This window comes from Paenibacillus terrisolis (assembly GCF_056171975.1).
In genome coordinates this window covers 171,234-401,919 of sequence record NZ_JBKFGG010000001.1, presented here as the reverse complement: position 1 = coordinate 401,919, position 230,686 = coordinate 171,234, and the positions used below count along the sequence as shown (strand labels likewise).

The 230,686-nt window shown below is 52.0% G+C and carries 188 protein-coding genes, 1 pseudogene, 2 riboswitches and 1 other annotated feature (2 of these 192 only partly in view); of the genes and pseudogenes, 115 read left to right on the top strand and 74 right to left on the bottom strand.

Annotated elements, in window-relative coordinates; translation table 11 throughout:
• Positions 1 to 73, top strand: partial view of a response regulator gene (locus ACI48K_RS01775; RefSeq protein WP_475025846.1) — the 3' portion only. It extends 1,532 nt beyond the left edge of the window; the window shows 73 of its 1,605 coding nt (coding positions 1,533–1,605); the start codon falls outside the window, past its left edge; it ends in the stop codon at positions 71 to 73.
• Positions 74 to 864: 791 nt separating this feature from the next.
• On the opposite strand, the gene ACI48K_RS01770 is transcribed toward ACI48K_RS01775, so the two are convergent.
• The 6 genes from ACI48K_RS01770 to ACI48K_RS01745 form a co-directional block, all read right to left on the bottom strand.
• Positions 865 to 1,509 (bottom strand): ThuA domain-containing protein, encoded by a 645-nt coding sequence (locus tag ACI48K_RS01770; protein ID WP_475025845.1) that lies wholly within the window; start codon positions 1,507 to 1,509, stop codon positions 865 to 867.
• 26 nt (positions 1,510 to 1,535) lie between these two features.
• Positions 1,536 to 2,240: an SDR family NAD(P)-dependent oxidoreductase gene (locus ACI48K_RS01765; protein ID WP_475025844.1), complete on the bottom strand. Its 705-nt coding sequence runs from the start codon at positions 2,238 to 2,240 to the stop codon at positions 1,536 to 1,538.
• A 37-nt stretch (positions 2,241 to 2,277) separates the two neighbouring features.
• The gene (locus ACI48K_RS01760) at positions 2,278 to 2,736 is read right to left on the bottom strand and encodes a VOC family protein (RefSeq protein WP_475025843.1); all 459 of its coding nucleotides are present in this window, start codon (positions 2,734 to 2,736) and stop codon (positions 2,278 to 2,280) included.
• Positions 2,737 to 2,776: 40 nt separating this feature from the next.
• Positions 2,777 to 3,229 (bottom strand): VOC family protein, encoded by a 453-nt coding sequence (locus tag ACI48K_RS01755; RefSeq protein ID WP_475025842.1) that lies wholly within the window; start codon positions 3,227 to 3,229, stop codon positions 2,777 to 2,779.
• 408 nt (positions 3,230 to 3,637) lie between these two features.
• Positions 3,638 to 4,738 (bottom strand): Gfo/Idh/MocA family protein, encoded by a 1,101-nt coding sequence (locus ACI48K_RS01750; protein WP_475025841.1) that lies wholly within the window; start codon positions 4,736 to 4,738, stop codon positions 3,638 to 3,640.
• Positions 4,739 to 4,752: 14 nt separating this feature from the next.
• Positions 4,753 to 6,498, bottom strand: a complete 1,746-nt coding sequence (locus ACI48K_RS01745; RefSeq protein WP_475025840.1) for a sensor histidine kinase — start codon at positions 6,496 to 6,498, stop codon at positions 4,753 to 4,755.
• A 197-nt stretch (positions 6,499 to 6,695) separates the two neighbouring features.
• On the opposite strand from ACI48K_RS01745, the gene ACI48K_RS01740 reads away from it, so the two are divergent.
• The 4 genes from ACI48K_RS01740 (at position 6,696) to ACI48K_RS01725 (ending at position 11,410) form a co-directional block, all read left to right on the top strand.
• Positions 6,696 to 8,030, top strand: a complete 1,335-nt coding sequence (locus tag ACI48K_RS01740; protein WP_475025839.1) for an extracellular solute-binding protein — start codon at positions 6,696 to 6,698, stop codon at positions 8,028 to 8,030.
• A gap of 180 nt (positions 8,031 to 8,210) precedes the next feature.
• Positions 8,211 to 9,095, top strand: coding sequence for a carbohydrate ABC transporter permease (locus ACI48K_RS01735; RefSeq protein WP_475025838.1), 885 nt, complete (start codon positions 8,211 to 8,213; stop codon positions 9,093 to 9,095).
• Between the two features lie 14 nt (positions 9,096 to 9,109).
• Positions 9,110 to 9,988, top strand: coding sequence for a carbohydrate ABC transporter permease (locus tag ACI48K_RS01730; protein ID WP_475025837.1), 879 nt, complete (start codon positions 9,110 to 9,112; stop codon positions 9,986 to 9,988).
• A gap of 42 nt (positions 9,989 to 10,030) precedes the next feature.
• The gene (locus ACI48K_RS01725) at positions 10,031 to 11,410 is read left to right on the top strand and encodes an MATE family efflux transporter (protein ID WP_475025836.1); all 1,380 of its coding nucleotides are present in this window, start codon (positions 10,031 to 10,033) and stop codon (positions 11,408 to 11,410) included.
• Positions 11,411 to 11,539: 129 nt separating this feature from the next.
• Here ACI48K_RS01725 and ACI48K_RS01720 read toward each other — a convergent pair whose 3' ends face one another.
• The 4 genes from ACI48K_RS01720 to ACI48K_RS01705 form a co-directional block, all read right to left on the bottom strand.
• Positions 11,540 to 12,475, bottom strand: coding sequence for an S-layer homology domain-containing protein (locus ACI48K_RS01720; protein ID WP_475025835.1), 936 nt, complete (start codon positions 12,473 to 12,475; stop codon positions 11,540 to 11,542).
• 180 nt (positions 12,476 to 12,655) lie between these two features.
• A complete protein-coding gene (locus tag ACI48K_RS01715) occupies positions 12,656 to 12,784 on the bottom strand; it encodes a hypothetical protein (protein WP_475025834.1) in 129 nt (42 codons plus the stop codon).
• A gap of 593 nt (positions 12,785 to 13,377) precedes the next feature.
• Positions 13,378 to 14,310, bottom strand: a complete 933-nt coding sequence (locus ACI48K_RS01710) for an aldo/keto reductase (RefSeq protein WP_475025833.1) — start codon at positions 14,308 to 14,310, stop codon at positions 13,378 to 13,380.
• 45 nt (positions 14,311 to 14,355) lie between these two features.
• Positions 14,356 to 16,134, bottom strand: a complete 1,779-nt coding sequence (locus ACI48K_RS01705; RefSeq protein WP_475025832.1) for a HAMP domain-containing methyl-accepting chemotaxis protein — start codon at positions 16,132 to 16,134, stop codon at positions 14,356 to 14,358.
• Between the two features lie 160 nt (positions 16,135 to 16,294).
• Between ACI48K_RS01705 and ACI48K_RS01700 the strand changes: the two genes are divergently transcribed.
• Positions 16,295 to 16,801, top strand: a complete 507-nt coding sequence (locus tag ACI48K_RS01700; RefSeq protein WP_475025831.1) for a CYTH domain-containing protein — start codon at positions 16,295 to 16,297, stop codon at positions 16,799 to 16,801.
• 76 nt (positions 16,802 to 16,877) lie between these two features.
• On the opposite strand, the gene ACI48K_RS01695 is transcribed toward ACI48K_RS01700, so the two are convergent.
• Complete coding sequence (locus ACI48K_RS01695; protein WP_475025830.1) at positions 16,878 to 17,633, bottom strand: SGNH/GDSL hydrolase family protein; 756 nt, start codon at positions 17,631 to 17,633, stop codon at positions 16,878 to 16,880.
• Positions 17,634 to 17,822: 189 nt separating this feature from the next.
• On the opposite strand from ACI48K_RS01695, the gene ACI48K_RS01690 reads away from it, so the two are divergent.
• The 7 genes from ACI48K_RS01690 (at position 17,823) to ACI48K_RS01660 (ending at position 28,662) form a co-directional block, all read left to right on the top strand.
• Positions 17,823 to 18,830 carry a Gfo/Idh/MocA family protein gene (locus ACI48K_RS01690; RefSeq protein WP_475025829.1) on the top strand — a complete coding sequence of 336 codons (1,008 nt, stop codon included), beginning with the start codon at positions 17,823 to 17,825 and terminating at the stop codon, positions 18,828 to 18,830.
• A 1,399-nt stretch (positions 18,831 to 20,229) separates the two neighbouring features.
• Positions 20,230 to 21,213 (top strand): sugar-binding protein, encoded by a 984-nt coding sequence (locus tag ACI48K_RS01685; RefSeq protein WP_475025828.1) that lies wholly within the window; start codon positions 20,230 to 20,232, stop codon positions 21,211 to 21,213.
• Positions 21,210 to 22,649, top strand: coding sequence for a sensor histidine kinase (locus ACI48K_RS01680; protein ID WP_475025827.1), 1,440 nt, complete (start codon positions 21,210 to 21,212; stop codon positions 22,647 to 22,649). Before ACI48K_RS01685 ends, ACI48K_RS01680 begins: the two co-directional genes overlap by 4 nt.
• A gap of 305 nt (positions 22,650 to 22,954) precedes the next feature.
• On the top strand, positions 22,955 to 24,538 hold the full coding sequence (locus tag ACI48K_RS01675; protein WP_475025826.1) for a helix-turn-helix domain-containing protein: 1,584 nt from the start codon (positions 22,955 to 22,957) through the stop codon (positions 24,536 to 24,538).
• Between the two features lie 200 nt (positions 24,539 to 24,738).
• Complete coding sequence (gene xylF / locus ACI48K_RS01670; RefSeq protein WP_475025825.1) at positions 24,739 to 25,833, top strand: D-xylose ABC transporter substrate-binding protein; 1,095 nt, start codon at positions 24,739 to 24,741, stop codon at positions 25,831 to 25,833.
• Positions 25,834 to 25,954: 121 nt separating this feature from the next.
• Positions 25,955 to 27,466 carry a xylose ABC transporter ATP-binding protein gene (locus ACI48K_RS01665; RefSeq protein WP_475025824.1) on the top strand — a complete coding sequence of 504 codons (1,512 nt, stop codon included), beginning with the start codon at positions 25,955 to 25,957 and terminating at the stop codon, positions 27,464 to 27,466.
• A 2-nt stretch (positions 27,467 to 27,468) separates the two neighbouring features.
• The gene (locus ACI48K_RS01660) at positions 27,469 to 28,662 is read left to right on the top strand and encodes a sugar ABC transporter permease (RefSeq protein ID WP_475025823.1); all 1,194 of its coding nucleotides are present in this window, start codon (positions 27,469 to 27,471) and stop codon (positions 28,660 to 28,662) included.
• A gap of 47 nt (positions 28,663 to 28,709) precedes the next feature.
• Here ACI48K_RS01660 and ACI48K_RS01655 read toward each other — a convergent pair whose 3' ends face one another.
• Together ACI48K_RS01655 and ACI48K_RS01650 are read right to left on the bottom strand one after the other, a co-directional pair.
• A complete protein-coding gene (locus ACI48K_RS01655; protein ID WP_475026044.1) occupies positions 28,710 to 29,276 on the bottom strand; it encodes an SLOG family protein in 567 nt (188 codons plus the stop codon).
• A gap of 742 nt (positions 29,277 to 30,018) precedes the next feature.
• A complete protein-coding gene (locus tag ACI48K_RS01650) occupies positions 30,019 to 30,564 on the bottom strand; it encodes a hypothetical protein (RefSeq protein ID WP_475025822.1) in 546 nt (181 codons plus the stop codon).
• A gap of 165 nt (positions 30,565 to 30,729) precedes the next feature.
• On the opposite strand from ACI48K_RS01650, the gene ACI48K_RS01645 reads away from it, so the two are divergent.
• Positions 30,730 to 31,359, top strand: coding sequence for an SGNH/GDSL hydrolase family protein (locus tag ACI48K_RS01645; RefSeq protein ID WP_475025821.1), 630 nt, complete (start codon positions 30,730 to 30,732; stop codon positions 31,357 to 31,359).
• 76 nt (positions 31,360 to 31,435) lie between these two features.
• On the opposite strand, the gene ACI48K_RS01640 is transcribed toward ACI48K_RS01645, so the two are convergent.
• The gene (locus ACI48K_RS01640; RefSeq protein WP_475025820.1) at positions 31,436 to 32,446 is read right to left on the bottom strand and encodes a LacI family DNA-binding transcriptional regulator; all 1,011 of its coding nucleotides are present in this window, start codon (positions 32,444 to 32,446) and stop codon (positions 31,436 to 31,438) included.
• 138 nt (positions 32,447 to 32,584) lie between these two features.
• Here ACI48K_RS01640 and ACI48K_RS01635 point away from each other — a divergent pair, with 138 nt between their 5' ends.
• The 3 genes from ACI48K_RS01635 to ACI48K_RS01625 all read left to right on the top strand — a co-directional run bounded on the left by ACI48K_RS01635 (position 32,585) and on the right by ACI48K_RS01625 (position 35,697).
• On the top strand, positions 32,585 to 33,583 hold the full coding sequence (locus ACI48K_RS01635) for a Gfo/Idh/MocA family protein (protein ID WP_475025818.1): 999 nt from the start codon (positions 32,585 to 32,587) through the stop codon (positions 33,581 to 33,583).
• Positions 33,584 to 33,704: 121 nt separating this feature from the next.
• Positions 33,705 to 34,451: a spermidine synthase gene (locus tag ACI48K_RS01630; protein ID WP_475025817.1), complete on the top strand. Its 747-nt coding sequence runs from the start codon at positions 33,705 to 33,707 to the stop codon at positions 34,449 to 34,451.
• Between the two features lie 79 nt (positions 34,452 to 34,530).
• Positions 34,531 to 35,697, top strand: coding sequence for a YecA family protein (locus tag ACI48K_RS01625; protein ID WP_475025816.1), 1,167 nt, complete (start codon positions 34,531 to 34,533; stop codon positions 35,695 to 35,697).
• 269 nt (positions 35,698 to 35,966) lie between these two features.
• Here the strand turns inward: ACI48K_RS01625 and ACI48K_RS01620 are convergent, their stop codons facing one another.
• Positions 35,967 to 36,170: a hypothetical protein gene (locus ACI48K_RS01620; RefSeq protein WP_475025815.1), complete on the bottom strand. Its 204-nt coding sequence runs from the start codon at positions 36,168 to 36,170 to the stop codon at positions 35,967 to 35,969.
• 178 nt (positions 36,171 to 36,348) lie between these two features.
• On the opposite strand from ACI48K_RS01620, the gene ACI48K_RS01615 reads away from it, so the two are divergent.
• Both ACI48K_RS01615 and ACI48K_RS01610 read left to right on the top strand, forming a co-directional pair.
• A complete protein-coding gene (locus ACI48K_RS01615) occupies positions 36,349 to 36,693 on the top strand; it encodes a sigma-70 family RNA polymerase sigma factor (protein WP_475025814.1) in 345 nt (114 codons plus the stop codon).
• Positions 36,642 to 36,863 (top strand): hypothetical protein, encoded by a 222-nt coding sequence (locus ACI48K_RS01610; RefSeq protein WP_475025813.1) that lies wholly within the window; start codon positions 36,642 to 36,644, stop codon positions 36,861 to 36,863. The genes ACI48K_RS01615 and ACI48K_RS01610 overlap by 52 nt, the downstream gene beginning before the upstream one ends.
• A 110-nt stretch (positions 36,864 to 36,973) precedes the next feature.
• On the opposite strand, the gene ACI48K_RS01605 is transcribed toward ACI48K_RS01610, so the two are convergent.
• From ACI48K_RS01605 to ACI48K_RS01595, 3 genes are read right to left on the bottom strand one after another with little or no spacing between them, the layout of a single operon-like run.
• Positions 36,974 to 37,555 carry a DUF4825 domain-containing protein gene (locus tag ACI48K_RS01605; RefSeq protein WP_475025812.1) on the bottom strand — a complete coding sequence of 194 codons (582 nt, stop codon included), beginning with the start codon at positions 37,553 to 37,555 and terminating at the stop codon, positions 36,974 to 36,976.
• Positions 37,552 to 38,238, bottom strand: a complete 687-nt coding sequence (locus ACI48K_RS01600; RefSeq protein ID WP_475025811.1) for a permease prefix domain 1-containing protein — start codon at positions 38,236 to 38,238, stop codon at positions 37,552 to 37,554. Before ACI48K_RS01600 ends, ACI48K_RS01605 begins: the two co-directional genes overlap by 4 nt.
• Entirely contained in the window at positions 38,235 to 38,582 is a 348-nt protein-coding gene (locus ACI48K_RS01595) for a PadR family transcriptional regulator (RefSeq protein WP_475025810.1), read from the bottom strand. The genes ACI48K_RS01600 and ACI48K_RS01595 overlap by 4 nt, the downstream gene beginning before the upstream one ends.
• Positions 38,583 to 38,826: 244 nt before the next feature.
• Between ACI48K_RS01595 and ACI48K_RS01590 the strand changes: the two genes are divergently transcribed.
• Positions 38,827 to 39,288: a hypothetical protein gene (locus ACI48K_RS01590; protein WP_475025808.1), complete on the top strand. Its 462-nt coding sequence runs from the start codon at positions 38,827 to 38,829 to the stop codon at positions 39,286 to 39,288.
• A gap of 107 nt (positions 39,289 to 39,395) precedes the next feature.
• Here ACI48K_RS01590 and ACI48K_RS01585 read toward each other — a convergent pair whose 3' ends face one another.
• Positions 39,396 to 39,518: a hypothetical protein gene (locus ACI48K_RS01585; RefSeq protein ID WP_475025807.1), complete on the bottom strand. Its 123-nt coding sequence runs from the start codon at positions 39,516 to 39,518 to the stop codon at positions 39,396 to 39,398.
• 120 nt (positions 39,519 to 39,638) lie between these two features.
• On the opposite strand from ACI48K_RS01585, the gene ACI48K_RS01580 reads away from it, so the two are divergent.
• The 8 genes from ACI48K_RS01580 to ACI48K_RS01545 all read left to right on the top strand — a co-directional run bounded on the left by ACI48K_RS01580 (position 39,639) and on the right by ACI48K_RS01545 (position 50,159).
• Positions 39,639 to 40,013: a hypothetical protein gene (locus ACI48K_RS01580; protein WP_475025806.1), complete on the top strand. Its 375-nt coding sequence runs from the start codon at positions 39,639 to 39,641 to the stop codon at positions 40,011 to 40,013.
• 106 nt (positions 40,014 to 40,119) lie between these two features.
• Entirely contained in the window at positions 40,120 to 41,130 is a 1,011-nt protein-coding gene (locus ACI48K_RS01575; RefSeq protein WP_475025805.1) for a LacI family DNA-binding transcriptional regulator, read from the top strand.
• A 288-nt stretch (positions 41,131 to 41,418) separates the two neighbouring features.
• On the top strand, positions 41,419 to 42,843 hold the full coding sequence (locus ACI48K_RS01570; protein WP_475025804.1) for an ABC transporter substrate-binding protein: 1,425 nt from the start codon (positions 41,419 to 41,421) through the stop codon (positions 42,841 to 42,843).
• A 353-nt stretch (positions 42,844 to 43,196) separates the two neighbouring features.
• Positions 43,197 to 44,288, top strand: coding sequence for a carbohydrate ABC transporter permease (locus ACI48K_RS01565; RefSeq protein ID WP_475025803.1), 1,092 nt, complete (start codon positions 43,197 to 43,199; stop codon positions 44,286 to 44,288).
• Positions 44,289 to 45,389, top strand: a complete 1,101-nt coding sequence (locus ACI48K_RS01560; RefSeq protein ID WP_475025802.1) for a carbohydrate ABC transporter permease — start codon at positions 44,289 to 44,291, stop codon at positions 45,387 to 45,389.
• Positions 45,386 to 47,764, top strand: a complete 2,379-nt coding sequence (locus tag ACI48K_RS01555; protein WP_475025800.1) for a glycoside hydrolase family 65 protein — start codon at positions 45,386 to 45,388, stop codon at positions 47,762 to 47,764. Before ACI48K_RS01560 ends, ACI48K_RS01555 begins: the two co-directional genes overlap by 4 nt.
• 100 nt (positions 47,765 to 47,864) lie before the next feature.
• A complete protein-coding gene (locus ACI48K_RS01550) occupies positions 47,865 to 48,839 on the top strand; it encodes an aldo/keto reductase (RefSeq protein WP_475025799.1) in 975 nt (324 codons plus the stop codon).
• A 315-nt stretch (positions 48,840 to 49,154) separates the two neighbouring features.
• The gene (locus ACI48K_RS01545; protein WP_475025798.1) at positions 49,155 to 50,159 is read left to right on the top strand and encodes an SDR family oxidoreductase; all 1,005 of its coding nucleotides are present in this window, start codon (positions 49,155 to 49,157) and stop codon (positions 50,157 to 50,159) included.
• An 86-nt stretch (positions 50,160 to 50,245) separates the two neighbouring features.
• On the opposite strand, the gene ACI48K_RS01540 is transcribed toward ACI48K_RS01545, so the two are convergent.
• The 4 genes from ACI48K_RS01540 to ACI48K_RS01525 all read right to left on the bottom strand — a co-directional run bounded on the left by ACI48K_RS01540 (position 50,246) and on the right by ACI48K_RS01525 (position 54,716).
• Entirely contained in the window at positions 50,246 to 51,259 is a 1,014-nt protein-coding gene (locus ACI48K_RS01540; RefSeq protein ID WP_475025797.1) for a Gfo/Idh/MocA family protein, read from the bottom strand.
• Positions 51,260 to 51,306: 47 nt separating this feature from the next.
• Positions 51,307 to 52,362, bottom strand: a complete 1,056-nt coding sequence (locus tag ACI48K_RS01535) for a Gfo/Idh/MocA family protein (protein ID WP_475026043.1) — start codon at positions 52,360 to 52,362, stop codon at positions 51,307 to 51,309.
• Between the two features lie 44 nt (positions 52,363 to 52,406).
• On the bottom strand, positions 52,407 to 53,255 hold the full coding sequence (locus ACI48K_RS01530; protein WP_475025796.1) for a sugar phosphate isomerase/epimerase family protein: 849 nt from the start codon (positions 53,253 to 53,255) through the stop codon (positions 52,407 to 52,409).
• Positions 53,256 to 53,552: 297 nt separating this feature from the next.
• Positions 53,553 to 54,716, bottom strand: coding sequence for a Gfo/Idh/MocA family protein (locus tag ACI48K_RS01525; RefSeq protein ID WP_475025795.1), 1,164 nt, complete (start codon positions 54,714 to 54,716; stop codon positions 53,553 to 53,555).
• Between the two features lie 199 nt (positions 54,717 to 54,915).
• On the opposite strand from ACI48K_RS01525, the gene ACI48K_RS01520 reads away from it, so the two are divergent.
• Positions 54,916 to 55,743 carry a helix-turn-helix domain-containing protein gene (locus ACI48K_RS01520; RefSeq protein ID WP_475025794.1) on the top strand — a complete coding sequence of 276 codons (828 nt, stop codon included), beginning with the start codon at positions 54,916 to 54,918 and terminating at the stop codon, positions 55,741 to 55,743.
• Positions 55,744 to 55,969: 226 nt separating this feature from the next.
• On the top strand, positions 55,970 to 59,062 hold the full coding sequence (locus ACI48K_RS01515; RefSeq protein ID WP_475025793.1) for a discoidin domain-containing protein: 3,093 nt from the start codon (positions 55,970 to 55,972) through the stop codon (positions 59,060 to 59,062).
• A 127-nt stretch (positions 59,063 to 59,189) separates the two neighbouring features.
• Here ACI48K_RS01515 and ACI48K_RS01510 read toward each other — a convergent pair whose 3' ends face one another.
• Positions 59,190 to 60,863 (bottom strand): PA14 domain-containing protein, encoded by a 1,674-nt coding sequence (locus ACI48K_RS01510; protein ID WP_475025792.1) that lies wholly within the window; start codon positions 60,861 to 60,863, stop codon positions 59,190 to 59,192.
• 214 nt (positions 60,864 to 61,077) lie between these two features.
• Between ACI48K_RS01510 and ACI48K_RS01505 the strand changes: the two genes are divergently transcribed.
• The 10 genes from ACI48K_RS01505 to ACI48K_RS01460 all read left to right on the top strand — a co-directional run bounded on the left by ACI48K_RS01505 (position 61,078) and on the right by ACI48K_RS01460 (position 79,926).
• Positions 61,078 to 61,971 carry an ABC transporter permease gene (locus tag ACI48K_RS01505; protein WP_475025791.1) on the top strand — a complete coding sequence of 298 codons (894 nt, stop codon included), beginning with the start codon at positions 61,078 to 61,080 and terminating at the stop codon, positions 61,969 to 61,971.
• Between the two features lies 1 nt (position 61,972).
• Positions 61,973 to 62,869 carry a carbohydrate ABC transporter permease gene (locus ACI48K_RS01500; RefSeq protein WP_475025790.1) on the top strand — a complete coding sequence of 299 codons (897 nt, stop codon included), beginning with the start codon at positions 61,973 to 61,975 and terminating at the stop codon, positions 62,867 to 62,869.
• A gap of 72 nt (positions 62,870 to 62,941) precedes the next feature.
• Positions 62,942 to 64,639, top strand: coding sequence for a type 2 periplasmic-binding domain-containing protein (locus ACI48K_RS01495; protein WP_475025789.1), 1,698 nt, complete (start codon positions 62,942 to 62,944; stop codon positions 64,637 to 64,639).
• A gap of 186 nt (positions 64,640 to 64,825) precedes the next feature.
• Entirely contained in the window at positions 64,826 to 66,646 is a 1,821-nt protein-coding gene (locus ACI48K_RS01490; protein WP_475025788.1) for a sensor histidine kinase, read from the top strand.
• Positions 66,615 to 68,207 (top strand): response regulator transcription factor, encoded by a 1,593-nt coding sequence (locus tag ACI48K_RS01485; RefSeq protein ID WP_475025787.1) that lies wholly within the window; start codon positions 66,615 to 66,617, stop codon positions 68,205 to 68,207. The genes ACI48K_RS01490 and ACI48K_RS01485 overlap by 32 nt, the downstream gene beginning before the upstream one ends.
• A gap of 120 nt (positions 68,208 to 68,327) precedes the next feature.
• Positions 68,328 to 70,397 (top strand): alpha-galactosidase, encoded by a 2,070-nt coding sequence (locus ACI48K_RS01480; protein ID WP_475025786.1) that lies wholly within the window; start codon positions 68,328 to 68,330, stop codon positions 70,395 to 70,397.
• Positions 70,398 to 70,403: 6 nt separating this feature from the next.
• Positions 70,404 to 72,518 carry an alpha-galactosidase gene (locus ACI48K_RS01475; protein WP_475025785.1) on the top strand — a complete coding sequence of 705 codons (2,115 nt, stop codon included), beginning with the start codon at positions 70,404 to 70,406 and terminating at the stop codon, positions 72,516 to 72,518.
• 215 nt (positions 72,519 to 72,733) lie between these two features.
• The gene (locus ACI48K_RS01470) at positions 72,734 to 73,621 is read left to right on the top strand and encodes an AraC family transcriptional regulator (protein ID WP_475025784.1); all 888 of its coding nucleotides are present in this window, start codon (positions 72,734 to 72,736) and stop codon (positions 73,619 to 73,621) included.
• A gap of 156 nt (positions 73,622 to 73,777) precedes the next feature.
• Complete coding sequence (locus tag ACI48K_RS01465) at positions 73,778 to 74,272, top strand: low molecular weight protein-tyrosine-phosphatase (protein WP_475025783.1); 495 nt, start codon at positions 73,778 to 73,780, stop codon at positions 74,270 to 74,272.
• 827 nt (positions 74,273 to 75,099) lie between these two features.
• Positions 75,100 to 79,926, top strand: coding sequence for an S-layer homology domain-containing protein (locus tag ACI48K_RS01460; protein WP_475025782.1), 4,827 nt, complete (start codon positions 75,100 to 75,102; stop codon positions 79,924 to 79,926).
• A gap of 521 nt (positions 79,927 to 80,447) precedes the next feature.
• On the opposite strand, the gene ACI48K_RS01455 is transcribed toward ACI48K_RS01460, so the two are convergent.
• Both ACI48K_RS01455 and ACI48K_RS01450 read right to left on the bottom strand, forming a co-directional pair.
• The gene (locus tag ACI48K_RS01455) at positions 80,448 to 81,341 is read right to left on the bottom strand and encodes a carbohydrate ABC transporter permease (RefSeq protein WP_475025781.1); all 894 of its coding nucleotides are present in this window, start codon (positions 81,339 to 81,341) and stop codon (positions 80,448 to 80,450) included.
• A gap of 21 nt (positions 81,342 to 81,362) precedes the next feature.
• Positions 81,363 to 82,334: an ABC transporter permease gene (locus ACI48K_RS01450; protein ID WP_475025780.1), complete on the bottom strand. Its 972-nt coding sequence runs from the start codon at positions 82,332 to 82,334 to the stop codon at positions 81,363 to 81,365.
• Positions 82,335 to 82,516: 182 nt separating this feature from the next.
• On the opposite strand from ACI48K_RS01450, the gene ACI48K_RS01445 reads away from it, so the two are divergent.
• The 7 genes from ACI48K_RS01445 to ACI48K_RS01415 all read left to right on the top strand — a co-directional run bounded on the left by ACI48K_RS01445 (position 82,517) and on the right by ACI48K_RS01415 (position 93,009).
• Positions 82,517 to 84,082: a response regulator transcription factor gene (locus ACI48K_RS01445; protein WP_475025779.1), complete on the top strand. Its 1,566-nt coding sequence runs from the start codon at positions 82,517 to 82,519 to the stop codon at positions 84,080 to 84,082.
• Entirely contained in the window at positions 84,060 to 85,856 is a 1,797-nt protein-coding gene (locus ACI48K_RS01440; RefSeq protein WP_475025778.1) for a cache domain-containing sensor histidine kinase, read from the top strand. The genes ACI48K_RS01445 and ACI48K_RS01440 overlap by 23 nt, the downstream gene beginning before the upstream one ends.
• A gap of 117 nt (positions 85,857 to 85,973) precedes the next feature.
• A complete protein-coding gene (locus tag ACI48K_RS01435; RefSeq protein WP_475025777.1) occupies positions 85,974 to 87,611 on the top strand; it encodes an ABC transporter substrate-binding protein in 1,638 nt (545 codons plus the stop codon).
• A gap of 1,790 nt (positions 87,612 to 89,401) precedes the next feature.
• Positions 89,402 to 90,178, top strand: a complete 777-nt coding sequence (locus tag ACI48K_RS01430; protein ID WP_475025775.1) for an ABC transporter permease — start codon at positions 89,402 to 89,404, stop codon at positions 90,176 to 90,178.
• On the top strand, positions 90,175 to 90,975 hold the full coding sequence (locus ACI48K_RS01425; RefSeq protein ID WP_475025774.1) for an ABC transporter permease: 801 nt from the start codon (positions 90,175 to 90,177) through the stop codon (positions 90,973 to 90,975). Before ACI48K_RS01430 ends, ACI48K_RS01425 begins: the two co-directional genes overlap by 4 nt.
• Before the next feature lie 17 nt (positions 90,976 to 90,992).
• Complete coding sequence (locus ACI48K_RS01420) at positions 90,993 to 92,039, top strand: ABC transporter ATP-binding protein (RefSeq protein WP_475026042.1); 1,047 nt, start codon at positions 90,993 to 90,995, stop codon at positions 92,037 to 92,039.
• 346 nt (positions 92,040 to 92,385) lie between these two features.
• The gene (locus ACI48K_RS01415) at positions 92,386 to 93,009 is read left to right on the top strand and encodes a hypothetical protein (protein WP_475025773.1); all 624 of its coding nucleotides are present in this window, start codon (positions 92,386 to 92,388) and stop codon (positions 93,007 to 93,009) included.
• Between the two features lie 81 nt (positions 93,010 to 93,090).
• Here ACI48K_RS01415 and ACI48K_RS01410 read toward each other — a convergent pair whose 3' ends face one another.
• Positions 93,091 to 98,598 (bottom strand): S8 family serine peptidase, encoded by a 5,508-nt coding sequence (locus tag ACI48K_RS01410; RefSeq protein WP_475025772.1) that lies wholly within the window; start codon positions 98,596 to 98,598, stop codon positions 93,091 to 93,093.
• 570 nt (positions 98,599 to 99,168) lie between these two features.
• Positions 99,169 to 99,279: riboswitch (glycine riboswitch) on the top strand.
• A gap of 209 nt (positions 99,280 to 99,488) precedes the next feature.
• Here ACI48K_RS01410 and sdaAB point away from each other — a divergent pair.
• The 6 genes from sdaAB to ACI48K_RS01380 all read left to right on the top strand — a co-directional run bounded on the left by sdaAB (position 99,489) and on the right by ACI48K_RS01380 (position 106,976).
• A complete protein-coding gene (gene sdaAB / locus ACI48K_RS01405; RefSeq protein WP_475025771.1) occupies positions 99,489 to 100,154 on the top strand; it encodes an L-serine ammonia-lyase, iron-sulfur-dependent subunit beta in 666 nt (221 codons plus the stop codon).
• A gap of 58 nt (positions 100,155 to 100,212) precedes the next feature.
• On the top strand, positions 100,213 to 101,094 hold the full coding sequence (sdaAA, locus tag ACI48K_RS01400; RefSeq protein WP_475025770.1) for an L-serine ammonia-lyase, iron-sulfur-dependent, subunit alpha: 882 nt from the start codon (positions 100,213 to 100,215) through the stop codon (positions 101,092 to 101,094).
• A gap of 754 nt (positions 101,095 to 101,848) precedes the next feature.
• Positions 101,849 to 102,538: a response regulator transcription factor gene (locus tag ACI48K_RS01395; RefSeq protein ID WP_475025769.1), complete on the top strand. Its 690-nt coding sequence runs from the start codon at positions 101,849 to 101,851 to the stop codon at positions 102,536 to 102,538.
• Positions 102,535 to 103,566, top strand: a complete 1,032-nt coding sequence (locus ACI48K_RS01390) for a sensor histidine kinase (protein WP_475025768.1) — start codon at positions 102,535 to 102,537, stop codon at positions 103,564 to 103,566. The genes ACI48K_RS01395 and ACI48K_RS01390 overlap by 4 nt, the downstream gene beginning before the upstream one ends.
• A gap of 116 nt (positions 103,567 to 103,682) precedes the next feature.
• Positions 103,683 to 104,441, top strand: a complete 759-nt coding sequence (locus ACI48K_RS01385; RefSeq protein WP_475025767.1) for an ABC transporter ATP-binding protein — start codon at positions 103,683 to 103,685, stop codon at positions 104,439 to 104,441.
• Between the two features lie 3 nt (positions 104,442 to 104,444).
• Positions 104,445 to 106,976, top strand: coding sequence for an ABC transporter permease (locus ACI48K_RS01380; protein ID WP_475025766.1), 2,532 nt, complete (start codon positions 104,445 to 104,447; stop codon positions 106,974 to 106,976).
• 706 nt (positions 106,977 to 107,682) lie between these two features.
• Here ACI48K_RS01380 and ACI48K_RS01375 read toward each other — a convergent pair.
• Complete coding sequence (locus tag ACI48K_RS01375) at positions 107,683 to 109,083, bottom strand: MFS transporter (RefSeq protein ID WP_475025764.1); 1,401 nt, start codon at positions 109,081 to 109,083, stop codon at positions 107,683 to 107,685.
• A gap of 138 nt (positions 109,084 to 109,221) precedes the next feature.
• Here ACI48K_RS01375 and ACI48K_RS01370 point away from each other — a divergent pair, with 138 nt between their 5' ends.
• The gene (locus ACI48K_RS01370) at positions 109,222 to 109,560 is read left to right on the top strand and encodes an ArsR/SmtB family transcription factor (protein ID WP_475025763.1); all 339 of its coding nucleotides are present in this window, start codon (positions 109,222 to 109,224) and stop codon (positions 109,558 to 109,560) included.
• A 236-nt stretch (positions 109,561 to 109,796) separates the two neighbouring features.
• Positions 109,797 to 111,104, top strand: coding sequence for an S-layer homology domain-containing protein (locus tag ACI48K_RS01365; protein ID WP_475025762.1), 1,308 nt, complete (start codon positions 109,797 to 109,799; stop codon positions 111,102 to 111,104).
• A 151-nt stretch (positions 111,105 to 111,255) separates the two neighbouring features.
• Here ACI48K_RS01365 and ACI48K_RS01360 read toward each other — a convergent pair whose 3' ends face one another.
• Positions 111,256 to 112,188: a helix-turn-helix transcriptional regulator gene (locus tag ACI48K_RS01360; RefSeq protein WP_475025761.1), complete on the bottom strand. Its 933-nt coding sequence runs from the start codon at positions 112,186 to 112,188 to the stop codon at positions 111,256 to 111,258.
• Between the two features lie 454 nt (positions 112,189 to 112,642).
• On the opposite strand from ACI48K_RS01360, the gene ACI48K_RS01355 reads away from it, so the two are divergent.
• The 4 genes from ACI48K_RS01355 (at position 112,643) to ACI48K_RS01340 (ending at position 117,503) form a co-directional block, all read left to right on the top strand.
• Positions 112,643 to 113,404: an SDR family NAD(P)-dependent oxidoreductase gene (locus tag ACI48K_RS01355; RefSeq protein WP_475025760.1), complete on the top strand. Its 762-nt coding sequence runs from the start codon at positions 112,643 to 112,645 to the stop codon at positions 113,402 to 113,404.
• A gap of 84 nt (positions 113,405 to 113,488) precedes the next feature.
• Entirely contained in the window at positions 113,489 to 114,775 is a 1,287-nt protein-coding gene (locus tag ACI48K_RS01350; RefSeq protein WP_475025759.1) for a glycosyl hydrolase family 18 protein, read from the top strand.
• A 111-nt stretch (positions 114,776 to 114,886) separates the two neighbouring features.
• Positions 114,887 to 115,041, top strand: a riboswitch (FMN riboswitch).
• Positions 115,042 to 115,168: 127 nt separating this feature from the next.
• Positions 115,169 to 116,131: a DMT family transporter gene (locus ACI48K_RS01345; protein WP_475026041.1), complete on the top strand. Its 963-nt coding sequence runs from the start codon at positions 115,169 to 115,171 to the stop codon at positions 116,129 to 116,131.
• A 196-nt stretch (positions 116,132 to 116,327) separates the two neighbouring features.
• Entirely contained in the window at positions 116,328 to 117,503 is a 1,176-nt protein-coding gene (locus ACI48K_RS01340; RefSeq protein ID WP_475025758.1) for a GGDEF domain-containing protein, read from the top strand.
• A 90-nt stretch (positions 117,504 to 117,593) separates the two neighbouring features.
• Here the strand turns inward: ACI48K_RS01340 and ACI48K_RS01335 are convergent, their stop codons facing one another.
• A complete protein-coding gene (locus ACI48K_RS01335) occupies positions 117,594 to 119,738 on the bottom strand; it encodes a glycoside hydrolase family 52 protein (RefSeq protein ID WP_475025757.1) in 2,145 nt (714 codons plus the stop codon).
• A gap of 145 nt (positions 119,739 to 119,883) precedes the next feature.
• Between ACI48K_RS01335 and ACI48K_RS01330 the strand changes: the two genes are divergently transcribed.
• Complete coding sequence (locus ACI48K_RS01330) at positions 119,884 to 120,804, top strand: AraC family transcriptional regulator (protein ID WP_475025756.1); 921 nt, start codon at positions 119,884 to 119,886, stop codon at positions 120,802 to 120,804.
• A 30-nt stretch (positions 120,805 to 120,834) separates the two neighbouring features.
• A complete protein-coding gene (locus ACI48K_RS01325) occupies positions 120,835 to 122,499 on the top strand; it encodes a GDSL-type esterase/lipase family protein (RefSeq protein WP_475025755.1) in 1,665 nt (554 codons plus the stop codon).
• Between the two features lie 43 nt (positions 122,500 to 122,542).
• Here ACI48K_RS01325 and ACI48K_RS01320 read toward each other — a convergent pair whose 3' ends face one another.
• The gene (locus ACI48K_RS01320; RefSeq protein WP_475025754.1) at positions 122,543 to 124,168 is read right to left on the bottom strand and encodes a glycoside hydrolase family 9 protein; all 1,626 of its coding nucleotides are present in this window, start codon (positions 124,166 to 124,168) and stop codon (positions 122,543 to 122,545) included.
• 221 nt (positions 124,169 to 124,389) lie between these two features.
• Here ACI48K_RS01320 and ACI48K_RS01315 point away from each other — a divergent pair, with 221 nt between their 5' ends.
• The 4 genes from ACI48K_RS01315 to ACI48K_RS01300 all read left to right on the top strand — a co-directional run bounded on the left by ACI48K_RS01315 (position 124,390) and on the right by ACI48K_RS01300 (position 129,847).
• Complete coding sequence (locus ACI48K_RS01315; protein ID WP_475025753.1) at positions 124,390 to 125,163, top strand: amino acid ABC transporter substrate-binding protein; 774 nt, start codon at positions 124,390 to 124,392, stop codon at positions 125,161 to 125,163.
• 89 nt (positions 125,164 to 125,252) lie between these two features.
• Positions 125,253 to 125,912, top strand: a complete 660-nt coding sequence (locus tag ACI48K_RS01310; RefSeq protein WP_475025752.1) for an amino acid ABC transporter permease — start codon at positions 125,253 to 125,255, stop codon at positions 125,910 to 125,912.
• Positions 125,913 to 125,928: 16 nt separating this feature from the next.
• On the top strand, positions 125,929 to 126,672 hold the full coding sequence (locus ACI48K_RS01305; protein ID WP_475025751.1) for an amino acid ABC transporter ATP-binding protein: 744 nt from the start codon (positions 125,929 to 125,931) through the stop codon (positions 126,670 to 126,672).
• Positions 126,673 to 127,864: 1,192 nt separating this feature from the next.
• Positions 127,865 to 129,847, top strand: coding sequence for a GTP-binding protein (locus ACI48K_RS01300; RefSeq protein WP_475025750.1), 1,983 nt, complete (start codon positions 127,865 to 127,867; stop codon positions 129,845 to 129,847).
• 89 nt (positions 129,848 to 129,936) lie between these two features.
• Here the strand turns inward: ACI48K_RS01300 and ACI48K_RS01295 are convergent, their stop codons facing one another.
• The 5 genes and pseudogenes from ACI48K_RS01295 to ACI48K_RS01275 form a co-directional block, all read right to left on the bottom strand.
• Positions 129,937 to 131,058 carry a Ger(x)C family spore germination protein gene (locus ACI48K_RS01295; protein WP_475025749.1) on the bottom strand — a complete coding sequence of 374 codons (1,122 nt, stop codon included), beginning with the start codon at positions 131,056 to 131,058 and terminating at the stop codon, positions 129,937 to 129,939.
• On the bottom strand, positions 131,051 to 132,133 hold the full coding sequence (locus tag ACI48K_RS01290) for a GerAB/ArcD/ProY family transporter (protein WP_475025748.1): 1,083 nt from the start codon (positions 132,131 to 132,133) through the stop codon (positions 131,051 to 131,053). Before ACI48K_RS01290 ends, ACI48K_RS01295 begins: the two co-directional genes overlap by 8 nt.
• Positions 132,134 to 132,142: 9 nt before the next feature.
• A complete protein-coding gene (locus tag ACI48K_RS01285; protein WP_475025747.1) occupies positions 132,143 to 133,639 on the bottom strand; it encodes a spore germination protein in 1,497 nt (498 codons plus the stop codon).
• A 64-nt stretch (positions 133,640 to 133,703) separates the two neighbouring features.
• Positions 133,704 to 134,033 (bottom strand): annotated as a pseudogene (locus ACI48K_RS01280) (transposase); the annotation flags it as partial.
• A 477-nt stretch (positions 134,034 to 134,510) separates the two neighbouring features.
• Positions 134,511 to 135,230 carry an HAD family hydrolase gene (locus ACI48K_RS01275; RefSeq protein WP_475025746.1) on the bottom strand — a complete coding sequence of 240 codons (720 nt, stop codon included), beginning with the start codon at positions 135,228 to 135,230 and terminating at the stop codon, positions 134,511 to 134,513.
• A gap of 178 nt (positions 135,231 to 135,408) precedes the next feature.
• On the opposite strand from ACI48K_RS01275, the gene ACI48K_RS01270 reads away from it, so the two are divergent.
• From ACI48K_RS01270 to ACI48K_RS01255, 4 genes are all read left to right on the top strand, one after another.
• The gene (locus ACI48K_RS01270) at positions 135,409 to 137,166 is read left to right on the top strand and encodes a cache domain-containing sensor histidine kinase (protein WP_475025745.1); all 1,758 of its coding nucleotides are present in this window, start codon (positions 135,409 to 135,411) and stop codon (positions 137,164 to 137,166) included.
• Positions 137,163 to 137,987 carry a response regulator transcription factor gene (locus ACI48K_RS01265; protein ID WP_475025744.1) on the top strand — a complete coding sequence of 275 codons (825 nt, stop codon included), beginning with the start codon at positions 137,163 to 137,165 and terminating at the stop codon, positions 137,985 to 137,987. The genes ACI48K_RS01270 and ACI48K_RS01265 overlap by 4 nt, the downstream gene beginning before the upstream one ends.
• Positions 137,988 to 138,088: 101 nt before the next feature.
• On the top strand, positions 138,089 to 139,414 hold the full coding sequence (locus ACI48K_RS01260; protein WP_475025743.1) for an extracellular solute-binding protein: 1,326 nt from the start codon (positions 138,089 to 138,091) through the stop codon (positions 139,412 to 139,414).
• Between the two features lie 200 nt (positions 139,415 to 139,614).
• Positions 139,615 to 139,788 (top strand): hypothetical protein, encoded by a 174-nt coding sequence (locus ACI48K_RS01255; RefSeq protein ID WP_475025742.1) that lies wholly within the window; start codon positions 139,615 to 139,617, stop codon positions 139,786 to 139,788.
• A 97-nt stretch (positions 139,789 to 139,885) separates the two neighbouring features.
• Here the strand turns inward: ACI48K_RS01255 and ACI48K_RS01250 are convergent, their stop codons facing one another.
• Complete coding sequence (locus ACI48K_RS01250; RefSeq protein WP_475025741.1) at positions 139,886 to 140,809, bottom strand: AEC family transporter; 924 nt, start codon at positions 140,807 to 140,809, stop codon at positions 139,886 to 139,888.
• Positions 140,810 to 140,974: 165 nt separating this feature from the next.
• Between ACI48K_RS01250 and ACI48K_RS01245 the strand changes: the two genes are divergently transcribed.
• A complete protein-coding gene (locus ACI48K_RS01245; protein WP_475025740.1) occupies positions 140,975 to 141,850 on the top strand; it encodes a GNAT family N-acetyltransferase in 876 nt (291 codons plus the stop codon).
• Positions 141,851 to 141,856: 6 nt separating this feature from the next.
• Here the strand turns inward: ACI48K_RS01245 and ACI48K_RS01240 are convergent, their stop codons facing one another.
• Both ACI48K_RS01240 and ACI48K_RS01235 read right to left on the bottom strand, forming a co-directional pair.
• Complete coding sequence (locus ACI48K_RS01240; protein WP_475025739.1) at positions 141,857 to 142,303, bottom strand: threonine/serine exporter family protein; 447 nt, start codon at positions 142,301 to 142,303, stop codon at positions 141,857 to 141,859.
• 24 nt (positions 142,304 to 142,327) lie between these two features.
• Positions 142,328 to 143,086, bottom strand: coding sequence for a threonine/serine exporter family protein (locus ACI48K_RS01235; RefSeq protein ID WP_475025738.1), 759 nt, complete (start codon positions 143,084 to 143,086; stop codon positions 142,328 to 142,330).
• A 232-nt stretch (positions 143,087 to 143,318) separates the two neighbouring features.
• Here ACI48K_RS01235 and ACI48K_RS01230 point away from each other — a divergent pair, with 232 nt between their 5' ends.
• On the top strand, positions 143,319 to 144,395 hold the full coding sequence (locus ACI48K_RS01230; RefSeq protein ID WP_475025737.1) for a GGDEF domain-containing protein: 1,077 nt from the start codon (positions 143,319 to 143,321) through the stop codon (positions 144,393 to 144,395).
• 127 nt (positions 144,396 to 144,522) lie between these two features.
• A complete protein-coding gene (locus ACI48K_RS01225) occupies positions 144,523 to 146,511 on the top strand; it encodes a methyl-accepting chemotaxis protein (protein ID WP_475025736.1) in 1,989 nt (662 codons plus the stop codon).
• 90 nt (positions 146,512 to 146,601) lie between these two features.
• Here ACI48K_RS01225 and ACI48K_RS01220 read toward each other — a convergent pair whose 3' ends face one another.
• Positions 146,602 to 146,925, bottom strand: coding sequence for a hypothetical protein (locus ACI48K_RS01220; protein ID WP_475025735.1), 324 nt, complete (start codon positions 146,923 to 146,925; stop codon positions 146,602 to 146,604).
• A gap of 189 nt (positions 146,926 to 147,114) precedes the next feature.
• Between ACI48K_RS01220 and ACI48K_RS01215 the strand changes: the two genes are divergently transcribed.
• The 4 genes from ACI48K_RS01215 (at position 147,115) to ACI48K_RS01200 (ending at position 154,966) form a co-directional block, all read left to right on the top strand.
• A complete protein-coding gene (locus ACI48K_RS01215) occupies positions 147,115 to 148,122 on the top strand; it encodes a LacI family DNA-binding transcriptional regulator (protein WP_475025734.1) in 1,008 nt (335 codons plus the stop codon).
• Positions 148,123 to 148,223: 101 nt separating this feature from the next.
• A complete protein-coding gene (locus ACI48K_RS01210; RefSeq protein WP_475025733.1) occupies positions 148,224 to 149,561 on the top strand; it encodes a glycoside hydrolase family 30 protein in 1,338 nt (445 codons plus the stop codon).
• A gap of 33 nt (positions 149,562 to 149,594) precedes the next feature.
• Positions 149,595 to 152,816 carry a cellobiose phosphorylase gene (locus ACI48K_RS01205; RefSeq protein ID WP_475025732.1) on the top strand — a complete coding sequence of 1,074 codons (3,222 nt, stop codon included), beginning with the start codon at positions 149,595 to 149,597 and terminating at the stop codon, positions 152,814 to 152,816.
• A 239-nt stretch (positions 152,817 to 153,055) separates the two neighbouring features.
• Positions 153,056 to 154,966 (top strand): ATP-binding protein, encoded by a 1,911-nt coding sequence (locus tag ACI48K_RS01200; RefSeq protein ID WP_475025731.1) that lies wholly within the window; start codon positions 153,056 to 153,058, stop codon positions 154,964 to 154,966.
• Positions 154,967 to 155,001: 35 nt separating this feature from the next.
• On the opposite strand, the gene ACI48K_RS01195 is transcribed toward ACI48K_RS01200, so the two are convergent.
• Positions 155,002 to 155,247 (bottom strand): NHLP leader peptide family RiPP precursor, encoded by a 246-nt coding sequence (locus tag ACI48K_RS01195; RefSeq protein WP_475025730.1) that lies wholly within the window; start codon positions 155,245 to 155,247, stop codon positions 155,002 to 155,004.
• 68 nt (positions 155,248 to 155,315) lie between these two features.
• A complete protein-coding gene (locus ACI48K_RS01190; RefSeq protein ID WP_475025729.1) occupies positions 155,316 to 156,263 on the bottom strand; it encodes a hypothetical protein in 948 nt (315 codons plus the stop codon).
• Positions 156,264 to 156,374: 111 nt separating this feature from the next.
• Between ACI48K_RS01190 and ACI48K_RS01185 the strand changes: the two genes are divergently transcribed.
• A complete protein-coding gene (locus ACI48K_RS01185) occupies positions 156,375 to 157,229 on the top strand; it encodes an SDR family oxidoreductase (RefSeq protein ID WP_475025728.1) in 855 nt (284 codons plus the stop codon).
• 104 nt (positions 157,230 to 157,333) lie between these two features.
• Here ACI48K_RS01185 and ACI48K_RS01180 read toward each other — a convergent pair whose 3' ends face one another.
• The 5 genes from ACI48K_RS01180 to ytaF all read right to left on the bottom strand — a co-directional run bounded on the left by ACI48K_RS01180 (position 157,334) and on the right by ytaF (position 161,612).
• Complete coding sequence (locus tag ACI48K_RS01180) at positions 157,334 to 158,584, bottom strand: M24 family metallopeptidase (protein ID WP_475025727.1); 1,251 nt, start codon at positions 158,582 to 158,584, stop codon at positions 157,334 to 157,336.
• A 28-nt stretch (positions 158,585 to 158,612) separates the two neighbouring features.
• A complete protein-coding gene (locus ACI48K_RS01175; protein ID WP_475025725.1) occupies positions 158,613 to 159,257 on the bottom strand; it encodes an amino acid ABC transporter permease in 645 nt (214 codons plus the stop codon).
• Between the two features lie 44 nt (positions 159,258 to 159,301).
• Positions 159,302 to 160,180 (bottom strand): substrate-binding periplasmic protein, encoded by an 879-nt coding sequence (locus tag ACI48K_RS01170; protein ID WP_475025724.1) that lies wholly within the window; start codon positions 160,178 to 160,180, stop codon positions 159,302 to 159,304.
• Between the two features lie 40 nt (positions 160,181 to 160,220).
• Positions 160,221 to 160,871, bottom strand: coding sequence for a TetR/AcrR family transcriptional regulator (locus tag ACI48K_RS01165; protein ID WP_475025723.1), 651 nt, complete (start codon positions 160,869 to 160,871; stop codon positions 160,221 to 160,223).
• 129 nt (positions 160,872 to 161,000) lie between these two features.
• The gene (gene ytaF, locus ACI48K_RS01160; protein ID WP_475025722.1) at positions 161,001 to 161,612 is read right to left on the bottom strand and encodes a sporulation membrane protein YtaF; all 612 of its coding nucleotides are present in this window, start codon (positions 161,610 to 161,612) and stop codon (positions 161,001 to 161,003) included.
• Positions 161,613 to 161,759: 147 nt separating this feature from the next.
• Here ytaF and ACI48K_RS01155 point away from each other — a divergent pair, with 147 nt between their 5' ends.
• Positions 161,760 to 161,954, top strand: a complete 195-nt coding sequence (locus tag ACI48K_RS01155; protein WP_475025721.1) for a twin-arginine translocase TatA/TatE family subunit — start codon at positions 161,760 to 161,762, stop codon at positions 161,952 to 161,954.
• A 725-nt stretch (positions 161,955 to 162,679) separates the two neighbouring features.
• Here ACI48K_RS01155 and ACI48K_RS01150 read toward each other — a convergent pair.
• Together ACI48K_RS01150 and ACI48K_RS01145 are read right to left on the bottom strand one after the other, a co-directional pair.
• Entirely contained in the window at positions 162,680 to 163,639 is a 960-nt protein-coding gene (locus ACI48K_RS01150; protein ID WP_475026040.1) for an MraY family glycosyltransferase, read from the bottom strand.
• A 73-nt stretch (positions 163,640 to 163,712) separates the two neighbouring features.
• Positions 163,713 to 165,149 (bottom strand): MFS transporter, encoded by a 1,437-nt coding sequence (locus tag ACI48K_RS01145; protein WP_475025720.1) that lies wholly within the window; start codon positions 165,147 to 165,149, stop codon positions 163,713 to 163,715.
• A 149-nt stretch (positions 165,150 to 165,298) separates the two neighbouring features.
• On the opposite strand from ACI48K_RS01145, the gene ACI48K_RS01140 reads away from it, so the two are divergent.
• On the top strand, positions 165,299 to 165,682 hold the full coding sequence (locus ACI48K_RS01140; RefSeq protein ID WP_475025719.1) for a DivIVA domain-containing protein: 384 nt from the start codon (positions 165,299 to 165,301) through the stop codon (positions 165,680 to 165,682).
• Between the two features lie 379 nt (positions 165,683 to 166,061).
• Positions 166,062 to 166,526, top strand: a complete 465-nt coding sequence (locus ACI48K_RS01135; protein ID WP_475025718.1) for a Dps family protein — start codon at positions 166,062 to 166,064, stop codon at positions 166,524 to 166,526.
• Positions 166,527 to 166,634: 108 nt separating this feature from the next.
• Here the strand turns inward: ACI48K_RS01135 and ACI48K_RS01130 are convergent, their stop codons facing one another.
• On the bottom strand, positions 166,635 to 168,329 hold the full coding sequence (locus tag ACI48K_RS01130) for a methyl-accepting chemotaxis protein (protein WP_475025716.1): 1,695 nt from the start codon (positions 168,327 to 168,329) through the stop codon (positions 166,635 to 166,637).
• Positions 168,330 to 168,486: 157 nt separating this feature from the next.
• Here ACI48K_RS01130 and thpR point away from each other — a divergent pair, with 157 nt between their 5' ends.
• Positions 168,487 to 169,053: an RNA 2',3'-cyclic phosphodiesterase gene (gene thpR, locus ACI48K_RS01125; RefSeq protein ID WP_475025715.1), complete on the top strand. Its 567-nt coding sequence runs from the start codon at positions 168,487 to 168,489 to the stop codon at positions 169,051 to 169,053.
• Between the two features lie 30 nt (positions 169,054 to 169,083).
• Here thpR and ACI48K_RS01120 read toward each other — a convergent pair whose 3' ends face one another.
• Entirely contained in the window at positions 169,084 to 170,262 is a 1,179-nt protein-coding gene (locus ACI48K_RS01120) for an MGDG synthase family glycosyltransferase (protein ID WP_475026039.1), read from the bottom strand.
• A 342-nt stretch (positions 170,263 to 170,604) separates the two neighbouring features.
• On the opposite strand from ACI48K_RS01120, the gene ACI48K_RS01115 reads away from it, so the two are divergent.
• From ACI48K_RS01115 to ACI48K_RS01085, 7 genes are all read left to right on the top strand, one after another.
• Positions 170,605 to 171,183 (top strand): TetR/AcrR family transcriptional regulator, encoded by a 579-nt coding sequence (locus ACI48K_RS01115; protein ID WP_475025714.1) that lies wholly within the window; start codon positions 170,605 to 170,607, stop codon positions 171,181 to 171,183.
• A gap of 52 nt (positions 171,184 to 171,235) precedes the next feature.
• Complete coding sequence (locus ACI48K_RS01110; protein WP_475025712.1) at positions 171,236 to 173,422, top strand: YhgE/Pip family protein; 2,187 nt, start codon at positions 171,236 to 171,238, stop codon at positions 173,420 to 173,422.
• A gap of 1,047 nt (positions 173,423 to 174,469) precedes the next feature.
• Positions 174,470 to 179,065 carry a glutamate synthase large subunit gene (gene gltB, locus ACI48K_RS01105; protein ID WP_475026038.1) on the top strand — a complete coding sequence of 1,532 codons (4,596 nt, stop codon included), beginning with the start codon at positions 174,470 to 174,472 and terminating at the stop codon, positions 179,063 to 179,065.
• Between the two features lie 296 nt (positions 179,066 to 179,361).
• Entirely contained in the window at positions 179,362 to 181,080 is a 1,719-nt protein-coding gene (locus ACI48K_RS01100; RefSeq protein ID WP_475026037.1) for an ABC transporter ATP-binding protein, read from the top strand.
• Positions 181,077 to 182,873, top strand: a complete 1,797-nt coding sequence (locus tag ACI48K_RS01095; RefSeq protein ID WP_475025711.1) for an ABC transporter ATP-binding protein — start codon at positions 181,077 to 181,079, stop codon at positions 182,871 to 182,873. The genes ACI48K_RS01100 and ACI48K_RS01095 overlap by 4 nt, the downstream gene beginning before the upstream one ends.
• A gap of 146 nt (positions 182,874 to 183,019) precedes the next feature.
• A complete protein-coding gene (locus tag ACI48K_RS01090; protein WP_475026035.1) occupies positions 183,020 to 183,931 on the top strand; it encodes an ABC transporter ATP-binding protein in 912 nt (303 codons plus the stop codon).
• Positions 183,924 to 184,700 carry an ABC transporter permease gene (locus tag ACI48K_RS01085; protein WP_475025710.1) on the top strand — a complete coding sequence of 259 codons (777 nt, stop codon included), beginning with the start codon at positions 183,924 to 183,926 and terminating at the stop codon, positions 184,698 to 184,700. The genes ACI48K_RS01090 and ACI48K_RS01085 overlap by 8 nt, the downstream gene beginning before the upstream one ends.
• Positions 184,701 to 184,810: 110 nt before the next feature.
• Here ACI48K_RS01085 and ACI48K_RS01080 read toward each other — a convergent pair whose 3' ends face one another.
• Together ACI48K_RS01080 and ACI48K_RS01075 are read right to left on the bottom strand one after the other, a co-directional pair.
• Entirely contained in the window at positions 184,811 to 185,218 is a 408-nt protein-coding gene (locus ACI48K_RS01080; RefSeq protein WP_475025709.1) for a bactofilin family protein, read from the bottom strand.
• A 38-nt stretch (positions 185,219 to 185,256) separates the two neighbouring features.
• A complete protein-coding gene (locus ACI48K_RS01075; RefSeq protein WP_475025708.1) occupies positions 185,257 to 186,240 on the bottom strand; it encodes a peptidoglycan DD-metalloendopeptidase family protein in 984 nt (327 codons plus the stop codon).
• Between the two features lie 161 nt (positions 186,241 to 186,401).
• Between ACI48K_RS01075 and cls the strand changes: the two genes are divergently transcribed.
• Entirely contained in the window at positions 186,402 to 187,832 is a 1,431-nt protein-coding gene (gene cls / locus ACI48K_RS01070) for a cardiolipin synthase (RefSeq protein WP_475025707.1), read from the top strand.
• Between the two features lie 44 nt (positions 187,833 to 187,876).
• Here the strand turns inward: cls and ligD are convergent, their stop codons facing one another.
• Positions 187,877 to 188,776, bottom strand: a complete 900-nt coding sequence (ligD, locus tag ACI48K_RS01065) for a non-homologous end-joining DNA ligase (protein ID WP_475025706.1) — start codon at positions 188,774 to 188,776, stop codon at positions 187,877 to 187,879.
• A 158-nt stretch (positions 188,777 to 188,934) separates the two neighbouring features.
• On the opposite strand from ligD, the gene ACI48K_RS01060 reads away from it, so the two are divergent.
• Complete coding sequence (locus tag ACI48K_RS01060) at positions 188,935 to 189,882, top strand: ATP-dependent DNA ligase (protein WP_475025704.1); 948 nt, start codon at positions 188,935 to 188,937, stop codon at positions 189,880 to 189,882.
• A 27-nt stretch (positions 189,883 to 189,909) separates the two neighbouring features.
• On the opposite strand, the gene ku is transcribed toward ACI48K_RS01060, so the two are convergent.
• A complete protein-coding gene (gene ku / locus ACI48K_RS01055) occupies positions 189,910 to 190,839 on the bottom strand; it encodes a non-homologous end joining protein Ku (RefSeq protein ID WP_475025703.1) in 930 nt (309 codons plus the stop codon).
• A gap of 204 nt (positions 190,840 to 191,043) precedes the next feature.
• On the opposite strand from ku, the gene tsaE reads away from it, so the two are divergent.
• The 4 genes from tsaE to tsaD are packed head-to-tail and all read left to right on the top strand — an operon-like array spanning position 191,044 to position 193,943.
• A complete protein-coding gene (gene tsaE / locus ACI48K_RS01050; protein ID WP_475025701.1) occupies positions 191,044 to 191,532 on the top strand; it encodes a tRNA (adenosine(37)-N6)-threonylcarbamoyltransferase complex ATPase subunit type 1 TsaE in 489 nt (162 codons plus the stop codon).
• A gap of 1 nt (position 191,533) precedes the next feature.
• Positions 191,534 to 192,367, top strand: coding sequence for a tRNA (adenosine(37)-N6)-threonylcarbamoyltransferase complex dimerization subunit type 1 TsaB (tsaB, locus tag ACI48K_RS01045; protein ID WP_475025700.1), 834 nt, complete (start codon positions 191,534 to 191,536; stop codon positions 192,365 to 192,367).
• Between the two features lie 17 nt (positions 192,368 to 192,384).
• Positions 192,385 to 192,906 (top strand): ribosomal protein S18-alanine N-acetyltransferase, encoded by a 522-nt coding sequence (gene rimI / locus ACI48K_RS01040; protein WP_475025699.1) that lies wholly within the window; start codon positions 192,385 to 192,387, stop codon positions 192,904 to 192,906.
• A complete protein-coding gene (tsaD, locus tag ACI48K_RS01035) occupies positions 192,903 to 193,943 on the top strand; it encodes a tRNA (adenosine(37)-N6)-threonylcarbamoyltransferase complex transferase subunit TsaD (protein WP_475026033.1) in 1,041 nt (346 codons plus the stop codon). Before rimI ends, tsaD begins: the two co-directional genes overlap by 4 nt.
• A 715-nt stretch (positions 193,944 to 194,658) precedes the next feature.
• Here the strand turns inward: tsaD and ACI48K_RS01030 are convergent.
• Together ACI48K_RS01030 and ACI48K_RS01025 are read right to left on the bottom strand one after the other, a co-directional pair.
• Positions 194,659 to 195,129, bottom strand: a complete 471-nt coding sequence (locus ACI48K_RS01030) for a bactofilin family protein (RefSeq protein ID WP_475025698.1) — start codon at positions 195,127 to 195,129, stop codon at positions 194,659 to 194,661.
• Entirely contained in the window at positions 195,126 to 196,124 is a 999-nt protein-coding gene (locus tag ACI48K_RS01025) for a peptidoglycan DD-metalloendopeptidase family protein (RefSeq protein WP_475025697.1), read from the bottom strand. Before ACI48K_RS01025 ends, ACI48K_RS01030 begins: the two co-directional genes overlap by 4 nt.
• A gap of 215 nt (positions 196,125 to 196,339) precedes the next feature.
• On the opposite strand from ACI48K_RS01025, the gene ACI48K_RS01020 reads away from it, so the two are divergent.
• On the top strand, positions 196,340 to 197,440 hold the full coding sequence (locus ACI48K_RS01020) for a ParM/StbA family protein (RefSeq protein ID WP_475025696.1): 1,101 nt from the start codon (positions 196,340 to 196,342) through the stop codon (positions 197,438 to 197,440).
• Positions 197,441 to 197,519: 79 nt separating this feature from the next.
• Complete coding sequence (locus ACI48K_RS01015) at positions 197,520 to 198,323, top strand: AAC(3) family N-acetyltransferase (RefSeq protein ID WP_475025694.1); 804 nt, start codon at positions 197,520 to 197,522, stop codon at positions 198,321 to 198,323.
• A gap of 18 nt (positions 198,324 to 198,341) precedes the next feature.
• Here the strand turns inward: ACI48K_RS01015 and ACI48K_RS01010 are convergent, their stop codons facing one another.
• Both ACI48K_RS01010 and cysK read right to left on the bottom strand, forming a co-directional pair.
• Positions 198,342 to 198,686 (bottom strand): rhodanese-like domain-containing protein, encoded by a 345-nt coding sequence (locus ACI48K_RS01010; protein ID WP_475025693.1) that lies wholly within the window; start codon positions 198,684 to 198,686, stop codon positions 198,342 to 198,344.
• A 280-nt stretch (positions 198,687 to 198,966) separates the two neighbouring features.
• A complete protein-coding gene (cysK, locus tag ACI48K_RS01005; RefSeq protein ID WP_475025692.1) occupies positions 198,967 to 199,890 on the bottom strand; it encodes a cysteine synthase A in 924 nt (307 codons plus the stop codon).
• Between the two features lie 247 nt (positions 199,891 to 200,137).
• On the opposite strand from cysK, the gene ACI48K_RS01000 reads away from it, so the two are divergent.
• Positions 200,138 to 200,638 (top strand): hypothetical protein, encoded by a 501-nt coding sequence (locus tag ACI48K_RS01000; RefSeq protein ID WP_475025691.1) that lies wholly within the window; start codon positions 200,138 to 200,140, stop codon positions 200,636 to 200,638.
• Between the two features lie 348 nt (positions 200,639 to 200,986).
• Here the strand turns inward: ACI48K_RS01000 and ACI48K_RS00995 are convergent, their stop codons facing one another.
• The gene (locus ACI48K_RS00995; protein ID WP_475025690.1) at positions 200,987 to 202,951 is read right to left on the bottom strand and encodes an ABC-F family ATP-binding cassette domain-containing protein; all 1,965 of its coding nucleotides are present in this window, start codon (positions 202,949 to 202,951) and stop codon (positions 200,987 to 200,989) included.
• A 221-nt stretch (positions 202,952 to 203,172) separates the two neighbouring features.
• Between ACI48K_RS00995 and ACI48K_RS00990 the strand changes: the two genes are divergently transcribed.
• The 11 genes from ACI48K_RS00990 to ACI48K_RS00940 all read left to right on the top strand — a co-directional run bounded on the left by ACI48K_RS00990 (position 203,173) and on the right by ACI48K_RS00940 (position 211,164).
• Positions 203,173 to 203,826 (top strand): 5-formyltetrahydrofolate cyclo-ligase, encoded by a 654-nt coding sequence (locus tag ACI48K_RS00990; RefSeq protein WP_475025688.1) that lies wholly within the window; start codon positions 203,173 to 203,175, stop codon positions 203,824 to 203,826.
• 17 nt (positions 203,827 to 203,843) lie between these two features.
• Entirely contained in the window at positions 203,844 to 204,317 is a 474-nt protein-coding gene (gene moaC / locus ACI48K_RS00985; protein ID WP_475026032.1) for a cyclic pyranopterin monophosphate synthase MoaC, read from the top strand.
• A 79-nt stretch (positions 204,318 to 204,396) separates the two neighbouring features.
• Positions 204,397 to 204,882, top strand: coding sequence for a MogA/MoaB family molybdenum cofactor biosynthesis protein (locus ACI48K_RS00980; protein WP_475025687.1), 486 nt, complete (start codon positions 204,397 to 204,399; stop codon positions 204,880 to 204,882).
• 57 nt (positions 204,883 to 204,939) lie between these two features.
• Positions 204,940 to 205,158 (top strand): twin-arginine translocase TatA/TatE family subunit, encoded by a 219-nt coding sequence (locus ACI48K_RS00975; protein WP_475025686.1) that lies wholly within the window; start codon positions 204,940 to 204,942, stop codon positions 205,156 to 205,158.
• 114 nt (positions 205,159 to 205,272) lie between these two features.
• Positions 205,273 to 206,046: a twin-arginine translocase subunit TatC gene (gene tatC, locus ACI48K_RS00970; protein WP_475025685.1), complete on the top strand. Its 774-nt coding sequence runs from the start codon at positions 205,273 to 205,275 to the stop codon at positions 206,044 to 206,046.
• Positions 206,047 to 206,270: 224 nt separating this feature from the next.
• The gene (groES, locus tag ACI48K_RS00965) at positions 206,271 to 206,552 is read left to right on the top strand and encodes a co-chaperone GroES (protein ID WP_475025683.1); all 282 of its coding nucleotides are present in this window, start codon (positions 206,271 to 206,273) and stop codon (positions 206,550 to 206,552) included.
• 51 nt (positions 206,553 to 206,603) lie between these two features.
• Positions 206,604 to 208,223: a chaperonin GroEL gene (groL, locus tag ACI48K_RS00960; protein ID WP_475025682.1), complete on the top strand. Its 1,620-nt coding sequence runs from the start codon at positions 206,604 to 206,606 to the stop codon at positions 208,221 to 208,223.
• Positions 208,224 to 209,049: 826 nt separating this feature from the next.
• Positions 209,050 to 209,511 carry a MerR family transcriptional regulator gene (locus ACI48K_RS00955; protein ID WP_475025681.1) on the top strand — a complete coding sequence of 154 codons (462 nt, stop codon included), beginning with the start codon at positions 209,050 to 209,052 and terminating at the stop codon, positions 209,509 to 209,511.
• Between the two features lie 29 nt (positions 209,512 to 209,540).
• Entirely contained in the window at positions 209,541 to 210,701 is a 1,161-nt protein-coding gene (locus tag ACI48K_RS00950; protein ID WP_475025680.1) for an iron-containing alcohol dehydrogenase, read from the top strand.
• Positions 210,702 to 210,774: 73 nt separating this feature from the next.
• Positions 210,775 to 211,005, top strand: coding sequence for a hypothetical protein (locus ACI48K_RS00945; RefSeq protein WP_475025678.1), 231 nt, complete (start codon positions 210,775 to 210,777; stop codon positions 211,003 to 211,005).
• A gap of 30 nt (positions 211,006 to 211,035) precedes the next feature.
• On the top strand, positions 211,036 to 211,164 hold the full coding sequence (locus ACI48K_RS00940; RefSeq protein WP_475025677.1) for a hypothetical protein: 129 nt from the start codon (positions 211,036 to 211,038) through the stop codon (positions 211,162 to 211,164).
• Between the two features lie 73 nt (positions 211,165 to 211,237).
• Here the strand turns inward: ACI48K_RS00940 and pdxR are convergent, their stop codons facing one another.
• Entirely contained in the window at positions 211,238 to 212,671 is a 1,434-nt protein-coding gene (pdxR, locus tag ACI48K_RS00935; RefSeq protein WP_475025676.1) for a MocR-like pyridoxine biosynthesis transcription factor PdxR, read from the bottom strand.
• Positions 212,672 to 212,802: 131 nt separating this feature from the next.
• On the opposite strand from pdxR, the gene ACI48K_RS00930 reads away from it, so the two are divergent.
• Positions 212,803 to 213,753: a carbon-nitrogen hydrolase family protein gene (locus ACI48K_RS00930; protein ID WP_475025675.1), complete on the top strand. Its 951-nt coding sequence runs from the start codon at positions 212,803 to 212,805 to the stop codon at positions 213,751 to 213,753.
• Between the two features lie 89 nt (positions 213,754 to 213,842).
• On the opposite strand, the gene ACI48K_RS00925 is transcribed toward ACI48K_RS00930, so the two are convergent.
• Positions 213,843 to 214,487 (bottom strand): cell wall hydrolase, encoded by a 645-nt coding sequence (locus ACI48K_RS00925; protein ID WP_475025673.1) that lies wholly within the window; start codon positions 214,485 to 214,487, stop codon positions 213,843 to 213,845.
• 164 nt (positions 214,488 to 214,651) lie between these two features.
• Here ACI48K_RS00925 and ACI48K_RS00920 point away from each other — a divergent pair, with 164 nt between their 5' ends.
• Positions 214,652 to 215,452 carry a patatin-like phospholipase family protein gene (locus ACI48K_RS00920; RefSeq protein ID WP_475025672.1) on the top strand — a complete coding sequence of 267 codons (801 nt, stop codon included), beginning with the start codon at positions 214,652 to 214,654 and terminating at the stop codon, positions 215,450 to 215,452.
• 41 nt (positions 215,453 to 215,493) lie between these two features.
• Complete coding sequence (locus ACI48K_RS00915; RefSeq protein ID WP_475025671.1) at positions 215,494 to 215,940, top strand: ASCH domain-containing protein; 447 nt, start codon at positions 215,494 to 215,496, stop codon at positions 215,938 to 215,940.
• A 289-nt stretch (positions 215,941 to 216,229) separates the two neighbouring features.
• Here ACI48K_RS00915 and ACI48K_RS00910 read toward each other — a convergent pair whose 3' ends face one another.
• Together ACI48K_RS00910 and ACI48K_RS00905 are read right to left on the bottom strand one after the other, a co-directional pair.
• Positions 216,230 to 218,539 carry an alpha/beta hydrolase family protein gene (locus ACI48K_RS00910; protein ID WP_475025670.1) on the bottom strand — a complete coding sequence of 770 codons (2,310 nt, stop codon included), beginning with the start codon at positions 218,537 to 218,539 and terminating at the stop codon, positions 216,230 to 216,232.
• 78 nt (positions 218,540 to 218,617) lie between these two features.
• The gene (locus tag ACI48K_RS00905; RefSeq protein WP_475025669.1) at positions 218,618 to 219,976 is read right to left on the bottom strand and encodes an amino acid permease; all 1,359 of its coding nucleotides are present in this window, start codon (positions 219,974 to 219,976) and stop codon (positions 218,618 to 218,620) included.
• 181 nt (positions 219,977 to 220,157) lie between these two features.
• Between ACI48K_RS00905 and ACI48K_RS00900 the strand changes: the two genes are divergently transcribed.
• The 3 genes from ACI48K_RS00900 (at position 220,158) to ACI48K_RS00890 (ending at position 222,534) form a co-directional block, all read left to right on the top strand.
• On the top strand, positions 220,158 to 221,402 hold the full coding sequence (locus ACI48K_RS00900; RefSeq protein ID WP_475025668.1) for an MDR family MFS transporter: 1,245 nt from the start codon (positions 220,158 to 220,160) through the stop codon (positions 221,400 to 221,402).
• Between the two features lie 67 nt (positions 221,403 to 221,469).
• Positions 221,470 to 222,174: a pirin family protein gene (locus tag ACI48K_RS00895; protein ID WP_475025667.1), complete on the top strand. Its 705-nt coding sequence runs from the start codon at positions 221,470 to 221,472 to the stop codon at positions 222,172 to 222,174.
• 18 nt (positions 222,175 to 222,192) lie between these two features.
• Positions 222,193 to 222,534 (top strand): hypothetical protein, encoded by a 342-nt coding sequence (locus tag ACI48K_RS00890; RefSeq protein WP_475025666.1) that lies wholly within the window; start codon positions 222,193 to 222,195, stop codon positions 222,532 to 222,534.
• A 71-nt stretch (positions 222,535 to 222,605) separates the two neighbouring features.
• Here the strand turns inward: ACI48K_RS00890 and ACI48K_RS00885 are convergent, their stop codons facing one another.
• The 10 genes from ACI48K_RS00885 to trpS all read right to left on the bottom strand — a co-directional run bounded on the left by ACI48K_RS00885 (position 222,606) and on the right by trpS (position 229,393).
• Positions 222,606 to 222,824, bottom strand: coding sequence for a helix-turn-helix domain-containing protein (locus ACI48K_RS00885; protein ID WP_475025665.1), 219 nt, complete (start codon positions 222,822 to 222,824; stop codon positions 222,606 to 222,608).
• A gap of 10 nt (positions 222,825 to 222,834) precedes the next feature.
• The gene (locus tag ACI48K_RS00880) at positions 222,835 to 223,317 is read right to left on the bottom strand and encodes a DUF2975 domain-containing protein (protein ID WP_475025664.1); all 483 of its coding nucleotides are present in this window, start codon (positions 223,315 to 223,317) and stop codon (positions 222,835 to 222,837) included.
• 183 nt (positions 223,318 to 223,500) lie between these two features.
• Positions 223,501 to 224,355 carry an ABC transporter permease gene (locus ACI48K_RS00875; RefSeq protein ID WP_475025663.1) on the bottom strand — a complete coding sequence of 285 codons (855 nt, stop codon included), beginning with the start codon at positions 224,353 to 224,355 and terminating at the stop codon, positions 223,501 to 223,503.
• Positions 224,355 to 225,269, bottom strand: coding sequence for an ABC transporter ATP-binding protein (locus tag ACI48K_RS00870; protein ID WP_475025662.1), 915 nt, complete (start codon positions 225,267 to 225,269; stop codon positions 224,355 to 224,357). Before ACI48K_RS00870 ends, ACI48K_RS00875 begins: the two co-directional genes overlap by 1 nt.
• Positions 225,262 to 225,699 (bottom strand): hypothetical protein, encoded by a 438-nt coding sequence (locus tag ACI48K_RS00865; protein ID WP_475025661.1) that lies wholly within the window; start codon positions 225,697 to 225,699, stop codon positions 225,262 to 225,264. The genes ACI48K_RS00870 and ACI48K_RS00865 overlap by 8 nt, the downstream gene beginning before the upstream one ends.
• Positions 225,700 to 225,710: 11 nt before the next feature.
• Positions 225,711 to 226,217: a LytTR family DNA-binding domain-containing protein gene (locus tag ACI48K_RS00860; protein ID WP_475025660.1), complete on the bottom strand. Its 507-nt coding sequence runs from the start codon at positions 226,215 to 226,217 to the stop codon at positions 225,711 to 225,713.
• Positions 226,218 to 226,382: 165 nt separating this feature from the next.
• Positions 226,383 to 227,384, bottom strand: coding sequence for an RICIN domain-containing protein (locus ACI48K_RS00855; RefSeq protein ID WP_475025659.1), 1,002 nt, complete (start codon positions 227,382 to 227,384; stop codon positions 226,383 to 226,385).
• 209 nt (positions 227,385 to 227,593) lie between these two features.
• Positions 227,594 to 228,022: a DUF2178 domain-containing protein gene (locus ACI48K_RS00850; protein WP_475025658.1), complete on the bottom strand. Its 429-nt coding sequence runs from the start codon at positions 228,020 to 228,022 to the stop codon at positions 227,594 to 227,596.
• Positions 228,009 to 228,224, bottom strand: coding sequence for a helix-turn-helix transcriptional regulator (locus ACI48K_RS00845; RefSeq protein ID WP_475025657.1), 216 nt, complete (start codon positions 228,222 to 228,224; stop codon positions 228,009 to 228,011). The genes ACI48K_RS00850 and ACI48K_RS00845 overlap by 14 nt, the downstream gene beginning before the upstream one ends.
• A 173-nt stretch (positions 228,225 to 228,397) precedes the next feature.
• Positions 228,398 to 229,393: a tryptophan--tRNA ligase gene (gene trpS, locus ACI48K_RS00840; protein WP_475025656.1), complete on the bottom strand. Its 996-nt coding sequence runs from the start codon at positions 229,391 to 229,393 to the stop codon at positions 228,398 to 228,400.
• A gap of 133 nt (positions 229,394 to 229,526) precedes the next feature.
• Positions 229,527 to 229,821: a binding site (T-box leader), on the bottom strand.
• Positions 229,822 to 229,996: 175 nt separating this feature from the next.
• Between trpS and ACI48K_RS00835 the strand changes: the two genes are divergently transcribed.
• On the top strand, positions 229,997 to 230,686 hold the 5' portion of the coding sequence (locus tag ACI48K_RS00835; protein WP_475025655.1) for an outer membrane lipoprotein-sorting protein. 456 nt of this gene lie beyond the right edge of the window; 690 of the gene's 1,146 nt are visible here — the first part of the coding sequence; it begins with the start codon at positions 229,997 to 229,999; its stop codon lies beyond the right edge, outside the window.

The window sequence follows — 230,686 nt, the reverse complement described above, 5'->3', positions numbered from 1 at the left end:
TTATTTCAGCACCTGCTTTAAGAAATTTACCGGCATTTCCGTAAGCGATTACCGGAAAACGCTGAAGCAATAAAAAAACCGAAAGCGGGCACTTTCTTCAAAGTGTCCGCTTTCGGTTTACCACCGTTCAATATTAGCCTTGCTTGTTCCATAAAATCTGTAGAGTTAGTTATTAGCATTCCTAGCTATAATCGTCAGTTGCAATACAATGTGTATTGAAGCTATTTAAAACTTTGTTAAAGTGCCATCCCCTGCACCACAGATATGTGATCGAACTGGAAATAACGGGGCTTATCTGTCGGTGCTATATTCATGGCTAAACGCAGCACCTGACTAGGGGGGCTGATTAAAGGCACCTGACTGCAGATGACTAAGGGAAACTAAGGAAACATGACTAAATGCTCTGACTAGGGCCCCCCACAAAATAGCGGCACGTTAAGGTCTTATTTACCGGATTCCAGCGCATTTCTCACCAATAGAGGCATTTTGGGGCCTTATTTTCCAGCAAACAGGCAAAAAGCGGTAATTCCCCGACGATTCGGGAAAATAGCGCCTTTTCGGGCCTCTATTTCGCGCCAAACGGGGAATATTGCTCCAATAGCGCCCTTTTGTTCCCTTATATCTTTTCTCCTTCAAGATATCATTCAATTCTTATTTTGAGATACTTATTCAACTTGACCCGAATGTGGCGGAGGAGCTGTTTGGTCATTTGGGCCAAAATGTTCATTCGAACCGGTGGTATACGGAAAGAGGTTGTCCCTCGTCATCTGTGATCGCTGGGAACAACCTCTTGTTTGGGTTACACTTCACATTTACTTGGCGGAAAGGCTCTTTTTTCGTCAGATACTCTCGAACGTTATGTGCTTATACCAGCCACTGCACCGATTCTTTGACCAATCGGATCAGCTCCGGATTCGTTAATCCTTCGATTCTATGTGTTGGCGTGATGCAGCAGACCCGGCCCTGTCCAAAATTGTGCGCCCATCCGGCCATCGATGCCCCGTCGCTCGACTTCGAGCCCAAGAATACGTTGGTGTTCGGCAGGTCGCATTCCACGAAGTAGTGCTCGTCGATCGCTTCGAAAGTGACGGGTTTTCCGAGAAAGCAAGGTTCTCCGTAAGGCTCGTAGGTGACGATTTTATTCACGCGCGGATGGAATTTGAACACGCCTCTAAGCATAGTGGCATATGGGCCTTCCTCCGGGTAGGAGGCCAATCCCGCGTGCCATGCCAGCAAGCTGCCGCCGTGGTAGACATAATCGGAAAACTTGTTTTCGATGTCCGGCGTCATCCAGTTGTAGACCGTTTCCTCTGTCGGATTGACGCGGTTTTCCTTGTTTATGATGATCAAATCGGGGTGTTCGCTTAAGGCCGACTCGATGTCCCCGGTTTCGATATCATGCAGTTCGAGCAGGTCATCCAGCGGTTTGATCGCTTCCTTCAACGTTTTGAGAATGAGGTCGTGATCATGATAGTAATCTCCCAAAAGCGCAAAAACTTTTTTCTTCATGCTTCCCCCTCCAATCAACCTAAAACTTAAAGCTCCATCGGTTCGCCTTTGTAGTTGATGAAGCCAGTTCCGTTATCCTGCACCGCTTTGGCTCCGGTCGCGATTTGGAAAATGCTTTCCGCAGATTCCATCGGCTCGATTTGCGCGTACGTACGGCCCATTTCCGTATTCATACGGCCGGGGTGCATGGCATAAATACGGCATTGGTCCCCGATGGTCGCCCGAAATACGAATACCGCTTTGTTGGCGGCGGCTTTGGAGATCGAGTAGGCCGGATATACGTCGCCGTTGATGGACACGCTGCCGGCTTCGGAAGTAATCATGATCATCAGGCCTTTGCCGCCATCCCGCATGATCGGCAGAAATTGCTGCATGACGTTAACGGTGCCTACCGTGTTCACCTCAAGCGAAATGCGCAGGTCTTTCAGGCTGCCGTTCACGATCGTGTCTTCCCGGTCTCCGCGCATGAGCACGCCCGCCACATTGATCAGAATGTCGACTTGGCCAAATAAGTGTTTGGCGGTTTGGACCGCCTCTTTGATCGATTCTTCATTGGAAACGTCCATAGGAACCAAGGTGAGATTATTTTTGTGAGAATCGGCGAGAGCTTGAATCTCGGGCGATTCGTCGGCGCCGAATACGCCGGCGATGACGTTGTGGTTATTTTGGGCAAACACATTGGCCAGACAGTATCCGAGCCCGCGATTTGCGCCGATAACGACGATGTTCATAGCATGTTCCTCCGTTAATGTTAGTAAGAAGCTTCGATTAGTTGTCGTTTTCCAGCAATTCGAGCATCAATTTGAGGTCGTTTTGGCTGTCGATATAGGTATATCTGCCGGTATCCCATCTGCCGGTTTGTACCATCGGCATGCCCATTTGTTCCAATTTGGCCACTTTTCCTTGGGTATCTTTCACGTAAAAAGCGATATGATGCACGCCTTCGCCGTGGGTGTCGAGAAATTCGCGCCAAGTGGACGGATTGTGGTCCGGCTCGATCAATTCGATTTCCACCGAACCCGGAGTTCGGAAGAACATCAGCTTGGCTCTGGCTTCGGTCGGATTGTTTTTGTAATGAATATCGGAGTCTTCAAAAGCGCCCGTCAATTCGACGGGAGGAAGATCCACGCCGAGGAAGTCTGCGTATTTCTTGCCGGTTACCTCGATATCGTTAACGATAAGACCAATTTGAGCTACTACTTTTACGCCAAGAACGCCTTTTTCCATGTTACTGCACCATCCATTCTTTAAAATTTTTACTTTAAGATTAGTTTTTGGGTTCGTATTTAATGTTGAGCAGCACGCCGAGCTTTTCTTCGCTGTCGACGACGGTGTAGTTTCCTCCGGTGTATTCGCCGTAATGGCGAACCGGAATATTTCTTGCTTCCAACGCCTTCAGGGCTTCTTCGCGGTTTTCCACAGTGAATCCGATGTGGTGGACGCCTTCGCCTTTTTCGTCGAGGAATTCCTTCCACGAACTTGGATACTCATCCGGTTCGGTCAGTTCCAGGACCACCGCCCCCAGGTCAAAAACGCAAAGTTTGGCGCGGGTTCCGGTAGGGAGCCCTCTATATTTCGTATGGCTTTCTTCTTCCGGCGCGATTTGCCAGATGTCAGGCACTTTGACGCCGAAGATATCGGCATAGTTTTTGGCCGTTGCTTCGATGTCTTTGACGACTAAAGCGATCTGGCAGATTTGTTTCGGATCGATGATTCCCATGTTTGTCTCTCCTTATAGTGGAATTATATTTATAAACGCGCGGATACGGCAGACAATGATGCGAATAAATTGATCTGAATAAGGTGGAGGGGCAGCCATGTGAAACGTTCCTTCGATCGCTGTTGTTCACGGATTTCTTTGAATATTTCAATTCAGATAGGGTTGAAATCCGCTCACAAAGGCGACCACTGCCGTTTCTGCCAGAACATTTCACACTTTTGCCTAGCACCTTTATCATAAAGGACATTTCGCCTTCATCGTCTTTAGCTCAGCAGGGGGAGCAAGCCCCCTAACAACCGCGCGCTTATTACCGCGGGTAAAATAATTCAAGGTTCGTCCGCGCCGTCATGGTGCCTTGACGACCATTGAAGGCCAGATGGCCGCTTTGGCGGCGGGACGGCAAGCAGGTTACACCGTTCCCTTGATCAGGCCAAGGGGAAGAGGCTCGGGACGAGAGCAGGTGGTGGTCATGCTGTAATATTGGCCGCTGTCGTTCGAGGCGTGAACGGCGTGCATCAGCTCAAGCACATGGTTGCCAAGCTCGCCGCTGGCCCGGTTGCGGCCGCCTTCCAGAATGCACTTGGCCATGTCGGCCACGCCGATGCCCCGGCTGTTCTCGGCGTAGCCGTGGGTGTACGGCATCTCCATGAAGCTGTCGCTGCCGGTGGTTTTCACCTTGATCACGCCGTCAAAGGTATTCGGATCGGGGACGATCATGGTTCCCAGCGTTCCGTAAATTTCGATGTTCGGCAGGGAAGAGGCCCATACGTCAAAACTGGTGATGATTGAAGCGATCGCGTTGTTTTTGAATTTTAGGGTGCCGACCACATGGGTAGGGACTTCAACGTTGATCGTTTGGCCGAATTTTTTGGAGCTTGTGATCGTTCGTGTCGGGAAGTTGATTCCCGTCATTCCGCACACCTGCTCAACCGGTCCGAGCATGCTGACCAGCGCGGTGAGATAGTAAGGACCCATGTCGTACATCGGTCCGCCGCCGGGCTGATAGTAGAACTCAGGATCCGGATGCCAGTGCTCATGACCGTGACAGAGCATGAAGGCGGTTGCGGCCACCGGCGTGCCGATGTAACCGTCGTTGATCAATTTGATGCAGGTTTGAAGCCCTGCGCCAAGGAACGTATCCGGCGCGCAGCCGAGCAGCAGGCCTTTGGCTTGGGCGATCCCAACCAGTTCTTTGCCTTGCTCCAGCGTCAGGGACAGCGGTTTTTCGACGTAGACATGTTTGCCGGCTTCCAGCACCTGTTTACACACCTCAAAATGCACTTTAGGAATGGTCAAATTGAGAACGATCTGAATTTCGTCGCAGGCAAGAAGCTCTTCTACGGTCATCGCATGCGGGACATGCCATTCCGCAGCGGCTTGCTCGGCCCGTTCTTTGTTCAAGTCGGCGCAGGCATATACCTCGGTATCCGTAAACAGTGTTGTCAGGTTTTTAAGGTAGATGCCGCTGATCGTGCCGCAGCCGATAATTCCCACTTTAACTTTTGACATCGTTTTTCCGCCTTTCATCCTTTATTCATTGGAATGGTAATCGTGATTCGGGTTCCCAATCCTTTATGGCTTTCGATATGAAAAATATGGGCCGAATTATAGTAGATTCCGAGCCGTTCGATCGTCGTTTTGAGGCCGACGCCGGAGGTGAGCCTTTCTTTGATTTGCGTAATTTTGGCCTCGTCCATGCCGGCACCGTCGTCTTCCACGACCAGCAGGATGCAGTTGTCATGAACCAAAGATTTGACGGTGATAAGACCGGGACCGGGTTTTCCGCGTATCCCATGGTTGATAGCGTTTTCAACCAAAGGCTGCAGCACTAATCGCGGAATTTTATAATCAAGCGTTCGTTCGTCAAAATCGGTGGCAACCTCAAATTTGTCGCCAAATCGGTATTTCAGGATGGTGAGATATTGTTCGACGATTTCGAGCTCTTTCCGGATGGTGATTTCCTCGTTGCCGTTGTTCAGGAACGCTCTGTAAAACTTTCCAAGCGCTTTGACGATCTTGTAAACGTCCTTGTTATTCCCCGAGATGGCCAGGGAGCTGATCGCATCGAACGTATTGTAAAGAAAGTGCGGCTTGATCTGATTTTGCAGCGCTTCGAGCTCCATTTTCCGCTTGGTGGCCTGCTCGCTGATAATGTTGTCGAATAGCTTCTGGATTTCCTGAATCATCATGTTGTACACATTTTTCAGCTTGCCGATTTCATCGTTCCCGGTTTTGATCGAAACCTCTTTAAACACCCCCCTTTCTACGGTTTTCATCGCATTGACCAGCTTTTGAATCGGTTTGGAAATCAGCAGGGAAGTAAAAACGATTCCAAACATCAATAAAATCCCATTGACCAGCAGTGTTATGAAGAAAATAATCGTATAAGTTTGGTCCTGTCTGGTAAGCTCGTTAAATGGAGTAATGCCGATCAGCTTCCAATGGAAATCGGTGTTCAGGTTGGATACGATATACTGCCGTTTCCCGATTTTCTTGACTTCGGAGTGATCGTTCCTCCCAAGCGCACTGCCGATCACCGAGGTGAAGCCCCGGTTCTCCTCAAGGTCCGTATGAATGAAATCCCGATTGGCCTCATCCTTGAGTAAGTAATGGGTGTTGTAAGCATTGTTCTTATCCTGGTTCAGATACTGGTTGATATAGCTCTCCGAAATATTGATCATCAAATAGCCGATGGGCTTTTGGGTATCAATATTGTTGACAAGGCGGATCAAGGAGATATAATTCATGTCCTTGCCTTCGAACACTCCGCCTCCGTTCAGCTTAAGCAGATAACCGCCATTGCGCCGAATCAGTTCGGGGAACCAGGAAGCGCTTTGAATTTTTGCCAGGCTGACGGCTTTATAAGAAGAGTTGTCGGCGTAATATTTGGTGCCGTCCATGTCAAACACATAAATAGAAGAAATCGTTTCGTTGAAGTTCATGGATTCCTCAAGATAGTTTTCAACCTGCCGCTGCAGAAGGGGGTTATTATCTTCATTTTTTTTACTCAGGGCATTCTGCAGGGTTTGGCTGGAGAGCAAAATCTTCTCCTGGTTATTCGCCGTTTCTATTAGAAGATTCAGGTTGGAATTCACGGTTTTCACCGTTTCCAGCGACATTTGGCTGACCTTGCCGGTCATGACGCTGTAATTGATCTGCTTATAAATAATGGTACTTAGAAACATAAAAATAATGATGGTAATCGAATAATACACCATGATCTTCGGGGTAATCTTGAGGTCCATAAACCATTTCTTCAATCTCGTCATGTCATACAGCTCCTTATGTGCGAGGCTTAAGGACAACCACATTCTACTATGATTTTGGGGTGAATTATATACGGTTCCGAGCTTAAGTAAAAAAATTAGAGGATGTAGTCAATATATTAGATTCAGATTCCGAGGCAATTTCATTATCATGAAAGCGTATCAAAAATGCTATGACAAAAAAAAGGGAGGATTTCAGAATGAAACGATTCACGAAGACGGTTGTCTCTGCCGTGCTTGCCGCTACACTCGCAGTAAGCTTGTCTGCATGCGGCAGCAGTAATTCATCCACGAACAACAGCAGCAGCGGCAACGGCAGCAACAGCGGCAGCGAGGCAAAAACAGAGAAGGTGACACTTTCCTTCTGGGGAATCAGCACCGCCGAGCCGGAGAAATCGGAACTTGACGCGATCATTAAAAAATGGAACGACGAAAATCCAGATATTCAAATTGAAGTGAGCGGTACGGAAAATAACGCTTATAAAACGAAAATCAAAACGGCGATCGCCGCAGGCGAAGCTCCGGATATTATGTATTCTTGGACAGGCGGTTTCGCGCAGCCATTCGTAGAAGCCGGCAAAATCCTTAAGCTGGACGATTATTTGACGGACGAAGCCAAAAGCGGAATGCTTCCCGGCGCACTCGACAACGTAACTTACGACGGCAGCGTTTACGGGATCACTTACGGACAAATGGCCGGCGCCCTTTACGTCAATACCGAGCTGTTCGACAAATACGGGGTCAAAGTTCCGACCACGTTCAGCGAATTGATGACCGCGGTGGATACGTTTAAGAAGAACGGCGTAAAACCGATGATCACCGGCGAAAAAGACCAATGGCCTGGCATGTGGCTGTACGATATGCTGGCACTTCGTGAAAGCGGTACCCAATTGTCCCTGGATGCGCTCAACGGCAAAGCTTCCTTTACGGATCCGGCTTTCGTGAAAGCGGCCGAGAAAGTGCAGCAACTCGTGAACTCCGGCGCATTTGACAAAGGCATCCTCGGCATGACGGAAGACGAAGCGGAAGCCGAGTTCAATCAAGGTAAAGTCGCCATGCTGTTCGGCGGCAACTGGATGGCGTCCAAAATGGAAGCCGACGATTCAATGGTTAAAGGTAAAATTAAAGCCATCCGTTTCCCTGGGATCGAAGACGGCAAAGGCGATCCGACCGAATATGTCGGCGGCGGCAGTGACGCTCTCCTGATCAACGCGGATACCAAATACAAAGATCAAGCGGTTAAGGCCGCATTGTACCTGGCTCAAGCTCAAGCGGAAGAAGGTTACTTGACAGGCATCAACCTGCCAACCTGGAAATACGACTCACTGGATCAATCCAAAATCAACCCGCTGGCCAAACAAATCATGGACGATATCGTAACCGGCTCCAAAGGCAGCGTACCGGTTTGGGATATCTATTTGAACGGCGCCGACGCGCAAACGCATAAAGATCTGGTTGCGGAAGTATTCGCTAACCACATTACGCCTGAAGATTACGGCAAACAAATGCAGGACAAAATGACAGGCAACAAATAACCGGGATTTTCTTGCAAAGCTTTCGTATCTAAAAATTCCCTGCCGATATACCTTCCCGTATCATTGGCAGGGAAATTTATTCCGTTCGAAAAATCTTAGGTTTGGATACAGGAAACCCTCTACTGTCTTAGAACATAGACATATTTCTCACGAATTCCGCTCAAAGGAGGCAGCACAAGGATGCAAAAATTGCTTGGCGATAAAAAGGCCATTTTTGTTTTTGTCTTCCCGACGTTTCTCGTCTTTACCGTCATTATCATCCTTCCGATCTTCTTCTCGGGGTATTACAGCTTTCTCAAATGGGACGGCTTCTCGAAAGGGCAATACATCGGATTTCAAAACTATGTGGACTTATTTGTAAACAATACGGACGGTTTTACGAAGGGCGTAAAAAATTCAATCATTCTCGCCGTCGTTTCCGTCGGAATACAGCTTCCAATCTCGCTTTTGCTCGCTCTCATATTATCAAGAGGGGTAAAGTTCGAGAAGTTTTACAGAACGGTTTATTTTATTCCGGTTATTATTTCAACGGTGGTTATCGGGCAATTGTGGATGAAAATCTACCATCCGAGCTACGGGATGCTCAACATCATCCTGACGAAAATCGGATTAAACTCATGGACCCAGGAATGGCTCGGCAGCACAACCACGGCGCTTGGCGCGGTCTTCGTGGCGCTCCTTTGGCAATATGTCGGCTATCATATGCTGCTGATGTACGCATCGGCGAAATCGATTTCCCCGGATATTTACGAAGCGGCCACCATCGATGGAGCGGGGGAGGCCAAGATGGCGCTCAAAATCACGATTCCGCTGATGAAACCGATTTTGCGCGTATGCGTCGTTTTTTCCGTCATCGGTTCGTTTAAAGCCTTCGACCTGATTTACGTGCTCACGAACGGCGGACCGCTGCATTCTACAGATGTACCGACAACGGTCATGTATACTTCGATATTTGCCAAATATCAATACGGCTACGGCAGTTCCATGGCGGTATTTATCATTGTGGAATGTCTGATCGCAACCTTGGTTATCCAAAAAATGTTCGGCAAAGATCCGGTTTATTGAAAGGGGTGTAAACGATGGAAGGCAATGTGATGTTAGCGACGAATCCAAGCCCTAAAGCGAATTTCAATGTTAAAAGAATCGGCAAATGGCTCCTTACTTTGGCTTTGTGCGTTTACGCCTTTATTCAGGTGTATCCGCTGATCTGGCTGTTATTGTTCTCATTTAAAGACAACAACGAGATTTTTGGCGGGAACGTGCTTGGCCTGCCGCATGTATGGAGAGTGGCCAATTATACCTCGGCGCTGACGACCGGTGATGTAGGCGTTTACTTTTGGAACAGCCTTCTCGTTACTGTAGCGACGATTGTCATCTCAAGCGTTCTGCTGGCGGCGACTTCCTATGCTATCGTACGGATGAAGTGGAAGATGAACAATCTGTTTCTGACCTATTTTCTGATCGGCTTGATGGTTCCGATTCATGCGACTCTGCTGCCGATGTTCGTCATTTTGCGGAATGTGCACCTGCTCAACACGTACATGTCCCTGATCATTCCTTATGTAGCGTTCGCGCTGCCGATGGGGATCTTTATCCTGACCGGCTTTCTCGGCAATATTCCACGGGAGCTGGAAGAAGCGGCCTGCATCGACGGATGCAATATCTACCAAATATTCGGCAGAATTATCGTTCCGCTGCTGAGACCGGCTTTGTCTACCGTGGCCATTTTTACTTACTTGAGCTCCTGGAACGAGTTGATGTTTGCCAATACATTCATCAATGACGACAAGCTGAAAACGCTGACCGTCGGGATCATGTCGCTGGCCGGGCAGCATACCACGGATTGGGGACCGATCGGGGCAGGTTTGGTGATCGCCACCATCCCGACGCTGCTCATCTATATCTTGCTCAGCGAACAAGTGCAGAAAAGTTTAATTGCCGGGTCCGTCAAAGGGTAATACAATAGGTGAAAACGGCTTGTAAAGGGAAGGAACCTAGCTGTGAATCATTTATTTGTCCGCGACAGACTATTTTACAAAAGCTTTTTCGGGCTGACCCTGGTGATCGCGCTCCAGAACGTGATTTCATTCGGCGTCAACCTCTCGGATAACCTGATGCTTGGCGGTTACAGCGAATCGGCGCTTTCGGGCGTGGCGCTGGCCAATCAGATTCAGTTTTTGCTACAGATGATCGTAATGGGCGCAGGAGAGGGCCTGGTCATTTTGGCCTCCAGATTCTGGGGGGCGAGAGATGTGCAATCGATCAAAAAAGTCAGCAGCATCGGCATGCGCGTGGCCGTAGGCCTAAGCATTATCTTATGGCTGATCGTGTTCATTTTTCCTCACGGGAGCTTGTCGCTTTTTACGGGGGATGAAAGCGTCATTGCCGAGGGCGTGAAATATATTCGAATCATCTGCTTCTCTTATGTCTTTTTTGCCATCACCTTTACGCTGCTTGCTACGATGCGAAGCGTAGAGACGGTGAAAATCGGCTTCATCATTTCCTTGTCGACCCTGATCATCAATGTATGCCTGAATTATGTTCTGATCTACGGTCATTTCGGGTTCCCGGCGCTGGGCGTACGCGGTTCGGCGATTGCCACGCTGACGGCGAGAATTATTGAATGCTGCATCATCTTTATTTATCTCAAGCGTTTCGACCGGAAAATTTTTCTGCAGCTCAAGGATTTCTTCCAGTTTGATATGGGGATGTTCAAGCAATACCTGCGCGTGGGTTCTCCGATTCTATTGTCCAACGGGCTGTGGGGAATCGCCATGGCTGTGCAAACCGGCATACTCGGGCACATGGGGGAAGCGGCAATTGCCGCGAACAGCATCGCGACGACGATTTTCCAGATCGTCTCCGTGGTGACCTACGCCTCCGCCAGTGCAACGGCGGTCATTATCGGCAAAACGATTGGCAGCGGGCAGGTTGACAAGATCAAGGCTTATGCCAAAACGCTGCAGATGATGTATGTGTTTATCGGCTTATGTACGGCGGCCGTGCTGTTTAGCGGCAAGGAATTGGTGCTCGGGCTCTATACGATTTCACCGGAAGCGAAAGATTTGGCGCTGCAGTTCATGACGGTTCTGTCGGTGACGGCGTTCGGCACGGCGTATCACATGCCTTCTCTGACGGGAATCGTCCGCAGCGGCGGCGATACCAAATTCGTGCTGTACAACGATTTTATTTTCATGTGGCTCATTGTGCTTCCGTCTTCGATACTGTGCGCCGTCGTATTCAATCTGTCGCCGGTAATTACGTTCATCTGCCTGAAATCCGACCAGATTCTGAAATGCTTCGTGGCGCTCGTCAAAGTCAACCGGTTCCGGTGGATACGGATATTCGGGGAACCGAGCGGGAAAACGGCGCAAAGCTGAAGTTGGAACCGGCTTGGCGTTCATAAAAAAACCAAAGGCTGCTCTATCGTCGCTTTGACGAATAGAAGCAGCCTTTTTTATCGGTAAGGAGAGACGCGCGGGACGGGAGAGGGGTTGGGGGAACCCCGCTTACTTGTCTTGGGCGCCTAATACCGGTTGGTAGCTTGTCGGAACATAGGTCGTTGCCGTTACGTCCGAAATAACTTGCGGATAAAATTGATTCGGGTCGGGTGCGACAATGCGGTAATTCACAAGCGCTTTGCCGTCTTTAAAAGAGATGCTGGAGATTTCAATGCCGTATCCCGGGTGGGGTACGGTAGCCGACACGATTACCTTATAGATGTCGCCGGAAACAACTTCGCTCTTCAGCTTGGCGGAGTACATATCGCCCGGCGTAGGATCGGTGACCGGCGGCGTGTGGCTCTTGATGAAATCCAGCGTACGGTCGATCATTCCCGCCGCTTCGCTGCGGGTGATAAGCTGTGTCGGACGGAAGTTCCCGTTTTTGTCCAGCTTGGCGATGCCGCTGTTCAGCAGCTTTTGGATGCTGTCCATATATGACGAGTTAACGGCTTTGCTGTCCTTGAACTCAGCGTACATCATCGTCCAGACGAAGTCGCCTTTGTTGCCGAGGCCTTTGAACAACCAGTGGCTGAACTGCTCGCGCGTCACTTTGGCGGAAGGATTAATATCCTTCGGAATGTCGAGGCCGTAGTAATTGGCGATGATAAAGGCTTGGGAGTACCAAACGTTGTCTTTTACCTTGGTGTAGTAGTCGCTTGCTTCCGGCGCTTTGATAAAGCGGATCGTATCGAAGTTCAGATCCAGCGCTTTGACGATCAAGGATACGGCCGAGGCGCTGTCCAGCTTTTGCCAGGGGTTGAACAAACCTTTGGCATCGCCATTAAACAAGCCTTTCTTCTCCAGATGCTGGATCGACTTTTCTTCGGGGTCTCCTTTTACATCTTTGAAAGCGGATGCGGTTCCGCCGAACATCAAGCTGAACACAACGATCATCAACAGCGTCAGCTTGGGGAATTTGGATAACGGATTGTTTGGTTTCATGCATATACCTCCTGAATGTTGAATTAATTCGATTGAAGTCATCTCATGCTGCCCATTCATTTTGCTCATTTGAGCGGGGGCTTGTTGTAAACAAACGATATGAGAACTCGCGGTCAATTGGCCAAGAGCAGTCGATGCGCGGTGGCATCAGCACTTTGTCCTGCGCTTCAATAACGGGCGTTACAAGCCTTCGATCAGCGCTCTCTGCACTTCAACGGGTGCTTTCAAGCCTTCGATCAGCGTTCCCTTCGCATTCGCGCTTATTGCCGCATGGCGCTTATCAAATCCCTCCTTATGCGCAAATTTCATTTTTCTTTGACCTTCTGACGCAGCTTCGGGCCAAAATGTTTCACTTTATCCTTATTTTTCCCGCGAAATGATTCGGTGATGCGATAAACCTGCTGTTTCACTGCCTTACTACACTGCCTATTTTCAACGCAAAATGCTGCACAAAGTACAACATTTTGGACGTACCGTACGGTAACAGCCACTAATGTTGTAAAAAGTGCAACATATTAGCGGCAAATCGGCTTAGAGTGACGAAAAGTCTGGGAATTATTGCACGTAGTACAACATTTTAGTCCTTTAACCCGGTTTAAGCCCTCAATTGTTGTATGAAATACAACATTTACAGTCTATATGGAGTGAGTGTGTTCAACGGGCTTCGTTTTGGTGGGGGAACCGCCAGCTACAGGTATCTATGCGGAAGAAGGAGCAGGGTTTCACGGATTTCTGTGCTTTCTGGCGCTTCCCGAGTCAAACCAACCTGCACTGAGTAATCTGTATTGAGTAAAAATCAGGTTTGTCCGCCAATCTTAAAACAGCCAAAAAAGCGCCCCTGGGAGTTTTCCCCTAAGCGCCTTTTCTGCTTGGCCGCAAGTTGACTGTAACTATTTATGCGATTACCGGAAAATCCGGTCGATCTCAGCGATTTCTTCAGGAGTCAGCGACATCTTTAACGTGTTTAGGTTGTCCAGCACCTGCTCCGGCTTTTTGGCTCCCGGAATGAGCGCATCGATCGAATCGCGCGTTAAATACCAAGCCAGTACGACATAGGCGACTTCGGTATTTTTGGCGTCCGCGATTTTGCGTACCTGCTCGACTTTTTGCAAATTGCTGATAAACAGCTCGCCCTGGAACAGCGGATTTCTGGACCGGCCGTCCGCAAATGTTGCGTCTTTGGTGTATTTGCCGCCCAAGAGGCCTGCCGCAAGCGGGAAATAGGGCACAAAAGAGATGCCGTGTTCTTTCACATAGGGCAGAAGCTCTTTCTCCGCATCGCGTTTGAACAGGTTGTATTCGGACTGCAAAACATCGATATATCCGTCCTTATTGCCCTCCCGCATCTGCTCGATCGAGAAGTTGGACACGCCGATGGCGCGAATTTTACCTTCGTCCTTAAGTTTTTTCAGTTCCCCTACCGCTTCATTCTTAGGCGTAGTCTCATCCGGAAAATGAATATAAAACAGATCGATGTAATCCGTTTGCAGCCGGTTCAGGCTGCTTTCGACCGCTTGCCGCAAAAAAGCGGGGGAGTTGTCGAAGACCACTTTGCCGTCCACGAATTTGTGCGCCCCTTTGGTGGCGATGACGACATCGTCGCGGCTGCCGCGCTCTTTCAGCACCTCGCCAATCAATTGCTCGGAGCGTTCCGGGCCGTAATAGAACGCTGTATCAAGGAAATTGATTCCGTTCTCAAGGGCGGTACGGACAACCTGCTTGCCGGTTTCTTCGCTCAGGTTCGGATAAATATTATGTCCGCCGACGGCATTTGTACCGAGCCCTATCGGATTCACGTACAGTTCGGTTTGGCCGAGTCTGACTTTTGCCACCATGTTTCATTCACTCCTTTAAGGTTGAGAGATTCTTTATTAATTATATCAGACGGTGAACCCGGAGGTCATTTCATTCAATTGCTTGGCCATTCGCGCCAGCTTGTCCGCAGTGTCGTCGATTTCGGTCATAGTGCCGAGCTGCTCCTGAATGCTTGCATTGATCGACTCCGTTCCGTTTGCGATGTCGCCGGTTGAAGCGGCGATGTTTTCGATCGCTTTTTCCATTTCCTCCGTGCTCTTGGCTTGCTGTTCATTATCGAAATCGATCCGGGCGATTTGGCCGACGATTTCCTGAATGCTGCTTAGAACGTAACCGATGCTGTTTCCGGCTTCAACCGCTTTCCGGACGCCTTGCTGCACTTTGTCCGCGACTTCGTTTGCCGATTCGACGGCCGTGGCGGCTTTTAGCCGATTGTCGGACACAAGCGCGGCGATTTGCCGAGCGGCGATATCGCTCTCGTCCGCCAGCTTTCTGATTTCGTCCGCCACCACGGAGAAACCTTTCCCGGCATCGCCCGCCCGGGCTGCTTCAATGGCGGCGTTTAGAGCCAGCAGATTGGTTTGGGCGGCGACGCCGGAGATCATAGCTGTAATATCGCCGATTTGTTTCGAGGAGTGGTTGAGCCCGTCGATCGTTGCGGCAACAAGTCCGGTAGAGGCCTCAATAGCCGTAATCGAAGCGGTGATTTCGGTGATTTTGGCGGCTCCGTCTCCGGCTGCTTGCTTCAACTGCATGCTGGTTTCAGCCGTTTTTTTGCTGGTCTCGGCGGTATGGGCCGAGAATTTCGCCATTTCCGCCAGGCTTGCCGTCGTTTCTTCGGCGACGGCCGCATTTTCCGAGGTGCCGGAGACGATTTCCTCAACGGTGGCCGAAATTTCTTCCAAAGCGGCCGTTGAAGTGCCGGTGGCCCGGCTTAGCAGCTCGCTGGAAGAGAAAATCATCCCTGCGGAGTCGATCATTCCCGAAATCATCCCCTGCAGCTTGCCGACAAAGGCGTCAAAACTTCGGCTCAGCTCGCCGAGCTCGTCCTTGCTGTGGTAACCGATTCTTCCGGTCAAATCCCCGTTGCTCTCGGCAATTTCCTTTAACCTCGACGTCACGTTCGTGACCGGAACAACGACCGCGCGGGCGATGAGAACGGATAGAATCACAGTAATCACGGCGCATACGATCAGCAGTGCCAGCAAAGTGATCAGGGTAGTTCGATAAACGACTTGGCTGTTTTCGTAGGTTTGTTCCGCTAAATTGATATGCTCATTGATCCACTCGTCCATCGCGTGAGTCAGTCCGGTTTTGGCCTCATCCAGGGCTGAGATCTCCGTTGGCGCTCCGCCTTGGAGAGCGGTTCCGCCGGATATGTTGGCGGCAGCATCAACGCCGGCCTGCCCTGCCGGGCTCGCATCGCCATCCGCCGGACCTGCGATTCCATGACTAAAGCCGTCCAGAAAAGTTTTCATGGCAGCGTTATATGTATCGTACTTAGGCAGAACGTTTTTCACCTCGTCCGTATCCTTGTATTCGCTCAGTCCCTGGCTGATCGAGGACTGAAGCGCGGTTATTTTTCCTCTGATCGAGGCGCGCTCCGTGTCATCTCCGGCGTCCAAATAGGAGTTGGCCAGGGTTCGCGTCGATTCCATATCGGACTCGATTTTTTCCAGCTTCACGATCGGAATCAGCCTGGAGTTGTTTAATTCTTTAACTTTGCCGTACACATCGGAGATTTCTATCATCCCAACCAGGCCGATCAGCAATAAAAAAATGAAAAAGCTGATGGACAGCAAGCGGATTTTGGGTGCAATTTTCATGTTCCGAACAAATCTCAATGGATTGTCCCCCTTTGCGTTGGTTTGTATAATGTGATTACATAGCCAGTGTAGAAGGCTGGGCTTAACTTCATATGAAAACCGGCTGAAAGTTTGCTGAAATGCATGGGTTCAGAGGCGTTGAAGAACGAAATGAGCAACTAGGAGGGGGCTTAGTTTCATGGGACTCGAAATTGAACGCAAATTTTTGCTTGAAGAATTTCCGGCGCAAATGGTCGAGGAGGGGAAGCTGATCCTGCGGACGGAGCAGGCAATCGATCAAACTTATTTGGCGCTCCATGAGGAACAGGAATTGCGGGTGCGCAAAATCGAAGATCTGCATACGGGGAAAGTTGAATACACCCATACGTTTAAGAGAGGCTTCGGTTTGTCCCGTGAAGAAGTGGAAGTTTCCATCTCTCAAGGGATCTATGAGCAAATCACTTCAATTCATGACGCGGTTCCTTTGAAAAAGCGGCGGATTACCGCAGAGTGGGAAAGGACGGTCGTCGAAATCGACTGTTACGATCAGTTGGATCTTATCGTTGTGGAGGTTGAATTTGATTCCGAGCAGGAGGCAACCGAATTTCGACCTCCGGCATGGTTTGGACGGGATATCAGCACCGATAAACAATACTCCAACAAAAAAGTGTGGCGAGAGCTGCAGCAGAAAAAAACGGAAGCCTAGGCTCCCGTTTTTTTCTGTGAATGTTGATTTAACCGCGAGAACCGCGGGATAAATGACAATGATCCCGGGGCTCTCGTTATTCAAACGCAAGTCCGCTTCCTTCGCGAAGCAAAAACTTGTAGTTGTTCCGAATAAACTCAAGCACTTTGTCGCAAATGATCCGATGTCCGTCCTGATTTGGATGGATGCCGTCCGAACATAGAAATTTCGTGAAATCCGGATGCTCCAGAAAAGCTCCCCGAACATCGATATATTTCGTTTTGGTCAGCTCGGACACTTTGATGATGGTGGAATTGTACCTTTCCTGCCACCAATAGATTTTCGTAACGCTGCCAAGCCATTTAAGTATGTTTTTTTCGGCTTCCGGATCATTTTTACTCACCCACTTGAAATATTTGTCGGCATTTAAAGGGGGGAGACTCATTAAGATCGGGATGATTTGCTGGCTTTTCAAATAATGGATCGTTTCCGTCAGCATTTTTTCAAACATGTTAAAATCGGTTTTCGGGCTGTGTTCCGCGTCGGGATTGTCAGCAATTTCGTTCCAATGGAAATCGCAATCGTTGCCGCCGTATTCGATCAGTACGATATTTGGCTTCTCTTTAAGAACATCCTTCTTGAGGTTGCCAAGTCCCTTGATCAAAGTGTTCCCGAATCTGGCGGTGTTACGCACCGCTCCCTTCAGCTTGTTCTGAAGAAGAGACACATAGTTGTCTTCCAATACGACGTATTTGCTCTTGTCCTCATCGTAAATCACGCCTTTGGAAATGGAGTCGCCAGTGACAATGTACTTGATATCGCCGATCGACAAGCCTTTGATTTCCTCGCTCACAATCTCACCCCATTCCAACCTTTGCCCGGCTGGTCTTATTAATCTTATTGTAGTTTAGTTATCCCGGAATGCGCAAGTAAGCCTGATCCTGAAATGGAAGCAATTTTGGCAGGGAGGCCAGGAAGGTGGACAAACAGCGGGCAAGAGTGAGAGAATACATGTAGATCATTCATACTTAAGGGGGATGTAATGACTGTGACCATACGGTTCGGCACCATTGGGACGAATTGGATTACGGAACGATTTATTCAAGCTGCGCTGGAAACGGAGCAATTTGAACTGAAAGCGGTATATTCCAGAGCGGAGGACAAGGGCAAGGAGTTTGCCGCCAAATTCGGGGAAGCGAAAGTGTATTCTGATCTTGAGGCTTTGGCTTCCAGCGACGACATTGAGGCGGTGTATATCGCCAGTCCGAACTCATTTCATGCCGAGCAGGCCATACAAATGATGAATCGCGGCAAGCATGTGCTGTGCGAGAAACCGATGGCCTCGAACGCCGCCGAGCTCAAGCTGATGATTGAAACGGCCAGGCGCAATGATGTGGTGCTGATGGAGGCGCTGAAGTCCACATTGATGCCCAATTTCCGCAGCGTTCGGGACAATCTCTATAAAATAGGCCGGGTACGGCGTTATTTTGCAAGTTACTGCCAATACTCATCGCGCTTTGACGCATTCAAGCAGGGAAAGGTGCTGAACGCGTTTAATCCTATTTTCTCGAACGGTTCCTTGATGGACCTGGGGATTTATTGCATTTATCCGTTGGTTACGCTGTTCGGCAAGCCCGAATCGGTCAAAGCCTCCGGCGTTATGCTGTCCTCGGGCGTCGATGGGGAAGGCAGCCTTCTTATCAATTATAAAGATTTGGACGCCGTGATCATGCATTCCAAAATCGCCGATTCCTATCTTCCCATGGAAATTCAAGGGGAGAATGGCACGATGGTCATCGATAAAGTCAACCAGCCTTACGAGGTCAAAATTTATTATCGCGACGGTTCGGTTGAAGATATCACGCGATCGCAGCCTCAAGAGTCGATGTATTACGAGGCTTTGGAGTTTATTGAGCTGATTCGCAGCGGCCAGCGGGAGAGCGCCATTAATTCGCTCGAAAATTCGCTGATCGTCTCCGAGATCATGGAGGAAGCGAGAAGTCAGTTCGGGCTTCGCTTCCCGGCGGACGATAAGATGACGGAGCAATAAATATACGAATATAGCGGAAAAACCGGCCCAACCAGGCTCCGGTTTTTTTGTGTTTACGGTTCGAAAATTGGATTGCTATAGGCAAATGCTGCATAATATGCAATAATTTTGTCCATCTGGGCGATTGAAGACCGATTTGTTGTAAAAATTGCAACATGTTGGCGGCAAAACGGCTTCGAAATGGACGATGCGGTCAGAACTAATGTAAGAACTGCAACATTTCAGCCTTATCACTTGACGTACCGTTCCCAATATTGCATGAACTGCAGGCGTGTTGATTAGCCCAAAAAAAGTAGAAAAAAGGATGCCGATTCGGTAAAGTGTTTGTACCCCTGCAAACATCCGAAACGATCCATTGTTTTGCAAACGGTATTCTCCCGTGAGCCAATAAACGACAGCGAGCCAAGCGGCAGAGTCCCCGTTCAATTCCTGCATAAATACAGGTATTTTCGGTGAAATGGGCAATTTGATAGAAAACCTGCAAAAGTACAGGAAATTAGCGGGTACAGGCACCAATGCAAGCGAATATGGCGTGAAAAGATGTACTTTTGCAGGAATTGTAGTCATATCGGCGTTGTGAGAAGAAAAAGATGTATTTTTGCAGTTTTTTTAACTTCCAGCTCTCCAGCCTTTCCAGCCCCCCCCAGCCTTTCAAGTCTTCCAGCGACACGATCGAGACACGATGAACGGGTTCAAAGCCCGGAGATTATTTACAAGACCCGATAGCAAAATGAAGTGCTTTTATGCGGGATCAAACAGCATCTGAATGTCACTAAACTGTTTGGGACAAAGCCTAATGTGGTGTACGCCAGTTGTATACGGCCTTGCCTTGCTCGTAGATGTTGCTTAAGTTTTGGTTTGAACTGGGGAACTCAGGGGTTCACGTTCCCGCTCCGTTGTTGCTTCCCCAATTTGACCGCTTGTTAAGGTGCAGGAATTATCTGTTGAGTGGAAATCGTATTTGTTGAGCGGAATCTCGTTCCCTAATATTGGTTAATCAACACGCCTGCAATGAACTGCAACATTTCGCGGCCAGATCGAGTCTCCCGGCTTGAGCGGGCATACAAGCGGCAGCGGCTGCAGGGTCTTGCAGGACAGGGCTATGGTATGGAATTACGTTACTCGTATTTCAGCACCAGATGCGTTTCGTCTTTGCCAATGTCGATCTGTTTGGCTGCGGCGTTCCAGGCAACTTGAGTTCCCGCAAACCCGTTCAGGAACCGGATCGGCACAAAAGCGCGGTGTCTCCCTTTTCTAAAGCTGATTTCTTCTATCGGGTTATACTCGGAACAAATGTGTCAAATTTTGAATGACTTTATTGAAATAACCGGGCTGGTCCAATTTTCTTATTGCAACCGTTTTCATGTCTAGGGTAGGATAAGGAATGAGGTGAGGGAGCATGGATAAAAAGTGGCTGGCCGGCGTAGCGGTCTTATTTGTTTTACTGACCTATTTGTTTATCAGCTTTGTGCATCATTCCAGCAAAATGGGCAGTATCGTGAAAGAATTGCAGGGACATCCCGGAAATGGGGATCACCGTTACCATATCGTGCTCATCGAACAGGAGCGTTACAACCCGTATTGGGTCAGAGTGGAAAAGGGAGCGGAGGAGGCTGCCCAAAAATACGGCATCGATATCGAATTTGCCGGGGCGATCCGCAACAATATGGACGAACAGCTCAGCTTGCTGGAAAAAGCGATCGCCGCGCGGGTGGATGCGATTATCGTTCAGGGCTTAAATGAAGAGAATTTTACGCCGGTGATCGATAAAGCCGTCAAACGCGGCATTCCGGTCATCACCATCGATACGGACGCTCCCGGCAGCAAGCGGCTGGCTTATGTGGGCACGAATAACGAGGCGGCCGGTGAACGTTTGGGCCGGCTGATCGTTGAGACGACCGGCGGCGTAGGCAAAATCGGCGTTATTATCGGCAGCGATCAGGCCGAAAGCCAGCTTCAGCGACTGGATGGGCTCAAGAAGATCGTTGCGGATTATAAAGGTCTGGAAGTCGTCGAGGTGCGCAGCTCGAACATTTCGCATATGCAGGCGATTCAGCAGGCGGCCAATATGCTGATGAGACATCCCGATATCAGCATTATGGTCGGCACAAGCGCGACGGACGCCATGGGCGTGTTGCAGGCGGCGCAAAGCTTGAAGCGGGATACCGTCAAAATTATCGGCTTCGATAACCAGAAGGAGACGCTTGATGCGATCAGCCGGGGACAGATTGAAGCGAGCGTGGCGCAGCAGCCTTTTCTGATGGGCCAAATGGCCGTGCAGCTGCTGCATGAGCATTTCCAAGGTCAACAGCTGCATTCCGACTATTTTACCGACGTAAAAGTACTCGACAAAAGCAACGCGTCGGAAGGAGGAAGCCTGTGACGATCCGCAGAAAGCTGTTTATTTTTATTCCGCTGCTGGTGCTCCTCATGAGCTCGGTTTCCTTTTTCCTGTTCGAAAGCAGCAAAAATGTGCAGGAAAGCTACCACCTGATGATGAACCGGATTTTGCTCTATAAGGAAGTATCCAATGAGGTCGGACTTAACATGCAGTCCTTGAACCGCTATATTATGCAAATGGACACGGACAGTCTGCCGGGAGTCGTGCAGCATCTGGATGCGGTCAAGCAGCTCCGCAAAGAGCTGGATGGTCTGGAGACCATTGGCAACAGCGATCTGCCGCTCGTGAATTACCGCAACATCATCGATACCTTTCTGGAGCAGGCGGAAGGGATGATCGCCCAAATCGAATATCAGGACTACAACACCATAGCCGGGGAATATATTGAAGCGGAGCAGACGGAGCGTTTCATCCGCGAGGAAGCCCAGGAACTGGTGGACATCGAGCTCGAGCAATACAAACCGATCTATCAGGAAATGATGTTTACGACGGACAAATTGAACAAGTACGGGATTTTAATGGTGGTCACGGTTGCGGCGCTCAGCATTATGCTGGCCATGTGGCTGTCGAGCAGCATTATCGAACCGATTCGCCGGCTCGTCTCGACGGCCAAGCAGATTTCCAAAGGACGTATGGACACGAAGGCGCCTGAAAGCGATAAAAACGATGAGATCAGCATCCTGTGCCGAGCTTTTAACGGGATGATCGACAATATTCAGAGATTGATGGCGGAGAACATTAAAAGCCTGGAAAAGGATCGGCTTGTAAAAGAGCTGGAATTGAAAGCGCTGCAGAGTCAAATCAATCCTCATTTTCTGTTTAATACGCTCAATTCCATTTCCAAGCTGGCTTATATTGAAGGGGCTTCAAAGACAAGCGATCTGGCCGTATCCGTGTCGCGCCTGCTCAGATACAATCTGCAAAAGCTTGATCAGGCGGTGCCGCTTCGCGAAGAGGTTGAGCATGTCACCGAATATATCAATATCCAGAAAGCGCGGTTCCGCGACCGGATTGAATTCGTCATGGACATCGACGACCGGGCGCTCGACAGCTTGATTCCGTGCCTGACGCTGCAGCCGATTCTCGAAAACGCCTTTGTGCACGGGATCGAGCATATGGAGGAAGGTGCCATCCTGAAGCTGGGCATCGGATATCATGAGGATTCGGTTGAAATCGAAATCAGGGATAACGGCGTTGGCATGAGCAAAGAAACGGTGGAAATGCTGCTGAAGTCCATCCGGGAGGACACGCCGCGCATTGGCGGCGCCAAACGCAAATCGACCGGGCTTGGAACGCATAACGTATTCAAGAGACTGCATTTGTTTTTTGACGGGAAACAGGACATCGCTATCGACAGCACGGAGGGAGCGGGAACGACGGTTTTGTTCAGGCTGCCGTTTATGACGACGGCTCCGTAGGCGTATGCGAACTGAAAGGAGACATCTGGGTCGTCCTTGTGAACGAATTTCTACGCTTCCTGAATCTTCATAAATTATAAAAAGAAAAGTAGCATGGCAAAAGTGTGAGATGTTCCGGCAGAAACGGCAGTGGTCGCCTTTGTGAACGGATTTCTACTCCATCTGAATTTAATAAATCAAAGAAATCCGTGAACAACAGCGATCGAAGGAACATTTCACACGGCTGCCTCTATACTTTTCAATTCATCATTTAGCTTTTATAGATGTTCAGCAGCATAACCAATTAAAGAGATGGGGGAATAGCCATGTACAGCTTGCTGATTGCGGACGATGAAGCATTGGAGCGCGAAGGCCTGGAACTTATGATCCGGCACATGATGCCTGACACCTTCACGTTCCTGCAAGCCGAAAACGGCCGGCGGGCGATCCAGGTCGCCGAAGAGAAACGGCCGGACTTCATTTTTATGGATATTAAAATGCCGGGAATTCAGGGCCTGGAGGCCGTTCGTGAAATCATGTCCAGGTATCCGTCCACCAAAATCGTTATCATTACCGCCCATGATTATTTTGCTTATGCGAAGGAAGGCCTGGCGTTAGGCGTGCGCGGGTATTTGCTGAAGCCGGCGAGACGGGACGAAGTACAGGACATCCTGAAGATGCTGATTGCCGAATGTGAAGAAGAAAAGCGGGCGCGAAACGATCAACTGGTCCTGCAGGAAAAACTGTCGCAACTGATGCCTCTGGCCGAAAACGAGCTGTCGCTGATGCTGATGCTGGAGTGCGTTCAGGAGGTGGATCTGGAGCAGCTCGCCGGACTTCTGAATTTGCAATGGCAAAAAGGATATGCGATGGTGCTTTCTTTCTCCCGCCACTCGAAAAAGGAACTGGAGACATTTCAACTAGTCAAAAGAGAAATCTACGAGGCCGTCAAGCAGATGGCAAAACCCAATTTGTCCTGCTTGGTCAGCCCGGTGGTTGGCCATCAGATGGCGCTCTTTATTCCTTTTCCCCCCGGCAAGCCCGGCTACTCGCAGCGCGTCATTTCCCTCGAATGGGGTGAGAAGATTCGCAGCTTCATCGAGGAACGGTTCCAGGTTCCGCTTTCCGTCGGCATCGGATCGATCCGCGAGGGTTGGGACGGAATGAGCCGTTCCTACCGCGAGGCGGTGCGCGTCTGCGCGGATGACAACGATATCGTCAGCGTGCGGCATTACGACGATATCACGCAAAGCTCCGGCCAGAAGATCATTTCGCTTGACGACGAGAAGAAGCTGCTGGACGCCTTGCTCCGGCATGACAAGCAGGAAACAAGCGAGCGGTTCAGCCTGCTGTTCGAACGGCTGGAGCAAAGCGAACCACGCTATTTCCCACGCCTGCGCGGGGAAGTGGTCGGACTGCTTCTGTTCCTGAGCCGCGGAGCCCGGTCCGGAGACGGCGCGGAGCTGATCTCGACCCTTGGGGCGTTAGAGGATGCCGAGTCGCTTCGGAGCGAAGCAATGCTGTGGCTGAGCACCTTGATCGACGGTATGATGGAGGAGAAGGAGCAAAGCCGCTCGGGCGTGCTTCAGCGGGCGCTGCTGTATATCAGCCAGAAATACAAAGAAGATATTTCGATGGAGCAAAGCGCGGAATATGTGAACCTAAGCCCTTATTATTTCAGCAAGCTGTTCAAGCTGCAGACGGGCGAGACCTTCATCGATTACGTAACCAGGCTGAGGATCGACGAAGCGAAGAAGCTGATCTCGGAGCAGAATCTCAGTCTGAAAGAGATTTGCTACGAGGTCGGATACAACGACCCGAACTATTTCAGCCGAGTCTTCAAGAAAGCGACAGGCATTACCCCAAGCGAATACCGCCAGCAAATCGGCACCAAGTCCTTGTTAACTTAACAAGGACTTTTTTGTGCTTGAGGACTAAAAAATCCTGTGAAAGTAATTGACGCCGCTTTCATTTCAATTCAGGGCCAATCAAGTGAAGACGGAGAGCAAAGAAGTGCAGGCATTCACCGCACCGCTAGCCCCATTCCGATGCTAAGATCTTAAATGTAAGCGCAATCAATATTGAAACTGTGAAAAGGGGCGAAGGAAGAGTGAGAAAATATGGGTCTATTTTACGGTTAAGTTTGGCGTCCATTTTGTTGGCATCATCCCTGGCAGCATGCGGCGTCGTCTCTGACGGAAACAGCAAAAACTCGGCAAACGGCGGAAGCGGCGGTAATGCGAAGGACGACAAAATCGTCATCGGGATGTCGCTGGATACTTTGAAGGAGGAACGCTGGCAAAAAGACCGCGACCTGTTTACGGCAAAAGTCGAAGAACTGGGCGGTGAAGTGAAAGTGCTCGCGGCAAACGGCGACGATGCGGTGCAAATGAGCCAATCCGAACAGCTGATCTCCCAAGGTGTAGACGTGCTTGTTGTCGTAGCCCACAATGCTGAAGCAACCGCGCCGATCGTCGAAAAGGCGCACAAAGAAGGCATCAAGGTTATTGCTTATGACCGTCTGATCAACAATGCGGACGTGGACTACTACATCTCTTTTGACAACGTTCGGGTCGGCGAGCTTCAAGCACAAGCTGTTACCGCACAAGCGCCGAAAGGCAATATCGTATATATCGGCGGAGCAGACACCGACAACAACGCGCATATGTTCAAAGACGGCGCAATGAGCGTGCTCAAACCGCTTGAAGAAAAAGGCGATATCAAAATCGTATATGATCAGTTCTCCAAGGACTGGAAGCCTGAAGAAGCTCTGAAGAACATGGAAAACGCGCTGACCGCCAACAACAATGATATTCAGGGCGTAGTTGCCGCAAACGACGGCACCGCAGGCGGCGTTATCCAGGCGTTGACCGCACAAGGCATGGACGGCAAAATTCCGGTTTCCGGACAAGATGCCGACTTGGCGGGCGTGCAACGGATCGCTGAAGGCAAGCAACTGATGACGGTATATAAACCTATCAACCTGATCGCAACGACAGCCGCCGAAATGGCCGTATCCGCAGCCAAGGGCGAAGAAGTAAAAGCCGACAAAACCGTAAACAACGGCAAGATTGATGTTCCTTCCGTCCTGTTGGATCCGGTTCCTGTTGACAAAAACAGCCTCGATGTCGTAATCAAAGACGGATTCCACAAGTTGGAAGAAGTTTATAAAAACGTTCCGAAGGACCAATGGCCAAAGCAATAAACTAGTACAAATCGGCGCCGGGCGCGAGAATCTGTGAAATCATCCGAAACTTTGACGGTTTTTGATGAGTTGGCAGGTACGCGCCCTGCCGAATTACTGGGTCAGAAGGGGAGCTAAGCCTATGCATGTGTTAGAAATGGATAACATCACCAAAGAATTTCCCGGCGTCAAGGCTCTTGACCGCGTGAACTTCAAAGTAAAAAAAGGCGAAATTCATGCCCTTTGCGGCGAGAACGGAGCCGGTAAATCCACGCTCATGAAGGTGCTCAGCGGACTGTATCCGGCGGGAACCTACAGCGGCGATATTGTCATTGGCGGAGAAAAAAAGCAGTTTCAAAATATTACCGACGCGGAAAAGGCCGGAATTGCCATCATCCATCAGGAGCTGGCGCTCGTCAAAGAAATGACGGTCGGCGAAAATATTTTTCTGGGCTCAGAGCCTACCAAACACGGCGTCATCCAATGGGATGAACTGTACCACAACGCTTCAACCTGGCTGAAGAGAGTCGGACTGAACATTTCTCCCGATACCAAAATCGGCAGCCTGGGGATCGGGCAGCAGCAGCTGGTGGAAATCGCCAAAGCGCTGTCCAAGCATACGAAAATCCTGATTTTGGACGAACCGACAGCCGCTCTCACGGAAAGTGAAGTCGCTATCTTGATGGATATCCTAAACCAGCTTCGCCGCGAAGAAGTGTCCTGCGTTTATATTTCGCATAAGATGCCGGAAGTTTTTGCATTAGCCGATTCTATAACGGTTTTGCGGGACGGACATACGGTGAAAACCCTGGATCGCCAGGAAACCGACGACGATCAAGTCGTTTCTCTCATGGTTGGCCGGGAATTGACGGAGCGGTATCCAAGAGCGGAGCATACTCCGTCCGATACGGTACTGGAAGTACGGAACTACAATGTTTGGCATCCGGAAAAACGCAGTCAAAAAGTCATCAAAGACGTGAACTTTACGCTGCGCAAAGGTGAGATCCTCGGGATCGCCGGGCTCATGGGAGCGGGACGCACCGAGCTTGTCAGCAGCATATTCGGGGCGTATGAGGGACGTTCGGCCGGCGAGGTACTGATTGAAGGCAAGCCGGTGCGCATTCGTTCGGTTGCGGACGCCATCAAATCCGGGATTGCTTTGGTCAGCGAGGACCGTAAACGCCAAGGGCTCGTAATGGGAATGGACGTCAAGACCAACACCACGATGGCAACCATGGGCAAGGTCTCCAGAATGGGGGTCATCAACGTCAATGAGGAAATCAAATGGGGCCTTCAGTACGTGCAGGATTTAAAAACGAAAACCGCGTCGCTGGAAACGCTTGTCGGTACTCTTTCCGGGGGGAACCAGCAAAAGGTGGTTATCGGGAAATGGCTGATGTCCGATCCTAAAATTCTGATTATGGACGAACCGACCCGCGGCATCGACGTCGGGGCGAAATACGAAATCTATCATTTGATGAACCGGCTGGTGGAGCAAGGCGTAGCCATTATCATGATTTCTTCGGAACTACCTGAGGTGCTTGGAATGAGCGACCGGATTCTGGTCATGAGCGAAGGGGAATTCGTCCGCGAATTCGATTGGCGAGAAGCGACACAAGAAAATATTATGCAAGCCGCAACGGGAGGGAAATAAACATGATGCTTCAAAAGGATCTTCAAACTCAAAAGAACGTCCCAGCAGCAAAACCGTCGCTCTGGAGCAGCCTGTTCGGAAAAATGGACGTACGCGCTTATACCATGGTTGGGGCGCTCATTCTGATCTGGGCGTTGTTCGGCATCCTGGATCCAACGTTTTTGACTTCAAGAAACTTGTCTAACCTGTTTACGCAAATGTCCGTGACTTCCATTCTGGCGATCGGGATGGTGCTTGTTATCGTGGCGGGACATATCGACCTTTCGGTAGGTTCCATCGTCGGCTTAACTGGCGGGATCGCCGCGATTTTCAGCAACTGGCTGGAGCTGCCGGCTTTCGTCGTCATTCTTGCTACACTCGCTGCCGGCTTGGTGCTTGGTCTCCTTCAAGGCTGGCTTGTCGCCTATAAAATGATTCCGGCCTTTATCGTCACGCTGGGCGGCATGCTGGTGTTCCGCGGCGTTTTGATGGGCGTCACCAAATCAACGACGATCCCGGTATCGGATTCATTCATTGAAATGCTCGGCAACGCGTACTTTGCTTCAGGCTTTGGCATTGTTCTCGGTTTGATCGCCGTAGCGTTTATTGTCTGGTCTACCTTCAGTAAACGCCGCTCCCGGCAAAAATACGGCTTTGAAGTATCCCCGATCGGCGTGGATATTATCAAAGCAGCCGTATTGTCCTTGCTGGTCATCTCGTTCGTGCTGATCATGAACGCCTACAAAGGGATTCCTTTCCCGATCATTTTCGTTATCGTGCTCGCGATTATCTTCTTCTTCCTGTCCACCAAAACGACGTTCGGGCGTCATATCTACGCTTTGGGCGGCAACGCGGAAGCGGCTCGTTTGTCCGGTATCAACATAAGACGCAAAACGATGATGATCTTCGTATTAAGCGGTCTCTTGGCTTCCATCGCTTCGATCGTCCTGACTTCCCGTCTGGCCTCGGCGACAATCACGGCCGGAAACATGGCTGAAATGGACGCCATCGCAGCTTGCGTTATCGGCGGAACCTCGCTGATGGGCGGTGCGGGTACCGTAGTCGGAGCGCTGATCGGTGCTTTGGTTATGACTTCGCTCGATAACGGGATGTCCCTGATGGGGATGGAATCGTTCTGGCAATACGTGGTGAAAGGCTCGATTCTCGTCTTCGCCGTATGGCTCGACATTTCCAACCGCCGCAAGGGTGTAAAATAAATTTAATTTACTAGGTAAAAAGACGGCATTTGAGGGAACGGCTCCCCTCAAATGCCGTCTTCGTATTTCAGGCCATTTTCTTCGTCCGCGATCGCCTGAATCTCTTCGGATCCGATCCCTATGTAGAGATAACCGTCCTCCGCTTGTTTCTTGAGCGCCCGTTCCTTGAAATACTTTGGACTGGCCTCGCCGGCGTCTTCGTCGTACACCAGCAGAATGCCGTCCGTTTTACGCAGCAGCAGCTTGTCCCGGGCGGTAAACTGCCAGGGACCGGCATAACCTTCCTTGCTGACTGCGCCATAGTAATCGGTCTGCCTAAGGATATCGCGATAATATTCCTGTTTCTCTTCGCTCCATTTCTCTTCCTGACCGCTGTAGGCGGTAATGATGGAGCATTTCAACTGCGGATAACGCCGCTTAAGCGCAAACGTCGCCTCGCAGGCCCAGAGGTCGACGCCGTATTGCCCCGGCGTGATCACCCATTCCAAGCCTTCCTCGAGCAGCGGAACAAGCCGGCTTTCGATGGCCTGGCGGATGTAGGGAATGCCCGCATGTTTTTGATTGTAAATGCCCAGCTCATGAGCACGGTATCCGGTAACAAGCAAGTTTTTGATCAAACGAAGGAACTCCTTAAAAAATCGGGGTGAAAAGAAGCCTTCTCTATTATAAACATTTTCTGCGGAATGCGTCAGAGCTTGCGGGTTATTTTGTCCAGACCGCCATACCCGCGGCGGGTTAGCGGTCTGATGGCAGAGCAGGGGGTTGAGAGTATAAATAGTGGGAGGATCGCTGCTTCGAAGGTTTGTGATAGCGTGACAGCGGTTTCAAAACTAGTGTCCGTGAATAGCGTAAAGCGTGAAGACCGTATAAAATACGGCGTAAAACGTGCCAAGCGCAATGAAGCAGAGAAAAGCGGTGCCTTTGGTTTGGTTTCCGGGTTCCACGATTCGGATCAGCTCCTTTTTCATGCACGGTTTATGAAATTGTGAACATTTTGTGACTCGACTTAATTATTGAACATTTTGTGTCTAAATTCAATCGATTTTTTTAAAAAAAGGCAACTTTTTTTACTCTATACCGAAAATGGTGCATGGCAAGAACCTGCAGTGAACGTCACACTTTTAACGGATCGAAATGTCGTTATTTTGGCTAATCAAGCGTTTGAGAAATGTAACGGATCCCACAGCCCTTATTTGGCCTCAAAATACGCAATTGGGGCTGTTTTGGGACGAATAAGGAATCCTGGGTCCGTTAGAACATGAAACTCTGTCTTTGGAGGCAAATAAGAGCTTTGCAGTTCGTTAGCCGAAAAGGGAAGGTACTTTAACAACAAAAAAAGGCCGGGGCCGCCTGGCCCTAACCTTTTTGCGGAGTGAAGCCTTCCTCCGCGAGATATTCCCCGGCTTCCTCCCGGGTTTCAAAAGCCATTTCCAGACTGAGTCCGGAATAAATATACCAAAGATCGTCTTCGTATTTCAGCGTCAGCGTTTCGCCTCGGCCGTTGGTCCAGATGCCCCCGGGCGAGCCGCTTCGTGCGGGAGAACCTGCTCCGGACTCGTCCGCAGCTTGTCGATCCGATCCTGCGATCCTGTTCGCGGCGACTCCAAGCGGACTTGCTTGTCCCTCGCCGGACAACGAACGGATGGCCTTCTTTACGAGGTCCCGCAATTCCACCGCTTCATAATCGCGGATGTTTACGAACCCTCGATCATCGGTTTCGGCTCCTTCCACAAGTCCGGCGTAAATGAAGCCGTTGCCGTTAGGATGCAGATGGAATGCGACTGTTTTTTTCTCAAAGGCACTTTGTTCATAGTGAAAATTGACCCGGCCGAGCGAGACGTTTCTACGCTCCAGTTCGGGGAAGGATTCCAGGATTTCTAGTTTTTGCTCAAACGTCAGCATGTCGTGACCAGCCTTTCGAAAATGGGGTACGGATACCGAATGTGATTATATCATAACCGGAAGCAAATGTTGCAAAACGTATTTCAACGGCTATCCATATCCAGTATAATAGATCACGCATGTAAACGCTTTAGGACAACTTGCCGATGGGAGGAGTCAAAGATTATGCTGTTGAAAGACAACGACGTGGTGTTGTTTCAAGGGGACAGCGTGACCGATTGCGGACGCAATTACGAGGATGGAGCTTCGCTCGGAACGGGCTACCCGCTGCTGGTGGCATCCCGTTTGGGTCATCTGTATCCCGAGAAGAAACTGACCTTTTTGAATCGCGGAATCAGTGGGAATCGGGTCAAAGATTTAGAGGAACGCTGGGACCGGGATTGCCTGGAGCTTAAGCCGACCTGGGTTTCGGTGCTGATCGGCATCAATGATACGTGGCGCCGGTACGACTCCGGCGAACTCACGACAACCGAGCAATATGCGGCCACTTACCGCAGGCTGCTTGAACGTATCAAGGCGAAGCTGGACGCCAAATTGATCCTGCTCGAGCCGTTCGTGCTGCCGGTGCCCGAGGATCGGAAAACCTGGCGCGAGGATCTCGATCCGCGTATCACCGCGGTCCGCGAGCTGGCTCGCGAGTTCGGCGCGCTGCTGGTGCCGCTGGACGGCTTGTTCGCCGCCGCTTCGGCCAAGGCCGACCCGGGCGTTTGGACGCCAGATGGAGTCCATCCGTCGCCGGCAGGCCATGGGCTGATCGCCGACGCCTGGATCAAAGCGGTTGGCACAGCCGGCTGATCTCCATACCTGAACGGACAAAGTCCGGCAAGCCGATGTTTTTGAGCCAGGCTTGCCGGACTTTTATATTGGAATACTACTTATTTGGATAATTGGAGGATTCCCGGATCACCAGTTCCGAATCGACCATAAAACAGCGCTGATCGGAAAAGCGGTTTTCATTCATCTGGTCGATCAACTTTTCCGCCAGAATCGCACCCATGGCGTATTTGGGCTGATTGACGGTGCTTAAAGCGGGGAAGACGTATCGGCTGATCCGGTTATTATCGACGCCAACGACGGCCATTTGCTCGGGAATGCGGATGCCCGCTTCGGCGCAAGCCTTGTATGCGCCAAGGGCCATTTCGTCATTGGCGGCAAACACAGCCGAAAACTTTAAACCTCGGCTTAGCAGCCGTTTCATCGCTTCATATCCTTCTGCTTCGGCGAAGTTGCCGTTTTCGATCAATTCGGGGCGAAAAGGGATGCCGTGTTCAAGCAGCGTTTTTGAATAGCCTTCGAGTCTTTCGCTATTGTCGATCGCATGCGTATACCCGCTGAGAAACGCGATGTCCCGATGTCCGTTGCCGATCAAATGCTCCATGACCTGTTTGGAAAACTTGACGTTATCCGTATAAATGCACGGAATTCGCTCATGCTCGATATGCTTGCCGACGACGGCGAGCGAATACCCTCTGTCGGCAATTTGCTTGATCTCCTCGTCGCTCATAAGCGGAGCGATGATCATGAGTCCGTCGACTGTTCGGTTCATGAGCAGATTCAAGTATTCCAGCTCTTTTTCCCTTTGATTTTCGGCATCGCAAATAATAACTTGGTATTTTCTGGAATACGCCATGTTCTCGATCCCTTTGACGATCTCGGTAAAATACGAGTTATTAATATCCTGGACCATGACGCCGATGGTTTTTGTCTTCTGCGAGCGCAGGTTTTTGGCGGCGGCATTCGGATGGTAACCGAGCTCCTCGATGGCTCTCATGACTTTGAATTTCGTTTTTGGCTTAACCGCAGGATGATCGTTAAGTACTCTGGAAACAGTGGCCGGGGAAACTCCCGCTTTTTTGGCAACGTCTACGATTTTTACGTCCATGGGCATCAACCTTACCTTTTTTTTGTAGGAGAAACAATTCTTTACCTCAAATATAATTCAAAATGTAACCGTGTTCCATCTATTCTGATAGAGTATAATAAAATTGATAAAGTCATTTCTACTTTTAGGGAGGTTACTATGGGAGAATCGGCAGGAAAGAAGATCAAATGGGGCATTATGGGTCTCGGAGGCATCGCCGACGCGTTTGTTTCCGATTTGGCTCACGCCGTTAACGGTGAAGCTTACGCCGTGGGATCACGCACACAGGAAAAGGCAACCGCTTTCGCTGAACGCTTTAGCCTTCCGAAGGCCTACGGGAGCTATGAGGAATTGGTGGCGGACCCGGATGTAGACGCCGTATATGTAGCTACGCCGCATCCTTATCATAAAGATAACGTGCTGACCGCGCTGCGGGCGGGAAAAGCCGTGCTGTGCGAAAAACCTTTTACGATGAACGGCGCCGAATTGGAAGAAATGGTCGCTTACGCCCGGGAGCATAAGCTGTTCCTGATGGAAGCGATGTGGACCCGGTTCCTGCCTCCGATCATCAAAGTGAGAGAATGGCTGAAAGAGGGGCGAATCGGCGAGGTTCGTCTCGTAAAAGCCGATTTCGGTTTCCGCATCGGCTGGGATCCGGCCGGGCGCCTGCTCAATCCGGAACTGGGCGGAGGAGCGCTGCTGGATGCGGGTATTTACCCGATTTCCTTCGCATCGATGGTGCTTGGCGCTCATCCCGAGCGGATTCAGAGCACGGCCCATATCGGAGAGACCGGAGTGGACGAGCATTTCTCCGTATTGCTTACCTACGATAACGGTACAACGGCGTCCCTGAACGCGGCGGTAAGGCTGGCTATCGGCAATGACGCCAATATTCACGGGACGGAAGGGCACATCTACATTCCGGGGTTCCTGAGCGCCAAACGGGCCTCGCTGTTCATTGACGGGAAAGAGGTAGAGTCCTTCACCGACGACCGGACTTCCCGCGGATACGTATTTGAAGCGGAAGAAGTCGGACGGCTGCTTATCGAAGGCAAGACCGAAAGCGCCATCATGTCGCTGGATGAATCCTTAAGCATTATGAAATTGCTGGACCAAATCCGGGAGCCTTGGGGAATCCGGTATCCGTCCGAGCAATAAAATCAAGCTTGATTATTCAAATTCCGCCGCGCAGCTCGCTCATGCGAGCCCGGCGGGATTTTTTTGTACCGGCAAGGTCCTGTATACTAAGTAGATAGAAAACCGGATGGAGGCGCGAGTCTTGCAGAATTTGTTCCAAGCGTTTGACGGCGGCCATGAAATTACCGTTTATGATACTCCCGAGCTGTATGGCGAAAAAGGACGGTTCCGGGTCATGCAGTTTTCCGACGATGCGGTGCAAGGAGCCATGGATCTGGATCGCCCGGAGCGGATCATGTTCGAATATCCAAGGGCGATCATTCATTTGATGGAGTTTAACAACCCGTCCTTTGACGGCGCTTTTGTTATCGGGCATGGGATCGGTACGATTGCCGGTCATTTTTCCGACAAGCGAGTTAAGGTGGCGGAGCCGAGCGTCAGCGTGGTGAAGGCCAGCCGGGAGTTTTTTGGCTATAGCTTGGATAATGTCATGCTTGGCGACGGAAGAAGCCTTCTCGAACATGAATCGGATCGCTCGCTGGATTATATTGTCTTGGATGCATTTAACGAGAAGGGAACGCCCAAGCATCTGGTGACGCGGCAATTTTTCGCCATGGCGAAGCAAAAGCTGGATTCAGGAGGCCTCATCCTGATCAACTTGATGGGCAGGGGAGAGCGGGACCCGATTGCCGGAGCGATTCATACTACGCTTGGCGAGGCGTTTGATTATGTCATAGCGTTTGCTTTATCTACCGGCGCTTCAGGGGAGACGGCGGACCTGCGGAATATGATTCTGGCCGGAAGCAGCGCCCCGATCCGATTTCAGGCTCGGCATCTGGCGGGATTTATGGAGATTAGGCCCGTGCCGGGACATCTGCTCACGGATTAATTTCGGCTGGTTTTTTGAGCATTGCCACGGCGGTATATAATAGATAGAGATGGAGAAAAAGAAGAGGTGAACCTGCTGCATGATAGATGAACATGATTTGCTGCTGGAACAGAACAATATCAAACACGCGATCATCGGCGAGCCGATGCGCCGCTTGCGCGAGATTTTGCATAGCCTTACGAAAGCGAAGCTGTCCGCGCTTGGTTCCACGCTCCGGCTGCCGGGGTATTCCAAGCTGAATAAGGATGAGCTTATTGAAGCGCTGCATCGGCTGATGACGGACGCCGAGACGTTGAAGCCGTTTCTGCTGAATTCCAGACCCAAGGAGTGGGAGCTGTTCGAAACGCTGCTGGATGGTTCTTTTATCCGGAATAATGCGACGCCTTACGGATATTATTATTATTTTCTGGATAGCGGGCTGCTGTTTACGTTTTTTGCAGCCAACCGCCTTGACCTGATCATTCCGGATGAAGTCAAAGATGCGATTTTGAGGCTGAATACGGTTGAATTTGCGCGGGAGCTCGAGCGCAGCCACCGGGTGTTCGACTACATTATGGCGGCGTCGAACCTTTACGGGGTCATATGGCCGGATAAGCTGGCCGGGATCTACAACGGTCAAAATGAGGATTCGCTGACGGAAGCGGAGCTGGCGGATTATCTGCTGCGGCTGCTGGAGCGGGAGCAGTATTTCGAAATCCGCGACGGTTGGATTGCTTCGCTGGACATGGAAGACAAAGAATTTGCGAGAATTTCGCGCGGTATTCAAGACAAGCCATACTATGTGCCGGACAAGTCCGAATTCCTGAAATATGCGGACAGCGATTATTTTGAGGCGACGCCTCAGCTTGCTGCGCTGAAGGATTTTATCGTCAAAGAGCTGTACCCGGATCCGGAAATCGCGGAATATCTGGTTGACGACATTCAGCTCGGCTGCTCGATGGAAGCTTCGCTGGAGGATCTGATCTATGAGTTCGAGAGAAGGGATATTTCCTTTCGGAATCCGAAGCAGGCGCAAACCGCTATGTCCCTGATGATGGATGTGTATAATCATACCCGCATGTGGTCGAATGCCGGTCATACGCCGGCGGAGCTGAGCGAAATCGGCGGCGCGGATGCCGGACTGAGACCGGTTGCCCCGGCCTCGCCCGGACAAACCGTAGCCGCCGTGAAAAAGGTCGGACGCAACGACCCTTGCCCTTGCGGCAGCGGCCTCAAATACAAGAAATGCTGCGGGAAACAAAGCTAACGGAACCTTTCATGCAACAGCGTTTGCGGATGGTGGCCTCTGAAGAGGGCGTCCGCAAACGCTGTTTTTATTTTTCCAATTTGTCAAAATGGTTCTAAATTCACTTCTCGTCTAATAAATATAATGAAGGGGCGCTTGTTCCCCGCCCCCTTCGGAGCAACTGCCGTTTTTTTCGTCTTCATTTTTGTAAGCGTTTAATGAGGAGGGACCGTTTGCTTGATTCTGCGCTATGATTGCCGCAGAAGAATATCGTCTTTTCATAGGAGAGATCAGCTTGCCGTTTTATGCTCGTTATCGCGGTCGTTGCGGTCGTTTTCCAGCGTATGAATTTCCTCGGCAAGGGCTTGAAGCGTTGCTTCCATTTTGTCCAGCTTGCTGTTGACGGTTTGCAGCACGTACTTGACCAGGATGTAACAAAGCGTGACCGGGAACCCCACATTCGTGACCAACGAGACAATATCCGTGACTTGCATGCTTATTACCTCCTTCGTTCGATTGGGCCCTTCACTATGTAAAGAAAAATAGCAAGAGAAAAACAACCAATAATTTGAAAAAATGTTATAATAATATTTACCTTAATAATAATGGTTGTATTTATCCCCTTGGAAATTCCCTATATATAGAAGATGAAAATGAAAGGGGGAGGTAGTTTTGGAAGAACAGCAAACCGCATACGAGCAATATCGGAAGGAAGTTTATCGGATCGCTTGGAGGATTCAGTATAAAGCCAGGACTGTCAGAAGACGGGAATGTTCATTCAATGGAGTCGAACCGGCCGTAACCTGCTTCACCTCATCTTCTGATAATAAAATGTTGGTGAGACAGCTGATCAATGCGCTTCCCTCAGGCACCGGCAAATCGATTATCTACAAAATATACCTGCAGGACAAAACGGAAGGGGAAGTCGCCCGGGAACTGAATATGAGTCAGCAAGGGGTGAACAAATGGAAACGAAAGATGATCAAAGAGATGTCCCGGATGATGAAGAGTTCCTAAATTTGCTCCGTATGGCAAGACAAAATGACGAGGCGTCGATTTTGAGGCTAATTGATTTGTTCAAAGGCGATATTGTGCACCTTAGCAGGTTTATCCATATGTCGGAAGAAGATGCCGTTTCCGATATCATTCTCGAATTTCTGGAGATGATCAAGGAGCGGAGCGATTAGTAAAATCCCCTGAGAATCAGGGGATTTTTTGTCTGCTTTGTGAAAAGTTCAAAAGCCGGTTGTAATTCGCGCGATTCTTTTACCCTTATATGTGGAGGAGCAACAAAGCGTTAAGGGGATAAAGGATCGGTTTGATGAATAAGCCGACTTGTCGCTTCCGTTACGTATTCGGGGGCGGCCAGCTTGCTTTGGACCTTGCTTTTCCAGGCGGATGATTCAGCCAGGGAAGCCCAGTCCTCGCCGTACCATTGCTCCATTTCCGCTCGCGTGATTTTATAGGAGACGTTGTCCCAGCTAAAAATAACCGCCTGAAGATTATCGATAAACGTAAACGCGGCGGTGGAACTGTAGATAAGCAATAAGTCCGTTTCACGGTCATCGATTGGGGCGCCGGTCTCGGGCTGCTCGCCCATGTTGAGCTGCGCCGTGAACGTATCGGGATCAAGCTGGAAGCCATGCGTAAGCCTCATGGGCAGCGAAGAGAACAATCCGAGGACTCTAGGGGCATCGCCCATATATTTGGTTTGTAATTTGGCGGTGCGCCGGATGTCATGGGTTAACGGGCTCAGCTGTTCCCGGTCGTATTTCGCCTCGGCGGCATGGATGCGGGGGAACTCGAAGCCCTCCACGTAACCCGTCAAGATCAAACCGGCAAGAATCAGACCCAGAATCAGGCGGTTGCGCGTTTTCATTCCTGTTCCCTCCAATATTCGACTTCATATTTGCGGATGAGCCGAACGGAGGCCTGAAACAGCAGGGGGATCAGGAGGGTCAGAAATGGTTTGAAGTAAGCGATGCCCACGACGGCATACTGGTACGGCCCTTCCAGGTGAATCGGGCGCAGGTACCACACGTTGCTGGCAAAATGACGGGCTGTCACCACCAGCACAGAGATCAGCATGAACAGTCCCCATATCAGCCAGACGATCCTGGCCTGTTGAACAGCGGACCGAAGGTTGCGCCGGGAGGTTTCGTTGGGGCCGTTTCGTTTAAAAATGATATATGCCGCAAGAAAGAGCCCCCCCGCACCCACGACCGGAAGCAGCATAAAAAAGCTGATGACGGTTGGCGTGACCAGACGAAGCGGAATCGTCAAAATCCAGAAAACAAGCGTGTATATCAGGGCCACTTGGGAGAATTCCAGCCGGTAGCGGCTTACGTAAATCTCGCGGTGATCCTCAATGAGATGATCTACGCTGGTGATGCTGGCCGCCGCCGTCCTTACCGCTTCGCCATATTCCAGCCCTTCCGCCGTGAGATCGGCGACTTTTGCCTCGAGATTGCTCAGAATTTCCTCTTTCAGCTCGCGAATTTGCGGGCCCATCTTATAACCGGAAAACAATCGGTCTACATGCTTTTGCAGCGGATTCATCATGATCCCTCCTGATTTTCGATCAGCATATCGATCAGCACCCGGGCCGTTTTCCAGGCCTCCAGGCTTTGCCGGTACGATTCTTTCCCCGCCGGGGTGACCATGTAATATTTGCGCCTGCCGCCCTGGCTCTCTTCACCCCAGTAGGATTCGATCTGCCCTTGGGTCTCCAGCCGCTTCAGGCTGGTATATAAAGAGGGCTCTTTGAGCTCGTACTGCCCTTTGCTGATGGTGGCGATGGATTTCATGATCTCATAGCCGTAGTTATCCCCCTCGAGCAGGACCCGAAGGATGATCGTATCGATATTGCCGCGGATCAAATCCCGGCTGATGCTGCTTTCGTTCATCGGCTCACCTCGGCTAGGTTCAAGTAAATGGTGATTAGTGGCAATTACAATGTACTGCGTATTACTATGTATGTCAATGTAATTTGATCGAAGTTTTGTTGAGAAAGGACAAGCATGGAGTTGGAATATATTTTAAATAAAAGAAATAAAAACCAATAATATAGCAGGAAATTATTATATAAATGTCGAAATAACCGAAAAATAAAATTTTACGTCAAAAATAACATGGAGCGAATTTAAGCAAATGAGAAAGAACATCCTGATAACTTCCCTCTCCGCCTTGCTCATAATTCTGATTATCCTGCTAGGAATCAGCCAAATTAGAGCTAATCAAAAGCCGACAGAATATCAGTTTGACATCGAAACTGCCGATTTCAGCATAAAGGACGTTCATCTCGTCCAATTTAACAATTATCTTTATTTGGCTCCCAACTATTATCTGGAGCTGAAAGGGTCCTACCAAAAGTTCGACGGAATTTTGATTTCGGGTACCATTGGCGGGAAAAGGGTTTTGGATACGGCGATTGGAGGAGATCCGTTCCACCGGCGGGAGACGCATATGACGGAGTATATGGGGGAAGGGGCCATGTTCGACCATATGAAAATTGCAAATAATGCCCTTTTGAACGTGCACATTACTTATACCGTCGATCAAGTCAAAAAGGACCATTATGAAAATATCAAGCTTCGGGAAAAGAAAAAGTAGATCGAGCCCTAAAAAAGAGGAGGACCGCATCACCTTGCGGACCTCCTCTTTTACATTGGCCTTCGCTAAAACGCAGCCTCATCTCTAACCGCTGCCGAGCTTTGCGCTTACCCTTCGGTTTCCAAGCGGGGCTTCGCTTTGCCCTTAATGGCGAAGGCGACAAAGATCGCCAGAATCGCAAACGAGAAGGCGACGATATAGCCGTGGTTGATCGCCGTTCCGAGCATCAACAGTGACAAGGCTTTTCGGGAATAGAAGAAGGAGTTGTTTACGATACAGTCGAAAAATACAGGAGTGAGGTTAAGCGAGATTTCGGAAGCTTCAAAAATCGGCGAAAAAGGGGTAAACGCATGAGCGACTTTTCGGAGCTTTGGTCTATAATAGCGATTTGGCTGCCGGCAAGTGCGCTTACGGTATTCATTATATACCGTGGGTCTATGGAAGCACTTCATCCAAGCGGCAAAAGACGCAGAGCGGATGCTCGCCGGGCCGCTCGGACCCTGGATAACGACCTCCCTGACGAAGTGATCCTGACCCGAAAACTGAGCGACTTAAACGATGCCGAATACGAGCGGCTGCTGGCGATATCTTTTAAAGATCAGAAATATGAGGTCGGGCGCGGCGGGAGGGAAGGTGTGGATTTAATCATTCTGGACCGTAAATGGTACCGTAAGGTTGCCCTGAAGCGGCTTCATAAATGGAGAAAATGCCGCTCCCGAAAATAAAGGCCAAGCGAGGAGTTTACCTCTCGTAGAATCCTCTTGTATTTCCACATTTCCCCTGTTATAATCGCGTTGAAAAGGTTTTCAGAATTGAAGGAAGTTGACGCTGATGAAATCCAAACCAACCATTCGAGACGTTGCCCAAAAAGCGGGGGTGTCCATTAGCACCGTGTCCCGCGTCATGAATGCCCCAAGCACGGTGGTGGAAAGCAAGCGGCTTCGCGTTTTGGAAGCGGTTCAAGAGCTGCAGTACCTGCCGAACGCTTTTGCCCGGGGGTTAATTTACCGGAAATCCTTTACGCTGGGGCTGCTCATTCCGGATATCGAGAACCTGTATTTTGCCGGAATTATCCGGGGGATGCAGGACGCCTGCATCAAGCTGGGCTACAGCTTGATGATCTGCAACACGGACCGCAACAAGGAGCGGCTGCTTTCTTATATCGATACCTTTCATGAGAAACAGGTGGACGGGATCGTGTTTGCCAGCGATAAAATGTTCCCTGAGTATTACGAGAAGCTCATGGGCTGCCGGATTCCGTTCGTGCTCCTGTCCTCGCATTCGGATGAATACGATATTCCCTGCGTGGAAGTGGATGACGAGGCGGCTGCCTATGATGCGGCCAAATATCTCATCGAGCTGGGTCATCGCCAAATCGGAATGATCGGCTTTAATCACGAGAACTCGATTTCGGGCCCGCCGCGTTATAACGGCTTTGTCCGGGCAATGACGGAATTCGGGCTGGAGCATAACATCGACAACGTAAAGTATGCCAACCACCGGTTCGAGCATGCCTATCAGGCGGCCCACGAACTGTTTGCCGAGCACCCGGATCTGACGGCGGTATTTTGCGTGGCCGACGAGTTTGCGATGGGGACGATCTCGTATTTGAAGGATCGGAACATTCTGGTTCCGGGGCAGGTGTCCGTCGTAGGCTTCGACAATCTGCGGATGGCCAGCATGTTTATTCCCAAGCTGACGACCATCGCGCAGCCGATTTACGATTTAGGGTACCGCGCCGCCGAGAAGCTGCATGAGCTGCTGACAACCGGGAGCGTCAAAATCCCCCGTGAAATGATGCAGCATAAACTAATCGTTCGCGAGTCCTCCAGAGAAAGATAAACAAAGGTCTTTCTCTGAGTTTGAATCGCGAGTCGCATTTTTTTGAAAAGCTTTTCAAATTTCCGACACGCAAGGCCATCCGGAATCATAAGAATATAGCAAATTGTAAACGCATACACGATAAGCTGAAAGGCTAATTCCGACAAATCCGTCGATAACATTCTGAAAAGCTTTGCAAGGAGGTGATCCGGCTCAATTTGCGCTTACCGTGCAATCGGCCAATTGATGTTGACAACGAGACCTTCACAGATGATTTTTTTCTAAAAAATCGAAGGGGATGTTGAAAAGATGACTAAGGCTTCAAAACGAAAATTACCGATGGTGCTTGCTCTTTTTATTTCGATCATCATGCTGATCAGCGCTTGCGGAGGGGGAAACAACGCCGCTAATACGGAACCTCCGGCACCGGCTAACAATCAAGCCACGGAAAACGACTCCAACCAGGCGGCGCCGGAAAATGACGCGCCCGCTACGTCGGGCTCTCCTTTGGATCTGGCCATGAAAGGGGAATACAAAGGGACCAAGGTTACGATGTTTGGCCCGTTTGTGGATGCCGACCAGGTGAAGTTTGAAAATAGTATTAAAGAATTCGAGGAAAAAACCGGGATCGACATTCAATATGAAGGGTCCAAAGAATTCGAAGCGACAATCAACATTCGAGTTGATGGCGGAAATGCCCCGGATATCGCCGATTTCCCTCAGCCTGGCTTGCTTGCGGCCGTAGCTAAAACCGGCAAAGTGGTGGACCTGACGACCATTCTCGATCAGGAGAAATTGAAGAAAAATTACAACCAAAGCTGGCTGGATATGGCGACGATGGACGGCAAAGACGGCAAAATTATGGCCGGCATCTGGAACCGAAGCAACGTAAAAAGCTTGGTCTGGTACCCGAAAAAGGCGTTCGAGGAAGCCGGTTACGCTATTCCGCAAACCTGGGATGAACTCATGGCTCTGACTGAACAAATCGCCAAGGACGGCGACGCGGCCTGGGGAATTGGGATCGAAAGCGGCGCGGCGACAGGCTGGCCGGCAACGGACTGGGTCGAGGACATCTTGCTCCGCACGACAAGCCCGGAAAACTACGATAAATGGGTCAAAGGGGAACTTCCGTTTACTTCTCCGGAAGTGAAAAACGCTGTTGAAATCATGTCGAAAATCTGGATGAATCCGGATTATGTCTATGGGGGAACCAAGTCAATCGTAACGACGGCCTTCGGCGATTCGCCGCTCCCGATGTTCGATAATCCTCCGAAGGTATGGCTGCACCGCCAAGCGAACTTCATCACCACATTTTTCCCGGCTACGGCCAAGGTAGACGAGGATTACGACTGGTTCTATCTCCCGCCGATCGACTCGCAGTACGGCAAGCCGGTGCTGGTGGCAGGCGATATTTACGCTATGTTTAACGATCGCCCTGAAGTTCGGGCTGCCATGGAGTTCTTTACGACCGGTGAATCGATCAAGACGTGGGTTCAATCGGGCGGCGTGATTGCGCCGATGAACGACGCTTCGCTCGACTGGTATACTTCGGAATCCGACCGCCGCATGGCGCAGCTTGTTCAGGACGCTTCCACGCTCCGGTTCGACGGCTCCGATCTCATGCCGGGCAAAGTTGGCGCGGGTACGTTTTGGAAAGGTATGACCGACTACGTGAGCGGCACGGCCACCCTGGATGAGGCCTTAGCCCAGATCCAGTCGGGGTGGGATAACTAAGCCATAAAGGCAAGCAACGACCTGGCTAGTAGGCAGCCGTGTGAAATGTTCTTACAATCGCTGTTGTTCATGGATTTCTTAGATTTTATAAATTCAAGCAGTGCAGAAATCCGCTCACGAAGGCGACCACTCCGTTTTTTCAGATCCAGGAAGAGGGGCAAGAGCTTGTCGAGCGCTTTGCAGAGGGCAAACTGCCCCTCACTTTCAGTTAGACCGGAAAATGATAAGAATGCGAGAGGACGCAAATGTTTCTGAAAAAGTTCGTGGGAACATTTCTCACGGATGACTTTTTTTGCACGATCACCTAACAGCTTATACGCATACGCAAACTGCATAATTTTGAGGAGGGCTCCATGATGAGTACAGAGGCAGAGGCCAAACGAACCGTCAGCCTTAGGGCCGTGCTCTTATCCCTTGCCGTACTGCTGGCTAATGCCGCCGTGCATGGCCTGATATTCCGGTTTTTCCGCGATTCCACGCTAAACCCGCTGCTAACGGCCGTGTTCGCCGTGATTTGGGGCGTGTTTGGCGTATACCTGATTTATTACTCCTTGACCTGGGCGGTGGAGCAGTACCCGGAGCATATCCGCAAAAAAGCGCTCCCGTTCGTCTTTATCGGTCCGGCGGTCGTGCTGCTTGGCTGGCTGCTGGTGCTGCCCGCAGTTCGGACGCTGTATCTCAGCTTTTTTAACGCCTCGTCCGAGAAGTTCGTCGGTCTCGCCAACTACGCGGCAATTTTCACCGACCGTCTGATGGCGACGGCGCTGCGCAATAATCTGCTGTGGGTATTCGTCGGAACATTCGCTTGTGTAACGCTGGGCTTGCTGATTGCCATTCTGGCGGACCGCAGCAGCTATGAAAGGATCGCCAAGTCGATCATCTTCATGCCGATGGCAATTTCGTTTGTGGCGGCGGGCGTCATTTGGAAATTCGTCTATTACTATCAGCCGGGCGATGAGCAGATCGGGCTGCTGAACGCAGTCGTGACCGCTTTTGGCGGGGAAGCGCAGGCGTGGACCAGCATGATCCAGCCGTGGAACAACTTTTTTCTCATCCTGATTCTAATCTGGATGCAGACCGGTTTTGCGATGGTGATATTCTCCGCCGCGATCAAAGGCGTGCCGGAGGATATTTTGGAGGCGGCTCGAGTGGACGGAGCGGGCGAATTCAAAATCTTTTTCGGCATCATGATCCCTTATATCTCCACCACGATCCTCACTGTAACGACCACGATCATCGTGTTTACGCTGAAAATTTTCGACGTCGTCATGGTCATGACGGGCGGGCAGTACGATACCGAGGTCGTGGCGACCCAGTTCTATCGGCAGTTTTTCATGTACCGCAACTTCGGCTACGGATCGACGCTGGCGATTGTCCTGCTGATCGCCGTGCTGCCGGTCATCATCATCAATTTGCGGCAATTCCGCAAGCAGGGGGGATTCTAGATGGCCGCTCGCAAAATGAAAAAGCGCAGCAAACGCAGCAAAACGATCGTCAATCTGGCACTTGGCTTTATCTGTCTGATTTGGCTGATCCCGACGCTGGGGCTGTTCATTTCCTCGTTCCGGCCGGCGGCGGATATCCTCACGTCCGGCTGGTGGAACGTATTTCCCCATCAGGAATGGACGAACGGGGAGAAGCTGCAGTTGTCCAAAGACATCGACCTGCGCGAGCCGATCGAAGTGAACGGTCAAACGTACAGCGACGAGCAGCTTAAGGCGGGCGTCACGCTTGACGGAGAGCGGCTCATTTGGGAAAACCGCCGGGCGCGAACCCTGAACGTACAGGAACAGGGCTGGGCGTTCAAACCGGAGCTGACGCTCGACAATTACAAAAATGTGCTGTCCGGCAAGGAATACAAGCTGAAGCAGGCGGACGGAAGCGAGACGGTGCAAAAGGGAAACGGCTTGTCCCAGGCGTTCTGGAACACGCTGACGATCGCCGTGCCGGCAACGGTGATTCCGGTGCTGATCGCCTCTTTTGCCGCGTACGCGTTTGCCTGGTTACGGTTTCCGGGACGGAAGACGCTGTTCGTCGTCATCATCGCCATGCTGGTCATTCCGCTGCAGGTCGCGCTGATTCCCGTATTGAAAGATTATACGTCGCTCGGGCTGAACGGGAGCTATCTGGGCATCTGGCTGGCGCATACCGCCTTTGGGCTGCCGCTCGTGACGTATTTTATGTATAACTTCATCAGCCAGCTGCCGAAGGATTTGTTCGAATCGGCCTTTATCGACGGCGCGAGCCATTTCACGATTTTCTCGCGGCTGATTCTGCCGCTGTCCGTACCCGCGCTGGCGTCCATCGGCATTTTCCAGTTCCTGTGGGTATGGAACGATTACCTGGTGTCGCTCATTTTCATCGGCAACCAGCCAAGCGTTCAGGTCATGTCGATGAAAATCGCCGATCTCGTCGGTTCGCGCGGCAACGATTGGCATCTGCTGACGTCTGCGGCTTTTATTTCGATGCTGATGCCGCTGGCTATCTTTTTCCTGCTGCAAAAATATTTCGTCAGAGGGCTTATGGGAGGATCGGTTAAAGGATGAAAATGAAATCATACGAACATCCGGCGGCGTTACATTCTCACCGGGAGTGGAGCTTGGTTGAGGATGCCTGGGATGAAGTCCATCACCAAAGAAACGAAAGCTTGTTTTCCCTCGGCAACGGGTATATCGGAATGCGGGGTTATTTTGAGGAAGGGTATCACGGCCAAAGGGGCGCTTCGGTCACGGGAAACTACCTGAACGGATTTTACGACTCGGAGCCGATCCATTATCCCGAGGGGGCTTACGGCTATCCGGCCCGAAACCAGGCGATGCTGAACGTGGCGAACGCCGGTATCATCGGGCTGGACGTTCAGGGCGAGGCCTTTCATTTGAACCGCGGAACCGTGCATTTTTACAAAAGAGTGCTGCATATGCAGAGCGGGATTTTGCACCGGCTGGTGGAGTGGGAATCGCCGGCCGGGCACCGGGTGCTGATTCATATCCGCCGCCTAGTATCCCTGCGGCATAAGCACCTCGCGGCGATGCATTACGAGGTGACCGCGCTGAATTTCGACGGCGCGGTCACGCTTGTATCGGCGCTGGACGGCGAGATTGCGCCGTCGGGCAAAGCGGCGAACGGCGATCCCCGCCTTAGCGCGGGCCGATCCGAGCCCAGCCTGCTGTATGAGGAGGCGGGGAGCGACGGCGCGGGCGGCGTGTGGCTGATGCAGCGCACTCGCCATAGCGGCTTCGCCCTTGTCACGGCGATGAGCCACCGCATCGAGATTCCCGCTGCCGCCGCGCTGAAGCTGGAGGAAACGCGGGACGGCCAGCGGCTGACGGCGCGGTACAACGTGTCACTGTGTCGTGGAGAAACGGCCGCGCTGACCAAATACATCGCGTACCATACTTCCCGGGACGAGCCGGAAGCGGAACTGGCACAGCTTGGCGGCCGTACGCTGCGTCTGGGGGAAGACCGCGGCTTTGAGGCGCTGGCCGCCGAGCAGCACGCGTCTCTGGACGATTTCTGGCGCCGCGCCGACGTGGAAATCAAAGGCGATGCCGTGCTGCAGCAGGGCGTACGCTTCAACGCGTTTGGCCTGCTGCAAGCCGCAGGCAGCGACGGGGTGACCGCCGTAGGCGCCAAAGGGTTAACCGGGGAAGGGTACGAAGGCCATTATTTCTGGGACACCGAAATGTACATGCTGCCCTTCTTTACGTTCACCCGTCCGGAGACGGCGCGGGCGCTGCTGGAATTCCGCTACGCCACGCTGGAGCAGGCGCGGGAACGGGCGGCAGTGATGTCGCAGCGTGGGGCGCTATATCCATGGCGGACGATTGACGGTGCGGAGAACTCCGCCTTTTTCCCGGCGGGGACCGCCCAGGCGCACATCAATGCCGATATCGCGTACGGGATTCGTCAGTATGTGCAGGCGACCGGGGATACCGTCTTTCTTGTAGACAAAGGGGCGGAAATCCTGTTCGAAACCTCGCGGTTTTGGGCGGATCTCGGTCACTATAATCCCGCGAAAAGCGGAGCCTTCTGCATCGACGCCGTGACGGGACCGGACGAATACACGGCGATCGTGAACAATAACGCCTATACCAATTTGATGGCGCGGGAGCAGCTAAGGTATGCCTGCGAAACAGCCGATTTGCTGCGGGAGCGGTATCCGCAGGATTACGAGCGGCTGCGGCGGAAGATCGGGCTGACGGAGGAAGAAACGGCGGAGTGGAAGCGTGCGGCGGACAAGATGTACGTTCCTTTTGACGAAGCGCTTGGCATTTACGCGCAGGACGATACGTTTTTGGCCAAGAAAAAGTGGGATTTCGAGCATACGCCGCCGGAAAAATACCCGCTGCTGCTTCACTACCATCCGCTCGTGATTTACCGGCATCAGGTACTAAAGCAAGCGGATTTCGTCATGGCGCTGTTCCTGCTGGGGGACCAGTTTTCGCCGGATGAGAAAATTCGCAATTATCGCTATTACGAGCCTTTGACAACACATGACTCCTCGCTGTCGCCCTGTATTCACAGCATTATGGCGGCGGAAATCGGATCCTTGGAGGAAGCTTACGATTACTTCGAGCGCACGGTCCGGATGGATTTGGACGACATCAACGGCAACGCCAAGGACGGGTTGCATACCGCGGCGATGGCAGGTTCGTGGATGTCGATCATCAACGGATTTGCCGGCATGCGCTCATATCGGGGAGTGCCCAGTTTTCGGCCGGCGCTGCCGCATCATTGGGAGAGCTACCGCTTTAGGCTGACGATTCGCGGCCAACTGCTGGATATTTTCGTGGATCGCGATCACGTCGTATATACGCTGCTGGAAGGGGAAGAGGGGCTGGAAATCAGTCATGACGGGCAACTTCTATTTTTGCTTCCGCAAGAGCCGGCCCGTTTGACCCGACCCGCGCCGATTTCTTAGGAATCCTGAAAAATGCCTAAGTTTGCGCACTTTTGCCGCCTCCCATCATGGAGTATACTAAAAACGTGTGAAATATGATGAGAGTGACGGGAGGAAAACCATGAATTACAGAACGCTTGGCAAAACAGGACTGAAAGTATCGGAAATCGGATACGGCGCCTGGGGTATCGGCAAAACGGCGTGGATCGGCGCTTCGGATGACGAATCGCTGAAAGCGCTGCACCGTTCCATCGAACTGGGACTGAACTTTATCGACACCGCGCTGGGATACGGAGACGGGCACAGTGAATCGCTGGTCGGTCAAGTCGTGCGGGAGCATGCCGGCAAAGACATCTACGTAGCCACCAAAATCCCGCCAATCAACCGGCAGTGGCCCGCTCGGGCAGGAGTTCCCGCGGGCGAGACGTTTACGGCCGAACACGTAATTTCCAGCACGGAGACAAGCCTTCGCAATTTGGGACTCGATACGGTCGACGTTCAGCAATTCCACGTCTGGTCGGACGAATGGGTAGGTCAAGGCGACTGGCTCGAAGGCGTGCAAAAGCTGAAAGAACAAGGCAAAATTCGTTTCTTCGGCGTGTCGATCAACGACCATCAGCCGAATAATGCGATAAAGCTGATCGAAACCGGTGTCGTGGATACGGTTCAGGTCATCTACAATATTTTCGATCAAAGTCCGGAGGATCAGCTCCTGCCGGCTTGCGAGAAGCATAACGTCGGCGTTATCGTGCGCGTGGCGCTGGACGAGGGCGGCTTGACCGGCAAAATCACGCCGGAGACCGTTTTCGCGGAAGGCGATTTCCGCAACACGTATTTCAGCGGTGACCGTAAGCGCGAAGTGTATGAACGCGTGCAAAAAATCACCGCCGATTTGAACATTTCCATGGACGACATGCCTGAAACGGCGCTGCGTTACGTCCTCAGCCACCCTGCGGTATCCACGGTCATTCCCGGGATGCGTTCCGTCCGCAACGTGGAGCGCAATATGCTGGTAGGAGACGGCCGCGGATTGCCGGCGGAACAGCTTGCGAAGCTGAAGCCGCACCGCTGGGTTCGCGATTTCTACAGAGCGTAAGCTTCATTTATTGGCTCCAAACTTGCCACGGGACTTGCATCTCCCGCGATGGTTTGGAGCCGATTTTGTCTTAGTTAGGTGTCTTAAAGTTAAATGAAAAAGTGAGATGGCAGTAGTGTGAAATGATTTCGAAGAAGCTAAAAGCTTTCTGAAAGAAAGCTGCATCGAAAGCATACGCTCGTCCGCCTTTGTGACCGGATTTCTGCCTTGCTTGAATTTATATAATAAGAGAAATCCGGGAACAACAGCGGTCGTAGGAACATTTCACACGGATGCCTTCCAGCCACCTTTTATATAGAACGGGAGGGCCAAACCATGAAAATACTATTTATCGGCGGCACCGGACTGATCAGCGAAGCAGTCTCCAAGCGGGTCGTGGAACAAGGGCATAAGCTTTATTTGTTCAACCGTGGACAGCGGACGGAATTCATTCCGGAAGGAGCCAAAGTCATCACGGGCGATATCCGGAACAAGGCTGAGGCCGCCCGCATCTTGGAGGCCTACGAGTTTGACGTTGTGGCCGACTGGATCGCGTTTACGCCGGAGCATGTACAGACCGATGTGGAGCTGTTCCGGGGCAAAACGAAGCAGTACGTGTTCATCAGCTCCGCCTCGGCTTATCAGAAGCCGCTGCAGCATTACGTCGTCACGGAAGAGACGCCGCTGGAAAACCCGTATTGGCAGTATTCGCGCGATAAAATCGCCTGTGAAGAGCTGCTTCTGGAGCAGCACCGCAAGCAGGGGTTTCCCGTTACCATCGTTCGGCCGTCCTATACTTACGGAGATACGATGATTCCGGCTTCGCTCAACAGCTGGAACCATCCCTGGTCGCTGATCGAACGGATGCGCCAAGGCAAGAAGATCTTGGTTCACGGGGACGGAACCTCGCTGTGGACGATGACGCATAACACCGACTTTGCCAAAGGGTTCGCGGGTCTGCTCGGAAACGAGTTGGCCATCGGAGAAGCTTTTCATATCACCTCGGACGAGGTGCTGAGCTGGAATCAGATTTACGAAGCGATCGCTGAGGCAGCAGGGGCAAAGCCGGAGTACGTGCATATCTCCTCCAATTTCATTTGCCGGTTCGATTCGGACAGCGTTGGGGGACTGCTCGGCGACAAGGCGGTCAGCGCCGTCTTTGACAACAGTAAAATCAAATCGTTTGTCCCGGATTTTAACGCCGTCATACCGTTTGCGGAAGGGATCAAAAAGACGGTGGCCTGGTTTGAGGCCCACCCGGAGAGATGCACGGTCGATTCGGAATGGAATGCGCAAATGGACCGGATCATCAGCGCTTACGAATCCGCATCAAATGTCTAGCTTAACGGGTTAGCCGGAACAAGAAAACGACGGGCAGGGACTCCGAGAGTCCCTGCCCGTCGTTTGTTTTTGACGTAACGCGCTGCTTATTTTGGCGCTCTTAGCCCCTCGGCGCCGTAAATGCCGGCGATCAGCTTCAGCGTTTTGAGGCCCTCGTCCGCATCGATCCAAAAATGCCGGTCCTCGCGAAGATGCTTGTAAAAATCGGCGATCAGCTTGATATGGCTCGTGCCCCAGTACGATTTCCCGCTGCCATTTTCGACGAGTGGAGGCTCGCACAGCAAGGTTTCCAGGCCATCCTTGAAAAGATAGAGCTGATCCCGCCGCTGATGGAGCGATCCTTTTTCGAACACGATTTCCAGCTCAACAGGACTGTTGGACAAATAGGCGTTCGTGGCGTAAAACAGCCCGCGCGCCCCGCTGGCAAACTGGATGCAGGCATGAGCGGTGTCTTCCACTTCGATGAAATCGCCAAGCGCGTCGGCCGTGGCGCTGCCCCGGGTCGAGACGACTTCCCCGCCGAACCACTGCAGCAAATCCAGCGTGTGGATCGCCTGATTGATCAGCACGCCGCCGCCTTCCGTCGCCCATTTTCCGCGCCAAGGATCGGAGGCATAATAGGCCAGGTCACGGTTCCAGGTGACGGTCCCCTTCATGCAGACGACTTTTCCGAGCTCGCCGGAATCGATCGTCTCCTTGATTAGGCGCGAGGATTCGTTGTACCGGTTCTGGTAAGTCACCCCAAGCTGAGCGGAGCTTTGTTTTGCGGCGAGCAGCATGCCGGCGGCGGCATCGAGATGATGAGCGATCGGCTTTTCCGTCAGTACGTGCTTTCCGTCCGCCAGAAGCGAAATCGCCATTTCCGCATGCAAATCATGGGGCGTGCAAATATGAACCACCTGGATATCCTCTCTTCCCAAGATGGCCCGGTAATCGGTCTCGGCTTGCGCTTCGTAAAGCTCCGCCGCCTGCCTAGCTTTGGCCGGGTCGGCATCGACAACCATTTGCAGCTTGACATCCTCTATTTGCCGCAGCGCATTGGCATGAAGCGGAAAAATCGCGCCGCAGCCGATGACGGCCGCACCGATAGGTTGTTGCATCCTGCATCCCTTCCTGTTCTTAGCGAAATGTATGTCACAGTTATAGTTTACTTGACAACGACGGCCATGTCCTGCGCGATGAGACAGAGCTCCGCGGCTTTGAAGGCGTGCTCCTGCGACATGGCGATTTCCGTGCGATTCAGGCAGTCGAGGATCAGTTCGCCGAAGAAGGGATAGCCCACTTTGCCGTGAACGGAAAAATGATGCTCCCCGTCCCCGTTGACCAGATATACTTGATCACCGTCGGACTCGCGGGCGATATCGGTGTATTTTCGCAGCTCGATATAACCTTCGGTGCCGAGGATGAACGTTCTGCCGTCTCCCCAGGTGCTCAGCCCGTCCGGCGTAAACCAGTCGACCCGGAAGTACTGCGTGGCTCCATTGTCGCCGATGAGCGTGGCGTCGCCGTAGTCCTCAAGTTCCGGATGATCCGGATTGTTGTAGTTGGCTACCTTGCTGTGCATCACCTTGGCGTCCTTGCAGCCGGTGTAATAAAGAAATTGTTCGATCTGATGGCTGCCGATATCGCACAAAATACCGCCGTATTTTTCTTTTTCGAAAAACCAATCCGGCCGGGAAGACGCGCTCAAGCGATGGGGGCCGAAGCCCGTAACCTGCAGCACCCGCCCGATCGCGCCTTGCTTGATGAGCTCGCCCGCGTACACGGCGGATTCGACATGCAGCCGTTCGCTGAAATAGACGGCGTATTTTCTTCCCGTTTCCTTGACCTTTCGCCGGGCGGCTTCCAGCTGTTCCAAGCTCGTGAACGGGGTTTTGTCCGTAAAATAATCTTTGCCCGCGTCCATAACCCGCAGACCCAGAGGGCCGCGTTCCGACGGAACGGCAGCCGCCGCGACGAGCTTGACCTCCGGATCGGAGAGCACCTGCTCGAGGCTGTCCGCCATCCGTGCTTGCGGATGCTTTTCGATAAAGGCCTGCATCTTGGCCGGGTCGGGATCATATACCCATTTCAGGGTGGCTCCGGCTTCGATCAAACCGCCGGTCATGCCGTAGATATGCCCATGGTCGAGAGAGACTGCCGCGAACACGAACTCTCCGGGCTGCACGACGGTATGAGCGATCCCTTTGGGAGCGTAATTCATGCCGTCCTTTTTTTGATAAGACTGAGGTTGGTCTGCCACGTTCATCACATTCTTTCCCGGACAAATTGCACGAAGGAGGCGAGCATTTCTTTGGAAGCAAATTGCTCGCTGAAATCCTCGACTCCCAAATATCCGTTGTAACCGACGGCTTTCAGATCTTCCAGTACTTTGCGGAAGTCCACGATACCGCTGCGCAGCGGAGCCCATTCCGAGCGCCAAGCCGCCGAGCCGTCGGGACGGGTGCCGTCCGGAGTCCAATGCGCGTTTTTCACGTGCACATGCGCCAGGTAAGGACCAAGCAGCTGGAGCCCCATGCGGAAATTTTCGTAACCTTCATGCACCATATTGCCCGGGTCGAACAGAACGCCGATATGCGCGGGATCGCAGTTGCTTACGAGCCGGTAGGCAAGGCTTGCGCTTGGCGCGATCGTTTTGTGGTGCGTTTCCACTATCCCTTTGACGCCGTATTGTTTGGCCATGCGTTCGGCTTCTTTTAAGTAGCGGACATTGGCTTCATACAGCTCGGGATAAGGCTGGCTTCCGTCGTAACCGGCCACGCCGACGCGGATCATCTTGGCGCCAAGCAGCTTGGCGGTGCGGAACACATGCTCCGTGGCTTCGAAATCGTAAATGTCCAGATACGGGGTAACGCTGACGACTTCGAGACCTTCGGCTTCCGTCGCTTGCTTGAAGCGCAGCATTTCGCTTTCCGGAAGCGCCGGATCGATCGAGCACAAGTTGTTCCCCCAAAACGAAGGTGCTTCCCCGGCCGCATTCTCAGGAATATCCTTAAACCGCCATTCAATGCCGTTCAGCCCGACTTCACGCGCTGTGCGCGTTAGCTCCTCCGGTGTGAAATCCGGTGTCGATACGGTAAATACCGATAATTTCATGATTGATTGCTCCTTTATTTTGAAATATACAGCTTACAGCGGAAATAACGGTACAAAATGGCGCTATTCCTCCGTTTCAGGCAGAACCTTGAGAAATAGCGGCAAGAACGGGCGCTATTCAGCAATTATCGGCTCGAAATGGCTGATTTCTCCGGAAATCAGATGGAATAGCGACCATTTGTACCGCTATAGTGATATTTCTCATCCAGATGAGCCGAATAGTGCCATTTTTTACCTCTATTGGCTATAGGCGGCTTAATGTTGCTTGAGCAGCCGCTATAAGTGAGTGAAATGAAATTAGTGCGTTCCGGACACATCCAGCGTTTTGCCGCTGCCGGCCGATTTTTGGAAAACGGAATTTTTGATTCTTTCCTGCAGCTTTTCATAGTACAGGTCTTCGTCAAGCGGCAATTCGACCCAATCTTCGGTCCAGGCTGACAAATGCATGGCGTTCGAGATCGTGAGCCCGCGGATACCCTCTTCGCCCGGAGCGAGCAGCGTTTCACCCTTCAGCAGAGCGTTGGTGAAGTTTTGCAGGATGCCTTTATGCTGAGGGCCTTCGCCACCTTCCACGGGGATTTCGCATTTCCAGCACTCCGGCTGTCCGAATCCGCCTTTGTATTCGGCGTTGAATTTCGTTTCGGATACGCGAAGTCTCCAGAAAGTCAGCTTGCCGTCTTCGATGACGATTTTGCCGTTGTCCCCGGTGATTTCAAAACGGTTGGTTCCCGGAGATTCCCCGGTTGTCGTCACGAAGAGTCCGGTCGCCCCGTTTTCGTATTCCACGTAAGCCGTAACGTCGTCTTCGACCTCGATGTTCCGGTATTTACCGAACTGGCAGAACGCTCTGACCCGTTTCGGCATCAAGCCTGTGGTCCACTGCCACAGATCAAGCTGATGCGGATCCTGATTCAGCAGCACGCCGCCGCCTTCGCCGGCCCAGGTTGCGCGCCAGCCGCCGGAGTCGTAATAGCTTTGCGATCTGTACCAGTTCGTGATGATCCAGTTCGTTCTGCGGATTTCTCCCAGTTCGCCCGATTGAATAAGGTCGCGAAGCTTAGCGTACAGCGGATTGGTCCGCTGATTGTACATGATGCCAAACTGCTTGCCGGACTTGGCCGCCGCTTCGTTCATTTCCCGAACGGCTTTGGTGTAGACGCCGGCAGGTTTTTCCACCAGTACGTGGTAACCGTTTTCAAAAGCGCGAATCGCCAGCGTAGGGTGATCATAGTGCGGGGTAGCGATCAATACGGCATCCATGGCGTGGGAGGCCAGAAAAGCGTCCGTGTTTTCAAATTTCTGCACCGAATCGGGCAAATGCTCCTCGGCCCATTTGATGCGGTCTGCGTTCGTGTCGCAAATCGCCGTCAGTTCAGCGCCTTGAATTTCTCCAATCAGGTTCAGCGCGTGCGCGGAGCCCATATTTCCGATCCCGATGATCCCAAATCTTAATTTATTCATCTTGGTCGTTCCCTGCTTTCTTGATTAATAGATGAATGTCCTAGGAGTACATCTTTGACTTCTTAAGCTTAGCCCGAATCGGGGGGAATGAGAATGATCTGAATTAAGAGGCTTTTGCATAAAATTAAGGTGTAATCGTTAAATGCTAATGTTACAATAGATGTAAAATTGGAAAAGAGTAAGGAGAATGAAAAGCACCATGAGCGAATATGACCAATTGGCCGGACGTTTACTGGAAGGCTTGACCGTATCGGTGAGCCACGCCCAATTGAAGAGCGGATTCCCCGAATGGAACCGGACCGAGCTTGCGCCAAGCTTCAATCGTCTGTATTTTATCGCGGAGGGGGAGGGCTCGGTGGTCATTAACGGGGTTACTTATTATCCGCAGCCGAATCAAATGATGATCATGCCGGCGGGGACCAGCCAGACTACCTTTACGTCGCAGCAAAATCCGTATGTGCGCTATTTCTGCCATTTTGACGCGCATATCGGGGAATGGCCGCTTTTTCATGCAGGCAGCAAGCTCTATATCAGCGATGTCCAAAACCCTGAAGCCATTCGCACTACCTTTGCGGAAATGATTGAGCATTTTCAGGCCGGCGGGCCGTTTGCGGCGCTGCGGGTGCAGGCTTGTTTGCTTCAGCTGATGGCAAGCTGTCTGGAAGAGGGCGGATACCGCGATTATTTGAAGGACTACATGCAGCTTGCGGAGCAAAACAAACTCGGCATGGTCATCCGATTCATCGACGAACATCTCCATGAATCGCTGGAAGTTGAAGCGCTCGCTGAAATCGTGCATCTTCATCCGAATTATTTTATCCCCTATTTCAAAAGGATCATGGGTGTCACGCCGATGCATTACGTGCAGCGCAAACGGATGGAGGAAGCCAAACGCCTGCTTACTTATACGGACATCAGCATCGCCGACATCGCCGAACAGCTCGGGATGCAGCTTTCCCATTTTTCGCGCCAGTTTAAAGGACATGCCGGCATTTCGCCAACCGCCTATCGGGGGTGCACGCGTTAGCGGCATTCATTAATAGGAAATAAATACCGCCCGCTTTCTTCATTTAAGAGGAAGGCAGGCGTTTTTTTGCCCGGAAGATTTCATGAAAGGCGTTTTCCAACATGAATAGTAACATTGCGATATGGATGCAGGCCCGGGCTGTTCTTAGAATGGGACTTAGAAAAAACACCAAGTTGTGGCATCGATATCCAAATGCTCCATATCCTATTTGCGGGAGGGCGTAATAGTGAAAAAACGATTACGGACGGGAAACATGGCGGTTGCTTTGATCATGCTGCTGGCCGGAACATTGCCGGGATCTTTCGGGTCGGCAAAGGCGGCGGAAAATGAAGCATCGGCGGCGACGTATTCAAGCAAGCACGATGTGGTACAAGCCTCAAACGGGAAATATACCATTTCCTATGATTTGGCCAAAGGTACGGGAAGCTTGTCCTGGAAAGGCGAGACGGTGGTTCAGGAGTTCAGCTCGGATTTCGCGAAAGCGGGCGGCGAAACCATCAGCTCCCGCAATGCCGTGAAAAACACGGCGGAGTGGAGCAATTTGAAAAACGATAAGTACGGGAAGAACGGGCGGAAGCTGACGATTCACAGCCGGATTGATACGGGGGATCAGATCGATTTGAATTTTTATATGTACCCCGGAGCGGCCTATGTTCTGACCGATATGCAGGTGCATAATCCGCAAGGTTTAACCGTAGAGGCGCTGAAGCCGATTGCCGCGCAGCGGCTTGATATCGGCGCGGGGAACGAGAAGAAAGTCTTCACCACGCCGTATTCCAACAACTTTGATTTCGGGGTGGCTCCGGTGAATGATTTCGGGAAAAGCCAAAACGGGGCGGACCGCTTTGCCGGAGAAAACCTGCAATGGGAGGACTTCAACGGGATCAGCCACTGGGTAGCGGCCGTGTTCGACAACGGAAACAAGCATGGATTCGTCGGCGGGGCGGCCACCGTACAGAATTGGAAAAGCAGCCAGAAGCTTGGTGAAGCGGAAACGCAGGACGGTCCGATAACCGAGTTCACCCTTTATAACTGGGGCGGAAGCAAAAACGGAACAACGGTGTCTTCGGACCTCTTTTTCCTTGGATTTTATGACGATTATCAGCAGGGACTGGAAGAGTACGGCAAAGTATACAATACCGGCGAACCGCATATGGAATGGGACGGCGATGTGCCGATGGGCTATAACACCTACTATTCCCATTACGGATATGCGACGGCCGAAGGCATGTACGCGATGGTCGATTATATGGCGGAGCATCTGAAGCCGCTCGGTTATGAGTATTTCAATTTGGACGGAGGATTCCAGGCCGAAAGCGGCATGCCGTTTGAGCAGGCGATCACGAAATTCATCGATTACGTCCACTCCAAAGGGCTTAAGGCGGGCGGATACGCTACTCCGTTCACGATCTATGACGAATGGATCAATCTGCCCGTAGAGGGGACCAATTTGACGCACCGTGACATTTGTCTCAAGGATGAACAAGGGAACCTGATCCGGACTTATTTGAACACTTATGTTTTGGATATGAGTAATCCGGTCGCCCAGCAAATCGTAAAAAGAAACATCGACGATTATATCGAATGGGGCTATGACTACATCAAGCTCGATTTTATCGATATGGGGATGTATGAAGGGCAGCATTACGATCCCAACGTGAACGGGATGCAAAACTACCGGATCGGCATGGGCATCATCCGTGACGCGGTGCTGGCCGCAGGCCGCCCGATATATATCAACGAATCGATCGCCCCGCTGCTTCCGGCCGCTTTTGCCCATGGCCGCAGAGCTGCCTGCGATACTTCCCTCGGCGTAGCCAGCTATTCCGGCATTGAAAGACAGGCGTTCAACAGCGCGGCTTCCTGGTGGACTAACGGAACGATTTACGAATACAACGATCCCGATATGTTCATTCCGCAAAACGTGGTTCAGGGCTTTTGGTCCAAATACAGTCAAAGGGACGCGGAGCTTCTGGCAACGGCGGTAGCTTTGGGCGGAGGCCACTGGCTGATCGGGGACAACTTCCCGTTCATCGACGAGGACCGGATGGAATGGCTGCACAACCAAGAACTGCTGGGCCTCGTAAAGCAGGGGAACGCGGCCAAGCCGCTGAAGATGACCGATTTCTATCATCAGGAGGAGCACTCCCCGTCCGTGACGGTACTGACCGATGATGATGGAAACCGGGTGCTGGGATTGTCCAACTGGACGGATCAGCCGCAGGACGTGAACGTGAATTTTGCCGACATCGATCTGAAGGCGAACAAGAAATACCAGTTAACGGAGCTGTACAGCGGCCGTTCGCTGGGAACGATGAAGGGAAGTTTGACCTACAAGCTGGAGCCGAAGGGAACGGCGATCATCAGAATCGCCAAGGAGAAAGACGTGCCGGCGACCCCGATCCCGGAAAACCTGGCGCTGGGCAAACCCGTGCAGGTGTCCTCCACATGGGCGGATCCCGGCTATGAAGCGGGCAACCTGACCGACGGCGACATTACGACACGCTGGAATGCGGCGGACGGGCAGCAGAACGATCAGTGGGCCGAGATTGATTTCGGGTCGGAGACAGCCGTTAACAAATTCGTGGTGAAGGAATTCAGGGATCCGAATTTCCGCATCGCGAATTACACGCTGCAGTATTGGGACGGTTCGGATTACCGGGACATCACGAAAGGCTTCTCGCTGGGCGACAACCGGGTGCTGACCTTCCCTACGGTGACGACCTCCAAGCTGCGGCTTTACATCAATACAGGATACGGCGTGCCGTCGATTTATGAGCTTGAGGCGTATTACGAGCCGGGCAAGGGCGGCAGCCGTATCGATCAGGACGACAGCAATCAAGGCTACTCCTATTATTCGGATATAAGATCGACGATTGAGCGCATGCAGACCTTTACATTGAAGCATTCCGATCTGCCGAAACTGGATGTTTATATTTACGAAAGCTACCGGAACGCGGTGCCGAAGGATGCGTATTACTTCGATCTGGTCGTGCTGGACGATCAGAACAACCCGGTAGAGAAGCTGTTCTCCGCTTCGCTCCCGGCGTACAACATTCCGGGATCGATTTCGCCGTATTCGATTTATCCGAAGCTGACGGGGCTTGATGTGACCAAAAAGTATGGATTAATCTTGAAGTCGCCGAAATCCGACATGACGGAAAGTACGGACAACAATTACGGATTCGCCTACAGCGACAATAACCCTTACCCGGACGGCGAAGCCAAATTGTCCTTCGACGGCGGAAACACCTGGGTGACGGAGGATCATCGGGATCTGATCTTCAGCCTGTACACGTCGGAGGATTGGAGTAATTAATAACGGATAACGACAAGAACGCCGGACTGAACCATGAAAGCCCCCGCTGCAGAGATTCTGCAAGCGGGGGCTTATTCACGGCTCCGTCAGGTTTATAAAAACGCATAAGGAACATTTCTGGATGAAATCAATGCGTAAATGACCCAGGGGGCACAATTTCTTTAGCTTGGTAGTTGTCACTTGACCAAGATAATTGAACAAGGCCATTTCTCAATTCGTTGAAATACTCCAGTTTGAAATTGTACTTTTTGCCGGATTCAAGATAAATTTGTCCCGAAGTCTCCGACGCTGATTGTTGCTGCCAATGATCTATGACCAACTCGTCATTAACCCAAAGTCTGACTCCGTCATCGGATTTAACATAAAATGTGTAATTATCGGAATAGCTCGGTTGAATTTGCCCGGTCCAACGCACGGAATACGTTTCCGGATCTATGCCGGCGTCAGGAGGAACTAATCCCCAATTGAAATCGATGTTCGTATCGACTCTGTCAAGCCGTTTGTCGGTTAAATCCGAATCGTTAAAGTATTCTCCGTTTAATCCTGGCTCCGACAACTGAGGTTTATTGATAGTTCCGCCGATGGCGATAATCACGTTCTCGGTGCCGGAGCTGGTATAATATAAACTTCCGTCTTCGGCAATCGATACTTGATGGGACGAGTTGCCGAGGGCAGCCGGTTGGTAAGCGGCAACCAAGTCTCCTTCTTTTGAAAAGACATTTAGTCCGGCTACCGTGTTCACGTATATATCACCTTTGTTATCGACAATTGGCGACGATAAGATTCCTTCCGTTCTCGCTGTCTTCCACTTGATTGTTCCATCCAAGTTGATAGCGTACAAATACGAATCCGCTGCGTTATTCCCTACATAGAGCGCTTTTTCCCGCTCGTCATACGCTGGCCCCGAAGGAAGATAACCTTCCAAAGGAAGCTCCCAGTTAAGCGATCCGTCCGAAGTTGTAATGCTGTAAAGCTTTTTGCTTTGGTAGCCGGTAATATAAACATTTCCCTGATCGTCAAGCAGGGGAGCAATATATTGAGGATTTTCGTTCAGCATGCCCGAGTAATAGGTGTTGGACCAGCGCAGGTTTCCCGCCGGGTCGATCGAAGAGAGAGTGATTTTATTGCTCAGACGACTTTTTACATATAGATTGCCGTCTTTGTCAATAACGGGATAAGACGGATAAAGGCCTAAATTGATGCTCCATTTAACGGTTTGGTTTGAAGGATCGGCCGCTATCAGTTGCTGCTGCTGATTAGCGATATAAAGCACTCCGTCGCTGCCTATTGCAAAATCCCGATTGGAAGAATTTAAGATTGCCCAGCTGCCGTCATTCCCCCATCTAGGTTGTCCGGATGTATCAAAGGCGTAAAGCAAAGAAGCGGATGAAACATAGATATAACCGTCGTTCCCCAATATCGGCGATGAAGTTGCGTAATATTTCAGATCGCGTTCCCATTTTAGTGTCCCATCCGGATTTAAAGCTATCAATTTCGAGCTTCTGACTCTATTTTCCGTGGCAATATAAATGGTGCCGTCTTCCCCGATCGTCGGTGTGTATTGAAAAGAAGTGGTTTCAACCGGGTACTTCCATTTTGTCGTCAAATCCTCGTTTACTCCGCTGAATCTGGAGTTTCTCGTCCAATTGAAATCCGTTGGCTGCTGCGCATTGATCTCATACGCGCCTTGCCCATAGCCGTCCCCTTGTGAAAAAGGAATACTTGCCGCATTAGAAATCCCGCCGGTCAAAGATAAAGCAAACCATACCGCTATTAGTGCACTGACACTTTTCTTGAACATTGTTTAGCCTCACCCTTTCTTCGCTTGTCATCATTTTCATCGGAGGATTTCCAGTATTTAATTAGGGTTCAATAATATTCCTAAGCCATTTATAGATCCAAGGTTCACTTCTTACCCCCGTTTCAAAGGTTCCAATCAAAACGATATAAATCCAATCGTTGTTATATGGTTCCGCTTTCATGGCGGTTCTATAATGGCACCAAGGGGTGATAGAGTGCTTACAAAAATAACAAAATACCGCTGGCAGTACATCATGATTTTGCCCGCCGTCGTCCTGCTGTTCCTGTTTAGCTACATTCCGATGGTCGGCATTCAGGTTGCCTTTAAGGATTTTCACATTGGAACGACGATGTGGAGCAGCCCGTGGGTAGGGGTGGAAAATTTCTCGTTTTTGCATGACGATCAGTTCTGGCTGGTCGTAAGGAATACGATTTATATCGCTGTCCTAAAATTCGTGACGGGGTTTCCGGCCCCGATCATTCTGGCGTTACTTATTAACGAAGTGAGACATAACGGATTCAAGCGATTCGTTCAATCCGTCAGTTACCTTCCTCACTTTTTCTCTTGGATCGTGGTGGCCTACATCCTGCAATCCTTTCTTACTTTGGACGGGGGATTGGTCAACCAGTTTATCGTTAAACTCGGGGGAGATCCGGTGTTCTTTCTTGGCTCTACGGAATGGTTCCGTCCGATTGTTGTCGTGAGCGGATTGTGGAAGGAAATAGGTTGGAACACAATCCTGTATCTCGCGGCGATTACGAGCATCGATCCTCAGCTATACGAGGCAGCCAAGGTGGAAGGCGCCGGGAAATGGGCGCAAATGCGCCATATTACGCTGCCGGGAATGATGCCGACGATATCGATTATTCTAATTCTCAGCATGCCGAGTCTGATCGCGGTTGGGATGGATCAGATCTATCCGCTGATGAACCCGGCCAACCAGCCGGTAGCTGACGTACTGGATACGTACATTTTACGCAGCGGCCTGCAGCAAGGATATTTTGGCATGGCGACTGCGGTAGGTTTGTTATCATCGCTAATCAGTCTTATTCTTGTTGTCTCTACCAATCAGTTATCCAGAAAAGTGAACGAGGGGGGACTTTGGTAGAATGAGTACTTTAGCAAAAGATCGAATCGGCCAGCTTATCATTGTAGTCATTCTGTCTCTCCTGTGCGTTTCCGTCATTTATCCGTTTATGTATATGCTGTCGATTTCGCTCAATGTAGGCAGCGATGCCGCCAAAGGCGGAGTTTACTTGTGGCCCCGGGAATTCACTTTGGCCAACTATAAGGTTGTGTTGGGAAATGCCGTGATTCGCCATGCTTATATTATCACCATAGCCCGAACGCTTATTGGAACGTTTGTTGGTTTGTTAATCACTTTGCTGGCGGCGTTTGGACTGTCATACGACCGTATGCCGTTCCGGAGTGTTTTACTCACTTATGTGCTGATTACCATGTTGTTTGGCGGCGGGTTAATCCCGTTTTACATTCAACTGTATCACTTGCATTTGCTTAACTCATTTTGGGTCTATATTGTCCCCGGGGCTTTTTCGGCCTGGAATATGTTCGTCATGCTGAAATTTATTCAGGGGATTCCAGGGGCGCTGATTGAATCGGCGGAAATGGATGGCGCTAATCCGCTGCGGATTTTATTCGTCATCATTCTGCCGCTCTCCAAGCCGATGCTGGCGGCGCTGGCTTTGTTTACGGCCGTCGGACATTGGAACGACTGGTTTGCCGGGGCTTTTTATGTCACCGACCAGAACCTGATCCCGGTCCAGACCTTTTTGCAGCAGCTGTTATCGGCGCAGGACATGTCGACCGTTTTGGGCTCGAACAATAACATCGAAGCATTGGCCCGCGGAAATATGCTGTCCAATGTCACGCTGATGTCCATCAAGATGGCGACCGTAATGGTCAGCGCGATTCCGATCCTGTGCGTATATCCGTTTCTTCAGAAGTATTTCGTTAAGGGAGTGCTCATCGGCTCCGTAAAGGGGTGAGATGTTTCCAAATAAATATAGCAGCAAAGTTCAAGTGTTTCTGACAAAATGAAATCGAAGGGGGAAATGAATTTGAGTTCACGCAAAGGTATGACGAAAAAGCTGACGGCTTTGACAGCGGCGCTCCTGCTGACTTTCGTAACGGCCTGCTCCGGCGGCAATAGCGCAAACGGCGGGAATACGGCACAGGGCAACAACACGGGTATGGAAACAACCGGCAGCAACACAAGCAGCAGCGGCTCCAATTCCTTCAAGCTGTGGCTGGGCTGGACGGCCACCATCAATAACGACAGCATGGTGCAAAAATACTGGCGGGAAAACGATCCGCACATCGACATTCAACTGGAATCAACCCAGGGCGATGCCATGACGGCTCTCAATTTGAAGCTGAACACGGGCGGCTTTGACGACGCGGCGATTTTCGGACGCGGCGACATCGTGAACAACGCCATGGTTCGCTCCAACGCGATTCTTCCGCTTGAACAATATTTCAATATGCCGGATAAATATCCGGGCCTGGCGTCCATTCCTAAGGAATATCTGGATGCGATGAAAGACAAAGACGGCCATATCTGGTCCATTCCGACCTGGTATGACCAAAATCCGGACGATCCATGGCCGGGCTGGGCATCCCTGGGCTGGTTCGTGCGCAGCGACGTGCTGGAAAAAGTCGGCATGACGATGGATGACCTCAAAACGCTGGACGGCATCGAAAGATACCTGAAGCTTGCTTCCGAGCAAAAGGACGCCAACGGCAATAAGCTGATTCCGCTTAGCTTCCTGTCCGACGCGAGTGACGAAAGCGTTATCCTGAGCACCTTCGGCGTAACGACAAGCTCGGCGGGCGGCGTGATTCCGGTTGAGAAGAAAGGCGACAACTACGTCTTCATCTACGACGATCCGCAGTACAAAGCGGCCTATCAATGGATGAACAAAATGTATAAAGAAGGCTTGCTCGACCATGAAGTCATGACCGACAAGAAAGAACGCTACAAGGAGAAGAACAAATCGGGACGCGTAGCGATGAACGCCGGCGGATTCTTCAACATGGACGCATCCCTGTGGGAAGTGCTGGACGGACCGACGGAACCTTCCTGGTATTATGAAGCGATTCCTTATCCGCAAGTAACAGGGGTAGACCATGTCGGCTACAACCAAATCGTCAACCCTTACCCGGCGGACGATGTTTATATCAGTAAGAAATCGAAAAACCTGGACGCCATTCTCAAATTTTTCGACTATGCCCTGGAACCGAAACCGGAACAACAACAGGTAATCAACGAAGGACCGGCCGGCAAGTTCTGGGATTGGGTAGACCAACCGCTGGGCAAATGGGAATATATCGACAAGGACTACCAAACGCTGCATGACTCCGGAGATTCGGCCAAAAAAGTCAGCACTACGCCGGAGCTGTACATGACTTCCTCTTACAGCAACGAATGGTATCCTTGGTGGAACTATAACGTCACCGAGCCGAAAGGCAGACTCAAAACGATCGACTTCACCGAGAAAATCGGCAAGATGGGCGCGATCCGCGTCGCCGAACCGTACGATATGGTCAAAGCCAAACCGGGCGGACTTTGGGAGAAATACTTGCCTGAGCTCGAAGCGGTTAAGACAGAATATAAAGCAAAACTGATTATGGCCAAGGACGACGGCCAATTCGAATCGGCCTGGAACGAATTCCAAGCCGCGCTCGAGAAACGCGCTCACTGGAGCGAACTGAAGACGGAATGGAATGAACAGCTGACCGCAGCCAGCAATTCCTGATAGACGAGAACCATTGCCTCATATCTCCGCGCCTGAACTTGGATGAACTCCAAGCAGGCCGGAGCCATTTGAGGCAATTTTCGTCGATGTAGGGGCATCTGGGAAAATTTGTGATCGGGCGGTTCGCTAGAGCCGGCTTCCGCCCATGTGGTACACTTTTTGTAGGTGAGGAAGGAGTGCTGCAGCATGAGATCATGGCTCGAAAATAAAATCATTCGCTTCACCGGAGGAATGAATCTTGGCCGAAAAATTCTGATTATGTACGGATTGATTTTACTGGTGCCGAGCTTGATTCTAGGCAGCATTACCATGTATATCGTCGTTCACAGTTTTCACCATAATTATGTTTCCACCGTTGACGATTCCGTCAGACAGACGGCCATCAACGTGGACTTCAGCAAACAAAGCTACGAGCTGCTGGCGATTCGAACCGCGACCGACAGCGAACTGATCGCCAGGCTCGGCCGGGAATACGCGGATATGACGCAGATTATGGATACGGTCAATTATTTGGACCGCAATTTTTTGCTGACGAGCAAATATTTGCCCGGCATCGCCGACTTTCGCATTTACCATACGAACGGCACGCTGGTTCAAGACGGGCAGCTCCTGTGGCGGCCGGAGAACCGGATGTTGTCCGGCTTGGATGAGCGAACCTGGTACAAGAAAACGATGGCTTCCACCAGCTTGCTGCTGTGGAGCCGTGCGCCGGATAATCCTGGGCAGATCGTCCTGACGAGCAAAATTCTGAACAGCTCGGGAAACGCCCTGGGCATGGTCTACATTTTGCTCGATTACAACGTCGTTTTCGGCGATTTATTGAAGTATCCGTTTAACGACGAAGGAAGCCTGTATATCGTAGACGAATCGAAGCGGATTCTGGCCTCGACCGAGAAGGATAAGGTCGGCAGCCGCATTTTATCCGAGGATTGGCCGGAAGACAACGAATCGATTAAAGAAACGGGCGCAATATATGACCTGACCCACACCAAACAGCTTATGATCGTCGAGCCCATTTCTTCCGATTGGTACGTGGTGACGTTAACGCATATGAAATACATGGATCCGCAAAGCCGAATGCTGCTTTATCTGATTGCCGGCTCGGCGGTCGCTCTACTTCTGCTGTCGGTTTTTCTCGTGATGACGATCGTCAAAAACATCGTGCTGCGCATCCGCCGGTTGGGCATCCGGATGAGCGACCTGTCGCGCGGGGAATTCGACGTTTCGATCCGCAATAAAGTGCAGGATGAGCTCGGGGACCTCGAGATCATGTTCAACTTCATGTCGGAGCGGCTGGGCATCCTGGTCGAAGACATTATGAAAACAAGCCTGATGGAAAGGGAGCAGGCTTTTAAAGCGATGCAAGCGCAGATCAACCCGCATTTCATTTACAATTCCCTCAGCCTGCTGCGCTGGCGCGCCCTGGACGTCCGGGATGAGGAGCAAATCCGCATCATTGACGCTTTAAGCACCTTTTACCGGATTGCCTTAAACAACCGGGTCAGCGTCATTCCTGTCCGCGAGGAACTGGAACACGTCAAGGCCTATCTCGAAGTGCAGCAGCTAAGGTACCCCGACCGGGTGAATGTCGAGTGGGAGATCGACGATATTGCGTTGGATTATTACACCATTAAAACCCTGCTTCAGCCGATTGTGGAAAACTGTTATTCCCATGGGGAGATTACCCGGAAAAAAGAGGCTGTGATCCGCATCTCCGTTTGGATTGCCGAGGATCGTATCCACATGTCCGTCTTCGACAACGGGCAGGGGATTACTGCGGAAACCATGGCTGCCATCGAATCCGGAACCCATGTCGGCAGCGGTAACGGGTTCGGCACCTCGAATATCAAGGAACGGTTGTCGCTGTATTTCGGGGAAGAAGCGACATTTGCGATGGAAAGCGAAGCCGGGGAATGGACGCGGGTGACGATTGCTTTTCCGGCATGTACCGTACCGCCAACCATTAGGAGGGTAAATGAACATGCTAAAGGTACTGATCGTAGATGACGAACCTTCCAATATTCAAGGATTGGTGCATTACATCAAATGGCGGGAGCTTGGCTACGAGCTTCCCGTTACAAGGGAATCGGGAGAAGAGGCGCTCGAGGCGATCCGTGAATCGGATTTCGACGTGCTGATTTCCGACGTATCCATGCCCGGCATGACCGGCATCGAGCTGGTGGCGCAGGCTAAAACGATATACCCCCATCTTCAAGTGCTAATGATCAGCGGTTACAACGAATTCGAATTCGTGCAGGACGCGATTCATGTCGGCGCCCAAGGATATGTGCTGAAACCGTTGAAGCTGGAAGAGGTGACGAGCCGCCTTTCGTCCATGCGCGAGACGCTGGAGAAGATGCGGTCGCTTGCCGAGCAGACCGACACGCTCAAGAAAAAAGTCTCGGGCAGCCTGCGCCTAGTTAAGGAACGGTTTATCAGCGATTTGATCGCAGGAATTGTCCCCGAGGGGGAGTTGCTGGCTTCCTGGAACAATTTGATGGAGCTGCCGGCGGAGATCCGGGAGCTGCGGTTGTTTGTTTTTGGGCTGGACCATTTTTTGGCCCAAGGTAAGGAAGCCGAAGAAAGAGTACTGCTCGGGGCGGGGTTCCGCAAAACCGTCGACGTCGGTTTGTCCGATTTGGAATCGGTCTGGCTGGCGCAGACTTCTCCCGATGAAATCGCGGCCCTGCAGCTCAATCCGTCCGTAGAGGAAAAGGCCCGGATCGAAAAACAGCTCATGTTCATCCAGGACGTGATGCGGCAGCAGCACGGCGCGACGGTGACCGTCGGCTGCAGCCGGACGGGATACGAATGGTCGGAAGTTCCTGACCGCTACCGGGAGGTTAAATTCTTGATGGCGCAGGCGAGGCTGATGGACGACGGTCAGATCGTCCGGAACGACTCGGTGGATGCGGAAGACTTCGACGATTTTCGTTTGCGGGAAGAATTCACTCCGGAAGTAATCAAGCTGATGGAATCGGGCGATACGGTCAAGGTCCGGGAGGCGATGGACCGCTTGTTCAATCTTTTGTCGGCCCAGAAGTCGTTCTCTTTCGTCCAAGCCTTTGGGATGAGCTTTCTCAGCGAATTGATAAGGACTTTGAAATGGAATGACGAAGCGGATAAAGAGATGAATATCGTGATGTGGAGACGGATGTTGGACTGCAGCAGCACGGAGCAAATCATCGAATTTCTGACCGAATACGTGGACCGGTACATGACGGTGGAAGTGAAGGAGCAGATGAACCAGCAGCGTCATTTGATCCGCAAAGTCGCCGTCTTTATCGAAGAGCGGGTTCAGGAGAACTGGACGGTGAAGCAACTCGGCGAGCAGTTTAGTCTTAACGCGAGTTACTTAAGCGTGCTCTTCAAAAAAGAAATGGGCAAAACGATTTCCGAATACGTTCAGGAAACGCGGATTCATCGCGCCAAAGAGCTGCTGCGGGACCCGAACATCAAGGTCTACGAAGTGGCCGACCGCGTCGGCATTCAAACCTCGGCGTATTTTACGTACTTGTTCAAAAAAATCGTCGGCGTCACGCCCCAGGAATACCGCGACTATCGTTAGCCGCCGGGAAATTCGGCATATCCCGCTATAGATCGGAACATCGCTGCATGGAAACGGGCGAGCCCCGTCTTTATAATGGAGGCAGTTGGTGCACGATGGATAGCCATGAGGAGGGAGAACATGAAAACAGACAGCAGCAATTCGGTAAAAATCACGAGGGATTCCGGAACTAGGATTTCCGCGGAGCATGCGCAGGGCCGTCTGGAAATCGACCTGGAAAAAGGCGAATTTTCCTGGACGGCCAAGGGCTCGCTGACGTGGAGGGAAATCCGCAGCGCTTTCAGGTGGCAAGGCCGGGAATATCACACGGGAAATTTTGAGCGTCATTTTCTAAAGGAAGAACCCCGGATGATCGAGGACGGCTTCGGCAAAGGCGTGCATCTGACGATTGTGCATGAAGCGAAAGGGCTGCCCGGCTTGGAGCAGCATTTGTACGTGTACGAAGGGCTACCCTTCTTTTTAGCCCGAACGGTGGCGTTTGGAGGGGAAGAAACGAAAATTAACCGGATGACGGTACTTCGGTCTGCGGAATTGAGTTTTGAAAGGGCATTCAAGGCGGACGAAGAGCTTTATGCGCTGCGCGTTCCTTATGACAACGACAAATGGGTGCGGTTTGAAGCCCGGCCGCTTCCGCTCGATACCGTAAGCTATGAAGTTACCGCGTTGTTTGAACCGGGAAGCCGGAGCGGCTTTGTTCTGGGCTCGCTTTCCCATGATGTGTGGAAGACCGGAATTCATGTCCGCGCGGAGCAGGCCGGAAAGCTCGAGGAGCTGGAGTTGTTCGGCGGAGCGGCCGGCTGGATGACGCGGGATGAGCAGCCTCACGGTTATGTGCATGGGGCTCGGATCGAGTCCCCGCTTGTTTTCGCCGGGGCCTACGGCGATTACCGCGACGGACTGGAAGCCTACGGCTGGGCCAATACCCGAATGGAAGCTCCTTTGTTCTGGGAAGGCGGCGTACCTTTCGGCTGGAACAGCTGGTCGGCGGCGATGAGCACCCTGGACTATGATCTGTACACCTCGACGAGCGATTTTTTGAAGCAAGAAGTTCAGCCATCCGGTTTCCAGAGCGGAGATACGCTGTATATCAACTTTGACGCCTTCTGGAATCGGCTCACGCCGGAAGAGATGGAGGATGCGCTTCGCCGGGTAAAGGAAAACGGACATAAGCCGGGAACGTATTGGACCCCGTTTGCTTTCTGGGGACCCCCGTCTAAGTTTCATGAACCGGTCGAAGGCACGAATGGAAAATACACGTACGCCGATATTTTGCTGCGCGATCCCGAAGGGGAAATTTTGCCCGATATCGCCGGCGGGCTGGCGATCGATCCGACGCATCCCGGGACGCTGCAGCGCATCGACTGGTTTACGTCCAAGATCATTTCCGAGGGCTTCGAATACGTGAAACTGGATTTTATGGCGCATGGCGCTTTGGAAGGCAAGCATTACGATCCGAAAATTACGACGGGGATCGGTGCGTATCACTACGGCTTGTCCCATTTGGCCCAAAGACTGTCTCCTGAAGCGGCGGGCCGTCCGTTTTTCATCAACCTGTCGATTGCACCGCTGTTCCCCTATGCCTTTGCCCACAGCCGCCGGATTTCCTGCGACGTGTTCGGTACGATAGGAGATACGGAATATTTGCTCAATTCGTTGACCCACGGCTGGTGGATGAACGATAATCTTTACCGTTTTAACGATCCGGACCATACCGTTCTTTACAAAAGCTTCAACCAGGAGCCGACTTCTTTGCATGAGGGGCGGAGCAGGCTTACGGCTTCCGTGATTTCCGGAACCATGCTGCTGCTCGGCGACGACTTCCGTAAAGACGAAGCGGCCGCCCGCGCCAAAGCGTGGCTGTCGAACAAAGCCGTCATGGATGTTGCCCGCATAGGCAAAACGTTCCGCCCGCTCGAAGGCAACTTCGGTGACAAGGCCTCGGATGTGTTTGTACTGGCAGATCTCGCGCCGGAATCGAACCGGGAGCCTGCCGTTTATATTGCCGTTTTTAACTTTGACGGAGAGAACGCCGCGACGAAGAAGATTTCGCTGGAGCGGGCAGGCTTTGAAGCCGGCGTGAATTGCCGGGTTGCGGATTTATGGGAAAGCGCGGAAAGCGAGGCTAGTCAAGACTTGGACGTGAAGCTTGAACCCGCCGAATCGAAAATTTTTAAAATCATGGGATGGTGAACCTCGTTGTCGATTTACGTAGATGAGCAGCAGCGTCTGTTCGCATTGCATACCAACAGCAGCACCTATTTGTTTGGCCTGAACGACAAAGGCCATCTGCAGCATTTGTATTGGGGAGCCTCCGTCGATCCGGCGGATGCCCTTCCCCTGCTAGGTTCGCGCGGGCACAGTTCCTTTGACGCCGAGCTTGACCGGGAGGAAGAGGAATACGGGTTTTGGGGCGGACTTTGCTACACGGAGCCATCGCTTAAAGTAACTTGGCCGGACGGCGTGCGCGATTTTTGCCCGGAATATGTCGGGTCCGGGATCACCAGTATGGATGGCAAAGAGACGCTGATTCTTACGTTTAAGGATAAAGCGTATCCGTTTGAAGCGCATTTGTATTATTCGGTTATTCCGGAGCATGATCTGGTCGAGCGGTTCGTCCGGCTTGTAAACATGGGCACGGAACCTGTCGTGCTGGAAACGATCCAGTCGGCGGCATGGACGATTCCGTATCTGCCGGAATACCGCTTGACCCATGTGACGGGCAAATGGGCGGGAGAATTCCAGCTTCGCAGCACGATCTTGTCGGAGGGCAAAAAGCAGCTCGAATCGCGGCGCGGCTTCACGGACGGGCACGCCAATCCCTGGTTCGCCATGGATAACGGGCATGCGACCGAAGAGCGGGGCGATGTTTGGTTCGGCGCGCTCGCCTGGAGCGGCAACTGGAAAATCGTCGCCGAGCAAACGGCCTTCCACCATGTACGCGTCACCGGCGGGATTCAAGACTTTGACAGCAGCTGGCTGCTCGGCCCCGGCGAGGAGTTTGCAGCGCCGGTATTCGTTGGCGGTTATAGCGCCGGCGGTTTCGGCGGCATGAGCCGGCAGTTGCACCGGTATCAGCATGATTACGTGCTGCCGAACCCGAAGCCGCGCAAAGTGCTGTACAACTCCTGGGAAGCGACTTACTTCGACGTCCAGGTTCAGGACCAGATGGCGCTGGCCGAACGGGCGGCCCAAATGGGTGTCGAGCTGTTTGTCGTCGATGACGGATGGTTCGGGCAAAGAAACCACGACCGGGCGGGACTCGGCGATTGGTTCGTGAACGCGGCGAAATTCCCGAACGGGCTCGGCGAGCTGATCGATCACGTTCACAAGCTGGGGATGGAATTCGGGATCTGGGTCGAACCCGAAGCGGTGAACCCGGACAGCGATTTGTACCGCGCCCATCCCGACTGGGTGTACCATTTTCCGACGCGCGGCCGTACGGAGCTGCGGAACCAGCTGCTTCTGAACATTTCCAAACCGGAAGTGAAGAGCTACATTCTTGAGTTTATGACGGAGCTGCTCAGCCGCAACAAGATCAAGTTCATCAAATGGGACATGAACCGGACGGTGACGGAGCCCGGCATGAAAGACCATCCGCTGAATCGTCAAAAGGAAATCTGGATCCGCCACGTCCAAAGCTTGTACGAAATCTGGGCCGAACTGCGCCGCCGTTTTCCGCATGTGGAATTCGAGACCTGCGCGGGCGGGGGTTCCCGGATCGATCTGGGGATTTTCCGCTATGCGGATCAAGCTTGGCCCAGCGATAACACCGACGCTTTTGACCGGCTCGGCATTCAGGAGGGCTTCGCATACGTTTACGCTCCGAAAATGATGACCTGCTGGGTGACGGAGTCGCCTACGGGGATGAACCGCCGCGTATTGTCGCTGCCTTACCGGTTCCACAGCGCGATGATGGGTTCGCTTGGCATCGGGGCGAACCTGAACCATTGGAGCGAGGAAGAAATGGAAGCGGCTGCCGGATTAATCCGCCAGTATAAGGAGATCCGCCCGCTGGTACAGTTCGGAAATCAGTACCGTCTTTCGGCGCTGCGGCATCTTGGAGTAACCGCGGTGCAGTATACGGACGCGGATGGAAGCGGCAGCGATAGCGTGCTGTTTGCCTTCCTGCATTCGCAGCAGCTTGGAGACCGGCTGCCTCGCTTGTGTCTGCAAGGGCTGAACCCGGATAAAACCTATGTCATTGAGGGACTGCCCGGCACTTGGAGCGGCAGAGGGCTGATGAACGTAGGCATCGAACTGCCGCTGCGCGGCGATTTCGACAGCCTGCTGTATCGGATTCACGAGCAATAAAATCATCGGCATGACGCTTCGTCGGCAACATGAAGAAACGGTTGGATTGAGGGGGAGCCTCCTTGATGCAACCGTTTTGTGTTGTCTTGATTTCGGGATACCGGATAAAATAGTTGTTAAGTGCAGGTTTGAGGCCCCCTACATCTTCGGGCACGAAATGTCGGATCGGCATCCCCCGGGACTGCTATCTTTAAGGTGAAAGGAGGTCATTACCGATGGATTTGCTCGAAAGAATGAACGGCGCGTTAAGTTATATCGAAGAACATCTGGACGACGAAATCGATTATCCGGAGATCGCCCGGCGGGCGTTATGTTCGGAGTACCATTTTAAACGGATGTTTTCCTTTTTGGCCGGGGTCCCTCTGTCGGAATATATCCGCCGCCGCCGATTGACGTTGGCCGCGTTTGAATTGCAAGACCGGAGCATCCGGGTGATCGATGTGGCGGTCAAATACGGCTACGGTTCGGCGGACGCCTTTGCCCGGGCTTTTCAGGGGCTGCATGGAATTACGCCGTCGGAAGCCAGGGACCAGGGCCAGCCGCTCAAAGCTTATCCTCGCATGACCTTCCAACTAACCATTCAAGGAGGCAGCGAAATGAATTATCGGCTGGTGGAAAAAGAGGCATTTCGAATCGCGGGGCTTTACAAAAGAGTTCCCATCATCTTTAACGGCGTGAATCCGCATATCGCGCAGATGTGGCAGAGCTTGAACGAGGAGACGATCGTGCTCCTGAAGCGGCTCTCCGATACCGAGCCTGCGGGAATGATCAGCGCCTCGACGAATTTTTCGGAGGGCCGCATGGAGGAAAAAGGCGAGCTCGACCATTATATCGGCGTCGCCACCACGAAGGCGGTTCCGGATCAGCTTGCGGCGCTGGAGGTTCCGGCATTAACTTGGGCGGTGTTTACTGCGGTGGGACCGTTCCCGGAAACGCTGCAAAACGTCTGGGGGCGAATTTACGCGGAATGGTTTCCCTCCTCCAATTACGAGCAGGCCGAAGGACCGGAGATTTTATGGAACGAGAGCAAAGACATGTCTTCCAAGGCGTACAAAAGCGAAATCTGGATACCGGTGACGGCGAGAAAAACGGTTGGAGACTAACTCAAACAGGCTGGAAATTGACCGAAAGTAGACTGAAAGTTGATCGAATGCTGACCCAAAGCCGCCGGTTGTTAACCGAAAATGGACCCCAAGTTGACCTGAAGCCGGTTGTTTCACGGAAGATCCTATAGTAGTATCGGCTAAGGAGGGAGATGCATGGAAGACTTGAAAGTTCAAAAAACGATAGGCGTATTGTTCGTCTGCTTGGGCAATATTTGCCGTTCGCCCATGGCGGAAGCCGTCTTTCGGCATCTGGCGGCCCGGGAGAATCTTAGCTCGCTGCTGCGCATCGATTCCGCGGGAACCGGCAGCTGGCATACGGGAAATCCGCCGCATCAAGGCACCCGGGGCATTTTAGACCGGTACGGCATATCGTACGAGGGTCAGCAGGCAAGACAGGTGGCGCAGAAGGATTTTGCCGAATTCGATTATATCATCGCCATGGATCGGCAGAACGAAAAGGACTTGAAGGCGCTGGCCAAGCAGACCAACGCCAAGATCATAAAGCTGCTCGACCTGGTCCCTGAGTCCATAGTCAAAGAAGTGCCCGATCCGTATTATACCGGCAATTTTGACGAAGTGTACGGGTTGGTTGAGCAGGGCTGCCGCGCGCTGCTGGATTTGATCAAAAGGGAAGAGCTGAAGGGCTGAGAGATGAGTTGAAAGAAGACCTGAACAAAGAGTTGGACTAAGAGCTGAAGGTGCGGTGGTGGCGTGGCAGCGAATAACGAGGGGCGAAACGAATAACGAGTAACGAATAACGAATACAGCCGAGGCTGCCATTTCGCCCACTTGCCCATGACCCGGCTTACATCCTCTCACGTCAACGAGAGAAATGTTGTAAAAAGTGCAGCATTTTGCTTCGCCAATTCGCGGATTGAATGAAATATTGCATAAAGTGCAACAATTTTGCCGAAAACCGCCAGAGAGTGGCCGATTTCGTTCAAAATGCTGCACAAAATGCAATAATAGAAGTTAAACACTCGATGTATGCTCCGAAATGCTGCATTAAGTACAACATTTTATATGTAGAAGTCCGTTAATATAAGTAGAAGCCCGCTAACAAAAGTAGTTCTCCCAACAAAACCCGTCCGGCCATCGCCGTGGCGGGTTTTTAATTGCCGATCCTCATTTTTCGGATTCTGGAAAATCGTAACGGTGCCTTCGGCATTTGATGTAAGACGTTTTCCTTTATGAATAATAAGAATGCGATATGGATATATGATCTTCCATTTTTTACAATAATGCATGAATTAAAATCGGAAGGGAGGTTTCCGGACGGCGTTCGTTCGATCTCGATTGCAGGCAGTAGACCAGGGGTGAGGAAAAACGCAGCCTTCACTGTTGGAAGCGACTGCATAGGCCGGTCGGCCCCGATGCCGATGACGCCATACCCCGGGCAACGGAAGGGCGTTCGAACCGATTGTGGAATGAACTCCCCGGTTGACCCGCACCAGAATACCAAACGGAGGGATGTTATGTTTAGGCAAGCTGTAAAAAAAGGAGTTTTGTTGCTGATCATCTTTAGCCTTACGGTTGCCGGCGGCGGCCAGTTCGTCAGACCGGCTTATGCTGAGGTTGCGAACAATGTTTATGAGGCCGAGGATCCCGGCAATACGCTTACGGGCAATGCTTCGGTCTCGGACAGCAACGCGGCTTCAGGCGGCAAGAAAGTCGGAGGTCTGTACGGCGGCAGTTCCTTGCAGTTCAATCAAGTTATCGTAGATGAAGCAGGCAATTATAAGATAACGGTGTACTATATCTCGGGCGATCAGCGGCCGTTTAATATCAGTGCCAACGGCGGCGCCAAGCAGTATGAAGAGCCGCCCAAGACGGCCGATTGGGAAACGGTGGGCACTTATGATTTGACGCTCCCGCTGAATGCCGGTGCGAACACCATCCTGATCGACGACAACAACTGGTATTCCCCGGACATCGACAAGATTGTGATTCGCGGTCTGGACGATAATCAAGAGCCGGGCGAAGGAAATGGCGGGGATTGGAAGAACCATCTTCACGGCACGGTAATCGAGGCGGAAGCTCCGGAGAATATTCTGGGCGGCAAGGCCAGGGTCGAGGACAGCAGCATCAGCTCCGGCGGTAAAAAAGTGACGGACTTGAATATGAACAGCTCCTTGCAGTTTGCGAACGTGATCGCTCCTGCCGATGGAACTTATATTATCCGCATTTCGTATATTTCCGGTGATTCGCGTCCCGTATACATGCAGGTCAATAACGGATCGGACGACATGATCGACCTGCCGAAGACGGCCAGCTGGAATACGGTCGGCACGTATGACGTGGAAGTCCCGCTTCAAGCCGGTACGAATACCGTCACATTTTCGGATCATAACTGGTATTCCCCGGATATGGACAAGATCGAGGTCATTCCGTATAAGCTCGGCTATGAAGCGGAAGACCCGGCCAATACGCTGACCGGTGAAGCGCGCGTATCCGACAGCACCAATGCTTCCGGCGGTAAAAAGGTGGGGTACCTCAACAACGGCAGCTCCCTTACCTTCAATCGGATCAAGGCTCCGCTGACCGGAAATTATCGCATAACGGTCGCTTATATTTCCGGTGATCCGCGCAGCTTCTATGTCAGCGTCAACGGCGGCGATGCGCAGTATTACTCTCCGCCGAAAACCGCCGATTGGGAAACGGTAGGCATGTATGACCTGGAAGTGGCGCTGAACGAAGGCGATAATACGATTACGTTCTCGGACGGGAATTCGTATTCGCCCGATCTGGATCGCATTATCGTAGAACCTGCGATGGATTCGGACCCCGGCACACCGGGCGAAGAGGATGATGATCTTGGGACGCCCGGCGACTCGCACAGCTACGGTGCCATCACCGTTACCGATTATACCTACGGCCTGCTTGTATCAAACGGCCAATACGAAGTGACTTACAACACCAAGACCGGCCTTATCGGCTATACCTTTGGCGAAGGTCAAAAGCTGAAGGGGATTTACAGCAGCATCAAGCTGGAGGGAGATGTTGCGATTGATACCCGAGGCTATGAGAGCCATACCGTCGCCGGAGAGCCGGCGGCAATCGAAGACGGCTTCGGCAAAGGAATCGAGCTTGCTTTTGTCCACACCTCGGCGGATAAGCCTACACTGAAGCAGATCTACAAATTTTATGAAAATAAAGCTTATTTCCTGACTCGGCTGGAGGCGGTAAGCGGCTCGGCGGTCAAAACGAATTACATGTCCCCTATCGCTCTGAAGCGCACGGGCGGCGTCGATATTGGCGCCAGCGCCGATAATCGTGTGCTGACGGTGCCGTTCGACAACGACGCCTGGATTCGTTACAAGTCCCAGAACATGAACCGTTCGGATACCAGCTATGAAATGACGGCCGTGTTCAATAATACGACACGCACCGGGCTGGTGCTTGGTTCGGTCACCCATGACACCTGGAAAACGGGGATTGATTGGAAAGGCTCGTCCAATTCCATTAACGAATTAACCGTATATGGCGGAGCGGCAACCGACGTTACCCGCGATACTGAGCCTCACGGCAGTCTGACCGGCACCGACCTGTTCTCTCCGATGATTATGGTGGGCGGATTTGCCGATTACCGTACGGGACTTGAGCAGTACGGAAAAGCCAACGCCGTTATCGCACCTCCGCTTGAGCTGAACCCTGAGCTGCCGCAAGGTGTTCCGGTGGGCTGGAATAGCTGGGGAGCATATGGCAGCTCGCTTTCCTATCAAAGCGTCGTGGACGTGTCCAACTACTTCAAGGAGAATCTGCCGAAATTCAACAGTAACGGCAACGTATTCATCAATATGGACTCATACTGGGACAATTTGAATGATCAGCAGCTTTCCCAGGCCGTATCGGCGATCAAGGGCAACGGGCAGCATGCCGGCATTTACTGGGCGCCGTTTGTATACTGGGGCAGCAATATGAACCAGACGGTTGAAGGCACCGATAACCGGTATACGTATGGCGACATTGTTCTGAAGGATGCCGAAGGCAACCCGCTGCCTACGCTCGACGGCGCCTACCCGCTGGATGTAACGCATCCGGGCGCCAAGCTGCGTATGAATTACTACCTGGACAAATTTAAAAATCTGGGTTTTACCTTTATCAAGCTGGATTTCCTGACGCACGGCTCTCTGGAAGGCCGGCATTATGATCCGAATGTAACCACGGGTATTCAGGCTTATAACGAAGGCATGCAATACGTCAAAGATCGGCTGGACGGAAAAATGTTCATCAGCGAATCCATCGCGCCGATCTTTCCGAGCCAATACGCCCACAGCAGACGGATTTCCTGCGATACGTACGGCAGGATCAACGAGACGGAATATATGTTGAATTCGTTGACCTACGGGTTCTGGCAAAACGGAACCATCTATACGTATACGGATCCGGACCACCTGGCCTTGAGTCGCGCCGTTACCTTGACGGAAGCGCGCAGCCGCTTGAATTCCGGTGTCATCGCCGGAACGATGCTGCTGGATTCCGATGACGTGAACGACCCTAAAGCGCAGGAATACATGACCGCCTTGTACAACAACAAGGATGTGCTTGATGTTGCTCTGAAGGGCAAGGCGTTTACGCCGCTTGAAGGCAATACCAACGCCAATGCCGCCGATACTTTTGTCTTGAAGGACGGCGGAGATTATTACCTGGCCGTATTCAACTATAACGGGAATGCTCCCGTGAACAAGACCGTGGATTTGGCCCGCGCGGGACTGGACCCTTCCCGGGCTTACTCGGTGCAGGACCTGTGGACCGGCGAAACCTCGACGGCAACCGGTTCTTGGACCGCGGCGCTGGAGGCGGCGGATTCGAAGCTGGTCAAACTGACAACGGCTCCTAAGAAAGTGACGGGGGTTGCGCTTGACAAGACACAGCTGGCATTAACCGCAGGGCAGACCGCCAAGCTGACGGCCGCCGTAACACCGGAGGATGCCGCCGACACAGCTGTAATCTGGACCTCCAGCAACCCGGCGGTAGCTGCCGTGAATCACGGTACGATTACTGCCATAAAAGCCGGGCAGGCTGTGATTACGGTTGAAACGGCGGATGGAGGCTTCAAGGCTTCTGCCGCGGTTACGGTTAAGGCTGCCGCCAATAACCCGGGAACGCCGGGGATTCCCGACAATTCGGGAAATCAGGGAAGTAACGGGAACACGGGCAGCGGAACCGGAAGCGCAGCAACCGGCACCGATTCTGCCGTTACACTAAACGTTGCGCCCGGGATGCTGAAAACGGACGATATTTCCGGCAAGTCGGTTCTTGAACTGAAGGCCGGCACACAGATCGTTCAACTGTCGCCGGAAGCCATTCGACAGATTGGAAGCAATGCGCTGGAAGTAAAATCCGGCCAGGTGTCGATCCAACTGCCCGCGGCCGTAATAGAGCAGTTGCGAAGCAAGCTGCCGGCAGACCAGCGGGAGGACAGCACGCTCTCTCTGCATATCATTCCGCTTGCCGCAAAAGCTGACGAGGTCATTGCAGCCGCGGCGGCGAAAACCCCTGCAAAGGTTGCTCTGAAGGGCGAGATATATGAGTTTGGCCTGCTTGCGACATCCAAAGCCGGCGCAACCGAACGGCTGACCGCTTTCGATTCGCCGGTTACGATTAGTCTGAAAGCGGCCGATGGTTTTGACGCTAAATCGGGAGGCATCTACTTTATCGGCGACACCGGCAAGCTGGAGTATGTCCAGGCAGATTACAGCGGCGGCGTGTTGACCGCCAAGGTCGGTCATTTCAGCAAATACGCCGTGCTGGAGCTGAACCGTGCCTTTACCGATGTGCCGGCGGGTTACTGGGCGGGCGATGTGATCAAGGAACTGGCGGCGAAGCTGCTGATCCAAGGCGCAAGCAGCGACCGCTTTGAACCGGGCCGGGCCGTGACTCGCGCCGAGTTCGCCGCGATGCTCGTTCAATCCCTAGGACTGACGGCAGCGGGCAACGCCAGCTTTACGGATGTTGCGCCGGACGCTTGGTATGCGGGGCCGGTCTCTATCGCTTTTCAAGCCGGGATCGTGAATGGACGCACTGCAGACAAATTCGAGCCGTCCGCCAAGATCACCCGTGAGGAGATGACGGTGATGCTGATGAAGGCTTACGAACTCAAGAAGGGCCAAGCGCAGCCGTCCACTGCGGATATTGGCTACACGGATAGAAGTCTGATCTCGGACTGGGCGGCTGCATCTGTTAACCAGGCTGCGGAACTGGGTTTGATCCGGGGCAAAGGCCAGGGGCAATTCGCGCCTAAAGCGATCGCTTCCAGAGCGGAGGCCGCTCAGGCAGTGTATAACCTGATTTTGAAGTAGCGCTTTTCCGGCTGCGGATCGCATGATCCGCGGCTTTTTTCTTGGCGATGCCTCATATGTTTTCCTCCCCCAGGCATCAAGTCAAAAAAGGAGTTTCCAATATACCCGGAAGGGCAGCGGGAACTCCTTTTTTGATCTGTAGGGGAAAAGTCGACACGGTCTTTCAGCCGTTCTTGAGGATAGTTTGATGAGCATGAGATCTTATAACTTGGATAATTAATAAACCTGCACATGATGCAACATTTTGCTTCGTTAGAACCTTAGAGCGACCGGAATGTTGCATCAAGTGCAGCATTTTGCGGAATTTCTTCAGAAGAATGGCCAATTTGGTTCAAATTGCTGCACAAAATGCAATATTTGTGAGCCGAACCGCCACAGATTCCCCGAAATGCTGCACAAAATGCAACATTAGATTTGAGAAACGCTTGGTTTCAGACACCCCCGACTCAAACAGCAAATCCCTTTGCGACAATTGCCGCGAAGGGATTTTGTGTTCTCCACCTATCAGAGATGGGCCAATTTCAGCTTTTGATGGCCCCCATCATAATCCCTTTAACGAAATATTTCTGCACGAAAGGATAAACCATGATGATCGGCAGGGTGGCTACCATCGTGACAGCCATACGGATGCTTTCGCTGGAGACCGGGATCCGTTTGGAGCTTTGCGCAAGCTGCTGGGCGTCCGACATCATCGCACCGGTCTGGAACTGGTTGAGGATTTTGACCAGGACAGCCTGCAGTGTTTTGAGCTCAGGCTTGTATGTGTAGATGTAGGAGTCGTACCAGGCGTTCCAGTGGCCGATGGCGAGGAACAGCCCGATCGTAGCCAGTATGGGGACGCACAGCGGCATGACGATACGGATAAAGACCTGCAGGTCGTTAGCCCCGTCGATTTTGGCCGATTCCTCGATTTCGCCGGGAAGCTGCTCAATGAAGGTGCGGACGAGAATCATCAGGAACACCCCGATCAGACCCGGGAAAATAAACACCCAGAAGGAGTCGATCAGGCCCAGCGATTTGATGACCATATAGGTCGGAATCAGGCCGCCGCCGAAATACATCGTGAACACGAAGAAAAACGAAAAGTATTTCCAGCCCAGCAAGTAACGCTTGCTGAGAGAATAGGCGAGCATGGAAATGCAGATGATGGACAAGGCCGTTCCGACAATCGTCCGCAGCACCGTCACCTGCAGCGCGCTCCAGATTTCCGGGTTTCGGAATATCGTGACATAGCTGGCGAACGTAAGCTCCCGCGGCCAGAAATACAGGTTGCCGCGCAGAGAGTCCGTAGCGTCGTTAAGCGAGAGAACCAATATGTTCCAGAACGGATAAAACGTGACGAGGAAGATGATCGTCAGAAACACGTAAAGGGCAGCGTCGAAGATATGCTCGGGAATGCTTTTTTTGGACATCATGCTAGTACCTCCAGGGCCGCCCTAGAACAAGGATTGGCCGTTGATTTTTTTGGCTGTGTTATTGACGATCAGGACGATGATAAAGGCGACGACGGAGCTGAACATCCCGACGGCTGCGGCGTAGGAGAACATGCCGTTCTGAATCCCGTACCGGAACGTGTAGGTGGACAGTACGTCGGAGTAGTCCTTCGTCAAGTCGTTGCCCAGCAGGAAGTGCTGGTCGAAGCCCGCGTTCAGAATGCCGCCTAGCGCCAAAATGAGCAAGATGACGATGGTAGGCTTCAGATGCGGGAGTGTAATATAGCGGATTTGCCTAAACCGGTTAGCTCCATCCACCTTGGCGGCCTCGTACAATTCCGGGTTGATGGAAGAAATGGCCGCAAGATACATGATCGAGCTGTACCCCATGTCCTTCCACGTATTGCCCAGCGCCACGATCCACCAGAAATAGTGCCCGTTTTGCAGAAACAGCACGCTTTCGTTCGTGATATGGAAAAATTTCAGCAGAGCGTTTACCGCGCCGTCCGAGGACAACAGTGTAACGATGATGTTTGCGGCGATAACCCAGGAGATGAAATAAGGCAAATAAGAAGACGTTTGTACGACTTTTTTGAAATTGACGTTTTTGATCTCGTTGATCGCAATGGCAATCAGGATCGGCATCGGAAACGAGATGCAGATCGTGATCAGCGTCGAAGCGAGCGTATTGCGCATGATGATCAGAAAATCGCCGTTATTGAAAAAATAACGGAACCATTCCAGGCCGACGAACTCGCTGTGGAACAGGCTGTGCCAAAATCGGCCGAGCGTGGGCTGGTAATTAACGAACGACATATACAATCCGGCCATGGGCGTATAGGCAAAAAGCACCGCCCAAATGAGTGCCGGCAGCATCATGAGAAATAGGAATTTTTGCTGCTTAAGTACGGGCCAAAGCTTTTTTCGAGGAAGATTCAATTCGGTTCTTTCGGGCAAATTCAAGTCGGTTTGCATGGTGGCACCTCGTTTTTCTAGGAATACAAAAATTATAAAACCCGCAAAAATTCGGTGTCGATACGGCAATGTATCGAATGATGCATGAAAATAACTTTCATTCCTGCGATGCATTCTGCTCCCTGGGATGTAAGCGCTATAATTAAAATGGATACATGCATTACAGGGGAGGAGAGCATGACATGTACAGTATTTTTCTGGTGGATGATGAGGAATTGGAACTGGAGATGATGCGTGACTTCATTCGTTGGGAAGAGATGGGGATTTATGTCGCCGGGGTGGGCATTAACGGCAGGGACGCCCAGGAGAAAATACATGTCATTCAGCCGGACATCGTCTTGACCGATGTGCAAATGCCCGTGATGAACGGACTGGAACTGGCGAAGTGGGTAAGCGAGCAATACGATTGGATGCAAATCGTTTTTTTGACCGGCCACGACGAATTCAATTACGTCAAATCCGCGCTTCACGTCGGAGCGGTCGGTTATCTGCTCAAGCCGCTCGATCTGGAGGAAATCGCCGGCGTGATGCAGCGGGTCAAACAAAAATGCGAAGAGGTCCGCTTCAAAAATAAATCGATTCAAATGACAAAAGCGAATATTTTCAAGGAATTGCTTTACGAAAAAGAGGCTTCCCGGCGGGAAGATCTGGCCCGGAGCCTGAGCAAGCTGGAGCGCCGGGAAGAGGTTTCTCCTTACACGCTGGCGCTTTGCGGCATGGACAGGGATGAGACAGACCCGGCAGCCCATGAAGGGCACTCGAACGAGGCCGACGCGGCCCGGATGCAAGAAGCCGTTGAGGGCTATTTCCGGGCCATCCGGAGGGAACCCGTAATGTTCCTTCACAAGGAAGAGGAATTGGTTCTGCTTCTGGATGCGGCACAGCCCGCCATGACGCGGGAGTACTGGCTGCTCATGCTGCAATCGGTGCAAAACGCTCTTGGACGCCAAGTGACGATAACCATGAGCGACGATTTCGCCGAGCCCGTCCGGCTTGCCGAGCTTTATGAAAGAACCCGCAAAGTCAGCGAAGAGCGCTTTTACCTGGGATCGGGCCAACTCATTGCGCCAAGCGACGTAAAGTCCTGCTATAACTGCGATCAGATGCCGCCGTTTGCGGAAAAGGAATGGTTTGAAGCGCTGCAGCAGCTGGAACAAGGCCGGGTCTTGGAAATACTGAGCGGATATTGTTCCAACCTGCGCCATTTGCGGATCGGCAAGCCTTCGATTTTGAAGTGGGCGTTTGATGTTTTGGAACGGATGGAAGCGCAGCTCCATAATCCCAGCTTAAACGGGTATTCCGAAACCGGGCGAAGAGCGGCGCTATACCACGCTATCTATGATTGCCGGACGCTAAGCGGCATTGAGGCGGCTATTATGCGGGTCGCCGAGCATTACATGAACCAGCTCAGGGATCGTTCGGGGGATAAAAACGCCAAGCTGGTGCAGCAGGTCTGTCAGATCATCGAACGCACCTACCATGAGCCGATTACGATCAACAGCTTGTCCAGCCAGGTGTATTTGTCTCCCAATTATTTGCGTTCGATCTTCCGGGACAAAACCGGCATGACGATCCATGACTACCTGACCCGCATCCGGCTTGAAAAAGCCAAGGAAATGCTCGCAGATCCTTCGCTGAAGGTCCAGGACATCGCTCAAAAAACCGGTTACGAAAGCACCTCTTATTTCATTTCCTTATTCCTGAAGAGCCAAGGGGTCACGCCGAATGAATATCGAAAAAACCTCTGAATTCTGGAACGGGCTTTGCCGGGGAATCGGGTATATCCGGCACCATTTGATCGCCAATTTACGGCTGCGCAACAAGTTTTTCATTATTTTTCTCATCGTCTCCTTCATTCCGTTTTCCGTGCTTATTTATTACTCCTACACGTCTACCCGGGACACGATTACCGAGCAGACGTATTCCAGCCTGAAAGGAACGCTGAGCCAGATCAATACGAACATCGAAAACCGCCTCGATTACTACAATCAGTTGACGAACATTTTGTACATGGATGCTCAGCTGCGCAATTATTTATCCAACGATTACGAGCAGGCCTTTTATTATCTGGACGCGTTCCAATACATCAACCGCACGATGTCCTCCATGTTGATCGCGAATGCCAGCATTCAGGGGATCACGATCTACATCGACAACAAAACGCTGTATTCCGACAAGCAGTTCATCAAGTATACGGAGGAGCTGCCGGAAGAGGTGAAGCAAAAAGCGCTGGAGGCAGCGGGAAAATCGGTTTATACGCATACCGAAAATGATCCGCAGGCGCCAAAGCCTTATTTTACCGTGGCCCGGTCGTTAAGCTATTTCAGCCTGAGCCATCCCTACGGGATTCTGACGATCAATATCGACGAAGATGAAATCTACTCCATGATCGAAAAAGAAAACAGCAACAAAAGCGTCTATATCATCGATGAAAACGGACGTATTGTGAGCACGGGGGATAAGGACATCGAGTCCCGCCAGCTGTACGACGTCTATCCCATCAAACATAAGCTTGCGGGAGACAAAGGCAATTTTGACGCGCGGATCGGCGGGCAAGAGCGGTATTTTACCTACAAAAAACTGAGCAACGGATGGACGACGGTTATCACCGTTCCGTACAACGAGCTGCTGTACAATACCAATCAGGCAACGAAACGCATCGTGTGGATTTCCGTCTCGGTCATCGCGGTGGCGGCGCTGCTGATTTATCTGACCGCCAAAGTGATCACGAAACGCATCGAGGTACTGCTCCTGCAGATCCGAAAAGTAGAGCGCGGACGCTTCGAGGTTAACCTGAAGTCGATGGGCAACGATGAGATCGGCCAGTTGGCCTACGCGTTTCAGAAGATGACCTCCCGGATTCAAGAGTTGATCGACGAGGTGTACATTAAGGAAATCGCCGTGAAGGAATCGGAACTGACGACGCTGCAGGCGCAGATTAATCCGCATTTTTTATACAATACGCTGTCCTCCATTTCCTCCCTGGCAGTCAAGGAAGGGAGCATGCAGGTCTACCAGATGGTCAATTACTTGTCGAAGTATTACCGGATCTCGCTCAATAAGGGAAAGCGGATTATTTTGCTCGGGCAGGAAATCAATCTGGTGAAAAACTATATCTCCATTCAGGAAATCCGTTTCCGCGGGATGCTGCATATGCATTACGATCTCGATGAAACGCTGTTCAACCGGACGGTGATCAAGCTGATTTTGCAACCGTTTATCGAGAACTGCATTAACCATGCCATCTGGAGCGAGTCGGGCGTCAATATTATCGTTAAGCTGAAGGCGGAAGGGGAGGACATTCTGCTGCAGGTTATCGACGACGGCATGGGTATGACCCGGGAACGTTTGGAGGAGGCCTTCAATAAGGCGAACAATCAGTCGGGCTACGGAATCAAAAATGTGGATGACCGCATCAAGCTGGCATACGGCGAGCGATACGGGGTGGAAATCTTCAGCAGGTTGGGCATTGGCACGAATGTGACCGTGCGAATTCCGCTTGATACGGCTGTTCAGGGATGAAAGACGTTTTCCACTATGAATAGTAACAATGCGTTATGGATAAACCCCAGGGCGCTTTTTACAATTGAGATGCAGCTTGAAGTTTGAGCGCAAAAGCATAAGAGAGGGGTTACACGGATGAAGAAAAAATGGCTGTTCATGGTATCCTCGATGTTAATCATCGCCCTGCTGGCGGGATGCGGCGGATCGAAACCGGCGGCAAACGGAAATGCGCCCGCGGCCGATGGAAATTCCGGAAATGCGGCAAACGCGGAGGATAAGACGCCGATCACGTTAACGTGGTTCGACAAAAATACGGGTGATCCTTTTACGAACCCGGTTGCGAAAGCGATTACAGAGAAAACCGGCGTGACGGTGGAAATTCAGCAGCCGACGGGGAATCCGGCGGAAAAGCTGAACCTGATGCTCGCCAGCAACGATTTGCCTGACGTGGTCATGCTTGATCGGGGCAGCGATATCATGAACAAATACATCGCTTCGGGCGCGGTCGTGCCGCTCAATGACCTCATTGACCAATACGGTCCGAACATTAAGAAAATGTATGGCGATACGCTGAAAAAGACGCGCAGCGCGGACGGTAAAAACTACTATTTGGCCAACTGGTACGGCCTGGAGCAGTACCCCGTTTTCGGCTTCCTGATGAGAATGGACTTAATGAAGGAATTGGGCGTAGGGGACAAAGTCAACAACGGCGAACCGTTCACGGCGGAGGAATTCGAAAACCTGCTGATCAAGTTCAAAGAGAAGTATCCTACGATCGACGGCAAAACGACGATCCCGATGACGCTGAACGGAGAAAATATGAGCGGCGTAACGGGAACCTTCAAGGGAATGTTCGGCATCATGCCGTACTATGAAGAAAACGGCGAACTGAAAAAGGACGTCCGCGATCCGAAGTACCTGGACATGATGAAATATATGAACTCGCTGTACCGGCAAGGCCTGCTTGATAAAGAGTGGGTCACCATGAAAACGAAGCAATATGAGCAAAAACTGGCATCCGGAACCGTTTTCGCCACGGCGGACGCGTCCTGGAACGTCGGAAATCCGAACTCGCTGCTGAAGGCCGAAGCCAAGGATCCGGCAACGGCGGACGACAGACAGCTGTATCAATATAAAGTGCTGGCTCCGGGCGTGGGTCCCGATCAAACGACCTATGGTCCGAAGAGCTCGCTTGGCTGGGACGGAGTGGCCATCTCCAAGACGAACAAAGACCCGGTTCGCACCATCAAATTCCTCGACTTCCTCGCCAGCGAAGAAGGCCAATATTTGATGATGTGGGGACTTGAAGGCAAGGATTGGGACATGAAGGACGGCAAGCATGTGCCGCGTCCGGAAGTGATTGACGCCTTCAAGAAAAACTGGGACGAAGCTTCCCGGTCGACCGGTATCCGCAAATGGACCTGGGTCATCAAAAACGGCCCGGGATCGGACGGAACGCCTTATGATTTGATCGGCCGTTATTCCACCGATCCGACAACGGATCTCGCCATCAAAAACCTGGCCGATACCTCCTTCGACACGGCGCCTTACGACAGCTTGGGACCTGCGGGAGGAACGCCGGAAGCGATCATGGAAACCAAAGTCAACGAAACGATCAACGAGTACTTCCTGAAAATGGCGCTCGCTCCTTCGGAACAGGATCTCGTGAACCTGTACAACCAAATGATGAAGGAAGTCGATTCGGCCGGATTGTCGAAGCTGGAAAAAGTGTACAACAAAAACTACCAAGAACGCATGGAATTGTGGAAATAATAACCGTGCGGATCTGGCGGTAGCGGTTGAGAGAGGGTGCCCTAATGGCCATGGAGATGGCTTTAGGGCACTCTTTTTGTGCGAATTCCGGTTGACGGCATAGGCTGGACTGGGAGTGGGGAACGGCGGCGGGTCTCGCGCTGCACTTGCCTCTGGGGGGCCATGCGTAGTGAGGTCGCAACACAGAGAGCGACGGTCGCGGTGAAGCCGCAGCGAGCGGAGTGGGCCATGCGAAGCCGCGGTAGGCGGCGTGGGTCATGCGAAGCTGCGGTAGACGGTGTGATCCCGGCGAAGCAGCGCATTTTGCGAGGGATGCTGCGATCTTGTAGCCGCCGTGTCTAAAAATGTTGTATTTTATACAACTTATTTGGCCTTGAATTGCCTTTATGGCATAAATGTTGCATTTACTGCAACTATTTTGGGCTTTACGCCCACTTTCAGGCCGATATGCCGGAAAATATTGCACTTTCTACAACAAATGAATTGATGTGCCCCGAGTGGGGGCTAATTTGTTGTAGATTATGCAACATTTATTTTGGCGGAGCCAAAAAGAGCTGGAGCTTAAGTGTGTCGGGATGAGTAAGGTAGCAGCTTATAAAAAATAAAAACTTAAGTTAGTTGGATAGACATACAGGAATCGGGACATGGGGCGTTGGTGCATAGAGTACGGGGGCAGGGGACACGAAGTTCAAGAACATAGTAACAAGAGTACGAAGCGAGAAGGAAAGGAGTCGGGATATGAGGTGCTGGAGCATAGAGTATAGAGGCAGGAGACACGAAGTGCGGGAACATAGGTAACAAGAGTATGGAGCGAGGAGGAAAGGAGTCGGGATATGAGGTGCTGGAGCATAGAGTACGGGGGCAGGGGACACGAAGTTCAAGAACATAGTAACAAGAGTACGAAGCGAGGAGGAAAGGAGTCGGGATATGAGGTGCTGGAGCATAGAGTATAGAGGCAGGAGACACGAAGTGCGGGAACATAGGTAACAAGAGTATGGAGCGAGGAGGAAAGGAGTCGGGATATGAGGTGCTGGAGCATAGAGTACGGGGGCAGGGGACACGAAGTTCAAGAACATAGTAACAAGAGTACGAAGCGAGGAGGAAAGGAGTCGGGATATGAGGTGCTGGAGCATAGAGTATAGAGGCAGGAGACACGAAGTGCGGGAACATAGGTAACAAGAGTATGGAGCGAGGAGGAAAGGAGTCGGGATATGAGGTGCTGGAGCATAGAGTACGGGGGCAGGGGACACGAAGTTCAAGAACATAGTAACAAGAGTACGAAGCGAGGAGGAAAGGAGTCGGGATATGAGGTGCTGGAGCATAGAGTACGGGGGCCGGGGACACGAAGTTCAAGAACATAGTAACAAGAGTACGGAGCGAGGAGGAAAGGAGTCGGGATATGAGGTGCTGGAGCATAGAGTACGGGGGCAGGGGACACGAAGTTCAAGAACATAGTAACAAGAGTACGAAGCGAGGAGGAAAGGAGTCGGGATATGAGGTGCTGGAGCATAGAGTACGGAGGCAGGAGACACGAAGTGCGGGAACATAGGTAACAAGAGTATGGAGCGAGGAGCACAAGGAACAAGGAACAAGGAACAAGGAACAAGAGAAGTACGGATTCCAGGATCAAAAGCCCACATTTTCACGGACACTTAGGCGGCCGGACTCCCCAAAATTCTCCTTGTGCGAATTGGAATATTAAGGTATGATAAAGCCCTTCTCACAAAATCGCCTTGTCTGAAGTGAACGGATCCGCCGTTCAATATGCTTATCGGAGGTGTCATATCGTCATGCTTTATTTCACGCTGGCTTCAAAAGCCTACGCGCGCAATTTGCAGTACCGCGGCGCACACATGGTGCACAATCTCGCGAGTGCGATGTTCGGATTCATGTACGCATGCATCTGGATCGGACTGGGAGAGAATCACCGGCTTGGAGATTACGGAACGCAGGGAATGGTAAGCTATATCGCCTTTAACCAAGCCACGCTCTGGATTTCCGGCTTCATCACCAACGGTCTCGGCATTCCCCAAGCCGTCAGGACCGGCCAAATCGCGCTTGACCTGATGCGTCCCGTTCATTTGCTCAGCCACATGATGGCCAGAGAATGGGGCCAAATCGCCTACCAATTGATTTACAAATCCATTCCGATTTATCTTCTGTATGTACTCGTCTTTTCGCTCCATGTTCCGAATCAAGGGTTAACCTGGCTGTATACCATTATGGGCCTGGCCGGAGCCGCCTACTTATCCATCTGCATGAATTATCTGATCGGCGTCAGCGCCTTGTGGACGACGGAATCGTCATGGCTGTACTGGGGAAACCATGCTTTGATCAATCTGCTTGCCGGATTCTTTATCCCGCTCGAATGGCTGCCGGGCTGGCTGGCGCGCCTTTCCTGGATGTCACCCTATCCTTATCTCATGTATGTGCCAACAACCATCTATCTTGGCAAAGGAAGCGGATCCTCGTTATGGGGGACGCTGTTTTGGTGTGTATTCATGACCGGAATTTGTTTATTGGCTACTCGGCTGCTCCGCCGCAAATTGGAGGTGCAGGGAGGATGACCGTCAAATCCTGGCTTGCTTTATATAGGCTGCTTATTCGGACGAGCGTCAAAAGCCGGATGCAGTATAAATTCAATTTTGTGTTCGGCTCATTCCTGGCGGCTCTGATTCAAATCTCCGAGTTTCTGATGATTGCCATCGTGCTGAATAAATTCGGCGCCATTCACGGCTGGTCGATGTACGAGGTTGGGTACCTGTTTGCGGTGATGACGCTGTCCAAAACGTTATACCGTACATTTGCCGACGAAGTGCACCACTTGGAAAAATACCTGGTAAACGGGGAGCTTGACCAGCTGTTGACCCGGCCGATGCCGGTTCTGCTGGCTTTGATGCCGCAAAGCTTCCGGATTATGATCGGCGAGGTGCTGCAGGGCGGTTTCATCCTTTGCTGGTCGCTCGGCGGGATGATGCGAGGCGGTCAAGTGGGTTGGACCGCAGTGCCGTTTACGTTGTTCATTATTATCACGGGAGCGCTCATTCTGTTTTCGATCGGACTCGCGACCGTTACGCTTGGCTTCTGGACGACACGAATCGATGAACTGCAGACCTTCACGGAGGACGCTGCCCGCACGGCCGCGCAGTATCCGCTGACGCTGTATCCGAAATGGATGTCCTCGATGCTGCTGGTGATCATTCCGGTCGGCTTCGTCAACTATGTCCCGTCGCTATTTATTTTGCGCGGCGAACTGGGAGGATGGGTGCTTCCGGCCGTGGCGGCAGTAGCGATGATCTGTCTTGCGGCCAGCCTGAGGTTTTGGCAATTCGGCATGACCAAATATCAAAGTACGGGAAGCTGAGGAGGGGACGGAACATGATGATTGAAGCTCACAATTTATATAAAGAGTTCAAAACTCCAGTTGTCCGCGAGGGGCGGTTCGCCGGAGTCCGCACCTTGTTTTCGAGGGAATATCGCGTTAAGGAAGCGGTGCGGGGAATCAGCTTTAAGGTAGAACGCGGGGAATTTGTCGGTTACATCGGTCCGAATGGAGCGGGAAAGTCGACGACGATCAAAATGCTCACCGGAATCCTGCATCCTACCGCCGGCGAGGTAAAGGTCGGAGGATTGAGTCCGCACCGGGACCGGAGGAAAGCCGTCCGGAAGCTGGGAGTGGTGTTCGGCCAGCGCAGCCAGCTGTGGTGGGATTTGCCGGTCAAAGATTCTTACGACATTTTCGCGGAGATGTACGGGGTAAGCGAATCGGATAAAAAGAAAAGATTGGGGCAGTTTGGCGAGCTGCTGAATCTGCGGGAGTTCTGGATGACGCCGGTTCGCAAGCTGTCGCTCGGCCAGCGGATGCGGGCCGATATCGCGGCCGCGATGCTGCATGATCCCGAGTTGTTGTTCCTCGACGAGCCAACGATTGGCCTCGATGTGCAGGCCAAACGCAATATCAGGGAGTTTTTGCAAGCATTAAACGAAGATTTCGGTAAAACGATTCTGCTCACAACCCATGATATGGACGATATCGAGCGGCTATGCGGCCGTGTAATGGTTATCGATCACGGTGAACTGACCTATGACGGAACGATCCCGTCTCTGCGGGAGAGGATTGGCTTGCCGACGGTGCTTCGCGTCAAATTTCGTAGTTTTGTCCGCATGCCTGCCGAACATGCTGCACAACTGGCGGCCGGAATCGGGAAGGAGGAGTCTCTGGCTGGGTATGGCTGTCCTGTTGATTTGTCCGCAATTCCATTTCGGGTAACGGGCGTGGATGGGGATACGGTCATAATCGAAGCGGACCGGAGGGAGATCGGAACCATGGAGATTATTCGAGAACTAAGCGGTTGGGGCGAAATCGACGACGTATCCATGGAAGAGCCCGGTTTTGAGGAGGTTATCCGCAGCTTCTCGGCATCGTAAACAAGGGGCTGCACTTGGTTACAGGATTTGAATAAAATGAGGCCGTCCAGTTGTTTTTCATGATTCAATAGGATAATTTAAAAGTAATGAAACGAAAATGAGATTATGTAAAGGAGTGGCGGAAAGATGCGTGAAATGGATATTTCACAGTTGATTCGAACGTCCAGCAATCGCAATAGAGTGCGTTTCATTCAAACCTCGGCATCGATGAAACTCCGCTCGGAAGCCGAGATCATACTGCTTATGCACAGCACTAGAAAACGTGTAATAAAGAGTCTGAACGAAGGCAGAATTCAAATAAAAAACAAGAAGGAATGGACGCTACGTTAAAGTCGGGGGGAACGATATGTCTACCGTATGGGATAGCGAGGAGTTCCGGCAGAAATTGCTGGAAGCCAGAAATCAATTGAAAATATTGGGGGCTGATTCGGAGCGCGCGTCTTGGAAAGAGCTGTACGCAATGGGGATTATAACGCCTCTACTGGATGAGGTTGGCGCAGACCCGGCGATTATTGTGGGCGGTCACGCCGTGGAATTGTACACTTCAGGCAGTTATAAAACCGCCGACATCGATTTGGTTATGATACGGGATGACCTAGCCAGGAGGATATTCGACCTAATGGGGTTTGAAAGAACAACCGATCAAAGACATTATTATGTAGAAGAATTGGATATGCCGATCGAAATTCCAAGTGATACTCTGGCGGGCTCAAAAGATAAAGTCATCAAATTAACCACACCCGAAGGCTATTGTTATGTCATCGGGATCGAGGATTTGATACTTGATCGATTGAAGGCATCCTTGTACTGGAACGACAAACGCAGTGAGGAGTGGGCTATTTATTTAATCTCCGCACAAATCGATAACATAGATAAAGAGTATATATTTGACACAGCTCAACGGGAAGACCCCGCTTTGGCCGAAAAGCTGAAGACAACATTGCAGTGGGTGGAAGAAGTTGATAGGTAGCCCGTTCACGTTATTATTGTTAAAAGGCCGGTCCGTATGCATGACGCATAGGACCGGCCTTTTGTGTTACAGAGATGATTTTTACTTGATGATGATTCTGTGAACCGTCGTGTTGACGGCACCGTTATCATCGGTAACCGTCAATTCCGCGCTGTAGATGCCCGCTTTGGCGAAGGTATGGGTCACTTTCGGCCCGGTTGCGTTCTCGCCGTCGCTGAAATGCCAAGCATAGCTGACGATACTGCCGTCTTCATCCGCGGAAAATTCACCGTCGAATTCGATCGCGAGTTTCTTTTGTCCACGGTCGGCCGCTTGAATGATGGCCTTAGGAGCCAAATTCGCGCCTCCCGGAGGCGGGTTGTTGCCGGGATCCTCACCCGGAGGATTCCCGATCGGTGCGGCGACGTACAGCCGTCCGGCCGCTTCCACTTCCGTTTCGTTGCCGGCATTGTCGCCTACCTTGACGACGATCAGACCTCCGTCAAGCACCAGGGTAGCCGGAGTCGTGAAGCTTCCTTGGTAATGGCCCGGAACTGTTTCCGTTAACGGAATTCCGTTATCGCGGCCGCCTGTCAGCGACAGAGGCAGCTCGATCCGGAAGGAAGCGCTCAGCCCCGGAGCGCTGTCAAACGAAACCGTAAGCGTATTTCCGGCGGTCAAGTGCACGTCTTCGGCCGGTAACAGATTCGTGATTTCAGGAAGCTCCTGAATGACATGTACCGTCCGGGCGATCGTCGTTTCGTTGCCGGCCAAGTCCTTGGCCGTAACGGTGATCAGGTTTTCTCCGGGGTTGATCAGAATGCGGTTTGTAAAAGAACCGCCGCTGTCTACGGTAACCGCTTGACCGTTAACCGTCAGCGTCCCGAAGAATTCGTCCGTTGCCGTACCGGTAACGTTCAGCACTTCAAGGTTCGTGGATGCGCCGTCCACCGGCGTTGCCACATCAAGCTGCGGAGCGGTGGTGTCGAGGGTGACCTTTACCGGGAGCGAGCGGTCGGTTAATTTTCCGCCTACGAGCACTTCAGCGCTCAGTTCGTTGACGCCGGGATGAAGCTCGAGAGGAAGGCTGAACTGTCCGTTCGTTACCGTAGTGGTTCCGGCGGCCTCCGTACCGTTATAGAGCTTGACGGTAGCGTTGTTGGCCGGAGAGGTCCCTTTGACCGTAACGCTCGATTGATTGGTGTAAGAATCGTCGGCCGGAGAAGTGATCACCGGCGCGTTGACAGGATACTGCACAATCGCGCGGATCATGAAGTTTCCGTCTTCGAGAGCCGTTTGGCTCCAGACGCCGCTGACCCGCTGCCAGCTGCGTTCGGCGTTCGGACCGTCTTCATCGGTGGCGAGCCCCGGAGCGTTTGTACCTGCCGGAGTCTGAATGTAGACGATATAGAAATCGCCTTGAACCGTTACCGGTTCAGGGAAGGATACCGTCGTCCATTGGTCGTTCCGAAGCGCGGTGCCGTCGAACGGTCCGGCGAGCTGACGGCCCGGCGATCCGTCCGGACCCGAGGCGTCATATACGGCGTATTGGAAAGCCGTGCCGCCAGGGGACGGGAATTGGGTATTCCAGAAGCGGAGCGAGGCGCCCGTGACCTGAGCCGCGCCGGATTCCGGCGTCATGCGAACCGCCCATGCGTTGTTGGCCGCATTGAAGGCCCAGGCATTTTCCGCGCTGCCGTCATCATAAGCGATTTCGCCAGGCAGACCGACGAACGGTTTCAACTGTACCGGAGCTTCGGCGGTGCCATTGCCCGGAACGGTTACCGTAATCTTGGTGCTGTAGTAATCCTGAGCCGCGACGGACAGGGTATACGTCCCTTCCAGTACTTCCAGCGAGTAGCTGCCGTCGGCGCCGGTGTGAACTGCCGCAACGCTCGGGTCTTCAAGCACCAGAAGAGTAGCGTTTGCGATCGGCTCGCCGCTGCGTTCATCCGTAACGGTGCCTGTAATGCGTCCCTTCGGAATCGCCTGCAAGTTGAAATTCGCCTTTACGGTCGCATTGTCCGAAATCGTGACCGGCAGAGTTTGCGGGTAATAACCGTAAGCCTCCGCTTTCAGCGTATAATCGCCGGCGACATGGATGAAGCTGTATTTTCCGGTAGTGGGCTCCGTCTTGACGGAGCGCCCCGTTTCGACAACGGTGACCGTCGCGCTGGCCGGAAGACTGCTGATACCGGCATCACCGCTGGCCGGAGATTGCTTGACCGCTTCGCTGTATTCATCCTTGGTCGTGCGAATCAGTTTGAACGGAGCGTTTTCTTGAACGAACTTGGCTTTTAGTGTATTTACTTCGGCAAGAATATTTTTCGTCGGCGCCGGAGAGTTTGCACTGAGCACTTGAACATTGTCAATGTACCAGCCGGCTTTGGTTACGCTGCCGTCGGTGGTGACGCGGAAGCGTACTTTAACCTGTTCTCCGGCATAATTATTGAGATTATAGTTGACGGAGCTCCATTGCTTGCCGCTTGTGCTGTGCGAGAATTTGCCCAGCTCGGTCCAGGTGGCTCCGCCATCGGCGCTGATTTCGACGTAGCCGTAATCATAGCCGCTTTCAAGCTCGAACCATTGATCGAACAACAGCGTCGCATTGCTCACGCCACCAAGATCAATAACCGGAGACACGAGGGAGAAGTTGGCGTTGCTGGAATACGTATTGTCCAAATCAGTTCCCCATACATTTGGCGGCGAGACTGCGCTGGCCGGACCCGGGGCGGAAGGAACGCCGCGTTCCCATTCATCCTGAGTTCCCGAATGAGTCCATCCGTTGTCGTCGGTTCCGTCGAAGTTGTCGCTGTATACCGCGGTAGGACGAACAGCGGTAAGTGAGACCTCGTTCGATTTGGCGCTCTCATTGCCGCTGTAATCGTTAGCCGCCACAGTGTAATAGTAAGTCGTGCCGGAAACGGTTGTGGTATCCGTATAGGTCGTGGCCGCCGTCGTTCCGATGGCTTCATAGCCAGAGCCGGAAACCGCCGAACGATATACGGTGTATTGCTTCAGGTCTTCATCTGCAGGTGGAGTCCAGGACAAAACGGCGCTGCCGACAAAGTCCAAGTTCCCCGTCAAACCGGTTGGGATCGCCGGGGCCACGGTGTCGGGAGCTTGCAGCGAGATATCGTCGATGTACCAGCCGGCTTTTTGAACGGAACCGTCTGAAGCTAGAGCGAACTGCACAAATACCTGCTGTCCGGCAAAAGGACGCAAGTCGATATACTGCGTTTTCCATCCGCCGCTCGTTCCCGTAAAGGACGCCACCGGAACAAAGGCGTAATCGCTGCCTTCCGAAGCGATGTATACCGTACCGGTGTCGCGGACGCTCTCCAGATCGTACCAATGCTTAAAGGTAAGCAGCGCTCCGTTTGGACTATCCGTCAAGTCGATCGGCGGCGCAACCAGATACGAAGCGGAGTTGGCGGCGTAGGTGCCGGTCAGATTGGTGGCGAACGCCTTTTGACCGGAATAAGCACTTCCCGGCCCGCTGACCGGAGTTCCCCATGTCCACGCGCTGCCGGTTCCTCCGGTGACGAACCCGATCGTATCGGTTTCAAAATCCTGCTCATAACCGGGCTGTACGCCGGCCGAAACCGTAACGGAATAAGGCTCGCTGTCGAATCCGTTGTTGCCGTAATCATTGACGCGGATGTAATATTCAAGGCCCGCGGTGCCAAGCAGGAACGCCGGGACGGTCGTTTCATAAATACCGTCTTTGCTTGTTCCCGAGGTGCGCGTCGCCGGGAGATACAAATAATGGCCGGTGCCTTTTTCTTTGGCGTAGAACTCAACGCTGGTTACGGCGACATTGTCGGTAACATGCGCGGTGAGCGGCACGTCAAAGCCTTGGTATACCACCGTAGGAGGCGTATGCTCAATAACCGGTTCTTCAAAATCGTCCCCGGCCGTCACGACCCTGCCGGATACGGTGCCGATTCCTTCAAGCACGGAACCGACGGCGTCGAGCGCGTTGATAATGCCGTAGCCGTAGCCGTTATTCGGCGATTCCGGATAAGTGCTGTCGGTTCGCGGCGTCGCCGTGCGGGTGATGATCTCTTCCAGCTGATCCACGGTCAGCGAATGGTTGGCCTGCAACAGGAGCGCGGCAAGCGCCGTCGTATGCGGGCCGGCCATCGAAGTGCCGTTCCAGCCGCCTTCGTATACCCCGCCCGGAACGGAAGAACGGATATTCACGCCCGGCGCGGATACCTCCGGCTTGATTTCGCCGTAAGGGGAAGGACCCAGCAAGGAGAAATCGGCCAGATTGCGGTTGATGTCCGTGGCTCCCGTAGCGAAAGCTTCCGGGTAGTTGGCCGGATTGGCTACCGAGCCCGGACCGCCGGGATTGTCTTCATCTACGTTGCCTGCGGAGAATTCGGGGAAGATTTGCGCAGCCCGCCAAGCTTGTACGATCGGCCGGAACCATTCGTCGATGCCCGGACCGCCGCCCCATGAGTTGTTGACGACATCGGGAGCAAGCTCCGGATGGAGGTTGCCGTCCTCATCCTCCGGCGCGAGCAGCCATTGCCCGCCATCAAGGATGATGGCGTCGGTCGTCGACGGGTTGAAGATGCGTACCGCAATCCACTTTGCCCCCGGCGCAACCCCGACTTGGTTCGAGCCGTCGGGTTCCGAACCGACCATGGTTCCCATGGTGTGCGTACCGTGGCCATGGGAGTCGGTCGGCAGCGACGCATGGCTATGCGGATCATACCAGCTTAGTTCGGGATCGACGATATTTCCTGATGCGTCCAGCCCGCGCCATTTTTGCCGAAGCGCCGGGTGGGTATAATCAACGCCCGTATCGAGGTTGGCGACCACGATCCCGGTACCGTCAATGCCCTTGGCCCAAACTTCGGGCGCGTTGATCTGAGCGATGTTCCACTCGACGCTGCTTGGTTTCACTGCGCCGGGAGCTGTTGCAGCCGAATCTTTTGCATCCGGCTTGTCTACGGCTGGTCCGGTTGCCGGTTCTACCGCCGGAGCGGCAGGCGTTTTGGCCTGCGTATCCACAGCCGGTGCTGCTGTCGAAGGTGAAGCCGCGGATTTGTCTACCTCTACTTTTTGCAGGAACCGCTCTTCGTTCGGCAGAATTTTTTCTACCTCAGGCAGTAAAGCGATTTGCTCCAGCACATCTTTTGTACTTGTCACCGCCATGGCATTTACGATAAAGTAGCTTTTGTAGTCTTTTACCTCGCCGGCTTTTTGCGCTTTTTGCAGGAAGCTGTCCAGAGAGAATTGTGTGCGTGACGCTGTCTCGCGCAGCGCGCTGACTACCGAAGTCCGCGCCGAAAGTTTGGCGGCCGAAGGAGTGGCTTTTTGCAGAGCGGCTTTTTGCAGAGCCAGTTTGGACACCGCTTCGGTGTCGGTTTGCTCTTTTAACTTGACGAGATAAGTAACGTAATCATCCTGTTTGAACTGCGCGTTCAGTTTGGCGTCGATTTTCGCCTCGGCCAATTGAGGGGAGCTGGTTTTCAGGTTGATTTTGCCTGAGGCGCCAGCGCTGTCGGCGGCGAAGGCTGTGGGCACGGTAGTAAGCATCAGAAGGATGGCCATACTTAGCGAAAATTGTTTGCGGAATCCCTTGAGGTTAATCAACTTTTCCACTCCCTTTACTTGGTTTTGTGGTTATTGTCGTATCCTCTTGTGGTGTTACCCGGAAACCTTTTCGTAAGTCCGGGGACGTTTTGGCGAATCGACGGGAAGATTTCGAATCGCTGTGCTTGTTCGCGAATCACCTCCTTTCAGGGGGAAGGTTTCTGACATCTTATAAGTGAATGTTGAGTAACGGATGACGGTCATGCCGATAAGGCCGGCGGAGGTTCGAAGTGATGAAGATCGTTGGTATGAAAGGTGGCTCGTCAGAACGAGATGTAGTGGAAGGTCGATGGTTCATGTTGGAAATCTCCGATGATGTTCAGGAAAGCTGACATGATGCAAGAAGTAAATTCCAGCATCCCTAATTTTAGGTAAATAATGGTTTGTTATGGACAGTATAATATCGCAAAAAAATATGCACAAGTAGCAATTTATAAAAAATACGCATATTTTCATAAGAAAATGGGAAGAAAATACTAATTTCGGGGTTGAAATGAACAAAAACCTGTGTCAGATATATTGACATAAACATTTTTTCATTTTACATTTATGACAAACTTACATTTGCGAATGACGATCATGGGAGAGCCCGTCCCTTCCCGGGGCGGCACCGAAGGAGCAAACCCGCCGATGCTGCAAATCGGCAATGAATCTCTCAGGTACAAGGACCATGATCCGACGCCACTCTGGAGAGAGCGTTTCAGCCACCAAAGGGGTACATGTCCGGATAGGCGGGGCATTAAACTTTCAGGTAACGGGGACAGAGAAAGGGCAGCGAGCCTTTTCCTGTCCTTTTCTTTGCTTACGAAAGGGCGCTTTGGCTGCGAGTTGTGGCAATACTTAAGAAATAAAGCGATTTGTGGAATAATAGCAAGCGGGAGAGATCAAAGATGAGATTTAAAAATGTGTTTTCCATTATCGGGCCGGCCATGATTGGTCCTTCCAGCTCCCATACGGCGGGGGCGGCCAGAATCGGACGCTTTGCGCGGCAATTGCTGGGGGAGATGCCTCAAGAAGCGGATATTTGCTTTTATGGTTCTTTTGCCGAAACTTATAAAGGGCATGGTACGGATTTGGCCATCGTTGGCGGCATCATGGACTACAAAACGGATGACGAGCGCATTCGCGTTTCGATCGACATGGCGGAGGCCGAGGGCTTGCAAATTCGCTTCTCAACCGGAGTGGCGCCGGGAGTGCATCCGAATACCGTGAAAATTACGCTGTCGGCCGGCGGCCGGAAAATCGAAGTGACGGGAGCCTCCATAGGCGGTGGTACCATTGTCATCCGGAATATCAACGGATTCGAAGTCAAATGCTCGGGAGAATTGCCGACGCTGGTCATCGCCCATGCCGACCGCCAGGGCGTTCTGGCCGGTATCACGGCCTTGTTCAGCAAAGGGAATGCGAACATCGGCTATATTATTACCGACCGGAAAGGAAGAACGGCCGAGGCGCTGACGGTGGTCGAGGCGGACAATGCCATCCCCGCGGATTTAATCGAAGCTATCGAGGCACTGCCCCATGTGAGCCGGGTTTCTCCCATCAATCTGACGTAATTCCGAAGGATTACCGGACAAAGAACTTCCATAAAAATGACATAAGGAGCGGTTCATCATGCGTTTTCGCAATTTGCAGGAGCTCATTGAATTGTGCGCCAAGGAGAACAAAACCATTTCGCGGATCATGCTGCAGGATCAAGCCGAGGAGAGCGGACAATCGGAAGCGGAAATCATGGCCGCGATGACGGAATATTACCAAATCATGAAATCGGCCGTGCATAAAGGGCTCACCGAAAATATCACCTCGACGAGCGGACTGACGGGCGGCGATGCGAAAAAAGTGGAGGAATATCGCCATAGCAGCGAGCCATCGGCGGGCGATATCGCTTGTCAGGCCATGGCTTACGCGCTGGCCGTCTCAGAGGTCAACGCTTCGATGGGCCGTATCGTAGCTACGCCAACGGCCGGCTCTTGCGGCATCATTCCGGGGGTGTTCGTCAGCGCGCAGGAACGGTTTGGCTGGGACGACGAATATCTGGTGCGCGGGCTGTTTTGCGCGGGAGCGATCGGGTACGTCATCGCCAACAATTCGTTTATCTCCGGAGCGGAAGGGGGCTGCCAGGCGGAAATCGGTTCTGCGATCGGCATGGCCGCCGGAGCGATGGTCGAGCTGCGCGGAGGAACGCCGGAGCAGGCCGTGCATGCGGTCGGGCTGGCCCTCAAGAACACGCTGGGCTTGATCTGCGATCCGGTCGGCGGTTTGGTTGAAATTCCGTGCATCGTACGCAACGGCTTCGGTGCAGTTAACGCGCTCGCGGCGTCCGATATGGCGCTCGCCGGCGTGCGCAGCGCGATCCCGTCCGACGAAGTGATCGACGTGATGCTCGAGGTAGGCTCGGCGATGCCAAGCCAGCATCGGGAGACCGCTCAAGGCGGCCTGGCCCAAACGCCAACGGGCCGCAAAATCATGAAAGAGCTGCGGGACCGCAAGAAATAGGATTCGTGAATAATGGCCCAATCCGAAAGTGGTGCTTAACTGGAAGATGCAGCGAACGTCAACCTTCTAACGAATCGAAATGCCGTTATTTCGGTGAAATCGTGTACTTTAGGAATGTAACGGACCGCACAGTCCTTATTTGACCTCAAAACGCGCATTTGGGGCTGTTTTGGGACAAATAAGGCTTCCTGGGTCCGTTAGAACTTAAATTTCTGCCTTTGGAGGCAAATAAGTGCGCTACAGTTCGTTAGACGAAACAGGACGACGCTTCTTCATTGATCAGTCGTCGAGTCTGATTTCTAGGCTGAGCCTAATTATTGAACAAATTAAATTCGAGCTGCCGAGAAAGCTTCGGCGGCTTTTTTTGCGCGCTTTCAAAAAATAAGTGGAACAAATGTGAAGCCTGCTAGGAAAGTGTGCGAGATGTTTCGTCCAAGGCGAAGCGTTCGCCGAAATTCCCGGATCACTCTTCTAAATAAGTTGGACTAAAGAAAGCCCACTCGGCAAGAGTGTGAAATGCTCTGGCAGAAGCGAAGCGCTCGCCTTTGTGACCGGATTTCTACCCTATTTGAATTTACTTAATCAAAGAAATCAGGGAACAACAGCGATCGGAAGAGCATTTCACACGGCTGCCTGCACAGGCGATCATAAAGTTCAAACTTATTTAAGTCCAACTTATTTCCTACTCTATTTCCTTCCCAATTGTGTATAATTATCCCGATTACAGGTCGGAAAGAAGGTTGGCTGCGCCATCATGACTACCATTCTTATTGTTGAAGATGATATAAGCCTCAATAAAGGCATTGCTCTTACGCTGGCCCAGGACGGGATCAAAATGGAGCAGGCTTATGATATGGCCGCCGCGGAGGAGCGGTTTGCCGCGGGGGATGTCGATTTGATCGTGCTTGACGTAAACCTTCCGGACGGGAGCGGTCTCGACTTTTGCGAGAAAATCAGGCGTGTCTCCCGGGTGCCGGTCATTTTTCTGACGGCCAATGACATGGAGTCGGATATTGTCACGGGCTTCGAGCTGGGAGGAGATGATTACATCACCAAGCCGTTCAGCTTGATGGTGCTGCGTTCCCGGGTGATGGCCGTGCTGCGCCGCAGCGAGTCTCATCTGGAGGACAAGCGGATTATCGGCCCGCTGGCGTTTGATTTCGGCAAAATGGAATTTCGCAAGCAGGGCCGGAACATTACGCTGAGCCGAACCGAGCAAAAATTGCTCAAAACGCTGGTGACGAACCGGGGGCAAATTTTGTCGCGGGATCAATTGCTGCAGGCCGTATGGCTGCAGGATGCCGAGTTTGTCGACGAGAACGCCCTGACCGTGACCATTAAGAGACTGCGCGCCAAAATTGAGGATGACCCCTCCAAGCCAGGATTCATCAAAACCGTCTATGGCTTGGGTTACGTTTGGGAGGAAGACGGAGCAAAGCGATGAAAAACGACGAATTCAGATTGAATCGAATTTATGCCGTTTACGGCGCGCTCTTGTGCCTGCTGATTGGCGGATTCGCAGCAGCAGCCTGGTTTTTGTCCGAAGCGAACGGCTCTATGTTGGTCATGCTTGCTTTTGCCTTGGGCGCCTCGCTGCTTATACTGGGCGGAGCTTTTATCTGGACGCTGAAAGCGAAGGTATCCAGTGTCATCCGCGCCGTGGACGATATCGTTGATGCGGCAATGGCGGGACGGCAGCGCATGACCGGCTATGCGGAGACGAATCTTTCCGCGCTGGAGAACAAGGTATTTCGCTATGTCGATCTGGCCCAAACGCGCGAGCGGCAAATGGAGATGGACCGCGGTAAAATCAAGTCGCTGATCTCGGACATATCTCATCAGACGAAAACGCCGCTTTCCGGCATTTCGTTGTACAGCGAACTGCTGGAGGAAATTCCGGATTTGGACGAGACAGCCCGAGACTACGCGGCCCATATTAAGTCCCATTCAGCGAAGCTGGACTGGCTGATCGGCTCTTTGGTCAAAATGTCGCGGCTGGAAACGGGGATCATCTCGCTGGAGCCTTTGCCTTCTCCAGTGATCGGGACGGTTACGCAAGCGGTCTCGCAGGTTTTCGCGGAAGCCGACCGGAAGGGCATCGGTATCGAGATTTCTTGCGACTCGGGCATCTCCGCGAAACATGACCCGAAGTGGACGGCCGAGGTATTTTTTAACCTGTTGGAAAACGCGGTGAAGTATAGCGATCCCGGCGGTAGCGTCCGCGTTTCGGCTCAGGCGGGAGAGATGTTCGTTCGCGTTGATGTGACCGATGCGGGCATCGGGATCGGGGAAGCGGAGTGGAATTACATCTTCAAACGGTTTTATCGGAGTCAACGCGCGGCGAAATACGAAGGGGTCGGCATTGGCTTGTTTTTGGCCCGGGAGATTGTTGCCGCCCAGGGCGGGTACATCAAGGTGAACTCTAAAATCGGTGAAGGTTCGGTGTTTTCCGTATTTTTGCCGGTCATGTGAGGAAATGTGTCAATACCGTTATTTTTCGGACACGGGGATGTCAGATTGGGCTGCTACACTAAGGTCTGTACAATGAAAGAGGTACAGACTTTTTCATTTGGGAGGCTTTTAGGGGTATGTCAATTTTGCAAATCGAACATTTGAGGAAATATTACGGCCATGGCGACACCGTCGTCAAGGCGCTGGACGGCATATCGCTGAGCGTGGAAAAAGGCGAGTTCGTTGCCATCGTTGGCACGAGCGGAAGCGGAAAAAGCACGCTGCTGCATATGCTTGGCGGACTCGACCGGGCCACGGAGGGCAAGGTGTATGTGGACGGCAACGATATTTTCGGCATGGATGACGAGAAATTGACCATTTTCCGACGCAGGTCGGTCGGGTTCGTCTTTCAAAGCTATAATCTGATTCCGATTCTGAACGTTTACGAAAATATCGTACTGCCCATCGAACTGGACGGTGCCAGCGTAGACAAAGCTTACGTGGATCAGGTCATCGCGGCGCTGGGACTTAGCGATAAGGTGAACAATCTGCCGGCGAATTTATCCGGCGGACAGCAGCAGCGGGTGGCGATTGCCAGAGCCCTGGCCACCAAGCCTTCGATCGTGCTGGCGGATGAGCCCACCGGGAACCTGGACAGCAAAACAAGCCAGGAAGTGCTGATCTTGATGAAGCAGATGAGCGAGAGATTTGGCCAGACGATGGTGATGATTACGCATAACGAGGAAATCGCCCTGACGGCGGACCGGATCATTCGGATCGAAGACGGCAGGATCGTGAACGGAACGGGCTCCGCCAGCGCATCCGGGAACGCGCAAACCGCTGATGTTCCGGGCAGTCTCTCAAGCTCCGGCAGCATCGGAACCGCCGGGAGGTAGGCCATGATCTCAACAAACAATCGAAAAACCGTCGCCCGTATCGCCGGAAAAAGCCTGAGAGCAAATCGGCCGCGCAATCTCATGATCGTAAGCGCCGTTGTCCTGACGACGCTGCTCATCACCTCGATATTTACGATGGCTTTCAGCATCAACCAATCCACACAGCTTGCCCAAATGAAAACCGCAGGCGACGATTTTCACGGCAGCTTCAAGTATTTGAGTGCCGAGCAAGCCGACCAACTGAAGAAGCATCCGCTTGTCAAGGAATATGGCGAATCCCTGGCGGTGGGCGTGGCGACCAACGACGCTTTCCGCAAAACCCGGGTGGAGATTGACCATATCGACAAAAATATCGCCAAGCACAGCTTTATTCAATTTGACGCAGGCGGCTTGCCGACGGAAGAAAACGGGATCGCGATGAACACCTGGGAGCTGGATATGCTTGGCGTGCCTCACCAAATAGGAGCCAAGGTGAAGCTGGACATGGATATTGATGGCCAGAAAGTAACCAAAGACTTCGTATTGACGGGATACTTTAAGGCCGATCAGTATGTGGCGATGGCGGGCTTGGCTTTTGTCTCGGAGCCTTTTGTGAAACGATACGTTTCGCAGATCGACCCGGAGCGATCGAAGCTGGACGGCAGTTACGCCAACACGATTAGGCTGGACGTGATGTTCAGTAACTCCTGGGGAATAGAGAAGAAACTTCAAAAGATCCTTTCCGATACCGGGCTCGACGCCGAATACGGGGTGAATTGGGCTTATACCAGTGTATCGCTGAGCGATAATCTGACGAATTTTCTTCCCTTTGTCGTCTTGATTCTGATCATCATGCTGAGCGGATATTTGCTGATCTACAATATTTTTCATATCTCAGTGGTTCGCGATATCAAGTTTTACGGTCTTCTGAAAACCATGGGGACCACACCAAGGCAGCTTAAGAAAATCATTACCATTCAGGCAAACCGGCTGTATGCGGCAGGTCTCCCCATCGGCCTCATCTTGGGTTACGGGATCGGCTGCTGGCTGCTGCCGATGATTCTGTCATTCGGAGCGGATGAAACCGAGGCGTCCTATTCCTTAAGCCCGTATATTTTTCTCGGAGCCGCCGTGTTCTCTTATATAACAGTACGCATTGCCGCGAGCAAGCCGGGAAGAACCGCAGCCCGAATCTCTCCGGTCGAGGCGGTAAAGTTTTCCGGAGTCCGAGGAGGCGCAGGACGGAAAATCAAACGATCCGTAAACGGAGCAAGATTGTCCAAAATGTCCTTCGGGAATCTTCTGCGCCACAAAAAGAAGATGTACCTGATGCTGGCTTCCTTGTCTTTAAGCATTATTTTGTTCAGCGTGATTTATACCGTGATTTCCTCGTTCAGTATCAATAAATATTTGAACGCGTTTATTTCCGGAGATTTTATGGTGAAGGAGAACATAGGCAGCGGCGGTCAAATATATATCCCCGATTCCAGCGAGACCTCACTTACAGAAGCCGTCTGTGAAACTCTGAGCCGAATCAAAGGGGTTACCAGCTTGGATAATGTGTATTATGCAACGGATTTGCTCAACATGAACGACACAATTAGAAATATACTTGAACCGCTTGCTGCGGGCGAGGATCCGAAGATGCCGATCATTTCGATGCTTCTGAAAGACGGAGCGGCTCCTTTGCAGCTTCATGGCATCGACCGCGGCTGGTACGATGTGATTCAGCCGAGCGATATCGTTGCAGGCACTTTTGACCGGGAAAAGTTCGATCAGGGGGGCTACGTGTTAATAACACAGGTATTGTTGGATTCGGATCGGTATACCAGTTATTATCGGCCTGGCGACCGGATTCAGCCGGACGGAATGAAGAAGAGCTATGAAGTCATGGCGGTGCTTAACTCGGATGCGCTTTATGCGGCAGGAACTCAATTTTACAATACGGGCGGGTTCAAGGTGTTCATGCCGGCGGGCGAATTTAGAAACTCGGTGAAGAAGGCTCCTATTATTTTGTCTTCGACTCTGCATGTCGATCCGGACAAAATGAGCGAGGTGGGACAAGCGGTAAAATCCATTGCTTCCGGAAGTCCAAATTTGACCGTCAAATCGCGGGAGGATTACAAAAAAGAGATGCAAGGATTCATCCGGATTTTCCAAACATTAGGTTACGGGCTTAGCTTCGTCATCGCTTTGATCGGCGTTCTGAATTATGCGAACACGGTAATTACCGGGATGATCTCCCGCCGGAATGAATTTGCCGTTCTGGAAAGCATCGGGATGACCAAACGGCAGCTTAAGAAAATGCTCATATTCGAAGGCCTTTACAGCGTCTTCTTTACGGGGCTGATCGTCGGCACGGCAGGTTTGGCCTTGACGTATCTTGTAGCCAAAGGGATCGCCGTAAACATTGCGTTTGCATCCTTCCATATGAGCGTGCTGCCGATTGCGGCGTCCGTCCTGGTCCTTGCGTCCATCTCGCTGATCGTCACGCTTGCGGCATACCGGTGGTTGTCCCAAGCCACAATCGTGGAAAGGCTTCGCGAAGCCGAATAAGCTGCTGAATAACAATAGCAAGGCTGTCCCAAAAGTAAATGGGCTCATTTGACGAACCGCTCGGTTAACTGAAAAGGTCAGCCCTGCACCATCCATTTTTCTATGGGGTCTATTGCCGCTTTTTGAGCAAATCGCCGGTAGGCGCCGGGTAAGCGAAAGCCATTCTTTTTTTTCGGCAAGTATCGAAGTCAAAAAACGCTGCAAGCTCCGGTTGCCCTTGATGCACGGCGCATGGGTCCGCGTGCGATCACGGCTTGATCCGGAAACAACACTAACGGCAAACGGCGATTTCACGAATGATTTTTCGAATAGCGGTACAAAATGGCCTTATTTCACTCAGAGACTATATTTTCCTGAAAATAGCGGTACAAAATGCTCCTATTTTCGGCAAAACCTCCAAAACTGAGGGAAAAGGGAGCTCTTCTGAAGAAATAAGGCCACAAAACGGCGCTATTCGCTCAGAACGAGGCCTCCCAGTGGAAATAAGTCCATAAAAGAACGTTATTTTTAAGTGTCGGTGGGATATGGTGTTTGGGGAGACGCCGTGACCAGAGCAGACCATCTGTTTTAAACGCAAACCTCGAAGTCGATCCGGTACTCTATTGTCATGATAAGTTTTAGAAGGTGTCCCAAAGACCGTCATCGATGACATTTGGGACACCTTCGTTTGGTTTTATGCTATGTTGACAGGCGGTTGAGGTTCCAATCAGGCTTCAAGGGAGCCGGGGTTCTTTTGCCCCGCTCCGGAAATGCTGCGCAGGTATACATACGATGACCCGATGGCAAGCAGCGCCATGACCATAAGAGCCCAAAAAATGTTGGAATAGGCGGCTGACAGCGACAAACCGTGCTGCCAAGCCATAGCGCTGGACGCCATGGCAACGCTGAAGGCGCCGCTGAAAAACTGCAGCAGCTGATACAGACCCATCCCCGAACCGACCTGGGAAGCGGGAAGAATGCGCGATATTTCGTTGGATACGCTGCTGGACAGCATGGTGAAGCCGAGGCTCATCAGCAGGTAAATGAACAGGATGGCGAGCCAGGATTGACCGCTGAACAGCGCGAACAGAATCATTGAGCTCAGCACCAGCAGAGGCACATATCTGAGAATTGCGCCGTTGCCGTGCCGGTCGATGATCGAGCCGACCTTGCGGGAAGCGACCATGGCCAGCATGGAGCCCGGGAAGATGATGAATCCGGCATGGCTCGCGCTGAGATTAAAACGGTGCACAAGGATTTGCGGCAGCAGGAACAAAGTGGCGAAGCTGCACAAATACGATGCGATCCCGACAAGCGCAAGGGTTAAATATGAGCTGTTGCCGAATAAGGCGGGCGACACGAAAGGCTCAGGCGTGCTGCGGATGCGCAAAATGAACAGCGTGAGCGCAACCGCGCCGAAAACAAGCGCAATCCAGGAGCTCTCCGTTAAGAACAGCAGCAACCCGGTTGTTCCCACCGCGATGAATATGGCGCCGGGAATATCGAATGCGCCGCGTACCGTTTTCTCTTTTGGCACCAATAGAAGCAAAAACGGGATTAGCGCGAGGGCGAGCGCGGTAACGATAAACAGGTACCTCCAGCCCCAGTACTCGACAATGGCTCCGCCTGCAACGGGACCCAAACCAAGGCCAAGCGAAACGGCCGACATAATCAAGGACATCGCCTTGCCGCGGCGTTTAACCGGAACATACCGGGTTAGCAGCACCAGCGATAGCGAGACGATCGCCCCGGCGCCGGAGGCCTGAACAACGCGGACAGCGAGCAAGAACCAAAAGCTGTTGCTGAACAGCCCGGCTATGGCGGCCAGCCCAAGCGTTGTGAGTCCGATGATCAACAGCCGTCTCAGAGGCAGAAAATCCGATAGCCGGCTAAAGGTAATGGAAGAGATGGCGAACATAATGGAATAGCCGGTGACGATCAGTGATGTGACGGAAGCCGAAAGGCCAAAGGTTTTCGTTACATCGGGCAAGGCTAAATTAAACATCGCCGTATTCATGATGACCAGCACGACGGCGAGCCCAAGCAATAGAGTCAGCAGCCCCTCGCTTTTCAGCGCGGTATCGGTATTCCCGGCTGCGGAAGATTCGGTTGTTGATACAGTAGTCATGCGTTTCACCCACTCTTTTATTTGTTTGTTCTATTGTTCGAATATCATCGAACGATTGAAATATAGCATGAGTTCGTTTAAAATGCAATTAGGGAACCAGCAAATGTAATTAAAATTTTTGATAAAGGAGTCTTTCCGATGAAAGTGCTGTATCATCCGGATCGCGAGGAGATCCAGCTGTCTTCGGTGCTGTACGCGTTAAGCGATCCGATCCGGTTAAGCATTGTCGCCGAGATCCGCCAAAAAGGCGAACAGCCGTGCAACTGCTTCGACGTGCCGGTCGCCAAATCAACTTTGTCCCACCATGGACGAACGCTTCGCGAGGCGGGAGTCGTTCATACGCGCAGTCAAGGAACGCAGCGGATCATGTCGATCCGTGAGGAAGATTTGGAATACCGTTTCCCCGGACTGCTCAATTCGATCCTGCAGGCTTACGAAAACGCAAACCGAACCGCTGAGACTAGCGTACAAGAATAATTAGAATGATTAGGTATAAGGGTTTGCTACCGTTCGACTAACCGGGGCAAACCCTTATTTAAAATAAGCGAAGAATTTGGTTCGTTATATTTAGCCGAACCAGCGAATATGTGCCTGATTTCCGGCGGCCGTTTGGCCTATTCACAACCGTCCCGAATTATGGTTTTCTGATTAATGGCTGGCGATTTCCGTTGATTTTGCCGGCCTACATACATAATTCAGGAGGTCCCCGAAGGATGGAACAGGGAACAGGAAGCATAAGATCGTGGAAATTCAGGGTCGTGCTGCCGTTTTGCCTGCTGGTCGGTTTGATCGGCGGGACATCGGCGGCCGTCCCTGCATATGCCGCTGTGCCGGGTAAGACGGCGCAAAACGGAACGGGCACATTTAAGGACATCAAAAGCGGATATTGGGCGGAAAAGGCCATTGACGCCATGGTGAAGCAGGGAATTTTGGACGGATATCCGGATGGTTCTTTTCACCCGGACGATCCCGTGAAAGTAGACCAGTTCATCAAAATGCTGATTTTGTCTTACAGCGATATGCATCCGGACGGAGAAAGAAGCTGGCGCGCCTCTTTTCTGGATTCGTTGACGGAAGAGAACCGGACGATCCTGAAACAGGATTACCGTTATTTCGATTTCAAACCGCTGCTGACAGGGTACTGGGCGAAGCCTTATATCGATGTGGCCAGCGATTTGAATTTTCTGAACAAAAGCCGCTACAGCGACTTTCAGACCGACATGACCCGCGAGAATGTGGCGGAGGTGGTGTATTACACTCTTCAGGAAACCGAGTTTCTGGAAGATGAGCAGTTCAGCCTGTCCGTTGCGAAATCCTATGGCGATCTGACAAGCGCAAACGAACGACAGCAGAAATTTATTGCGGAAGCGCTAATCAAGGGCATCATGGAGGGTTATCCTAACGGCAAATTCGGGGTGGGCGAATATGTTACCCGGGCGGAGGCACTGGTGATTTTGAACCGTTTGACCGACAAGACGAAGCGGATTGCCGTGAAGCCCGAAGCCGATAAGCTGCAGCGGTTGGTACCAACGGCGGGCGGCAAGCAGAAAATCGTCGCTTTCCCGGACAAGCAGATGTGGGATGCCTATGATACGCTGATTCAAGCGGGAAAACTGCGGGGCACCAATTACGATTTGCTGGACACGACGCTCCGTCTCTTCAAGGACGAGAAGGAGAAAAAAGCCGTTCAAGAGAGCGACAGCCAGGGCAGCTCCGCAAGCGGAGCCTCCACCGAAGAGGCGGCGATTTGGCTGGATCCGACGTATAACACCTACGGTATTACCGTCCGGCTCCGCGAGGGAACGATCGCCCGAAATCAGGAGTCGATCCATTTGTTCGCCAACCAGCTGTTTACGTATGATGCGATGGCGTTTAACCGCTGGTTTACGGCGGTCTGCACCGAAGTGGAAGCCGGAAGGCCGCTTGCGGACAAGCAGGCGACCATCGGCGACTACACGCTAAACGTCATGGTCGACAACGCCGCAAAAACCGTCGTCTTTTCTATCGCGGTCAAGAAATAAACGCGTTAATCGTCGACTCTCGCCGTACTTCATGGATGGTTTGATTATGAGCCGGAGCTAAGGACCGATACGGAAAAGCGAAAAGAGAGGTAAAGCTGCAAAGCAGCGCCTCTCTTTTTTTGGCTTATTACTCATAAGTGACAGTAGTCTGTTACTTTTGTATTTGCTTCATACTCCTGATTGGACGCATCTCAATGTACCCGCGCCAGCCCATCGGCGCAAGCTGCATTCTCGGCGCGAGCTCCTGTGCGTACTCATACCCGTAGATTACAGGATTAAACTTATCAATACGCCCCGTGCAAAGACCAACCGCTTCCTGAAAACGCTCATCGTCATACGGCTCGCCTTGAAACACTAACAGCTTGCAAGGCTCAAGGTTTATAACATCAAATCCGTTTGGTATTTCGCCTGAGTAATCAAAGGCAACCTCCACTCCATGGGCGTAAATTCCCGTTCCAGAGAGGCGCATATTCGAAGGCAGCCAAATGCCGACCGGCTCATAAAGAGCCTCCTTGATTCTGCTAAGAATATCCCACGGTGTAGACATATTGTTGTCCCCGCAACCTACTTCTTCGCAATAGGAAAAATAATCGTCGGCCTTTTTGCTTCGTCGCAGGATGAGCTTGCGTGCGGGGCGTTCCACAATTTGTGTGAAAATAATCGCTGTTTGCTCCATCTGATCTGATCCCTCCGATTTTGATTTTTGGCGGTCAAGATAACGATAAGGAATCATCCAACCATTTGGGACAGGATGATTTGCATACTTCTTCGGCGTGATACCGAACGCGTTTGAAAACGCCCGGGTAAAGCCCTCATGACTGTCAAAAACAAAATCCAGCGCAATATCAAGCACTTTCGGATTTCCGTTCCGTAAAGCGTATGCTGATTGAACCAGGCGCTCGCGGCGAACATACTCGAAAGGGGATAACCCTGTTTTCTCTTTGAAAAACCGTGCCGCGTGGTATTGTGAATACCCCGACACTTTGGCGACTTCGCTTGCGGCGATGGGATCTTGCAGGTGCACGGCGATATATGCCTGCATCTTCTCCACAGCCAAAGAAATATCATCTTTTTCTTCGCTCATCGTATCTCACCTCCTCTCAACCAATTATCAGGGAAATCGGGTGGTTTTTCTTGACCTGAAATGCGGAGTTCTTATTTTCTTCACCGGTATCCCAATTTCCTCATGCTTCTTACCTCGCTTTAATCTCGATAGCTTGATTAAAACACAAATGACCCGCAAGAGGGTCACTTTTTTCAAAGTGTCCATCTTACGGGTCACAGTTCAAAATTTCTCGCCGGCCTTTTTTCTTTTACAAAGCTCCGCCGCAGCTATAGAATGGGGGATGAAGCTGTGTATTGGACTTAGAAATGTAAGGGTTTTGGGCAAAAGGGTGAAATGCTCTGGCAGAAGCGAAGCGTTCGCCTTTGTGACCCTGGAACAACAGCGATCGGAAAAGCATTTCACACGGCTGCCCCCATCCGGCATAATCGTTTCAACGCATTGTATTCCCACTTTAGAGAGGACGGATCACACCATGAACATGGATTTGACGGGAAAAACGGCATTAATCACCGGCGCCACCGGCCAGCTTGGCCGAGTAATGGCACGTACGCTGGCGGAGTGCGGAGCGAACATCGCCATTCATTACATAAACAACGCGGCCAAGGCGCAGCAATTGCAGCAGGAGATTCAGGCGGCCGGCAGATCGGCCATGATCGTTCAGGCCGATATTACCAAGGAAGCGTCGATCCAAAGCATGAAAGAGCAGGTGCTCGCCGGGCTTGGCAACCCGGACATCGTCGTGGCCAACGCAGTCGTGCAATACAGCTGGACGTCGATCTTGGAGCAATCTCCCGAGGATTATGTCAGCCAGTTCGAATCCTGTGTGATGCAAAGCGTTTTTCTGGCCAAAGCGTTTATTCCGGGAATGATCGCCAAGAAAGAAGGCCGGTTCATCGGAATCAATACCGAATGCGCGATGCAGAATTTCCCGACCCAATCGGCGTACACGGCAGGCAAACGGGGGATGGACGGCATTTATCGCGTGCTTGCCAAAGAAGTCGGAGAGCACGGGATTACCGTTAACCAGGTTGCGCCGGGCTGGACCCTCAGCGAACAGGATCGGGACGTCGAAAATCGTAATGACGAAGCTTATATTGCGGGAGTACCGCTGAAACGCAGAGGGGAAGACCAGGAGATCGCCAATGTGGTTGCATTCCTCGCCTCCGGTTTGGCCAGCTTTATTACCGGGGCATATGTTCCGGTCAGCGGCGGAAACGTCATGCCGGCGATCTGACGCGGCAGGCATAAGGGAATATACCAAACCCTTCGTCTCATAGGATAGTTCTAGCGACTATTCTTTTATGAGGGAGGGAAGAAGATGCAAATCCATGTCGTTCAGCAGAATCAAACGGTTGACAGCATTGCCGAAGCGTTTGGAACGACCGCTATCGATATCGTGCAAGCCAATGAAATTCCGGATCCGAGTCGGTTAGTTGTTGGGCAAGCTCTGGTGATTCCGATTGTAGGGAGCTACTACTGGGTGCAGTCTGGTGATACGCTCTGGTCGATTTCCCGTAAATTCAACATTACCTATCAGCAGTTGGCCGAGGTCAACGGAATACCGGCGAATCAACAGTTGTCGGTGGGCTCTCGGCTCTACATTCCGCCGCGGCCGAAAACGGATGCCGAATTCAACGCATACGTGGAGCCGCGGGGAAATACGGTGGCGCCCGCTTTAGAGAGCAGCGCGAGAGAGGCTGCGCCGCATTTGACCTATTTGGCGCCGTTCAGCTTTCAGGCGCAGCGGGACGGCTCTCTGAAAGCGCCGCTGCTCAACGATTTTCCGGCGATCGCTAGGGCTAACAACGTCGTGCTCATGATGGTCATCACGAATCAGGAAAACGACCGGTTCAGCGATGAACTGGGGCGGATTTTGCTTAACGTCACCGCGGTGCAGGATAAGTTCCTGGACAATATCGTCGCTACGGCCAACGAACACGGCTTCAGGGATATTCATTTTGATTTCGAGTTCTTAAGACCGGCGGACAGGGAAGCCTACAACCGTTTTTTGCGCAAGGCCAAAGCCAGATTTGAACAACAGGGCTGGCTGATGTCCACGGCGCTTGCGCCCAAAACCAGCGCAACCCAACAGGGGTTATGGTATGAAGCCCACGATTACAAGGCGCATGGGGAAATTGCCGATTTTGTGGTGATCATGACCTACGAATGGGGGTACAGCGGGGGGCCGGCTCAGGCTGTATCGCCGATTGGCCCGGTTCGGAATGTAATCGAATACGCTTTGACGGAAATGCCCGCCTCTAAAATCATGATGGGGCAAAATCTTTACGGCTACGACTGGACGCTGCCGTTTGTTCAAGGAACCGTCGCCCGGGCGGTCAGCCCGCAGCGCGCGATCGAGATCGCGGGGGAGCATGGTGTCGCGATCCAATACAGCGATCGGTCTCAGGCTCCTTTTTTCCGGTACACCGACGACGAAGGAAAGCAGCATGAGGTTTGGTTTGAGGATGCCCGCTCGATTCAAGCCAAGTTCAATCTGATCAAGGAACTGGGGCTGCGCGGAATGAGCTATTGGAAGCTGGGACTTAGCTTTCCTCAGAACTGGCTGCTGATCGAGAACAATTTCAATGTTGTAAAACGGGCTTAAGCGGATAGCGCGGCAAGAAACGATACTTTGTGATTTTTGTAACAGAGTATGAACAGCGGTTATTGTATTCTGAATACAACTTAAGAATTAAAAATTTAAAACATATTATTATTGGATCTTCGGGGTAAGGTGAAATTCCTGACCGGCGGTAATGGTTCGTTCTTCTCGGAACGGCCTAGCCCGCGACTCGCCCTCATTGGCATGAGTGCGACTGACCTGGTGAGATTCCGGGGCCGACGGTAAAGTCCGGATGGGAGGAGATCAAGCATTCGTCATGCTTATTTGATCTGCCCCCGTAAACATCGAGTCGATCGATTGCGGGGGCTTTCTATTGCAACCCCCCGGATTCCAGAAGGGGATATCGTCATGAAAAATGCAAATGCCGGCGCCGGAATGGGAAGAGGCGTCAACGTTAAGCTGGGAAATTCGTTTCCGCTGCAGCAGGAACGGCGTTCGAAAATGGGATTTTGGCTCGTGGTATTGGGAGCCGCGCTGTGGGGAGTTGACCCGCTCTTCCGGGTGATTTTGCTGAAATCGCTGACCTCGGCGCAAATTGTGCTGCTCGAGCACGTCGTTATCGCTTTGTTTGCCTTTCCGGTGCTTTGGCGAAATCGCCGCGAGCTTCGCGGTGTCGGTTTGCGTCAAGCCGGCGCGCTGCTCTTTATTTCCTGGGGAGGTTCGGCGATCGCTACGATTTTGTTCACCATGGGACTCTCGCACGGCAATCTCAACGCGGTATTACTCTTGCAAAAAATGCAGCCGTTATTTGCGATTCTTCTGGCGGGATGGCTGCTGAAAGAAAAACTGCCACGGCATTTTGCGCCGCTGCTCCTGATTGCTTTGGTCGGCACTTATATGCTTACATTTGGATTTACCGTTCCATTTGGCCATTGGAGCGAGTTCGCGCAGGTCGGCAGCTTGCTGTCGCTGGGCGCCGCGGCTCTTTGGGGCGGCTCGACGGTCATGGGACGCCTCATGGTCGGGCAAATGAAATACGAGACGGTAACCTCGCTGCGTTTCATTCTTGCATTGCCGCTGTTGCTGGCGATCGCCTGGAATGAAGGAGCGGCTTGGAATTTGCCTTCCGGCTCCGGACCTCTCGCGGCTGTCGCCCTCAATTTGCTGGGACAAGCTTTGCTGCCGGGACTTCTCAGTCTGTTGGTGTATTACAAAGGCCTGACTACGACGAAGGCTTCGATCGCGACCCTCGCGGAACTAAGCTTCCCGATGGTGGGTGTGCTGATTAACTGGATCGCCTTTCAGCAAGTTATTACGCTTCCTCAGGCCTGCGGCTTCGTGCTGATTTGGGCGGCGCTGTTCACTATCTCCAGACAAGGTGATTCATCCCGCAAATAAAACTGCGATACCAAAAAAAGCTTCAGGAAACGCTTGTTTCCCGAAGCTTTTTTTGGTATCGGGACCCAATCGAGAATTACTTTTGAAAAAGAAAAATTACTCTATAATAATGTCGAAATATCAAATATAATGGGAATTACCAAATAGTAGGCTCGGAAACAGGCTCACTTACAAAGAGATGGTGAAAAAGGATAAGATGAACCTTACCTTGGATTTGAAAACGGTGCTAGTCCTGCTCGTGTTCAGCCAGTTGTTTACCGTTGTTCTGATTAGCGCATATCGTCATCGGCATTTAAAGGATTCGTCTGTCAGCTCGTTTTTTGCCGCAAAGTGGTTTCAAGCTTTGGCATGGGGGATTTTTGCGTTTCGCGGGCAAATCATGGATAACCTTTATTTTTCGCTATCCAACTCGTTTCTCATGATCGGAGTGGCTTTTGAGATCGCGGCAATTCTTAAGGTGCTTGACGTATACAGCCGCAGGACCCGGGCTTTTTACATTGCCATTACGTCGGTGACCGTCATCGTGTTTAACCTCATCATTCTTCTGCACAACGATGAAAACATCCGAATCGTGGTCATTTCGCTGGCAACCGCCATCATGCTCTGCTATCCGGTTTTTAATTTGATTAACGGAAAAGGAAACACCTCGACGCTTAGCAAAGCCATCGGATACATGTATCTTGTCATTGGAGCGGGGCTGGTTATTCGAGTCCTGCTGCTTAAGTTTTCAACAATGCACGTGGACATGTTTACACCTAGCGTTTATCAGACCCTTTCTTTTCTTGCGCTTTTTTTCATGATGATTTTGGGGAATATCGGATTTGTGCTGCTGTCCAAGGAAAAAGCCGACCAGGAGCTGGTCAGGATGGCAAGCTACGACGATCTGACCGACACCTTAAACCGCAGAACCTTTATTTATAAGGCCGAACAGAATCTCGACTTGTGCGAAAAAAACAGGGTGCCGGTGTCATTTATTCTGATGGATATCGACTATTTCAAAACGATTAACGATACATACGGTCACGATGTCGGCGACGAACTTTTGAAGGATTTTGCCGCGAAGGTCCAGGGGAAGCTGGGAGACGGCGAATTGCTCAGCAGATACGGCGGTGACGAGTTCGCCATTTTCCTTCCGGGCGCGGATGAAAAGAAGTCCGACGATCTTGCCGAAATGCTGCGAACGGCGGTAGGAGGGGGCGGGGAAGGCAGCCCTCACCGAAGATACACGGTCAGTCTGGGTGTGGTCACGGTGATTCCGGATTCGCATACTTTTTTGGATCATTTGTACCAGCTAAGCGACAAAGCGCTGTATGAAGCGAAGAAATCCGGGAGAAACGGGGTTTCCCGGAGCCGGGTAAGCGTCACCGGATAAAAAAAGCACGGAGCGAGTGTGCCTATGATAGGGAGTGAATACCCCCAATCTTAGCCTCAAGCTCCGTGCTTTGTCATTTGTTAAAACCGTTCAGCGTGCCTTCGCCGGCCCCGACGCGTCTCTCTCGTCCAGCCAAAGAATCGCGGTAACGCCGCGCGGATAGTAGCGGCTGCCGCATACGACGCTGGCCATCATTTGGTCGCTCCAACTGTAGTAAGCGTTCCGGCCGGACGTAAGCCATGCTGCATGCGCCGCATCGGAGGCTTGCCCTTGGGCGTCCCAAGGCAAACCGAGAATACGCCGGGCGATGAACTGGGACAGATAGATTTTGCTGAGCCATGAGTTGTCGCTTGTCGAGGACAGCTTCCAGCCGCCGTCCGCAAACAGGCAAACGCCCGGCTGAAGCACCGTGCGGAAATGCTTCGAGAGCGCGCCGATATATTCGCCGAAACGCCCGCTAGGGTCAAGCGCTTCTTCGCAGCCCGTATATAGCGGAAACACCAGACCTTCGATGGCCGGGATAATTCTTGAATCGTTATTCTCCTGAATCACGGCAGGGATATAGCCTGCGGGCAGCAAATGCGCCGCGATCGTTCGGGCGCAAAGCTCGGCCTGTTTGCCTGCCAGAACGGCAAGCTCTGAGCGGCCCTGCTCGGCAAACAGCTTCTCCATGGAAACGTAAGCCGCCCAGCTTTTTCCCGCCAAGTAAATATTGTTGCGCGCTTGGCCCAATGAGACATCCAAGCTGTCATAGGTGGTGATTTCCGCTCCGCCCATCGTTCGAGAACTGTCGAGTCCCATGATGCCGGTGCGTTTGGCCGGGTCGGGATGGTCCCGGTTCACCATGCTGTCAAGGCAACGCTCGAAGATCCCCAGATTGCGGTTCAGCCAATCTTGATCACCCGTCTGCCGGACATACACGGCAGCGCAGAGTACCCAGTTGACGAGCTGCTCATGGGTCATGTGGGAAAAGCAGTCCGAGATGCCGTGAAGCTCGTACGAAGAGTAGCCCGGGCGGGAGAACGAATTGGCTACGCCCATATCATGCGTAAAGCTGAGACCTCCCGGATATTCGGCGTTATCGCCCGGAAGCCGCACCGTGTCTTCATAGCTGTAGCGGCCGACGAATAGGTCCAGCTCGTTTTTGACCGTCCAGGGGTTCATTTTCAGCTCATAAAACAGTTGGTCCACCGTAAGGTCGAACGTATTGATCATCCGGTATTCGCCTTCGTTGACGATCCATAACGGCCGGCCTTCATGCTCCAGCAGCTCGGTTGAGCCGTAATAGCTGCGGATGGCGTGGATCAGCATAAACCGCTGGTCATCGTTCAAGCCGGGAGCGCGGAGCAGGTCCTCCGCTTTTTTCACGATTTCGAGCTTGCGGTCGAACTGATCCAGCGCGTAAGCGGCAACCTCCTCGATATTGGCAAAATACCGCGTATAATAGTAAGCCGCATCGATTCCGGCCGTAACGTAGCCGCTGCGGTAGAAGCACAGCGCGAACCGGTAGGTCGCTTTTTCTCCGGCAGGGGTGTCCATAAGCAGGGCTCCGACCGGACCCAGTCCAAAGCGCAGGTTGTCCGGAAGTTTAGGCCGCAGGATATCCTCCATCGTGAAGAAACCGGCGCTGATCACGCGCGGATCGTTTGAGGCAATCGCCGTATGCCGCCCTTGGCCGATACCGCGAATCAGGCCAGCGGTCGTGTCTTCAAGGCGTCTGATGGAAGTGTAGGGATCACCGCTTTGGAAGCCGAAGAACGCTTTACGTGCCGATTGACCATTGGAATTGTCGACGGTGATCTCCGCCAGCACGGCGGGCATCAGTGCGAAGCGAAGCAGTTCCTCATCCGCGGCAGCCGGGTCCGGAACGGATTCGAACGGAGAATAAATCCGGAAGGTCAAGTCTCCGGCATGCCATTCATCCGAAGCCGCGCCGAAGGAACGGGTAATGGCATCCAGCGGGAAGGGCGTAATGAGGTCGCTTTCATCCTTTTTGGCGCCTGCGGGGCTTTCATCGGTCGTGTAACGGTCGCGTTCATCCTGTCCCTGCCCGTAGAAAGGAAACGCCAGGTAGCGCTCTTGTCCGTCCTCCTGAAGTCCGACGTATATATTCTGATTGGGAGGACTCCCAAGCTCCAAGTCAAAGCCGCCGCTGTTGCCCGGATATCCCAGGGTGAAGCTGGCAAAGGCGCCCATGGGGGAGTGATGCGCATTGAAAAAGATATTTTTACCCATCTTAATTACCTCCTATGATTCTCGTGATCTCTGTGCTATTTTGAGTATAGCAAGGAGGATTATCAAGTTATAGGTCCAAATCTTCTAATCATTTACCCAAATCAGTCAGTCGGGGGAAGAGATGGCGGGAAGGGGAAAGCATGAGATGAGCATAGCTAAAGAGCATCAAATCGCCGAATTTATGCTGCCCAATATGGATTCTACCTTTCAGATCTTTGCCGCCCATTTGCGGACGGTGACCGGGGAGTGGTCCTATCCGACGCACAGCCATCCGCTGTTTGAGGTCAATCTGCTGCTGTCGGGATGCCAGGAAATGACGGTGAACGGCCAGCGTTTCGTTCAGAGGCCAGGGGACATGATGCTGCTCCGTCCCGAGGATGTTCACGAAAGCCGCGCGGTTGGTCCCGAGCGCATGACCTATTACTGCTTGCATTTCAATGTGGACGAGCGCGTGCTACGGGAATTGCTGTGCAGAAGCGAGCAGTTCCTGCATGCCGAGAGCAGCGTTCTGGCCCGGGCGATCCGGCCCAGTATGGACAAGCTGATCGCACTGACCTCGAACAACGCCGGGCTGAAGCTGGTAAGCAAGATGCGGGCGTTATCCGCCGTTTTTGAGCTGTTCGCGGGAATAAGCGACAGCTTGGCGGCCCAGGGAAGCGGAGGTATTTCCGGCGGGCGGAAAAGCAAGGTGGCTGCGGAAATCGCCTTGCGGCTGGAGATGAGCGTCGAAGAAGGCAATGCCGCAGGCGGGAAGGACGGGGCCGATTCCGGCTTCGATTCCGACTCGGATAGATCCTTGGAGACGGTCGCCGCGGTCATTAAGGGGCTCGGTTACAGTGCATCTTCCTGCAACCGCATGTTTCGCAGTGTTTACGGGATGTCGCCCCGCCAGTATTTGTCCGCGCTGAAGCTGAAAAAAGCGAAGCTCCTGCTTATGGAGCCGGAGCTGTCGGTAGAAGCCGTCTCGGCTTCCCTCGGCTATAAGGACATTGCCCATTTCAGCCGGCAATTCAAGCGCTGGACGGGGGAATCGCCCGGAAAGTTCCGGGCGAGATTCCATATTTAGCAGGCTATCCAAGAAAGGTGATGACAGATTTTGCACCAACTAGAAACCGATTTTCTTGCCGTACCTAAGAGTAAACGAATTCTATTTTTAGGCGACAGTATTACCGAGAACGGAACGTATATCCGCGATTTGGACGCTTTTTTTCTGAAGCACCTGCCGCAGCACCGGATTGAGTGGCTCAATTTGGGAGTCAGCAGCGAGACGGCGGCGGGAACAAGCGAGCAGGCGCATCCTTTTCCCCGGCCATGCGTGCATGAAAGGCTGGCAAGGGCGCTTCAGGAGACTCGGCCGGACTGGGTGTTTCTGTGCTACGGCATGAACGACGGGATTTATCATCCCTTTTCCGTTGATCTTTTTAAAGCTTATTGCGACGGGGTGCGTCAAGCTGTGGAGACTGTCCGCGCGGCCGGCTCCAGGGTCATCCTGATGACGCCTCCGCCGTTTGACGTGAATTCCGCAAACGTGGAGCCGCAGCCGGAAGGCGCGGGGGATTATTCTTTCGAACGGCCTTATGAAGATTACAACACGGTGCTTGGCAGTTATGCGGCATGGATTCGCGAATATGGCAAAGAGCAGGAAATTGCGACGGTCGATATCCGTGAGCCGTTGATGTCGATGATCCGTTCTAAACGCGGGGAAAATCCGGCTTACAAGTATGGAGACGGCATTCATCCTAACGAGGACGGACATTTTGTGATTGCCCGGACGATTTTAAGCCGGGTATTTCATGTTGTGCTTGAGAGTGTGCCGGCATGGGCCGAATCCGGCATGAGTCCTTTTATCCGCAAGACGGAAGAGCGCCGGAAAATCCTGGACGCGGCATGGAGGGAGCATGTCGGGCACGGCAACCCGAACAAGTTCGAAACGCCGCCGCTTCACGAAGCCCTGGCGCTGGCGGAGACGCTGCTGCCGGAAATTCATAGGGAAGCCGAAAAGGAGGGCGGTGCGGAGTCGGCTGTTCGGAGCGAGTGGAAAGGGTATCGCCGCACGGACTTTTATCATGACGGCCGGGAATGCATCGTCGTTGCACCCAAATCCGCAGCTCCCGGGAGACCGTGGGTTTGGAGAAGCGAATTTTTTGACGCGTTTGCGGACGCCGATATGGCGCTGTTGGAACAAGGGTGGCATCTGGCCTATTGCAGGCTCAGCGATTTATACGGCTGCTCTTTCGCGGCGGAGCGGATGGAGCACTTCCGGTCCTATCTGACGGAGGCGTTTGATTTGAACCTTAAGCCGGTGCTGTTCGGCTTCAGCCGGGGGGGACTTTACGCTCTCCGATACGCGGAGATGTATCCCCGATGGGTCTCGGCGCTTTATCTGGATGCGCCGGTGGTGGATATCCGAAGCTGGCCCGGCGGAAAAGGAGCCGGGCTGGGCTCGCGGGATGAATGGAGCGATTGTCTGGACGCGTACGGGTTAACAGGCGATAAAAACGGCCGTCCAGAGGAGGTTACGGAACATTTGCTTGAGGAACTGGCGCAGCCGGCTGCGCTCGGAATCCCGATTTTTCTTGTTTCGGGGGATTCCGACCGGTTCGTTCCCTTCACGGAGAACGGGGCGCTGCTGGAGCAAAAATACGCTGCCTTTGGCGGGAAAATCGAAACGATCCTGAAGCAGGGCGGAGATCATCATCCCCACAGCCTGCCTGACGTCAGCCCAATCGTGGAATTTTGCTTGCGAAGCGTTACGGACTGAGATAGAAAAGGCAAAGCCCGATCGTCGGACTTTGCCTTTTTTCTTATTTCGCAAAATGGGAGAGGGCGAATACCGCCGGAGAGTTCCAATAGATCGTCACTTCGTTGCCGGCATAGCTATCCTCATGATCGACGAAGCACTGCGCCGGAGCTTTACCCTGTAAATGTTCCCTCATATAGTCGTCGTTCAGTCCGCGGTTGGGACCCCCGGAGACAAGGCCGGGTACCGCTTCTTCGATGCCGTCCCCGACGGAGGGGCGGTGATGCGGGTATTTGACCGCGCGGTCGCCAAATCCGGTAACGTAGCTGTAGTCCAGCACATTGCGGCCGAGCAAGTAATGGATGTGCTCCAGTGCCCAAGCCTCGTAAGCTTTGTCCTTGCTCCGGTAATAAGCGGTCAGCAGCAGCATGGCCCGGTTCATGAGCAACATATTGCTGCCCCAAATATAGTCGTCCGGGGTCAGCGAAACCAGATAACCGTCTTCCATGCATCGCCGGATGAGCCGGTCAGCCTCTTGAAACAGCCCTTGCTGCAGAGAAGCGCGAAGCGCCGCATCGGTTTTGGAAGAAGGGGAACAGAAAAGATAAGCGATTGTGCCGTAGCCGCCCATATCGGCCCAACCCAGCTCGTATTTCGGAAATTCTTCGGCCGCGAGTTTCCGGAAAGCCTCGTGGTATTCGGCTTCGCCGGTGGTGCTAAACAACTCGCCGGCTGCCCAGTAGCGTTCGTCAAGATCTATTTCGTCGCCGTATTCCCCCGTTTTGATATCGGATGGGTTCTTGAAGCCCGGGGTCTGCGGATTTGCTTCCAGCCACTTCCATGCGAATTTGGCCGCCCGGAGACAGCGGCTGGCGAAATCAACGTCAAAAGGCCGGTAAATTCGCGCCGCCAGCGCCGTAACACCGGCGAAGCATCCTGTTGCCGCAGCGGAAACCGGCATGAAATACAAATCGGCCGTATCGTCTTCCGGCATGACGTCGAGAGCGGGAAACTGCTTAGTGGTCAGCTTATGAAAAACGCCTCCGGTCATCTGATCCTGCATTTTGAGCAGCCATTCCAATTCATACCGGCATTCATGGAGAACGTCGGGCATAACGCCATTCGTTTCCGGCAGCGGAACCGGACGATTAAACGCCTGCGGTGAAAATTCGTAGGCCAGCAGAAGATCGGCGACCGCTTTGGCTCCGGGGCCGGCGTATTTGCCGTAATCTCCGGCATCGTGCCAGCCTCCGTCGCCGTCCTGCTTGCGGAGGGGATCATCGAATATGACTCCCTCCGCGGTGTGGCAAGCGCCATGCTTCCAGGGCCCCGCGAACTCTTCCTTCAGGTCCATGCCGCAGCGGAAATAGTAAAAGGCTTTGAGCAGCCCCCGATGGACCTCCGCATAAGGCTGATCTCCTATCTTAAACGAAGCCGAGATTTGCTCGTTCAATTCGATATGATAAGTGCCGCTTTGGGTCAAAGCGGAGAAATCTCCCCGGAACAAGGTGCAGCCGGCGGAGGAGTCCCGGATCTCCGGACCGGTCTCTCCGACCAGAACGGGCTTGCCCGATGATTCGTCCATAATCCGGAACATTCCGCTTTGCCCGCAGCTGACAAACGTTTTCCGGGCATTTGCCGGAAAGCCCAGCTGATTCACCGTAATCATTCGCTCCAACGATTCTTTCATGATCCGAAATCCCCTCTTTTCAGTTCGTAATCGCTTTCATTTTATATTTGCACTCGAGTAAGGCTATGACAAGGGTACAATTCTATGAATGCAAGTGGAAATTTATCCTAAATCATAGAGAAGGCTCGACTCTTCTATGGTAGTATGGTATTATGAGAGTCTGATAACGTGGTAACGAACTAAAGCGTTTGGAAGATTTACTTACAAAACGGGGGAGAGTTATGAAGAGAAAAATAGCGGCAATAGGTTTAGTCCTGGGGATCCTGCTGGCTGCTCTGACCGGTTGCTCCGGTTCCGGGAAAGACGGCAACAAGCTGGTCATCGGGATTGACGATAAATTCGCGCCGATGGGGTTTAGAGACGATAACAATGACATTGTCGGCTTTGACATTGACTATGCCAAGGCGGCTGCGGAAAAGATGGGCATGGAGGCCGTTTTTCAACCCATTGATTGGTCGGCCAAGGAATCCGAACTGAACAGCGGACGAATCGACCTGATCTGGAACGGATACACGATTACGGATGAACGGAAGGGGAAAGTGCTGTTTACGAAGCCGTATCTGAAAAACAGCCAAGTGATCGTTACTTTGGCGGATTCGGATATTTCCGGAATCGATGATTTGGCCGGCAAGGTTGTAGGCCTGCAATCGTTGTCCTCGGCTGCGGACGCCTTGAATGCGAGCCCGATCAAATCGCAGGTTAAGACGGTAACCGAGTTTCCGGATAATGTGCTGGCTTTGAGCGATTTGAAAACGAAGCGCCTCGACGCGGTTGTAATCGACGAGGTGGTGGCGAGATACTATATGTCCAAAGAGTCCGGGACATTTAAGATGCTGGACGAATCCCTGGCGCCGGAAGAGTACGGCATCGGCGTGAAAAAAGGGAACGAGGCACTGTTGGATAAGCTGCAGAAGGCGCTGGACGAGCTGAACCAGGATGGGACGGCGGCGGAAATTTCCGAGAAGTGGTTTGGCGCGGATAAAGTTTTGAAATAATGAATTCGGATGGACAACCGTAAAGAACCGGACGAACTCTTCGTTCCGGTTCTTCCGTTTTGCCATGATTGATGAAGGAGACGCGAGAAATGAGTTTGGACTATTTGATTCGGATTACGGGACCGATCCTGGAGGGTGCGCGAACAACGCTGCTGCTGTTTGCGCTCGCGATCGTGACCTCGATTCCGCTTGGTTTTGCATTGACATTTATCGTCAAAAGCCGCGTTAAGCCTTTGGCCTGGCTCGGAAACGGCTATATCTACATTATGCGCGGCACGCCGCTGCTGCTGCAGATGCTGTTCTTCTGCTTCGGCCTGCCGGTGATCCCGGTAATCGGGGAGCATCTCGTCATGGACCGGTTCGTAGCGGCTTGTCTGGCGTTCACGCTGAACTATGCCGCTTACTTCGCGGAGATTTTTCGCGGGGGGCTGCTGGCCATCGATAAAGGGCAATACGAGGCGGCCAAGGTGCTGGGGCTTGGGCGCTGGCATACGACGACCCGGATCGTGCTGCCGCAGATGGTTCGCATCGCCTTGCCCGCCGTATCGAACGAATCGATCACGCTGGTCAAGGATACGGCTCTGCTTTACGCGGTAGCGGTGCCGGAGCTGCTGCATTTTGCCCAAACGGCCGTGAACCGCGATTTTACAATCACGCCTTTTTTCATCGCGGGCATTATTTATTTGCTTATGACTTTGGTGCTGACGATCATATTCAAGGCGCTGGAGCGGAAATTTAAATTCGAATAAAAGGATTGAAGTAATTATGGCAATTATCGAGGTTGCGAATCTGCGAAAGTCCTTCGGGACCTTGGACGTTCTGAAGGATGTTTCCTTTACGGTTGATAAAAGCGAAGTGGTTGCGGTCATCGGACCGTCCGGCTCCGGCAAAAGCACGATGCTGCGGAGTATCGCTCATCTGGAAGAGGCGGGCGGCGGCAGCATCCGAATCGGCGGCGATTATTTGGTGCAGGACGGCAAATACGCGCCGTCGGCGAAGATCAAAGAAATCACCGGCCGCATGGGGATGGTTTTTCAGCACTTCAACCTGTTTCCGCATTTGACGGTGCGAAAGAATCTGGAACTGGCTCCGAAGCTGGTGAAAGGACTTCCCGCTGATGAGATCAGCCGCAAAGCCGCTGTTTTGCTGGAGAAGGTCGGGCTTTCGGATAAAGCGGACGTATTTCCGTCCCATTTGTCGGGCGGTCAGAAACAACGGGTGGCGATCGCTAGGGCGCTCATGATGAGTCCCGAAATCATGCTGTTTGACGAGCCGACCTCGGCGCTCGATCCTGAGCTGACCGGCGAGGTGCTTCAGGTCATGAGACAGCTGGCCGATGAGGAGATGACGATGGTTGTCGTCACGCACGAAATGGGGTTTGCCAAGGAAGTGGCGGACCGGGTCATGTTCATGGCCGACGGGGAATTCATCGAGTCGGGCGCGCCGGAAGAACTGCTCGTCAATCCCTGGCATGAGCGCACCAAGGCTTTTTTGAATCGGGTGTTGTAAACAGTTTATACAAAGGATAGAGGTTTTCACGGCCAGCATGGCTGCTTCTGAAGTAGGGATGCCTACGGATGAGGCGGCTTTTTTCGTGGAACGAAGAAAATGTAAACCATAAGATGAATTAGGCTTCTTCTTCCCTTACTCGTTGTAACTAACTGGAAAACCTCCTGCTATTTTTGATGTATTGGCCTTCCGGCCTTAAATAACGGGAAAAAGTCCGGTTAATTTGGAGGATTTTCTCAAAATATGGCCATTATAGCCATTTCGGCAAAAATTAAACGGAGTATTTCCCGCTAAGTTCGCGATAAAAGGCTAAATTCGATTATTAACGGGAGAATTTCCATCTATTGTTTGGGTAAGTGTTGGGAAGCGGCGGGGGGGCGCAGTGCGCGCAGAGTTGAGAGTGGTAAGTAATCGGCGGCCCAGTGCTAGTAAAAAGTGGTTTTGTGGGGACTAGCGTCAGTGTCAGTGGAGGTGCGAGTAGCAGGTGAGTACCAGCGTCAGTGTCAGTGGAGGTGCGAGTAGCAGGTGAGTACCAGCGTCAATGTCAGTGGAGGTGCGAGTAGCAGGTGAGTACCAGCGTCAGTGTCAATGGAAGTGCGAGTAGCAGGTGAGTACCAGCGTCAATGTCAGTGGAAGTGCGAGTAGCAGGTGAGTACCAGCGTCAGTGTCAGTGGAGGTGCGAGTAGCAGGTGAGTACCAGCGTCAGTGTCAGTGGATGTGCGAGTAGCAGGTGAGTACCAGCGTCAATGTCAGTGGAGGTGCGAGTAGCAGGTGAGTACCAGCGTCAATGTCAGTGGAAGTGCGAGTAGCAGGTGAGTACTAGCGTCAGTGTCAGTGGAGGTGCGAGTAGCAGGTGAGTACCAGCGTCAGTGTCAGTGGATGTGCGAGTAGCAGGTGGGTGTCAGCGGCAATGCCTATATGTAAAGCGTGATGTTAAGCGGGATGGTGAGAATGGCGGCATGGATGAGGGACGCGCAGTGATGCGCGAACAAGCCGTGACTGATCCTTGAACTTCTTGCCGGGTTTTTGGATTAGTCACATTGGGCCGCTTTTCAGGCACAGCTTTCTTAGGTAATATGTTCATAGGCTGCGATAACGATAGCGCTGTCATTCAACAAACAACGGCGGGAGCATCTGCGATAGCGATATGATAGATGGGCTCTCGATTCAGGAATAACAGGAGATACGGTCTATGACACAATCGGAAACAACTTTCAAGCGGTTGAATGTCGGAATCTTCGCTCATGTCGACGCGGGAAAAACGACGACTACCGAGCATATTTTGTACGAAAGCGGGCGAACTCGTTCTCTCGGCAGTGTAGACGCCGGCACCGCCGTCACGGATTCGATGGAGATCGAGCGGCAGCGGGGGATTTCGGTCCGGGCTGCGATGACTTCGTTCGCCTGGAAAGGAATCCAGGTCAATTTGGTCGATACACCGGGGCACGTCGACTTTCTATCGGAGGTGGAGCGATCGCTGCGGGTCATGGACAGCGCGGTGCTTATCCTCTCCGCCGTGGAGGGCGTGCAGGCGCAGACGGAAATGATATGGAACGCGCTGCGCAAGCTGCGGATTCCTACGCTCCTGTTCATTAACAAAATGGATCGGGTCGGCGCCGATCCGGACGCGGTACTGGAGCAGATCCGCACCTATTTGTCGCGGGATATCCTCCCCATGCAGCTTCCGCTTGGCAAAGAGCAGGATTACCAAGGAGCACGGGATTTGTGGGAAGCCGGTGCGGACCGGTTGGCCCAGAGAGAGTGCATGGAATTTTTGGCCGAACGCGAAGAAGATTTGCTCGAAGCTTATCTCGGCGGGGAGGATATCCCCCTGGAGGTATGGAAACAAAGGGCCATGAAACAAACCCGTTCCGCGGAGATTTTTCCGGTAGTTTTCGGGGCGGCGGCTAAAGGAGCCGGGGTTACCGGCCTGCTGGACGCCATGGTCGAGTATTTCCCTTTGGCGGGCGAAGGAGCGGAGGAGCCGTTGTCCGGGATCGTGTTCAAGATCGAACGGGACAAGACCATGGGCAGAATGGCGTACGTTCGCCTGTACAAAGGCCGGATTCGCAACCGGGACACCGTGCTCAATTATACGCAAAACCTGCAGGAAAAAGTGACGCAAATCCGCAAGGTGGACGGCTCCCGCTCGGAGGATATCGGCCTGCTGGAAGCGGGCGACATTGCCGCCGTATGCGGTCTTTCCCATGTACGTATCGGCGATGTGCTGGGCGCGCCGGACGCGATTCCGGCAGAAGCAAGGCTGGCGGTGCCGCTGTTGACCGTTCGGGCTCATTGGCAGAATGAAGCCGATTACCAGGGAGTCGTGCACGCGCTCCAGGAGCTGTCCGACGAGGACCCGCTGCTTGACGTGCAGTGGCTGCAGGAGGAGCGGGAGCTGCACGTCAAAGTGATGGGTCCGATCCAACTGGAGATTCTCAGCAGCGTCCTTGAATCCAGATACGGCCTTGCCGTGAGCTTCGGACAGCCTTCCGTAATTTACAAAGAGACGCCGATGCAGGCCGGCGAGGGCTTTATCGCTTATACGATGCCGAAGCCATGCTGGGCGATTCTCCGCTTTAAGATCGAGCCGGGTCTGCGGGGCAGCGGGTTGGTTTACGAGGCTTATGTGCGCAATGAGGATTTGCTGCCGCAGTACCAGAATGAGGTCGAACGCCGCGTTCCCGAGGCGCTGCAGCAGGGATTGTACGGCTGGGAAGTGACGGACCTGAAGGTGACTCTGGTTTACGGACAGCACCATGTGTGGCATACTCATCCGCTTGATTTTGCAGTCGCGACGCCAATGGGCATTATGGACGGATTGTTGAACGTGGGTACCGCCCTGCTGGAACCGATGCTCCAGGTTCGCATCATTGTTCCCGAGGAAAACGGCGGGCGGGTGATGAACGATTTGATCCAGATGCGCGGTACATTTGAGCCGCCGGTCCTGCAAGGAGACCGGATGGTCATCGAAGGCCGCCTTCCGGTAGCGACGTCGCTGGATTATCCGGTGGAACTGAGCTCTTACACCAAAGGGAGAAGCACGTTTTCTTCCGCCTTTGCGGGATATGAGCCGTGCCCGCCCGATGTGAAAGCCGAGCGGACCCGGAGGGGCGTGAACCCGCTGGATCAGGCCAAATACATTCTCAGCGTGCGCAAAGCGCTGCAAGGATGACGAATTCTATAGAAAAAACTTGCGGCGGCACCAAACCAATACATGGAAAGCGAAAAGAGGAGCGAAGCTCCTCCTTTTTTGTTATATCGTCACTTGCCGTCGTAGTAGTTTCCGAAATTTTTGATTTTGAACGTGCAGTGTACATGGATGGGCATATTTCGGTACATATCATGCCAATCCGTTTGTTTCCACTCGGCATAGCTCATTTTGTTGCGGACGTGACTGCCCAGGCCAAGGCTGTCGACATTGTTTTTTTGGAGCATTGCAATCATTCGCTCGCCTTCTTGAGTGATATATTGACCGACTTGTTTCTCCACCTCATGTCTTTCGGAGGCAGTGCTTAAACGCATCTCGCCCAAGTATTCCACAACGCTGCCGACCACCTTGATATGCATGTCTGCCGCATATTTCCCTTCATCTGTTTTGGACACCTTGATTTTTCCTTTGCTACTTACCGTGTTTAAAGACAAAGTCTGCAGGGCGGGATAGTCGCCCGACGCGATCGAGAACTCTCCTTCGCTTAAATCCGTGTAGAGCAAATTGAAAATGAACGAGTCTTTCCAAGGAATTTGGGTGATATATTTATCCTTGCGAAACAGCGCGATTCCACTGATGGTGACATCCTTTCCGGTTGATTTGATCACGGTGGCGATCGGATCCAAGCTGTCGTCGAAATAATCGCGAAAGAACTGATGAACCATGATTCTGGGGTAGCTCTGCCTGTCGTACTCTTTTTTCAGCAGACTATCGATGTATCTGCTCGTTTTGGTATGCCGGGGGAATTCTTGGCTCAGTAGCTCGCCCGCATCGCCGTCCACGATGATAACCGAGGTTCTCTTGGAGATCGACGGATCGCGCAAAATGGTGTCCATATGCTTGCGCAGCCCCTGTCTGGCCAAATCCATTCCGTACATGAGCGTGCGAAGCTGGCCGCTGACGAGGACTCGGCTGGTTCTGAGTGACAACTCCTGCCGTGCTTCTTTGGGGCTTTCGGTGGTCGCGACCAAAAGCTCGTCAAGCGGTCTTTCATCCCGCGTATACATCGTGACCAGCGGGACGCTGAAGGTTATCTTCAGCTTGCCATCCTGGGTAAGGTCTGTAGCGGTTGATTCGATATACCCGACCCGCTCTAAAATCCGCTCGTCCTGGTTACAACCGCTGAGGAACAAAAGCAGGCCTAAAAAGGCAAGACATTTTCTTCTGTTAGCCATGCGCTTTCCTTCCTTTCTGGATCAATAACAGCAGGATGAGCAGCAGCGGAAACCCCACCGAAAAGCACAGCTGGGCGAAGGTTAAAGGTCGGAACCAGGCTTCGACGGCGGCGAGCGACTTGGGGATCAAAGAGACGCTGATCGTTATGACCATCGTAATGAACAGCATTACTCTCCAAGGAACTTGAGGGAGAATCCGGGCAAAAACCGTCTGGCTGGACCAATAATACATGCCCCCCGTTTGCAGAACCGACAGTAAAAAAAAGCTGTACAGGAGGTTCTGCATTCGTTCGATAAACGGGAACTGAATATACGAGGCCATTTCGAGAAGAGGAAAAGGTAGGTGCGTGAGCTCCTGCACATTAAAAACGCCATAACAGAGCAGCGCGACCAGTAAATAAATGAACGTAACGATGCCATTGCCGAGATGGATATATTTGAGCCATTTTCGGTTTCTCTCCGCATAGGGGAACAGAAACAGAGTGAGCTCGTAACCCATATAGGCTCCATATATATCGAGGGCGCCCCAAGCCATGTCGGAACCGCCCCGCAACAGGAATGGAGTGAGGCGGACGAAATCGAATTCCGTGAAGAAAAACCCGGCAAGGGGAACTTGAAGAAGCAGGATAAAGGCAAAAAACGTATTGGCTTTTGAAATGGTATATATCCCTTTGCTGACTAGAAGAAACAGCAGGATATCGATGACCAGTTTTAGTGTCAGATCGGAAGTGGCCTGAAAGAACAGCATCTGATAGATAAGCACGTACTGCTTGATGACCAGGCATCCGATCATTGCAAAGACGCATCCGATGAATAAATACAGCGGGTAGCAAAGAATTTTCGGCAGGGAGGACTCCAGAATCTGAAACACGGACGTTCCGTTTCCCAGACGGTATACCGCGGAGACCAGCGTGATATTGAGCCCTACAAGAAAGGACATGATTAGGACGACAATCCATCCGTTCGTCCCGAAATGGGTTGCCAGAAGCCTGGGAAGCGTGAACAGCACGACGCCGCTTTGCGTGTTGAACACCAGCAAGGCAATATGGAAGCGATGAAGTTTTTCCTGGATCAAAAGGATCACCTATTTCTTCATTTTATTGCTTTGCTCGTTTGTCGTTCGTGATTGAGTCGGACGTTTGCCCATCATCCAGAAGGGGCCGCGGATAAAAATATCCTTCCAATCGCTCGGTTTGATTGGGGCGGCCGGAATCGTATAGGGAGCCCCCAGACTGGTCAGCTTCGAGATATGAATGATGATTATCGCGAGTCCGGCGATAAAGCCGAAGTTGCCCAGCGTTCCGGCCAGAATAATGAGTCCGAAGCGAAACAAGCGAATCGCTCCGCTCATGGTGTAGCTGGGGATGACGAATGAGGCGATCGCCGACATCGCCACGGAAATGATCAGAATGTTGCTCGTGAAGCCGGCGTCGACGGCAGCGGTTCCGATCACGATACCGCCGACGATCCCGATCGTCTGCCCGATTTTGGAGGGAAGCCGGGCTCCCGCCTCGCGAAGCAGCTCAAGCGTAAGCTCCATGATCAAGGCCTCGAAAATAGGAGGGAACGGCACATGGCTGCGCGATTCCGTTAGAGAGGCCAGCAAATTTTGCGGGATCATCTCATAATGGTATGTCGTAATGGAAACATACAGGGCAGTCAGGGATAAGGTAATGATAAAAGCGGTATACCGCAGAACTCTCAGAAACGTGCCGACCGCCCAGCGGCTGTAGTAGTCGTCCGGCGACGTAAAAAATTCGAAAAACGAAGTTGGGCCGATAATGATGGACGGACTTTGGTCCATAATGGCAACGACCCGGCCCTCGTTCAGTTTGGAGACGGTCAGATCGGGACGTTCCGAGGTCAGAAATTGCGGGAATAACGCATTCGGATGTTCTTCAATCATTTGCACCAGCATGGACCCGTCAAAAATGCCGCTGTATTCGATATCTTCGATCCGTTCGACCATTTTTTTGACGTATTCCTTATTGACGAGCTCATCAATATAAACTACGCAAACTCTTGATTTGAAAATTTCGCCGACCATGAGTTCAATAACCTTCAGCTTATTGCTCCGGATTTTGCGGCGGAGCAGGGAAAGGTTGCTTTCTATCGATTCGGTGAAAGCGTCATGGGGGCCGATCATGACCGATTCTGTCTGGGATTGTTCGATGGGACGCGTCTGTGGACCGTAGACCTGAACCAGAAAAACGCCATGCGGAGTAAAAAGAGCGATAGCGCCGCTTAAAATCCCTTTAACGGCATATTGAGTTTGGTCAACCGGTTCGAACTGGGACTGCTCCAGCAGATTTCCCAGATCTTCCGGGCTGATATTTTCCAGCGGCCGCAGCACGTCGCGCTCGAACATGGATGTGTCGACCAAATGGCCAAAATAGAGCAATTCCGTCTCTAAACCCGGAAATGATCTCCGGGTCAAATCCGCGCATTCCACAAATTTTTGCAGTACGCCGTCAAGGGAGAGCGGAGTATCCGATTGCTGCTCGGAGACGTCTTGTTCTCTTTGCTGATTTTGCGAAGTATTGTTAGAAAAAAAGCGGACGAGATTTTGGAAGAACATCATCGATTTCTCCTGGAAGTATTTTGTTCTATTGTGCGTATCTGCCATAAAACTATGCAGGCTGGAATCAGTAAAAAAAACCAGAGCATATCCGGTAAAGAGTATAGGATTGCCCTTTCTTGAGCATAGCGTACACGTGATGGAGTAACTTGTTGGCGCAAGCGATCACGGCTACTTTATGGGGCTTTCCTTCACTCTTTTTTCTGTCGTAATACTCTCTGATTCGGGGACTCAGTGTTCCTCGAAGCCCACACGTCACCGCCAAATACATCGCTCGTCGCAGTCGTTTGGAGCCTCGTTTCGTGAACTTATTCTGAGTGGTCACAAACTTTCCTGAACTGAAGACGCTTGGATCGATTCCGGCGTAGGCCACCAGTTGTATGGGACGATGAAACTGTGAGGACGGTTATTAAAAAAGACCAACCCAGCAATCTCTGGTTGGCCTAGTAATACGAAGAGGGTGTTCCAAAAGTCATCTAAGATGGTTTTTGGAACACCCTGTAAAACTTATCATAATAACAGAGCAGAAAAACTCTGCCAGATCGTTGCCAGGTACCGAAAAAGACTTCGAGGATTTGCGTTGGTACAAATGATCTGATCTGGTCACCGACGTCCCCCAAACGCCGGATCCCTCCGACACTTAAAATAGCGGTTTTATATGGCCTTATATCCACTGGAGTGGCCTCATTCTGAATGAATAGCGCCGTTTTATGGCCTTATTTCTTCAGAAGAGTTCCTTTTTTCCTTGATTTTGGACATTTTGCCGGAAATAAAACCATTTTGTACCGCTATTTTCAGGAAAATGCGGCTTCGGAGTAAAATAAGGCCATTTTATGCCGCTATTCGAGACATCGCCGTTGACATGAGCGGAAGGTTAGCCCAGAAGAAGCTTCTTCAGCCCGGCGTAGCTTTCCGCCCGTTCGTGAGGGCGATGCTCCGATTCAGGCTCCACTCCGCGGTGATTGAACCACAGCACCCGCCAGCCTGCCGCAGCCGCGCCGACGACATCGTTCCGCCAGGAATCGCCGATGTAGCAGCAGGCTTCCGGAGGCAGTCCAAGCCGGTCCGCGACATGGTCAAACAACCTCCGGTCCGGCTTCGTCATCCCGACGGCGCCCGAAATAAAGACAAGTTCGGGCTCTATGAAGCGGTCGACGCCAAGGGCTCGGATCTTGTTCCATTGGTGATCGGGAGGGCCGTTAGTAATGAGTCCGACGAGAAGCCCGCGCTCTTTCAGTTCAAGGATCAGCTCTGTTGCTCCGGCAAACGGTTCGATTTCAAACTGGCTGCCAAGATAAGCATCCTGGAGGCGAGCCGCTTGCTCGTGACTTACCGAAATCCCAAACTCGGCAAGAGACCGCACGAAACGCCCGGTCCGCATCTCTTCAAGTTCCCGGCCATGCGTTGGCGTTCCTCCGGCCTCTGCGGACAGGTGATCGCTATAGTAGCGCATCCGGTGGTAAGCTGCTTCATAAGGGAAGCCGGACTGATCCCCCAACACCGCTTCCAGCGCTTTTTGAAAAGGCTGCAAATGATCGTAAAGCGTATCGTCAACATCAAAAAAGACGGCTTTTTTTGATTCGGAAATTTTCATCGTAAGTTATATCTCCCTCCAGGTGCAACGGCGTCTCTTTTAGTTTCTGTATCAGTTTCGCCGCTTGCTCTATGGAACATTATATCGGCATCGGCTATAGTTATCATAGAGGCGGCGAAAAAAAAGGCCGTTTTGATCAGGAATGGCAGATTGGTTCGGAAAGGTGATTGAAACGAGCGTGAAGAGATCCAGAAGATGGTTCACCTTAAGAAATCAAATTTTCGTCGGATTTATGCTGGCGATGGTGCTGGTTCTGACGATAGCGAGCGTGCTTACGTATTCGACCGTATCGGCCCTGCTCGAGAACAATGCACAGAAACATATCGGACAGACCGCTCTTCAGGCCAACGGACGGGTTGATGCGTTAATCGGGCAGATCAATTCCCTTACGATTCAGATCGTCACGAACGAATATGTTCAGGGCATGCTGGCAAACGAAGTAGAGGGAAAAGAAACGCCGTTTAGCCGCCGCCAGTCGCTTCTCTCGATTCTCGGCAATTTTCAATCTTATCTGACCGGCATCAAATCCCTCGAATTGTATACCACGGATTATCGGCGGCTGTTTCCGCTTAATGAAACCCGTCTGAACGATACGGTTGATTCCAAATGGATTTCTCAGGCCGATCAGGGCAGAGGGGCGCTTGTCTGGATCGGCATCGATCCCAGGGATCCGAACACCGTCCTTGCTTTGCGCCGCGTCAGTCTGATGGATCACTGGTTTTCCCCAGGCGGGTATTTAATGGCCCGTATCGACCGGAGTTATTTTCAAATTCAGGAGCAACAGAGCAATAACGGCGGAGAATACATGCTGCTGGTGGATGGCAATCAGCGTCAGGTCGCCACGAATTTCAACGGGGTTCTGAATTTGCCCGAGCTGCTTAATAACAAAGGAAAAAACATATCCATCAGCGGGAAAGAGTACATCGAAGTGAAGCAGAGTTCCGAACGAACCGGGTGGACGCTGATTTCGTTCACGCCGGTGAGCTACGCAACCAGCGGCATATCGGTGCTGCGTACGGCAGTGCTTGTATCCGGGCTGATTGGAGCGCTACTGTTTCTGATCATGTCTTTTTTGTTGTCGACGACGATTACAAGGCCGATATTCAAATTGATCAAGGCTATGCGTGGAGCGCGATTCGGCGTTTTGAAGTCTAATCCCATGTTCTCCAATACGATGGAGATCAATGAGCTGAACAATTCGTATAATCAGATGGTCGACAATATGAATGAGCTGATCCGCGTGGTTTACGAAAAAGAAATTTTGCAGAGCCGCACCGAACTCAAGGCGCTTCAGGCGCAGATCAATCCGCATTTCCTGTTCAACACTTTGGAAGCGTTCTATTGGTCGCTTGAGGACAAAGGCGAAGAGGAATTGGCCAACCTTGTCGTTGGCATGTCGAGCCTGTTCAGATATAGTATCAGCAGCACGAATCAAGATGAATGGGTTACGATCGAAGATGAATTGGAGCATGTGGAGAGGTATTTGCGACTGATGGGAATTCGGCTCGGAGAACGGCTGACTTGGGTCATCGACGCTTCGAATTACCGGCATGTCAAAATACCGAAACTATTGATACAGCCGTTAGTCGAAAATGCCATCCTGCACGGGGTGGAAAATAAAATCGGCTCGGGGATGGTCACGGTCCGCGTGACGGACTCGGAACGGGAAGGTTACGTTATGGTCATCGTTCAGGACAACGGGCCAGGCATGGATGACGATACGCTTCGCTCCTTGCAGCGGGCGATGGATGGAGGACCGGCTATCTCTTCCAAAGGAACCGGGGTTGGCATTGTCAATGTTCAGCGGCGTCTGAAACTTTACTTCGATCACGCGGGGGGACCGGAACAAGGACTTAAGGTCGCCAGCCGTCCGGGTGAAGGAACGATCGTTAGTTTTGAAATACCGATCGAATATGAAGGAGAGACACGAGCATGATTCATCATTCCAAAACCATTCTCATTGTCGAAGATGAGCAAAGAACGAGACAGGGCTTTACCAAAACTCTGGAGGCATGGTCTGCCGGGCGTTACCGGATTGTGGCCGCGGAAAGCGGCATTGAAGCGCTGGAATGGCTCGAAAATCATGTCGCTCATCTGCTGATTACCGATATCCGCATGCCGGAAATCAGCGGCCTTGAGCTGATCGAAATGCAGCAGCGGAACAAGCAATTCAAGCCGGTAGCCATCGTGATTTCGGGATATCCCGAATTCGATTATGCCCAAAGAGCCATGCAGCTTGGCGTCGTCAATTATTTGCTGAAGCCGGTCGATAAGCATAAGCTGGTCAACGCGGTTGAACAGGCGCTGCAGGTCGAGAATGGGCGGCACCGGATCGAAACGATGGAGAAACTGGTCGACCAGCGGCTGCTGGAAACGAAAGAAACCGACACGCGGTACAACGCTTCGATTCGCGAAGCTCTTGCCTATCTGGACGAGCATTTGGAGGAGCCGATTACGATGCGCCAGGTTGCCGACAAGCTCCATTTGAATCCGAGCTATTTCAGCGTGTTGTTCAAAGAGCAGACGGATATGACCTTCAGCGAATACATCAGCCGGCTTCGCATTCTTAGAGCCAAGGAGCTGCTGCTTCGGACGACGTTATCCATTGCGGATATCGCGGAAAGGGTCGGCTATCAAAGCGACAAATATTTCATTAAAGTATTCAAGACGTTTGAGGGAACAAGCCCCAGCAAATACAGAAGCCAAGTTAAGGACGACGAGGATGATCCCGCTTCCCCAAGACCCAAAAATCGTTGAATTTTATCTAATGAGCGTGAGCTTATAAACCCCAAACCCGGATGATAGAATGAATTAAAGCGGTTACAAAAAGTCGTCAACTTAGATAGGGGGATGCAGCAATGTCCAGGAAAAAGTCAGCCTTAGGTTTTCTGGCTGCGCTTTCAATGCTGCTTGTTTTGGCAGGATGCGGCGGCGGAAATTCGAATAACGCAGGGGACAACGAAGTGAACCCGGCAGCCGGGGAAAAAGTCACGATTAAATTCATGCACCTTTGGCCTCCGGGAAGTTCGGTACAGCAAAACAAGCTGGTCAACGAAATCATCGCCGATTATCAAAAAGAAAATCCTAATGTAACGGTCCAGCAGGAAGTGCTGGAAAACGAACAATATAAAAATAAACTCAAGATCCTGTCCGCCTCCAACGAACTTCCCGACGTGGGTGTCACTTGGGCTGCGGGATTTCTGGAACCCTACGTAAAAGGCGGGCTGTTTGCGCCGCTTGACGATTTGCTCGGCGGAAGCCTGAACGGAAAATTCGTTCCGGGTACAACCGAAGCTTATGCCATTGACGGCAAAACTTATGGTCTGCCCATCGAGCTTAACATTTCGCCTATCTACTACAATAAAGAAATGTTCAAAGAATTTAATCTGGAAGTTCCGCAGACGTACGATCAATTTCTGCACATCGTAAGAACGCTGTCGGATCACGGCTTGGCTCCAATTGCGCTCGGCAACAAAGACCGCTGGACGGGTTCCCTGTGGTATATGTATTTGGCCGACCGCCTCGGCGGACCGGAAACGCTGAAAAACGCGATCAACCGTACGGGGACGTTCGAAGATCCAAGCTTGATCCAGGCGGCGGCCGAAGTGCAAAAACTGGTGGATATGAACGCATTCAGTAAAGGCTTCAACGGTTTGTCCAACGATGAAGGCAAATCCGAATTCACGAACGGCAAAGCGGCGATGTACCTGATGGGAACCTGGGAAGTGCCGAACTTTACGACGAACCCCGACATTTCTCAAGGCTTCAAAGATAACGTCGGTTTCTTTAAGTTCCCGACCGTCGAAGGCGGCAAAGGAGACATCAACAGTTGGGTTGGCGGTCCCGGGGTAGGTTTGTTCATAGCACAAAACTCCAAGGTTCAAGACGAAGCCAAAAAATTCGTCGAATATTTCATTAACAAATGGGGAGCCGTTTCCGTGAACGAAGCGGGAGTTATCCCGGCAACGAAAGTGGATACTTCTGCCTCGGACCTTCCGCAAATGTATATCGACTTGCTTAACGAATTGAACAACGCCAGCAATCTGACCTTATTCGCCGACGTGCAAATGAAACCCAATGCGGCGCAGGTTCATTTGAACATGATTCAAGCTCTGTTCGGCAAAGCGGTAACGCCGGAAGAGTTCGCAAAGCAGCATGAAGCGATTCTTGCGAAGGGCGAATGAGCAGATTAACTCTGGTATAATAGCAAGTTATACAGCATTCGGGAGCATGCGGGAGGAACTATGCGGATTTAAGGGGTGCTTCGCCCTCCGGGGAAATAACCGCATTATCTCCGTCTATGCCCGGAAGTATCCGGTTTTTCCCTCCGGTCCGAACCTTTTATACTTAAAGAGATAAATAGATTCGGGGGAGTGGGCGAAAGTTGGCTGACGGAGCAACGTTGGAACATCGGAGCGAACTGTTGAAGCGGCGGATTGGCAAAATGATAGCAAGGGAAAATCAATACGGGCTGGGAGCCCAGGATCAGCGGCTGCTGCAGCGCTTTATCCGGGAGCTTTACCGGAACGAGCATGAGCGGAACACCAAGTCGGAGTAGGAGAACAAAAGCCGTTCACGCAAAAAAAAGATCGTCTTACAGGCCCGGAGGGGGTCTAACAGACGGTCTTTTTTTCATGAAGACGCATTAGCATCGTTCAGGCCACATATTTCGCGAGAGAAATCAGCGCCGTAATGGTAATAATGTTAAGCATCGTGGAAATCAATACGGTCTGGGAAGCGAAATCCGGCTCGTTTTCGTATTCTTCGGCAAGAATCGTGCTGTTTACGCCTGTAGGCATGCCGGAAGCAATCAGCAGCGCTTGAGCGGGAATGCCTTTAAGTCCAAGCAGCAGCACCAGCAGGAAGCCGATGGCCGGACCCGCCAGCAGACGAAGAATCACACTGACATAAACATCAAGCCGGTCAAGGCGAAGCGGGTATTTGACGATTTGCGCCCCCAAGGTAAGCAAGGCGATGCTGACCATGGAATCGGCGATATAGCCGAGCGGTTTGGATAAAAATAAGGGCAGCGGCAAATGCAGCACATGAAAACTCATGCCGAGGATCAGCGCATACGGAACAGGCATTTTCAGAAATCCGATCAGTGCGGCCTTGAGCGTGCCCCCGGATTTGGCCCGCTGCACGGACATCACGCCGTAGGTGAAGGTAACAAGGCTTTGAAAGGTCATGATCAGCGCTTGCATGGAAGCGGCCAAAGGATCGCCTTTAAAAGCGAGTTGATTGACCGGCAGTCCGTAATTCCCAGAGTTGTCCAGAATGAGGCTGTTGGTGAAGGCCGCTTTCATGCCGCGGCTGAATTTCATCCGATGGCCGACGATCGTGCTGACGCCATATAGCAGCAGTATGTACAGGACATAAAATAAGGTCACGTTTCCGAGCAGCTCGGGCGACATCTCCGAGTGGTACATGCTCATGAAAACGACCGCAGGCGTTACATAATAGAAATTGATTTTGGCGAGCGTGTACAAATCGAGTCGGAATGCCCGCTGCATCAGGGCTCCCAGTCCGATCAGCACAAAAATCGGCAGAACGACATCAAGCAAAATGTCGACGATCATTCGTGGTGTCACTTCCTTTTGACTAAGCTGCGTCTGCCGACCGGCAGTCCGCAGTTTATTATACCATGTCCGCCGCGCTTGGTTGACGAAGACTTTAATAGCTTTGTTACAATAGTGGTGACGTTAGATATAGAAAAGAGATAACTTGAAGGAGTTTTGGAGCAGATGGAGAGAAGCGGGAGCAAACCGGGCCGGCCGGTAAACCGGGTAGTGGCGGGATTGGAGCGCATTACCGCCCTTGAAGTTGAGTTGACCGCTTTTAATGCCCTGCGGTCGCTGAACATGCTGAATACAAAGTTGACCGTTACCAGGCTCGGCGAAACGATATTGCTTATGGATGCCGGATCGCCGAACTCCGAATATTATAACCGGATCGTGGGATTTGGTCCGGACGATCTGGAGCGTCTGGAAGAAATGCTGCGAAAGTATGAAGCCGAGCTTATTGTGCCCTGCTTTGACATGACGCCGGACCGTCAAACCTCAGACGTTGCCCGGGCGTTGTCGGCCCAAGGGTACATTCCCGGGCTGCAGCTTGGTTTTCTGCAAATGGAAATAGGGAGCGGCATGGATATTGCCTTCAGAGCCATACGCGCCAACAGGGAGGAGCCTGGCGCGGACCGGTTTCGGATCGTGGAGGTGACGCGGGATAACGCCCTTGAGTACATTGGGCTAATTGCCCGTTCTCATGGGGGCATGAATTATAACGACGAGATCATTGAGCGCAAAAGCTCTTATTTTTACCGTCCCGATTTCCGCAACTTTGTCGCTTACCGCGAAGGCCAACCTGCGGCGATTTGCTCGTTGTTTATCCGCGGGGACGAAGGATATGCCGCCAACGACTTCACGTTTCCGGGGTTCAGAGGAATGGGCTGCCAGTCCGCCCTGATCCGGCACCGGATTGAGATCGCACGGACGCTGGGACTGGTGAGAATTTACGCCGACGTGGAATTCGGTTCCGTCAGCCATAACAACATGCTGAAAGCCGGGTTTGCCAATGCCTTCGTCAATACCTTTTGGATGAAGGGGCCGTTTGCCGGATAAACGATTTTATTTGCGGGTAAGGGAACGCAGAGGATACTGCAGCAGCAATTGATTGAGCACCTCCGACAATACGAGTCCGATCGCAATCGAGCCTGAAATGAGAAGAGACTGGGCCGCGAGCTGCAGCGCCTGATTATACTCGTTTTCCACGAAGTTGCGCATGGCGTCATATGCCAAACCGCCGGGCACAAGCGGAATAATGCCCGAGACGCTGAAAATGATCACGGGTTTCTTGCAAAACCTTGCGAACAGCTGGCTGATGACGCCAACAAGAAACGTCGCAGCAACCGTAGAAAAAATGAGATCATATTTCAGGTCCAGCAAGCAATAAGCTGCCCAGCCGACCATGCCTGAGATTCCGCACTGCAGCAAGGTGCGCTTCGGGGCGTTGAACAAAATGCCGAAAGCCGCCGAAGCGATAAAGCTGATAACCAGTTGAAATGTAAGTATCATGGAGTTTCTTCTCCTTCCTTGGAATCAGAACAACGTAAATACAACTGCAATGCCGGCTCCGATGGCGAAGGCGGTCAGAAAGGCCTCGGCGCCCCGGGATAACCCCGACACAAGATGGCCGGCCATCAAATCCCTGACCGCGTTGGTGATCAAGAGACCCGGCACAAGCGGCATCACCGAGCCGATAATAATTTTGTCCATTTCCGTGCCGATACCGGCGGAGACGAGCAGGGCAGCCAATAGGCCGACTATAAAAGAAGCGGTGAATTCCGCAAAAAATTTCACTTTGACCAAACGTTGGAACAACAGCAGCGCCGCGAAGCCGGCTCCTCCGGAAACGATCCCCGGAACAAAATCGGACAACCCGCCCCGGAACATCATAGTGAAGCAGCCGCTGGCAATCGCTGCGGCAAGGATTTGAAGGGCAAGCGGGTAAGCGTGCTTGGCTTCCTCAATTTCGATTAGCAAAGCATGAGCTTCGGAAGCGCTCAAATGTCCGTCCGCCAGCTTCCGGGAAATATCGTTGACGGTCGACACCTTTTCCAAATCGGTCGTCCGGGTGTCAATCCGAATCAGCTTGGCCGACATCATCTCTCCGGACTGGAAGACAATCCCCGTCGGTGTTACGTAGCTCTGCGAAGCTACTAATCCCAGCGCCCGGGCCATCCGGTTCATGGTATCCTCGACGCGGTATGTTTCCGCCCCGCTCTGCAGCATAATTTTTCCTGCCAAAAGGCACACCTGAGTAGGCTCCTGTGCACCGACCGCAGCCTCGTTTCCCATCCGTTTGCCACCCTTTCAATGCTTGTTCAAGCCCATTATAGCATGGGATAAAGAGGTGAAGAACCCGGTCAACCGGGATAAACGATATATTGCTCTCAGGGGAATGCGAAAAATGTCGAAAATAATCGAAAATTAGCATAAAATCACAACCGTATTTCCTATTATGTGATATGCTAACACTGTTGACGAATAGAACCCAAACAGTCTTACATACATTGCGAGGTCATCCTTTATGTTCCAAAGCTTGATCAACAATTTTACACTCCTGACGACGTTTATATTTTTTGGCTATATGCTCAAGAGTAAATATCTGACCAACTTTGAAATGCAAAAAACCGGCCCTCGGATGATCATAGGGCTGGCGCTTGGGTTGCTCGGCCTTGCCTTGATGTATTATTCGTTTCCCATCAATCCGTATGTAGCTGCCGATTTCCGTCAGCTGCCGATTCTGGTTTCCGTGTATCTTGGCGGAGGATTGTCCGGGGCGGTGTCCACCATAATTATTGCCGTATTCCGCTTGTATTTTATCCAGGATTTGGGACTCGGATCCGAACTGGGCGTCTTTCATGTCATTGCGACATTTATCATCGCCATGATCTTGCTTCGCGGACGGAAGCTGTCCCTGCAAAGATGGACGCTTGCTTTGGCATTGTCCGTTCTGGTCTCGATGTTAAAGTATTCGATCCTGCTTGAGGAGAGCCGCTGGCAAACCATCGGTCTTTACAGCGTGTTGTATATCGTGGGCGGTATTTTTACGTTCTCCATGCTGCATTATTTATGGAAATCGGACGACTCGATCCGATCGATGATTGAAGCGGCTAATCGGGATTTTTTGACCAGCCTGTACAATACCAGAGCGTTTGAAGTGATGATGGAGCGGAAAATCGCGTCCTCGGACCGAGACAACGTTCCTTTTACGCTGCTCATGGTGGACATCGATCACTTTAAACAGGTCAACGATTCTTACGGCCACCCGGCCGGCGATGCGGTGCTGCTTCAGTTTGCCGATCTGCTCAGGGATACGTTCCGTCCGGGAGACCACATTGTCCGCAAAGGCGGAGAAGAGTTCGTCATCATCGTGGATCATTGCGATAAGGAAAAAATTCTTAAAATTGCCGAGCGGCTCAGAAGAGATGTGGAGAACCACGAATTTATTCTTCCGAGCGGAGCCTTGCTGAAGCTTACGATATCGGCAGGCAGCGCAACCTATCCCGATATCGGTCAGGATGAGCTGATCGATAAGGCGGATCAAGCTCTTTATCAGGCCAAAGAGGGCGGAAGGAACCTGGTATGCAGAGCCCTATCTTAAGTGTGCGAAAATAGTAAGATTTCCCTGCCCATTCTGCTACTTCTGTGTATAAACATGGTTCGACAGTAGTCGACAATAATAATATAATTATTTCTCATAAATATATAAGGAGATAGGGTGAAGCCGTATGGGAAAAAAACTGTCGTTAACGATCCGAAAACGGATGATCATTTCTTATTTGATCGTTCTGCTGGTTCCAAGTTTGATTATTGCCGGAATTACATATTCGAAAGCCAGCAGTCAGGTAGAGAATGAGCTGATGGCCAGCGCGGACGAAAGCGTGAATTCGGCCGATTCGATCGTCACTCAGAGCATCGAAAATAAAATTGTCGATATGGAATACTATGGTTCGAATACGACTTCGGACAGCGTCAATCAGGAGCTCGCCAATGGGGGGAGCGCCGTTAAAGAGAAATTCCAGCAGTACTTGGCGATACATAAGGATGTCATCAATTTATATGTAGGAACAAGCACAGGTAAAATTTTGCTCGGTGCCGATGAGGAAATTCCCGACGGCTTTGATCCGCGGGTAAGAGACTGGTATACGCTTGCCGAGAAGCAGCCGGATAAAGCCGTGATTTCTCCGGTGTACGTCTCCATTGACGGAAACCCGGTAGTGTCGATTTCGAAGATGCTTCCGGACGGACAAGGCGTTATCGCAATTGATCTGGATCTGTCCGGCGTGTCCAAAATGACCAATATGAAAGTCGGAGAAGACGGCTATATTTTGATTTTGGATGCCAGCAAGAAGCTTTTGGTGCATCCGACCGGCAAAATCGGCGAAGAGTCCAAAGAGGAATTTGTGAAGCCGATGTTTGAGGGCGACAAAGGAACTTTCGACTATAAGTCCCAAGGCGAAGCATTCAAGATGGCTTTTCAGAAAAATGAACTGACCGGTTGGAGAATCGGCGGGACAATCAGCGAAAGCGAAGTCGCCAAGGAAACCGAAGGAATCCGGAATACGGCGATCATTGTTGTGATAGTCTCTCTGCTGGCTGCGTCCGTTATCGTGTACATGAATGTACGTTCGGTAGTAACTCCTCTGCGCCGTTTGAAGCGTGCCACCACGGTTCTCGGAGAGGGCGATCTGACGGAGCGTCTGGATCAATTCCGCAATGATGAAATCGGAGAGCTTGCCGCCAACTTCCAGCTTATGGTGGACAACCTCCGAGCCATGGTTCTGGGCGTTGGAGAAATGACCGAAAACGTATCCGCCTCGGCGGAGGAATTGTCGGCCGGCGCGGAACAAACGACCAAAGCGATTGAACATGTGACGGTAGCGATTCAGGAGGTCGCCGTCGGCAGCGAGCGTCAACTGCAAAGCGTGGAAGGCGGCATGAACAGCGTGGATGCCATGACCCGCAAAGTTGACTTCATCGCCGGACATATGGAGCAAATGAAGCAAACGATGTCGGACGCGGCGGATTCCGCCAATCAAGGGGCGGAACTGGTGAGCGGGGTAGAGCAAAATATCCGCGGTATTCACGTTTCCGTCGAAGAACTCTCCGAAGTGATCCATACGCTGAACGAACGGGCGGAGCATATCGGGAATATCGTCGGCGTAATGTCGGGCATCGCGCAGCAAACGAACCTGCTCGCGCTGAACGCATCCATTGAAGCGGCGCGTGCGGGCGAAGAAGGAAAAGGCTTTGCGGTTGTTGCCGCCGAGGTTCGGAAGCTTGCCGAGGGTTCCGGGGAATCCGCGAATCGGATCAAAGAAATGATCGGACAAATTCAAGAGGAAATGAAGCTTGCTTCGGGCACTATGGAAGATGTGAAGGGGAAAGTGACCGAGGGCATCATCGTTGTGGATCAATCCGGCAAGTCGTTTGGCTCCATTCGCGAATCCGTCGTTGGCGCGGCCGAAATTGCGGACAGAGCGGCGGCAACCATGAAGGAGGCCGCTCAGGAGGCGGGTGTCGTAGAAGAGTCTATTAAGCATATCCGCGGCCTTTCCGAGGATGCAGCCGGAAATACGCAGACCATTTCCGCGGCAGCGGAAGAGCAGTTGGCTTCCGTGGAAGAGATCGCATCTTCTTCCGCAGACCTTAGCAAAATGGCCGAGCAGCTTCAGAAACTGGTAGGCCGATTCAAAGTTCATAAGGATCAAGCTTAAAATAGCCACCCAATAAAAAACATAAGGCGCTGTTTCCGTCAACCGGATTGACCGGCAGGGAGCAGCGCCTTATATTGCCGTAAAGCCGAATTATTCTTCTCCGTCGTAGCCGTTTAACAAATCCGTCCCATGCATCATATCAATAGCGTCCGGATCCGGGGCAGCGGGATCCACGGGGGAATCCTCCTGAATTTCGTCCGCATCCGGGACATCCTGCAGTTCTTCCGGCTGCGCGGATTCCTTCATATCCATGTCCATACGATCATTCCTTTCACTGATGCCTTGCGCGACGGCCGTATCATGCGGGAGCAAATCGTCCCCGGGAATATCGTTCTCAGGGCGGTATTCTCGGAGCAGCTCGTATCTTTCAAATTCGAAATCCGCAGAGGTTTTGATTTCATCATCTTCGGGCATTGCTCCATTCAGCTCCTTATTATCGGGTTGTCACGCCTAACTTGGAGTTTTCCCAAAAAGCGGATATTCAATCGCACGCCTTCGGATTAACGCTGCCAATTCAATCAAACGGCATTGACTTCTTCCGGGTCGGCGTCTACAATTTGCATGAACCCCAGGCGATTGGAATAACCTCAGGAGGGGATGACATTGACAACGATCTACGATATTGCCAAATTAACCGGCTATTCGCCGACAACCGTCTCCAAGGTGTTTAACGGCTATCCGGATGTAAGCCCGAAGACTCGGCGCAAGATTTTGGATGCCGCCGAACAGCTCGGATACGTGCCAAACGCGCATGCGCGGACACTTACGACCAAACGCTCTTGGACGATTGGCGTTCTGTTCAGTGAACCGACGGGAGCCGGGGTTTTACATCCCTATTTTGGCGGCGTCATCGAGGGCTTCAAAAAGGTGGCAACGGCCAAGGGCTACGACCTGATGTTTATCACGAAAGATATCGGGGGGAAAAAAAGCAGCTATCTTGAGCACTGCAAAATTCGCAGCGTGGACGGCGTGGTCGCCATCTCCCCGGACGACAGCGATCCCCAATTCATCGAGCTTGCGGCGGCCGATCTTCCATGCATTATCCTTGACCGGGAATCGGATCAGAGCAGCACTATTTATTCGGATAATATCGCGGGAAGCATGCGGGCCGCCCTGCACTTGTACGAGCTGGGCCACCGGGATATCGCCCATATCGGAGGCGGGAATACGTTTGCCGGCGAGAAACGGCTGGAGGGGTATTTGCAGGCCATGAACAAGCTTGGACTGCCGGTCCGCCCGGATTATATCGTTCACGGGAGCTACGATAATCCCATAGACAGCGGAGGAATGGCGGCGGAGAAACTGTTGTCTGTGAAGCATCCGCCCACGGCCATTGTTTCGGCGGGGGATAATTTGGCTGTCGGGGCGATGATTACGATCAGGAAGCGAGGACTCAAAGTTCCCGAAGACATTTCGATTGTCGGATTCGACGATATAGAAATGGCGAAATTTTTAACTCCGGCGCTGACGACGATCCGTCAGAACACATATGCACTTGGCAGCAGAGCCGCCGACATGTTAATCTATACGATAGAGAGCGGAAGCGGCGAAGTTCGATCGGAAATGATCCCGGTCGATTTGATCGCCCGGCAATCCTGCCGCCATCTATGAAATATAGATTGGCTTTTGGGTAAAATCGAAACCGGTTTCGAAAAATGAAACTTGTTTTTGAAATCGATTTCACCATCACTTATTTTAAGGAGAGGATCAACATGGCAAAATGGAACAAAATTTTGACTTCCCGGGCGTCCGGAGAGCGTTTAACCCCTGTAGGGGAACTTACATCTCAAACAGCTTCGCAAAATAGCGGCAAGAGCATTCGCATCTCGCCGGAACAAACCTTCCAAACGATGATCGGCTTCGGCGGAGCGTTTACGGAAGCGGCGGCATACACCCTGTCGCGGATCAGTCCTGAAAAACGCGCAAAGGTCATCCGCAGTTATTTTGATCCGGTGGATGGACTTGGCTACAACATCGGTCGCGTGCACATTCACAGCTGCGACTTTGCGTTGGAGAACTACACCTACGTAGAAGAGAACGATACGGAGCTCAAAACGTTCGACATTTCCCGTGACCGCAAATGGGTGCTTCCGCTGATACACGATGCCGTTAAAGCCGCAGGGCAAGATCTTAAGCTGCTGGCTTCTCCTTGGAGTCCTCCGGCTTGGATGAAGACGAACGGCGAAATGAACCATGGCGGTCAATTGAAACCGGAACACCGCGACACTTGGGCGCTTTATTACACGAAATTTATCAACGCTTACCGTTCGGAAGGCGTGCCGATTTGGGCCATCACCGTACAAAATGAACCGGCAGCGGTTCAAACCTGGGATTCCTGCATTTACAGCGGGGAAGAAGAACGGGATTTTGTCCGTGATCATCTGGGTCCTGTGATGCATCGCGAAGGCTATGAAGACGTTAAAATTTTGATTTGGGACCATAACCGCGACATCATCGTGGAGCGTGCCAGCGCGGTTCTGTCCGATCCGGAAGCGGCCAAATACGTTTGGGGAACCGGGCTTCACTGGTATGTCAGCGAAGAGTTCGAAAACGTCGGCAAGGTGCACGACTTGTTCCCGGATAAGCATTTGCTCTTCACGGAAGGCTGCCAGGAAGAAGGCGTGAAGATCGGAGCCTGGTTTACCGGCGAACGTTATGGACGCAACATGATCGGCGACTTCAATAACTGGACGGAAGGGTACCTCGACTGGAACCTTGTGCTTGACGAAACCGGCGGCCCGAACCACGTTAACAACCTGTGCGACGCTCCGATCATAGCCGATACCGTAGCCGATACCGTATATTACAACAGCTCTTACTACTACATCGGACATTTCAGCAAATACGTCGCTCCGGGCGCGGTACGCATCGGTTTGGATGTGCAAGCGGAAGGCTTGCTGTCGACCGCATTCCGCAATCCGGACGGCAGCATTGTCGTTGTGGTACAAAACGAAACCGACCTGAATCATGCGTTCAGCCTCGAGCTTGCCGGCGAAGCCGTTTCCGATACGCTCGAAGCCCATTCCATCGCAACGTATATCATTAAATAATTCATCTTTCGGCTTATCGGAGGTTTGAAGCTAATGGCGAAGTTCTCTTTTGAAGAAAATGCGTTTGTAATTCAAGAGTATGATCAAGCAAAGCCATTCTCCAGTTTTCTGCCGGGCCTGGCCGGATTAAAGGGAATCCCGATGTGGACGTTTTACGTCAATCGCGGGCAGGTGGTGTGCAGCTTCGGGATCCGCGACAAGAACAGTCCGATCATGGAGTTTTCCCCAGCCAGCATTACGTATCAGTCGGTTGGGATGAAGGGCTTCCGGACATTTATTAAGACTCAGAGGGAACCGGGCGTGTATGAGCCTTTCCAAAGCGCCCGGCCTGAGCCCTCCGCCAAGCGAAGCATGCGTATCCTGCCGAACGAGGTGGGCATTGAGGAAGTGAATCAGGCGAAGGGCCTTCAAACGACGGTCACCTATTTTCACATTCCGAACGACGATTTTGCCGCGCTTGTAAGAAAAGTGGAAATCACGAATATCGGGAGCGAATCGCTCAAGCTGGAGATCCTTGACGGGCTTCCGGAAATTTTGCCTTACGGGGTGGAGAACGCCGGATATAAAGAAATTGGCAACCTCCTGCGCAGCTGGATGGAAGTCGAGAACCTGGAGCATGACATCCCTTATTACCGCGTGCGTTCGAGCACCCATGACGAGGCGGAAGTCAGCGAAGTGAAAAATGGCCACTTCTACTTGTCCTTCGGGGAGAACGGCAAGCTGCTGAAGACGATTGCCGACTTCGAAATCGTGTTCGGCGAGAATACGTCGCTGGCGTATCCCGACCGCTTTGCCGTTCATTCGCTGAATGAATTGACGGCTAAGACGCAGTATTGCGCCAACAAAGTACCGTGCGGGTTCACCGCCAAGGCGGCAGAGCTCGCGCCGGGTCACACCACGACCGTGTATACGCTGATTGGACACATTGACAGCGTAGAGCGCCTGAACGCCAAGGCCTCTTCGCTGGCAAGTCCCGACTACATCGCGCGGAAATACGCCGAAGCGGCCGGGCTTCCCGAGAAGCTGACCGATGACATCGCCACCAAAACGGCGCTGCCTTTGTTCGACGCATACAGCCGGCAAAGCTACTTGGATAACTTTTTGCGGGGAGGATATCCGTTTATTTTTGAAAATGGGCGGGAAGGGTTCGTTATCCACCTGTATTCGCGAAAACACGGCGATTTGGAACGGGATTACAACTTTTTCTCCATTGCGCCGGAATATTATTCGCAGGGCAACGGCAACTTCCGCGACGCCAACCAAAACCGGCGCAGCGATATCTATTTCAATCCGCGCGTAGGAACGTTTAATATCCGTACCTTCTTCAGCCTGATTCAGGCGGACGGATACAATCCGCTCGGCGTGGAAGGAACCAGCTTCCGGGTGCCGGAGAGCCGGGCGGCGCAGCTGTCCGGAGTGCTGGATTCCGCCGTATCCGACCGCAAGGAGGAGATTGCCAAGCTTTGTCTTGGAAAATTCACGCCGGGCAAATTGATTTCCTATGTGGCCCAGCATGGAGTGGGCTTAAAGGTCGGCGAACCGGAGCTTTTGACCGGCATCCTTTCCTTAGCCGATCAGCATATCGAAGCCGCCTTTAACGAGGGGTACTGGTCGGATCACTGGACCTACAACATGGATTTGATCGACAGCTATTTGGATATTTACCCGGATCGCCAAAACCGGCTGCTCTTCGATGAAAACGAGTATACGTTCTTCGATAGCCCGGCCAGAGTACTGCCGAGAAGCGAGAAGTATGTGCTGAGCGGAAATCAGGCCCGCCAATACGGCGCGCTCGTCCATGACGAGGAGAAAATGCAGAAATTCGGGCTGACTCTGAAAAGCACGAATTGGCTCAAAACCGCTCACGGCAGCGGGGAAGTGTACCGGACCAACTTGTACGTGAAGCTGCTGTCGCTTGCCCTGAACAAGTTCGCCACTCTCGATCCCGAAGGCATGGGCGTGGAGATGGAAGGCAACAAGCCGGGCTGGAACGATGCCATGAACGGACTTCCGGGCTTGTTCGGATCCGGTATGAGCGAAACCTTTGAATTGAAGCGAGTGCTGCAGTTCATCCTGAAAGCGTCGAAAGAAGCCGGGGAGCGGAGCGTCTCTGTTCCGGTTGAGATCGCGGATCTGCTGGATGAAGTAAGCGGGCTGCTGAAGACCAATCTGGGCGGAGAGTTGGATCAGTTCGATTATTGGGATCAGGTGGCTTCGGCGCGTGAACGGTATCGGGATCGCATCCGCTTTGGCATCGAAGGGGCGGAACGAACCCTTTCGCTTTCCGGGCTGGCGGAAATTTGGGAACGCATGCTGGATAAAATCGACCGCGGCATCAAACGGGCGATTCATCTGGGCAATGGCCTTACGCCGACCTATTTTGCTTTTGACGCGATTGAATTCGAACCTGTTCTGGGCCAACAGGGCGAGCCGCTTGTCAGCGGTTACGGATTGCCAAAAGTTACCGTTAAGAAGTTTGCCGCCCGTCCGCTGCCCCATTTCCTGGAAGGGCCTGCCCGCTGGATGAAAACCGTAGAGGATCCGGAGGAAGCGAAGGCAGCTTACGAGACGATCCGGCGCAGCGACTTGTTCGACGACAAAATCAAAATGTACAAAACCTCGGTCAGCTTAAACGAGGAGTCTCATGAAATCGGCCGGATTCGCGCCTTTACGCCGGGGTGGCTGGAACGGGAATCCGTTTTCCTGCATATGAGCTACAAGTATTTGCTTGCGCTGCTGAAAGCCGGGCTTACGGATGAGTTTTTCGCGGAGATTCAGGCTTCGCTGATTCCGTTCCTGGACCCAGCGGTTTACGGCCGCAGCACGCTGGAGAACTCGTCGTTCATCGCCACCGGCGTTAACCCGGACCCGCAAACGCATGGCCGCGGATTCGTGGCGCGGCTGAGCGGTTCGACCGCGGAGTTCCTCAGCATGTGGGTGACGATGATGGCCGGAAAGCATGTTTTCCGCGTCGAGAACAACGAGCTGCAGTTGGCGCTCCGTCCTATTTTGCCGGGATGGTTGTTTGATGATCGGGGAGAGGTGCGTTTCCGGTTCCTCGGAACGACGGAGGTCACGTACCATAACCCGCATAAAGTCAATACTTACGGGATTAACAAAGCCGTCGCCAAACAGATTCGGGTGTTGAAGCAGGATGGAACGACGGTGACGATCAACGATTCCGTCATTGCCGGAGAGCTCGCGGAAGAAGTCCGCAGCGGCAAGGTTCGGAGCATCGCCGTCGAACTGGCGTAACGAGCCGAAAGACATCATTTCGTATTGGGGCTGTCCTTTGCCGAAATTCGGCATCTAAGGATGGCCCTTTTTTAAAACCTGACATAGCCAAAAAAGGAACATAACGTTACAATAGCAGGTGGCACAAATCCATAAAACATAAAAAAATTTATCTATATTACCAGATATTGAAGGTTTTTTGCAAAGTTGTAGCGAATTTTAATCAGGTAACTCTTTAAATTATAGGCAGAGGTGCTGTAATGAGGGCTTTCATCAAAGGCGTGGCCATCTTTTTTGTTTTATCTATCGTGGTTTTCTGTGCGGTTCTTCTTGAAAGCTCCGGTGGCAGAGTAACAAATGAACAAATCATAGACCACTGGCAGGTGGTTTGGACCAAGCAGATTAATCCGAATATAAGCAAGGATGAATTGGACGCGCTTCACGGATGGAAGGAAGTCACTGCAGATTCCGCTGTTTCCCCAAAACCGGAAAAACATGCCTCTCAGTGGATCAAAATGGATATCCCCCAAGTCGATGCAGAGAGTCCGGCCTTACTCTTTGAAAAAATTTACGGATATCAAATTATCGTTCTATTGGACAATAAAGTGATTTACGAGTCAAAGAGAAATTACAACTATGAAGTCAATAAGATCATGCTGCCTCTCGATCATCAAACGATGGGAAAAACGATTTATATCGGGATTCAATCCGACAAAAGAATAGGCATTCAAAATCACGTGGTGGTTGGAGAGTTCGACAGGTTGCAGAATTCATTCGTGAAGTCCAACATTACGGATTTCATTTTAGGCAGCTCGCTGATTTTTATCGCATTCGTTATGCTGATTTGCTCCTTGTTTCTTAATACGGAAAACATGTCGAGCTGGTTATCGCTTTGCGCTGTAATCTTGTCTTGCGGGGTCATTGTCATAACCTATTCGACGTTCCTCTACTCCCTTTTTGGGGAATATGGCGGAGTTTTCGTCATTTTATTCGACCTTTCCCTGTTTGTTCTTCTGCCTTCGTTCACCTACTTTTTCGAGTGTATCTTTGGCAGCGGTTATTTATCGCTGATTACAAAATACAGGAAATTCCAAGTTATTTATTCGATTTTTTGTGTAGTTCTGATGATCATCAATCTATTGTCCCATAATCGCTTTTTCGACTTCTACAGGTTCGCCAGCGCAACGATTCTTGGCTTTATTATGATCGTTCAGTTTCTTCTTCTGGTGATTATGTCTACGATTTACACCATTCGTGGAAATACGGAGGCCATCATTTTCTCCATCGGGTTTGTTATTTTTGCCGTATTGGGATTAGGCGAGTTGCTGTGGTTTTACTTTAAGCTGGCCTACTACGATTTATTTCTGTGGAAATGGGGAGTCGTTTGCTTCCTCATATCTCTCATTATTATTTTAGGTAAAAAGTTTGCCCGAAATCATGAGCAGGTCGTCGAATATTCCAAACAATTGGAGATGTTCAACAATGATTTGCAGCGTTCCGAGAAGATGGAGATCATTAGCGAATTGGCGGCATCCGTTGCTCATGAAGTGCGGAATCCTTTGCAGGTTACACGCGGATTTCTGCAACTTCTAGTGGAGAAACAACAAAACTCGGATAAGCTGTATTTGAATATGGCTTTGGAGGAACTGGACCGCGCCTCGGGCATCATAACCGATTTTCTGACCTTTGCCAAACCGGAAGCCGGAAAAGTAACGACATTGAATGTTTTGGATGAATTTATCCATATCGAAGGGATTCTGATTCCGCTCGCCAATCTGCAAGGCGGGAAGATTTCGGTCCATGTTCCTAAAAATCTGTATGTTAAAGGAAGCTCGTCCAAATTTAAGCAAGCTTTCATCAATATCGTAAAAAATAGCATTGAATCGTTGCATGGCGAAGGAGACATTCAGATTTGGGGTTATGAAGAAAACGGCAAAGTTTTCATTCATATTAAAGATAATGGCGAGGGAATGGATAGCGACGTGCTTTCCCGTTTGGGCGAACCTTATTTTTCGAATAAGACGAAAGGAACGGGGCTGGGACTTATGGTTACTTTCCGTATTATCGAAGTAATGCAGGGGAGTATCGTGTTTACCAGCGAAAAAGGGGTTGGTACGGAGGCCGTTATCCAATTCCCTTCAGCAGGTTTCACTGAAGAAACTCAGAATTAAGACCGCTTATACCAACCCCAATGGAAAATAAAAAATTAAGCGCCCCAGATAGCGTTTGGTTTAGCTTCGGACTTAACGACTCCCGACGGACTTTGCGGAAGAACCAGGTAAAACTCGTCGGAGTTTTCTTCTACAGTTCTTACTTTGATGTGATCCGGGAGAATTACACCCAGTGCCTCCTGAATGGCAGCTTTCGGATCGGCAAGAAGTTTAGCCTTAAAGCTAGGGTCTTGCCATGCTTTTTGAATCACTTGCGACTGAAGGAGAGCTCCTGATGTCATAGAATCACCCTTTCTCTAAAAATGGTTATATTTTCCTACTTGAGTATAGCACGAATATTGTCGGAAATCTAGGAAGACTTCATATTTTTCGACAACCAATACTCCAAACCCCCATGTTGCAATAAATTTCGATCATTTTCGAGTTGTTTCGCCCCCTGCAAGAGATTTTGAACGAGGAACTCGTGAAAGCCATACAGGTACGGGATTCTAGTAGGAATGCCATCGCCGGCAAGTGTTCTATGGTTCTCTTCCGCGTATTTCGCATAGGTTGATAGAACCCCTTCCACAAAAAGGGCCTGACGGATCTCCTCTTCCGTAGGTCGCCGGTCTCCCGGAATCCGCATTTCCGCCTGAATCGTCGAGATCAGGCAATTATAACTGCCTTCCCGAAGGTCCTTTTCCCAATCCTGCCAGTCGTCCAGCATCTGCAGGGTAACCAGGACGGTATCTACCGCATTCTCAAAAAGCGGAATGAGACCCTCACGGCTTGTTCGCAGCAAAGACCCGGCTACGGTCAGCTTGACCGGGGAAGCCTTGTGGGCCACTTGAACCTGGTTCTCCCGGAAATAGTCGTGCTGATTCTCCAGGGTGACCGCTTCCGCCCATTCTGCGGCATATTTTCGATAGAAGGACCAGAACGGGGAATCGGCCGGGAATGAACCGCCGTATTTACGCATAAACTCAAAATGGATAAAATCAGCCAGCGGAAGCTGGTGTTTTTTTTGCGCCTCGGGTTCGTCCATGGCTTCGTCGATCAAATGGTAGTACATCATTCCGAATATGTTGGCGACCGCGAACGAACGGCAGTCCGAATCCGAAATACCGGCCGCATCCTTGAGCCAGAAGGGCAAAAGATAGCATATGTAGTTTTTGGAGCGGTGATCTTTCAGGGCATGGAATTTGTCGAGATAAAGAGTGGCTAAATCCCGAAATGTCCCGGGGAGTTCCGAAAGGAACGATTCCGCTTCGGCAAAAGCTGCTTCCAGCTCACTTTCAAAGTTCTCAAGCCATTTCATGCTACCACTTCCTTAATGGAGTAAACTATCAGTATAATTATAGAATAGAATGGCTGCGGAAGATACTTTTACAAGATGACCGGATAACTCAAAATGAGAGGGGCATTGTCGATGAAGGGAAAAATGGTGATTGTGACGGGAGCCAATTCCGGGATGGGACTGGCGTCGGTGGTTGAACTGACTCGGAGAGGAGCACATGTAATCATGGCCTGCCGGAGCGCCGAACGCGGGGAACAAGCGCTTGCGGCGGCAAAGGAGCGCAGCGGTTCGGATCAAATCGAGCTGATGCTTTGCGATTTGGGTTCGCTGGACAGCATCCGCCGGTTCGCTGAAGAATTCAAGGCGCGTTTCGGGGTTCTGGATGTGCTGCTCAATAATGCAGGCGTTGTTTCATTAAAGCGGCAAGTTACACAGCACGGGTTCGAGTCGCAAATCGGGATCAATCATTTGGGACATTTTCTGCTGACGTCGCTGCTGCTGGATCCGCTTAGAGCCGCCGAGCAAGGAAGAATCGTCAATGTGGCCTCTGGCGCTTATAAGGTCGGAAAAATCCATTTCGAGGACCCGAACCTGACCAAAGGCTATAACCCGGCGAAAGGATACGGGCAGTCGAAACTCGCGAATATTCTATTCACCGGGGAATTGGCCCGCCGGCTGCAGGGTACCCGGGTTACGGCCAACTGCCTGCATCCCGGAGCGGTGGCAACCAATATCGGTGTTGACCGGACAACGGGTTTCGGGAAAACCGTCGTGTCGATGATGCGCCCGTTTTTCCTGTCTGCCGAGCAAGGGGCGGAGACGGCGATTTATTTGTCTGCTGCGGAAGAAGTCGGCGGAGTGACCGGGCAGTATTTTTACAAGAAAAAACCGCAAACCTTGCTCGCAAAAGCCGCAGATCCCGAAGCTGCCCGCCGGTTGTGGGAATGGAGCGAACAACAGGTGGAGTATGCTGTTCCGACGGCTTAATACGGTTTGCTTGCCAATTCAACCGGGCAGCATTATAGCTGTTTGAACAACCCGTTATAAATTACGACAAGAAAGCAGCCGAGTTAACCTCGACTGCTTGTTCCTTATAAACGTATCAAATCTCTTGAAAGACGGTTTAGCCGTTCACTGCCGCTTTCGGTAATCAGCACCATGTCCTCGATCATGACGGAGCCAACGCCATAGCCATAATATGGGGTCTCAAGACAGATCACCATATTCGGCTGAAGCAGGGTGGTTTCCGTGCCGCTAAAGAACGGAGCCTCTTCGGTCGCGAGCGACAGGCCGATGCTGTGGCCCAGGTGGCCACGGTTGTAATCAGGTAAGCCCGAGCGGCGGATTACCTCCATGCCTTCATGAAAAACCGCAGCCATCGGAACGCCCGGCCCTACCATTTGCAGCATCCGGTCGTGACCGGGACGGAGCGCTTCATACGCCCGCTTGGCGGCATCCGCCGGTTCTCCAAGAGTAAAGGTGCGGGCAATATCCGAGCCGTATCCCTGGACATCAACGCCGACATCAAACTTGATCGTGTCCCCGGCTGCCGCCGGATGGGAACGGTACAGCGAAGCCGGATCAAAGTCCGGACCGACCGAGATGGTCGTAAAGCGATCGCTGAAGCCGACCGTCCGTCGGTAAGCCGCAATTCGGAAGGCGGCGGCGAGCTCGGAGGCCGTTTTGCCGGGAACGATTTCCGGCAAAACGGCAGTGATTGCTTCCTCCGCAATCGAGCAGCTTTCCCTCAGCCGCTCGATTTCAAAGCCGGTTTTCCGCAAGCGAAGCTCGGTAAACAGCGGGGATGCCTCCATCCATGTGACGCGGGGCAAACTTTCGCCGAGCAGGACCTGGGATGAAGTTTTCATCCCGCTTAACTCGGCGGCAATGCGGCCGTTCTCCGTACCGGAGTTTTCCAGCACTTCGATTAAGGCGGCCAAAGCCGCATCCGGGCGCGGTTCATCGGGGCGTTTTCCCTGAAAATGATCCCGTCTTAGCCCATACGGATCGTCGAGATCGATCCACTGCGGATAAGTGCGAATTTCGAAGCCGGGAATCGAATCGGGTAAGCCCGAGGCTTCAAACTCGCTCATCAGGATGACGGATTTCCTCGTCGAATCCCGGAAGATGACGGCAAACGCCGCCTCGCTCATCCGAAACGTATACATGAACATGCTGGGCTGTCCTGATAAATAATAGAAGTTTTCGGCCCCCGAGGCGATGATGGCGTCAAGATGCTCTTTTTCCATCAGGTTTCTCGCTCTGGCCGCTGTGTTCAGCAGATGATATTCCTTGGTGGCGTTCCTTTTGTCATACGTCATAAAGTTGTTTCCGGCTTGCAATGGGATTCAGCTCCTTGCATCAGGTCGCTTAATAGGCCTTTGATAAATGTTTCTCGATGCGGGTCAAAACCACGGACAATCCCGTGCTCATGATCCAGTACATGATGGCGATCGCGAGAAAAAACGGCATCGCCACATAATAACGGGCAACCAGAATCTGTGACGCGCGTAGCAACTCGACGACGGTAACCACCGAAACAAGAGAGGTTTCTTTCAGCGTCCCGATAAAGGTGTTGCCAAGCGGCGGAATGGCGGTTCTGGCGGCCTGCGGCAATACGACGAACCGCATGGTCTGCCAGCCGGTCATGCCGAGCGATCGGGCGGCTTCGCTTTGACCCTGGTCAACGGACTGTATGGTAGCCCGGAACGTCTCCGACACATAGGCTCCAATATTAATGCTCATCGAGATATAAGCCGCCATCATGGGATTTAAATTGATGCCGTAATCGGGCAGACCGAAATAAACGATGAACAGCTGGACGATAAGGGGCGTTCCCCGGATGACGGACACATACGCTTTGGCGACGTTTCGGATCAAGAGATTTCCTTTGATGCGGGCAACGGCCGTCACGAGTCCCAGGATTAAGCCAAAAAACATCGAAACCACCGTAATCTGCAGCGTATAATAAGCCCCGGTCAGGAGATAATCCAGGTTTTCCATCACGAGCTCCATCGGGCGTTTTCTCCTCTCGGGTTCGGTTTAAGCTTCCGCTTTGCTTAGAAGTTCGGATCGACGCCAAACCACTTATTATACAGCGTTTTGAGCGTTCCGTCGTCTTTGATTTCCTGAAGCGCCTTGTCGACCGCAGCCTGCAGCTCGGGGCTGTTCTTCGGCATGGCGACGCCGGCATAATCGGATTTCAAAGGATCGCCGACGGTTTTAAGGTCCAGATTGTTTTTTTCAATCAGCGGCTTTAGGGCAAAGACGTTATTGATCGTAGCGTCAATCCGGCCGGTGTTCAGATCCATCAGGGAGTTCAGATTATCGTTGTAAGTGACGATATCGAACTGGCCTACTTTGGGCAGCACTTCATCTCGCAGGTAAGTTTCATCGTTGGTTCCCAGCGCGACGCCGACTTTTTTGCCTTTGAAGTCATCGATGCTGTGAATGCTGTCGTTATTGCCTTTGACAATGATGCTGACATCGTTTTTCACATAAGGCTGGGAAAAATCGATGGATTGCTTGCGTTCATCCGTAATGGTTACTTGGCTGACAAGGGCATCGTATTTGCCTTTTTGCAGCCCTTCGATCAAGCCGGAGAATTCGCCGGTAACAAAATTGGCCTCTACGCCGATGCGTTTGGCAATTTCTTTGGAAATGTCGGCGTCGTAGCCGTCGACTTCATTGTCCTCGTTAACGAAGTTATAAGGGGCGTATGTGCCCATGAGTCCGATAGTGATTTTTCCTTTGCTTTTGATCGTTTCCAAAAGGTTCCCGGAAGCCGAACCGGCGTTTCCGGAGGTATTGGCAGGAGCGTTTCCCCCGCCGTTTACTGCGGAATTCTCGTTCTTGCCGGAGCCGCAAGCGGACAAAACCAGCGTTAATGCCGCAATCAGGGCCAGGATGATAAAGGGTTGTCTCTTTTTAAGGTTCATCGTTTCTCTCTCCTTTGAAAAAAAGTGTTTGTATATAGCTTTATTCCAGTCTGTCGGCCAAGCCGTAGAACTCAAACCGGGCGGTAGCGCGAGCCATTTGTTCGGCCGTATACACGGGCACGTAATCCGCGTCATGTTCAGGACCGAACAGCCACTTGGACATTGTGCCTTCGATCAGCGACACGAGCAGCAAGCTGCGAAGAGCGACACTCCCGGAGTCGGCGGGGAGCATGCCCAGATCGGAGGCTCTTTGAATGTTGGCCCGGAAGCCTTCCCCGAACGCCTGCCAAGTCTGTGAAATGGCGCCCTGGATCGCCGGGTCGGCGCCCTGGCCTTTCAGCAGCAGCAAGACCATCAAATACCGCTCGCTTTCGGCGAATTGAAAAAGTTCCGTCAGCAGTCCGCGTGTGGAACTCTCCATATCTTCAACGTTTCCGGGTAGTTTCCGGTACCCCTTGGCGATGGTTTCGACCAGCTTGTCCTTTCCGTTTTGGATCAGTTCAAGCGTCAGCTTCTCCTTGCTCTCGAAGTACCAGTAGAAGGTTCCTTGCGAGACGCCGGCGGTTTTGACGATATCGGAAATCTTGGTGTTATGGTAGCCTTTGCGGGCAAACCACTCCAGGGCGATTTTCTTTAATTGTTCCCGCCTTTGCGGATCCGCCGATGGTTTTTCTTTGTTCAGGTGAATCACCTTTCTTCCTGATTGACTCGTCAGTCAAGTTAATTCCGACTATTTATATGGTATTTATCGATAATGAGTTTGTCAACAAAAAAATAAAAAGGCGCCTCTGTCCTCATGGAGGCGTCTTTCGTATTCTTGTCACCAGATTTGATGCAGACCGATCAAAATCAGCAGCAGGCCGGATACGATCGTGGCCCCGTTGCCGAATTTCTCCGCGGCGTATTTTTTACCGAATCCGGCGCATATGGCAAGCAGCAGAAAGCTGAAGAATCCGACCGAAAAAGAGGTGTACCACACGTTGACTTGCGTAATCCCTGCGTTAAAACCGCCGGCCAGCGCATTCATGGCCAGCGCAATTCCAAGCAAAACCGATTCGCCCAGGCTGATGGATTTGGAGCTGTCTTTATCCGCTTCTTCGGGATTCCGCAGAAGCCTTGTTAACGGATTGGCGTCGGTCTCGGGCGGCGAGGGCTTTTTTTCCACGAAGGGCTGCAGCAGCACCCAGACGCCAACGCCGACAATGACCACGGTACCAAGCATTTGTCCGACCCAAGGATGGATCCAAGTTGAGATCCAACTGCCGAATAGACCCGACATCAGAGTGGCCAGGAAGGAGATCCAAGCAATGGCCAGATTGGAGTACCACGGAATGCGGATTTTCCGGACCCCGTAAGCAATGCCGACTCCCGCATTATCCAGGTTGGACGCCAGCCCTATGGCAATAACGGCCAACAAACTGTATGAACCCATGATGTTCGCTCCTTTGCATAGCGTGATAATTCAGCATATGCCCAGATTGCGAATTTGGTTTCTTAAGGAGCAATTGTCGAGAAATGGTTTCCTTTGGAATCGTGAACGTAGTATAATTAATTTAAGATATCTTGAGGAGTGATACATGTGCTTGAAAATTTGTTGCGTCCGACTCATTTGCTCCTGCTCGTGATCGCGGCGTTACTGTTGTTCGGCCCTAGCAAATTGCCGGAACTTGGGCGCAGCTTCGGCACGATGTTGAAGGAATTCAGGAAGGGCGCGCGCGGCGATGTCATTGAAGACGAGAAACCGCAAGAAATCAAAACCGCCCAAGATAAATAACGATCCTTGAGAAGGCACACGCAGGTGCCTTTTTTTGTTATTGGTATAAGCCAGTGGAGGTTTATAGCAAAAGAATAACGGAATCAGTGTCAATAACTCTAATAGAAACGCTGAGTAACTGACGAAATGATTCGCCAATAGCAGTAGTTGCATGGAGTGCAGTTGTTTCGTACAAAAATAACGGGATTCGGTGGATAATTGCATTTCTGACGGTTAAACGGATCGTTTTTGGCCAAGTTCCGCGAAAATGCATCTACGACTTCTCGAATAGCGGTAAAAAATGGTCTTATTTCACTTTGAAACCGCGTTTTCCTGAAAATAGCGGTGTAAAATGGTCCTATTTCCGGCAGAACGTCCAAAACCGAGGGAAAAAGGAATCCTTCTGAAGAAATAAGGCCATAAAACGGCGCTATTCATTCAGAATGAGGCCTTTCCATTGGAATAAGGCATATAAGACCGCTATTTCAAGTGTCGGAGGGATGCGGCATTTCGGGGCGCCGTTGACCAGAGCAGATCATTTGTTCTGACGCGGATCTTCGAAGTGGATCCGGTCTCTGACAGCGATGTGGCAGGGTTTTTCTTCTCTGTTGCTAAAGTTTTATCGGCTGCCCCCAAAGCCTATGATTGAATCGAAATGTAAAACGAAAACAAGCCTTGAATCCTGCAAAGCTGCAGGAATCAAGGCTTGTCTTATTTCATGCCATAGAAGACTTGGATTTGCCAAATTAAACCTGGAGAAGCAGCAAGATGATGGACGACAAACCCAGACAGGTGCTGATCAAATACAGGAACAAAACGACCTGTCTTTGGTTGAGGCCGGAGCGCAGCAGCCGATAATGCACCTGGCTCGCATCCGCCTGATAGATCGCTTTCCCCTGAAGAATACGCCGGATCACGACGAACAGGTTATCGAAAATCGGTACGCCGAGCGCAAGCACCGGAATGAACAGAGACAGCACCGTAGCTTGCTTAAAGGCTCCGTCAAGCGCGATCACCGCCAGCATGAAGCCAAGAAAAGTTGCCCCGGCGTCTCCCATGAATACTTTTGCAGGAGCCTTATTATAGCGAAGATAGGCCAGCGTAACGCCGATCAACGTAATGGACAACATGGCCGAGTTCGTTTGGCCTTTGGTCAGAGCGACCACAAACAGCGTAACCGCCGAAATGGTGGACAACCCTCCGGCCAGGCCATCCATGCCGTCGGAGAAGTTAATGACCGTCGTTACTCCGAAAATCCAGAAAATCGTCAGGATAAATTGGAGCCAGACCGGCAAAAGCACATAATCCCCGCTAAACGGGTTCACAAAACCGCTGAAGGTGATACCCGACAGGTAGACCAGCACGGCTGCCGAAACTTGAACGACCATTTTGGGAAGCGCAGGAAAATCGCGGCCTTTGGTCTTGTACCAGTCATCAATCGTGCCGATGGTAAGCAGCAGAACGCCTCCGGCAAACAGCGCCCCGGTTTCCCAGGAGAAATTTCTTGTGAAAAGCAGATACGAAACAAAAAAACCTGTAAATATTGCATAACTAGCTGTCAACGGTATCGGATTTCGGTGTATTTTTCGTTCGACGTCCGCGCGTGGTTTATCCACAAAATCCAGGCGGAAGGCCAATTTCCCCAGAGGAGGAATCAAGAAATAAACGATCAAAAACGATAGCAAAAAAGTTAATACGTATAAAATGAGACTCACCACCAAAAGTTGATAAACTTCAGTCAAATTACATTATAAGTACAAACCGGAAACTTGTCGAATATTATATGGATTGACGCGATTTGATCCGCAATCGCTGTACGGACACGAACAGGGCGAGCAGACAGATACCCATTGCGGCCCAGAAGACGGTATGCAGCGCGCTTAATGCGGCGAGCGGTTCGCTCGCCGCATGCGGCCGCAAATGAATGAGGCGCGTGGAGTACAAAGAGATGGACAATGAGGTGCCAAGCACCATTCCGATATTTCGGACGAGTGCGTTGAGACCGCCCGCAGTTCCGAGTTTGTCTCTTTGTACGGAACCCATGACGCTGGAATTGTTGGGAGACTGAAACAATCCGCCGCCCAGCCCGAACAATCCAAGATGCAGACCGACCAGCCAGGCGCTTTCATTCGCGGACAGCGTGTTCAGCAGTCCGAAGGCCAGCGCATTGACGAGCAGGCCAGCGGTGGTCAGCGAGGAAGCGCCGATCCGGTCGGACAGCCAGCCGGAGACCGGGGAGATGACAGCCATAACGAACGGGTACACCATCATCGTGTATCCTGTTTTTGCCGGCGAGAAGCCAAGCACATCCTGCATGTAAAACGGCATCAGTACATTGGTGAAAAAGAGGGCGATGAAGGACAGCAGCGCCGTCACATTGCCGATGGCAAAGGCTCGAACCCGGTACAGGCTGAAATCGAGCATGGGATGGGCGGCTCTTTGTTCCCAGAAATAAAAGACGGCCAGCACCGCCAAAGCGACCGCGCCGCCGATCCAAACCGTTATGGAGGTCCAGCCCCAGTCTTGAGCGTTCGATATGACATAAAGAAATGATACCATCCCGATCATAAACAGCAGGGAGCCGGTGTAATCAAAAGGTTCGCCTGCGGCTTTGTTACGGTCTTTGGGCAAAATAAACCAGCCGGCGAAAAATCCGGCCACTCCGATCGGGACGTTGATCCAGAAGATTGAGGTCCATCCGAAATGCTCTACAAGAATACCGCCGATTCCGGGACCGGTTAACGACCCTAAAGAAACCATGGTTCCGGTGATTCCCATTGCCCTTCCCCGGCTTTTGCTCGAGAACAGATCGGCGATGATCGCCTGGCTGTTGGACATGAGGCAGGCGGCCCCAAGGGCTTGCAGGATACGGGAGCCGATCAGCAGGGCCAGCGAGCCGGACAAGCCGCACAGCGCGGAGCCGATGGCAAAAATCAGGAATCCGTAATTGTATATGCGGCTTCGGCCGAACAAATCCGAAATTTTTCCCATGATCGGCAGAGTGGCGCAGATCGTCAGCAAGTAAGAGGTCAACACCCACTGGACGATATGGAGCGGAGCGCCGAGCTCTCCGGCGATGGTAGGCAGCGCTACATTGGCGATGCTGCCGTCGAGCGTAGACATGAAGGTCCCCAGCGAAACATTGGTAAGTATGATCCAGGGATTGGAGAGGAGCGAAGATGTTTTGGACAGTCTGGCGGTATTGGACGAATTCATTTTTGAGCGCCTCCGGGAATAGAAATATAAATGTCGCGGCAAGTCGGCTAAAGTACAGGGCGTCGATAAAAGCAAGCGAATGTGGTACATTATAGAAGTAGAACTGAATCTTGCCGCAAGGCAAGGATTTGGGTACGGAGGGATATGGCATGCAAGATGATTATGCGCGCAAGCTGGAAGACCAGAAAGGATTGTTCCGGCAGCTTGGCGTTAAACTGGACGCGCTCGCGATACATGAAAAGGATTTTGACGTAAAAATGCGCGGGTACGACAAAGAAGAAGTGGATCGTTTCCTCGATGAAGTGATCGTCGATTATGAGCGCTTTTACGATATCATTACCGATTTACTGGATAAATATAAAGAAATCCAGCGGCGTCAGGCGTATTGGGAAGAGGAGAAAAAGACCCTTTCCGCGCGCAAGCCGCAGATCGATACCGTAAATTCGGTGGATCGCCGGTTGGTGGAAGACGGAATCCGTCAGGTGGAACGCACATTGGAGCAGTTGAAGCATCATATACGCGGAGATATGTAAGTTATGAATTCATCGATGGGCCGGCGCTGCACGCACCGGTTCATCTTGCATATTAGGCTGTGGATTGAGACACACTTTTTTTAAGATTATAAAATTTATAAATTTTCAGCGGAGCTGAACGATTCTATAATCGCAAGAAAAACTACAACTAAACGTGGTCTGTCTTCTTTGAATTTACGTCGAAGACGTTTTTCTTATGGCCAAGCCGTTAATTAGAATAATTTTCACCGGATGTTCATGTTTGAAACATTGCATCCAACCGCATGAAGTGATAAGATAAATACAGGATTTAGATTTAGTCTAAATTTAATATATCTAACTCATGAGGCGATAGACTAAACAAGGATTTACTTACAATTTTGAATGGAGGAATAGAAAAATGGCAAATCAAATCGTAAACGAAGTGGATCAAGCTCTGGCAAAACATCTCAACCTGCAAGTCGCAAACTGGACCGTGTTGTACACTAAACTCCATAGTTTTCATTGGTTTGTGAAGGGGACAAACTTCTTCACACTGCATGAAAAATTCGAATCTTTCTATAATGAAGCTGCGGGAAATCTCGACGACATCGCTGAACGTCTTCTTGCCATCGGCGGAGCTCCTGTCGCTACGCTGCGTGAATCGCTCAGCTTGGCATCCATCTCCGAAGCCACCGGTAAAGAGTCGGCCGATGAAATGGTCGCTGCGGTCATTGCCGATTTCGAAACCCTTTCCGGTGAACTGAAAGATGCCATGGACGCGGCTGCTCACGCCGAAGACGAAGCTACCGGAGACTTGCTGCTCGGAATCCTGTCTTCTCTCGACAAACATCGCTGGATGTTAAACGCTTATTTGGGCAAATAATTAAAGCTCCAAACAGTGATATGATGACAAAAGACCTGCGTGTCCGGGATTTAATCCCGGCACGGCAGGTCTTTTTCATATCCGGTCATTAACTTGTTGACCGGTTCGTCAGACTCTGAACTTGGAGACAAGCTCTTGGAGCTTCTCCGATAAATGGGACAAGAAGCTGGCCGAAGCGTCGACTTCCTGCATTGCCGCAAGCTGCTCCTGGGACGCGGCGGACATCGTTTGGGCGTTGTCCACGGTACGGTTTGCAATGCTCACGATTTCATCGATGGATTGAACGAGCTTCTCCGAATTATCCGCAAGCTGCCGCACGGTATCCGTTACTCCTTCAATGGCTACTGCGGTATGCTTGGCCGACTTCTCGATTTCATTGAAGGACTCCCCGGCGCTGCGTACCAATAACGTGCCGCGCTGCACTTCCTGCACGGTTTCTTCCATCGTAACGCCGGTCAGCTCCATTTGCTCCACAATCAAGGCGATCAGCGCGCCGATCTGCTGTACCGATTCGGCGGAGCGTTCCGCAAGTTTCCGGACGGAGGAGGCGACAACAGCGAAGCCTTTCCCGTGTTCGCCGGCTCGCGCCGCTTCAATGGAAGCGTTAAGGGCGAGCAGGTTGGTTTCGGTCGAAATACCTCCGATGATATCGAGAATGCTTTGAATTTCTTTGGAGTGGCTGCTAAGCTTCTGGATGATGGAGGACAGCTCAACGATTTTATCCTCCATGGTATTCATTTGTCCTACGCTGGTCTGAATCGATTCTCCGCCCTGCTGTGAAGCGGACGAGGATTGCAGAGCCGCTTCGGACACATTCTCGGCGTTTTCGGCGATTTGAGCGATGAATCCCGACATTTCCCTAAGAGCGGCGGAACTTTCCTGCAAGCTGCGCAGTTGATCCTCCGCGCCGTCGCTTAAATCCTGGGTGATTTCGACCATCTGCTCGCTGGCTTTTCCCGTTTCCTCGGCGCTGGCCGACAGCTCTCCGGAAGAGGAAGCGACCTGAAGCGACGTCTCGTTCACCTCGGAGATCAGCTGCCTCAGGCTTGCGGCCATATTGGCGAAGTCTTGCGACAAGCGGCCGACTTCATCGCCGCTTTTGACGATAAGCGGTTTTACGCTAAGATCTCCCTTAGCCACTTGATTGACTTGCAGGGACAATTTTTCGATAGGGCGAATCATCCGGTGGATGAAGAAGTAAACGAAAATGACCGCAAGCAGGAAGACGACCCCTCCGATAATAAACGGCAAAGTAATGATCTCCCAAGTGCGTTCCCCAATGATGGATGCATCGAAGTTGATCGCCATCAGTCCGATGATTTCTTTGCTCGGATCATGATCTTTATAGATAGGACCGTATCCGCTAAGAAGTTTAGCGCCATCATAGGTATATACTTTTGTGTAGACCGAATGCTTCATGGTGGTGATCATCTGTTGATCCGTTTCGCTGAAATAAAAGGAATCGCCGGCTTTATAGCCGCGGCCCTTGAGATTTTTATCGGCGGCCAGGATTTTTCCGTCCAATGAAAGAATGAAAACCTCTTTGAACAGCGGTTTATGGTCTACCGTCCAATTCAAACGGTCTTCCACCGCGGCGAGGCCGGAAGTATCTCCCTCAGCCAGCTTTTCGATTTCATTTGGATCGACAAGCCCGGTTGTAATATTGGCGCATCCAACGGTTTCGACGCCGACCGATTTTTCAACCTGATTGTATGCCGTCTTATAGCTGAAAAACCCGATCAGAGATCCGACGAGCACAAGGAGCCCAATAAGAACAAAGGTGATTTTTCGAGCAAATCCCATATTTCATCTCCATTCTGAAGCAAATTAATAAGCTGGATAGGCCATCCTATCTAAGAAACATTATAAATACTCGGAATAAATGTAGTAATACGGCTTACAGTTCAAGATGTGACGAAAAAAGAACTGTTGAGAATAATATCGCGAGAGGTGGCACTTTATGGCAGGAAATGACGAATTTTGGCGCCTTTTTATTGCGGTTCCTCTTCCCTCGGAAATTAAAAATGAGCTTGGGACCTGGTGCGATAGAAATAGGGAGGCTCTCCGGTTTCGCAAATGGGTTTACCCGGAGGACTATCATATTACCGTGCAGTTTCTCGGGGATACCCCTGAGGAAAAGCTGGATGAGATCGGGGAAGCCTTGCGGCTTGCTGTAGTGGATGTGCCGAAGTTTTCACTGGAGGTTTCCGGATGCGGAACCTTTGGCAGGCCAAATAACCCCAGCGTTCTTTGGGCAGGGGTGGGGGGAGACATGAGCACGCTGGGGAAGCTGCATAAGAATGTGACGTCCGCGAATCGCGCTCTTGGCTTTGTTCCCGAGGAGCGAGCTTATCGTCCGCATATTACAATGGCCCGTAAATACAGCGAGGACTCAAAAATGGAGACGGAGGTTTTAAACAATCCCCCCGTCTTTGGCTCTTGGAAGCCGGACACTCTGGTCGTCTACCGGACGCATATGAACAAAAAACCGATGTATGAAGTTGTGAAGACGGTTTTGCTGCCATAACCATGTTTTTATTCTTGGAAATCCGGTCGTTTAGTTCGCCTGTTGTTTGGCCTGCTGGTTCGCGTGAAGGGGCAAGGAAAACTTGAAATAGGGCGAGTTTAGCAGGCTGATGATATTTTGGGCGGCTAATTGCGGCCGGTAAAAGTCCGGCGTGCCGGTCGTTTCTTGATGAGGCGTGAAACCGGCATGCTGCGTTTTCCCGCTGATGGTTTCAAACCATCCGTCCAGAATATCCGGGGAAGAAAGTTCTACGCCATATCCATGATTGACGAAATACTCGCGGTTTTTCTCCTCCTGCCCCGGAATCGATTCGAAAAACAGCATGGGAATGCCCTTGGCAAGTCCTTCGGTGCAGGTCATACCGCCCGGTTTCGTAATAAGCAGATCCGAAGCGTCCATCCATTTGCTGATCTCGCGGGTGTACCCGAGCAGCTTGACGTGAGGATGCCGGAAGGCGGGATGGCTGCGCAGCTTATCGGCGAGCTTGTCGTTGTTGCCGAGACAGCATACGATTTGGACGTCCTCGCGCCAGGCGGCGAGCTTATCGATCAGCTCGTCTTTGAGCAGTCCCCAGCCGCCTCCCATGACAAGGGCGGTCGGCATGTCGATGAGTCCGAGTTCGGCTCTTGCGGAACTGGGATTTTGCCGGGTCCAGAAAGCCGGATGAACGGGAATCCCGGTCACTTGAACGGTGGAAGGATGAATCCCGCGCCGCACCAGCAGCCCTTTTACGTCATCTGTGGAAACCAGAAACCGGTCGACGTTTGAGCTGACCCAGGAACCGTGCGCATCGTAATCGGTGATGAGCGTGCAGAGCGGGATGTCCAGTCCGGATGCCTTCAGCCTCGAGATGATCGCGCTGGGTATGGGGTGCGTACAGACGATGAGATCGGGTTGCAATTGACGGATCACCTGGGCGGTATGCAGGTAAAACATTTTATGAAGCGCAAGCCGGGCCAGACGGCCCACAGGCTTTTCGTATTTTCTGCGGTAAAACATGCCTACCAGGCCAGGGCTTGCGTTCAGAGTGATCCGATAGGCAGATAAAATCCACGGCGCGACCGTCGGATTCAGAAAGGAGCCCAGCTCCATCACTTTTGTCCGAATATTCGGACACATCGTCCGGATCCCGGCCGCCAGCGCGTGACCGGCCTGCGTATGCCCGCTCCCGAAACCCTCCGATAAGATTAGCACTCTTCTCTTCTCCATCATCTTGATTCACCCGCTTTTGATTAATGCTCCGGTCAAATCAACCGGGAAACGTTCTTTAATTATCTATATGTACATGCTCTCGATATCCGAATGCTTCTGTTTCTTGATTCCAGTTTATTTTTTTTGCGGGAAGGCAGAAAGAGGCCGGGGACTGGTCAACGGCTGGACTTAAGTCGGGGATTTTGACCGAATGAAAAGAAATGAAAATAATCTGAAAAAAACGTCTTGCAAAGCATAGGCGGAAGTGCTAAATTAATAAATGACCGAATGACCGAAATTGATTTTTAGTCATTTTTCTGAAATGGGGATCATAATTTAGGCAGCGAGGAGGTGTGAAGCATGGCTTTGGTAGATCGCCGGAAACAGGTGGTCGAAGCGGCGGAGAAATCATTTGCCCTATTCGGCTACAAAGCGACGACGATGGACCATGTAGCAAAAATAGCGAATGTGGCCAAGGGAACCATTTATACATTTTTTACTAATAAAGAGGAACTGTTCGATGAGATCCTCCGTTCCGTCATCGCCGACATGAAGCGGATTACGCAGCAGGAAGTCCACGAGGACAAATCGTTTTTCGAAAATTTGCACTCGGGCATGGATGCGCTGCTTGAATTCCGGGCCGAGCACGAACTGCTGATCAAGCTGTCCCAGGAGGTTCGCGATTTTGGAACGCCAAAGGCCCAGGAAGGACTCGAGAAGATTGAAAACGAGATTTTGAATTATCTGGAACAACAGTTTGCCCGCTCGATACAACGTGGGGAAATTCGCTCCCTTGATCCCAGTGTGATTTCCTTTGTCGTGTTTAAGCTCTATATCGCTTTGGCTTCGGACTGGAACAAAAATCACCAGCCTCTTAGCGGAGCGCAGATTAAAGAGTTTATCCGCATTTTCTTAGCGAGCGGACTGTCCCCGGAATGAGGACCTAAAATAGAGACAACCATTCAAGAACACAAGGAGAGAAAAAACAAACATGAAATCCATATCGGTATTTTTAAAGGATTTGGGGGCTACCTTCAAAAAACCTAAAGTGTTCATTCCGATCCTGGTCGTCTTGTTCATTCCGGTCTTGTACAGCGGAATGTTCCTGACGGCGTTCTGGGACCCGTACGGTAAAATGAATGAACTGCCAGTCGCGGTCGTCAATCAGGACAAAGGCGCCGAGTTTGAAGGCAAATCCCTTCAAGTGGGCCAGGACCTGGTTAATGAGCTTAAGAAAAGCGACAATTTCGCCTGGAAATTCGTGTCTCGCGCACAAGCGGACAAAGGGATGGAAAACGATGATTACTATATGACCGTCGTAATTCCGGAAAACTTCTCCATTCAAGCGACTACGCTGATGGACGACAAACCGCAGCCCGCACAGCTGATTTATGAGCCAAACGAAGGCTACAATTTCCTAGCCGCGCAAATCGGCGGCACGGCCATCAAGGACATTAAAGCGAGGGTATCGGCCAAAGTTACGGAAGCTTATACCGAAACGATGCTCGATCAAGTCGAAAAAATCTCCGGCGGGTTAAGCGATGCCGGGAACGGCGCAAGCTCGATTAATGACGGCGCGGTTCAACTCGACGACGGAGCCAAGAAGCTGAAAGAAAACTTGGCTAAGCTTGTAGACGGCACCAACCAGCTGCAAAACGGCGTCGCTCCGCTGGAGCAAGGCGCAGGCGCGCTGGAACAAGGAGCGAGCGATCTGAAAAACGGCGCAACTACGCTCTCCGGAGGACTCGCACAATTGAGCGCCGCTCAGAAACAGCTTGAAGCCGGCGCGGTTAAAGCGCATCAAGGAGGCTCGCAATTGCAAGCCGGTCTTGCTTCTTCGGTGGACGGCGCAACGAAGCTGCAAAACGGTCTCGTCGCTTCCGAGCAAGGCAGCGCGAAGCTGCAAGCCGGTCTGGAAACTTCGGTGCAGGGCAGCGCTTCCGTTGCTGAAGGGGCCAAGGGCGTAGCTCAAGGACTGCAGCAGCTGGCAATGGCTAACCCTGAGCTTGCGAAAAGCCCAGAAGTACAAAAACTTATTGCTGCGAGCCAAGCGGTAGCCGCAGGCAGCGAACAGGTTCACCAAGGCGGACAGCAGCTTCTTCAAGGCAGCCAGGATCTGCACAGCGCAGAGCAGCAGCTGGTGCAAGGCAGCGGACAGCTCGCCGCAGGCCAGAAGCAGCTGGCGCAAGGCGCGGAGCAATTGACAGCAGGGCAAGACCAACTGGTATCCGGTCTTAAGCTGTTTGGAGGCAAATTGTCCGAAGCGGCAGTTGGAGGTCAACAGCTTGCCGCAGGCGCAAGTAAACTCAGCGACGGTTCGAAGCAACTGCAAGGCGGTATGAATCAACTGTCCGGAGGCGTGAGCACGCTGGCCAGCGGTTCGAAGCAGCTGGATGAAGGCGCCGGCGAGCTTCAAACCGGCATGGATCAGCTGGCTCAAGGTTCAAACGAATTGGCCAGCAAGCTGAACGACGCCGCAGATCAAACTTCGAGCGTAAAGAGCTCCGATGCTCTTGTAGACATGTTTGCGCAACCGATTCAAATCGATGAGGAAAAAATGAACCAAGTACCGAACTACGGCACCGGCTTCTCCCCGTATTTCCTTTCGCTGGGACTTTTCGTCGGCGCACTGATCTCGACTCTGGTCGTGCCGATCCGCGGGTCTTCGGTAGCGGAAGCGAACGGCTGGAACCGTTTTGTCAGCCGCGCGCTGGCGTTCACGGGAATGAGCTTGATTCAATCACTGATGGCCGCAGCGCTGGTATTGTACGGACTTGGGCTTGATGTGCAAAGCGTTCCGCTCTTCTATCTGTTCAGCTTCATCACCAGTCTCTGTTTCATGTTCATCATACAGGCGCTGGTTACCTGGCTTGAAAATCCGGGCCGCTTCCTGGCGATCCTGATGCTGATCTTCCAATTGACGACAAGCGCAGGCACATTCCCGCTGGAATTGATTCCGAACTGGATGAAGAGCTTCAACCCGCTTCTGCCTATGACTTACAGCGTCAAAGGGTATAAATCGATCATTTCGACGGGCGACTTTAACATAGCTTGGGAAACCATCGGAGTGCTCGCTTCCTTTGCCGTCGTATTCCTGGCGATTACGCTTGTGTACTTCCTGCGTCATGAACGCAGCCAAGACGTAAGCCCGGAAGCAAGCCTCAGCATTCAGCAATAATCGCTTCATATTTAGATTAAAATCCGTTCCCGGGCTACCGGGGACGGATTTTTTTATTATAGCTTCAGCCAGTTGCGCACGCGCAGCGTGGGAAACAGAACACCGCCCGCTATGAGGGGGAGGGGCGTTCGAGGCTTTTGGCAAAAAAATCACCCGATGCGGACGTTGTAATAGGAGTGTTCAAGCCAAGCGACTATGTATAACGAAAGGAAAGGGGGGAATGGCTAGTACCTCGTCAACTCAAAATAGACTCTTCATACCACTTTTCAACAATGGACCAAACTAACTGGAAATTCTCCTGTTAATTGGTCCCCTTCTTAAATCAGGACGAACACTAACTGGAAATCCTCCGGCTAAATCATCGATTTAGGCCTTAGTCTTCCTCGTTTGCCGAAATTAGTGGGAGCATTTCCAGTTAAATTACGGTAAATCCTCATTTTGCCAAAATTAGCGGGAGCTTTTCCCGTAATTAGATCGTAAAAAAGTTGATTTCGAGTTCCAGATGGAAGTTCTCCGGTTAATCGGGTGTCAATAAAGTTGATTTCGGCTGGCGGATTTTGCATTTAATTAGAAGGAACTTGGAATTTCACCTGAAATAGTTGTACTTTTTGCAACTGGACAGTAACTGTCCGTTCCGGAAATCGATTCAAGCGCAGAAAGTCATGAAAACACTTCTGGTTTCGCGTCCTTTGTCCCGCATCTTGGCGCATATGGCGCCTCGCATGCATATGCCTAAAAATTATTAGCAATAGTGCAAAAGAAAGAGAATATAGTGCAAGAACAGCAGAAGTATTTTCAGTTAGAATAAATAAAAAGATGACTCCGCTTGTGAGAGTGTTAAGGAAAGATTATCGGGTTTATAAAATATTTTCAATTCCCTTTTACCGCATTGAAGTGGTACAATGTAAAATTAATAACTATATAAGCGGAACAAGAGAAAAGCTAAAATTCGTTCAACTTATATAAAAATGACGCCAGACAGAATGCCGATCAAGGGGTTCGCTTTGCACTACTTGCCATTTTACCTATAGAAAGGTTGCGCATATGATGAAACATACTGTTCTACCACAGAAGCAGGGACTTTACGATCCGGCTTTTGAAAAAGATGCTTGCGGCATGGGGTTTGTTGCTCATATCAAAGGTAAGGCATCCCACGAAATCGTGAGCCAGGCTTTGACCATGCTGACGAATATGGAACATCGGGGCGGACAAGGCAGCGAACCGAACTCCGGCGACGGAGCGGGCATTTTGCTGCAAATTCCCCACAGATTCTTTGCCGCGGAAGCGGAGCGACTCGGGTTCGCTCTGCCTGATGCGGGGCAATATGGGGTTGGCATGCTGTTCCTGCCGCATGACGAGGAGCTTCGCGGCAAGCAGGAAGCGGAGCTTGCGAGGATCGTCGAGGGGGAAGGTCAGCGGGTTATCGGCTTCCGTACCGTTCCCACCCGTGACGATATGCTCGGCAAAACGGCCAAGGCTGCGAAGCCGTTTGTCCGCCAGGTTTTTATCGGACGTGCCGCCGGGCTCGCCGACGATCTGGATTTTGAACGCAAGCTGTACGTGATTCGCCGCCGCGCCGAACAGGCCATTCGCTACAGCGGGGTTGAAGAAGGGGACGCTTTTTACGTATCCAGTCTTTCCTGCCGCAAAGTCGTTTACAAAGGGATGCTGACAACCGAGCAGGTCGGAGAATTCTATCTTGATCTGCAGGACGAGAGATTGGAATCCGCTATCGCGATGGTTCACTCCCGCTTCAGCACCAATACGTTCCCTAGCTGGGAGCGGGCGCATCCGTACCGCTTTATGATCCACAACGGTGAAATCAACACGCTGCGCGGCAATGTCAACTGGATGCGGGCGCGCCAATCGATGTTCGAAACTCCGGCGTTCGGGACGGACCTGGAAAAGGTAAAACCGATCATTAATCCGGACGGTTCCGATACGGCGATGTTTGACAATACCTTTGAATTTTTGTATCTCAGCGGACGTTCCCTGCCGCATGTCGCCATGATGATGGTGCCTGAGCCTTGGGTAAACCGCGATGATATCAACGAAGATAAAAAAGCGTTCTACGAATACCACAGCACGATGATGGAACCGTGGGACGGGCCTGCCGCCATGGGCTTCACGGACGGCGTTCAGATCGGAGCGATTCTGGACCGGAACGGACTTCGCCCGTCGCGTTATTATGTCACGAAGAACGATTTGATCGTGCTTTCGTCGGAAGTCGGGGTGCTTGATATTCCGGCGGAGGACGTGCTGTATAAAGACCGCCTTCGTCCTGGTCGCATGCTGCTCGTGGACACGAAGGAAGGACGGATCATTTCCGACGAGGAAGTGAAAATGAAAATTGCCCGGGAGCATCCTTACCGCGAATGGCTTGACGAGCATCTTGTCAAGCTGGAGGATCTTCCCGAAGCGCCCGAGCTTCCGCGCGAAAACCGCAAACAACTGACCCGCAACCAGATGGCGTTCGGGTACACGTATGAGGATCTGCGAAAAGTACTGGAGCCGATGGCGTTAACGGGCATGGAAAACACGGCTTCCATGGGTTATGACGCTCCGCTCGCCGTGCTGTCGGAACAGCCGCAGCGGCTGTACAACTATTTCAAGCAAATGTTCGCCCAGGTCACCAACCCGCCGATCGATGCGATCCGCGAGGAATTGGTCACCTCGACCGCAACGACGATCGGACCTGAACGCAATCTGCTCAAGCCGGAGCCGGAGAGCTGCCGGCAAGTCCAACTGGAGTCTCCGATCTTGTCCAATGAGGATTTTGCCAAAATCCGCCATGTGCATCGTCCTGGCTTCAAAGCGATGACGATTCCGATTCTGTTCCCGGCAGCCGAAGGAGCCGAAGGGCTGCGCAAGGCGCTGGATACGCTGTGCGAAGCCGCCGATCGGGTCATTGCCAAGGGCCATAACTTCCTGATTTTGTCCGACCGCGGCGTGGATGCCGACAACGCGGCGATTCCGGCGCTGCTCGCCGTTTCCTGCCTGCATCACCATTTGATCCGCGAGGAAACGCGCACGAAAGTGAGCATTCTGCTCGAATCCGGAGAACCTCGCGAGGTGCATCATTTCGCGCTGCTGCTCGGTTATGGGGTCAGCGCGGTGAATCCGTATCTGGCGTTTGAAACGCTGCGGGATATGATTTCCCAGAACATGCTGCAGGGCGTTTCTCTCGAAAAAGCGATTTATAACTTTATTAAAGCCGCCACCAAAGGCGTCGTGAAAACCTTGTCCAAGATGGGGATCTCCACGATCCAATCTTATCGGGGGGCGCAAATTTTCGAAGCGGTAGGATTGAAACCGGACTTCGTCGACCGTTACTTTACCTGGACGCCGTCCCGGATTGGAGGCATCGGCCTTGAGGAAGTGGCGACCGAGGCGCTTACTCATCACTACCGGGCTTTCACCGAGAAAGACGGCAACGACAAGGTGCTGGATTCCATCGGGGAATATCAATGGCGCAGCGGAGGGGAAGAGCATCTCTTCAATCCGCAAAGCGTACATTTGCTCCAGCAATCGGTCAGAACCGGCGACTACGGGCTGTACAAAAAATTTGCCTCGCTTGTTCAAGGGGAAAGCAAGAAATATCTGACGCTTCGCTCTCTGCTTGAATTGAAGCCTGTAGGTCCGAAGATTCCGCTTGAGGAAGTGGAGTCGGCGGCTTCGATCATGCGCCGTTTCAAAACGGGCGCGATGTCCTTCGGCTCGATCAGCAAGGAAGCGCATGAAACGATCGCCATCGCGATGAACCGCATCGGCGGCAAGAGCAATACCGGCGAAGGCGGCGAAGATCCGGCCCGGTTCGTTCCGGATGCGAACGGCGACTTGCGCCGCAGTGCGATCAAACAGGTGGCATCGGGACGTTTTGGCGTCACCTCGAATTACCTGGTGAACGCCGATGAAATTCAAATTAAAATGGCTCAAGGCGCTAAGCCGGGCGAAGGCGGACAGCTGCCGGGCCGTAAAGTATATCCATGGGTTGCGGAAGTCCGCGGATCGACGCCGGGCGTAGGGCTCATTTCACCGCCGCCGCACCACGACATCTATTCGATTGAGGATTTGGCGGAGCTGATCTTCGATCTTAAAAACGCCAATCCGCGCGCACGCATCAACGTGAAGCTGGTATCCGAGGTGGGCGTCGGAACGATCGCGGCCGGGGTGGCCAAGGGCCGTGCAGACGTCATTCTGATTAGCGGCTATGACGGCGGAACAGGCGCTTCGCCGCAAAGCTCGATCCGCCATTCGGGTCTGCCTTGGGAGCTTGGGCTCGCCGAAACGCATCAAACGCTGATGCTGAACAATTTGCGCGACCGCGTGGTTCTGGAGTCGGACGGCAAAATGCTGAACGGTCGCGACCTCGCTGTAGCCGCTTTGCTCGGCGCTGAGGAATACGGCTTCTCCACCGCGCCGCTGGTGGCCGTAGGCTGCATTATGATGCGCGTATGCCAGCTGGATACGTGTCCGGTGGGCGTGGCGACGCAAAATCCGGAGCTGCGCAAGAACTTTGCGGGCGATCCGCAGCATGTCGTCAACTTTATGACCTTCGTGGCCGAAGATCTGCGCGAGTGGATGTCCGAGCTTGGCTTCCGCAGCCTGGAGGAAATGATCGGACGCACGGACTGCCTGGATACCGTGAAAGCGGTAGATCATTGGAAGAAAAAAGGCGTAGACCTGAACGCTCTCCTGCATATGCCGGAGCTTCCGGAAGGCGCCAGCCGCTTCTGCACCAAGAAGCAAAATCATGGGCTTGAAGAAACATTGGACTTTACGAAGCTGCTTGGCCTTGCCGCTCCCGCCTTGAAACGCGGGGAAGCCGTCAGCGCGCGGCTGCCGATCTGCAACGTGAACCGGGCGACAGGCACGGTGCTGGGCAGCGAGGTAACACGAATTTATGGGGCTGCCGGGCTGCCGGAAGATACGATTACTTTCCATTTCGAAGGTTCGGCAGGACAAAGCTTTGGCGCGTTTGTGCCTAAGGGCATGACGCTGAGCGTGGAAGGCGACGCCAACGACTATACCGGCAAAGGCTTGTCAGGCGGCAAGTTGATCGTGAAGCCTTCGCCGAAAGCGACGTTTGCCGCTGAAGAGAACATCGTAATCGGCAATACCTCATTCTACGGCGCCACTTCAGGCGAAGCGTACATTCGCGGCATCGCCGGCGAACGCTTTGCGGTCCGCAACTCCGGAGCTTCGGTCGTTGTTGAAGGCGTGGGCGACCACGGCTGCGAGTATATGACCGGCGGACGCGTAGTTGTCCTGGGCGGTACGGGCCGGAACTTTGCGGCCGGGATGTCCGGCGGCATCGCTTACGTGTTTGACGAGAAAGGCGATTTCGCGAGCCGCTGCAATCTGGAGATGGTACTGCTGGAATCGGTCGAAGATCCGGCCGAAGCCGATCAGCTGCGGACGATGATCAGCCGCCATCTTCTCTATACCGACAGTACGGTTGGGCGGCGAGTGCTCGATCATTGGAACGAAGTTCTGCCGAAGTTCGTGCGGATCATTCCGAAGGACTACAAACGGATGCTGGAGCAAATCCGCAAGGTGGAGGACGAAGGTCTGCAGGGCGAAGCCGCACTGCTTGCCGCTTTCGAAGCGAACACCCGCGAATTGGCCCGTGCCGGGAATTAAGAGAAGATGCGAAGAAACACAGGAAAGAGCCCGGAGGCCTGAACAATCAGGCCCCCGGGTTTTTGCATACGGAAATTTGGAAAAAAACAATTATAGTTATTGTGCGAACATATGTTTTTGTATAAAATGATTGGAGAATCTTAGGATGGGTCCAGGGATGACGCTCCTAGAAGAATAACGAAGCTGCATTTGAATAAGCGGCATAAACGGAAGGAGTGTCCGTCTTGGCTGAACAAACCTTGGCTTCAAAGGAAAGCGTTTCACGAAGGAAGAGGTCCCTTGGACATTATCGGGAAATGATGGGCCGGTACGTATTCACGGAGCGCAAGCTGTTGGCGTGGCTGACTGTGCTGCTGCTTGCCTCGATCGCCCTGCAGCTTGTCAATCCGCAGGTAATCCGCTATTTCATCGATTCCGCCCAAGGTAAAGGCAATTTGAATGCGCTTTACGCCGCGGCCGCCATTTTCATCGGCTTTTCGCTGATCCAGCAAGTTGTATCGGTGTGCGCCGCCTATTACAGTGAGAACCTCGGCTGGACGACAACCAACCGGCTGCGTTCGGATCTTGTGCAGCACTGCCTGTCGCTGGATATGTCGTTCCACAAATCGCACACTTCGGGCACTTTAATCGAGCGGGTTGACGGCGACGTAAACGCACTGGCAAACTTTTTTTCCAGTTTTTTGATTCATCTGCTGGGCAACATTCTGCTGATGTTGGGGATTTTGGTCCTGCTTTTCCGGGAAAATATTTGGATCGGCGTGGTGATGTCCCTGTTCGTGGTAGGGGCCGTGTTTGTCATCCAGCGAATCCGTAAATTCACTGTGCCGGTCTGGACGAAATGGCGCGCGCAGAATGCCGAACTGTACGGTTTTATCGGAGAGCATCTGGAAGGAACGGAAGACACCCGGGCGAATGGCGCCGCAGGATATGTCATGAACCGGTTTTACGAACTGTCCAGGCGGATGCTGCCGGTTCGTATCCGGGCCTTTTTGGGCTTCGGGATGATGTGGGGCACCACGATCCTTGTGTTTGCGCTCGGCAACGCCGCAGCCTTCCTGGTCTGTGCCTGGCTCTGGAAACGCGGAGAGCTGTCCATCGGTTCCGTTTATCTCGTGTTCTATTATACGGAACAGCTGGCGAAACCGATCGAGAAGATCCGCACCCAGCTCGAGGATTTGCAAAAAGCCGACGCAAGCCTCGTTCGCGTCCGGGATTTGCTGAATACGAAGCCGAGAATCACCGACGGACCGGGGGCTCCTCTGCCGGCCGGACCGCTGGACGTTAAGCTCAAATCTTTGACATTTGCCTACGAAGAAGACAGCGAGCCGACGCTGCATGATTTGAATTTGCAGCTTAAGCAAGGACAGACGCTTGGCCTTTTAGGCCGGACCGGCAGCGGCAAGTCAACGCTAGCCAGGCTGCTGCTGCGCTTCTACGATCCGCAAGCGGGCTCCATCGAGCTGTCCGGCGTCGATATCCGAAACTGCAAGCTGCATGAGCTCCGCAGCGGGGTAGGGATGGTTACGCAAAACATCGAGATCATGGAGGGCAGCGTCCGCGACAATTTATCCTTGTTCGACGAGCGAATCGGCGATGAGGAAATTATCGGCGTGCTGAAGGAGCTGGGACTTGAGGAATGGTACGGATCGCTGCCGGACGGTTTGGATACGGTTCTATCGTCGGGTGGGGGGAGCTTGTCGGCGGGAGAAGCCCAACTGCTTGCATTTGCCCGGGTGTTTCTAAGCAATCCCGGTCTCGTTATCCTGGATGAGGCCTCCTCACGGCTTGACCCGCTGACCGAAAACCGGATCGAAGCGGCGATCAGCCGGCTGCTCGAGGAGCGGACCTGCATCATGATCGCACATCGATTGTCCACCGTGCAGCGGGCGGATCAGATTATGATTCTCGAAAACGGACGGATTATCGAGAATGGGGATCGGGCAATGCTGGCCGGAAATCCGGAGTCCAGGTTCAGCCAAATGCTGGCCGTCGGACTCGAGGAGGTGCTGGCATGAGCACGAGACATTTTTTCTGGAAGCTGCTTACCTTCCGGCCGGTTTTCTATTTCGCCAATCTATTTGCCTGGATGGTCATTCATATGGTTCCGCTTATTCCGGGGCTCGTTACCAAGGCGTTTTTCGATGATCTTGAAGGCAGCCGCGACTTCCCTTACGGGATCTGGGGAATTGCCGCTCTGCTTGTCGCCGTCGCCGTGGCCCGGATCATGCTGATTGCGGTGGGGTTCTGGACCGATGCCAGCTACCGCTTCCGCATCAGCACGCTGCTGCGGAGGAATATGCTTGCTCATATCTTGAAGGAGCCGGGCGCCAAAGCGATTCCCTGCTCTCCGGGAGAGGCAATCAGCAACTTCCGCGACGACGTCGATCATACCGAAGAAGCGATGAGCTGGTCGGTGGATACGCTGGGTCTGATTGGATTCGTTATCGTGTCCAGCTATATCCTGATTTCGATCGACGCGCAGATGACGTTTTTTGTATTTGTGCCGCTCATCCTGGTCGTTACGGCGGCGCAAATCGCCACGGCGCGCATCCAGAAATACCGTGCGGCGAGCCGCGCCGCGACGGCCAAGGTGACCGGCTCGATCAGCGAGATGTTCTCCAATGTCCAGGCGATTCAGGTCGCCGGGGCCGAAGAGCGGATTGTTCGCCGCTTCGAACGGTTAAGCGACAACCGCCGCCAATCGATGGTCAAAGACAAGCTGATTACCGAAGCGCTGTCCTCGATATTCACGAACTCGGTGAATCTCGGCACTGGGCTGATCCTTGTCCTGGCCGGCTATAAAATGCGCAGCGGAACGTTTTCCGTAGGCGACTTGTCCTTGTTCATTTATTATTTGACCTTTGTAACGCAACTGATTTCCAATGTCGGGAACTTTATGACGTATTACAAACAAATGACCATCAGCTTCGGCCGTTTGAAAGATATGCTTCAAGGGGCGTCCGCCAAGCTGCTGACCGTTCCGGCCTATATCGGGCTGGGAAAACCGGCGGAAGCGGATGCCGCGGCACCGGCCGGAGAAGCGCCAAGTGGCGAAGCTGCGGCAGAACCGCTGCGGGTATTGCAGGTCCGCGGACTCACTTACCGCTATCCGGAGACGGGCCGGGGCGTCCAGGACATTGACCTGCGGCTGGAACGCGGGTCGTTCACCGTAATCACCGGCATGATCGGTTCCGGGAAGACGACGCTGCTGCGGGCGCTGCTTGGCCTGCTGCCGGCGGAGTCCGGAGAGATTACTTGGAACGGCCGCCGGGTGAGCGCGCCGGCCGACTTTTTCGTGCCGCCGCAAAGCGCCTATACGGCGCAGATTCCACGCTTGTACAGCGATAAGCTGCGCAGCAACATCCTGCTCGGGCTGCCGGATACCGCGGCCGATTTGACGCAGGCGCTGTACGTCTCCGTCATGGAAGACGACGTGGCGCAGCTCCAGCACGGCCTGGACACGAAGGTCGGGCCGCGCGGGGTCAAACTCTCCGGCGGCCAGGTCCAGAGGACCGCGGCCGCGCGGATGCTTGTCCGCGACGCACAGCTGTACGTATTCGACGACCTGTCGAGCGCGCTCGACGTTGAGACGGAACGCAAGCTGTGGGAGCGGCTCTTTACTGACAGGGGCGAGGCCACCTGTCTGGTCGTGTCGCATCGCAAGGCGGCGCTGGCGCATGCGGATCATATCATCGTGCTGAAAGACGGCACGATCGAAGCCGAAGGCACGGCGGAGCAATTGCTCGCCGGGAGCGGGAGCTTCCGCCGGCTTTGGTACGGCGAAGAAGTCAAAGCGGGCGAGGCCTAAGACCGCTTTCTGCGAAGAACGCCCATACCGCGCATGGATGCGGTTGGGCGTTTGTTCACTGAAAATCCCTGCTTCTCGGCAACGAAACGGGAATTATGGTAGAATTAGGAGAAATGAACTCGAAAGATTGGGGGATCACGATGGAGATGTCACAGGAGCCTGTTGTCCGGATTCAGGACGTCAGCAAAAAGATTGGCTCAAAGACGCTGATCGACCGGCTGACGCTGGATATTCCGGCAGGGCAGGTCTACGGTTTTCTCGGGCCCAACGGAGCCGGGAAAACAACAACCATCCGCATGATGGTCGGATTGATGTCCATCTCAAGCGGTGATATTTTGATTCAGGGTTCCAGTATCAAACAAGATTTTGAACAGGCAATTACGCATGTCGGCGCGATCGTCGAGAATCCGGAGATGTACAAATTCCTGACCGGGTATCAAAACCTGCTGCATTATGCCAGAATGTCTCCGGGGGTCACGAAAGAGAGAATATGGGAAGCCGTGGAGCGCGTAGGCATGCAAAACCGGATCCACGATAAAGTCAAGACCTATTCGCTGGGGATGCGCCAGCGTTTGGGGGTAGCGCAGGCCATTTTGCACCGGCCGAAGTTGTTGGTGCTGGACGAGCCTACCAACGGTCTTGACCCGCAGGGTATTCGCGAACTGCGCGATTATTTGCGGGAGTTGGCGAGAGAAGAAGGAACGACCGTGTTCGTCTCCAGCCATCTGCTGTCGGAGATGGAGTTGATGTGCGATACGGTCGCTGTCATCCAGCAAGGGCGGCTGGTGGACGTCAAAGCGCTGCATGCGGAAGAGACGAAAGAAGCCTCCCGCGAGACGGCTTTTGAGGTGAGCGATCCGACTGAGGCTGTCCGGCTGATCGGATCGGGCCGCGTCGAAAACGGCGGGGTCGTCATTGTTTCGGCGGACCGGGATTCGGCCGCGGCCATCAACGCCAAGCTGGTTAGCGCCGGAATTGCCGTTTATGGCATCCGCGCGGTGACGCGTTCGCTCGAAGATCAATTTTTGGAAATGACCGGGGGTGGAGAAATTGAATAGTTTTTTCGCGCTCGTACAAAACGAGAACATGAAAATATACCGCCGTCTCCGGACCTGGATCATGTTCGGGCTGCTTGTACTGCTTGTGATTTTGTTCGCCGTATTATTCACCATGGGCGGGGGAGCTTCGCCGCTTGGAGCGTGGGATGCGGTGGATCAGCTGTTTTTCCTGTATTACCTCGTGACGATTTTCGCTTCGATCATAGCTGCGGATATCGTGGCCGGCGAGTTCACATGGGGGACGATCAAACTGCTCTTGATCCGGCCGTGGACGCGGACGAAGGTGCTTGGTTCCAAGCTGCTCTCCGTTTTCCTGTTTACGCTCGCTATGACGGCGGTGTTTTTGATTGCGACGTTTGCCGTATCTTTCCTGATGTATCCGAACACGCCATCCGCCGTGTTTCCGCCGGGAAAAAGTCCGTTTGGACTCATCATGGAATCACTGTTGTACAATTACATTGATCTTCTTGTCATTACGCTGTTTTCGTTTATGCTTTCAACCGTATTCCGCTCCAGCGGGATTGCTATCGGTTTGTCGATCTTTATCCTGTTTGCCGGCAATATTTTTACGGCGCTGTTTAACCCGGTTCGTTTTCCTTGGGCGAAATACGTGCTGTTCACGAATATGGATCTGAGCCAATATCGCGGTGGACAGGTTGGTCCTGCGGGGATGACGCTTGGGTTTTCCTCGGTGGTGCTGGCCGTTTATATGCTGCTGTTCCTGTTTATTGCCTGGATCGTGTTCAAAAAGAGGGATGTGGCCGCTTAAGGCCATCAACCGACTTTAACTTACGATGATTGTATCGGCGGCGCAAAACAAAAAGTTCCCGTTTGCTCAAAAGCAGGCGGGAACTTTTATTTGGGGTATCTCACGCCGTTTTACCCCGCTTCAGGCTGCGGCGCTTTTTTGAGCTTCTCTGGGGTGGGGGCGGGTGCGCTTGCCGTTTTCTCCATTTTGCTGGCGCCGTTAAGCAGGCCGCCTTCGACGATGATCAGTTTCGCGACATGGACGTTGCCGTTTACCTGACCGCTGCTCGTAATCGTCAGCCGGCCTTGAGTCGTAATGTCGCCGATGACCTTGCCGGCCACGATGACTTCGGCTCCTATGATGTTGGATTTGGCTTCCCCGGTTTCTCCGATGATGACTTGCCCCAAACAATCGATTTCTCCATGAATTTTTCCTTCGATGCGCAGGTTGGCTTTGCATTCCAGTTTCCCGTCAAAAACGCTGCCCTGTCCAATCAGGGTATCGGTCAGACCGGCGGTCTTTTTGTTGTTTTTCAGCATCAATTCCTCAAGCCTCCATTTCTTCTTCTAAATTCTGATTATTTCAAGTAGGGAAGAGGGTTTACCGGGTTGCCTCCCTTCACGATTTCAAAATGCAGATGCGGTCCCGTGCTTCTTCCCGAGTTGCCCAGACTGCCGATTTTTTCTCCCTTACGAACGGTGTCTCCTTTGGACACGCCGATCGTGTTTAGATGCAAATACCAGCTCTGCAGGCCGCCCGGATGTTCAACCACGATATATCTGCCGTGAGAGCTGTCCTTATCGATGGTGACGACCGTACCAGCACCGGCGGCAAATACGGGATCGCCGATTTTTCCGGCAATGTCGATACCGGCGTGAAATGCGGCTTTTCCCGTGAAGGGATCCGTCCGGTAGCCGAAGTTCGAGGTCAGCCTTGTGGACAAGGTCGGCCATTCCGTGGGTGTTCCCGAGAGAGAATACTGCGTTTCCTGCGCTTTTTTCAGGGTAACGGGAACGTTTTTCTCCATTTCATCCAGCATGGCGCTCATTTGTTCGAAATCGTTTCTCGTCTCCTGAGCCAGCGCTTCGATCTCATTGTCATGGACAGCAATAAATTCGCCGCCAACGCCGCCGCTTTGTTCTTCCTCCCAAGTTAAGGAGGACAATTTACCGAGTTCCCCCGACTTGTCCCCGTATTTCTCGATAAATTTTTGCAATTCGTTTTCCAGCTCGGCAACGCGTTCCATCCGGTTCATCATATCTTGGGATTGGCCGGACAAGGTAACGACTTCGTTTTGCAGGCGCTGAATCGCTTCATTCTTATCGGTCACGACAGCTTCGAACTTCAGGTTTTGCTGCCTGAGCTGATCCTCGAGCCGGGAAACGGATTGGTCGGACTGCATTTGCAGACTGACAATCAGCCCGGATATGGACAGCAAGGCGAGCAGCGGGACGGCGATAACGAGCGGCTTGGACACCTGAACCTGCTTTACAGGCCGGCTCGCGTCCCGAAGGACGAGCAAAGTCATCCGATTCGGGTTAGGCAGGCTTACACTCCTCATGGCATCTCCTTTCCTACTCTCATGACTTCTATAATTTATCTATTCCTATGACTCTTAAATCATGTCAAAAAACTGGTCCTGTCTGATATAGGCGAAAGCCGGAAATGAATAAAACGGGGCGGTTCTGGTAAATGATGATGTTCAGAGGAGGCTGGTACTTTTTGATATGGATTATCCTTATTTTGCTGCTGATGATTTGTCAAATCACTTCAATTGTGGTCTTGGAGTTTCGTCATCCGAGTATGGCAATCGCCTGGGTGTTCCTCCTATTGCTGCTGCCTGTCGTAGGGATCATCCTCTATTTTTTTCTGGCTCGGGATTACAGCAAAAAGGGACATCCCCGCCATGCGGAAGCCCGAGTGTTTCAGGAAATTTGGCCCAAGCTGCGGCAACAGTCCAGCCTTGTAAAAACAGCCGAAGCAATGCATCATCCCGGCTTCAAGACGCAGGGGCGTTTTTTTGCGCTGCTTGAAAGACTGTCGGAAAGCCCTGTAACGGACGGCAACCGGACCAAGGTGCTTAGTGCGACGAATGAGGCTTTTGACGCGATGCTGTCCGAGATGGAAAGAGCCAAAGACCACATACATATCGAGTTCTATATTTTTCGGGCAGATCGTATCGGAACAAGATTTCAGGAGGTCATGATCCGCAAGGTGAAAGAAGGCGTCAAGGTGCGGATGATTTGTGACGGGCTGGGCAGCCACAAGCTGAATAAATCGTTTATCCGGAAACTCCGGGAAGAGGGAGTGGAGTTTTATTTCTTTTCCCCGCCTTGGATCGCATTCCTGAAACGCCGTGTAAATTACCGCAACCATCGCAAAATTTTGGTTGTCGACGGGCGGATCGGGTTTCTCGGCGGGCTGAATGTCGGCGACGACTATTTGGGGCAATATAAAAAAACGGGTTTTTGGCGGGATACGCATCTGCAGGTGAACGGGGATGCCGTGTATTTTTTGCAGACGACGTTTTTGAATGACTGGGAGATGGCTTCGGGCGAACGGATTCTGAGTGCCGAGTTATTTCCGGAATGTGAAGAAACGGGAACTGAACAGGTGCAAATCGTGACCAGCGGGCCTCACCGCCATTTTGACGCCATAAGGGAGATGTTCTTCGGCGCCATTAACTTGGCCCAGAAGAGCATTTCGATCGCTTCTCCCTACTTTATTCCGGACCCGGCTATCCATGCCGCGTTAAAGTCGGCGGCGCTCAGCGGCGTTGAGGTTAAGGTGATCATGCCGTATGAATCCGACAGCCGGCTGGTCAAGCTTGCTTCGCTGTCTTACGCGGCGGATTTGATGAAATCGGGCGTGAAATTTTATCAATATGCCAAAGGTTTCGTCCACGCCAAGGTGATTCTCGTCGATGACATGCTGGCGACGGTGGGGACGGCCAACCTGGACATGCGCAGCTTTTTCTACAATTTCGAAATAACTGCGCTGCTGTTTGACGAGGCTCCCATCCGCAAGCTTCGGCAGGATTTCGAACGTGATTTGCGGGACTGCATCCCGGTCGATCCGGAAGAATTCGCGCATCGGTCCCGAGCCCAGAAAGGGAAAGAACTGCTGGCACGTTTGGTGTCGCCATTATTATAGGCAAGCCTGGATCAAACCTCAAAGGGAATGCTTCAGTCCAAGCATTATACTCTGGCAGGAACGCGCAAATGCTGCAAAATCAGTTTAACGGACTGGGGAGAAACGTTTTGCAGCAAATCGCCGCGCTTTTTAAGCCGGTCCCCGATGTTTAGCAGGTTAAAGTCTGCGGGTTTGGGATTTCGCTTCACTTCCTCCCAAGTTAGCGGAGTGGAGACGCTGGCGGAGACGCGGGCGCGCGGTGTATAAGGGGCCGCCAGGGTCTTGCCGCCGTAATGCTGCAAATAATCGAAATAAATCTTATCGCCCCGGTCTTTTTTCAATCGTTCGATGGTGAACAGGCCGGGGTATTTTTCGGTTACATAACGGGCGACAAAATGGCCGATCGAGCGGAGTTCGTCGAAAGTGACGCCGTATTCGATGGGAACAATGATTTGAACGCCGGTGGCTCCGGAGGTTTTCGGCACGGAAACGAGCCCCAGCGAAGACAGGATTTCGCCGACATAAGCCGCTGCCTCCATGATCCGCGGTTCTTCCTCCCGGGAAGGATCCAAGTCGATCATCCACTCGCAAGGCAGCGTTTCGCCGACGTAGTGCAGCGACGGGTGAAACTCGATGCAGGCTAAATTACCGAGCCACAGCAGAGCGGGCAGTTTGTCCAGCACAACATAGCGTATGTCTTCATGGAGCGTGGTTCTGACGAATTCGGGAGTCGGTTCGGGAGCGTTTTTTTGATAGAAAAATTTACCTTGCACTCCGCCGGGATACCGGATCGTTGTGAGCAGCCGATTTCGGCAATAACGGAGCAGGTAGGGGGAAATTTCAATAAGCTTCTCGAGATAGATACGTTTGGTAATTCCCATTTCCGACCACAGCGGCTTATCGGGGTTGGAAACGGGCACCTCTTTTCCTTCGACGGAAATGGTGCCTTTTACCGTTTTGGGCATATGATCAGGCTCCTTTTTGCGTTCCGGCTTAAGTAATGGACCTCTTCGCAGCTTGTTGTTTTCCTTTAAACTAAGGTTTAGGCTTACCCAATTAGGGGAAAGTATGAGGAACGAAAGCGAAAGTCCGAATTTCGCGAATACCCACCAGGAGGAAAGATATGAACTTGCAACCTGTGGTCCCTTTTGAGCCGATCCGTACCGATAAGATCCCGGAAGGGCCGGAATGGGTCGCTCAGGTCAAATGGGACGGCGTGCGCATGTTGACCTATTTTGACGGAAGCGAGACAGCCTTGATTAACCGCAAAGGAAATTCACGGACGGAACAATATCCGGAATTCGCGCATGCTCCCGGCTTCTGCCGGGCGAAATCCGTGATTTTGGACGGGGAGATGATCGCGCTTGCGGGCGGGAAGCCTTCCTTTCACGAGATCATGAGGCGCGACAGCTTGCGGCGGGAACGGGAGATCCGCTTTGCCTCGGGAAGACTTCACGCGATCTATATGGTTTTCGATATTTTGTATTGCGATGGGAAATGGGTGACGGAACTGCCGTTAACGGAACGCCAGCGGCTGCTCGGGGAGCGGGTCATCGTTTCGGAGCGGGTGCAGCTGGTGCCGAATTTCCAAGACGGCGGGAAGTTGTTTAAGGTGATGAAGGAGCGGGGCTGGGAAGGCATCGTGTGCAAAAACATCGACAGCGCCTACCAGACGGGCGGCAAAGACGCCAGGTGGCGGAAGCTCAAGCTTGCCAGCGACATTAATGCCGTCATTGGAGGGGTCACGTTTCGGGAAGGGATCGTGAATGCCGTTTTGCTGGGGCTTTACGACTTGGAGGGAAGGTTCATATACATCGGGCATGCAGGCACCGCAAAATGGAAGGTCGGAGAGTGGCGCCTCATTACGGAGACGGTCCGTCCGCTGACGCAAACGAAGCGGCCTTTTTACAATGAACCGGAGCGCGTCAAAGGAACCGTCTGGATTCAGCCGGCCCTGACCGTGAAAGTGCGATTTATGGAATGGACTCCCGGCGGAACGATGCGGCATCCGACGATTGAGGGATGGGCGGATCTCCCGCCCGAAGCTTGCCTCATTTCGCAGAGCACATGATCCCCAAATGCCGGTTATCCGCAAATGTTAGGAGATTGTTTTTTTGGCTGATTTCGGTCCGGGCGTTTTTCTTTTCGGTTTTGGCGCGGCAGCTGCCGCGGCCGTACCCGGTTCGGCGGTTTCCTGCGTTTTCTTGGCCGCGGGTTTTCGGGTTCGCTTTCCGGCGGCGGGCCCTGGATCGGTCGCAATCGGTTTGACCGCTTCGATGCTGGCCTGCAGCGCGGCCATCAGATCGATCACGCTCGCTTCCGGCTTGGCCGGAGCGAGGCTGATTTCTTCGCCGGCCACCTTTTGCTCGATCAGATGCAGCAGGGATTCCCGGTAATCGTCGGTGTATTTTCCCGGGTCGAAGGGAGTGGATAACTGCTCGATGAGCAGTTTGGCCATGGTCAGCTCCTTATCGTTGACGTTGACGGCCTCGGGCAGATTGGGCACTTGGGAAATCGGACGAATTTCATCGGGATAATATATCGTCTCGACCGCCAGGCATTCGTCCATGACCCGGATTGCGGCGAGGCTGCTTTTGGAACGGATCGCGATCTTGGCTACGCCGATTTTCCCGGACTGGCGCATCGCCTCCAGCAGCAAATTGTAAGCATTGGAGCCTGCCTGATCGGGCGACAAATAATAGGTCTTCTGAAAATAGATCGGGTCGATTTCCTCCAAATCGACGAAGTCGAGTATGGTGATCGTTTTCTCGGCGTTTGCGGACAGCTGTTCCAGCTCTTCTTTTTCGAACAGGACGTATTTGCCTTTTTCGTATTCGTATCCCCGGGATATTTCCTCCCAATTTACGTCGATATCGCAGCTCGGACAGCGCCGAACGTAAGAAATCGGGCTTCCGCAAACTTTATGAATGTACTTCATGGAAATATCTTTGTCTTCCGTCGCGGAGAACATTTTGACCGGTACGTGGACGAGACCGAAGCTGATGGCGCCTTTCCAGACAGTATGCATGACTATCCCCTTTCTTGAATTATTCTTGTTGCCGGTATTTCTTTTTACTTCTTTTTGCTTATAGTATGGTTCGAAAAAAGGTTTCTATGAAATCCCGCGTTTCCGCATGCGGTTGCGGGTACCGACGCAGACCGATATAATGGGGACATACATTTCCGTAAGGACGGAAGTTATTTCTGGAAGGCAAAAAGGGGGTTAGAGCAAGTGGGATTCGACAAAACCTCCGCGGAGTACGTAGTTGGGGTCAAGGACTTGAGTGGAACGGAAAAGCTGGCCGCGTTTTTTGCGAAACAGGCCCGGCCGGGGACGGTTATCGCGCTGGACGGGGATCTGGGTGCGGGGAAAACGGCGTTTTCCAAGCTGTTCGCCAAACATCTGGACGTTCAGGGTACGGTAAACAGCCCCACCTTCACTTTGATCAAGGAATATGAGGGCAGATTGCCTTTTTATCATATGGACGTGTACCGGTTATCCCTGGAAGAGGCGGAGGAGCTTGGCCTCGATGAATATTTTTACGGATCCGGCGTTACGCTCATTGAATGGGCCAGCCTGATCTCCGAGATACTTCCCCGCGATTTGCTGCATATTTATGTGGAAAATGTGACAGAGACGGGGCGGAACATGTACATCAAAAGTTATGGCGAACCCTATGAATCCTGGGTTAACGCCATGCGTGAGAATGGGGTTTCTTGATATGAATATGAACGAACAACAGCCGCTGCAGCGGTTATTGGCGTTTGATACGTCAACATCTTCATTGGCGGTTGCCGTCATGGAGAACGGAGCGCTGCTGGCGGAGCGGAATATCCATGCCGAGCGCAATCACTCGGCTTATTTGGTCACTGCGATTGAAGAATGTTTAAGCGCCGCGGGCATCTCGAAAAAGAATCTGGACGGCATCGCCGTCGGCATTGGTCCCGGCTCTTACACCGGAATCCGCATTGCGGTTACGACGGCCAAGACGCTTGCCTGGGCGCTCAGCCTGCCGGTATTCGGGGTTTCGAGCCTGGCCGCGATCGCGCTTGGCGGATGGGCCGCCGGTACCGCTCAGGATCGGGCGAAGCTGGCCCGGGCGGCAGCGAACCGTGAGGCGTCTTTCGGCTTTGTTGCAGGCGGGGGAGAGCAATGGATCGTCCCGCTGGTGGATGCGCGCCGTGGGCAAGCTTATACTGCGTTGTTTGCCGTCAAAGACGGCTTTTTACCGCAGCGCATAGAGCGGGATGGTATCCGGCTGATGGCGGATTGGACGGAGGAGCTTGCCATCCGCTTAAATTCGCTTGAGCCTGAGGATCGTCCATCCGACGTCTGGTTTGTCGGAGAGCCGGCCCAGCATATGGAGGTCATCGAATTCCTGCGGCCCAGAATCTCGCCGGAAGTCCATGCCGCCCCGTACGAGCTGGAAGGCAGCGATATTGGGATTGCCGGAGTGGAGCGGCTGCGGCAGGGAGATGCCGATGAAGTGCATGCCCTGGAGCCGAATTACACTCAATTGGCCGAAGCGGAAGCCAAACGGCTAGGCAAAGCTTAGAGAGGAGAGCGGCGCGTATGGATACGATAAAAAGGTTAGAGCCCGGAAATCTGATTTTTCGGACGATGACGTTAGATGATATCCCGGAGATTATGATCATTGAGCATGAGGCATTCACATTGCCCTGGAGCGAGGAAGCTTTCCGTAATGAATTGACGCATAATCATTTTGCCCGCTACCTGGTGATGGAGTATCAGAATAAGCCGATCGGCTATGCCGGTATGTGGACGATTGTCGACGAGGCGCATGTTACCAATATAGCGGTTCGAACCGCTTACCGCGGATTATATTTGGGTGAACGTCTTCTGACCCATTTAATGAAATGGGCGGAGGAGCTGGAAATGATGCGAATGACTCTGGAGGTCCGGGTATCCAATCTGGTCGCGCAGTCGCTGTACCGCAAGATGGGATTTCACGGAGTGGGCACACGCAAAGGCTATTATTCCGATAATCATGAAGACGCGCTGATTATGTGGTGCGAATTGCCGGAGGGCAACACGGGACTCGGGGAACAGGAAGGAAGCGAAAGGTATTGCTGAATCTGGAAACGGATTGTTATATTCTGGCGGTGGAGACGAGCTGCGACGAGACGTCCGCTGCCGTCGTCAAGAACGGGAAGGAAGTGCTGTCGAATCTGATCGCCAGCCAAATCGAAACGCATAAGGCTTTCGGCGGCGTTGTGCCCGAGGTCGCTTCCCGCAAGCATGTTGAGAGTATCACGCTTATGCTGGAGGAAGCGGTGCAGCAGTCGGGCGTAGCTCCGGAGCGGCTTTCGGCGATTGCCGTCACCGAAGGCCCCGGTTTGGTCGGAGCGCTGCTCGTTGGCATCATGGCCGCGAAAAGCCTTGCTTTTGCCTTGGACAAGCCGCTGATCGGAACCCATCACATCGCCGGTCATATTTACGCTAACCAGCTTGTACAGGACATCGAGTACCCGGCGATGGCGCTGGTCGTCTCCGGCGGGCACACCGAGCTTGTGCTGATGGAACGCGAAGGCAGCTTCAAGAGAATCGGGCAGACGCGTGACGATGCCGTAGGCGAGGCGTACGACAAAGTGGCCCGGGCGCTTGGTTTTCCATATCCGGGCGGGCCGTACGTGGACAAGCTGGCGGGTGAATCGCCGAAAGCGGAGGAACTTCCGCGCGCCTGGCTGGAACCGGACTCTTACGATTTCAGCTTCAGCGGGCTCAAGTCCGCTGTGCTGAACGCTGTGAACCAGCACAAAATGCGCGGGGAAGACGGGTATCAGCCCGCGATTGCCCGCGGTTTTCAGGAATCCGTCATCGATGTCGTGGTGGAAAAAGCCATTCGGGCCGTCCGTGAGACCGGCGCGCGGCAGCTGCTGCTTTGCGGCGGGGTAGCCGCGAATCGGGGGCTTCGCGCGGCTTTGACGGAGCGCTGCGAACGGGAAAAAATCCGGCTTAGCATACCGCCGTTAACTTACTGCACGGACAACGCGGCCATGATTGGCGCAGCCGCTTACGTTAAGTGGAAAAGCGGCGAATATTCCAGCCTTGAACTGAAGGCGGAGCCTTCGCTGTCCCTGGAAGCCTGGGCGCCGGGGCAAAAGTCGTAACCACCGCCGGTTTAGCCGGTGGCTTCCATCATCCCCTACCCCCCTATAAGGGCGTGATATCAGCAAGCGCCTAGAAAGGCGCATTGAAAGTTTGCCAACCGCGAGCGGTCTCCGGATTGTAACGGCGGTTCCTCCTGTCAGATCGCCGTTATCAGGCAGCGGATTAACTTCGAGGTTTTACGTTGAAACAAGTCAGAACAAAGGGTCTGCTCCGGGCAACATCTCTATCTCTGGCCAACAGCACCCCTAGAACACCGCTTCCCTCTCGACACTTAAATAGCGGTCATTAATAACCTTATTTCTACGGGGATGTCTCATTCTGAAGGAATAGCGCCGTTTTATGACCTTATTTCTTCGGAAGAGTACCTTTTCTCCTCGGTTTTGGACGCTTTGCCGAAAATAGGACCCTTTTGGACCGCTATTGTCAGGAAAATGTGATTTCCGACTGGAATAAGGCCATTTTGTATCGTTATTCAGTGTCGCTATTCAAGAAATCGCCGTTTGCCGTTCAGGGTTGCTCCCGGATCAGGCATGACCAGCCCCGTTCAGCGCCGCCTCCGCGCAGCGACAGCAATATAGGTCAAGGGATTTCTACTCATAACAATAAGCTTTCCTGAACCCCCAGTCGAACTGGGGGATCTTAAAGAGCAACGCAAAAGCCTCCGGCAATCCATCCGCTTAAGATGGGTTGCCGGAGGCTTTTTTTCTAGCTTACTTACCAGGTTTTATAAGCAGGCTCGGCTTCTTGCGCCTTTTTGTTTGGCGGAGAGGCGGGAGCCTCCGAAGCGGCAGCGGTTTCTTTCAGGACAGTCACGGCATCGTGGTCGGATGCGTTCCCCATTTTGCTTGTTCCCTCGAAGACACTGCCTTCTTCGATGGAAAGGGAAGTCGCCACCATATTTCCGTATAGCTTTCCTTTCGACGTGATCGACAGTTTGTTTCTGGCATGCACATTTCCGTTGACGACGCCGGCGATGATGATGTTCCTTGCTTGAATGTTCGATTCGACAACGCCCTTTTCACCCACCGTCACGTCGCCTTCGCACTCGATATCTCCGGTAATTTTTCCTTCGATCCGGATGCCGGCATCCGATTTGATTTTACCTTCAAAAACGCTTCCTTCGCCAATCAGAGTGTCGGTGGTGTTCGGATCCAGCTTGATGTTTCTCGTGTTTTTAAACTTCATTGTCCTTCTTCCTCTCCAGGCTTTCTTAAGTAAAGTCTAGGATCTACGGTGTTGCCGTTCTTTACGACCTCAATATGCAAATGCGGGCCGGTGCTTCTGCCGGTGGAACCCAGCTCGGCGATTTGATCTCCCTGCTTCACCGAGGCCCCCGTCTTCGTCATTATTTTGCTTAGATGCAAGTAATTCGTTTTTAAGCCGGAAGGGTGGGTGATCGTTATATAATTGCCGCGGGCGTTATTGTGTCCCGTTTCGGTTACTTTGCCGTCTGCCGCCGCAAATACGGGATCTCCGATATGTCCTCCGATATCAAGCCCACTGTGAAAGGTCAGCGTTCCGTTAAAAGGGTCCTCCCGGTTCCCAAACTCGGAAGTGATCCGCGTGGAAACGGTGGGCCAATATGTAGGGATAATTCGCATCAGCTTTTTATATTCCTGGATCGATTTCTTGGTTTGCTCCAGCCTTTTTTGCAGTCCTGGCATTTCGTTCAGGGAAGCGGCAATACTTTGCTTCGTTTCCTTGACCAAAGCGGTGACATCTTCATCGGATAGCGGAATGGATTCGCCGCCGACGCCTCCGGGTTCGACGATGTCTTTCGAAGTGCCGTTTCCGAAGGACTTTCCTTCGTTTCCCGTGATGGACTTCAGTTCGGCCTCCAGCTTTTCGAGCTCGGTCATTTTGGCTTCGATCGTTTTGGATTTTTCGGATAAATCAACGAGTTCCGTAAGCAGCTTGTCAATGGCTTGTTCCTTGTCGACGACGGTGCTTTTGAGCTGATCCGAGGAATCGGAAAGTTCGGCTTCCAGGGTGCCGATCCGATCGGTATGAGTGCGGTTTACGGCTGCGAGCACAAGGACGGTGCTGATTAAAATGACGGCCGTGGTCAAAATGGCAATAAGATGAAATGAACGGAATTTAAAGCGGAATACCGGATTCGTGCCGTCCGGCACGATGAGTAGGGTATAACGCTTATTTTTGGGTTTGAATCTTAACCGCATGACTTCCTCCTGCTTCTTAAGATGATGGTCCCGCATATGGGACATAGGTCTCGATGTAATTAGCCAATACAATTATTTCGGCAAATTGTTCCAAATCCCTTTCTTTTTTTAAAAAAATTATCCAATATTTCATTACAAAAGCAGGAATTTGTCGAAGTGAAGCGAAATGAGACAATATTGAAAGTGAAAGTTCTTTCATATGTTAGGAGGTTATTATGATCAGAATTGCCGGAATCGACGTTGGTAATGACAGCGTTAAAGTTGTAGTCGACGGTTCACAAAGACCGATCATTATTCCGAGTATCGTCTCTCCCGGATATGACAGACATGTGCTTCAAGAGGAGGACTCTCCGCTAAAAGCACTGGATGTACGGGTTTATAGTCCTAAACTTAAAAGAAATAACCAACGTTATTTCGTGGGCTTGCTCGCTATGGAAGATCAAGACAACTCGGAGCTGGAGGAGACGGATAATAAGGCAATCAGCGACCAATCGCTCGTCGTAGCATTGACAGCGCTTGCCTACGCGGCTCTGACCGGTCAGGCCTACCCAACGGCAGGCACTGGCAACGGCATCGAAGAAGTGGAGTACATCATCGGAACCGGTTTACCGGTGCGCACGTATGTAGGATTCCACCAGCAGTTTGAAGAACGGCTTACCGGCGAGCACGAAGTGACGTTCCTGTCCACACCGGAATTACGCGGCCGTACGGTTCGAGTCATTATCCGGCGGACGGTCGTATCCGTTGAAGGGGCGGCGGCATTGTTTCATTTGGCGACCAGCGATTCGCTCCAGGTCAAAAATGAAGAGCTGCATAACGGCTGCATCGGGATTTGCGAAATTGGCGCGCTGACGACCGACTTTCCGGTGGTCAAACGAATGAACATCGATAACCAGTTCAGCACCGGCGAACAATTTGGTCTTGCTACATATCTGGATTCGATTATTCGCGATGTGGAGGATCAGTTTGGCTACCGCTTCCCAAGCCGGACGAAGCTGATTGGTCGCATCCGTAACCGAGAGTTTGTGATTCAACGCGTCGGCGAAGGCCAGGCGGATATCCGTCCGATCGTAGACACTTATTTTGGACGGGCCGCACAGAAGCTGGTTGACCTGATCCGCAAGCGCTGGAAAAAGTATCCTGATATCGAGGCCTTCTACGTGCTCGGCGGGGGCGCTGCTGCGCTCCGGACGTACATGGTAGAAGCGGCGGGCTCGATGCGTTTAAGATTCGAAGAGAACAGCGAACTTTTGAACGTACAGGGATATTTGAAATTGGCTAAAAACAAGGCGGGACAAAACCAAAACCCGGCATAATCGCAGGAAACCCGACGGACGGCGCCGTCGGGTTTTTCGTTAATATGCGGATATAACGATTAATCGGAGAGGGCAGAAAATGGATCAAATCGAAGGCGAATTAATTACAGTAGAAACGATGTTGGCCGATCTTGAAGCGCTGGGCGTGAAGAAAGGGACGACGCTGATCGTACACTCTTCCTTCAAGTCGCTTGGCGAATGGGTATGCGGCGGCCCGGCCGCGGTGATCTTGGCGCTGGAGGCATCCCTCGGACCTGAAGGAACCCTTGTCATGCCTTCTCATTCGGGGGACTTAAGCGATCCAAGGGGGTGGGAGAATCCTCCGGTTCCGGCTTCCTGGTGGGAGACGATCCGGGAGCAGATGCCGGCGTATGATCCCAATCTGACGACGCTGCGAAAAATGGGGATCATCCCGGATACGTTCCGCAAGCAAGAGGGAGCGGTCCGGAGCGCTCATCCGCAGCTATCCTTCGTGGCCCGGGGCAAGGAAGCCGTTATGGTTACCTCCGGCCACGAACTGAACGATGCGCTTGGGGAGCACTCTCCGCTGGCCCGTATTTATGATTTGCAGGGCTTTGTCCTGCTGCTGGGCGTTGGGCATTGCAACAATACCTCGCTCCATTTGGCGGAGTACCGGGCCGACTACCCGGGGAAACGGAAGATCCTGAACAAGGCACCCCTTCTGGTGGACGGGGTCAAACGCTGGGTTGATTTCCGCGACATCGTATACGATTCCTCCGATTTTGAAGACATTGGCGACGACTTCGGCCGGGAGACCGGGCTTGTGAGCCGGGGGAAAATCGCCGGGGCCGAAGCCATGCTTATCCCGCAGCGGGATTTGATCGATTATGCGGTGCACTGGATCGGGCGGCATCGCAAATAGGATAAAACGCAGCCCGTCCTATTCTTCATGAGGCAAACCGGTGGCAATTTCCCGGTCCCATTCCAGCATGCCGCCCAGATAGTTGCGCACCTTCTCAAAGCCGAGACTTTTGAGATACAGGGCAACCTCCAAGCTCCGGCGGCCGCTGCGGCAGATGAATACATACTCTTTGTCCTTGTCGAATTCCTCGATCCGATCCGGAATTTCTCCCATCGGAATCAGCGGAATGCCAGGGATGTGGAACTGCATATATTCGTGAAGCTCCCGAACGTCAACGACCACTTCGGTATGATCGGGATTGTTGAGCAGAGCATCCAGCTCATCGGTATCCAGATGAGGGATGCCGTGAATCATTTGGCTCATAGGTGCACCTCTTTTTCTATATAAATTGAACCAAAGATTGAATACGTATAACGGCAGCCGTGTGAAATATTCTTTCGATCGCTGTTGTTCCCGGATTTCTTGGATTGATTACATTCAAATGGAGTAGAAATCCGGTCACAAAGGCGAACGAAGCCTATGCTTAAGGTGCAGCTTTCTTTCAGAAAGCTTTTAGCTTCTGCCAGAACATTTCACCCTCATGCCAAGTTACTTTTTCATTGGTTCAACTTATATAGTAAGATATGAATCATTAAAAAATGGTTCAGGCAAAAACGTCCATACTGAGGTATCTTTCCCCGGTATCGGGAGCAATGCACAATACGCGCTTGCCCGCGCCGAGCTTCCTGGCGAATCTTAGGGCCGTCCAGACCGCCGCTCCTGCCGACGGGCCGACGAGAATGCCTTCCTGCGCGGCCAACCGGCGCGTGGTTTCCAGGGCGTCATCGTCTTCGACCTGAACGATTTCGTCGTACACGTCCGTATTGAGAATCGGGGGAATAAAGCCGGGGCTTGTACCGACCAGCTTATGGGGTCCCGGTTCGCCTCCGGACAGGACGGGTGAGCCCTTCGGCTCCACGACGGCAATCCGTATGCCGGGAAGGTGAGCCCGAAGGTACTCTCCCGTCCCGGTGATGGTGCCGCCGGTTCCTGAGGTAGCGATGAACATATCCAGCCGGCCGTCCAATTGACGGGCAATTTCCGGACCCGTCGTGAGCCGGTGAATTTCCGGGTTGGCCCCGTTTTGGAATTGCTGCGGCATATAGCTGCCCGGAATTTCGGCGAGCAGCTCCCGCGCCTTCTCAATGGAGCCCGGCATCCGTTCGGCAGCCGGCGTCAGAACGACCTCGGCTCCGTAGGCCTTTAGGATATTGATCCGTTCCTTCGTCATATTGTCGGGCATGACCAAAATGGCTTTATAACCTTTGGCGGCCGCATTCATCGCCAGGCCGATGCCGGTATTTCCGCTTGTCGGCTCAATAATCGTGGCGCCGGGCCGAATTAATCCCGCCTGTTCCGCTTCGCGGATCATATGAGCCGCCGCCCGGTCTTTGACGCTGCCGCTCGGATTGAAGTATTCGAGTTTTACGTATACTTCGGCATCGCTCTCCAAGGCGAGGCGGTTCAATCTAACGACTGGCGTATCGACGATCAGTTCGGTAACGCTATTTACAACTTTACGCGACATAAGCTTACACCTGCCTTCGTAGAGTGAAACGGCTCTGCGCGCAGCCCGCGCAAAGTCCCCTCTTTTTCTATCCATTTTATAAGTCATTAAAGGTTCTTTCAAGCCGGAAGGATTCTGTTTTCCAAGCAACTTGTTCTATGTTAAAGTAGTGCTGAGCAACTAGGCGCAGTCAACTTGAGGCGATACATCAAGCCAATCATCATAGTGAAAAAAGTCACATTAATTAAAATGAGAAGGGATGACTTGTATGCAAATATCCAAAAAGAGGCCGTTCGGCGTTACACTGCTGATCGTGCTTCAACTGCTGCTCGGAGTGGGGGCCGTCTTCGGCGGCGGGGCGCTGGTGATTGATCCAACCGGCGATATGATAGGGATGCCTTTGGATATGATGAAGCTGCCGTGGTTTTCCGATTTTTTGATTCCGGGATTGATTCTTTTATTGGTATTGGGGGTCTTTCCGCTGATCGTCGTCTCGGCGCTGATCCGGAAATGGGATTGGCCTCTTGCGGAAAAGCTCAATGTATTCAAGCAAATTCATTGGTCATGGGCTTTTTCTTTGTATATTGCATTTGCGCTTATCATCTGGATCACGATCGAGATGTATATCCTAAACTCGGCGGCGATCGTTCACGTCGTTTATATTGCGCTTGGCTTGGCCATTCAGGTGGTTTCGCTGCTCCCTTCCGTCAACAAATATTACGAGAAGGCTGACTCGGGAGCGGGGGGCAATGGAAGTAACGCGGCGTAATAGGATTTGTCAAGATGTGGACAAGGTTATCCACAACTTGTTGGCTAACTTTATGAAAAACGAATGAAAGCTTGCCTGCCAACTGCTTCCCGCATTTACGAAAACCGCGATGATATTTTACAGAAAATTGTGGATAATGTGAATAAGTTGGTGGATAAATTGTACAGTTCTCGAAAAACCGTAATATCTCCACGAAAAAACGGCCTAAACGGCCGTTTTTTTGCGGAAAGATATCTGGATGATGTGGATAAGCTTGTGTACAAAATCGACAATTGTAAACGGAAAGAAAAAAAAGTTTTGTGACAATTGCTCGTAAGCGAGTGAACGACAGAAAAATCGTGATCAAGACTAGTCTTCCGCCAACATTTCCCACTCTTCATAAGCCGCAGACAGCTGCAGCTTGTGATCGTCAATCGCGGCTTGACGTTCCTGAACCGCCGTATAATCCTGATAAATTTCAGGCAGGGTAAGTTCTTTTTCCAGTGTCTCAATGCCGCTCTCCAGCTTGGAGATCAGCTCTTCAAGCTGTTCCAGGCGCCGGGCGCGGTTCCGCTCTTCACGTTTGGCTTGCTTATCGGCTTCGAAGGAAGCGGCGCCGTTTTTGGCGGCCTGCGAATCAAGCTCAGATGCGGAACGCTCCGAAGAGTTCTTTTTGCCGGCCTCCTGCGCGATTTTCTCTGCGGCCAGATCGGCAAGCTCCTGTTTTTTTGCCAGATAGTCGTCATAATTGCCCAGGAAATGCTCCGTCCCGCCCGGATGCAGCTCAACGATGCGTTCCGCCATTTTGTTCAGAAAATACCGGTCATGCGAAATGAATAACAGCGTTCCGTCGTAATCGAGCAGCGCCGATTCCAGCACTTCTTTGCTGAACAGGTCCAAATGATTGGTTGGTTCGTCGAGTATAAGCACGTTGGCTTTTTGCAGCATTAGTTTGGCTAACGCTACCCGCGCTTTTTCACCGCCGCTCAGCGCCGCCACTTTCTTTAAAACGTCATCGCCGCTAAACAAGAAGTTGCCAAGCACGCTGCGAATTCGGGCTTCTTCGATATGCGGATATGCGCTCCACAGTTCTTCGAGCACCGTATTGGCAGGATTCAGATGGGTTTGCTCCTGGTCGTAATAACCTATTTTCACTTTGGCTCCCCAAGTGATCGTCCCGGAAGCCGGCTTCAGATCTCCGGTGAGAATCTTGAGCAGGGTGGACTTGCCGATCCCGTTAGGACCGATTAAAGCGACGGTTTCCCCGCGGCGCATATCGAAGCCGGCATGCCTGAACAACGGGCGGCTGCTGTCCTCGTATGCATAAGACAAATCGCTGACTTGAAGCACATCTTTGCCGGTCATGATCTCGGCCTCGAAAGAAAAAGTGGCCTTTTTCAGGTCGCCAAGCGGCCGATCCATAACCTCCATTTTATCCAGCGCCTTGCGGCGGCTTTGCGCCCGTTTGGTCGTGGACGCCCGTACAATGTTTTTCTGTATAAAAGTCTCCATCCGAGCGATTTCATCCTGCTGTTTCTCGTACATCTTCATCTGGCTTTCGTATTCGGCTGCCTTTAGTTCAATATAACGGCTGTAATTTCCGGTATACCGCTTGGATTCATGACGCTCGATTTCGACGATGGCGGTGACGAGCCGATCCAGAAAGTAACGGTCATGGGATACGACGAGCAGGGCGCCGGAATAATTTCGCAAATAGTCTTCCAGCCAGGTCAATGTTTCGATGTCCAAATGGTTGGTCGGTTCATCGAGCATCAGCAGGTCAGGGGCCTGCAGCAAAATTTTGGCTAGTGCCAAACGGGTTTTCTGGCCTCCGCTAAGCGTGGAAACTACAGTATCCGGTGAAAACCGGCTAAAGCCCATGCCGTGCAGTACGCTGCGAATCTTTGTTTCGATTTCGTAGCCGCCGTTGTCCTTGAACCAATCGGATTTATGCGCATAACGGTCCAGCAGGTCGTGGTAAGCTTTATCCGCATGGTCCATGGCCGGATTTGCGATTTGCTCTTCGAGCTGCCGCAGCTCCCGTTCCGCTTCGATCAAAGGCGCAAACACGTCCAGCATTTCCTTCCAGATCGTGCGTTCCGATTGAAGTCCGCTGTTTTGGGCAAGATAACCGATCGTCGTTTCTTTGGCTTTGAATATCTGGCCTCCGTCCGGAGTTATTTCGCCCGCCAATATTTGCAGAAGCGTGGATTTGCCTGCGCCGTTTACGCCGACAAGACCGATGCGGTCCCGTTCAAGCACTTGCAGGTTAATTCCTCCCAGCACGCTGGTCACGCCGTAAAGTTTGGTGATGTTTGACGCTTGAAGCAGCATATCTGTTCTGTTCCTCCAACATAAAATTTTCACTATCTATTAGTGTACATGAAACAGGTGGGAAATGCACCGATCATTCACTTAGCATCCTTTGACCGCCAACGTTTTCAATCAGTTTTCATTTGTCCATAACAATGATAAACTAGGGATGAGATAGCCTTTGTTAAAATGAGGTTTATAGATTCTCGCCTTCTACAGAGAAAAGGGGAATTTGCATTCGAATGAATACTGCCGCGGATTTGAAAAAAAGGCTGCGCTTGCAAATGGCGGAAATTCGCGCCCGCATTCCGGAAGACTTCAGAGAGGATCAGTCGCTTGCAGCAATACGGCTTGCCGAGCGGGAGGTGCTGATTCCGCTTCGCCTAAGGAAAGGCGGCCGGCTTACGGTATGCAGTTATGCTTCGTTTCGCGACGAGCCCAGTACTTTTCCGCTAATTCGAAGCTGTCTTGAAGCCGGAGATCGGCTCCTGGTTCCGAGAATAGGCCGTGACCGGAGCCTTTCGCTCCATGTCATTGCCGGTGAGCAGGATTTGGCGCCCGGAATTTGGAACATTCCGGAGCCGAAGGAGCATACGGAATTATGGCCTGCCTCCCGCTATCCGGAGATTGACGTAATGATCGTTCCGGGGCTCGCTTTTGACCGGAAGGGTGGACGTATCGGTTTTGGAGCGGGGTATTATGACCGTCTGGTCTCCGAGATGCGATATCGCTGCGGAAGCGAAGGTTCGGGAAGAACGCTGCTCGCAGGTCTGGCACTGCAGGAACTGGTGATTAGGGAAGGCATTCCGATGGAAGAACATGATTTCAGGCTGGATGCGCTGTTTACGGCTTCCGCCGTTATATATATGAATGAAAGTAGTGAGGACGAAACGTGAGGGAATCCGGGCAAGAGATGACGCATTTTAATGAGCAGGGCAGAGCCCGGATGGTTGATATTTCCGGGAAAGAAGTTACGGTAAGAACCGCTGTAGCGGTTACGACGGTGAAGATGCTGCCTTCGACGCTTGAAGCGATCAAAGCGGGAAAAATAGGCAAGGGAGATGTGCTCGCCGTCGCTCAGGTCGCCGGAATTCAGGGAGCCAAGCGGACCTCGGACTGGATTCCGATGTGCCATCCGCTGCCGCTCACGGGAGTCAATATCGTATTCACCGATAATGGGATTGACGAGCTGCATATTGAAGCTTCAGTGAGAACCGAAGGGAAAACCGGGGTCGAAATGGAGGCGCTCACAGCGGTATCCGCCGCGGCTCTTACCGTTTACGATATGTGCAAGGCGCTTCAGAAAGATATGCTGATCGGACCGACGCAGCTGCAATCGAAGACCGGGGGGAAAAGCGGGGATTATATCCGTCCGGACCTTCTCTAGTTTTTTGAAGATACAAATGAAAGATAAAATGAACGATCGATGAAGAGGGAGTTCCTAAATGGATGAGGAGGGTGACTTCATGATTTGGAAAACAGCGATCCTTACGGCAAGCGATAAAGGAGCCCGAGGCGAACGTGAAGACACGAGCGCCCAGGTTATCCGGGAACTGGTCGAGGAAGAATTGGGCGGGGAGATCGTTGAGTACCGCATCGTTCCGGATGAACCTGACGAAATTATCGCCGCTTTGATCGAAATGACGGATTATTTTCATGCCGATCTGGTCCTTACTACGGGCGGGACGGAGTTGGCAATCCGGGACGTAACTCCCGAAGCGACAAGGCGGGTCATTGAACGGGAAGTTCCGGGCATGGCTGAAGCCATGCGTTATTCGGCGATGCAGAAAAATCCGGCCGCCATGTTATTCCGGGGGATCGTCGGCATCCGGGGGCGCACGCTGATTGTCAATTTGCCGGGAACGCCAAAAGGGGTGCACGAGAATCTGGCCGCCATTATGGAGCAGCTTCCCGAGGCTTTACTGATGGTAACCGGACAATTCCGGCTGTAAGTTCTCAGCTGTTTCCTTATCCGTCTTTTATGATGGACCTAAGAAAGGAGTGGCGTCATGGGCGCAGGTTTGTTGTTGATTATCATCGCGGCTTTGCTGCTGTTTGGTCCGACCAAGCTGCCGGATCTGGGGCGGATCGTCGGCCGCACGCTCCGCGAGTTCAAGGAAGCGACCAGGGATATCGTAGAGGACCGGCCCGAGGCGATGAAGACGGAGCCGGCTTCGGCCGTAGCCGCCGAGCTTCCTAAAACGGAGGATCGTCGTTTGCCGGAGTAGTTTCGAACAAAGATCAGAAGATGAGATACATATGAAGGACGTTTATTTTCCTTCCCGCCGGGAGGGATTTTGTTTGCTTGGAGAAGGAGCCGTGGCGAAAGGAGGAAGTCTGTAATGGCGGATGAGCAAGAACAACTGAGTCTTATGGAGCATTTATCCGAGCTCCGTCGGCGGCTTTTTCTCGTATTTGTCGTGTTTGCCGTCGTCCTCGTCGGGGCCTTTTTCGTTGTGGATCCGATCTATCATTATTTGACGATCAACGCGCACACGGGAGTGCGGATCAAGCTGAACGCCTTTTCGTTTTGGGACGGCGTCGGCGTGTACATGAAAATCGCCATGATTGTGGCGCTTGGCATTACTTTGCCGTTTACGCTCTATCAGATATGGGCGTTTGTCAGTCCCGGCCTGAAGCCGCAGGAGAGGAAAGCCACGCTCAGGTACATTCCGTATGTTTTTATTTGCTTTGTTATCGGCCTTGCTTTTGGTTATTTCGTGGTGTTTCCTCTCGCCATGACGTTTACCGGCTCGCTGAACCGGGAATTAGGGCTTGTGGAGACGTACGGCATGGCCGATTATTTCAAATTCCTCACGAATATTGTGCTGCCTATTTCGCTGCTGTTCGAGCTGCCGCTGGTCATTTTGTTCTTAACGCAGCTGCGGATCCTGAGCCCGCTGCGGCTCAAGAAGATGCGCCGGGTGGCATATTTCGTGCTGGTGGTCATATCGGTGCTCATCACGCCCGCAGACTTTTTCTCCGCGCTGCTCGTTTTATTTCCGCTCATTATTTTGTACGAGTTCAGCGTGATGCTGTCGAAGCGCGTTTACAGGAAGCAGCTGGCGGCGGATGCCGAGCGTGAGGCCCGGCTGCGGGCGGATCCGCCGGCCTAACAGGGGCGGTCGTTCAATGGAATATTTCTGCGCCGCCTGGATAGAATGGGAAGGTCTCGTTTGATCGTAAGAGAAGACAAGCAAAAAATTTGCATAAAGGAACTTGAAATCTGACGGCAAGTTGAGTATCATAAAAGTGGTTGTTAGCACTTGAGCAGATCGAGTGCTAATACATACAATTCGCTATCCCTTAACACAACATATTAAAAGGAGGCTGTTTTTTCATGATCAAACCTTTAGGTGAACGCGTTCTGGTACAACCGATCGAACAGGAGGAAACAACGGCGTTTGGCATTGTTCTTCCGGACACCGCAAAAGAAAAACCGCAGGAAGGCAAAGTCATTGCCGTCGGCAGCGGTACATTGAAGGATGGGGTTCGCGTCCCTCTGGAAGTCAAAGAAGGCGACCGCGTACTGTTCTCCAAATACGCCGGAACCGAAGTTAAATACGAAGGCAAAGAGTATTTGATTATGAAAGAAAGCGACATTCACGCCATCGTCGGCTAAGCAAAAGCCGAAGCATATCGATTGAACAATATCTAGGGAGGTATTTGAATAATGGCAAAAGATATCAAATTCAGTGAAGAAGCACGCCACGCCATGCTTCGTGGGGTTGACGCTTTAGCTAACGCGGTAAAAGTGACACTGGGTCCAAAAGGCCGCAATGTTGTGCTTGAGAAAAAATTCGGCAGCCCGCTCATCACGAATGACGGCGTAACGATCGCCAAAGAAATCGAACTGGAAAACGCTTTTGAAAACATGGGCGCCCAGCTCGTTAAAGAAGTAGCAACCAAAACGAACGATGTTGCCGGTGACGGCACAACGACAGCTACCGTTTTGGCCCAAGCCCTGATTCGCGAAGGCCTCAAGAACGTAACTGCCGGCGCCAGCCCAATCGGACTGCGCAAAGGGATCGACAAAGCCGTTCGCGCCGCTGTGGCCGAACTGAAAAACATCTCCAAAACGATCGAAGGCAAACAATCGATCGCTCAAGTTGCGGCCATTTCCGCTGCCGACGAAGAAGTTGGCGAATTGATCGCCGAAGCGATGGAAAAAGTGGGTAAAGACGGCGTTATCACCGTTGAAGAATCCCGCGGCTTCGCAACTGAGCTTGAAGTGGTTGAAGGTATGCAATTCGACCGTGGCTATGTATCTCCTTACATGATCACCGATACGGACAAAATGGAAGCCGTACTCGATAATCCATATATCCTGATCACCGACAAGAAGATCAGCAGCACGCAAGAAATTCTGCCGCTTCTGGAGAAGATCGTTCAACAATCCAGACCGCTGCTTATCATCGCTGAAGACATCGAAGGCGAAGCTCAAGCAATGCTGATCGTGAACAAACTGCGCGGCACATTCAGCGCGGTAGCCGTTAAAGCTCCTGGCTTCGGCGACCGTCGCGAAGCGATGCTGCAAGATATCGCGGCCCTTACCGGCGGCCAAGTGATCACCGAGAAGCTCGGTCTTGACTTGAAGAGCACCTCTGTTGATCAACTCGGTAACGCTCGTCAAGTGATCGTAACGAAAGAAAACACGACGATCGTGGACGGCAGCGGCGACAAATCCGACATCACGGCTCGCGTAAACCAAATCCGCGCACAACTGGAAGAAACGACTTCCGAGTTCGACAAAGAAAAACTGCAAGAACGTCTGGCTAAACTGGCCGGCGGCGTAGCGGTCATCAAAGTCGGCGCGGCTACCGAAACCGAACTGAAAGAACGCAAACTGCGCATCGAAGATGCTCTGAACGCTACTCGCGCAGCCGTTGAAGAAGGCATCGTATCCGGCGGCGGCGTAGCCCTCGTGAACGTGTACGGCGCAGTAGCAGCCGTTGAAGCAACCGGCGACGAAAAAACCGGCGTGAACATCGTGCTGCGCGCTTTGGAAGAACCGGTTCGTACGATCGCTGCGAATGCCGGCGAAGAAGGTTCCGTTATTGTGGACCGTCTGAAGAAAGAAAAAGCGGGAATCGGCTACAACGCCGCTACCGGCGAATGGGTGAACATGATTGAAGCAGGTATCGTTGACCCTGCGAAGGTAACCCGTTATGCGCTCCAAAACGCAGCTTCCGTAGCAGGACTGTTCCTGACCACCGAAGCGGTTATCGCCGACAAACCGGAACCGGAAAAACCGGCTGTTCCCGACATGGGCGGCATGGGCGGAATGATGTAATACAGGGTTCGCTAAAACCCTATAATATAGCTTCAAAAAGGCTCCCGAGAGGGAGCCTTTTTCATTAATGGCTTCAGCCAGTTGAGTACGCGAAGCGTGAGAGACAGACACCGCCCGCATAGCGGACGGTGCAATCGAGGCTTATATCAAAAGACCACCTGATGCGGGCGTTGTAATAGGGGGGCTCCGAGCTCTATGTATAACGAAAGGAAAAGGGGGGAATGGCGAGAAACCTTGTCAACTCAAAATAGACTCTTTATACTACTTTTCAAATATGGAACCACACTAACTGGAAATTCTCCTGTTAATTGGCCTCATATTGAATCTGGACGAACATTAACTGGAAAACCTCCAGCTAAATCATTGATTTAGGACGTAAACTGACTCGTTTGCCGAAATTAGTGGGAACATTTCCAGTTAATATGCTGTTAATCCTTATTTTGCTTAAATTAACGGGAGCTTTTCCCATTATTAGGTTAACTTCGAGCTCCAAATGGAATTTATCCGGTTCATTGAGCACCAATAAAGTTGAATTCGGTTTCTAACGACAGAACTCTCTCATGAAAAGTGTGTAAAAGGATCATTTCCGCTCTAGAAGGTAATACCCCGATAAAAGTATTTGCTGTCTCTCAAACGGGGCAACTTAAAACAGGGTTATCACCCGGCATCGCTGATGGCATAGTAGGGAAGCTCCCGATTTACGGGCTCGATCATACGGTTTATTGTTTCGGTGCAAACTTGAACTGTGAACTTTCTTCGAAGCGCTTGCCATAGAGCGCGCTCTATGGCTTATATTTTGGTTATCCCGGGAAGAAAGGTGATTTGCATGAGCTTTTCAACTAGAGAGGTTACCGAAAAATTCAATCTCTCGATGCATACGCTGAGGTACTACGAAAAAGAAGGCCTGCTTCCGCCTGTCCGGCGCGATCTTAATGGAACCCGCGAATACAGCGAAATCGATCTGGAATGGCTGGTGTTGATTCGCTGCATGAGAGCGGCGGGGATGTCCATCGAATATATCAGGAATTACGTGGAATTATGCCGGAAGGGATTGTCAACCGTACCTGAACGCATACAAATTATGCTGCTGCAAAAAGAGATTCTGGAGCAGCAAAAAGCGGAATTGGACAAGAACCTGCAGGTTGTCTATAAGAAGCTGAAGCACTATCAGGAATTGGAAGACAAGCAATTTCTGGATTCCGACACCGCAGGCCATGTTATTGTGCGTACTTGCGCATTTAATGAGATCGAAGAGATAGTCAAGCAAAAAGACGGCAGAAAGAATTAGACCGCCAATACAAAAGGGAGAGAGCGTAAATGAACAACTTTTATTATCAAATTCCTACGGAAATTTATTTTGGAAAGGGACAAATGGAACAGCTTGGTCAAAAGGTTGCCGAGTTCGGAACAAAAGTGCTGCTGGTATACGGGGGCGGAAGCATCAAACGAACCGGTCTCTATCAAACGATTTATGACCAACTCGCACAAAACGGCCTTGAGGTGCTGGAGCTTTCCGGCGTAGATCCGAACCCCAGAATTGAAACGGTGCGTGACGGCGCAGAATTGTGCAAAACGAACGGAATCGACGTGATTTTGGCGGTTGGCGGAGGCAGCGCCATCGATTGTTCCAAGGTCATTTCCGCAGGGGCCAAATACGAAGGGGATGCTTGGGATCTGGTGACCGGTTCGGCGGCCATAGAAGAGACTCTCCCCGTCATTACAATTCCGACTTTGTCCGCTTCCGGATCGGAAATGAACCGCTTTGCCGTCATTTCCAACATGGAGACGAACGACAAGCTGGGCGTGTTCAGCCCGGTTTTCTATCCGAAAGCTTCCTTTCTCGATCCCGAAAACGCGTTTACCGTACCTAAAAATCAAACGGCGGCGGGAACGGCGGACATCATGGCCCACATCATTGAACGTTATTTCCACAATGTCAAGGGAGCTTATGTGCAAAACCGGATTTCCGAAGGCTTGCTCAAAACCTGCATTCATTACGGGCCGATCGCTTTCAGCAAACCGGATGATTATGAAGCAAGAGCGAATCTGATGTGGACGGCGAGCCTTGCCATCGACGGAGTCACATGGAGAGGGAATGATGTGGCCAACACTTTACATCCTATTGAGCATGAACTGAGCGCTTATTATGATATTACACACGGCGTGGGGCTTGCCATTTTGATGCCTCATTGGATGAAATATGTGCTTAACGAACAGACCATCGACCGGTTTGTGGAGTATGGCGTAAATGTATGGGGGATAGACGCATCCAGGGATAAATTTGAGATTGCAAATGCGGCTATCGACAAGACGGCGGAGTTTTTCAGAGCCTTGGAAATTCCGGCGGCATTAAGTGAGGTCGGCGTGGATGACGAGCATTTGAAAGCCATGGCCGACAAATCGGCCAAAAGACTGGAGAAAGCCTTCGTTCCGCTGACTTCGGACGATGTGTTAGCCATCTTGCAAGCTGCGATGTAACTAAGGATTCGAAATGATAACTTAAGTTGAGATCCATTCTCCGCCTCTGACCTTCCGCGCATCTTTATGAGGAGTGAGGCCGAAAAGCCTTTTATATTCGCGGATAAATTGCATCGAACTGAGATACCCAACCTGCAGCGCTTCTTCCGTTACGCCTGCGTTACCTTCGAGCAAAGCCGAAGAAATCCGCCGGCTTGACGAAGTCAGCGCTCTGCCGCCGGAGTATCCCGGCTGGATGTTGAAGTCCCAAGCGGCCGACCGCTTGGAAGCGCTCGGGGTTGCGGAGGGGTTGAACCATATATAGAATCCGCATACAGTGGTGGGCAAAGAAAATATGAAATTGGATGGTTACGGAAGAATTGTTGGCCTTTATATTAAAAATAAGACCGCTGGAAGCGAAATGGCTGCCGTGCCCTCTATCGCCAATCATGTGTTTATTATTGTGTATATTGATAAAGAATAATGATTAGCTGACAAAAAACCAACCGCAGAGGTTCGAACTCGGCGGTTGGTTTTTCAAGATAACACGGCTGATTCTAACGTATTAGCGACCGAAGCGCCTTCGCAAACCTTGATATCCCGGGGCCGATTTCATCGGCTTTTGGCCTGGCATAAGTAAACCGGACATAACCTGAATCCGAGCCATAGACACTGCCCGGCACAAAAACGACTCCCCCGCGAATGGCTTCCTCCAGCAGTTTTCCGTCATTGACGTCCGGAACCAGCTTACACCACAAGTGGAGCCCTCCTTGTGGAATCGAAAACCGGATCAGATCCGGAAGTTCCTTCTGCAGAGCTTCGATCAGTAAATCGCGTTTGAACTGAAGCTGCCCGCGCAAGCGGTTCAAGTGCGGTTCAAAGTAAGCCGACCGTAAAAACTGTGCGGCTACCTGCTGAGGGATGACGCTAAGCCCAAAATCCATTTGCTGCCGGGCATCCGCCAACCGCTCGACAATGGAATGCGGAGCGACCATCCAGCCTATTCGAAGGCCGGAAGCGGCAATTTTCGAGAATGAACCGATGTATAAAACAGAACCTGCGGAATCCATGGATTTGAGCGGTGAAGGAACGGATCTTTCAAAGGCGGTAAGGCTGAAGGGATCGTCTTCCACGATAGGCAAAGCCAGTTCGCTGGCCACTGCCAGAAGCTGCTCGCGACGTTCCGTCCCCAATACGCTCCCTGTCGGGTTTTGAAAATTCGAATTCAAGAATACCATTTTGATGCGGTGTTTTCTGTGCAGAGTGCGGACATCCTCGGGATGGACGCCGTGCTGATCCACGGGAAGCCTGAACAGCCGGAGGCCGGCGGACTGGAACATCGGCAGCGAGTAACAATAGGACGGGTCCTCGATGGCGACGGCATCGCCCGGGGAGAGCAGACACTGTGTGATTAAGTACAACGATTGCTGGGATCCGGAAGTAATAAGGATGGACGATTCGGTCGTTTGAATGCCTCTATGCTCCGCCAGATAGGAAACCAGCGTTTGCCTAAGCGGAATGTATCCTTGCGGATGGTCGTATCCGAGATATGAAGTATATCGATGTTCGCTCATCAGATTGGCAATCTCTTCGGCGGGAGCCATATCCGCGGATAGCTCGCCGCTGGCAAAGTCTATCAAGGGCTGCTGTGCCAGAGCTTCCCGGATTTTACGCATAAACGGAAGGTTAGGCAGAAATCCGCCTCCTTCGGCGTACCTTTTCCAGTTTGGCGTATGTTTCGGCGTGGCCTCCCATTTGCTTTCGCTGACGTGCGTTCCGCTTCCTATGCGGCTTTCAATGATGCCCATGGAGCGAAGCTCGCCGAAAGCCAGGATCACCGTGCTTCGATTAACTCCCAATTGCTCGGCCAATTTACGCTCGGACGGAAGCAAACTGCCCGGCGGAAACTCGCCATATGAAATGCGCTGCTCCAAATGATCGGCAATCTGTTCATATAGCGGTTTTTTGCTTTGACGGTCGGGTTTCCACACGTAGGTTCACTTCTCTCGCTTTTTTATCTCATCTTAACATGATATTGCATCAAAATTCAGCGAATGGGAGTTAACTCCATGTCAATCAGAAATGATGAAAAAAGGTTGTCAACGAAAAAAGGAGTGGTGAAATGAATAGCCGTTATGTCCAAGTTGCCATTGTTCAATCCGCGCCAATTTTATTCGATAAGCAGTCTGCTATGGAGATGATTGTCGGCGGGACGAGGGAGGCAGCAGGAAAAGGCGCACAATTGGTTGTTTTTCCGGAGGTGTTTCTGCCAGGGTACCCCAGGGGGTTAAGCTTCGGCGCGCGCGTAGGCAGCCGTACGCTTCAAGGAAGAAAGGATTGGCAGCGTTATTGGGAAAGCGCGATTGAAGTTCCGGGTACCGAAACCGATGTCTTGGGAGAGCTCGCAAAAGAGCTCGGTATTTATTTGATTGTCGGCGTTGTGGAAAGAGACCGTGAATTCAGTAAGGGGACTTTGTTTAATACCGTGATTTACATCGGACCGGACGGCAGTCTTCTGGGCAAACATCGCAAACTGGTGCCCACCGGCTCCGAGCGCCTTCTTTGGGGACATGGCGACGGCAGTACGCTGACCGTGATCGATACGCCTTTTGGCAGAGTGGGCGGTTTGATTTGCTGGGAAAATTATATGCCTTTGGCTCGAACGGCCATGTACGCGCAGGGCGTCGACATCTATATTGCACCTACAGCGGATGCTCGCGATACATGGCAGGCTACCATCCGTCATATCGCCTGTGAAGGCCGATGCTTTGTCCTGTCCAGCAACCAGTTCGTTACCAAAGCGTCCTACCCCACCGACTTGGCCTATTATGCGGATATTAAAGATGACGAGGATATTCTCAGCAAGGGAGGCAGCGCTATCGTTGGGCCGCTTGGGCAGTACATCGTCCCGCCGCTATACGATAAAGAGGGAATCCTTATGGCGACATTGGACCTTTCCGAGATCGCGCAAAGCCGGTTTGACTTTGACGCCGTCGGTCACTACAGCCGGCCGGATGTGTTTCAATTGGTCGTTAACGATACGAAACAGGAGATCGTTCGAAAAATCCGCTGAAAGGGCTGGCATCGGCAGGACGATGAGTCCATAATTTTAAAGGCTCCCCGAAAGGGAGCCTTTTTTAAGCGTCGGCATCTTAAGAAGCATTAGCCTGTAAAAATATGATTTCCGATTCGTACCTTCTGCGGTCTGGACCAAATCCAGCTGCTGGTTGCCGTATTTGGATTAAAGTAATAGAGCGAGCCGTATGTCGGATCCCAGCCGCGTACGGCATCCAGCGCGGCCATATAGGCCGTGCTGTCCGGCGTCAGCCAAAACTGACCGTCATTGACCGCCGTAAACGCGCCGGGCTGAAAGACGACAGCGCTTATATTGTCCGGAAAGAGACCGGATTGAATCCGATTCATGACTACTGCTCCAACAGCGACTTGACCCGTATAAGACTCGCCTCTGGCTTCGCTGTAAATCAATCTTGCCAGAGTATCCATTTCGCTTTGATTCAGGGAATACTTTTTAAGCGTTTTCCAGGTTTGAGCACCGGCTATTCCGTCAGCTCGGATACCATATTTTTGCTGAAAACCTATGACCGCATTTTTCGTATAAGAGCCGTAATAGCCGGTTAGGGTCTGACTGAATAAACCAAGAGATTTCAGTCTGTATTGAAGATCCCATACATCGCCGCTCGAACTGCCGACCTTTAATGTAGCGGCGGCCGCTTGTGTGGTCTGGCCGGATATCCCGATGCCGATGGCCATGACCATCACTAAAATGAGTCCCCGGAGTTTTTTCATAAGGAACACCTCCTGTCCCTTAGAATTGTAGAGTTAGAAGGAAAAGAGAACAACCATCAACATTTGGAATTTCGGAGTTTTTAGCAAATTATACATTTTCCAAAGGAACTTCCGGTAAGCTGAAGTATAATGAAATCAATATTATGAATGGCAAGGGGATTATCATGGAACAAGTGGGATTGGTGTTAGGCGGCGGTGCGGTCCGGGGACTTGCTCATTTGGGAGTGTTGAAAGCTTTCGAACGCCACCGGATTCCGGTTGATATTATTGTGGGTACAAGCATGGGAGGGGCCATAGGCGGATTGTATGCCGCGGGTATTTCGGCGGAAGAGATCGAGAATCTGCTCTACCACACTCCCAAATACCGGCTGATGGATTTGGGTATCCGGCAGCGAGGGCTCATTGGCGGCAACAAAATCTACAACACGGTCAACGAGCTTCTTAAGCAGCGTGGCAAAGGAGCGCTGCAAATCGAGGATTTCCCCATCAAATTCAAAGCCGTTTCCGTAGATCTAATGCAGGGTAAGCAGGTCGTTCTCGACCGTGGCGATCTCGGCACGGCGCTTCGCGCAACGACGGCTTTTCCCGGGGTATTCGCGCCCTTGATGCTCGAGGGGAAAATGCTGGTCGACGGCGGCGTGTTGAATAATTTGCCCGTGCAGGAATTGAAGCGAAAAGAAACCGGATTGATCATTGCCGTCGATGTGGCCCGGGAGCATGAGAAAAAACCGCCGCGGAATATGATCGAGGTCGTTTATCGTTCTTACAGCCTGATGACGGCGGAACGGAAGCACACGAGCCTGAGGCTGGCCGACATCGTCATTCGACCGGAGGTCGGGCATGTCGCCGCATTCGATTTCTCGAAAATGCACGACTGCATCAAAGCCGGCGAGGAGGCGGCCGAGTCGATGATGGATGAGCTGAAATTGCAAATCGAACGAGTTAATCTTGAATTTCGGGGATGACCGGGTCGGAGATTACATATACGGCAGGAGGTTTATGAGAATTGCACTGCATTACGATACGACAACCTTGGGCGACGCTGATCGCCATCGGGGAGAAGCGGTTCGAGACCAGGGGCTGGAAAACGGAATACCGGGGCTCGCTGGCGATTCACGCCGGCAAGCAGGTGGACAAAGCGATTTGTACTCAGGAGCCGATCCGCTCGCTGCTCGCAACCGCAGGGTATACCGCCGACAATTTGCCGACCGGAGCGGTGGTCGCCGTATGCGAACTGAAAGCGTGCCACCCGGTGTTGGAGAATGATGGGAAAACAGCCATTTTGGGAGATCGCGTGGGAGGCTTAACCGCCGCCGGGCAGGAATATCGATTTGGCGATTTTGCGTTGGGCCGTTATGCCTGGGAGCTTGCCGATCTGAGGAAGCTGGACCGCCCGGCTCCGGCGAGCGGCAAGCAAGGCTTATGGAATTGGAATTGGGACGACCGGGCATAGCGATTGATTTGCGCCTGATCTTTGGCCATGCTAAGCCCCCGGATTCCGACAACTTGGGATAGGCCGGCTTGACTCATTGACATGGATGCGGCTGCGGTACCCATATTTTTCACCTCGCATTTCAGGTATCGGCCTATGAAACGAAGATTGTAAATGATCGATAAATTAATTTCTTCTTCAGGTTTCTGTAATGTTCCTTTAAGGAACCGGTGCTAAATTATAGATACTCCCTCTTCTTTATTGATAGATTGAAGAGCCCATCCTGTACGGGGATGGGCTCTTCTCTGTATTATTGGAGCGATCCGTAAACTCCGATATCGTCCAGCATGATTTTCTCCGGGCCGCCGGTCAGCCTGAATGTTAGAGATTTGATCCCGTCGGCGGGATCAAATTCCGGATCAGCCTGCGTGAAGGAGTCCAGCGGCAGCTCGTAGGTTTGGAACACGGCTTCCGTCGGCTGTTTGTATTTGCCGTCCGACATATGAAGGTCAAGCCACGGAAGAATCGTGAACTTGGTGGCGGGAAGAGGCTCAACTTCCATAAACTCCGATAAAGGAAACTGAACCGCCGTTCCATGAACGTCCTCCAGTTCGATTTCCAAAGGCATCTCGGCAGGCTGGTCTTCGTCCGCGGGGCTGCCCTCTTCCTCAAGCTCAAAGTCGCGATCCGCCAGCGAGAAGGAGAGAACTTCCGCCTCGCCGTTTTCGGGAGAAGGCGCGGATTGCTCCCAGCTTAAGGAGTAGGTTGAAGCGCCTTCCGCGTCTTCCGTACGCTCCAAAACGGCGCCGCGGGTGGATTTGCCGGAGTTATGGCGATTTTTGGCGTCTTCTTCTTTCCAGTCCAATTGGGTTGCCTCGGCCTCTCCCCCTTCGGGGATCGTCATCCGGTTCTGGTCTTCGTCAAAGCGCGCCCATGCCGTGAATTCCCCGCTTTCAAACCGGCTGAAATATTCGGTCTCCGGCAGCCAGGATAATCCCGACCGATAGTCGCGGAACAAAGGTAAATACTGATCTTGTCTGTGCAGCGTTGCCTCCATAAATGCAGAGATATAGACCTTTGCGATGCTTCTTTGCTCGCTCGGGTCAAGCATCCCCAGCCTGCTCAGCAAAATGCCTTTCGGATAGCTCACGTCCCGTCCGCCCCAACTGCTGTTGAATTGGCTGTGGTTGGCATCGGCGATATACAGCGAGGCTTTGAATTGATCGGTACCTTCCGAAAACGAAGTGCGGTTGTATTGCCGGTCGCCGTCAAAATCGCTTACGTCGCCGTCCCGCGCCCCCTGAAGCGTTAAATAACTGACATTTTGCAGCTTGGTCAGCTTGCCGTCGACCATTTTATCGGTTGGAGCGATGGCGGCTACCGCCTGAATGTGGTACTGATCCAGATTTTTCAGCGTATTGTCGCTGCCGAACCAATCCTTATAGTCGGCGGCCATCGCCACGGCTTCCCCGCCGCGGGAATGCCCTGCCAGAGCGATTTGGCCGAAATCGACTTTGCCGTAAAACGCGCTGTCCCGATCGTTTGCGAATTCGCCGATTTGCTGCAGATGCTTCAGCAGCATCCAGGCGCGCACTTTCATATCGTTGTCGGGTATTCCGGTCCATACGGAGTAATTCAGAAAATTTTCATCCACCGATACGGCGATAAATCCCCGGCTGGCCAGTAGCTGACCCAGATAAGCATATCCCTCGTCCGAAGGATCTTCCATAAGATGGTTGCCGTGAACGATCAGAACGAGCGGGTAGGGACCGTCCTTCGTCTCGCCGCCGGAGCTTTCCGGCATCCAAACCCGCCCGTTGACCGGAAGGGCGTCCTGGCGGTATCCCAAATAAAAAGCGCGGAATTTGGACCAATTTTTAATGTAAGCGGATGCGTCGACGGAGTTGGAGAGGTAATCGGCCTTCTTTCCGAATTCGGACTGCCAAATGTCGTTTCCGCTCCCGTAAGTAAAGGAGGAGACTTGATATGGGCCCGGTTCCGACGGATCGGCTGCCGTTAACGGAGTGAACGGCTCGGGTTTGGCCGTCCCCAAAACAGGAGAAGCGTTGTTGCTTTGCGAAAATGAAGTAGAAGCTGCAGGCCATACGGCCGCCGTAAGGCACAACAAGGCGATGAGGGCTCCAAAGCCCGCTTTTAAGCGGGGGCGAACCCGGCGGCTGGTAAAGCAGCCGAAGATGAGACCCGTTATGATCCCTATCAGTGTGAGGGTAGAAGAGATGACGGCGGAGATGCCGAACGGATTTTCGTTTTCATAGAATATAAAAAAGATGACGATCAGATCAAAAACAAGGGTGCCGATGTACAGCCGGGGAACAGGCAGCCCGATTAGCGCAAGCAGCAGCGCGCACACGTGAGCGATCACGAACAGCACGACCGTTCCGGCGAGCATGAACATCAAAATATCGATGGCCGCGCCAAAGCCGGTAGGCATGCCAAGCGCGGTCAGGATTAACGCGAACATGCCGGCCCCCCAGGAGCCGGCAATAGCGGTTCGCCAAAAGGCGGTATCGTATTGGTAAGTTCCGCGGATGCGGCGTGCGATCCGGGAACGAAAGCTTGGTTTCGTAAAGATGTATTCGGTCTGCACCTGAAGTTCCATAATTTCCCCCATATTTCATAGCGCTCTAGCCCTATTGTAACATGCCCATATAGATGGAGGAACAGGGGAAAACAGGATTCAGCGCGAGCCGGCGCGTTCCTTTTTGAAACGGATCGACGACCATACGGCGAGCAAAACCAGAACGCCCAGACAGACGGAGATGCTGATGCGGTTTTGGGCGTCAAAGAGAAAGAGAACCGCGATCACGGCAAGGCCAATCACCGTAATGGACGTAATATAAGGATACCCCCATACTTTGAACGCCGGTGCGGAGGGATAGACCCTGCGCAGTTTAAGCTGCGCCAGACAGATGCAAATCCAGACCAGCAGCACGACAAAGCCGGGAACGGCCATCAGCAGGCGGAACAGGCTGTCGATATCAAGATAAGCCAGCATGGAACCGAGAACCAGAACAATGGCGCTGAGGATCAGGCTGTTCACCGGGACTCCTTTGGACGAGATTTTGGCCAGCGAAGACGGTGCTTCACCGCCGGAAGCCATGGAGTGCAGCATCCGGGTCGCTCCGTAAATTCCGGAATTGGCGGCGGATAACACGGCCGTAATCAAGATGAAATTCATCAGATCGGCTGCCCCTTGCAGACCGACGGTATTCAACACTTGTACGAACGGGCTCGTCTGCTCGCTGAGGCTGTTCCAGGGAATCAGTCCGCAAATGATAAGAATCGGCAGCGTGTAGAACAAAACAACGCGCAAAATAAAGCTTTTGACCACCCGGGGCAGCACTTTTTCGGCATCTTGAGTTTCGGACAGAGTCAGTCCGATCAGCTCGGAACCTCCGTAAGAGAACATAACAACCAGCAAGGCGGAGAAGATCGCCGTCCATCCATGCGGGAAAAAGCCGCCGTAGTCCGTAAAATTGTGCGGAAACGGCGCGCTTGAGCCGGGAAGGATTCCGAACAGAAGGGCGGCGCCCAGCACGATAAACACAAGAATCATGGCGATTTTGATGCCGGCCAGCCAGAATTCAAACTCCCCGAATCCTCCGACACTCATCATATTGATGGCGATGATGAATACTGCGCTCGCCAGACTGAGCAGCCATAAAGGGGCGTCCGTAAACCAATACTGCAGGAAGCTCCCGGCGGCGATGACTTCGATGACGCATACGGCCAGCCACATGAAGCAATACATCCAGCCCATAATAAAGGAGATTCGCTCGCCGAACGCTTCACGGATGAAGTCCTTCATGTTGCGTCCGGGATAAACCGTGGCCATTTCGGCAATCGCTCCCATCACGACGAGCAGCAGCAGGCCTGCGAATACATAGGAGAAAATAACCCCCGGACCGGCAAGGCTCACCGTCTCGGCGCTGCCTTTAAAAATGCCGGTACCGATGACGCCGCCCATAGCCATAAAAGTGACGTGCCTCGGCAATAATTTTTTTTGCAAGGAAGAGTCGGTTTGTTTTGAATTCACTGTAGCAAAGCCCCCTGAACACTTGATCGATTTAAAGTTGCACAGAACTATAATACAACAAATCTTTCGGCATAGATATGAGGTTTGTGGACCAATCTATCATGCCTTGACAAATATTTACTTCGCGGGTTTAATAGTGAGATGGTTTTCTACATCCGGAGATAAAGTAGGCGATTTACAAATGAACGACAATCTCAAAAGCATTCATCCCTTATCCTGGACCATTATCATAGGAACGATTTTTGGCCGAATGGCCTCATCCATGAGTATTCCCTTTCTGTCGATCTATCTGATCAAATCGATGGGAGCTTCCCCTTCGGAGACGGGGATGGTCGTCGCTGTCAGTTCCTTGATCGGCGTGTTCGCCAGCTTCTACGGCGGATACATCTCGGATGTCATCGGACGAAAAATGGTGCTGTTCATTTCGATTTTTGGCTGGGTGTTTGTTTTCGTCGGATTTGCCCTGGCCGATAAAATCTGGATCTTCTTTATCATGAACGCGCTGAACGGATTATGCCGGGCGATGTTCGAGCCGACCTCCCGGGCGCTCCTTGCCGATATTACACCGCAAAAAAACAAAATGCTGGTGTTCAACCTTCGGTATGCGGCGATCAATTTGGGCGTTGTCGCCGGACCGCTGCTCGGCTTGAAGCTGGGGGCTTCGGATTCGGGTACGGCGTTTTATTTTGCCGGGCTGGTCTATTTTTTCTATGGCCTTGTGCTGGTGATTCAATTTCTGCTCCATAAAGATATCGGCAATGCCAAGCAAGGAACCCAAGAAAGATTGACGTTGAAGGGTGCGCTGCAGGTGACCGGGAAGGACCGGACATTTATGTACGTTCTGATTGGCATGGCCTTCTGCGTGCTGGGCTACGGACATTTCAGCTCGACGCTCGCCCAGTACATGGAAATGAGCCCGAAAATTACGGACGGCGCCAAATGGTTCAGCTATATGCTTTCACTTAATGCGGTCGTCGTGCTGGCGGTTCAATTTCCGATCGTGCGGTTTGCCGGCCGCTTCTCGCCGATTGCTCCCCTGATCGCGGGCAATCTTTGCGTCGCCGGAAGCTTAATGCTGTTCGGATCGGTCCATTCGATCTGGGCATTGATGCTGGGCGTGGTTTTCTTCACGATAGGGGAAGTGCTCATGTTTACGATGACGGATGTGCTTGTGGACCGAATCGCTTCGCCGGGGCTCCGCGGCACCTATTTCGGCATGTTTGGCTTCAACCAGCTTGGCAATGTGCTGTCGCCGCTTCTCGGAGGATTTTTGCTGGACGCTTTGGGCGTTTCACAGTCGGTGCTGATCTTTGCGATCATTGCGGTAACCGCCGCTTTCGGACTTCCGTTCTTGCTGCTGGCGCGGCGTCATTTGGCGATGGAACAGGCTTGGACGCCTGTGGATAGTTTGGCGGAGAAAGCATAGATACAAAATGCAAAAAAATGATTATAATGAATTTGAAATAGTTACATAGGGTAAAGGAGGCGCGCCCATGATTCGGTTGTTTCCGGCGGAATCCCGCCACTCGGTTGATATCGGCTGGCTCCGCAGTTCGTTAAGCTTTTCTTTCGGGTCTTATTTTGACCCGGCCAATACGGCTTTTGGCGTCATGCGGGTGCTCAATGACGATACGATTGCGCCCGGGCGCGGGTTTGGAGCCCATCCGCATAGCGACATGGAGATCGTCACTCTCGTGCTTAAGGGACGGATCAAACACGAGGATAATTTGGGCAACACGGCGGTCTCGGAAGCCGGCGAGCTGCAGCGCATGACGGCGGGAACCGGAGTGATTCATGCCGAGTACAACCCTTCGGAGGAGGCCGAAGGCAATTTTTTGCAAATGTGGTTTGTGCCGCAGGAGCGTGGGCTTGAGCCTTCTTACGAGACGGCTCGTTTCGAACGGGCCAACCTGAAGAATCGGCTGTATCCCGTCGTGACCCCGGATGGGGCGGGAGATGCGGCATTGATTCATCAGGATATGACGATTTATCTGAGCGAGCTGGAACGGGGGAATCACGTGGTCTTTCGTCAAAATCCCGGAAGGCGGATTTTCCTTTACGTGATCGAAGGTGAATTGGAGGTTAACGGAGCCAAACTGTCACGGCGGACCGAGGCGAGAATCGAATCCGAGCCGGAGCTTACGATCCGCTTGGTCCGGGATCAGGCAGCCTATTTCATGCTGATTGATTTGCCGTAATGTATTCAAAGTGAGGAGATGAGTTCGCTGCAAGAGACGTTGGTTATCAAACACGCCGTTGGGGGAAGAATTTTTTTCGATACGGCCGAAATGTCCATAGATTATCGCGCAGATCGGACGGAAGGGCAGTGGAAGGCTCAATTGGCTGTGCCGCTGAGCGATTCGTTGGAGGAACTGCTGAAGTGGAAGGAGGAACTGAACGTATTTCTCTTTCATACCGTGCCGGACCAACCGAACCGGAAAGTCTGGCTGTACGTCAGGGAGGGCGCCGTTTGGTACGAGCCTGAATTGAACCGGCTTCACTTGTCGGGCGATTCATGGATCGCTTACGATACGGAGGATTTCGGATTCCAATCCTGAACAAAAAGCGGGCCTATATGCGAGAGGGCAAGAGCTTAAGGAAGACAGGAAAATGTGAATAGTATCTGCATTTATTGAGTGTCTTCGTCGCTTTTGTACTCCAAAATATCACCCGGCTGACAATCCAAAGTCTTACATATCGCTTCTAATGTTGAAAAACGAACCGCTTTTGCTTTCCCATTTTTCAGAATGGATAGATTCGCCATAGTAATTCCAACCCTCTCCGAAAGTTCTGTTACGCTCATTTTCCTTTTTGCCAACATCACATCAACATGGATGATAATCGCCATGATATTCACCTCAGATCGTTAAATCATTTTCTGATTTTATATTAATTGCTTCTTGTAAAAGTTTTTGGAGAACAGCAGCAAAAACGGCGATCACCATAGAGGCAAAAATAATGACCAATCCGATGGGCATGAAACTGGGAGGGTCAACTTTCTCCGCCATGAGATAGTAGAGTGGCATGCCTAGCAGGTACAAGGTGCTGATTGTGACGGCACAATATTTTATATTCTTTAAAGCCTTTACGGATAATTCCGAGAACGCTTGGTTCTTATCAATATAGTTTAAAAGTTTAAAAGCTTGATACAGAGCGAAGTAAAAAGGGATTGCTGCCGCGTACATATCGATTAAAACGAGAGATTTCATATAAGCGATATCCGGATACGATTCTTTAGCAAAATTCCCGATCTTAGGCGCCAAAAATATGCAGAATGCAAGAACTGGGATTCCAATAAGAATATCAGCCATCTTCAAAAAGAGTGTTGTTCCCCGTTTCATAAAGAGCACCTCGCTAATGAATTATAAAATAACTTTAATACATATTTTATTGTTTTACAATAAATTAATATCGTTTTTTGTTATATTCTTATTGTTAATGGATGTCATTTTTATTTTTGGAAAAAAAATAAAAGCATTTCTCATTACAAAGAAATGCTCTTGCTTTATATCAAGATTCTTCAATTATCTGTTTTTTCTCGACAGGTTCAGCAAGGACAAAAGAAAAAACAAGGCCGTGGTAGCAATCAACACCGTAAGACTCACCCACATATCTACCGTATAGCCGCCAAACTTGTAGACAACACCCATATCCAGCTTGAAGTCCCGCAAGGTTTGGGCGGGAGCTCCGGCAAACGAAACTTCCATCGGACGCTCCAGCATCACCTGCCGGATAAGCACGCCTGCATGGGATACGGGGAACACCTTGATGACAAACTGCACGGCTTCCGGCAGGCTGCCCATCGGGACGTAGATGCCGGTCAGAAAACCAATTAACGTTCCGATAACGGTGCTGGCGGCGGAAAAAGCGTTTGAGCTTTTAATAAAAGTCGTGATAAAAAATACGATGGAACTGCTGGCCAGCACGGAAAGCACGATGAGACCAATGACTTCCAGGATGTTTATGACAGGCAGTATTTCACCGTCGAACAAAGCAATATATACTTCGCCAAGCAGGAAAGTGAGCAGAGTCAAAATGATTCCCACGATAACCGCGCTGAGAATATATCCGCCCGTCAAATCCCGTCTGGTGATCGGCGAGGTCGTGAAATCCTTCAGGATTTTGCGGGAACGGTCCTCAACCATGACTTCAAGCGCACCCATGGCCGAGGTGACCGATGTGACGGCGAGGATTCCCGCCACGATCCATGTGTTAATCAGAAAGGAAACGCCTTTAATATCCGGAAGGCTGTCTGCGATCGTATCCCCCAAGAAAACTACGTATAAGCCAAGGATGATGAATACGGCCAGTAAGGAGAACAAGACGGCGGCCCTGTCCCGGAAAAAGATTTTTAAATTTCGGTTTGCCATACGGATCATCAGCTTCTTACCTCCGTTCCGGTCAAGTTAATGAAGACATCGTCCATCGTGCCATTGACGATTTCCAAGTTCCCGATGTTTTCCCGGCACCTATCGATAATCTCCAGCGCGTCACGTGTGTCTTTCAGCGGGATCCGGTAAATTTCGCCGTGTTTCTCATACGTAATGCCCTGGCTTTGGAAAAGCTCTTCAAGCTCGCTCTCCCGAAGGGGCTTGATTCTCAGCATGTCGGTGGCATGCTGTTTTTTGAGGGCAAGCGGTGTCCCTTTTGCCAGTACTTCGCCATGGTCGATAATGGTGATGTAATCCGCTTGAGCCGCTTCCTCCATATAATGAGTCGTCAGGAAGACGGTCATTCCCTGCTCGCGCCGCAGCTTCAGCACCATCTCCCAGACGGTCTTCCGGGTTTGAGGATCGAGTCCGGTAGTCGGCTCGTCCATAAAGAGAATTTTAGGCGTGTTGATCAAGGCTCTTGCGATATCGGCCCGTCTTCGCTGACCTCCTGACAACTTGCCGTAAGGACGTTTGAGAAACTCCGTCACATCCGCCGCTTCGGAAGCTCTCGTTATCGCTTCCTTCAGCTCAAGGCGAGATAGCTTGTAAAAACTTCCGCGCGTCTGCAAATTTTCCTCGACGGTCAGGAGCGGGTCGAGCAAACTGTCTTGAAAGACGATACCGATGGAGGAGCGGATGTTTTGATCGTCCGTCCCCAGGCGAAAGCCGTTGATCATCACCACGCCGCCGTCCGGTTTAAGCTGAGTCGAGATCATATCAATGGTGGTCGACTTTCCCGCTCCATTGGGCCCGAGAAAAGCAAACAGGCTGCTCTCCTCGACGTAAAAATCGATTTGCTTCACCGCTTGCACCATTCCAAAGGATTTCCGAAGATCATGAACCTCAATGATTTTATTCATTCGCTTCACCCGCTGTTCCCTTTTTATTTTGCTGAATCACTTTGATTTGCTCATTGATTCGGTGCGCATCCGCGTTGCTTTTTATCATTACTACGCCATATACGGAGAAGTAGACGGCCAGACACATTCCGCCAATGATTAGAAAAAAGCGCCAGTCCAAAGAAAAGGTGTGCATCAGGAGGCCCAAAGTAAATACGATAATCAGCATAGTCAAATTGTCCGTGAGGATGGAGAGCCAAGTGTTTTTCCAGGGTATCCGATCCGTAAACGACATGATCACGGCGATGCAGGAGGTCATGGCAAAAATCTGAAAAACGAAGCTCGTCGTTACCGGAGGAAATATGTTCGTCAAAGACAAAATCGAGTAGAACAGAAGCACAAAAGTAAACGAGATGCAATTTTGCGAAAAGTAGATCTTGAATTTGGACACCGTCCTACCTCCTAAAAATCAAATTTTTGCTTGAAGCTCTGCACGTAATGGCGATTGATGATCAGTTTTTCGCCGCTGACCAGGCGGGCCTCGAACCTGCCGTTAAGCAGGGCGCGGACGCTGGCCATCTTCATGATGTTCAAAATGCAGTTTTTGCTGATCCGCACAAAATCGGCGCGGCCGAACTGCTGCTCCAGCTCATAGAGCTTCAGCCCGCACTCGTATACTTCGTTCTCGCAATATGCGAAGGTCTTGTCGTCGATCGACTCGAAATAAAAGATATCTTCCAGGCGCAAGGGATAACTCGCCCCGTCTTTCTTTCCGGTAATGGAAAAGGCGTACAGCCGAATTTGGGCGATCAGACGCTCCAGATCGCCATCAATCAACCCGCACTTAATCGTGATTTCCACTTCTTCATGTTCAAGCGATTGTTCAATCGTCAGCTTCAAACGATTCACTTCCTTGGATTCATTGAATATGTATTTATCCAGGTAAGGTGCCCGGGTTGCGTTTAACATAGCATGATCGTCTCGATGGCGGCAATGGAGGGAAGGGTGACCTGCATATACGGCAGGGTGAGATGCAAATTTAAAAGAAGAAACAGGAGGAATCCGGCTTGCCGGATTCCTCCTGTTTCTAAATATACAAAAAGATTCGAATTGAGGCCTTGCTATTTCTTCAATTTAATTTTTTCCGCCGTAGCTCTTGTAGGTGGCATACACTGCGGCGGCATATTGATCAGCCAGAATCGGGCGGCCGTAGGAATCCGTAGCTCCCGGATACCAGTTTTCTCCGCCATTATAGAACATTAAGCCTTTATTGACGCTGCCGCCTTTGTTAATCATGGCGTTTAAAATCAGCGCGCCCATGTATACCTGATCTTGAAGATCGCCATGATTGTAGGAATGTCCGTAGGTGGAAGCGAACTGGCCCGCATAGGCGTTTCGGGTGTTAGGCTCTACTTGCATCAAGCCGTCTCCGGCAGAGGGGCTGCCGCCCAAGCCGGCTCCGAAGTTGCTTTCCTTTTTGATCACAGCGCACAGCAGCAGGGCAAAGTCACCGTTTTTGCCGAATTTCTGGTCGGCATTCAACGTATATCCCCAAATATTGCTTGGAACTTCGCCGGGCTTCGTTACAGGGGAAGTTCCGCCGCCGCTGACCGGAACGATGTTCCACTTTTGCGCGGCAGTGCCGTTGTCGGTATAAATATCGACGTTGGTGTAGTTTGCGGTGCCGGCAGCGTAGACATCGAGAGCTTTGCCGCTTTTTACGTTGATCAATTTATAAGAGCCGTCGTTGTTGCCTACGATATTCCACTTTTGCGCGGCGGTGCCGTTGTCGGTGTAAATATCGACATTGGTATAATCGGCAGTGCCGGCGGCGTAGACATCAAGAGCCTTGCCGCTGTTCGTGCTGATAAGCTTGTAAGAGCCGTCGTTGTTGGCGATGATATTCCACTTTTGCGCGGCGGTGCCGTTGTCATCGTAGATATCGACATTGGTGTAGTCGGCGGTACCGGCGGCATATACATCAAGGGCTTTGCCGCTATTCACGTTAATCAGCTTATAAGTTTGTCCCGATACAACTGCTGCCGATGCTTTCAATGGTTGAACGATCCCGATGGATGCAACTAACGCGACTGCCGACGTGAAGACCAGAGCTTTTTTTAACGCATGCCTTATCACTTGGAAACACATCCTTTTCCCGTTTTTTAATCTCGCTAATCAAACTAGGAAAAACCTCATTCTATCATTTTCCTCCTTTCATAGGTTAGTTTAGCAAATTATTCCTGGGACAGGTTAAGGATTTATACATAATTTTCTATTTTTCTGTGAACGGCTTAATATTTTAATAGTCACATTATTCAATTTTTAAATTCTAATTTCATCGCCGCTCACATTTTTTTGGAGTAATAGCTGCTTAGCCCAATCGCCAGTACGAGCTGCACAAGCAGAACGGAGGCGACCATGACAATCACCGTGATACTCTCACCCATAAAGCCAAAGGCCAATACCAACGCCGATATCACATAAAGCAGCACCTGGTTCGTTTTCGCACCTGCTTTTTCGCGAATCCGTACATTGCGTTCATCGTGAACCTCGATATTTTTCTTCCGTATCATTTCTTCGCTTTCGACCTTTGAAGTGATCAGTGCGCCGGTGAAATTGCCGACTCCGAGGCAAAGCAGCGCCGTTCCCAGCCCATAACCCAGGCCGGAGAGCATTTTTACGTCTTCTTCCGTAAAAACCAATTTGGCTAAGACAAGCAGCACAGCCCCGGCGATGGCGAGAAGAAGGTAAAGCCCCATTTTACTTTTGTTCATTTTCACGTTCCTCCTCATAAATGAAAATGTCTTCAATCCGCATACCGAAATAGCTTGCAATTTTGAAGGCAAGGATGATTGACGGGTTGTAGCGTCCGTTTTCCAGAGAGCCGATCGTTTGTCTCGATACTTCCAAAATTTCCGCAAGTTCCTCTTGCTTGATCCCTCGCTGTTTTCTGATTGCTTCCAGCCTGTTCTTCAAGGAAACACCTCCGTTACGGAAAGTTAACTTTCCATTTCTGATTATAGAGCAGCCGAAATTAAATGTAAAGCTTGCTTTCCATCCAAAAATAAAGGCCCTTTGCAGGGCCTGACTGACAAACTGCCTATTTTCCCTGCAAAAGCGGGACGGGCTGGAGAACCCGTTTAGAACTTTTAGTTCTCCTTGAAATAGTTCAAACCGATTGCCTCGCGGACCTCGCACATCGTTTCCCGAGCGATTTCCCTCGCCCGGCGCGTTCCGGACATTAAGATGTCATCGACCATGGCCGGTTTGCTTGCGTAATAGGATCTGCGCTCGCGCATCGGCTCCAGGAGAAGATCCAGCGCTTCGGTAATCAGCTGTTTGCAGCCGGAGCAGCCAATGCTTCCTTTTTCGCAGCTTTCCCGGATTTCCGCGGTCCCCATAGGGCGAAAAGCCTCATGATAGGCGTAAATCGGACAAACGTCCGGATGCCCCGGATCTCCCTTGCGAACGCGGGCAGGATCGGTTACGGCCCGGCGTATTTTGAACCCCAAATCCTCCGGGGAAGAATCGAGCTCGATGGCATTTCCCAGGCTTTTACTCATTTTTGCGTTTCCGTCCGTTCCGATCAGCCTCGGCACTTCGCTAACCAAAGGGGAGGGTTCGGCAAAGACTGGCTTATACAGCTCGTTAAAGCGGCGCACGATTTTGCGGGTAAGCTCCAAATGGGGGAGCTGATCCTCGCCTACGGGCACGATCGTCGCTTTGCAGAAAGTGATATCCGCCGTTTGGCTGACCGGATAGCCGAGAAAACCGTAATACATCTCGTCCAAACCGCCGTTCTTGGATTCGGCCTTAATCGTCGGGTTATGCCGCAAGGAGTTGACCGTGACGAACATGGAGAAAAAGATCGTCAGTTCGGCGATTTCCGGTATCAGCGATTGTACGAAAATCGTCGCTTGGTTTGGGTCAATTCCGACTGCCAAATAATCAAGCGCGACTTCCCGCAAGTGTCCCCGAATCGAATCAGGCCGGTCAAAATGCGTGGTTAACGCCTGAATATCCGCCAGCAGCACAAAAGTCTCATATTGCGTTTGCAGGGTCACGCGATTGCGCAAGCTTCCGGCGTAATGGCCAAGGTGAAGCTTGCCGGTGACCCGGTCTCCGGTTAGTACCCGTTCTTTCATCGTACATCATCCTCCAGATCGTTTTGTTGTTGCTTTGATTGATCCAACACCGCCATCGCCACCAGCCGTCCTCCATGGCCATCACCTCCTTGAATTCATACTCCACTTATGAAAATAAAAAAACTCCGTCCTCAATAAGGACGAAGTTGTCGCGGTGCCACCTTAATTCAACCTGCCCCCTAAAATAAAGCCGGGAATAGGGGAGATTGTCTCGTACCGGTACGGAACATCTTTCACTCAAAAGACCTCGATACCGTTCCCTTGATAACGGAGGGAAACCCGGCTTTTCCTACTGTTCTTCTCAAAAGAGGTTCGGGAAAGCAACTCCAAAGGCCATTCGAGCAAACGCCGGACACCGGTTCGCAGCTCCCACCGGCTCTCTGCAAGTCCTTATCGCTTGTCTACTTACCCTTTCTCACGGTTGTTCGTATTTCCTGTTAAGGAACATGGTACAGCGTGAAATCCCGCAGGTCAATGGCGCTTTGGATCCCAAACCGGAATAAGTTCTTCATGACCAAGCCCCAAGCTAGTCTGCATAATCGTCCAAGTTCCCTCATAGACATGTATCAGTTTAGGAAATCAATCTGCAGAGGGGATGATCTCATGCGTCGGATCACAGGGATGCTGGCCATTATTTTGGTGATCGGCATCGTACTGACCGCATGCGGGAAGAAGGACGCCGCCGGTGTCGTCAAGGATTTGGACAAAGTTGTTTCCCAGTTGGAGAGTTATCAGGGATCAGGAACGATGACGCTCTACACGGGTGACAAGCCTCAGGAATACAAGGTAGAAGTATGGTATCAAAATCCGTCTTTCTACCGGATCGCGCTTACAAATGCGCAAAAGGACGTAACCCAGATCGTCCTGCGGAACGAGCAAGGCGTATACGTGCTGACACCAAGCCTCAACAAAAGCTTCCGCTTCCAGAGCGATTGGCCGGAAAATCAAGGCCAGGTTTATTTGTATCAAACGCTCGTGCGGAGCATCTTAAGCGACAACTCGCGCCAATTTGTCAGCGACAAGGACAGCTACGTATTTGAAGTGGCGGCGAACTACAACACGCATGCCCTTGTGCGCCAGAAAATTTGGCTGGCCAAAAACGACTACGCGCCGAAGCAGGTTCAAGTCTCGGATGCGGAAGCCAAAGTCGTCGTGGAAGTGAAATTCAACAAGTTTGCTTTTGATGCGAAGTTCGATAAAAATTCCTTTGATATGCAGCACAATCTCGACACGGCGGCGCAGGACTCGCAAGGAACCATGCTTGAAGTCGACGAGAACGGAATGCTCGTTGAG

What these genes read in the sequence shown, in the direction of transcription:
- ACI48K_RS00900 (WP_475025668.1), top strand. Translation starts at nt 220,158, where the DNA reads ATGAACGACAATCTCAAAAGCATTCATCCCTTATCCTGGACCATTATC.
- ACI48K_RS01345 (WP_475026041.1), top strand. Translation starts at nt 115,169, where the DNA reads ATGGGAAGAGGCGTCAACGTTAAGCTGGGAAATTCGTTTCCGCTGCAG.
- ACI48K_RS01750 (WP_475025841.1), bottom strand. Translation starts at nt 4,738, where the DNA reads ATGTCAAAAGTTAAAGTGGGAATTATCGGCTGCGGCACGATCAGCGGC.
- ACI48K_RS01250 (WP_475025741.1), bottom strand. Translation starts at nt 140,809, where the DNA reads ATGATCGTCGACATTTTGCTTGATGTCGTTCTGCCGATTTTTGTGCTG.
- ACI48K_RS00930 (WP_475025675.1), top strand. Translation starts at nt 212,803, where the DNA reads ATGAATAGCCGTTATGTCCAAGTTGCCATTGTTCAATCCGCGCCAATT.
- ACI48K_RS00925 (WP_475025673.1), bottom strand. Translation starts at nt 214,487, where the DNA reads ATGAAAAAACTCCGGGGACTCATTTTAGTGATGGTCATGGCCATCGGC.
- ACI48K_RS01540 (WP_475025797.1), bottom strand. Translation starts at nt 51,259, where the DNA reads ATGCAACAACCTATCGGTGCGGCCGTCATCGGCTGCGGCGCGATTTTT.
- ACI48K_RS01700 (WP_475025831.1), top strand. Translation starts at nt 16,295, where the DNA reads ATGGGACTCGAAATTGAACGCAAATTTTTGCTTGAAGAATTTCCGGCG.
- ACI48K_RS01465 (WP_475025783.1), top strand. Translation starts at nt 73,778, where the DNA reads ATGGAAGACTTGAAAGTTCAAAAAACGATAGGCGTATTGTTCGTCTGC.
- ACI48K_RS01665 (WP_475025824.1), top strand. Translation starts at nt 25,955, where the DNA reads ATGCATGTGTTAGAAATGGATAACATCACCAAAGAATTTCCCGGCGTC.
- ACI48K_RS01730 (WP_475025837.1), top strand. Translation starts at nt 9,110, where the DNA reads ATGGAAGGCAATGTGATGTTAGCGACGAATCCAAGCCCTAAAGCGAAT.
- ACI48K_RS01170 (WP_475025724.1), bottom strand. Translation starts at nt 160,180, where the DNA reads ATGAACCTTAAAAAGAGACAACCCTTTATCATCCTGGCCCTGATTGCG.
- ACI48K_RS01120 (WP_475026039.1), bottom strand. Translation starts at nt 170,262, where the DNA reads ATGGAGAAGAGAAGAGTGCTAATCTTATCGGAGGGTTTCGGGAGCGGG.
- ACI48K_RS01605 (WP_475025812.1), bottom strand. Translation starts at nt 37,555, where the DNA reads ATGAAAACGCGCAACCGCCTGATTCTGGGTCTGATTCTTGCCGGTTTG.
- ACI48K_RS01625 (WP_475025816.1), top strand. Translation starts at nt 34,531, where the DNA reads ATGATAGATGAACATGATTTGCTGCTGGAACAGAACAATATCAAACAC.
- ACI48K_RS01130 (WP_475025716.1), bottom strand. Translation starts at nt 168,329, where the DNA reads ATGGGATTTGCTCGAAAAATCACCTTTGTTCTTATTGGGCTCCTTGTG.
- ACI48K_RS01755 (WP_475025842.1), bottom strand. Translation starts at nt 3,229, where the DNA reads ATGGGAATCATCGATCCGAAACAAATCTGCCAGATCGCTTTAGTCGTC.
- ACI48K_RS01205 (WP_475025732.1), top strand. Translation starts at nt 149,595, where the DNA reads ATGGCGAAGTTCTCTTTTGAAGAAAATGCGTTTGTAATTCAAGAGTAT.
- ACI48K_RS01140 (WP_475025719.1), top strand. Translation starts at nt 165,299, where the DNA reads ATGCAAGATGATTATGCGCGCAAGCTGGAAGACCAGAAAGGATTGTTC.
- ACI48K_RS01320 (WP_475025754.1), bottom strand. Translation starts at nt 124,168, where the DNA reads ATGAAAGAATCGTTGGAGCGAATGATTACGGTGAATCAGCTGGGCTTT.
- ACI48K_RS01525 (WP_475025795.1), bottom strand. Translation starts at nt 54,716, where the DNA reads ATGAATAAATTAAGATTTGGGATCATCGGGATCGGAAATATGGGCTCC.
- thpR (WP_475025715.1), top strand. Translation starts at nt 168,487, where the DNA reads ATGGCAGGAAATGACGAATTTTGGCGCCTTTTTATTGCGGTTCCTCTT.
- ACI48K_RS01595 (WP_475025810.1), bottom strand. Translation starts at nt 38,582, where the DNA reads ATGAACGAAAGCAGCATCAGCCGGGATTTGATCCGCGGCAATATCGAT.
- ACI48K_RS01440 (WP_475025778.1), top strand. Translation starts at nt 84,060, where the DNA reads ATGAATATCGAAAAAACCTCTGAATTCTGGAACGGGCTTTGCCGGGGA.
- ACI48K_RS01075 (WP_475025708.1), bottom strand. Translation starts at nt 186,240, where the DNA reads ATGAGGAGTGTAAGCCTGCCTAACCCGAATCGGATGACTTTGCTCGTC.
- gltB (WP_475026038.1), top strand. Translation starts at nt 174,470, where the DNA reads ATGAAACATACTGTTCTACCACAGAAGCAGGGACTTTACGATCCGGCT.
- ACI48K_RS01760 (WP_475025843.1), bottom strand. Translation starts at nt 2,736, where the DNA reads ATGGAAAAAGGCGTTCTTGGCGTAAAAGTAGTAGCTCAAATTGGTCTT.
- ACI48K_RS00940 (WP_475025677.1), top strand. Translation starts at nt 211,036, where the DNA reads ATGAAATTGGATGGTTACGGAAGAATTGTTGGCCTTTATATTAAAAAT.
- ACI48K_RS01770 (WP_475025845.1), bottom strand. Translation starts at nt 1,509, where the DNA reads ATGAAGAAAAAAGTTTTTGCGCTTTTGGGAGATTACTATCATGATCAC.
- ACI48K_RS01350 (WP_475025759.1), top strand. Translation starts at nt 113,489, where the DNA reads ATGCAAATCCATGTCGTTCAGCAGAATCAAACGGTTGACAGCATTGCC.
- ACI48K_RS00975 (WP_475025686.1), top strand. Translation starts at nt 204,940, where the DNA reads ATGGGCGCAGGTTTGTTGTTGATTATCATCGCGGCTTTGCTGCTGTTT.
- ACI48K_RS01690 (WP_475025829.1), top strand. Translation starts at nt 17,823, where the DNA reads ATGACTGTGACCATACGGTTCGGCACCATTGGGACGAATTGGATTACG.
- ACI48K_RS00990 (WP_475025688.1), top strand. Translation starts at nt 203,173, where the DNA reads ATGAATACTGCCGCGGATTTGAAAAAAAGGCTGCGCTTGCAAATGGCG.
- ACI48K_RS01765 (WP_475025844.1), bottom strand. Translation starts at nt 2,240, where the DNA reads ATGAACATCGTCGTTATCGGCGCAAATCGCGGGCTCGGATACTGTCTG.
- ACI48K_RS00950 (WP_475025680.1), top strand. Translation starts at nt 209,541, where the DNA reads ATGAACAACTTTTATTATCAAATTCCTACGGAAATTTATTTTGGAAAG.
- ACI48K_RS01110 (WP_475025712.1), top strand. Translation starts at nt 171,236, where the DNA reads ATGAAATCCATATCGGTATTTTTAAAGGATTTGGGGGCTACCTTCAAA.
- ACI48K_RS01740 (WP_475025839.1), top strand. Translation starts at nt 6,696, where the DNA reads ATGAAACGATTCACGAAGACGGTTGTCTCTGCCGTGCTTGCCGCTACA.
- ACI48K_RS01600 (WP_475025811.1), bottom strand. Translation starts at nt 38,238, where the DNA reads ATGATGAATCCGCTGCAAAAGCATGTAGACCGATTGTTTTCCGGTTAT.
- ligD (WP_475025706.1), bottom strand. Translation starts at nt 188,776, where the DNA reads ATGCCCAAAACGGTAAAAGGCACCATTTCCGTCGAAGGAAAAGAGGTG.
- ACI48K_RS01590 (WP_475025808.1), top strand. Translation starts at nt 38,827, where the DNA reads ATGAGAAAGAACATCCTGATAACTTCCCTCTCCGCCTTGCTCATAATT.
- ACI48K_RS01720 (WP_475025835.1), bottom strand. Translation starts at nt 12,475, where the DNA reads ATGAAACCAAACAATCCGTTATCCAAATTCCCCAAGCTGACGCTGTTG.
- ACI48K_RS01000 (WP_475025691.1), top strand. Translation starts at nt 200,138, where the DNA reads ATGCAAATATCCAAAAAGAGGCCGTTCGGCGTTACACTGCTGATCGTG.
- ACI48K_RS01390 (WP_475025768.1), top strand. Translation starts at nt 102,535, where the DNA reads ATGAAAAACGACGAATTCAGATTGAATCGAATTTATGCCGTTTACGGC.
- ACI48K_RS01510 (WP_475025792.1), bottom strand. Translation starts at nt 60,863, where the DNA reads ATGTTCAAGAAAAGTGTCAGTGCACTAATAGCGGTATGGTTTGCTTTA.
- ACI48K_RS01335 (WP_475025757.1), bottom strand. Translation starts at nt 119,738, where the DNA reads ATGGGTAAAAATATCTTTTTCAATGCGCATCACTCCCCCATGGGCGCC.
- ACI48K_RS01020 (WP_475025696.1), top strand. Translation starts at nt 196,340, where the DNA reads ATGATCAGAATTGCCGGAATCGACGTTGGTAATGACAGCGTTAAAGTT.
- ACI48K_RS01395 (WP_475025769.1), top strand. Translation starts at nt 101,849, where the DNA reads ATGACTACCATTCTTATTGTTGAAGATGATATAAGCCTCAATAAAGGC.
- ACI48K_RS01570 (WP_475025804.1), top strand. Translation starts at nt 41,419, where the DNA reads ATGACTAAGGCTTCAAAACGAAAATTACCGATGGTGCTTGCTCTTTTT.
- ACI48K_RS01620 (WP_475025815.1), bottom strand. Translation starts at nt 36,170, where the DNA reads ATGCAAGTCACGGATATTGTCTCGTTGGTCACGAATGTGGGGTTCCCG.
- ACI48K_RS00910 (WP_475025670.1), bottom strand. Translation starts at nt 218,539, where the DNA reads ATGGAACTTCAGGTGCAGACCGAATACATCTTTACGAAACCAAGCTTT.
- ACI48K_RS00955 (WP_475025681.1), top strand. Translation starts at nt 209,050, where the DNA reads ATGAGCTTTTCAACTAGAGAGGTTACCGAAAAATTCAATCTCTCGATG.
- ACI48K_RS01315 (WP_475025753.1), top strand. Translation starts at nt 124,390, where the DNA reads ATGAAGAGAAAAATAGCGGCAATAGGTTTAGTCCTGGGGATCCTGCTG.
- ACI48K_RS00870 (WP_475025662.1), bottom strand. Translation starts at nt 225,269, where the DNA reads ATGAATAAAATCATTGAGGTTCATGATCTTCGGAAATCCTTTGGAATG.
- ACI48K_RS01380 (WP_475025766.1), top strand. Translation starts at nt 104,445, where the DNA reads ATGATCTCAACAAACAATCGAAAAACCGTCGCCCGTATCGCCGGAAAA.
- ACI48K_RS01240 (WP_475025739.1), bottom strand. Translation starts at nt 142,303, where the DNA reads ATGATACTTACATTTCAACTGGTTATCAGCTTTATCGCTTCGGCGGCT.
- ACI48K_RS01490 (WP_475025788.1), top strand. Translation starts at nt 64,826, where the DNA reads ATGAGATCATGGCTCGAAAATAAAATCATTCGCTTCACCGGAGGAATG.
- ACI48K_RS01230 (WP_475025737.1), top strand. Translation starts at nt 143,319, where the DNA reads ATGTTCCAAAGCTTGATCAACAATTTTACACTCCTGACGACGTTTATA.
- ACI48K_RS01560 (WP_475025802.1), top strand. Translation starts at nt 44,289, where the DNA reads ATGGCCGCTCGCAAAATGAAAAAGCGCAGCAAACGCAGCAAAACGATC.
- ACI48K_RS01520 (WP_475025794.1), top strand. Translation starts at nt 54,916, where the DNA reads ATGAGCGAATATGACCAATTGGCCGGACGTTTACTGGAAGGCTTGACC.
- ACI48K_RS01060 (WP_475025704.1), top strand. Translation starts at nt 188,935, where the DNA reads ATGAACTTGCAACCTGTGGTCCCTTTTGAGCCGATCCGTACCGATAAG.
- ACI48K_RS01275 (WP_475025746.1), bottom strand. Translation starts at nt 135,230, where the DNA reads ATGAAAATTTCCGAATCAAAAAAAGCCGTCTTTTTTGATGTTGACGAT.
- ACI48K_RS01470 (WP_475025784.1), top strand. Translation starts at nt 72,734, where the DNA reads ATGGATTTGCTCGAAAGAATGAACGGCGCGTTAAGTTATATCGAAGAA.
- ACI48K_RS01090 (WP_475026035.1), top strand. Translation starts at nt 183,020, where the DNA reads ATGTCACAGGAGCCTGTTGTCCGGATTCAGGACGTCAGCAAAAAGATT.
- ACI48K_RS01415 (WP_475025773.1), top strand. Translation starts at nt 92,386, where the DNA reads ATGTCTACCGTATGGGATAGCGAGGAGTTCCGGCAGAAATTGCTGGAA.
- ACI48K_RS01135 (WP_475025718.1), top strand. Translation starts at nt 166,062, where the DNA reads ATGGCAAATCAAATCGTAAACGAAGTGGATCAAGCTCTGGCAAAACAT.
- ACI48K_RS01200 (WP_475025731.1), top strand. Translation starts at nt 153,056, where the DNA reads ATGAGGGCTTTCATCAAAGGCGTGGCCATCTTTTTTGTTTTATCTATC.
- ACI48K_RS01185 (WP_475025728.1), top strand. Translation starts at nt 156,375, where the DNA reads ATGAAGGGAAAAATGGTGATTGTGACGGGAGCCAATTCCGGGATGGGA.
- ACI48K_RS01100 (WP_475026037.1), top strand. Translation starts at nt 179,362, where the DNA reads ATGATGGGCCGGTACGTATTCACGGAGCGCAAGCTGTTGGCGTGGCTG.
- ACI48K_RS01210 (WP_475025733.1), top strand. Translation starts at nt 148,224, where the DNA reads ATGGCAAAATGGAACAAAATTTTGACTTCCCGGGCGTCCGGAGAGCGT.
- ACI48K_RS01710 (WP_475025833.1), bottom strand. Translation starts at nt 14,310, where the DNA reads ATGGTGGCAAAAGTCAGACTCGGCCAAACCGAACTGTACGTGAATCCG.
- ACI48K_RS01430 (WP_475025775.1), top strand. Translation starts at nt 89,402, where the DNA reads ATGCTTTATTTCACGCTGGCTTCAAAAGCCTACGCGCGCAATTTGCAG.
- ACI48K_RS01355 (WP_475025760.1), top strand. Translation starts at nt 112,643, where the DNA reads ATGAACATGGATTTGACGGGAAAAACGGCATTAATCACCGGCGCCACC.
- ACI48K_RS01295 (WP_475025749.1), bottom strand. Translation starts at nt 131,058, where the DNA reads ATGGCTAACAGAAGAAAATGTCTTGCCTTTTTAGGCCTGCTTTTGTTC.
- tatC (WP_475025685.1), top strand. Translation starts at nt 205,273, where the DNA reads ATGGCGGATGAGCAAGAACAACTGAGTCTTATGGAGCATTTATCCGAG.
- ACI48K_RS01245 (WP_475025740.1), top strand. Translation starts at nt 140,975, where the DNA reads ATGGAGAGAAGCGGGAGCAAACCGGGCCGGCCGGTAAACCGGGTAGTG.
- ACI48K_RS01025 (WP_475025697.1), bottom strand. Translation starts at nt 196,124, where the DNA reads ATGCGGTTAAGATTCAAACCCAAAAATAAGCGTTATACCCTACTCATC.
- ACI48K_RS01340 (WP_475025758.1), top strand. Translation starts at nt 116,328, where the DNA reads ATGAACCTTACCTTGGATTTGAAAACGGTGCTAGTCCTGCTCGTGTTC.
- ACI48K_RS01735 (WP_475025838.1), top strand. Translation starts at nt 8,211, where the DNA reads ATGCAAAAATTGCTTGGCGATAAAAAGGCCATTTTTGTTTTTGTCTTC.
- cysK (WP_475025692.1), bottom strand. Translation starts at nt 199,890, where the DNA reads ATGTCGCGTAAAGTTGTAAATAGCGTTACCGAACTGATCGTCGATACG.
- tsaB (WP_475025700.1), top strand. Translation starts at nt 191,534, where the DNA reads ATGAATATGAACGAACAACAGCCGCTGCAGCGGTTATTGGCGTTTGAT.
- rimI (WP_475025699.1), top strand. Translation starts at nt 192,385, where the DNA reads ATGGATACGATAAAAAGGTTAGAGCCCGGAAATCTGATTTTTCGGACG.
- ACI48K_RS01610 (WP_475025813.1), top strand. Translation starts at nt 36,642, where the DNA reads ATGGAAACGAAAGATGATCAAAGAGATGTCCCGGATGATGAAGAGTTC.
- ACI48K_RS00895 (WP_475025667.1), top strand. Translation starts at nt 221,470, where the DNA reads ATGATTCGGTTGTTTCCGGCGGAATCCCGCCACTCGGTTGATATCGGC.
- ACI48K_RS01645 (WP_475025821.1), top strand. Translation starts at nt 30,730, where the DNA reads ATGCTGTTGAAAGACAACGACGTGGTGTTGTTTCAAGGGGACAGCGTG.
- ACI48K_RS01450 (WP_475025780.1), bottom strand. Translation starts at nt 82,334, where the DNA reads ATGCAAACCGACTTGAATTTGCCCGAAAGAACCGAATTGAATCTTCCT.
- ACI48K_RS01460 (WP_475025782.1), top strand. Translation starts at nt 75,100, where the DNA reads ATGTTTAGGCAAGCTGTAAAAAAAGGAGTTTTGTTGCTGATCATCTTT.
- ACI48K_RS01745 (WP_475025840.1), bottom strand. Translation starts at nt 6,498, where the DNA reads ATGACGAGATTGAAGAAATGGTTTATGGACCTCAAGATTACCCCGAAG.
- ACI48K_RS01225 (WP_475025736.1), top strand. Translation starts at nt 144,523, where the DNA reads ATGGGAAAAAAACTGTCGTTAACGATCCGAAAACGGATGATCATTTCT.
- ACI48K_RS01300 (WP_475025750.1), top strand. Translation starts at nt 127,865, where the DNA reads ATGACACAATCGGAAACAACTTTCAAGCGGTTGAATGTCGGAATCTTC.
- ACI48K_RS01015 (WP_475025694.1), top strand. Translation starts at nt 197,520, where the DNA reads ATGGATCAAATCGAAGGCGAATTAATTACAGTAGAAACGATGTTGGCC.
- ACI48K_RS01535 (WP_475026043.1), bottom strand. Translation starts at nt 52,362, where the DNA reads ATGAATTACGCTCCCAAAGGGATCGCTCATACCGTCGTGCAGCCCGGA.
- ACI48K_RS01635 (WP_475025818.1), top strand. Translation starts at nt 32,585, where the DNA reads ATGGGAGAATCGGCAGGAAAGAAGATCAAATGGGGCATTATGGGTCTC.
- ytaF (WP_475025722.1), bottom strand. Translation starts at nt 161,612, where the DNA reads ATGGGTTCATACAGTTTGTTGGCCGTTATTGCCATAGGGCTGGCGTCC.
- ACI48K_RS01145 (WP_475025720.1), bottom strand. Translation starts at nt 165,149, where the DNA reads ATGAATTCGTCCAATACCGCCAGACTGTCCAAAACATCTTCGCTCCTC.
- ACI48K_RS01220 (WP_475025735.1), bottom strand. Translation starts at nt 146,925, where the DNA reads ATGCCCGAAGATGATGAAATCAAAACCTCTGCGGATTTCGAATTTGAA.
- ACI48K_RS01235 (WP_475025738.1), bottom strand. Translation starts at nt 143,086, where the DNA reads ATGGGAAACGAGGCTGCGGTCGGTGCACAGGAGCCTACTCAGGTGTGC.
- ACI48K_RS01545 (WP_475025798.1), top strand. Translation starts at nt 49,155, where the DNA reads ATGAAAATACTATTTATCGGCGGCACCGGACTGATCAGCGAAGCAGTC.
- ACI48K_RS00850 (WP_475025658.1), bottom strand. Translation starts at nt 228,022, where the DNA reads ATGAACAAAAGTAAAATGGGGCTTTACCTTCTTCTCGCCATCGCCGGG.
- ACI48K_RS01550 (WP_475025799.1), top strand. Translation starts at nt 47,865, where the DNA reads ATGAATTACAGAACGCTTGGCAAAACAGGACTGAAAGTATCGGAAATC.
- ACI48K_RS01650 (WP_475025822.1), bottom strand. Translation starts at nt 30,564, where the DNA reads ATGCTGACGTTTGAGCAAAAACTAGAAATCCTGGAATCCTTCCCCGAA.
- ACI48K_RS01685 (WP_475025828.1), top strand. Translation starts at nt 20,230, where the DNA reads ATGGATAAAAAGTGGCTGGCCGGCGTAGCGGTCTTATTTGTTTTACTG.
- ACI48K_RS00995 (WP_475025690.1), bottom strand. Translation starts at nt 202,951, where the DNA reads ATGCTGCTTCAAGCGTCAAACATCACCAAACTTTACGGCGTGACCAGC.
- ACI48K_RS01580 (WP_475025806.1), top strand. Translation starts at nt 39,639, where the DNA reads ATGAGCGACTTTTCGGAGCTTTGGTCTATAATAGCGATTTGGCTGCCG.
- ACI48K_RS01030 (WP_475025698.1), bottom strand. Translation starts at nt 195,129, where the DNA reads ATGAAGTTTAAAAACACGAGAAACATCAAGCTGGATCCGAACACCACC.
- ACI48K_RS01480 (WP_475025786.1), top strand. Translation starts at nt 68,328, where the DNA reads ATGAAAACAGACAGCAGCAATTCGGTAAAAATCACGAGGGATTCCGGA.
- ACI48K_RS01640 (WP_475025820.1), bottom strand. Translation starts at nt 32,446, where the DNA reads ATGGACGTAAAAATCGTAGACGTTGCCAAAAAAGCGGGAGTTTCCCCG.
- ACI48K_RS00860 (WP_475025660.1), bottom strand. Translation starts at nt 226,217, where the DNA reads ATGTTAAACGCAACCCGGGCACCTTACCTGGATAAATACATATTCAAT.
- ACI48K_RS01420 (WP_475026042.1), top strand. Translation starts at nt 90,993, where the DNA reads ATGATTGAAGCTCACAATTTATATAAAGAGTTCAAAACTCCAGTTGTC.
- ACI48K_RS01330 (WP_475025756.1), top strand. Translation starts at nt 119,884, where the DNA reads ATGAGCATAGCTAAAGAGCATCAAATCGCCGAATTTATGCTGCCCAAT.
- ACI48K_RS01500 (WP_475025790.1), top strand. Translation starts at nt 61,973, where the DNA reads ATGAGTACTTTAGCAAAAGATCGAATCGGCCAGCTTATCATTGTAGTC.
- trpS (WP_475025656.1), bottom strand. Translation starts at nt 229,393, where the DNA reads ATGAAAGAACGGGTACTAACCGGAGACCGGGTCACCGGCAAGCTTCAC.
- ACI48K_RS01190 (WP_475025729.1), bottom strand. Translation starts at nt 156,263, where the DNA reads ATGAAATGGCTTGAGAACTTTGAAAGTGAGCTGGAAGCAGCTTTTGCC.
- sdaAA (WP_475025770.1), top strand. Translation starts at nt 100,213, where the DNA reads ATGCGTTTTCGCAATTTGCAGGAGCTCATTGAATTGTGCGCCAAGGAG.
- ACI48K_RS01175 (WP_475025725.1), bottom strand. Translation starts at nt 159,257, where the DNA reads ATGGAGCTCGTGATGGAAAACCTGGATTATCTCCTGACCGGGGCTTAT.
- ACI48K_RS01445 (WP_475025779.1), top strand. Translation starts at nt 82,517, where the DNA reads ATGTACAGTATTTTTCTGGTGGATGATGAGGAATTGGAACTGGAGATG.
- moaC (WP_475026032.1), top strand. Translation starts at nt 203,844, where the DNA reads ATGACGCATTTTAATGAGCAGGGCAGAGCCCGGATGGTTGATATTTCC.
- ACI48K_RS01485 (WP_475025787.1), top strand. Translation starts at nt 66,615, where the DNA reads ATGAACATGCTAAAGGTACTGATCGTAGATGACGAACCTTCCAATATT.
- ACI48K_RS00880 (WP_475025664.1), bottom strand. Translation starts at nt 223,317, where the DNA reads ATGAAACGGGGAACAACACTCTTTTTGAAGATGGCTGATATTCTTATT.
- ACI48K_RS01370 (WP_475025763.1), top strand. Translation starts at nt 109,222, where the DNA reads ATGAAAGTGCTGTATCATCCGGATCGCGAGGAGATCCAGCTGTCTTCG.
- ACI48K_RS00980 (WP_475025687.1), top strand. Translation starts at nt 204,397, where the DNA reads ATGATTTGGAAAACAGCGATCCTTACGGCAAGCGATAAAGGAGCCCGA.
- ACI48K_RS01435 (WP_475025777.1), top strand. Translation starts at nt 85,974, where the DNA reads ATGAAGAAAAAATGGCTGTTCATGGTATCCTCGATGTTAATCATCGCC.
- ACI48K_RS00875 (WP_475025663.1), bottom strand. Translation starts at nt 224,355, where the DNA reads ATGATCCGTATGGCAAACCGAAATTTAAAAATCTTTTTCCGGGACAGG.
- groL (WP_475025682.1), top strand. Translation starts at nt 206,604, where the DNA reads ATGGCAAAAGATATCAAATTCAGTGAAGAAGCACGCCACGCCATGCTT.
- ACI48K_RS00890 (WP_475025666.1), top strand. Translation starts at nt 222,193, where the DNA reads ATGAGTTCGCTGCAAGAGACGTTGGTTATCAAACACGCCGTTGGGGGA.
- ACI48K_RS01115 (WP_475025714.1), top strand. Translation starts at nt 170,605, where the DNA reads ATGGCTTTGGTAGATCGCCGGAAACAGGTGGTCGAAGCGGCGGAGAAA.
- ACI48K_RS01375 (WP_475025764.1), bottom strand. Translation starts at nt 109,083, where the DNA reads ATGACTACTGTATCAACAACCGAATCTTCCGCAGCCGGGAATACCGAT.
- ACI48K_RS01080 (WP_475025709.1), bottom strand. Translation starts at nt 185,218, where the DNA reads ATGCTGAAAAACAACAAAAAGACCGCCGGTCTGACCGATACCCTGATT.
- ku (WP_475025703.1), bottom strand. Translation starts at nt 190,839, where the DNA reads ATGCATACTGTCTGGAAAGGCGCCATCAGCTTCGGTCTCGTCCACGTA.
- ACI48K_RS01310 (WP_475025752.1), top strand. Translation starts at nt 125,253, where the DNA reads ATGAGTTTGGACTATTTGATTCGGATTACGGGACCGATCCTGGAGGGT.
- ACI48K_RS01365 (WP_475025762.1), top strand. Translation starts at nt 109,797, where the DNA reads ATGGAACAGGGAACAGGAAGCATAAGATCGTGGAAATTCAGGGTCGTG.
- ACI48K_RS01455 (WP_475025781.1), bottom strand. Translation starts at nt 81,341, where the DNA reads ATGATGTCCAAAAAAAGCATTCCCGAGCATATCTTCGACGCTGCCCTT.
- ACI48K_RS01715 (WP_475025834.1), bottom strand. Translation starts at nt 12,784, where the DNA reads ATGAAATTTGCGCATAAGGAGGGATTTGATAAGCGCCATGCGGCAATA.
- ACI48K_RS01260 (WP_475025743.1), top strand. Translation starts at nt 138,089, where the DNA reads ATGTCCAGGAAAAAGTCAGCCTTAGGTTTTCTGGCTGCGCTTTCAATG.
- ACI48K_RS01675 (WP_475025826.1), top strand. Translation starts at nt 22,955, where the DNA reads ATGTACAGCTTGCTGATTGCGGACGATGAAGCATTGGAGCGCGAAGGC.
- ACI48K_RS01575 (WP_475025805.1), top strand. Translation starts at nt 40,120, where the DNA reads ATGAAATCCAAACCAACCATTCGAGACGTTGCCCAAAAAGCGGGGGTG.
- ACI48K_RS01555 (WP_475025800.1), top strand. Translation starts at nt 45,386, where the DNA reads ATGAAAATGAAATCATACGAACATCCGGCGGCGTTACATTCTCACCGG.
- ACI48K_RS00920 (WP_475025672.1), top strand. Translation starts at nt 214,652, where the DNA reads ATGGAACAAGTGGGATTGGTGTTAGGCGGCGGTGCGGTCCGGGGACTT.
- ACI48K_RS01095 (WP_475025711.1), top strand. Translation starts at nt 181,077, where the DNA reads ATGAGCACGAGACATTTTTTCTGGAAGCTGCTTACCTTCCGGCCGGTT.
- ACI48K_RS01565 (WP_475025803.1), top strand. Translation starts at nt 43,197, where the DNA reads ATGATGAGTACAGAGGCAGAGGCCAAACGAACCGTCAGCCTTAGGGCC.
- ACI48K_RS01265 (WP_475025744.1), top strand. Translation starts at nt 137,163, where the DNA reads ATGATTCATCATTCCAAAACCATTCTCATTGTCGAAGATGAGCAAAGA.
- ACI48K_RS00885 (WP_475025665.1), bottom strand. Translation starts at nt 222,824, where the DNA reads ATGGCGATTATCATCCATGTTGATGTGATGTTGGCAAAAAGGAAAATG.
- ACI48K_RS01425 (WP_475025774.1), top strand. Translation starts at nt 90,175, where the DNA reads ATGACCGTCAAATCCTGGCTTGCTTTATATAGGCTGCTTATTCGGACG.
- ACI48K_RS01195 (WP_475025730.1), bottom strand. Translation starts at nt 155,247, where the DNA reads ATGACATCAGGAGCTCTCCTTCAGTCGCAAGTGATTCAAAAAGCATGG.
- sdaAB (WP_475025771.1), top strand. Translation starts at nt 99,489, where the DNA reads ATGAGATTTAAAAATGTGTTTTCCATTATCGGGCCGGCCATGATTGGT.
- ACI48K_RS01010 (WP_475025693.1), bottom strand. Translation starts at nt 198,686, where the DNA reads ATGAGCCAAATGATTCACGGCATCCCTCATCTGGATACCGATGAGCTG.
- groES (WP_475025683.1), top strand. Translation starts at nt 206,271, where the DNA reads ATGATCAAACCTTTAGGTGAACGCGTTCTGGTACAACCGATCGAACAG.
- ACI48K_RS01530 (WP_475025796.1), bottom strand. Translation starts at nt 53,255, where the DNA reads ATGAAATTATCGGTATTTACCGTATCGACACCGGATTTCACACCGGAG.
- ACI48K_RS01285 (WP_475025747.1), bottom strand. Translation starts at nt 133,639, where the DNA reads ATGATGTTCTTCCAAAATCTCGTCCGCTTTTTTTCTAACAATACTTCG.
- ACI48K_RS01385 (WP_475025767.1), top strand. Translation starts at nt 103,683, where the DNA reads ATGTCAATTTTGCAAATCGAACATTTGAGGAAATATTACGGCCATGGC.
- ACI48K_RS01360 (WP_475025761.1), bottom strand. Translation starts at nt 112,188, where the DNA reads ATGAGCGAAGAAAAAGATGATATTTCTTTGGCTGTGGAGAAGATGCAG.
- ACI48K_RS01305 (WP_475025751.1), top strand. Translation starts at nt 125,929, where the DNA reads ATGGCAATTATCGAGGTTGCGAATCTGCGAAAGTCCTTCGGGACCTTG.
- ACI48K_RS01660 (WP_475025823.1), top strand. Translation starts at nt 27,469, where the DNA reads ATGATGCTTCAAAAGGATCTTCAAACTCAAAAGAACGTCCCAGCAGCA.